We start from the raw sequence: 230,686 nt of genomic DNA on the forward strand, positions 1-230,686 counted from the left end.
GTTAGGCCTGCCGCCAGCGTTCAATCTGAGCCATGATCAAACTCTTCAATTTAAAAGTTTGATGCTCAATGTTTCTTTATTTCTAAAGAAAAGAACTTCGTAATGAATTACGTGTTCACTCGTTGAGACTTGGTATTCATTTAGTGTCCGAAGACATTAAGAATCCATGTCACTTTGAGTGCCCACACAGATTGTCTGATAAATTGTTAAAGAGCAGTTGCGACGCGCTTCAGCGCTCTGTCGCGAGGTGGCGTATATTACGCTTTCCTCTCTCAGAGTCAACCCGTTATTTCAGGATTTTTTCTCTTCAACCGACCGGGTTGTCTGTGAAGTGATTCACATCCGCCGTGTCGATGGAGGCGCATTATAGGGAGCCGCCGAGGAATGACAAGCGGAAAAATGCATTTTTATTTCAACCGCTCACCTTTTCGCCAAAACGCCTAATTTTGGTGCTTTTTAATCTCTTTTGGCAGTTCTGCCAGACTCGTTATCACCCAGTCGGCTGCATTTTCTGCTTCTGGGGTGACCGGTTTACCGGTACGCACTAATACTTTGGTACCTACACCTGCCGCCGCTGCTGCCTGCATATCTTCCAGTTTATCGCCCACCATATAAGATGCGGCCATATCAATGTGCAGGAATTCCTGTGCAGAGATAAACATGCCCGGGTGTGGCTTACGGCAATCACAGGTCTGACGATACGCCTCTACACTTCCCTGCGGGTGATGCGGACAATAATAGATGCCATCAAGATCGACGCCACGATCGGCCAGAGACCAGTCCATCCATTCCGTCAGCGTCTCGAACTGCGCTTCGGTGAATTTACCCCGGGCGATACCGGACTGGTTAGTTACCACCACCAGCGCATAGCCCATCTCTTTCAACTGGCGCATGGCATCTATTACGCCCTCGATAAATTCGAACTCATCAATCTCATGGACGTAACCGTGATCCACATTAATAGTGCCGTCACGATCGAGAAAAATTGCGGGTACAGATTTTGCCACCGGTTTGCTCCTGAAAAAGTCTTGTTCAGCTAGTATCTCATGAATCGCAGCGCAATAAAGTGCTCATCGCACAGAGGTGGATTGATTTAGACGTCTGGATGCCTTAACATCCATTTTGTTTACGGTCATTCCCCGTATCTGGCAGAAGAAAATGCCACGGCTAACTTACTTACGATAAAAATAATCTAATGATTAAACTTTCCAATATCACCAAAGTGTTCCAGCAGGGGAACCGAACCATTCAGGCGCTGAACAACGTCAGCCTGCATGTGCCTGCTGGTCAGATTTATGGCGTCATTGGCGCATCGGGTGCGGGTAAAAGTACGCTGATCCGTTGTGTTAACCTGCTTGAGCGCCCAACCCAGGGCAGCGTAGAAGTTGGCGGTCAGGAGCTTACCGCTCTCTCAGAAAAAGAACTCACCAAAGCGCGTCGCCAGATTGGCATGATTTTCCAGCACTTTAACCTGCTGGCATCCCGCACCGTGTTCGGCAATGTTGCCCTGCCGCTTGAACTGGATAACACGCCGAAAGAAGAAGTTACGCGTCGCGTCACCGAACTGCTCGACCTTGTTGGTCTGGGCGACAAGCATGATAGCTACCCGGCAAATCTGTCCGGTGGGCAAAAACAGCGTGTGGCCATTGCCCGCGCGCTGGCAAGCAATCCTAAGGTGCTGCTGTGCGATGAAGCCACCAGCGCGTTAGACCCGGCCACTACGCGCTCTATTCTGGAACTGTTAAAAGACATTAACCGTCGCCTGGGCCTGACGATTCTCCTTATTACGCATGAAATGGATGTAGTGAAACGCATCTGCGACTGCGTGGCGGTCATCAGCAACGGTGAGCTGATTGAGCAGGACACGGTGAGTGAAGTCTTCTCGCACCCGAAAACGCCGCTGGCTCAGCAGTTCATTCAGTCCACACTGCATCTGGATATTCCGGAAGATTATCTGGAACGTTTAAAAACAGACGCAACGCCTGACAGCGTCCCGATGCTGCGCATGGAGTTCACGGGCCAGTCCGTTGACGCACCGCTGCTGTCCGAAACCGCGCGTCGCTTTAACGTGAATAACAACATTATTAGCGCGCAGATGGACTACGCCGGTGGCGTGAAGTTCGGCATTATGCTGACGGAAATGCACGGCACACAGGAAGAAACCCAGGCGGCAATTGCCTGGCTGCAAGAACATCACGTAAAAGTAGAGGTACTGGGTTATGTCTGAGCCGATGATGTGGCTACTGGTTCGCGGCGTTTGGGAAACGCTGGCAATGACCTTCGTATCGGGCTTCTTTGGTTTTGTGATTGGGCTGCCGGTCGGCGTGCTGCTGTACGTTACGCGACCGGGTCAAATTATTGAAAACGCGAAGCTGTATCGCACGCTCTCTGCGCTGGTGAACATTTTCCGGTCTATTCCGTTCATTATTCTGCTGGTGTGGATGATTCCGTTTACGCGCGTGATCGTCGGGACGTCGATTGGTTTGCAGGCAGCTATTGTCCCGCTGACCGTAGGCGCGGCACCGTTTATCGCCCGTATGGTGGAAAACGCCCTGCTGGAAATCCCAACCGGCCTGATCGAAGCTTCCCGCGCTATGGGTGCGACGCCAATGCAGATCGTTCGCAAAGTTCTGCTGCCAGAGGCGCTGCCTGGGCTGGTGAACGCAGCAACCATCACGCTTATCACCCTGGTCGGTTATTCCGCAATGGGAGGTGCCGTAGGTGCTGGCGGTTTAGGCCAGATTGGATATCAGTACGGCTATATTGGCTATAACGCTACCGTAATGAATACCGTTCTGGTATTGCTGGTTGTGCTGGTTTACTTAATTCAATTCTCTGGCGATCGTATCGTCCGGGCTGTTACGCATAAATAACGTTACAAACAACACAAACTCGACGAGTTAAGGATATAACATGGCGTTTAAATTTAAGACCTTCGCAGCAGTAGGCGCACTGATTGGCTCGCTGGCACTGGTGGGTTGCGGTCAGGACGAAAAAGATCCAAACCACATCAAAGTAGGCGTTATCGTCGGTGCAGAACAGCAGGTTGCTGAGGCCGCGCAGAAAATCGCTAAAGAGAAATATGGCCTGGACGTTGAACTGGTGACCTTCAACGATTACGTTCTGCCGAACGAAGCGCTGAGCAAAGGCGACATTGACGCTAACGCCTTCCAGCATAAACCGTACCTGGATCAGCAGATCAAAGATCGCGGCTACAAACTGGTTGCTGTCGGTAACACCTTCGTTTACCCGATTGCCGGTTACTCCAAGAAAATTAAATCTCTGGATGAACTCCAGCCGGGTTCACAGGTTGCCGTCCCTAACGACCCAACCAACCTTGGCCGTTCCCTGCTTCTGCTACAGAAAGTGGGCCTGATTAAACTGAAAGAAGGCGTTGGCTTGTTACCGACCGTTCTGGACGTAACCGAAAACCCGAAAAATCTGAAAATTGTTGAGCTGGAAGCACCACAGCTGCCACGTTCTCTGGACGATGCGCAGATCGCCCTGGCCGTGATCAACACCACTTACGCCAGCCAGATCGGCCTGACCCCAGCGAAAGATGGCATCTTCGTTGAAGATAAAGATTCCCCGTACGTCAACCTGATCGTGACTCGCGAAGACAACAAAGACGCGGAGAATGTGAAGAAATTCATACAGGCATATCAGTCTGAAGAAGTGTACCAGGAAGCCAATAAGGTGTTTAACGGCGGCGCGGTTAAAGGCTGGTAATCTCCCGGCAGTGTAATATCATCAAGACGGGCATTTGCCCGTCTTGTCATTTGTGCGGTCAACTGCTTCAATATCTGACGTTTTGATTATCCACTGAGGAATTATTATGCGTGCTTTACCGATCTGTTTTTTAGCACTGATGCTGAGCGGCTGTTCTATGCTAAGCAGATCTCCTGTTGAACCTGTTCAAAGCACTGCAACCCCGCCAAAAGCGGAGCCAGCAAAACCGAAAGCGCCTCGCGCTGCGCCGGTACGTATTATTACCAAAGCCGACGAGCTGGTCGGTAAGCCATTCCGTGAACTGGGCGAAGTGAGCGGCGAATCCTGCCAGGCAACGAATCAGGACTCCCCACCCAATATTCCGACAGCCCGCAAGCGTATGCAAATCAACGCGTCGAAAATGAAAGCCAACGCGGTGCTGCTGCACAGCTGCGAAGTCACCAGCGGCACACCAGGTTGCTATCGCCAGGCGGTATGTATCGGTTCTGCGCTTAACATTACGGCGAAATGAGTTCATTTCAGTTCGAGCAGATAGGCGTTATCCGCTCCCCTTATAAAGAAAAGTTCGCCGTGCCGCGTCAGCCGGGTCTGGTCATTAACGGCGGCGGCGAGCTTCATCTTGTGGCGCCGTATAATCAGGCCGATGCAGTGCGCGGGCTTGAGGCGTTCAGCCATTTATGGGTGGTCTTTGTGTTTCACCAGACCATGGAAGGCGGCTGGCGTCCCACCGTGCGTCCGCCTCGTCTGGGCGGAAATGCCAGAATGGGTGTCTTTGCCACCCGCTCAACCTTTCGTCCCAACCCCATCGGGATGTCGCTGGTCGAGCTGAAAGGCATACGTTGTCAGAAAGATCAGGTGATCCTGGAGTTAGGTAGCCTTGACCTGGTTGATGGCACGCCGGTCATAGATATTAAGCCTTACCTGCCCTTCGCCGAAGCGCTGCCGGATGCCCGAGCAAGCTATGCTCAGGACGCACCGCAGGCAGATATGCCGGTTCACTTCACGTCTGAAATAACGACGCAAATCAGCGAGCTGGAAAAGCGTTATCCTCGCCTGCGTGACTTTATCGTTGAAGTGCTGGCCCAGGACCCCCGTCCCGCCTACCGCAAAGAAGAGGAAGCCGGGAATACGTACGCCGTCTGGCTGCTGGACTTTAACGTGCGCTGGCGCGTGACTGCGGCGGGTTTTGAAGTGTTTGCCCTGGAACCCAGGTAATTTTGTTCTCCTCTCTTTTGGCATCTTTGCCACACTGGTAAACTAAACCACTTTTTTTGTGTCAGGCTGGTGTTTCAGCCTGTTCCAATCGTCGAAATGGAACCGTAACAACATGCGTACTAGCCAATATCTGCTCTCCACTCTGAAGGAGACACCTGCCGACGCCGAGGTGATCAGCCACCAGCTGATGCTGCGCGCCGGGATGATCCGCAAGCTGGCCTCCGGGTTATACACCTGGCTGCCGACCGGCGTGCGCGTCCTGAAAAAAGTCGAAAACATCGTGCGTGAAGAGATGAACAACGCCGGTGCTATCGAGGTGTTAATGCCGGTCGTTCAGCCCTCTGAACTGTGGCAGGAGAGCGGTCGCTGGGAGCAGTACGGTCCTGAACTGCTGCGTATTGCCGATCGTGGCGATCGTCCATTCGTTCTCGGTCCAACGCATGAAGAAGTGATCACCGATCTGATCCGTAACGAGCTGAGCTCTTACAAACAGCTGCCGCTGAACTTCTTCCAGATCCAGACTAAGTTCCGTGACGAAGTGCGTCCACGCTTTGGCGTCATGCGTTCTCGCGAGTTCCTGATGAAAGATGCTTACTCTTTCCATACTTCTCAGGAATCGCTGCAAGAGACCTACGACAAAATGTACGCGGCCTACAGTAAAATCTTCTCCCGCATGGGGCTGGATTTCCGTGCTGTACAGGCTGATACCGGTTCAATCGGCGGTAGCGCCTCCCATGAATTCCAGGTTCTGGCGCAGAGCGGCGAAGACGATGTGATCTTCTCTGACTCCTCTGATTACGCCGCGAACATCGAATTTGCAGAAGCGCTGGCACCGAAAGAACCACGCGGCGCGGCAACGCAAGAGATGACGCTGGTTGATACGCCAAACGCGAAAACTATCGCCGAGCTGGTTGAGCAGTTTACTCTGCCGATCGAAAAAACCGTGAAAACCCTGCTGGTGAAATCGGCTGAAGGTAGCGCTTATCCACTGGTTGCCCTGCTGGTACGAGGCGATCACGAGCTGAACGAAGTGAAAGCCGAGAAGCTGCCGCAGGTTGCCAGCCCGCTGACCTTCGCAACGGAAGCGGAGATCCGCGCCGTGGTGAATGCAGGTCCTGGTTCTCTGGGTCCGGTGAACATGCCTGTTCCGGTGATCATTGACCGCACCGTTGCGGCGATGAGTGACTTCGCTGCGGGCGCAAACATCGACGGTAAACACTACTTCGGCATCAACTGGGATCGTGACGTGGCGACGCCGGAAGTGGCTGACATCCGTAACGTGGTCGCAGGCGATCCAAGCCCGGACGGCAAGGGTACCCTGATGATCAAACGCGGTATCGAAGTAGGCCACATCTTCCAGCTGGGCGATAAGTACTCGCGCGCAATGAACGCTGCCGTTCAGGGCGAAGATGGCCGTAACCAGGTTCTGACCATGGGCTGCTACGGCATTGGCGTAACGCGCGTTGTTGCTGCCGCTATCGAGCAGAACTATGACGAACGCGGAATCGTCTGGCCGGATAACATCGCGCCGTTCCAGGTGGCGATCCTGCCAATGAACATGCACAAGTCTTACCGCGTGCAGGAGCTGGCTGAGAAACTCTACGCTGAGCTGAGCGCGAAAGGTATCGACGTGCTGATGGATGACCGTAAAGAGCGTCCTGGCGTGATGTTTGCTGACATGGAACTGATCGGTATTCCACACACCATCGTCATTGGCGACCGTAACCTCGACAGCGACGAGATTGAATACAAATACCGTCGCAACGGCGAAAAACAGATGATCAAGACGGGAGATATTCTTGATTACCTGGTGAAAGCCATCAAAGGTTAAGAAACAAAAAACCCCGCCAGTGCGGGGTTTTTTAATGGCTATATCTTATTTGCTTTCGCAGTCTTTCCCCGCAGCAAACTTCGCATCTTTATCTGCCACCAGCGTTTTCACCAGCTCGCCGCTATCCGGGTTTGGCTCCAGCGTAAAATGCCCTTCAACCGTCAGCAACACTGGCTTACTGTCGTTGCCGCGCGCGACGGCATAGTCTCGCTCCAACTGGGCATTGTTCGCCACGCTGACTTTCTTCCCGGTTGCACAGTCAGTGAAGATCGCCGCATCCGCCATGTAGAAATACATCCCTCGCATCGCCATTGGGGTGGCTGGCAGGGTCGCTTTCACCGGGGCCAACGTGTAGTTGAACTGGGATTCAATCGGATTGCCTTCGCGATCGAGCATCTCCATCCCCTCGCCTTTGGCGCGGAAGAAGGTTTTATCGCCCGTGGTATCCGTCAATACCAGCTTCTCAGCCGTACGCGCCCATGTTCCGTAAGATGCAAAAGAAGACGGTTCTTTCGCCCCCTGGTAACGCTGGTTCATGACCCAGGTGCCATCTTTTTGCAGGAACAGAGAGGTTTCGATGCCCTCGCAATCTGCACACGGTAATACGCCGCGCCAGCTTTGCTGCATCGGCTTTAATTCTTCATTTTGCGTTGGCTGTAGTACCTGCGTTTCTGAACGGTTATTACAGCCAAAAAGCGCGAACAGGCTTGTCACGGCCAGCGCTGATAATAATGCTTTTTTCACAATACTTTCCTTATGAAAAAGGGTATCCCTTTCGTCACATTATGGGTGACGGACTTTGCCACGCAGTGATTTTACAGTGGATTTCTGCGCCTTCGATGACAACCGACGTTCTTTCGATGCCCGCGTTGGACGTGTTGCCCGGCGACTTTTTTGTACAGCCGTCAGCTCTTTAATGACCGCGACCAGCCGGGCTATTGCCGCTTCCCGGTTAAGCTCCTGGCTGCGATACTCCTGCGCTTTAATCACCATCACACCCTCGCTGGTGATCAGGTGATGGCTGGCGGCAAGCAGGCTTTCTTTATAATACTCTGGCAGGCTGGAGGCCCGAATGTCAAAGCGCAAATGGATAGCCGTTGAGGCCTTGTTAACGTGCTGCCCCCCTGCTCCCTGGGCCCGGATGGCGGTGATCTCCAGCTCGTTATCAGGGATGCTGACGTTTCGGGACAATACAATCATGATGCGGGCTGCCAGGCCGCGAGATGAATTTCCAGATTATTCTGAGAACCGGAAAGCCAGATGGCGCCGTCCTGAATCGTCGCCTGTAGCGCCATCGTCCGGCTGGCGAACGCACTCAGCTGCGCCAGCTGTTCATCATCCAGATACCAGACGGTAAGATTTTTGAACTGCGCACATTTATTTTTATTTTGTTGCCACCAGATCTCCGCCGCTCTCTGGTTGTAGGCAAACAACGCCACTTCAGCAGACTGGGTACAGGCCTTTTTGATCCGGCGTTCATCCGGCAGGCCAAGCTCAATCCATAAATCGATACCCAGATGATCGTTGCGCAGCCAGGCTTCCGGTTCATCTTCCGCGCTTAAACCACGGGTAAATTGCAGACGCTCGTCGGCATACTTAATCCACGCCAGCAGGCGCAGCATCATGCGCTCCTGGGTTTCAGAAGGGTGACGCGCCAGCGTCAATGACGCATCCAGAAACTGGTTACGGTCAAGATCCGCCACATTGACCACAGCTTTATAAATTGTCGCTTTCAGCGCCATGAGAGAACTCCTTTCGAATCAGGCATACATTGTAGCGAAAACCGCGGCAAAAGGCTGTTACGAGGTGGTGGCGCCCTCTTATCAAGGCGCTGATATTGCTTAAATGAGTATGGTATAGTCACCTTGCTAAACCGAGTTTAACTTCGTAGGCTTAATGATATCTCACAGTAAGTCAGTACGCTGGCAGGAGGTGATGTGAATAATTATTGTGAGTTGATTCGCAGACGGTATGCGGAGATCGCCAGCGGAGATCTGGGGTACATTCCGGATGCGTTGGGCTGTGTATTGAACGTGCTAAATGAAGTGGCCTCTGATGAGAGCCTTTCTGAATCGGTCAGGGAAAAAGCAGCGTATGCTGCGGCGAATTTACTGGTGAGCGATTATGTCGATGAATGATACCTATCAACCCATCAATTGTGATGACTATGACAACCTCGAACTCGCCTGCCAGCATCATTTAATACTGACGCTGGAGTTAAAAGATGGCGAAGTGCTAAAGGCAAAGGCCAGCGATCTGGTTTCCCGTAAAAATGTGGAATACCTGGTTGTGGAAGATGCAGGTGCAACGCGTGAGCTACGCCTCGACAAAATTGCCAGTTTCAGCCATCCGGAAATCGGCACCGTTGTGGTGAGCGAATCCTGATAACCAACGGGCAGCCATGCTGCCCGTTACGCTTTCCATTCAAAATTAACACCCGCTTCAGCCCACCCCTCTTCAGTGATGAACACCTCTGCCGCCGCGATGAGCGTGTCGCCGTAAAACAGAAGCGGCGTGGTATCACGTCGCCAGGGCGGAACGTTCTGTTCCTGCCAGATTTTCTTCAGCTTACGCCCGCCGTTACGCCCGACGATATGCAGCATGCCGCTGGCCCTGAAGCGTATAGTGACGTTCTCGTCCGGCTCAGGTAGACGCACATTGCCCGAATGGCTTAACGCAACGACACCGGCATTCATCGGTAGCGTTAATGCTTTTTCCGGCGACGGCCAGTCGAGCACAGCGTCAGCCAGCGACGGCATAGATTTTACCCACCAGAGTTGCCCTTTATAGCGCCTGACGTTATAACCATTCAGGTGTATACACGGGGCGGCATCTTCCCTCGCCTGTGCAACTTCCTCCCAGATACGGGTGAGCATCGCCCGGGAGGGCATAACCGCACGGTGGTAAGCCAGCCAGCGGCGAATCAGAGCAGCCCGACGCACGGGGCTCATCACCATCAACGGCGCAATGTTCAGGGCACCGTCAGCGGTAGTCAGCGTATCCAGCTCCTCGCTCAGCAACTCATCCAGCAAGCTTTCCTGTTCAGCACACAGCATGGCGCTTCTGGCCGCCGCTTCGGAAAAATGCGCCCAGCGCTCACTCAGCAGCGGTAAGACGCGCAGGCGCAGGAAGTTACGGTCGTAACTGTCGTCCTGATTGCTCTCGTCTTCAATCCAGCACAGATGATGCTGCTGCGCCCAGGCTTCCAGTGATGCGCGCGTCTCACCCAGCAGCGGGCGGATGAGCTCTGTTTCAGCAAAATCTGCGCGCTCAGGCATGGCAGATAACCCCGCAGGCCCGCTGCCCCTCTTGAGCGCCAGTAAAAACGTCTCGCACTGGTCGTCCAGATGCTGCGCGGTGACCAACGCTTCCCCTTGCTGTAATGCGCCGGAAAACGCGGCGTAGCGGGCTTTCCGCGCCTGCGCCTCAATACCCAGCCCCTCATCCTCAAGCGTGACGCGTTCAACGATCAGCGGGATCGCCCACCCTGAACACACCGCTTCGCAGTGCGCTACCCAGTCGTCGGCATGGGGGCTTAAGCCGTGATGGATATGCATCGCCCGCAGCTGGACGTCAGGCTCACGGTCGCGCCAGAGCTTAAGGCGGTGCAGCAAAACGGTGGAATCCAGGCCACCGCTGAACCCCACCAGCAGCTGGCGGTAGGGTGAAACGGCGTGCGCGATAGCGGGTAAGGTCATAGGAAATTACACATAAAAAATGCCCGAACTGAACGGGCATTATCACACATGACGGCGATTACTGCTGGTAAAGCTCCAGCGGCAGGCCGTCCGGATCGTTGAAAAAAGTGAAACGTTTATCGGTAAAGGGATCGACACGAATCGCTTCACAGGCCACGCCGTGGGCTTCCAGATGTTTTACCGCGCTGTCCAGGTCATCGACGCTGAAGGCCAGGTGGCGCAGGCCGCAGGCTTCCGGGCGTGAAGGACGCGCTGGAGGGAAAGGAAAAGAGAACAGTTCAATCACATATTGTCCGTTTAACGCCAGATCGCCTTTCCAGGAGTCGCGCTCCTCACGGTAGGCCTCGCTCAACAGCGTAAAGCCGAGAACGTCGCAGTAGAATGCCTTACTTTTCGCGTAATCGGTGGCAATGATCGCAATATGATGAACCGCTTTTAAACCCAGCATAGTTTCTCCTTTTTATGATGCCCTGAACGTTACAACCGACAACCCGCCCCTGGCAAGCAGACCCTTTTATTTTAGGACTCTCACCCAGTACACGCCGTTATCATCGCGTTTCGCGCCATGAATGTCCGTTTCAAAGCCCGGATAGTGGCGCCCTACCGAACAGAGCATCAGCAGGAAATCGAGCACCGCCCGGCTCTCCTCGGTGATCATTTCACCCGGCATCAGCAGCGGCACGCCCGGCGGATAAGGCAGGATCATGTTGGCCGATACCCGCCCGACCAGGTTTTCCAGCTCAACGGTTTCAACCTCCCCTTTCACCTGGCGCTGCCACGCCCTGTGCGGCGTCAGCTTCATTTCAGGCAGAACATCAAATGCCTGCAACATCAGGCGCGGCAGATCGTGCTGGCGGATCAGCCTGTGGATCCCCTGGGCCAGATCCTGAATACGCATATTGCGATAGAAGTCAGGATCTTCCGCGTAGAGATCCGGCAGCATATTCTTTACCCGCAGGTTCAGATCATATGCACGCTTAAACTCCATCAGTCCGCGCAACAGCCCCATCGCGCGGGTTTTATCTATCCCGATGCTGAACAGGAACAGCAAATTATAGGGGCCGGTTTTCTCCACCACCACGCCGCGCTCATCAAGGAACTTCGCCACCAGTGCAGCCGGGATCCCTTCCTCACCCATCACGCCCTGCTCATCCATGCCCGGCGTCAGGATCGTCACCTTAACCGGATCGAGGAACATGTGGTCCGCATCGGCATCCCGAAAACCGTGCCAGCTCTCCCCCGGCGCGACGGGCCAGCATTCTGCCTCATCAATCTCTTCCGGCTGCCAGATATCAAAGAACCAGCCGTCCGCTTCATCTTTAAGTCGCTGAACCTCTTTTCGGAAATGCAGCGCCCGTTCCACCGAACGATTGATCAGGCGTTTACCCGGATTACCGCGCAGCATCGCCGCCGCCGTTTCGATGGACGCCACCAGCGGGTAGCTCGGCGACGTGGTCGTGTGCATCATAAAGGCTTCGTTGAAGGTGTCCTCGTCGTACTCGCCCTTGATGTGAATAAGAGACGCCTGGGAAAACGCGGCCAGCATTTTGTGCGTCGACTGCGTTTCGAAGAACACCTTGCCCGGCACCCGCTCGCCGCTCATCCCACTTTTACCCGAGTAAATCGGGTGGAAATTGGTGTAAGGCACCCACGCGGAGTCAAAGTGGATCGACGGCACGTCCAACGTCTGCTTGATCCAGTTCGTGTTGTAAAGCAGCCCGTCATAGGTGGAGTTGGTGATCACCGCATGCACAGGCCAGCTTGCCTCGGGGATCGCCGCGATCTTATTTTCAATGGCTTCATGCGCGAATTCACGGCGAGGAATGCCGCCGAGAATACCCAGCGCATTACGCGTAGGCGACAGCCAGAGCGGCACTACGTCGCTCATCATCAGCAAATGCGCCAGTGATTTATGGCAGTTGCGGTCAATCAGCAGCGTACTGCCGGCAGGCGCGGCGTACATCCCGACGATTTTGTTCGAGGTTGAGGTACCGTTGGTCACCATGTAGCTTTGTTCGGCGCCAAAGGTCCGGGCGATGTACTCTTCGGCTTCCAGATGCGGGCCGGTATGATCCAGCAGAGAGCCTAACTCGGTGACCGAAATCGACACATCCGCCTTCAGCGTGTTACCGCCAAAGAAATCGTAGAACAGACATCCCACCGGGCTTTTTTGATAGGCTGTTCCCGCCATGTGGCCTGGCGTACAGAAGGTGTACTTCCCTTCATTCACATAGGTGAACAGCGCGCGTGTGAACGGCGGTGTGATGTTATCGAGGTATTCACCGGTGTACTGCTGAATGCGGGTCGCAATGTCCTCGGCAACGCCGAGTGAGTATTCGAAGAACCACAGCGCCATACGCATATCATGCGCGCTCACGTCCATGGTCGAGTGAGTGTTGATAAACGCATACAGCGGAAGATATTCGTTGAGCTTATTGATATCGCTGCACAACTCCATGTCGTATTCGTCCCAGTCGAATATCACGCCACAGATGCGCGGATTGTGTTCGATAAATTTCAGCAGGTCGGCGCTGTTTTGCGGCCAGATCAGCTGGTATCCACGTGCTTTAAGGGCTTGCTCCAGCTCCTTGATGGGTTCGTCTTTATAAAAGACGCCGTGTGGCCCCATGATGGCAATGATGTTCATGGTTTACCTCCTTGAAAAACATCAGATAAGCATAGTTAAGGTAAACGGCAGGTATAAAAAAAGCCGCAACAATGTGCGGCTTTTAGAATAATTGTGAGGCTTACGCGTAACCGTAGGTCATCAGACGCTGATAACGACGGTTGAGCAGATCTTCTGTGCTCAGCACGTCCAGGTCCGCCAGATCTGCCAGCAGTTGCGCTTTAAGGGAAGCAGCCATCACTTCCGGCTTACGATGCGCGCCGCCCAGCGGTTCAGGGATAACGGTGTCGATCAGCTTCAGCTCTTTCAGACGTGGGGCAATGATGCCCATCGCTTCAGCAGCCAGCGGCGCTTTATCGGCACTTTTCCACAGAATGGAGGCACAGCCTTCCGGAGAGATAACGGAATAGGTACTGTACTGTAGCATATTCACTTTATCGCCCACGCCAATTGCCAGCGCACCGCCGGACCCACCTTCACCGATAACGGTACAGATGACCGGCACTTTCAGGCGAGACATCTCACGCAGGTTGCGTGCGATGGCTTCAGACTGACCGCGCTCTTCAGCGCCAACACCCGGGTAAGCACCCGGCGTGTCGATGAAGGTGATGATAGGCATATTGAAACGCTCAGCCATCTCCATCAGACGCAGGGCCTTACGGTAGCCTTCTGGCGCTGGCATACCGAAGTTACGACGGATTTTCTCTTTGGTTTCACGGCCTTTCTGATGACCAATAATCATCACCGGACGTCCATCCAGACGCGCGATACCGCCGACGATAGCTTTATCGTCAGCGTATGCGCGGTCGCCTGCCAGTTCGTCAAATTCGTCAAACGCCAGGCGGACATAATCCAGGGTGTACGGACGCTGTGGATGACGCGCCAACTGGGCGATCTGCCATGCGCCGAGATCGGCAAAGATTTTGCGCGTCAGTTCTACGCTTTTTTCGCGCAGACGATGCACTTCTTCGTCGATGTTAATATCCAGTTTTTCATCCTGACGGCTCACGGCTGTCAGAGAATCGATTTTCGCTTCCAGCTCTGCAATCGGCTGTTCGAAATCAAGGAAATTCAGACTCATAGTATTCCTGTATTAGTCAAACTCCAGTTCCACCTGCTCCGAACCAATGAGGCCACGGAGATCGTTCAGTAAACGATCGCTCGGAGAGACACGCCACGTTGCACCAAAGCGCAACCGCGCACGTGCATCCGCCCTCTGATAGTAGAGATGTACTGGAATGGTCCCCGAGCGGTGGGGTTCCAGAGACTGACGGAGTCGGTTTAAAAGCTGGTCATCAATTTGCCTGTCCGTCAGCGAGATAGCAAGCCCGCGAGCATATTTTTCCCGGGCTTCGTCAATGTCCATCACTTCGCGGGCGGTCATTTTAAGCCCCCCGCTGAAGTCATCAAAGCTGACCTGTCCGCTGACGATAAGTATGCGGTCTTTTTCCAGCAATTGCTGGTATTTATCCAGCGCGTCGGTGAACAACATCACCTCCAGACGCCCGGAACGGTCATCCAGGGTACAGATGCCGATACGATTGCCGCGCTTGGTGACCATTACCCTTGCAGCAATCACGAGCCCCGCAGCCGTGGTGATTTTACCACGTTCTGTCGGATGCATGTCTTTAAGCCTGTGGCCGCCGACATAGCGCTCAATTTCTTTCAGATACTGGTTGATCGGGTGCCCCGTCAGGTACAGGCCTAACGTTTCCCGCTCCCCATCCAGCACCACCTGTTCTGGCCAGGGCTGGCAGTTGGAATAAGACTGCTCAATCTGCTCTGGCTCTTCCGCCAGCACGCCGAACATATCTGCCTGGCCAATGGCTTCCGCTTTCGCGTGCTGATCGGCTGCTTTCAGCGCATCGCCGAGCGAGTTCATCAGCGCGGCGCGGTGTGGCCCCAGCCGATCAAACGCGCCGGACATGATCAGTTTTTCCAGCACCCGGCGGTTCAGTTTTTTGGTATCGGTGCGGGCGCACAGATCGAACAGCTCGCGGAAATAGCCGCCGTTGTTACGCGCTTCGATGATCGCCTCGATCGGCCCCTCACCTACGCCCTTGATAGCGCCGATCCCATAGACGATTTCCCCGTCATCGTTAACGTGGAAATGGTACAGGCCAGAGTTAATATCCGGCGGCAGGATCTTCAGCCCCATGCGCCAGCACTCGTCCACCAGGCCAACCACCTTCTCGGTGTTGTCCATATCGGCGGTCATTACCGCCGCCATAAACTCAGCGGGATAGTGAGCCTTCAGCCACAGCGTTTGATACGAAACCAAAGCATAGGCGGCGGAGTGGGATTTGTTAAATCCGTACCCGGCGAATTTCTCCACCAGGTCGAAGATTTTCATCGCCAGTTCGCCATCGACGCCGTTTTTCTTCGCCCCATCCTCAAAGATGGAACGTTGCTTGGCCATCTCTTCCGGCTTTTTCTTACCCATCGCACGACGCAGCATGTCTGCGCCGCCAAGGGTATAACCAGAAAGCACCTGGGCGATCTGCATGACCTGTTCCTGATACAGGATGATGCCATAGGTTGGCTCCAGTACCGGTTTCAGGCTTTCATGCTGCCACTGCACGTCCGGGTAAGAAATCTCTTCGCGCCCGTGTTTACGGTCGATAAAGTTATCTACCATCCCCGACTGCAACGGCCCCGGACGGAACAGGGCCACCAGCGCGATCATATCTTCGAAGCAGTCTGGTTGCAGACGCTTAATCAAATCTTTCATGCCGCGGGATTCAAGCTGGAAGACGGCTGTCGTCTCCGAGCGTTGCAGCATGTCGAAACTTTTCTTGTCATCAAGCGGGATAGCCGCGATATCCAGCGGAGGCTCGCCGTTCTTCTCGCGACGGGCGTTGATCATCTCCAGCGCCCAGTTGATGATGGTCAGCGTACGCAGGCCGAGGAAGTCGAACTTCACCAGCCCGGCGTATTCTACGTCGTTCTTGTCGAACTGGGTGACCGGATGCTGACCCGCTTCGTCGCAGTACAGCGGCGCAAAGTCGGTGATTTTGGTCGGGGCGATAACCACACCCCCCGCATGCTTACCGGCGTTACGCGTGACGCCTTCCAGCTTGCGCGCCATGTCGATCAGCGCTTTGACCTCTTCGTCGGCTTCGTAGATTTCCGGCAGCTGAGGTTCAGCTTCAAAGGCTTTCGCCAGAGTCATGCCCGGATCGGGCGGCACCAGCTTAGAGATACGATCGACAAAACCGTACGGGTGGCCCAGAACGCGGCCCACGTCGCGGATAACCGCTTTCGCGGCCATCGTACCGAAGGTGATGATCTGCGAAACCGCATCACGACCGTACATATCGGCCACGTGCTCAATCACCTGGTCGCGTTTTTCCATGCAGAAGTCGACGTCAAAGTCGGGCATGGAGACACGTTCCGGGTTGAGGAAACGTTCGAACAGCAGGTCAAATTCCAGCGGATCGAGATCGGTGATTTTCAGGGCATACGCCACCAGCGAGCCGGCACCAGAACCACGGCCCGGACCTACCGGCACGCCGTTATCTTTCGACCACTGGATGAACTCCATCACGATCAGGAAGTAGCCTGGGAACCCCATCTGGTTGATCACCTGGAGTTCAATATCCAGGCGCTCGTCATATTCAGGACGCTTCTCTTTACGGACCGCTTCATCCGGGAAGAGGAATTCCAGACGCTCTTCCAGACCCTCTTTCGATTTCATGACCAGGAAATCTTCGGTGGTCATGTCGCCCGTCGGGAACTGCGGCAGGAAGTATTCGCCGAGACGCACGGTGACGTTACAGCGCTTGGCAATCTCTACGCTGTTTTCCAGCGCTTCCGGGATGTCCGAGAAGAGCTCACACATCTCCTCTTCGCTGCGCATGTACTGCTGCGATGAGTAGTTGCGCGGACGTTTCGGATCGTCGAGGGTGAAGCCGTCGTGGATGGCGACGCGAATTTCATGCGCGTCAAAATCACCCGCCTCAAGGAAGCGCACATCGTTGGTGGCCACCACAGGCAGGCCACGCGCTTCCGCCAGGGCGACGGCCGCATGCAGGTAGCTCTCTTCATCCGCACGCCCGGTACGGATCAGCTCCAGGTAATAACGATCCGGGAAATACTCTTCGTAGAACGAGACGCACTGATCCACCAGCGCGTTATTACCGCGTAGCAGACATTTGCCGACATCTCCCATACGGCCACCGGAGATCAGCAGCAAACCTTCGTTCAGCTCCGCCAGCCAGTCGCGGTCAATCCATGGACCCAGTGCGCCGTAACCGCGCTGGTAGGCTTTTGAGATCAGCAGAGTGAGGTTCTGATAACCCGTGTTGTTCATGGCTAACACGGAAATTTGCGTCATCTCATCGCCGAGCAGGTCGCTCTGCACATGAAAATCCGCGCCGACGATGGGCTTTAATCCTGCGCCATGCGCCGTTCCGTAGAACTTCACCAGGCCACACAGGTTGGTAAAATCGGTGATCGCCAGCGCAGGCATGCCAAGCGAGGCCGCCTTTTTTACCAGCGGCCCGGTCTTTGCCAGCCCATCGATCATGGAGTAGTCGCTATGCACCCGCAGGTGTACGAAACGTGGTTCAGCCATCTTCAGATCCCGCGTTACTTAATTGCTTGCGTCTTGATTCAGGACACCAGTCCCAGCGCGCGTTTCACCGGGCCAAAGCTACGCCGATGATGTTCAGTTGCGCCATGTTCAGCCAGCTTTTCCAGATGGAAAGCCGTTGGATATCCCTTGTGCTGGGCGAAACCATACGCGGGATAAGTGAGGTCCAGCGCGGCCATTTCGGCATCGCGCGTCACTTTGGCAATGATTGACGCCGCACTGATTTCTGCGACGCGGCTATCGCCTTTAACAACAGCCATGGAAGGCATCGGCAGCGCCGGGCAACGGTTACCGTCGATCAGCACATACTCAGGCACAATCTTCAGGCCAGCAACGGCACGCTGCATCGCCAGCATGGTGGCGTGCAGAATGTTCAGATCGTCGATCTCATCCGGCTCTGCGCGCCCGAGACTCCAGGCCAGTGCCTTTTCTTTAATTTCATCGAACAGCGCCAGGCGACGCTTTTCACTCAGTTTTTTCGAGTCGTTCAGGCCAACGATCGGGCGGGCTGGATCGAGGATCACCGCCGCGGTCACAACGGCACCCACTAACGGGCCACGACCGACTTCATCCACACCTGCAACGAGGTGGGTATGGGGATAAATAAATTCCATCATTGTGCTAACTCCAGCACCGCATCGGCCGCCTGCTCATCAGCATTACAGCGGATCAGTTGATGCAGTTCACGGAAGGTATCATGCATCTGGTGGCTGGTTTTACCGTTGGCCAGCAGCGGCAGTAATGCATCAGCCAGTGCCTGCGGCTGGCATTCATCCTGCAAGAGCTCTTTCACCAGTTCGCGACCCGCAAGCAGGTTTGGCAGGGATACGTAATCTGTTTTTACCAGACGTTTTGCCAGCCAGAAGGTAAACGGCTTCATGCGATAACCGACCACCATTGGGCATTTTGCCAGCATACACTCCAGCGCAGCCGTGCCGGAAGCCAGCAGTGCGGCATCGCTCGCAAACATGGCTTGCCGCCCTTTCCCGTCCAGCAGGCGGACGTGAAGATCCGGGGCGACGTCAGCTTTGATACGCTCAAACTGCTCGCGGCGTTTGGCATTCACCAGCGGCACGACCACTTCAAGATCGGGGTAAGTCTTGCGAAGAATTTGCGCCGTTTTCAGGAAATCGGCACTGAGCATTTCAACTTCCGCACCCCGGCTCCCTGGCAGCAGCGCCAGACAGTGCACATCATGCGGGATGCCCAGTTCGTCACGCGCCGCGTTTTTATCCGGATCCAGCGGCATGGCATCCGCCATGGTATGACCGATAAAACGGCACGGGACATAAAATCTGTCGTAAAACGCTTTTTCGAAAGGCAGAAAAGCCAGCACCAGATTAGTGGATCGTCCGATTTTGAAAACGCGTTTCTGTCGCCACGCCCACACGGACGGACTGACGTAATGGATAGTTTTGATCCCCTGCTTTTTCAGGTTCCCTTCAAGGGTAATATTGAAATCAGGCGCATCAATGCCGACAAATACATCGGGCTTAAGGTCGGTAAAGCGGCGGGTAAGGTCGGCGCGAATATGCAGCAGGCGACGCAAGCGCCCCAACACCTCGACGATGCCCATCACAGCCAGCTCTTCCATTTCATACCAGGCTTCACAGCCTTCGGCCTGCATCAGCGGCCCAGCCACGCCCACAAAGCGGGCATTGGGTACACGGGCTTTAAGCGCGCGGATAAGACCTGCACCAAGAATATCGCCGGAGGTTTCTCCGGCGACCAGGGCGATGGTAAGCGGACGACTGTCGACCATTAACGAATCAGACCACGGGTTGAACGTTCAAAGAATTCCATGAACGTTTTCACTTCAGGGTGCTTATTCGCCAGCTCGGCAATTTCCGGCTTAGCCTCTTCCAGCGTTTTACCGCTACGGTACAGCAGTTTGTACGCGTTGCGGATGGCAGTAATCGCTTCGCGACTAAAACCACGACGCTTGAGACCTTCGATGTTCACGCCAAACGGCGTGGCATGGTTGCCCTGCGCAATCACAAACGGTGGGACGTCCTGCGCCACACCGGAGCATCCGCCGACCATCACGTGTGCACCAATGATGCAGAACTGATGGACTGCGGTCATGCCGCCAATAATGGCGAAATCATCAACCGATACGTGTCCCGCCAGCGTTGCGTTGTTGGCGAGAATACAGCGGCTACCCACGGTACAGTCGTGCGCAATATGCGCATTAACCATAAACAGGTTGTCGCTGCCCACCTTCGTCAATCCACCGCCTTGCGTTGTACCACGATGAATGGTGACGCTTTCGCGAATGCGGTTACGATCGCCGATTTCCACGCGGGTCGGTTCGCCAGCATACTTGAGATCCTGGTTAACTTCGCCGATGGAGGCGAACTGATAGATCTCATTGTTGCAGCCAATGGTGGTATGACCATTCACGACAACGTGAGATTTCAGTACTGTACCCTCACCAATTTCGACATGGGGTCCAACAATACAAAACGGGCCAATGTGGACGTTGGCACCAATGATGGCACCCGTTTCCACAATGGCGGTAGGATGAATAAAGGCGGATTTATCAATCACGTATCAGGCCTCCCGGCTACGCGCACACATCATTGTCGCTTCGCAAACAACTTTGCCGTCAACCATAGCTACGCCTTTGAAGCGAGTCAGGCCGCGACGCGTTTTTTCAAAAGTGACTTCCATGATCATTTGATCACCAGGCACGACCGGACGCTTGAAGCGCGCTTCATCGATACCCGCGAAGTAATAGAGTTCACCCGGTTCCAGTTTACCTACGCTTTTAAACGCCAGAATACCGGTAGCCTGTGCCATCGCTTCCAGGATCAATACACCCGGGAAGATAGGCTTACCAGGGAAGTGCCCCTGGAAGAACGGCTCGTTAACGGAGACATTTTTCACTGCGCGCAGAAAACGACCTTCTTCAAAATCCAGCACACGGTCTACCAGTAAAAACGGATAGCGGTGCGGCAGAAGTTCTAAAATCTCTTCAATATGCAGAGTATGAGTGTCAGTAGTCAAAATACTCTTCCTGTCAAATGTACTAAGTAGCAATAATAACACGGCCTGCCGGTTTATAAACAAAGCCGACAGGCCGGGAAATTTAGCGTTAAACGGATGAACGCTTAGTCTTGTTGATCGATTTTGCGCTCAATCACTTTGAGTCGCTTGCTCATATCATCAATATTCATCACCAGTGCAGCTGTTTTACGCCAGACCTTGTTCGGTTGCAGCGGAATACCTGAGGAATAAACGCCAGGCTCAGTGATTGGACGCATCACCATACCCATCCCCGTCACCGTGACTTTGTCGCATATTTCCATATGGCCATTGATCACGCTGGCACCGCCAATCATGCAGTAACGGCCAATTTTCAGGCTGCCTGCCATGATAACACCACCCGCAACTGCGGTATTGTCGCCAATCACAACGTTATGTGCAATCTGGCACTGGTTGTCTATGATAACACCGTTACCAATAATGGTGTCGTCAAGCGCACCGCGGTCGATAGTTGTGCAAGCGCCGATCTCCACACGATCGCCGATAATCACGCGACCCAGCTGAGGGATCTTAACCCAGTTACCCCGATCGTTGGCGTAACCAAATCCGTCAGAACCAATCACCGTGCTGGACTGAACGAGACAATTCTCGCCAATCTCAACCTCATGGTAGACAGAGACATTGGCCCACAGACGAGTCCCTGCGCCAATTTTCGTATTTTTTCCAACAAAGCAGCCAGGGCCAATCACCACGTTATCAGCCAAAACAACGCCGGATTCGATAACGGCGTTTGCGCCGACTGATACGTTGTTACCCAGCTGAGCCGTCGGATCAATCGCAGCACTGGCTGCAATGTTCTGTGCCGGCTGCGGCGTGGTATCAAGAATTTGGGCCATGCGCGCATAGGTCAGGTAGGGATTTTTCACTACCAGTGCAGCGCTAGTGGCAAACGGAAGATCGTCCTGCGTCAGCACAACGGCAGACGCCTGGCACTGGGCCAGGTGTTCACGGTACTTAGGGCTTACCATGAAGGTAATAGTGCCTGCTTTAGCAGATTGCATGGACGCAACAGCGGTGATGACGATATCGCCATCACCGTGTAATTCTGCATCCAACTGCTGAGCTAAATCAGCCAGTCGAATTGAAGGCATTACTTATTTAACCTGTTTCAGAACATCAGCGGTGATGTCTTTAACATCGCTGCTGTTGAATGCAACGGCGTTCGCATCAACAACCAGATCGATGCTCTGATCGGCTGCTACTGCTTTAACGGCAGACTGAATACGCGTCACCAGTTTGCCACGCTCTTCGTTAGAACGACGCTGACGATCCTGCTCGAAAGCCTGTGCTTTCTGAGAGAAGGTCTGGCGCTGAGACATGACGTCTTTTTCCAGTTTGCTGCGCTCGCTCGCTTTCATGGTAGAACCATCACGCTGAAGACGCTGCATCTTGGACTGAAGATCACCTTCCATACGTTGCAGTTCGCTCGCACGGCCTTTGAATTCGTTTTCCAGCGTTGCAGAAACACCGGTTTTCTGTGCAACCTGCTGGAACAAATTACCCATGTTGACGATTGCAATTTTATCCGCTGCCTGAGCAGAAGTTGCCATCGCTAAACCGAGACCTGCAGCTAATAACCACTTTTTCACAATTAACTCCTTACCATCCCATTGGCACCCGAGGGGTACCGTTCTTTGCGTGGCAAGGCGACCGTGTTACCGATCGCCGGTTGTCAGCGCTACACTGCCAACGCATTCCATTGCAGCGGATTATTACCAGGTTTTACCAATGTTAAACTGGAACTGCTCCGCTTTGTCTCCATCGTATTTCTTAAACGGCTGGGCGTAAGAGAAGACCAACGGCCCCAGCGGTGACATCCATTGTAATGCGATACCTGCGGACATGCGAATGTTGCTCGGATCGCTGTAGTCCGGAACCCCCGCCGCACGCATCTGTGCGGTGTTCTCCCAGTTGGTGTCCCACACCGTACCTGCATCCATAAAGAAGGAGGTACGCACGGAGTTCGCATACTTATCACTGATAAACGGCGTAGGCGTGATGAACTCGAGGCTCGCCACGGCCATAGCGTTACCACCTACTGCGTCATCAGAGCTACATACTTGCTTAGGATCACGGCTTGCGCAGTTATCTTCGTCATTACCGCCGTAATAAACCGCTTTCGGACCAATGTTATTGGACTGGAAGCCACGCACGGTGCTTGAACCACCGGCGTAGAAGTTTTCATAGAACGGCAGTTCTTTGCTTCCAATACCGTCACCATAACCCCAACGGGTACGACCCAGAACGACCCACTTGTGATCTTCATCAATTGGGAAGTAGGACGCCGTATCCAGCGTGACCTTGTAGAACTCGTTATCCGAGCCCGGGATAGTCACTTTACCGTTCAGGTTGACGCGTGAACCTTCCGTCGGGAAGTAGCCACGGTCAAGACGGTTGTAGGTCCAACCGTAGTTGAAGGTGAAGTCATCCGCGGCGAAACCGTTATCATCGCTGGACGTACTCGCCGACTGACCGATGGAGTCCAGGTAACGCCACATCGCCACCTGCGGTTGCATGTTGGACAGGTCGTTATGCACGTACCCTAAACCTGCGCGCAAGGTGTTGTATTCGTTAACCGGGAAGCCAAGCGTACCATCCAGACCGTAACTCTTGTTGGTATACGAGGAGAGGTCCGCGTCGTCCGCTTTAAAGTCGTTATAGAAGATACGACCGCCCAGGCTTACACCGTCAACGGTGAAGTATGGGTTGGTAACGGAGAACTCAGAGTAGGTCTGGTAGTCGTTTTTCGTCCCGTTGATACCGACAGAGTAGCCCGTACCCAGCCAGTTATCCTGCTGAACACCGACCTGGAAGCTCACGCCACTTTCAGTACCGTAACCAATACCGAAGTTGAAGCTACCGGTATTACGTTCTTTAACTTTATAAACAACATCAACCTGATCCGGACGACCTGGTACACGCTGAGTATCGGTATCGACCGTTTCGAAGTAGCCCAGACGGTTCAGACGCTCTTTACCCTGATCTACCAGATCGCTTCCCAGCCATGCCCCTTCCATCTGGCGCATTTCACGGCGCAGAACGGAGTCTTTAGAGGTATCGTTACCTTCGAAGCGGATCTTACGCACGTAGAAGCGGTTGCCCGCATCAACGTTAACGTGCAGCTTAACGGTTTTATCCGTGTCGTTAATTTCCGGCTGCGTTTGCACACGCGGATACGCATAACCATAACGGCCGAGCAGCTTCTTAATGCTGTCTTCCATTTTGGTGACTTTAGATCCGCTGTACAGATCGCCCGGCTGAATTTTGGTCAGAGATTCAATTTCAGCTGAATGTCCTGCCAGGTTGCCGCTGACTTCAACACCCGAAAGCGTGTACTTATCGCCTTCTGTGATGTTAACGGTAATGTAGATACCTTTCTTGTCCGGAGTCAGACTCACCTGAGTTGAATCGATGTTGAAACGGGCGTAACCGCGATCCAGATAGTAGCTGCGCAGGGTTTCAAGGTCACCCGCCAGTTTCTGTTTCTGGTATTTACGATCGCCTACCACGTTCCACCACGGCACTTCGTCACGCAGCTGGAAGTTGGAGATCAGTTCGTCGGTGCTGAACGCGTGGTTACCCACGATGTTGATCTGCTGGATCTTCGCAGAAACACCTTCCTGGAAGACCAGTTTCAGGTCAACACGGTTACGTGGCAGCGGTGTAACAACCGCTTTAACGCTCGCGCTGTATTTACCGACGCTGTAGTAGAAATCTTCCAGACCTTTTTCAATGTCTGCAAGGGTTGTGCGGTCCAGAGATTCCCCCACACGAACACCCGATGCCTCAAGGTTCTGCTTGAGCATGTCGTCTTTCACCGATTTGTTACCGGAGAAAGTGATGCTGGCAATCGTTGGACGTTCTTTTACCTGAACCACCAGCGTATCACCATCGCGCAGGACGCGGACGTCCTCAAAGTTGCCAGTGGCAAACAGAGCACGGATGGTGTTACTGATATCTTCATCATTAACCGTATCGCCGGGGCGCACAGGCATACTGAGGAGGGCCGCACCAACGGCGACACGCTGAAGGCCTTCGAAATGAATATCTTTCACTACGAACCCGTCAGCACCGTATACGGTCGCGCTGCTAAACAGCAGCGACGCTATGAGCAACTTTTTCATCGCCATCGTTATTATGCGTTCTTCCTAACTAACTCTCTTACAACCGAGAGAAATCATTGAAAAGTGCAAGCCCCATTAACAGCACCAGCAAAATCGAGCCAATGCGATAACTAAAGTCTTGAACTCGCTCGGATACCGGTCCGCCTTTTAGCTTTTCAATCGCTAAAAACAGCAGATGGCCCCCATCTAATACGGGAAGCGGGAACAGGTTGATTATCCCCAGGTTCACGCTAATCAGCGCAAGGAACATGAGATAGTAAATCACCCCGAACTCCGCTGACATCCCAGCCCCCTGAGCAATCGAAATTGGCCCACTGAGGTTGTTCAGTTTCACATCACCGGTTATCAATTTCCCCAACATGTTGACCGTAAGCTTCATCAGCTGCCATGTTTTATCCGTGGCCTCAACGATGGCGCTAAACGGCCCATACTGGCGTATTGTCTTGTACTCATCTGGCAGTGGGATCACTTTCGGCACAACGCCTGCAAACCCTTCCACCTTACCGCCGCCCGATTTGGTATCCGGGGTGAGAGTCAGTGAGAGCGAACTCCCCTGCCTTTCCACTTCCAGCGCGAGCGGCTTGCCTGGATTATCGCGCACCAGAGTAACAAAGGTCATCCATTGTGTTAATGGCTGACCATCGACTTTAACGATCCTGTCACCCGCTTGTAAACCTGCTTTACTCGCTGCCGATTTGGCCTGTACTTCGGCTAATACCGGCTCGATCTGCGCGCCGCGCGGTCGAATCCCGAGTGCGGCGACAGGGTCCTCTTTGTCTGGCTCAAAGCGCCAGTGGCGTAAATCCAGCACTTTTTCCTGCCGCTGGTCGGAACCAAATGGCGATACGCTGACGGTTGTCTGCTCATCACCAATTTTGGCAACCAGTTGTAACCTCACGGCATCCCAATCAGGGGTTTCGATACCATCAATCGCTTTAAGTTCCATTCCCGGTGTAATTTGCGCCGTTGCCGCAATAGAACCCGTGGTGATTTCGCCCACGACCGGGCGCACGCCAGGCACGCCGATGATAAACACCAGCCAGTAGGCGAAGATAGCGAAGATGAAATTGGCTACCGGGCCGGCAGCGATGATGGCAGCACGTTGTCCAACAGTTTTATTGTTAAACGCGCTATGGCGAAGTTCCGGGGCGACAGGCTCAACGCGTTCGTCGAGCATTTTGACATAGCCGCCCAGGGGAATCAGAGCAATGACAAACTCGGTGCCATGCTTATCGGTGCGCTTCCAGAGCGATTTGCCAAAGCCAATCGAGAATCGCTCCACCCGCACACCACAGCGCCGGGCAACCCAGAAATGGCCAAATTCATGCACGGTAATCAGTACACCCAGTGCAACAATGAACGCCGCCAGATTCCAGAGAATGCTCAGCATAAAACCTTCCGTTATATCGTCCCAAACACCAGTAAAAGCAGGCAAGCAAATACGGGAACAGCCGCGGTAAGGCTGTCAATGCGATCCAGTATTCCGCCATGTCCTGGAATCAGGTGACCACTGTCCTTAATCCCTGCTTCACGCTTAAACATACTCTCGGTTAAATCACCCAGCACCGATGCCAGCGCCGCGAAAATCGAACATACCAGCAGCGTCGAGGGGGCAACCTCAAGATTCGCCCAGACGCCATAGCCCCAGGAGATAATCGCTGCCGTAAACAGGCCGCCGATGAAGCCTTGCCAGGTTTTGCCCGGAGAAACCTTTGGCGCCAGTTTATGTTTGCCGAACAGTTTACCAAACATATAGGCCCCGGAGTCAGCCCCCCAGACGAGAATCATCACATAAAGCAGCCATATCGCGCCGCTGTAGTGGTTTTCGTCATAGTGCCAGGCGCGCAACGCAACCATCCCCCAGAAAAACGGAACAATCGTGAGCAGACCAAAAATAAGGCGCAACACTTTAGAGTTACGCCAGATCGCCGCAGAGCCCGGATAGAAAAGCACTAAAACAAGCGCAGCAATCCACCAGGCCAGCGATATCCATAAGGATCCGGCAACCAGCGGCTGGTGAACATCATGATGATATTCAGGCAAGGTATACAGCATCAGGGCCAGTAAAAAACCACAGAGTACCGCCAGCCATACCCGCTGAGTGCGCGAGGTAAAGCCGCTAAGCTGCCCCCATTCCCACGCGGCGAGCATACACACCACCAGCGTAACAATAGCGAATCCCACCGGAGGCAGTAAAAACAGCGCTGCGATGACGACGGGTATTAATACAAAAGCGGAAATCAGGCGATACTTCAGCAAAAGCTACCCCCATCAGGCGTTATCGCCACCAGGCTCGGTGCCGCCGAAACGACGCTCTCGATTGGCAAAGGCATGCAGCGCACCTTCAAAGTCTTGTTCATCAAAATCTGGCCAAAGAACATCCGTAAAGTAAAGTTCGGCGTAGGCAATTTGCCACAGCAAAAAGTTACTTATGCGATGTTCCCCCCCTGTCCTTATAACCAAATCCACGGGTGCCAGTTCATTCATGCAGATTTGCTGACTCAGCGCCTCTTCATCAATCTGGTCGGGTCTTAACAGCCCTTCCTGAACCTGCTCAGCCAAATGCCGAACCCCCTGGATAATATCCCAGCGTCCGCCGTAATTCGCCGCGATATTGAGCGTCAGGCCGGTATTATTTTCCGTCAGCGCTTCTGCTTTGCGAATCCGTTCCTGCAAACGTGAGTTAAAACGACTGGTTTCGCCAATAATACGCAAGCGGACGTTGTGGCGGTGCAGGCTTTTTACTTCACTATCGAGCGCCCACACGAACAGTTCCATCAACGCAGTCACTTCCTGCGCAGGTCGATTCCAGTTCTCACTGCTAAAAGCATAGAGCGTTAACGCATCAATGCCGTTATTGGCGGCAAAAGAGACGGCGCGGCGAACAGATTTCGCCCCAGCTTTATGCCCAAAGGCTCGTATCTTCCCTTGTCTTTTCGCCCAGCGGCCATTGCCATCCATGATGATTGCAACATGGCGACAGCCATGTGCTGGCAAGTTTTCGCTTATTGGTTGATTCGCAGACAACATAACGCGTTTTTAGTCCCTGAAAGGATTTAACGGTACACAGGAATACTGAAGCCTATACATAAAAAAGCCGTGTCAAACCACGGCTTACCTGACCACTTAAAGCCAAATACCTGCGATCAGGTGGCGCAGACTATATCACTGAAGCCCAACGCTAACAAATAGCACGACGACTAGTGCTTGCTTTATCACCAGCCTGCGAGACGTGTCACCTGTTTACGCGCAACAATGCGTGCCTGTTCATCCACGGCCAGCACCTGTTCGACGCTCTGCGGCTCACGCAAATCCATTATCTCCAGCACGGATAAATTCAACGCGGCGATGTCAGTAAAGCGGATCTGCTGATTCAGGAATGCTTCAACGGTCACTTCATTGGCTGCATTAAGCGCCGTTGTCGCCGCCTGCCCCTGATCGAAGGCCGTCATCGCCAGTTTCAGACAGGGATAACGGTCGTAATCAGGCTCGCTAAACGTCAGTGAACTCAGCTTACAAAAATCGAGAGGCTTAACGCCCGATTTTACGCGGTTTGGCCACGCCATCGTATGAGCAATAGGCGTACGCATATCCGGTTCGCCCAGCTGAGCCAGCACGCTGCCGTCCTGATAGCGCACCATCGAGTGAATCACCGACTGCGGGTGGATCAGCACTTCCATCTGTTTCGCCGACGCATTGAACAGCCAGCGAGCTTCAATGTATTCCAGACCTTTGTTCATCATGGTGGCCGAATCGACGGAGATCTTACGCCCCATTGACCAGTTCGGATGACGACACGCCTGATCCGGCGTTATTGCGCTCAATTCAGACAGTGGCGTTTCACGGAACGGGCCACCAGACCCGGTAAGCAGAATCGACACAACGCCATTCTGCTCCAGGTCAGCGTACCCCAGGTTTTGTTGAAAAGGTTGAGGTAAACTCTGAAAAATCGCGTTGTGTTCGCTATCGACCGGCAAAAGACGCGCCCCACGCTGTTTTACCGCTTCCATAAAGAGGCGTCCGCAGGTGACCAGCGACTCTTTGTTCGCAAGCAGGACATCTTTACCCGCATCAATAGCGGCAAGCGTCGGCAGAAGACCCGCCGCCCCGACGATTGCCGCCATGACCTGATCAACGTCATCAAGCGCGGCCATATCGCACGCCGCCTGTTGCCCGCTGAGTACCTCGGTACGGCAGCCCTTCTCCTGCAACAGCGCTTTCACCTGGCGGGCGCTCTCTTCGTCATCCATCACCGCAAAACGGGGGGTAAACTCCAGGCACTGTTCGACCATTCGCTGCACGTTTTTTCCGGCCACAAGCGCGGCCACGGTGTAGCTGTCAGGATTATGACGTACAACGTCGAGAGTGCTGCAACCGATAGAGCCGGTCGAGCCGAGGAGAGTGAGATGCTTCATGAGATGCCCAAAAGTTAGACCAGATAAAAGCAAAACGCCGCCAGCAAGACTCAATGTCCTTCTGAACGGCGTTATCAGTGTACAGCGAAAATCAGAACTGCATCAGTTCCGCTTCTTTTTCTGCCAGCGCCGCATCAATTTTCTTGATGGCCGCGTCGGTCATTTTCTGAATGTCGTCCTGAGAACGACGATCGTCGTCTTCGCTGATCTCTTTTTCTTTCAGCAGGGCTTTCACTTTATCGTTCGCATCGCGACGCACGTTACGTACGGAAACACGACCCTGCTCAGCTTCACCACGAACCACTTTGATCAGGTCTTTACGACGCTCTTCCGTCAGCGGAGGCAGTGGAACGCGAATATCCGCGCCGGCTGAGCTTGGGTTCAGACCCAGGTCAGATGCCATGATTGCTTTTTCAACGGCCGGGCTCATTGAGCGGTCGAACACGTTGATTTTCAGGGTACGGGTATCTTCTACCGTCACGCTCGCCAGCTGACGCAGAGGCGTTGGCGTACCGTAATATTCTACGATGATGCCATCCAGCAGGCTTGGGGAAGCACGGCCAGTACGGATTTTGCTGATTTGGTTTTTGAACGCTTCTACGCATTTTTCCATGCGTACTTCAGCATCTTTTCTGATGTCGTTAATCACGTTACGGATCCTTGAAAACTTGTCTCAGGCAGACTATCCGCCAGCACAGCGCTACAGGTGTGCTAAGTATAGTCGCGTTTAATTCATGACAACGCCAAAGGCGCGCCCAGGTAAGATACCACGTCGAAATAAAGCGGAATCTTACCTGTATTTATCGCCGACGGAAATTATTCCGTGATCAAAGTGCCTTCTTTTTCGCCCATAACAACGCGACGCAGCGCGCCAGGCTTGTTCATGTTGAAGACACGGATCGGTAGTTTGTGGTCACGAGCCAGCGTAAAGGCGGCAAGATCCATCACTTTCAGCTCTTTTTCCAGCACTTCGCTGTAGGTCAGCTGATCGTACATGGTCGCTGAAGGATCTTTTGCCGGGTCGGCAGTAAACACGCCATCTACTTTGGTCGCTTTCAGCACCACATCGGCTTCGATTTCGATACCGCGCAGGCAGGCTGCGGAATCGGTGGTAAAGAACGGGTTACCCGTACCGGCGGAGAGGATCACCACGCGGTTGTTGCGCAGCAGGCTGATGGCCTCTGCCCAGCTGTAGTTATCGCATACGCCATTCAAAGGAATAGCGGACATCAGGCGAGCGTTCACATAGGCGCGATGAAGCGCATCACGCATCGCCAGGCCATTCATCACGGTTGCCAGCATACCCATGTGGTCGCCCACTACGCGGTTCATCCCCGCTTTCGCCAGACCAGCACCACGGAAAAGGTTGCCACCGCCAATGACCACGCCAACCTGAATACCCAGTTCGACCAGTTCTTTGATTTCCTGTGCCATGCGATCAAGGATGCTTGCGTCAATACCGAAGCCTTCCGATCCTTGCAGCGCTTCGCCACTCAGCTTAAGCAGAATGCGTTTGTACACGGGTTTTGCATTGGTAGCCATGTTTCTTTCCTGAGACTGTCAACGATTAAGATGGGGTTAATTCTGGCGACATGATATGTCGCAAATCAGCACAGCGATACTGGAGCCTGTCTGATTTCGTGAGACTGGTGACAAAAAGAAGCCGCCCTCAGGCGGCTCCTTTTCAATCATTAAGACTGCTTGGACATTGCAGCAACTTCTGCTGCGAAGTCAGTCTCAACTTTCTCGATGCCTTCGCCCACTTCGAAGCGGATGAAGCCAGTTACATCAGCGTTGTGCTCTTTCAGCAGCTGAGCAACAGACTTGCTTGGATCCATTACGAAAGGCTGGCCAGTCAGAGAAACTTCGCCGGTGAATTTCTTCATGCGGCCTTCAACCATTTTCTCTGCGATTTCTTTTGGCTTACCAGACTGCATCGCGATGTCCAGCTGAACCTGGTACTCTTTCTCTACCACTTCAGCAGACACGTCTTCTGGCTTAACGAATTCTGGTTTGCTTGCAGCGATGTGCATTGCCAGCTGTTTAACCAGCTCTTCGTCAGCGCCTTTAGCCGCAACCAGAACACCGATACGCGCGCCGTGCTGGTAAGAGCCCAGAACATCGCCTTCCAGGGAAGAAACGCGACGGATGTTGATGTTCTCACCGATTTTAGCAACCAGCGCTACACGCTCTTCTTCGAACTGTGCTTTCAGAACTTCAACGTCAGTGATTTTGCCTGCAACCGCTGCGTCCAGAACTTTGTTAGCAAATGCCTGGAAACCAGCATCTTTAGCAACGAAGTCAGTCTGGCAGTTAACTTCCAGAATGATGCCGTAGTTGCCGTCGATTTTGGTGATGATCACGCCGTCAGCAGCAACGTTGCCTGCTTTCTTAGCTGCTTTGATCGCACCGGATTTACGCATGTTTTCGATTGCCAGCTCGATGTCGCCGTTCGCTTCGGTCAGCGCTTTTTTGCAATCCATCATGCCTGCGCCAGTACGCTCACGCAGCTCTTTTACCAGGGATGCGGTAATTTCAGCCATTCTTAAATCCTCGGGAGATGTGAACTGCCCGGCCGGGAGCCAAACAGTATAAATTGAAAAAAGGGGCCGATAATGGGCCCCTATTCATACACGGTACTAATAAGGGGTAAAACCTTATTATTCAGCTTCTACGAAGCTTTCTTCCGCCTGAGAAGCCAGATCCTGGGAACGGCCTTCACGAACGGTAGCAGCTACAGCGCTCAGGTACAGGCTAACAGCACGGATTGCGTCGTCGTTACCCGGGATAACGAAGTCAACACCGTCCGGATCGGAGTTGGTATCAACGATAGCGAATACCGGGATACCCAGGTTGTTAGCTTCTTTGATTGCGATGTGCTCGTGGTCTGCATCGATTACGAACAGCGCGTCTGGCAGGCCGCCCATATCTTTGATACCGCCCAGGCTGTTTTCCAGCTTGTCCAGTTCACGAGTACGCATCAGCGCTTCTTTCTTAGTCAGCTTATCGAAAGTACCGTCCTGAGACTGGGTTTCCAGATCTTTCAGGCGCTTGATGGACTGACGAACAGTTTTCCAGTTGGTCAGCATGCCGCCCAACCAGCGATGGTTCACGAAGAACTGGTCGCAGCTGTTAGCAGCATCTTTCACAGCTTCGCTTGCAGCGCGCTTAGTACCAACGAACAGAATCTTACCTTTACGGGAAGAGATCTTGTTCAGCTCAGCCAGGGCTTCGTTGAACATTGGTACAGTCTTCTCAAGGTTGATGATGTGAACTTTGTTACGTGCGCCGAAGATGAAAGGCTTCATTTTCGGGTTCCAGTAACGGGTCTGGTGACCGAAGTGAACACCAGCCTTGAGCATGTCGCGCATGGAAACAGTTGCCATGTTTAAAACCTCTATATTGAAAGTTGGGGTTATGCCTCCACGTATCCCATATTACCGACCCCGAAGGGCACCCCGGAATATGTGCCGATACGTGTGTGTTGTTACACAAAGTGAGATTTGTCGCTCCCGTCCAGCCTGTGTATCTGAGATGGATCGGAAGTCCGGCGCGCTTTATATCACAAAACACGGCCAGAAACCAATAATTGTTGGCGGAGTGTGCTGTTAATGATTCTCAATTTGGCACGGGGTGCGCCTGACTGATACCATTGACAACACTTACACTAGTATTGTCGAAAAAATCGACACCGATGGACAGATTACATGGCTATCTCTATTAAGACACCTGAAGAAATTGAAAAGATGCGCGTCGCCGGTCGTCTGGCCGCGGACGTGCTGGAAATGATCGAGCCGTTTGTGAAACCGGGCGTCAGCACTGGCGAACTGGATCGCATCTGTAACGACTATATCGTCAACGAGCAGCACGCGGTCTCCGCCTGCCTTGGCTATCACGGTTTCCCGAAATCCGTCTGCATCTCTATTAATGAAGTGGTTTGCCACGGCATTCCGGATGACGAGAAGCTGCTGAAAGATGGCGACATCGTCAACATCGACGTGACCGTGATTAAAGACGAGTACCACGGCGACACTTCTAAGATGTTCATCGTTGGCAAGCCAACGATTCTGGGCGAGCGTCTGTGCAAAGTGACGCAAGAGAGCCTCTACCTGGCGCTGAAAATGGTGAAGCCGGGCATCCGCCTGCGCACCATCGGCGCCGCAATCCAGAAATTTGTGGAAGCGGAAGGTTTCTCCGTGGTGCGCGAATATTGCGGTCACGGTATTGGTCGTGTGTTCCATGAAGAACCGCAGGTTCTGCACTACGATGCAGACGACGGCGGCGTAGTGCTGCAAAAGGGCATGACCTTCACTATCGAACCAATGGTCAACGCGGGTGATTACCGCATCCGTACCATGAAAGATGGCTGGACGGTAAAAACCAAAGACAGAAGCTTGTCTGCCCAGTACGAGCATACTATTGTGGTTACAGACAACGGCTGCGAAATTATGACGTTGCGCAAGGATGACACCATCCCGGCGATACTGACGAACATTGAGTGATAAGAAGCCGGCGAATGCCGGCTTTTTTAATGGCGATAGCTTTTTCTTATGGGTGGCGCACGATGAGTAATCTCTTACCCGAACAGTATGCTAATACAGCACTTCCCACCCTCCCCGACCAGCCTGATAACCCGGGCGTCTGGCCACCGCATGAGCTGACCTGCGCGCATATCAAAGCCCACATGGAGGTTTTCCATCGCTGGCTGGGTAACGCATTTGACGTAGGCATTTCGGCCGAACAGCTCATTGAAGCGCGCACCGAATTTATCGACCAGCTCCTGCAACGTCTGTGGATCGACTACGGTTTCGGACAGGTGAGCGACGTCGCGCTGGTTGCGGTCGGCGGCTATGGCCGGGGTGAACTGCATCCACTCTCTGATATCGACCTGCTGATCTTAAGCCGTAAAAAACTGCCGGACGATCGGGCGCAGAAAATCGGTGAACTGTTGACCCTGCTCTGGGACGTAAAGCTGGAAGTGGGCCACAGCGTACGCACGCTGGAAGAGTGTCTGCTGGAAGGGTTATCTGACCTGACCGTCGCCACCAACCTGATTGAAACCCGCCTGCTGATTGGCGACGTTGCGCTGTTCCTCGAACTGCAAAAGCACATCTTTAGCGACGGCTTCTGGCCTTCGGAAAAATTCTTCGCCGCGAAAGTCGAAGAACAAAACCAGCGCCACCAGCGCTATCACGGTACCAGCTATAATCTCGAACCGGATATTAAAAGCAGCCCCGGTGGCCTGCGCGATATCCACACGCTGCAATGGGTCGCCCGTCGCCATTTTGGAGCAACATCGCTGGACGAAATGGTCGGGTTTGGTTTTCTGACCGAAGCCGAACGTAACGAACTCAATGAATGTCTGCATCTGCTGTGGCGCATCCGTTTTGCCCTGCACCTGGAAGTCACCCGCTACGATAACCGCCTGCTGTTTGACCGACAGCTCAGCGTGGCGCAGCGCCTGAATTACCAGGGCGAGGGCAACGAGCCGGTCGAGCAAATGATGAAGGATTTCTTCCGCGTCACCCGCCGCGTCTCTGAGCTAAACCAGATGCTGTTACAGCTGTTCGATGAGGCGATCCTCGCGCTGACGGCAGACGAAAAACCGCGTCCGATTGATGACGAATTTCAGCTGCGCGGCACGCTTATCGATCTGCGCGACGAAACGCTGTTCATCCGCGAACCGGAAGCGATCCTGCGAATGTTCTACACCATGGTGCGCAACAGCACGATCACCGGGATCTACTCCACCACCCTGCGTCATCTGCGCCATGCACGACGCCATCTGAAGCAGCCGCTGTGTTACATCCCGGAGGCGCGCTCGCTGTTCCTGAGCATGCTTCGTCATCCGGGCGCCGTCAGCCGCGGTCTGCTGCCGATGCACCGTCACAGCGTATTGTGGGCCTATATGCCCCAGTGGTCGCATATTGTCGGGCAGATGCAGTTCGACCTGTTTCACGCCTATACGGTAGATGAGCACACGATCCGCGTCATGCTGAAGCTGGAAAGCTTCGCTAAAGAAGAGACGCGCTCCCGCCATCCGCTGTGCGTTGATCTGTGGCCACGTCTGGCGCACCCGGAGCTGATCCTGATCGCCGCCCTGTTCCATGATATCGCCAAAGGTCGCGGCGGCGACCACTCCGTGCTCGGTGCCCAGGACGTGCTGAAATTTGCCGAGCTGCACGGCCTGAACTCGCGTGAAACGCAGCTTATCGCCTGGCTGGTTCGCCATCATCTGCTGATGTCAGTTACCGCTCAGCGTCGTGATATTCAGGATCCGGAAGTGATCAAGCAGTTCGCCGAGGAAGTGCAAACGGAGAACCGCCTGCGCTACCTGGTCTGCCTGACGGTAGCCGATATCTGCGCCACCAACGAAACCCTGTGGAACAGCTGGAAGCAGAGCCTGCTGCGCGAACTCTACTTCGCCACCGAAAAACAGCTGCGTCGCGGGATGCAGAACACCCCCGACATGCGTGAGCGTGTGCGCCACCATCAGTTGCAGGCGCTGGCTCTGCTGCGCATGGATAACATCAACGAAGAGGCGCTGCATCAGATTTGGGCGCGCTGTCGCGCCAACTACTTTGTGCGCCACAGCCCAAACCAGCTTGCCTGGCACGCCCGGCATCTGCTGAAGCACGACCTGACAAAACCGATGATTCTGCTCAGCCCGCAGGCCACGCGCGGCGGGACGGAAATTTTCATCTGGAGTCCGGACCGGCCTTATTTGTTTGCAGCGGTCTGTGCCGAGCTGGACAGGCGTAACCTGAGCGTGCACGACGCGCAGATTTTTACCACCCGCGACGGCATGGCGATGGACACCTTTATTGTGCTGGAGCCGGACGGCAGCCCGCTGTCGTCGGACAGGCATGAGGGGATACGCTTTGGCCTCGAGCAGGCGATTACGCAGCGCAGCTGGCAACCTCCGCAGCCGCGTCGTCAGGCGGCAAAACTGCGCCACTTTACCGTCGATACCGAGGTCAATTTCCTGCCGACCCATACCGACCGTAAATCGTTCCTTGAGCTGATTGCGCTCGACCAGCCAGGGCTGCTAGCCCGCGTCGGTCAGGTTTTTGCCGATCTGGGAATTTCGCTTCACGGCGCCCGAATTACAACCATTGGCGAACGAGTAGAAGATTTATTTATAATCGCGACGGCCGACCGGCGTGCCCTTAATAATGACCTGCAACTTGAAGTGCAACAACGGTTGACAGCAGCCCTCAATCCAAACGATAAAGGGTGACGTGTTTTTTAGTGAAATGGAAAGAGTAAACAATGCAGCAGTTACAGAACGTTATTGAGTCCGCTTTTGAGCGTCGCGCCGACATCACTCCGGCAAATGTGGATACCGTGACCCGTGAAGCGGTAAACCAGGTTATTTCCCTGCTGGATTCCGGCGCGCTGCGCGTGGCAGAAAAAATCGACGGTCAGTGGGTTACTCATCAATGGCTGAAGAAAGCTGTGCTGCTCTCTTTCCGTATCAACGATAACCAGGTTATCGACGGAGCAGAAAGCCGCTACTTCGATAAAGTGCCAATGAAATTTGCGGATTACGACGAAGCGCGCTTCCAGAAAGAGGGCTTCCGCGTAGTACCACCCGCGGCCGTTCGTCAGGGTGCCTTCATCGCACGCAACACCGTGCTGATGCCATCCTACGTGAACATCGGCGCCTACGTTGACGAAGGCACCATGGTGGACACCTGGGCTACCGTCGGCTCCTGCGCGCAGATCGGTAAAAACGTTCACCTGTCCGGCGGTGTGGGCATCGGTGGCGTTCTAGAGCCACTTCAGGCTAACCCAACCATCATCGAAGACAACTGCTTCATCGGCGCACGTTCCGAAGTGGTTGAAGGCGTGATCGTCGAAGAAGGTTCTGTGATCTCCATGGGCGTTTATATTGGCCAGAGCACCCGTATTTACGATCGCGAAACCGGTGAAATTCACTACGGCCGCGTTCCAGCTGGTTCCGTTGTGGTTTCCGGCAACCTGCCGTCTAAAGATGGCAAATACAGCCTGTATTGCGCGGTCATCGTGAAAAAAGTGGACGCGAAAACGCGCGGTAAAGTGGGCATCAATGAACTGCTGCGCACCATCGATTAATCGGGTATAACAAAAAGCGGGGGCAACCCCGCTTTTTTTATATCCGAAGGTGGCGAAAATAGATTTTTTCGTTAATTATTCATAGGTTATGTTGAGATCAAGGGTACCGCTATGTACGATAATCTGAAAAGTCTGGGCATTACCAATCCTGATGAAATTGATCGTTATAGTCTCCGCCAGGAAGCCAATAACGATATTTTGAAAATCTATTTTCACAAGGACAAAGGAGAGTTCTTCGCCAAAAGCGTGAAGTTTAAATACCCTCGCCAGCGTAAGACCGTTGTCGCTGACGGTATCGGTCAGGGATATAAAGAAGTACAGGAAATCAGCCCTAACCTGCGCTACGTGATCGACGAACTCGATCAAATCTGCCAGCGCGATCGCAGCGAAGTCGATCTGAAACGTAAGATCCTTGACGACCTGCGTCACCTGGAAAGCGTTGTCACCAATAAGATCAGCGAGATTGAAGCGGATCTTGAGAAATTGACGCGTAACAAATGAGCCGTTTTATTGCCCGGTGGCGCTTCGCTTACCGGGCCTACGAACGCATGTAGGCCGGGTAAGGCGAAGCCGCCACCCGGCAAACAGCATCATCTCTGTTCATCCAGCTGCAACGCCACATACAGCAATAGCCGGTCGTCAAAATTCCCTAAATCCAGCCCCGTCAGTTCCGAGATCCGGTTTAGCCTATACTCCAGCGTATTACGGTGAATAAACAGCGCTTTTGACGTTGCCAGCGGCTGCACGTTATGCCGGAACCACGCCTGCAACGTGCGGCGCAGCAGCCCGTTGTTGTCCATCGCTTTCAGACGCACCAGCGGACGCGCCAGCTCGTTGGCCTGCCAGCCGCCGCGCAGGCTGTCGAGCAGGACCGGCAGCATCAGATCCTGATAGAAATAACTGCGGCTCTCCGGCATGCGCTGTTTACCCACCATCATGGTGGTGCGCGCCGTTCGCCATGAACGAGCGATGCTTCCCGGCCCGGTAAAGTAATTTCCCAGCGCGACGCGAAAACGGAGCTGTCCGTTCTCCTTCATGCGCTCGATGAGCAGCTCAACGCGGCGACGATGATCTTCCGCGTCCCAGCGACCAAACTGATTAAGCGCAGGCTTGAGCACCACCATTTCCGTCAAAGAGACAATCGCCACCAGGTTGTTACGCTCCGGCGTCGCCAGCATGTTTTGCAGCTGCTGTAGCTCCACCATGGCGCTGTCCACACCAAGCTGGCCGCTATCCACCTCAATAACGGCGACCACGCGCGGCTGATTCAGGTCGATACCCAGACGCTGCGCCCATTCGCTCAGGGCAGGCGTGTGCTCCTCAGCCTGAATCAAATTCATCACCAGCTCTTCACGCAGGCGGCTGTCCTGGGCGAGCAGATGCATCAGACGCGACTGCTCCAGCATCATCTCCGCCGTCATGCAGACCAGCTCACCGTATTTACGCAGCGATTCAGGGTCGCCAGTCAGACCGATAACGCCAACAATCTCTCCTTCCAGACGCAGCGGCAGGTTGATCCCCTGACGGACCCCGTGCAGATGTTTCGCCACGGCGTCATCGATATCGACCACGCGCCCCTGAGAAAGCACCAGCAACGCCCCTTCGTGCAATTCCCCAATACGCTCACGATCGCCACTGCCGATAATGCGCCCACGGGCATCCATTACGTTGATATTGGTATCGATGATGCGCATGGTTCGCGCCACGATATCCTGCGCCATTTTGGTATCAAGATGCCAGCCAGCCATATAACCCTCCCGTGAGCAGAGCTCAAGCATAGGGAAGTTCAGCTAAGGCTGCATTGTGCAGATGCCCAAAGGCAGAGAGAGATGTATGGAGTTGTGGGAAAGGTCACAGAAAAGAGAAAGCCCCTGCGAACAGGGGCTTAAGAAGATTATTGCATCAGGAGATAAATAGAGGTATCACCACGCTGAATATTCAGTGCCAGCACAGAAGGCTTGCTGTCGAGAATTTTGCGCAGTTCAGCGATGTTTTTCACCGGCTGCTGGTTAGCGCCCATGATCACATCACCTTTTTTCAGGCCGATACGGGCAGCAGGTGAGTTCGCTTTCACGTTGTTCACCACCACGCCTTTATCTGCCCCTTTGTTGCTCATCTCGGCACCTTCAATACCGCTGAAGATGGTACTGGAATCGACCTGATTCTGACTGCTTTGTTGCAGTTCCAGGCTCACGTTAACCGGCTTACCTTCACGCAGCAGGCCGAGGGTCACTTTACTGCCGATTGGCATAGAACCCACTTCCGCACGCAGGGCGGCAAAGCTGCTGATCGGCTTACCGTTCAGAGAGGTGATGACGTCACCCGCTTTAATGCCGGCTTTCGCCGCCGAAGAGTTCGGCATGACCTGGCTTACGAATGCGCCGCGCTGAGCGTCCACTTTCATCGCTTTCGCCAGCTCGGAGTTCAGTTCGGTACCCATGATACCCAGCTCACCGCGTTTCACCTGTCCATATTGCACCATCTGCGCAGTCAGGTTTTTCACCATGTTGCTCGGGATAGCAAAGCCGATACCGATGTTGCCACCATCCGGTGCCAGGATAGCGGTGTTGATACCGATCAGCTCACCGTTCAGGTTAACCAGCGCACCGCCGGAGTTACCGCGGTTAATGGCCGCATCCGTCTGGATGAAGTTTTCATAGTTTTCCGCGTTCAGGCCGCTACGTCCCAGCGCAGAGACGATACCCGAGGTCACGGTTTCACCCAGACCAAATGGGTTACCGATGGCGACGGTGTAGTCACCCACGCGCAGCGCGTCAGAGTCGGCAAGCTTAATCGCCGTCAGGTTCTTCGGATCCTGAATCTGAATCAGCGCGATATCAGAGCGCGGATCTTTACCGACCACTTTGGCATCGAATTTACGGCCATCGCTCATCTGCACCTTAATGGTGTTAGCATTATCTACCACGTGGTTATTGGTCACCACGTAGCCTTTCGCTGCATCAATAATGACGCCCGAGCCAAGTGCCATGAATTTCTGCTGCTGGCCGCCGCCCTGACCGTCATCCCCTGCGCCGCCGCCCTGACAGAACGGAGAACTCTGGAATGGCGAGCCGTCCTGGCAGAATGGCGAATTATCGCCGAAGAACTGCTGGAAATTACGCGGCATACGCGGCGTATTGACGGTCGTGCTGCCCTCAACGTTAATACTCACCACCGATGGCATCACTTTTTCGAGCATCGGGGCCAGGCTTGGCATCTGCTGCGCAGTCGCTGCCGAGGAAGCAGTCTCGGCCGCCATCGCCAGAGGGGACAGCGCTAAACCTAAACTCAGAGCCAGTGCACTCATTGCTAATGTGGTTTTTTTCATGTTTCTCAATCTCGATTTACCAGATAACGCAAAATTGCTGTGTAACTCAGATTCGTTTTATACCGCTTAGTTCCGGGATTAAGTTTATGGAAAAAGTAAAAATTTATTGGTCGTCTTTACAAAACTCATGGCTTATTCAACGGCCATAAGCTTGCGGTATTCATCCCAGGCATACAAATCTGTCATCCCGCTGATATAGTCCTGGATAAGACGACAGCGATAATAATATTCCATGACTGGCCATTGGGAAGAATGGCGATCTATTTTACTGACGGCTTCAATGTATGCCAGCCGGTGGCGGGTTGAAAGCTTCTGATAGAGACGAGATTCAATCGGCAGGCGGCGAACACGTTCATTATTTGCCAGCTCACTGAACTCATCGACCGTCAGCTGGAGCAGCGGGCCATAAATCTCCAGCAACCCGCTGATAACCCGGTATCCTTGCAGCTCCAGCTGCTCGACATCCGGGTGGCTGAAAACATGGCGAACAGCCACGTTTTTATATAATTCAAGAAGCTGACTAAAACTGCTCTCATCTTCCAGCAGGGCGTGATTAAATTCCCCGCTAAATATCATCGGCAAATTATCAATGAAACGGGCGGCCGCATACGGCACCAGTTTATTCAGCGTGTTCACCCGCAAATACATAAAGAACTGATCTTCGGTACTGCGGCTCAGCGAATTTGAACGCGATTTATCCCAGGCATTCTCGACGACCTGCGCAAACAGAGAACCTTTTTCATGCTCTCCCCAGGCATCATGAAGATGCTGATACAGCTCCTCGACGCTGAATATTCTTTTTTCCACCGCGTCTTCCAGATCGGCCACGCAATAAGAAATGTCATCAGCCGCTTCCATAATCCATGTCAATGGAAAACGGCCATTAGGGGTCAGAGACAGTTCTTTACGCAACCGCGCGATGTATGCTTCTTCCGATAAGTAATAGCCCGGTTTTTTCATCAGGTAGCTATGCGTGGCGGGCGTTTCTCCGGTCCACCATGCGGGACGCGTGTATTTAAGAATACAGCCCACCTGGGCCCAGGTCAGATTCATCCGCATCAGGGAGTGCACCAGACGGATCCCCTGCGCGTTACCTTCGAAATGACACAGATCCTGGCGCACCTTACGGCGCAGATCGTTCAGGCTATCTTCGCCTTCACGCAGGCATAAATCGCGTACCACACAGCGGTCATCGCTGAGCGGCTGGCTTATGGCGTCAGAGGGAAAAAGCCGCTGTTTAAACCAGTCATTGATGGCGGCCTCGCCGAAATGACCAAAGGGAGGATTGCCGATATCGTGCATCAGGCAGGCCATCTCAACGATGCTTTCGAACGGCCCGGTCAGTTCATCCAGTCCGTAGGTTTCCAGCAGACGTTGCTCTTTAAGGCGACTGAGGATCTCTTTCGCAATGTAGCGCCCCACCTGCTGCACTTCCATGGAGTGCGTTAACCGCGTACGCACCGCGGCGTTACGCTCCAGCGGGAACACCTGGGTTTTTTGCTGTAACCGACGGATAGCGGGCGAGTTGATGATGCGTCCGCGATCGCTTTCGAAAATGCGCAGGATCTCATGTTCGCTCTTATCGCCCTGTGGCGAACGGAAACGTCGGTGCCAGTTAATTTTGGTGCGAAAATCGATTGGTGCCATGTGCTCCCCCGCGTGAGAATGCGTTTCCCCTTAACCGCATGATAGACTATGCATCTTAACAAGGCACATCGCGAGTAAATCTATGAAAATCGGCATTATTGGTGCAATGGAAGAAGAAGTTACGCTGCTGCGTGACAAAATTGAGAACCGTCAGACCCTCTCCCTCGGTGGCTGTGAGATCTACACCGGCCAGTTGAACGGTGTTGACGTGGCTCTGCTGAAATCAGGCATCGGTAAAGTTGCAGCGGCACTGGGCGCGACCCTGCTGCTTGAGCGCTGCAAGCCTGACGTTATCATTAATACGGGTTCTGCGGGCGGTCTGGCGCCGACGCTGAAAGTGGGCGATATCGTGGTTTCCGACGAAGCGCGTTATCACGATGCAGATGTCACCGCATTCGGCTACGAATATGGTCAGCTTCCGGGCTGCCCGGCCGGGTTTAAAGCGGATGATAAGCTGATTGCCGCCGCTGAAAGCTGCATTAACGAGCTGAACCTCAATGCGGTGCGTGGCCTGATCGTCAGCGGCGATGCCTTTATCAACGGCTCTGTCGGTCTGGCGAAAATCCGTCATAACTTCCCGCAGGCTGTGGCCGTGGAGATGGAAGCCACAGCCATCGCGCACGTATGCCATAACTTCAGCGTGCCGTTCGTGGTCGTTCGCGCGATCTCTGACGTGGCGGACCAGCAGTCCCACATCAGCTTCGACGAATTCCTGGCCGTTGCGGCCAAACAGTCCACCGTGATGGTGGAAACCCTGGTGCAGAAACTGGCGCGTGGGTAAGGTGTCATTCAGGGCGCTGGCCGCCCTGCTTCTGCTCGCTCCGGCCTGGCTCATCGCCGCGCCGCGGGTGATCACTCTCTCCCCTGCCAATACGGAACTGGCGTTTGCCGCCGGGATCACGCCCGTTGCGGTGAGCAGCTTTTCCGATTATCCACCGCAGGCCGCCCATATCGAACAGGTTGCCACCTGGCAGGGAATGAACCTGGAACGCATCGTGGCGCTGAAGCCCGATCTGGTCCTCGCCTGGCGCGGCGGTAATGCCGAACGGCAGGTGAACCAGCTCTCTTCGCTGGGAATAACGGTAAAATGGGTGGACGCGGTGAGCATCGAACAGGTGGCGCAAACCCTCCGTGACCTCGCGCCTTTCAGCCCTACCCCCCAACGCGCCGGGCAGGCTGCACAGCAGATGCTCAACGACTATGCCGCGCTAAAAGCCCGATACGGCACGCAACCGAAACAACGCGTTTTTCTGCAATTTGGCAGCCAGCCGCTGTTCACTACCGGGAAAGGCTCGATCCAGAACCAGGTGCTTGAAACCTGTGGAGGTGAAAATATCTTTGCCGAAAGCCGGGTTCCCTGGCCCCAGGTCAGTCGTGAACAGGTTCTTGCGCGACAACCGCAGGCCATTGTGGTGGTCGGAAATGCGAGCGAGATTCCTAAAATAGAACAATTCTGGCATCGGCAGCTTAAAATTCCGGTTATCGCACTCAACAGCGACTGGTTTGAACGCGCCAGCCCGCGTATTATCCTCGCCGCAAAACAACTCTGCGCCGAACTGGCAGAGAGTCACTCAAACAGATAAATATACCCCCTTCGAGGATTTAACGATGCTCGTGTATTGGCTGGATATTCTTGGCACAGCCGTTTTTGCTATCTCCGGCGTTTTGCTTGCCGGAAAACTGCGCATGGACCCTTTTGGCGTACTGGTACTCGGCGTTGTTACGGCGGTGGGAGGCGGAACGATCCGCGATATGGCGCTGGCAAATGGCCCGGTATTTTGGGTAAAAGATCCCACGGATCTGGTGGTGGCGATGGTCACCTGCCTGTTAACCATCGTGCTGGTTCGTCAGCCTCGCAGACTGCCAAAATGGATATTGCCGGTACTGGATGCCGTCGGTCTGGCGGTCTTTGTGGGAATAGGCGTGAATAAAGCCTTTATTGCCGGGACTGGCCCGCTGGTGGCGATCTGTATGGGCGTGTTAACCGGCGTGGGCGGAGGGATTATTCGCGACATACTGGCGCGAGAAGTCCCGATGATCCTGCGAACGGAAATCTACGCGACGGCCTGTATCATCGGGGGGATTGTTCACGCCACGGCGTATTACACCTTTGCTGTCCCGCTGGAGAATGCGGCGATGCTGGGGATGGTGGTCACGCTGGTGATCCGTTTAGCGGCGATACGCTGGCACCTGAAGCTGCCGACGTTTGCGCTGGATGAAAATTCAAGATAGGCGTCGTTTATAAGCCCGGTAGCGCTTCGCTTACCGGGCCTACAATCTGCATTCAGGCTTAAATACTGAACGAAGAACCACACCCGCAGGTGCTGGTCGCATTCGGGTTAGTCACCACAAAGCGCGAACCTTCCAGACCTTCAGTGTAGTCCACTGAACCGCCCACCAGATATTGCAGGCTCATCGGGTCAACCACCAGCGCGACGCCCTGTTTCTCGATAGTCATATCACCATCGTTAACCTGATCGTCAAAGGTAAAACCATACTGGAAGCCACTACAGCCGCCGCCGGTAATATAAACACGCAGTTTCAGATCCGGATTGTCCTCGTCGGCAATCAGGGTTTTCACTTTTTTCGCTGCTGCTTCGGTAAATTCCAGCGGCAACGCTACGTCATCACTCATCTTATGCTCCCATGAATACTGCGACTGCTATTGGGCAAAAATCACCCAATTCTTTTTGTCATTATCTAATACCCTGGTAATTCATTCAAGTATTCTGCTTCAGGGCCTGTTCAGCTTCCAGTTTCGCCAGGGTACGGGCAAGAATGGTGGAGTATAGCGGTTTTCCACCCAGGAATTGGGCTAATAGTGTCGCGCCGAGACAGGTAATGATCATTGGCAAAATGAGCTGGTAATTGTCGGTCATTTCCAGCACCAGTACGATCCCGGTCAGCGGCGCGCGCAGGGAGGCCGCCAGCAGCGCCCCCATTCCCGCAACCGCAAACGTCCCCGCATCCAGATGGTAGGCCGGGAAACCTGCCGCCGCCGCCATCCCGAACGCCGTACCCAGCAGCGTCCCCAGTGCCAGCATCGGAGCAAAAATGCCGCCCGGGGCGCCAGAGGAGAAGCACAATACCGTGGTGATGACGCGTGAAATAAACATAAACAGCAGCAGGCCTACGCTGAAATTCCCCGCCGCGGCAATGGGAATCAGGCCGAAACCGCCGCCCGCCGCATTCGGTTCGATGAAACCGAGGATCCCGCACACGCCGCCAAGCAGGCCTCCCACCAGCACCCATTTCGTGGTATTTCCGCCATGGATGCGCTGAAACATATCCTGCGCCCGTAAAATCAGGGTGTTAAAAAGCGGGCCGACGACGCCAAAAATCATCCCAAGAACCAGATACAGCCACAGGGTATTGACCGGCGCATTGGTCAGCTTGCCAACTTCAATCACCGCCCCTTCGCCGTTAAAGACGCGAAAGACAATGCTCGACATAATCACGCCGGTAAACACCGCTTTAATCGAGATCAGGTTGTAGCGGAACTGGGCGCGCATCTCTTCAATGATAAACAGGATACCCGCCAGCGGCGCGTTAAACGCCGCAGACAGCCCCGCTGCGGCCCCCGTCGCCAGCAGCGTATGCCGTGCTTCGGCGCTGCGCATACGGAACAGATCGCCGACCATGCGCCCGACGTTACCGCCCAACTGTACCGTTGGCCCTTCCCGACCGAGCACCATGCCCGCCCCGAGGGTTCCCATCCCGCCGATAAATTTCACAGGAAGCACCCGCCACCAGCGAACCGGGCGTAGCTCCTCCAGCGCCCCCTCAATTTCAGGGATCCCCGAGCCACCTGCTTCAGGTGCGAATTTACGCACCAGAAAATACCCCACCATGGCAAACAGCGCCGAAAGGCCAAAGGCCCACACCCAGACCAGCCATTCCCGATCGGCAAAGCTGGCGACGGTACCTATGCGCCAGTTGAGCACCGCGTTGACCGCTTTCTCGAATGCGACCCCCACCAGCCCGGCCAGCGTACCGACCACGGCGGCTGCCAGCAGAATGGCTAACGGGGTTTTGTCACGGTTGAGCAGCCGCCGGATACTGACCCGGTGCTTCGCGCGCGTAAACTGTTGTTGTTCAAAAGAAGGTGTGTTCTCGTTCATTACCTGTTCTTTTTCGTCATACAAAAGGCCGCAGGGATTCTACCAGAGACAATCCCCTCGTCCCCTGAAAAATACTTAACAATTGTTAAGCCTTCTGAGGGGCAAAAATTTTATAACCTCTTCCGAATCACTTAGAATAGTTGCCTTAACTTATTTCTACGAACCAGGAACGACGCCATGAGCAAGTCTGAAAACCTCTACAGCGCAGCCCGCGAGCTAATCCCAGGCGGCGTGAACTCACCCGTGCGCGCCTTTACCGGCGTGGGTGGCACCCCGCTGTTTATCGAACGTGCGGATGGGGCATATCTGTATGATGTGGATGGTAAAGCCTATGTCGATTACGTCGGCTCCTGGGGCCCGATGGTACTGGGGCACAACCACCCGGCGATCCGCAACGCGGTGATTGAAGCCGCTCAGCGCGGCCTGAGCTTCGGCGCGCCAACCGAGATGGAAGTCAAAATGGCGGAGCTGGTCACCGAGCTGGTGCCAACGATGGACATGGTGCGTATGGTGAACTCCGGTACCGAAGCGACCATGAGCGCTATCCGTCTGGCGCGCGGTTTTACCGGTCGTGACAAGATCATCAAGTTCGAAGGTTGTTATCACGGCCACGCCGACTGCCTGCTGGTAAAAGCCGGTTCCGGCGCGCTGACGCTCGGTCAACCGAACTCCCCGGGGGTGCCGGCTGATTTCGCGAAACACACGCTGACCTGCACCTATAACGATCTGAACACCGTTCGCGCCGCGTTCGAGCAGTATCCGCAGGAGATCGCCTGCATCATCGTTGAACCGGTGGCGGGCAACATGAACTGTATTCCACCGCAGCCGGATTTCCTGCCGGGCCTGCGCGCACTGTGCGATGAGTTCGGCGCGCTGCTGATCATCGACGAAGTGATGACCGGTTTCCGCGTCGCGCTGGCGGGAGCGCAGTCATACTACGGCGTAGAGCCAGATCTGACCTGCCTCGGCAAAATCATTGGCGGCGGCATGCCTGTCGGCGCGTTTGGCGGCCGTAAGGACGTGATGGACGCGCTGGCGCCAACCGGTCCTGTTTACCAGGCAGGTACGCTCTCCGGTAACCCGATTGCGATGGCGGCGGGCTTTGCCTGTTTGACCGAAGTGGCGCAGCCGGGTATCCACGAAACCCTGACGGACCGAACGACGCAGCTGGCAAACGGCCTGCTGGAAGCCGCAGAAGACGCGGGTATTCCGCTGGTGGTAAACCACGTCGGCGGGATGTTCGGGATTTTCTTCACCGATGCGAAAACCGTGACCTGCTATCAGGACGTGGTGAAATGCGACGTGGAACGCTTCAAACGCTTCTTCCACCTGATGCTGGAAGAAGGCGTGTATCTGGCCCCGTCAGCGTTTGAAGCGGGCTTTATGTCCGTGGCACACAGCGAAGAAGATATCAATAACACCATCGACGCAGCGCGTAAGGTGTTTGCGAAGCTGTAAAATGTGCGGCTTGATGCCCTCACCCCAACCCTCTCCCACAGGGGAGAGGGTTCCCCAGTAATTTGAAAGCAAAAGCGATAACGTTGCCTCAGAATAACTGAGGGCTTTCAGCGATGCCTCGGTCCGGCTGTAAATCGCTGAGGCGTTTACTGTAGGTCGGGGCGAGGCGCAGGGATGCGCCGAGAGGGCGGGCTTTACAGGGACGTTTCCTCCGCCCGTACCCGATAAGCCGGAAGGAATAAGCCGAAGGTACCGCGAAGCGGCGATTTTCCGCCGGAAGCCCGGGTCGCCAGGGTGGTGGCGACTGAGCCACCCTGGCACGTTCACCGCTCATGTCGTGACAGAGTAGCAAGGAACATAAAGTGAACGGAATGACCACCAGAGCCGTATGTTCCCCTTCACCCCAGCCCTCTCCCTCAAGGGAGAGGGGCCCGTCTGTGCAGGCATTATTTTGTGGGGAACCCTCAGCCCACAGGGAGAGGAAGCAAAAACGAAAACGGCAATCTAAGGATTGCCGTTTACTTTTATTACCGACTCTGCTTTCTCAACAGATATATAAAATACGGCGCGCCGATAAAGGTCGACAGCAGGCCCGCCGGGATCTGATACGGGAACAGCACCATCCTTCCGCACCAGTCAGCAAAGACCAGGATTACCCCGCCCGTCAGCGCAGAGATCACGATATGCGGCAAAGTCCTGCGGAAGCCCATCATACGGGCGATGTGCGGCGCCATTAATCCGACAAAACTGAGCGGGCCGATAGTCATGGTGGCCGTCGCCGTCAGGCACGCGGCCAGCAGCAACAGGGCGATACGCGTTGGCGTCAGCGCCACCCCGACCGCGCGGGCGGTATCCCCACCCAGCGGCAGAATGGTCATCCAGCGACGGCACAGCGGCACAATCGCCAGCAGTACGATCATCACAATCCCGGTATGCACCACCTGACTGCCGGTGGCGTTGTACGTTGAACCGGAAATCCAGGTCAGGATCTGCGCCATGCGCGGATCGCCGCTCGCCTGCAACATCATCAGCAGCATAGTAAACGCGGTGCTGAGCGCCATCCCGGCCAGCAGCATGCGGTGAGGTGAGAACCCCCCTCGCCCGGAGGCGATCAGGATAATCATCAGCGTGACTGCCGCGCCGATACTCCCGGCAGGCATCAGCCAGCCGAACGCATTTCCCGGCACGAGGAACAACATTAACACTACGCCAAACGCGGCCCCGGAGCTGATCCCTAATACTTCCGGGCTTGCCATCGGGTTGCCGGTGAGACGCTGGATAATACAGCCCGCCACCGCCAGCATGACGCCCGCAATCAGCGCGGAGAAGATCCGCGGCCAGCGCCACTGCATGAGTTCATGCAGCAAATCCCCCGTCGCCCAGTGCCAGCCTGTGGCGTCGCGTCCCAGCGAGAGTGCGGCAAACGAGGCGATAACCAGCACCGCCAGTCCGGCAAGGCTGAACCACACCACCGACTGACGTTCGGCATGTACTTTATCGCCGGCATCCATTGCCGGGGCGCTAATGCTGCGCAGGCGCGGCAACAGCCACAGCAGCAGCGGCGCGCCGATCAGGGCCGTCACCGAGCCCGTGGAAACTTCCATCCAGACGCGCGCCAGCCAGAGAATGAGTTGATCGGAAAGCCAGAGGATCAGCGCACCAATCAGCGGAGCCAGCATCAGACGCGCCAGCAGACGGCGCGCGCCGAGCATTTTTGCCAGCAATGGCGCAAACAGACCGATAAAACCGATGATGCCGACGGCGTTAACCAGTAACGCGCTCAGCACAATCGCCAGGGTCAGGGCCGCCAGACGCGCCAGCGACAGCGCCAGCCCCAGATTGCGCGCCACGCCGTCATCGAGGCCCATCAACGTCAGCGGACGCAGCAGCAGCAGCGTCAGCACCACGCCGCCGAACAGCTGCGGCCACAGGCGCTGGACGATACTCCAGTCGGTCTGGGTGAGCGTGCCGGTACTCCACATAAACATGCTTTGCAGCTGGTCGTGGTGAAACAGCACCAGCAGCTGGTTGATCGCCCCACAGTAGAGGCTGACGACCAGCCCCGCGAGGATCAGCGTGACCGGCGAGAGACGTTTTCCCCAGGCCACGCCAAAGACCAGCGCACCGACCACACATGCGCCTGCCAGCGCGGCAAACTGCGAGGTTAACGCTCCCGGCAGGGTCCAGAGAGTGGTGATGGTGATCCCCAGCTGAGCCCCCGTCGCCACGCCCAGCGTGGTCGGCTCTGCAAGCGGGTTACGCAGCACCTGCTGAAACAGTACGCCCACCAGTCCCAGCCCCGCCCCGACCAGCAGGGAGATAGCCAGACGCGGCAGCAGGCTGTAGTGGAACAGCATTTGCTGAATATTATCGATATCCGGTGCGGCAAACGCGGCTGCCCACTGATCGCGCGGTAACGCCGTGGTCAGGTTAAAGCCGGTTAACGCCAGGGCAGCCAGAAAAATGAGCGCTAACAGTAACATCGGGAAACGGGCCATACGCGTGCTCATGCCTTGCCTCCCAGTGCATTGTCCAGCACGCGGGCAAAATGCATTGCCGACAGCGTCGCGCCGTAGAACCATACCGCTGGCGCGCGCAGGAAGCGCTGCTCGCGGACGAACGGCATTGCCTGCCAGAGCGGGGTCGCCATCAGGGTTTGCATCTCGCGCTCGTTCCCGTGATCGAAGCACAGCACGTCCACATCACGAAACGCCGCCAGACGGTCAATACCCACGGCGGTACTGCCCCAGAATGTCATCTCGCCTTCCCAGGCATTGCGAATGCCAAAGCTGTCGAGCACTTCCTGGAACAGACAGTTATTTCCAAAGACCAGCATATGGCGGGCATCCAGCAGGGTTACCATCAGCAAAGGCCGATCGCCACGGTGGGCAAAGCGCGGCTTGAGGGAATCAATCAGCGCATCAAATTCATCGAGATGTTTTTTCGCCTGAGCCTCACGGTTGAGAAACTGCGCCATCTCGTGGATGGAATTTTTTGCCATGGTCAGCGGCTTTTTGCCGTCGCTAAAGGAAAAGCCCCGTCCGGGCGCAATCTTCGCCATGGTCTCTTCCGACGGGCCATACCCCGCAGACCAGAATAAATAAGACGGTTTCATCTGGGTGAGAAGCTCAAGGTTCGGCTCCGTACGCAGGCCAATGTCGATGACGGAGTCCGGCAGTTTTGGCTCATTCACCCACAGGGTGTAGTTGGGAATATCGGCCACGCCGTAAGGCGTCACGCCAAGCGCCATCATCAGTTCGACGGGCAACCACTCCAGCGCCACGATGCGGTGCGGATCGATAGCCGCAGCGCGGGCCGGGCCCATCTTTAACAGCAGCGGTGAGAGCGCCATGGCCGTCAGCAGGCGACGGCGGCTAATGAATGTTGAATCCAGCATCAGTAGACAAAGCTCACGGGTGCAGCCCCGGCTGGGTGAGGCAGGATGCCCATGGGAATACCGTAGATATGTTCCAGCGTTTCGCTGCGCATCAGTTCGGCAGGCGTACCCTGAGCGATCATTTCACCGCCGCGCAGCGCTACCAGGTAGTCGCAATAGCGTGCCGCCATGTTGATATCATGCAGAACGGCAATCACCGTCAGGCCGCGCTGCTGACTTAAGCGATGCACCAGCGCCAGGACGTCAACCTGATGAGCAATATCCAGCGCCGAAGTGGGTTCGTCGAGCAGCAGGCAGCGGCTGTCCTGCGCCACCAGCATCGCGATCCATGCGCGCTGACGCTCGCCACCGGACAGGCTATCCACCAGACGATGCGCCAGCGGTTTTAACCCAACCAGCGCGATCGCCTCTTCCACTTTCTCTCTGTCAGCGAGGCCAAAACGCCCGAGCGCACCGTGCCACGGATAACGTCCAATCGCCACCAGCTCGCGCACCGTCATCCCCTCCGCCTGCGGCAACTGCTGCGGCAGATAGGCCACCTTGCGGGCAAAGGCCTTACTGCTCCAGCTCGCCAGCGGCTGGTCATCCAGCAATATGTCGCCCTCGGACGGCGGCTGATGACGACCCAGCATCTTCAGCAGCGTCGATTTACCGGAACCATTGTGCCCGATTAAACCGGTCACTTTACCTGCGGGAAACGTCAAAGAGAGCGGATGCAGCAAGGTGCGCCCGGGTACGCGAAAGGAGAGATTGTTAAGCGTGAAGGTGGAGTCGGATTGCGTTTTATTATCCTGCATGTCAGCCAACTTAAATAAAAAGGGCACGGCGAACCGTGCCCATAAAGAGGTTAGAAGCGGAAGGTCGCGGTGGCAACAACCTGGCGTCCTGCTCCCCAGTAGCATGCATACTCGCTGTAGCAGCTGGAGACGTATTCACGGTCAAAGATGTTGTTCACGTTGACGCCGACGGAAGATCCCGGCAGACCAAAGCGCGCCAGATCGTATTTCACGGTCGCATCCGCCAGGGCATAACCCGCGACGTTAAAGGACTCATAGGCTTTAGGCGACGCTGAGGAGTAGTACGTCACCGTGTTACCGATGTAACGCGCGCCCGCACCGACGGTCAGGCCACTCAGCGCCGTCTCGTGGAAGGTGTAATCCGCCCACAGGGATGCCATGTTGCGCGGTACTTCTGCCGGACGACGACCTTCATACCAGGTATCGTGGGTATATTCCGCATCTGTGTAGCTGTAGGCCGCCGTTACGTTCACGTTAGCCGACACCGCCGCTTTCGCTTCCAGCTCAAAGCCACGGGAGCGAATTTCACCGCCCTGCACGCTAAAGCCGCTGGTCGGGTTCGCCGGATCGGCGGTCAGGTTGTTGTTCTTGGTCAGCTGATATACCGCGGCCGTCACCACAACAGGCAGATCTTTAGGAACATACTTCACGCCCGCTTCATACTGCTTGCCGCGCGCCGGGTCGAACGGTTTGCCGCCCTGGGTGGTGCCAGAGAGCGGTTCAAAGGATTCACTGTAGCTGAAGTATGGGGTAATCCCGTTGTCGAACAGGTAGTTAATCCCCCCGCGCCAGGTAAATGCCTGATCGTTAATTTCCGCGGTGGTCCCGTTATTACGGTTAAAGGCAGACGTTTTTGCAAAGTCATAGCGGCCACCCATGGTGAGTACCCACTTATCCCATTCCGCCTGATCCTGCGCATAGAGCCCGGTCTGCTCCTGGCGATTGAGCATGGCATACGGGAAGTTCACATTGACGTTCGCATTGCCGTGCTGCGGATTGTTCATGCTGATCGGATCGGCGGTACCGTAGTCAGCATCAATATCATTGCGCATACGAAGGTAATCCACCCCCGTCAGCAGCGTATGGTCAACGGCACCGGTCGCGAATTTCGACTGGAGCTGTGTATCAACCGTGAACGAGTTGAGGTCTTCATCTGAGCGCACGTACGCACGGCTGATCTGGGCCGGAGCGATATAGCCATTACCGTAAACTGAACGGTAAAGCGTATTGATTTTGGTATAACGCAGATTCTGACGCACGGTGAAGGTGTCGTTGAATTCATGCGCGAAGCTGTAACCCACCATTTTCTGACGACGGGAGATCTTATTGTCTTCATCGCCTTCGTTGAAATCGGTCGGCAGTTTGTGCGCCTTTCCGTTAGCATCATAGTAAGGCACAACGGTACCTTCACGCGGCAGCCAGCCGTAGTAACCCGCATCCGGATCGCTCTGGAAGTTGCTCAGGAAAGTGAAATCAGTTTTATCATCAGGACGCCAGCTGAAAGACGGCGCAATCGCGTAACGAGTAGACTTCACCATCTCCTGCTGCGCATTTTCACTGCGTCCCAGGCCGGTCAGACGGTAGGACCACACGCCGTTATCATCAATCGCGTCGCTGAAGTCAAACCCAGTCTGCCACAGGTTATCCGTCCCCATTTTGAACTGAATTTCTTTTAACGGTTCCGTGGTTGGACGCTTGCTGACCATACTCACTACGCCGCCAGGGTGGCTTTTTCCATACAGTACGGACGTCGGGCCTCGCAGCAGTTCTACGCGCTCCAGGAAGTATGGGTCCATCGACGCTTCAGAGTAGTTATCCCCTTGCAGCTTCATACCATCCAGATACTGGTTGGTATTCACTGTACTGGAGGTCGTAAAACCACGAATAGAAACCACGTCATAGGTTGTGGAGGCGCCGCGCGTTGCGAAAACGCTCGGCGTGTAGGCCAGCGCCTGTTTAACCGTCCCCGGCTGTTTCATGTCCATCTCTTCACGTGTGACCACGGAAATGGACTGCGGGGTTTTCTCGATCGGTGTATCGGTTTTCGTCGCCGTTGCAGTGCGCTTTGCTGCAATCGTCGGTGCAGGCCCCCAGGCACTCTCCTGCGCAGCCGGTGCGGCAGTAACAGTAATGGTTTCTTCTTTTTTCGGGGTTTCGGCGGCATGAGCATAAGCAGACATGCCGGCAACCGCTGTGGCTACGACGACCGCGATTTTACGCAGCGACGTGTTAATTGGCTGAGCAGTATTGGAAAGCGCCATGATGGATCTCTGATGGAAAAGTGAATGATAACGTAAACGAGAATTATTATTATGACCGCAGAATAATATGCGAAACGTTGGCTGCATAGCAAGCAGTATGCGGCCCTACAAGATTTAAGGGTTTAAGAATTAACCAGATGAAAATAGAGAGTTAATGAAGTTAGCGAAATGATCGCTAAAGCCCGCCGAAACGGGCCGGAGGGCTTAACGATAGAAGAGTTCGAAAGTCGCGACGGCGTCGACTTTCCCGGCTTTAACCTCTCCCGTTTTGATGTAACGGGCTTTGAGTGGGATCTCAACCGGGACGTTGTCCTGGCTACGGGTTATTGCCGTGTAGCTCTGGTCGAACTGTAACACCGCATCGTTCTTGTCGAGGATTTGAATGCCTACGCCGCTTGCTGCGTTGTCTCCGGTAGCAATGTTGAGGATATTGCCATCCGTTACGCCAGTCGACCCTGCACTGGTGAACTGATAATCAATTTTTGTTCCGGCTGCGCAGTCCTTAATATCAATCCTGAAACGACTGTCGGTCAGGATGTCGGAATACTGACCGTTAAAATCGTGCACATTGACCGTTTCTAGCGGCACGTAGATGTTTTTATCCACCAGGTTACAGGTGTTTGTTGTGATATGTACACTGGTTGGTGCAAAGCGGATTTCGCCTATCACATGGTTATCGTAAGTCTCATGTGAGGTTAACAGGGACGTATTAAGATCGCCCTCTTCGACCTCACCGATAACGATCAACTGAGCGGTAGCCCGGAAGTTGTAATTCGTTGAAAAGCTTCTTATCGTGCCAAGATAAGTTTCCGGCCTGATAATGTCTTCTTCGGTATAGCTGGGGAACTGGGTTGTAGACGCTGCAACGCGAACCCCAATTCCGGTCACGTTGGTTTTGTACACTCCGGGTAAAACATCTTCACGCGCATCAGCACCACTCAATGAGAGATAGCCTCTACGTACCCGAACGGAATCATCATCACAGCTTTGCGAGATCTCACCTGATTCCACGCTGGCGTCGTAAATAATCGTACCGACCTGGACATCTGGCTCAAGCTGTATGACAGCGGGAATGTTGAAGGTAACAATTCCCCCGCTGCTTCCGCCTCCCGTAAATGTACAAGTTGCGAAGGCCGGAGCTGAAAACAGCATGATTAGGCCAGCCATTGCGCTGATGAATAGTTCTTTGCTACGCCTCATTGGCAATCTACCGTCATTTTCAAAATAGTTGCTGAGCGCCCGGGAGGGAGATCCCCCGCCCACGCACACCGTTGATCGCGCCCGTCACCCCACTGCACATTCAGGGAAACCGCTTCATGCAGACCGGTAAGCCAGACTTCTCCTTCATCACCGACGATAGCCGTTGCACTTTCCTGCGTGACAATGGCGCCGAAAGGCACCGGCTTGCCGTGGAAAAGCAGCGTGATAAGCGCACGCTTCCCCACTCGTGCATCAAAATTCGCTGAGATGGCCGCACCTTTTGTTGGGACAACATCCTGGGTAGCGGCAGCAATTTCAATATCTTCACGATCCTGGGTGTTGACCGTAATACCGTTTTTCCGGTAGGCCGTCAGGGAAGGGACAATCGCGTTACCAAAGCGATCGATGTAGATCCCTCGCCCGTTCTGTACTTTGACGTTATCGCCATCTTTGATATGGACAATGGCAAAGGCGTCGCGGACGGATTGCCCCAGGGTTACTCCATGTTCATGCGCAACAATTGAACCCTGCGCGCTGTAGTTCCACTGTCGGTTATCACCCCCGTAGTTATACCCCAGCCCGACATCACCGGCAGATCCCCGGTAGCGCCCGGATACACTGCCGCCATAGCCAGTATCGTGACTGGCATAGGTCTGCTGGAGGTTATAGCTGAGGTTATTGTTCTCAAGTGCCGTGCCGCCGATCCCTACCTGATGCGAAACGAATCCACCGCTGGCAGTGTTGGCGCTGTAAGTTGACCAGGCGTTCGCTAGCCAGCGTGAAAGAGGTACGTTGACCATCAACGCCATTTGCCGATTGGTATTGGCGTCCGGCGTACGCGTCAGGCTGTAGCTTATCGACCAGGTTATACCGCGCCAGCCGGAGCTTAGCCCCGCACTGACGCTGCGCTCGTGTCCTGCCATGTTCCAGTAATCCTGCTGATAGCCATTAAGGTAAGCCGATCCCCAGTCCGAAACGCGTTGGGAAAGATTAACCTGCATGCGGCTGCGCCGATTATTGGTTCGCCGATAGGTATAAATCCCATCGTCAATCTCGCTGTCACGCTGGTCGACAGCTTCCTGAAAGGTATAAAACCCTGAGGTGGAATAACGGTAGCTGGCAAGCGTCACGGTGGTGTCTGTATCCGGAATATCCCTGGAATACTGCGCACGCCATGACATCCCGCGGGCATCATCTCGTCCATCATCAAAAGCCGTACGGGCGGCGGTCACATCCACGGATGCCGATCCGAAACGGCCAAGATCGGCCCCTGTTCCCGCCAGCATAGCCTGATACGACGATGCAACGAGCGCGCCGGCGTATGTTGTTACGCCATAAGGCAGGCCGTAAATGACCGTCCCTTGCAGAAAAGGGGGCTCGTCCTCACCTTCATTACCGCGATAACGCCCTGCCGCCAGCGAATATTTAAATGCCCCTTCCCGCTGTAGCACCGGTACCGATGCGCTGGCCTGGATGAAGCTGTGTTCGCTGCCGTCGGCCTCTTCCACCGTCACCTCCAGATCCGCGCCGGATGTGACCTGGCTTAAATCGCGGATCTCAAATGGCCCCGGAGAGACGTTGCTTTGATAAATGGTGTAGCCGTTTTGCCTGATGGTGACTTTTGCATCGCTATTTGCGATACCACGCACCACGGGGGCAAACCCCTGCTGGCTGGTGGGCAGCATGGAAGTATCCGTTTCCAGCTTCACGCCGGTCATTTGGACGCTGTCGAAAAGCTCGCCGTTAGTGTACGTCTGGCCTATCTCAAGCTGGCTTTGCAGGGTTTTGATATCACGTTGCAGCGTACTGGCGATTGCATCCCAACCGGCGTTGTCACTCCAGGTGCTGTTGTTACGCAACCGCCACGCCCCGAGGTTGATCCCCGACTCCAGACCAAGCCATGCAGATGACGTTTCACCAGAACGGTAGTGCTGCTGAGAGCCGCTAAACTGGTAGCTTGTCCAGGCGGCGGGAGCACCGTCATCCCAGAATTTAGGCTCGATAGCCCCGGCCGCAGCCTGATCGCGGTATTTTTGCGGGATCACCAGCTTGAAGGTCTGATTATCCTGGTCGTAATCGTAGCGGGCATTATCAATAAAATGGGAGATGTCATCGATTATCACCGCATCATCCAGATCTTTCATGTCCGGGATCGTGTCGACTTTTACCCCTAATGCACGCAGATCCTCTTTGGTCAGCTCCGGTAACAGGCGCTGCTTATCGTCAGACAAGATCCAACTCACCGTGCGTTTATCCAGAACATCCCGATCCCACATAATGGTCGTCAGAAAGTTTCCCGGCAGTAAGCCATTATCATTGATGAAATTTTTTAGCGTTGAGGTGTTTTCCAGCGGAGTGTCCATCTCGAGGATCCGCAGGTTAAATTCGTCATCTGCACTCACAGGCTGGATCATCGCGAGCAGCGCTAACGCGATTCCCTTCAGAACCTGTTTGTAGAGTGGAGATGACGACATAGGGTACCAGCATTGTGTGTTTAAAGAGCCTGCTTGCGCTGGGAGGTTTGCGCGCCGAAATCGCTAATAGCAGTCCACGTCACGGGCCCGTTTGCAGATTGAGGCACAGAAAAATATTGCTCGCTGAAAGGTGCGACCATCATTGAAATCGCCCCCGGCGTTGTTCTTGTGTCAGTCACAGGGACACTTTTCCCGCCCACGGCCAGCTCGCCAAAGGAGACGTAAAACGGCGTTGGGTTTTTCGCAATGAGCTTGTTCCCCTGGCGGCGGAAGGTGATTTTTTCATAGGCTTGTAGCGCATCGGTTTCTTTCAAATCAGCAGGACGCCAGAACAGCTTCAGACGCGTTTTCATCGCGAATTGCAGCGTATTCTTGTCTTTTAAGTCAGGTGATAACGCCGAGACGGATTTCACATTCGCCAGAAATAAAGATTCGCGATCTGCGGGCAGATTTTTTTTATCGCCGGTAAAAATGATGTGCAAAAGGGTCTGACGATTTTCCTGTAATTTATAGACAGGCGGCGTAATGATGAAAGGTGCTTTTGCATCATTGGGGTAACTCACCCAGCTTTGCACCAGATATCGAGTATGAGGGTCTTTATTTTTTAGTGCTATTTGTACTTCGGATTTATTCGATGGATAAATAATTCGCGTGCCACCGAGAACCACACTTGCCTGTACTGAACAGCAAGAGATAATCAAACATCCACCTAACAATTTTAATAAATAATTCATACTACGTTCCAGAAGGCAGCCCTTTCAGGCTGCCAAAATAGATTTAGCGATAAACAACCTCGAACGTTGCAGATGAGGAGTAGTGACCTGCTGTTGGTTTGTTATCACCAACCTGAATAACTTTCGCGGTGTAATTAAAGACAGATGCTGTGGCGCCAGTGGCATCGTTCGCAACATCGGTACCGGCTTCCGGTTCTGATCCGTTGAAAACCACGTCCCCCTTAGTCCCATTTTCATTACTGACAATGATGCCAACGTTGGTCGCATTGCCAGCGCCGGAAAGATCGTTCTTCAGGCGCTTGTATTCCGCATCCGTTGTGGTGCCGCTGAACTTGAGGTTCAGTTTGGCAACCAGCGGATCACATTTTTTCACTTCAATCTTAAAGGCCTTCGACGTCCCGACCTGACCGTCAGTACCAAAATCAGAAGGATAAGTATCTGCAAATGTGACGGTGGAAGTATTGGACCCCGAGCCATCAACATCAATTTCACAGGTATCCGCCACAATTTTTCCGGCGAAATTTACCGTACCAGAATCGTTCGCTGCAAATACCGGCAGAGAGAGTGCAGCCATAAGCGTGCTGGCCAGCACCGTTGAAACAACATATTTACTCATAACAATATCCTTATATGTGATGATGAAGATATCCATTCTTGATATATACAAAAATGTTGGGAAGTCCTCTAAGGAATATCCTGTGAGGTCAGTAAATTTCTGGAGAGGATTTAATCAGATTATTCTTCATCACGTCTAGATCGCAAAATGATAACACCCGAATAATCGGACACAACTTTCTGTTTTAGATGAAAAAAAGCAAAAATTAATAATTCTACATTTTAAATTTAATAATTTTAAATATAAATGAATGTAAACATAAAAAAAGGCCGCTTAATCCTTAAGCGGCCTTTTATTCAGGAAACTAATTAGTTTCCGCCAAACATGTCCTTGATCCAGCCGGCGACACCGTCGCTGTCTTTCTTCTCATTCTGCTGCTGCGGCTGTTGCTGCGGCTGCTGGGGTTGAGAAGACTGATCGAACGGGTTACCTGTCGGTTCTTCTGGCTGACTTTGCTGACACAGCGCATCCGGGTTAGTCGTCCAGACCGGCAGCGTACGCATCCCGCCACCGCAAATAAAGTTGCCCGATGCGTCCACGCCCATATCAACGATATCTTCCGGGGCAACCAGGTTCAGCGGCACCGGAGACTGGTTGGCCAGGTAGCGCTGGTAAATCGACATCGCACCGCTCGCGCCATACAGTTTGGTCGGCTGGTTGTTATCGCGCCCCACCCAGGTGATGACCACTTCACGACCATCAATACCGGCGAACCAGGTATCGACGTTGTTGTTGGTGGTCCCGGTTTTACCCGCCAGATGCAGGCCCGGATACTTCGCTCCCAGCTGACGGCCGGTACCGCGCTGGACAACCTGCTGCATGGTCCACAGCGTCATATAGGCCGCCTGCGCCGGAACTGCACGTTCTGCCTGCGGGAAGCTCTGATACAGCACGGAGCCATCTTCGGCAATCACCGAACGCAGAGCGGAAAGCGGAGCACGGTTACCGCCGCTGGCGATGGTCTGGAACGCCTGCGCCACTTCGATTGGCGTCAGGTTAAGCGCCCCCAGAATCATCGCTGGCACCGGGTGCAGCTGATCTTTCGGTACCCCCAGCTTCTGCCAGGTGTCGGTAATGGCCGGCAGGCCCAGCGCCATTCCGAGGTTAACCGTTGGCACGTTCATCGAGCGGGTTAACGCATCCACCAGCATGACCTGGCCGCTGAACTGTCTGTCATCGTTCTGCGGTGACCAAACCTGGCCGTTAGGCTGGCGCAGGGAAATTGGCGCATCGGCAATCCAGGTATTCAGGCGATAAAGATTCGGCTGGCTCAGCGCGGTCAGATAGGTCGCCGGTTTTGCCAGTGAACCAATTGAACGACGCGCCTGCATGGCACGGTTATAGCCCGCAAACTGCGGCTCAGCACCGCCCACCATGGCACGAACTTCGCCGGTGTTACGGTCAACCACTACCATCGCGGTTTCCAGATCGCTCAGCTTACGCTGCTTTTTCAGCGCCGGAATACCTTCTACCGCCGCTTTTTCTGCGGCGTCCTGTGCCACGGAGTCAAAGGTGGTAAAGATCTTCACGCCGGAGAGATCTTTCACTTTATCCCCGAGCTTAGACTGCAACTCCTGACGCACCATCTGCATAAAGGCAGGCTGCGGAGAGATCACCCCACCACGCGGCTGAACGCCCAGCGGACGCGCGCTCAGCATGTCGTACAGCTCCTGGTCAATCACCTGCTGTTGTTGCAGCAGACGCAGCACCAGGTTACGACGCTCCAGCGCCAGTTTCGGGTTACGCCACGGGTTGTAGATCGACGCGCCTTTCACCATGCCCACCAGCAGCGCCTGCTGGTCAAGGCTCAGCTCTTCTACCGGACGACCAAAGTAGTACAGGCTCGCCAGCGGGAAGCCGCGGATCTCGTTGTCACCGCTCTGACCGAGGTACACCTCGTTCATGTACAGCTCAAGAATACGATCCTTGCTGTAGCGCGCATCCATCAGCACGGCCATGTACGCTTCGTTGGCTTTACGCCAGTAAGAGCGTTCGCTGGAGAGGAACAGGTTTTTCACCAGCTGCTGGGTCAGGGTACTTGCCCCCTGCACCGTACGCCCGGCAGTCAGGTTCGCCAGTACCGCACGACCAATGGAGTAAAGGCTAATACCGTCGTGCTCGTAGAAGTGGCGGTCTTCGGTTGCCAGCAGGGTATCTACCAGCAGATCCGGGAAGCCGTTACGCGCCACGAACAGGCGCTGTTCGCCGTTTGCGGACGACAGCATGGTGATGAGGCGCGGATCGAGACGGAAGAAACCGAACTGGCGATCGTTATCCATGTTCTCAATGGTTTCCAGACGATCGCCGTCAAAGGTCAGACGCGCGCGCACCTGCCCTTCTTTACTGTCCGGGAAGTCGAACGGACGGCGGATCATCTCAATGCTTTTCGCCTGGACGGTAAATTCACCCGGACGGGTCATTTTCGTGACCTGACGATACTGCGTGGCTTGCAGCAGCTTCACCATCTCGTTCTTGCTGATGGACATGTCCGGCTCAAGGTTCACCATGCGGCCGTACACTGCCGCAGGCAATTGCCAGACTTTCCCGTCGATACGGCTGCGGATCTTCTGATCCAGATAAACGCCGTAAATCGCGATCAGGACAACAAAAACAATGAACAGCTTCAGCAGCAACCAGAACCAGCCGCGCTTACCACGAGGCTTACGCCCTTTGCCTTTCCCTTTACGTGGCATCGGTTCTTCATCCTCATAATCGTCTTCATAGTCATCATCATACTCCTCATCTCTGAGGCGACGACGGCTTACCTTTTCTTTCGCCGGACGCGTCGGCTTTCCCTTACGTCCTATTGGCTCGCGGTCATTCCCCGCCATGCTTTTTCTCCGCAACATTCAGGCGCAAAGGCCAGATTTTCTTATCTTGCACAGGTCAGTGAAAGAAGAAATCTCTCAAAGTTTGTTTCTCCCTCTCCCCGTGGGAGAGGGCCGGGGTGAGGGCATCAGGCCGCACTCCCCTTTTCGATCCATTACGAATATTTCTTCGTGCGCCGTGTCGGCGCGGTATTCGCCGGATCGTCCGGCCAGACGTGTTTGGGATATCGCCCTTTCATCTCTTTCTGCACTTCACGATAGCTCCCCGCCCAGAACGCCCCCAGATCGCGGGTGATCTGCAAGGGACGATGCGCAGGCGAAAGCAGCTCAAGCACTAACGGCACGCGCCCTTCAGCGATGGACGGCGTGGTGGCCTCACCAAACATCTCCTGCATCCGAACCGCCAGCGCCGGCGGATTATCCTCATGATAACGAATGGCAATCCGGCTCCCGGTTGGCACAGTGTAATGCCCAGGCAGTTCACTATCCAGACGTTGACGTAACGACCAGTCCAGTAAATTCTGTAACGCTGCCTTAACATCAAGCGCCTTCAGGGCGCGCAGCGAGTGTACGCCGTTCATCTGCGGCAACAGCCACTGTTCAAGCGTCGCGAGCAGCGTCTCATCATCCACCGCTGGCCACCCCTGTTCCGGCAGCCACTTCGCGGCGCAATGCAGGCGAATGCGATACTGTTCGGCCTCCGGCGTCCAGTTCAGTACGCTCAGCCCTTTTTCCCGAATGCCGTTCAGCATCGCCTGGTGTAACTCTTCCTCCGACGGCTTCGCCAGCGGTTTCGTCCCGAGCGTCAGTTTGCCAATCTGGCTACGACGGAACGCCTTCAGCGTGCCCTGGGCATCATCCCATTCCACGATGTCAGATTGCTGAAGCAGCTGCGGGCAGGCACGCGTCAGCGCGTCAATATCCACGGCAACCGCCTGTAAAATACGCGCGTCCGGGGAGTGGCTGCCCTGGAGCAAGAGCGGCGCGATCAGCCATTCGTGACGCGTCAGGGCGTCATCGCTGTCCAGCATCGCGCCCATCCCATTTGCCAGCTGATAGCGACCATCCAGCCCGCGACGGCGAGCGATCCTGTCCGGGAAGGCCTGGGCCAGCAGAGGGATAACTTTATCGCTGTCAGGCGAACCGCCCCGGCAATTCAGGCGTTTACACAGCTGCTGCGCGCGTTGTTGCCAGTTTCCCTGATGGCGAGAAAAGGCCTGTCCCAGATCGCTGCTGCCACCGCGCGGCGGCTCCTCAAGAATAGCCGCCAGTTTTGCCGCCGTGGCAATTTCATCGTCGCCCTGTGCTGCCACCAGCATTGCCGCCAGACGCGGATCGTTGCCCAGCGCCGCCATTTTCTGACCGCGCGCCGTCAGTCGCTCGCCTTCCAGCGCGCCAAGCTGGGTCAGCAGGCTGCGCGCGGCGGAAAGGTTCACGACAGGCGGAGGATTAAGCCAGGTGAGCTGGTCAGGGTCCGGGCAGCCCCACTGCATCAGATCCATCACCAGCCCGGAGAGATCGCTTTGTAAAATCTCAGGCGTGCTCTGCAATGCCGCACGCTCCGCCTGCTCGGCGCTGGTTAAATGCAGGCAAATACCCGGCTCAAGACGCCCTGCTCGCCCTGCGCGCTGCACCATCGAGGCCTGGCTGATGCGCTGCGTCAGTAGCCTCGTCAGCCCGGTACGCGGATCAAAACTGGCCACCCTCTCCTGCGTACTGTCCACCACCAGGCGAATGCCTTCGATGGTCAAACTGGTTTCCGCGATATTGGTTGCCAGCACTACTTTGCGCTGCCCCGCCGGTGCGGGAAGGATCGCCTTGCGCTGGTCAGCCAACGGCAGCGCGCCGTAGAGCGGGCACAGCATAACGTCACTGTTCACCCGGGATGCCAGCTGCTCCTGTACGCGCTGGATTTCGCCTACGCCGGGTAAAAACAGCAGCAGCGAGCCGGGTTCCTGACGGAGCAATTCGGCGGTGGCGATGGCAACCGCTTCGTCAAAACGCTGATGGGCAGGCAGCGGCTGATAGCGGCGCTCGACCGGGAACGCACGCCCTTCAGAGGAGATCATCGGCGCGTCAGGGAGCGTCTGCCGGAGCCGCTCGTTATCCAGCGTCGCCGACATAATCAGCAACCGAAGGTCGTCGCGCAGCCCCTGCTGAACGTCGAGCAGCAGCGCAAGGGCCAGATCGGCCTGGAGGCTGCGCTCGTGAAATTCATCAAGGATCACCAGCCCGACGCCGGTCAGCTCCGGATCGTTTTGCAGCATACGGGTGAGAATACCCTCGGTGACCACCTCCAGCCGCGTGGACGGTCCAACGCAGGTTTCGGCGCGCATCCGGTACCCTACCGTCTCGCCCGGTTTTTCATTCAGCAGTTCCGCCAGGCGCTGCGCCACATTGCGCGCGGCCAGCCTGCGTGGCTCCAGCAGGATAATTTTCCCGCTGATGCTCCCCTCGCGCAGAATTTGCAGGGGCAGCCAGGTGGATTTACCCGCTCCGGTGGGCGCGCTGAGCAAAACCTGTGGCGCATGTTCTAAGGCTGCGAGAAGCTCAGGAAGGACGACAGCGACGGGCAAAAAGGACACTTACGGCTCCAGAGGGTTAACATTAATCGGCGTACATTGTAGCATCGGCGCATATCATTACCGAGTCTTGCGCATGTCTGAGTCAAAACGGCTATTCTTCGTCATTGAATTACCCACCACGCTTCAACGGCAGATTGTTCGCTGGCGCGCCAGCCACTTCCCCGCGGAAGCGGGCCGCCCCGTCGTCGCCGCCAATATGCACCTGACGTTAGCCTTTCTTGGTGAAGTAAGCGCTGAAAAGCAGCGCGCGTTAAGCGCAATGGCCGGACGCATTTCGCAGCCGGGGTTTACGCTGCATCTTGACGATGCCGGGCAATGGCTGCGCTCTCGGGTGGTCTGGCTGGGGACGCGGCAGCCCCCTCGCGGACTGCTACAGCTCGCCAACATGCTGCGGGCGCAGGCCGCGCGCAGCGGCTGTTATCAGAGCCCGCAGCCGTTTCATCCCCACATTACCCTGCTGCGCGACGCGGGTCAGGCCGTTGCCATCCCGCCACCGGGCTTTCACTGGTCCTTTCAGGTGAATGAATTTGCGCTGTACGAATCTGCCTTTGTACAAGGACGCACCCGCTATACTCCGCTTCAGCGCTGGACGCTGGGCGACACGTTAAGGAATCCTGATGAAGTTTAGCCCTGCACTCCAGCCCGCCACGCTGATCCAGCGTTACAAACGCTTTCTCGCTGATGTGATCACCCCTGAGGGCGAAACGCTCACGCTGCACTGCCCTAACACCGGCGCCATGACCGGTTGCGCCACGCCGGGTGACACGGTCTGGTATTCCACATCAGAAAATACTAAACGCAAATATCCTCATACCTGGGAAATGACCGAGACGCAAAGCGGGGCATTTATTTGCGTGAATACCCTGCGCGCAAATCAGCTGGTTAAGGAAGCCCTGACAAATGGAATGCTTCCTGAACTGGTGGGTTACGGCACGCAAAAAAGCGAAGTGAAATATGGCGATGAAGGCAGCAGAATTGATTTTATGTTACAGGCGGAAGAGCGCCCTGAGTGCTATATTGAAGTGAAATCAGTGACGTTAGCGGAACAGGAAAACGGCTTCTTTCCGGATGCGGTAACGCTACGTGGCCAGAAGCATCTGCGAGAGCTAATGAGTGTAGCGGCGGCGGGCAAGCGCGCCGTGTTGCTGTTTGCGGTTCTGCATTCAGCCATTGAACGGTTTTCCCCGGCCCGTCATATTGATCCTAAATACGCGCAATTGTTGAATGAGGCACAAAAGCAGGGGGTAGAGATTTTCGCTTATAAAGCGGAACTTTCTGCCGATAATATGACTCTGAGATCCTCTCTTCCCATTGTCTTATAAGGGATTAGACGATTGACTAATAAGTGTTCTGGCCGCGTGCGCAAATACGCTTTTCCTCACAGGGTTGTCAAGTGTTACGTTTAGATAATTGCCATACGGAAAAGCATCTGCTATTTATAGCGACCTGATTTTTCCCCCAACACGGGGATCGATAGTGCGTGTTAAGGAGAAGCAACATGCAAGAAGGGCAAAACCGTAAAACATCGTCCCTGAGTATTCTCGCCATCGCTGGGGTGGAGCCGTATCAAGAGAAGCCGGGCGAAGAGTATATGAACGAAGCCCAGCTGTCGCACTTCAAGCGTATTCTTGAAGCATGGCGTAATCAACTCAGGGATGAAGTCGATCGCACCGTTACACATATGCAGGATGAAGCTGCTAACTTCCCGGACCCGGTCGACCGTGCCGCTCAGGAAGAAGAGTTCAGCCTCGAACTGCGTAACCGTGACCGCGAGCGCAAACTGATCAAAAAGATCGAAAAAACGCTGAAGAAGGTCGAGGACGAAGATTTTGGCTACTGCGAATCCTGCGGTGTTGAAATCGGTATTCGTCGCCTGGAAGCGCGTCCAACAGCCGATCTGTGCATCGACTGTAAAACGCTGGCAGAAATCCGCGAAAAACAGATGGCCGGCTAACGCCTGCCCTCTCACTACTCAGCTAAGGCGGGAGTCTCTCCCGCCTTGTTACCGTTGATATGTCTGAATCTCACTATATCGGGCGCTTTGCGCCATCTCCCTCCGGTGAATTACACTTCGGCTCATTAATTGCCGCGCTCGGCAGCTACCTACAGGCTCGCGCCCGTCAGGGTCAATGGCTGGTCCGCATTGAAGATATCGATCCTCCACGTGAAGTTCCCGGTGCAGCAGAAACTATTCTGCGTCAGCTGGAACATTACGGTCTTCACTGGGACGGCGACGTGCTCTGGCAGTCTCAACGCCATGATGCCTACCGTGAACGTCTGGCGTGGCTTGCTGAACAGGGCCTTTCCTATAACTGCACCTGCACGCGGGCGCGAATTCAGAGCGTGGGTGGCGTTTACGACGGCCACTGCCGTACGCGGCACAACGGTCCTGAGAATGCCGCCGTGCGGCTGATACAGCGTTCTCCGGTGACGCAGTTTACCGACGTACTCTCAGGAACAATTCAGGCGGATGAACGCCTGGCGCGTGAAGATTTTATTATTCACCGTCGTGATGGTTTGTTTGCCTATAACCTGGCGGTGGTTGTCGATGACCATTTCCAGGGTGTTACGGAAATCGTGCGCGGGGCGGATCTGGTTGAGCCTACCGTGCGGCAAATATCGCTTTACCAGCAGTTTGGCTGGGCGGTGCCGGATTACATCCATCTGCCGCTGGCAGTCAATGAACAGGGAAATAAGCTATCGAAACAGAATCATGCCCCGGCGCTGCCTGACGGCGATCCGCGCCCGGTTTTGATCGACGCGCTGCGATTTCTCAACCAGAATGTAACGCAGGAATGGCAGGATCTGAGTCTGGATGAATTGCTGAAAACGGCCATTGCTGACTGGGCGCTTATGGCCGTGCCAAAAATCCAGCATTCTCAAATGCGTTGCGCTGAGCTATGATTAGCCGCTTTTTTGATAACAAAACACACTACGAGGTGTACTATTTTTACCCGAGTCGCTAATTTTTGCCGTAAAGTGCTGAGCCGCGAAGAGAGCATGGCGAACGACGCTATTGCACAGCCACACATGTCGGTCATTCCGCGTGAGCAGCACAATATTTCCCGCAAAGATATCAGTGAAAATGCCCTCAAGGTGCTCTATCGTCTGAATAAAGCAGGCTACGAGGCCTATCTCGTCGGCGGCGGGGTGCGCGATTTACTGCTGGGCAAAAAACCAAAAGATTTCGACGTGACGACCAGCGCCACGCCTGAGCAGGTGCGTAAATTATTCCGCAACTGCCGTCTGGTTGGCCGCCGTTTCCGTCTGGCGCACGTGATGTTTGGACCGGAAATTATTGAAGTGGCGACCTTCCGCGGTCACCACGAAGCGGGCGTTAACGATCGCACGACTTCCCAGCGCGGCCAAAACGGCATGCTGCTGCGTGACAACATCTTCGGCTCTATTGAAGAAGATGCTCAGCGTCGCGATTTCACCATCAACAGCCTTTACTACAGCGTGGCGGATTTTACCGTGCGCGATTACGTCGGCGGTATGCAGGATCTGAAAGACGGTCTGATTCGCCTGATCGGCACGCCGGAAACACGCTATCGCGAAGATCCGGTCCGAATGCTGCGCGCTGTGCGTTTCGCCGCCAAGCTGAACATGCGTATCAGCCCGGAAACCGCAGAGCCGATCCCGCGCCTGGCGACGCTGATCAACGACGTGCCCCCTGCCCGTCTGTTTGAGGAGTCGTTAAAGCTGCTCCAGGCAGGCTACGGGTTTGAAACCTACAACCTGCTGCGTGAGTACAACCTGTTCCAGCCGCTGTTCCCGACCATTACCCGCTACTTCACCGAAAACGGTGACAGCGCAATGGAGCGGATAATTGCGCAGGTGCTGAAGAACACCGATACCCGTATTCATAACGATATGCGCGTGAATCCGGCGTTCCTGTTCGCGGCCATGTTCTGGTATCCGCTGCTGGAAACGGCGCAGCGCATTACCCAGGAGAGCGGTCTCGCCTATTATGATGCGTTCGCGCTGGCGGCAAACGACGTGCTGGACGAAGGCTGTCGCACGCTGGCGATCCCGAAACGTATTACCACGCTGGTGCGTGATATCTGGCAGCTTCAGCTGCGTATGTCCCGCCGTCAGGGTAAACGCGCCTGGAAGCTGATGGAGCATCCTAAGTTCCGCGCCGCGTTCGATCTGCTCTCTCTGCGTGCTGAAGTTGAAAGGAACCCGGAACTACAGCGCCTGGCGCAGTGGTGGGGCGAGTTTCAGGTTTCTGCGCCACCGGAGCAAAAAGATATGCTTACGGATCTGGATGATGAACCGGCACCGCGCCGTCGTCACCGTCGCCCGCGCAAACGCGCACCGCGTCGTGAAGGTACGGCATGACCCTTGCGTATATCGCCATCGGCAGCAATCTGGCCTCTCCGCTGGAGCAGGTTAACGCTGCCGTGCAGGCCCTGGGAGAGATCCCCCAAAGCTGCATTGTCGCGCTGTCCTCATTTTACCGTACGCCGCCGCTCGGCCCGCAGGATCAACCTGATTATCTGAACGCCGCCGTGGTGCTGGAAACGACCCTTGACGCAGAAACGCTGCTGGATAATACCCAGCGTATTGAGCTACAGCAGGGTCGTGTCCGCAAAGCCGAACGCTGGGGACCGCGCACGCTCGATCTCGATATTATGCTTTTCGGTCACGAGGTGATTAACACCGAACGCCTCACCGTTCCGCATTACGACATGAAAAACCGTGGGTTTATGCTCTGGCCGCTGTTTGAAGTCGCGCCCGATCTCACCTTCCCTGACGGCTCCTCGCTGCAAGCCGTTCTGCAAAATCTCAACGCGGATAAACCGGCCCGCTGGTAATCCCGCCTCCGCATCGATTAACCATTCCTTATTTGCGGTTAATCGATTGCCTAAAATCATTGTTCCCTCAAATGTTACTGTTAGAATGCGCAAAGATTCGCTTTTGGGCCATCAGGAAACAGTATGAAACCAACCACCATCTCCTTATTGCAGAAATGCAAACAGGAAAAAAAACGCTTCGCCACTATCACCGCGTATGACTACAGCTTCGCAAAACTGTTTGCCGAAGAAGGGATCAACGTCATGCTGGTCGGAGACTCGTTAGGGATGACGGTACAAGGACATGATTCCACTCTGCCGGTCACGGTCGAGGATATTGCTTACCATACCCGCGCCGTGCGCCGGGGTGCCCCCGCCTGCCTGCTGCTTTCCGATCTGCCGTTTATGGCGTATGCCACCCCGGAGCAGGCCTTCGAAAATGCGGCGACCGTGATGCGCGCCGGCGCCAATATGGTCAAAATCGAAGGCGGCGCCTGGCTGGTCGATACGGTGAAAATGCTCACCGACCGCGCCGTGCCGGTTTGTGGTCATTTGGGGCTGACGCCGCAGTCGGTCAACATCTTTGGCGGATATAAGGTGCAGGGCCGAGGCGATGCGGCGCAGACGCTGTTTGATGATGCCGTGGCGCTGGAAGCCGCGGGCGCGCAGCTGCTGGTGCTGGAGTGTGTGCCGGTTGAGCTGGCTAAGCGTATCACTGAGGCGCTGTCGATTCCGGTGATCGGCATCGGCGCGGGTAACGTCACCGATGGCCAGATTCTGGTCATGCACGACGCCTTTGGGATCACCGGTGGCCATATTCCAAAATTTGCTAAAAATTTCCTGTCAGAAGCAGGCGACATGCGTGCTGCTGTGCGGCAGTATATTGCCGAGGTTGAGTCCGGCGTTTATCCGGGCGAAGAACACAGTTTCCATTAAGGAGTCCAGGTGTGCTAATCATAGAAACCCTGCCGCTGCTGCGTCAGCATATTCGTCGGGCGCGTCAGGAAGGTAAACGTATCGCCCTTGTTCCAACCATGGGCAACCTGCACGACGGCCATATGAAGCTGGTCGATGAAGCGAGAGCCCGGGCAGATATCGTGGTGGTCAGTATCTTCGTTAACCCGATGCAGTTCGATCGCGAAGACGATCTGGCGCGCTACCCACGTACTTTGCAGGAAGATTGCGAGAAGCTCAAAAAACGTCATGCGGATATCGTCTTCGCACCGGCACCCGCAGATGTGTATCCCCAGGGCACCACTGAATCGACCTACGTCGACGTGCCGGGTATTTCGACCATGCTGGAGGGCGCCAGCCGCCCGGGCCATTTCCGTGGCGTCTCCACCATCGTCAGCAAGCTGTTTAACCTTGTGCAGCCGGACATCGCCTGCTTTGGCGAGAAAGATTTCCAGCAGTTGGCGCTGATCCGCAAAATGGTTGCCGACATGGGCTACGACATCGAGATCGTCGGCGTGCCGATTGTACGCGCGAAAGATGGCCTGGCGCTCAGCTCCCGTAACGGCTATCTGACCGCCGAACAGCTTAAAATTGCGCCGGGCTTAAGCAAAGTCATGAATACGATGGCAGAGCAACTGCTGGCAAAAGAGTTAACAGCAGAAGAGATTATCGCCCTGGCTGAACAGGCGCTGAACGAGAAAGGTCTTCGTGCTGACGACGTTCAAATTCGGGATGCCGATACGCTTCTGGCACTTACAGAGACCAGCAAACGTGCGGTAATTCTGGTGGCGGCATGGCTCGGCCAGGCCCGCCTTATCGATAACAAAGTGGTTGAGCTGGCGTAGTTTTTCTACCCGGAAGATGAAAGGTAAACGTAATGATTCGCAAAATGCTGCAAGGTAAACTTCACCGTGTGAAAGTCACTCAGGCCGACCTGCATTATGAAGGCTCCTGCGCGATCGACCAGGATTTTCTCGACGCGGCGGGTATTCTCGAAAACGAAGCCATTGATATCTGGAACGTTAACAACGGCAAACGTTTCTCAACCTACGCGATTGCTGCCGAGCGCGGTTCTAAAATCATCTCCGTTAACGGCGCGGCTGCACATTGCGCGGACGTAGGTGATATCGTGATTATCGCCAGCTTTGTCATGATGTCTGACGACGAAGCACGCCGCTGGCAGCCAAAAGTAGCCTACTTTGAAGGCGACAATGAGATGAAACGTACCGCGAAGGCGATTCCGGTGCAGGTTGCTTAATCCGCGCTTACAGGCTGCAGAGAAATGTGCAGCCTGTGCTTTTCACCCTGCGTTTTATTAATTTAGATAGTATCAACGATGACTCATTCATAGTGATAATATTAACGCCACGCGTTTCTCTTGATGCTTATAACACTCATTTCACACACTCTCCCTTTCAGAATTAAACTCATTTAGTTAAAAATTAAAGTAATAAAATATTTTATGAGCCTGTGAAATTTCATAAGAATAAATTAAAATGGTTTTATTAAGACACAATTTTACATGTGTTACTATTAAGCTAACCATCAAAAGAAACGACCTGACCCTGGAAGTTCAAGAGCTAACTATCTGGACTATCGGCCTCACTTGAAATTAGATTAACTAAAAATTAACTTAAGCATATTTAAATACAAAGTTAATCAAAACAATACTATATTCGCCCTGCTTTTAATCTAAAGCTGAATTGGTTTTCTACAAACTCTTTTCTAATAAATGGATGTTCAAAATGTTCAAAAAATCTCTTTTAGCCGCAACTGTGGCTGTAATGGCAATGGGCTCTGTTTCTGCAATGGCGGCTGATGTAGGCGTGATCACTTTTGATGGCGCGGTAACTGACACCACTTGCGTAATCACTTCCAATAACGGTGTTGACGCCAATAACGTCACCATTACCATGCCTGTAGTTAAAAAGGCAGACGTGGAAAAAACTACCGTTGACACTGGCGTTGGGTCTAAAGAGTTCGAACTGCATCTGAGCGAATGCCCGGATACACTGACCAAAGCGTCCGCGACCTTTACCTCTCAGCAGTTCGCAGAACTGTCTAACGGTACGCTTAAAACCGACCCAACGGTGACCGGTCATGCTGATAACGTAAGTCTTGCGCTGTTCAACAACACCACCACCAGCTCCGATCGCGTCATGATCGGCCAGCCGAACAACAACACTCAGGAAGCTACACTGGAAGCGGGTAAAGGCACTCTGGCCTACCGTGTGGCGTACGTTCCGAGCGCCGACTGGGCTGCTGGTACTAACGATATCGCGGCCGGTAAAGTGAGCAGCAACGTCACTTTCACCATGTCTTACCAGTAATAGCTGCATTTTAGTTCTGCGCTCACGGATGAGGTGGGCGCATGTTTGTTTAATGGATGACATTATGCGCCTTTCAAAAATGAATGTTACCGCACTGTTTTGCAGCGCGGCTTTTTTAGTTTCTAGCTCTGCATTTGCAGATATCGTGATTTCCGGCACGCGCGTTATTTATCCGCAGTCTGCAAAAGACGTTACTGTCAAAATGGAAAACCGCGGTAATAAGCCACTTTTGGTCCAGGTATGGCTCGATGATGGTCGTGATACCACCAACCCAGAAGAGCTAAAAGTTCCGTTTATCGTCACCCCCCCCGTTTCACGCGTTGATCCAGCTAAAGGCCAAACCGTGCGTATTACATGGCTTGGACAAGCAATGCCCCAGGACCGCGAAACCATGTACTGGTTTAACGTGCTTGAAGTGCCACCGAAAACCAAAGACACCGACAGCCAGAATATGCTGCAGCTGGCGTTTAGAACACGCATAAAAATGTTCTTCCGGCCTGATGGTTTGAAAGGCGATTCTTCTGTAGCAGCAGCACAGCTTAAATGGACGCAGCAAAATAATGCGCTGGTAGCGCGTAATGACTCCCCATATTACGTCTCCGTCGCAAAAATCGATATCAGCGCCGGCGGCAAAAAAATCGAAATCGATCCGCATGTGGTCGCTCCTTTTGCAAGCCAGTCGTACGCACTGAAAGAGGCTGGCTCCATCAAGGTTAAAAAAATGACCTACACATCTATAAATGATTACGGCGGCGCTGAACCTCACGAGACCACCGTTAATTAAGAAGAACTGTACATTAATTAGTAGCTAACGGATTAGTGATAGCAATGTTATTTCGCCACTCGTTTCTTTGTATTGCCATATGCACAGCCCTTCAGACTGCAAGTTTTGCCGCTGAGAGTGCGGCTGTGCCATCCTCTGGTAGTGAAGAGGTCGAATTCAACGATCAGTTCCTGTACAAAACAGGAACCAATATTGATGTTAGCCGCTTTTCCCGCGGGAACCCGGTAGTACCAGGCACATTCAAAACGCAGCTTGTTCTTAATGGGCAAAAGAAACTGCTTACCGATTTCACCTTCAAAGATAACGGGACTCCCCGCGCACAACCTTGCTTCACCCCGAAAATATTGATGCAAATTGGCCTTAAAGCAGAGGCTATTCAGGCTGCGACAGGCAAAGACAGTGCTGTTGAAAATGCTGAGGAAACCTGTGTCGAATTACAGCACGCTTTTACGGGTGCCTCCTGGGATTTCGATGCAGGTACACAAGAATTGAGTCTGATTGTTCCACAAATTTATGTTGAACATCGTCCTGGGGGATATGTCGATCCCTCTCTGTGGGAAGACGGCATTACCGCGGGAACATTATCCTACGATCTTAACGCCTGGCATTCCGACACGCCTGACGGTTCGAGCGATACTGCTTACGCCGGGCTTAAATATGGCCTGAATATGGGACCATGGCGCTTACGTTCACGCGGGACATTGAACTGGGATCAGGAAAGTGGCTCCGACTATTCAAGCCAGGATATTTATCTACAGCGTGATATCACTTCCCTGCGAGCTCAGTTACTGGTGGGTGATTCCTATACGCGTGGGGATACGTTTAACTCGTTAAATCTGCGTGGATTACGCATGTATAACGACGATCGCATGCTCCCTGGCGGTATTTCAACCTACGCCCCCACTATCCGTGGCGTAGCGAAAAGTAACGCTAAAGTTACCGTTAGCCAAAACGGAAACAAGATTTATGAAAGCACGGTGCCACCGGGCGCTTTCGAGCTTAATGACCTCAGCACAACCGGCTATGGCAGTGACCTGATCGTCACGATTGAAGAGTCAGACGGCAGCACACGTACCTTTTCAGTGCCCTACTCCTCCGTCAGCCAACTACTGCGCCCCGGGTATAGCCGCTGGGATATCGGCGCTGGTGAATTAAATGACAATGGCCTTCGTGATAAGCCTCGTCTGGGTTATGCCACTGGTTATTACGGCTTAAGCAATCTGTTTACCGGTTACGCTGGCGTGCAGTATATGGACACGGGCTATTTCTCAGGTCTGCTTGGCATTGCGATGAACACGTATATAGGCGCGTTCGCCTTCGACGTGACACATTCCGATGCGGATGTGGATGGTATAGGAACGTTGACAGGTCAAAGTTATCGCCTTTCATGGAGTAAGCTCGTTGAAGAGACGCAGACCTCGTTCAACGTTGCAGCGTATCGCTTCTCCACCGAAGACTATTTGACGTTAAATGATGCGGCTTCGCTGTCAGAAGACGTTAAATACCGGGATATATCGCGTAATCCAGAGCACACGGGCAACGATGTATACAATCACTTCCAACGTATGAAGAACCAAATTCAGCTAAACATCAGTCAACCGCTCAGCTCCGGAAAAGATGCTTATGGTTCATTATATCTGACGGGAAGCTGGCAGGATTACTGGAATAATACCAGTTCCACTTCACAATATTCCGTTGGTTATAACAACTCATTCTGGCTGGGTAGCTATAGCGTATCGTTACAGCGCAGCTACGACGAGTATGGCGAGAAAGATGACAGTGTTTACCTGAATCTGACGATTCCATTGGAGAATCTGCTGGGCCATAAGCGCCATCCAGCCGGTTTCTCCAGCATTAACACAAGTATGAGTTCTGATTTTAAAAAGAATACCTCCTTCAACACCAGCGCCAATGGCAATACAGATGATTACCGCTTCAGTTACAGCGTAAACACCAGTACGACCCATTCTGATAGCGGTGATATTAACCAGCTAGGCGGGTATGGCACTTACAACAGTTCCTATGGTCCGCTAAGCCTTTCTGCTTCGGCTTCCGATGACAGCAGTCGTCAGTACTCCATGAGTTACAGCGGGGGAATGATGGTACATGCAGGCGGTCTAACGCTGGCACCAGGAAGTATAGGTGATACCGATACGCTGGCACTGGTCAATGCGCCAGGTGCAAAAGGGGCTCGTTTGACCATCGGTGACGGTGTCATTGGCAGCTCTGGTTACGCCATTATGCCCTATCTGACGGCCTATCGGGAGAACACTGTAGGTATCGATATTTCCAGTCTGGAATCAGACGTGGAGGTAAAAAGCACCAGCACAGTGTCAGTGCCGCGCAGTGGTGCCATCGTACAGGTGGATTTTGAAACCGACCAGGGCCGCTCATTGCTGCTCGACCTTCATCGCTCTGATAACGGATTTATACCGTTAGGAGCCAACGTGCTGGATGAAAAGGGGCTGTCGATTGGTTCCGTTGGTCAGGCGGGTCAGGCTTATGTGCGTGGAGTAGAAGACAATGGAACGCTGCGGGTGGTATGGGGCAGTGATGCAAACAGCACATGTACCGTGACTTACCACATAACTCCCTCTGCTCAGAAAGTGGGTCTGACGACGGTACTCGCTAACCAAACTTGCCAGATATAACGATTTTTTAACAGGGAGTTATTTTTAATGAAGAAAACATTGTCACTGACAAGCCTCAGCACATTGCTTGCTCTGGCGTTAAGTTCACAGGCTATGGCAGCAACAACGAATCTGGATGTTACGTTTACCGCCTCACTGCGGGAAACCACCTGCGATGTAAAAATTGAGGGCGGCGCAGGTGATGGAAAAAATAACACTATTCCAATCGGTACTAGTGGCAAGACCTCGCTAGCAGATATCACTGCGGGCTCAGACGTGGCCAGCACAACGTTTAAGCTTAAAATCGTTGAGTGTCCATCCAGCCTACAGTCATTAAAAACCACGATCACCGGCATCAAGTCGGTATATTCCGATACCATCATTAACAATAGTGCGACCGGAACAAAAGCAGACTATACCGGTGTGTCTATCGCCCGCTCTGCTGCACCTACTGCGCCATTTACCATCAATGCCACTGATGATGCTAAACGTCTGGTCTGGACGGCGGCCGAAATCAGTAGCAAAGAAGTCTCCCTTATTGCCCGTATGGCGGAAACAAAAGCAGGTCTTGCAACCACGGGTGACTTCAGTGCAGTTGCCACTTTTAACTTTGAATACCAGTAAGCGGAAGGATACGCAAAGATGAACATAAAATCGTCCACACTGATTGCTCTGGCAATTTCTTCCGGTCTCTTCAGCGCCGCCAGTAGCGCGATTACAGGTACTACCAGCGTTCAGGCAACCTTTACCTCTACGGTTGAGGCGGGGACCTGTACTGCGCAGATCCAAAACAGCGGTGGTCAACAAATTACGACGTTGCCATTTGGAGATGTTTTTAAGTCAGACCTTGTGGCTCAAAGCCGAAGCGAACCATTCAAAATCGTTTTTAGCAGCTGTGCAGGTGTGAAAACTGCGAGCGTACAAGCAACCACCGGAGCGGGAGGGGAGTGTTCTGGCGATGCGAAAAATGGTGATTCATTTAACGCCAGTAATGGCGCGGCCTTTGAAGTCTGGAAAGGAACGTCTGGATCAGGAATGCTGATGAACTGTAGTACAAAACCGTCACAAGCCGTCACTATTAGCGGTGCATCCGCTAGTGTAGATATGAATGCACGTATCGTGATCGCAAAAGATAAAACGATCGCAGATGTCACCGCCGGTGACGTTAGCGCGCCCGTGACGTTTGTCGTCACTTACCAGTAATAATCATGGGCAGAGCAGAGATGTCAAACAAACAGAAAAATAAGGTTCTCAAAAGATCGGTGATCTTCGCAGGACTCATTGCCTGGCACTGGTCTGCCCCATGCCTGTCAGCGGAAACAGGCATGGATGTCACGCTTGATGCCAATATTGTCGAAAACACCTGCCAGATTTCGATTCCAGATGGAGGAAAAGTCCATCTGCCGACAGTCAGTAAGAATTGGTTTTATAACCCCGATGGAAGCTCGCGTTTGCAGCCTACAGATGCAGCAAGCGGCACCCCGTTTACAGTGCGGGTAGAAAGTTGCTCTGGCGATAATATCTCGGTAAATGCGGTGGATTTCAGTTTCCAGCCACAAAGCAAGCAGTGGCCGGTTGGCACTCGCCAGGTGTTTATCAACGAAACCAAGGTCCTGGAAGGCGGAGCAGAAAACACGGGTGTCGTTATCTTTTCAAAAGCGTTAAACACCAATGTACTGAACGCGGACGGTAGCTCCAGCGTGTTAATCGATGCAGGCGCAGATAGCTGGGTGAAAGATTATCCATTTTATGCACGCTTACAGAACGTCGGCCTCGTGAAAGCGGGAAAAGTGACGAGTAGTGTTGTGGTTAATGCCACCTATAACTAGAGTAAACAGGAAGAATATACTCATGAGTAACACAGGATGGTTTAATATTTTTGCATGGGCAAGACTGTTCGCGGCAAGTCTACTGCTACTGCAAGGGTATGCTTGGGGTGAATGCCATTTTGGCTATAGTGGCGAGGGCGGGACCTCAACGATTGTCAATACCCTTGCAAATTCACCTGTCTATTTTAAATCCAGTTACAACACGGGAATACCGGGCCATTTTAGTGAGATTGCGGGCCCCTTTAATGCACAACTTTCCCCAGGGCTTTGGTCTCAGTGCGATGCAGGAAACGAAGGTGAACAAATGTCAAATATCACCTACGACGTGGTTGGGACTACCGACGAAGGGTACGCGCTTTGGCCAACCAATATTGACGGGATTGCTTATGCAGTGAGGGTTTATAGCGATAGCAACCCTGGAGCATATTTTCAATATTCCTCTGGTCAATGGATAAACCTTCCCATAAACGCGTCGAAAACAGATCATAATTGGAAAATCCAAATCAAGCTTTATCAGCGAGACAGTATTCTGGGTAACCCTGAACATGTTTCGGTAATAACCCCACAAGGGTCAAAAAAAATCGGTGGGATGTCCATTGGAGGGCATACGGACAGCGACAACCAACCCTGGTGGTTTAATATTACGCCGTCATCTTTTAGCATTCCGGTTGCCGCCGCCACCTGTCAGGCAGCCATGGTCAATGGCGGCAGTAATAACGTTGATTTTGGTGAAGTTATGTTCTCCGATGTGAAAAACAGCGGCTGGTATCCACATAAACAATTTAATTTGCAGCTCAAAGGTTGTGCTAATACGGTGGGTATTTATTATAAAGTCAGCTCCAATACAACCACCTCTGTTCCCGGGACGGGGGTTGTGTTGACCAATATCTTGACTTCGAATGCCGCGAGAGGGGTTGGTGTCTTAATAAACGAAGAGTTTCCCTCCAACCCAGGGGGACATGGAGAACCGATAATTAACGATCCCACACCAATTTATGCACCTCTTCGCACGGTAGGCACCAGCGAAAACATTGATTTACCTTTTAATGCCTATTTTATGGAATATACCAGCGATATTGCTGCCGGTAATTTCAAAGCGGTGGCGACATTCTCAATAGAGTATTTGTAATCACCCCTGCGGCTGATTGCTGATCAGCCGCGACATCGTCTCCAGCGAATCCGTTCTTAGAATATACAGCCGCTTCAGTAAGAACGGATTATCCCCCGGCTTCACCTTCCCTTTGACCGTTGTCACCGCCAGATGAAAACCGGCATCATTCGCGGCTTTAATCGCTTTATTGTCATACCCGCCAAACGGGTACGAAACATACAGCACGCGCGGGTTGAACTGCGCCAGTGCACGCCGTGAGCGTTCAAAATCGAACAGGATCACGTGATAGCTGCGGCTCAATAAGATGGGGTGTTTATACCCATCAACGCGATGCAGGAAGTGGGTATGAGACTGAATGTCGAACAAATCCTGGATGCCCTTGATTTCCTGAACGCTCATAAACTGTAGCGATCGGGGATCCCACTTCTGCGGGTGACCTTTGATTCGGGATGAAATAATAAACGCCGTCGCGTTGAAGCCATACTCTTTCAGCACCGGATACGCGTAGCGGCTCACCGATTTCAGGCCATCATCAAAAGTGATCACCACCGCTTTCGCGGGGAGGTTCATCTTGTTACGCACGTACCCTTCAAGCTGGTACATTGTCAGCGTGGTATAGCCTTGATCGCGTAACCAGGCCATCTGATTATTAAACGCACGTACGCTGGTTGTCGTGGAGGTATGTCGAAAACGGGTGTTCTCTTCATCACGCAGGATATGGTGGTAGGTCAGAATCGGCAGTCCGTTATCTTCCTGTGCATCCAGGCTGCTGATCCACGCCAGACGATTGCCGATGCGGATCTGAAACCAGGTCTGGTTCAGGCGATCTTTCAGCTTATTCAGAATCGGATAGCGAAGATTGGCGCTTAAGGTGCCAAAGGGCGCGCTTCCGCTGCTGGGGGCATTATACACTGGCGTGTCTTTCCAGGTGATGAGGTTTTGATTGCTGAGCGGCTTGTTCAGATCGCCCAGACTATCCTCAACGCGTTGCTTACCCTGCACTTTTTCCAGGTGCTCTTTATCAATAAACCCCGTACCGAATCCGAAACGAAATTCATAGTAATCCGCCGCGGCCGGAAAGACGGCGAGGATCTGCCCGGCGCGGACATTGCCCACGTTCACGACGGCATTTCCCACCTGCGCCCAGATGGCCGCATCTTCGGTGGTTTGCATATATTGGGCAGGAAGGCCTTGCTGACTGGTCAGGCTGGCAGACGCACCACCGGAGACCAGTAGCAGAAGGATAAAGATAACGCGCATGAGCATGGGATATAAATCGATACGGAAAATCAGTCGCCATTGTAGCAAAAGCGACATCAATACCAATGTTTAATGCTTATACAGATCGTGAAGCAGAACGAAAGGCGGATTCTTCTGCTGCTGGTGCCACAGGCTGCTCACGCCCGGCGGGCCTTGCGCCACAATGGCGTGACGAAACTCAGCGCTGCTCAACGTTGCGCGCAGCGGATACATCGCTTCGAGTAAAGGCAGGCTGATACCGGAGATCACTTCACAGTTATCATGCTTATGGCTCATTAACGCCGCTGAACGGTAAGGCGCCGCGCCCGATCTGTCGGTGAGAAAAATCACGCCATCACCGGTGTCGGTTTCATGCAGCGCGTCGCACATCATCCGGCTTAGCATATTGGTGCTCAGCCCTCGTCAGTAATTTACCGCACGACATTGCGCCAGAGGGCCAAATCGGGCCTCCAGCTTCAGGAGCATTTCCTGTGCCTCTTCATCGTGGCAGGTGATAACCCATCCCAGCATAACGTCTCTCCTTAGCAGGCGAGTAGTTTATCCAGGTGAAGGTTAGTTTACGGTGATAACTGTCAAAGAAAGTGCCCGGCAAACAGAACGTCGCCGGGCAGAAGATTAGCTACGCAGCCCACGTCCACGCTGGATCAAATACCAGCACAGCAGATAGAACGCCACGATAAATACCGCCAGCACCACAACGGTGGTGAACAGCGGGACATCGGTAATGCCGAGGAAACCAAAGCGGAAGCCGCTGATCATATAGACAATCGGGTTCAGGTGCGACAGCGCCTGCCAGAACGGCGGCAGCAGCGTCAGGGAGTAGAACACCCCGCCCAGATAGGTTAGCGGCGTCAGCACAAAGGTCGGGATCAGGCTGATGTCATCGAACGTTTTGGCGAACACGGCGTTCAGCAAGCCAGCCAGTGAGAACAGGATCGCAGTAAGCAATAACGTGAGCGCGACGAATAGCCACGAGTGCACCTGGAACGGCACGAAGAACAGCGAAATCGCCGTCACCAGAATACCCACGCACAGCCCGCGCGCCACGCCGCCGCCCACGTAACCGGCGATAATGACGTGCGTCGGCACTGGCGCCACCAGCAGCTCTTCAATGTTGCGCTGGAACTTGGCGCTGAAGAATGAGGATGCCACGTTCGCGTAAGCGTTGGTGATCACTGCCATCATGATCAGGCCCGGCACGATAAACTGCATATAGGTAAAGCCGTGCATCTCACCAATGCGGGAGCCAATCAGGTTGCCGAAAATGATGAAGTAGAGCGTCATGGTGATCACCGGCGGCACCAGGGTTTGCACCCAGATGCGCATAAAGCGGTTAATCTCTTTCGCCCAGATGCTTTTCAGCGCGACCCAGTAAAGATGCGTCATGCCTTGTCTCCTTGTTTATCGTGCACCAGAGAGACAAACAGCTCTTCCAGTCGGTTCGCTTTGTTACGCATGCTTAATACCTGAACGCCCTGCGCGCTCAACTGGGAGAACACGCTGTTGATTCCCTGCTCGCGCAGCACTTCTACCTCCAGCGTCGAGGTATCGACCAGGCGATAGTTATACCCCTCCAGCTTCGGCAGGGCGCTTTTCGCCGCCAGATCGAGGATAAAGGTCTCTGATTTTAGCTTGGAGAGCAGGTTCTTCATCGAGGTGTTTTCCACCAGCTCGCCGTGCTGAATGATGCCGATGTTGCGGCACAGCATCTCTGCCTCTTCAAGGTAGTGCGTGGTCAGAATGATGGTGGTGCCTTTGTCGTTCAGATCCTTCAGGAAGCCCCACATGGAACGACGCAGTTCAATATCCACGCCAGCGGTCGGTTCATCAAGAATGAGCAGCTTTGGCTCGTGCATCAGCGCGCGAGCAATCATCAGGCGGCGCTTCATCCCCCCGGACAACATCCGCGCGCGCTCGTTACGCTTCTCCCACAGGTCAAGCTGTTTGAGATACTTTTCGCTGCGCTCCAGCGCTTCTTTGCGCTCAACGCCATAGTAACCCGCCTGGTTAACAACAATCTGCTGTACCGTCTCGAACGGGTTGAAGTTGAACTCCTGCGGCACCAGCCCCAGCTGGCGCTTGGCGTTGACCACGTCTTTTTGCAGGTCGTAGCCAAACACGCTAACGCGGCCAGACGTTTTATTGACCAGCGAGCTGATAATCCCGATGGTGGTCGATTTTCCCGCCCCGTTCGGCCCCAGAAGCGCGTAGAAATCTCCCGCTTCGACTTTAAGATCTATCCCGCGCAGCGCCTGGACGCCCCCCGGGTAGGTTTTTTTGAGCTGTTCAAGCTCCAGTGCAATCGCCATGAATTCAACTTACCTTAAGTTCTGACACACGTTGTGTGGTTTCATTAAAAGTCGGGTTACCCTATAGTAGCGCAACGCAATCACTTGGTTACAGGTCGCTAACCTCCATGAACGACATAGATACACTCATCAGCAACAATGCACTATGGTCAAAAATGCTGGTGGAGGAAGACCCCGGATTTTTTGGAAAACTGGCACAGGCGCAGAACCCGCGCTTTCTCTGGATTGGATGTTCCGACAGCCGCGTCCCCGCCGAACGTCTGACCGGTCTTGAACCGGGCGAACTGTTTGTTCACCGCAATGTGGCTAACCTCGTTATTCATACCGATCTCAACTGCCTTTCGGTTGTTCAGTATGCCGTTGACGTTCTGGAGGTTGAGCACATCATTATTTGTGGCCACTACGGCTGCGGCGGCGTACAGGCGGCGGTCGAAAATACAGAGCTGGGGTTAATCGATAACTGGCTGCTGCACATCCGTGATATCTGGTTCAAACATAGCTCACTGCTGGGCGAAATGCCGCAGGAGCGCCGTCTCGACACGCTGTGTGAGCTGAACGTGATGGAGCAGGTCTATAACCTGGGCCACTCGACGATTATGCAGTCTGCCTGGAAACGCGGACAGAAGGTCTCCATCCACGGCTGGGCGTACGGTATTCACGACGGCCTGCTACGCAATCTGGAAGTGACCGCCACCAACCGCGAAACGCTGGAACAGCGTTACCGCTCGGGAATTGCCAACCTCAAGCTTAAGCACGTTAACCATAAATAACAAAGCCGGGGGTTTTCACCCTCTCCCTGTGGGAGAGGGCTGGGGTGAGAGCATCAGCCCGCAATTATTCGTCCAGAATCACTACTTTCCCAACATACGGCAGATGGCGATAACGCTGCGCGTAATCAATGCCGTAACCCACCACGAATTCGTCCGGGATGGAGAAACCAACGAACTCCACCGGCACCTGCACTTCACGGCGCTCAGGCTTATCCAGCAGAGTACAAATCGCCAGTGATTTTGGTTCACGCAGGCTCAGGATCTCACGCACTTTAGAGAGCGTGTTGCCGGAGTCGATGATGTCCTCAACAATCAACACATCTTTGCCACGAATATCTTCATCCAGATCTTTCAGGATTTTCACATCACGGGTTGTGGACATGCCGCTGCCGTAGCTGGAGGCGGTCATAAAATCGACCTCGTGCGGCACCTGCACTTCACGGCACAGGTCTGCCATGAACATGAAAGAGCCACGCAACAGACCGACCAGCACCATTTCGCTGCCGCTGTCCTTGTAATGTTCGGTGATTTGACGACCCAGTTCGGCGATACGCGCTTTGATCTCGGCTTCCGGGATCATCACTTCAACAGTATGTTTCATATTACTAACCAAATGATTTTAGTGAAAATCTCTCAATGCGGATGACTCTCGCTCCGGCATCGATACGCAAGCCAGCCATTATACCAGTAAATGGATAAGCCTGGCGTATGAGTTATAAAAAGCAATATTTGTGATTCCGATCACAGTTGTTAATACCTATAATTAATTGCTAGCAAATAATTAACAAAACTGACGAGTACTTTTCTATGGCTGAAACAAAAACTAAACAGCCGCGTCTACTGGTGACATTAACAGCCGCGTTTGCCGCGTTCTGCGCGCTGTATTTGTTAATCGGTGGCGTATGGCTGGTCGCGATTGGCGGCTCCTGGTACTACCCGATTGCGGGTCTGGTTATGGTTGGCGTAACCGTCCTGCTTTTACGCAGAAAACAATCTGCTCTGTGGCTGTACGCAGCGTTACTGCTCGCAACCATGATCTGGGGCGTCTGGGAAGTCGGGTTCGACTTCTGGGCGTTGACGCCGCGCAGCGACATTCTGGTCTTCTTCGGTATCTGGCTGATCCTGCCGTTTGTCTGGCGTCGTCTGATCGTCCCTTCCAGTGGCGCCGTGGCCGGTCTGGTCGTTGCCCTGCTGATTAGTGGCGGCATCCTGACCTGGGCCGGTTTTAACGACCCGCAGGAGATCAACGGTACGCTGAACGCGGAATCCACGCCGGCTGCGGCTATTTCGCAGGTGGCGGACGGTGACTGGCCTGCTTATGGTCGTAACCAGGAAGGTCAACGCTACTCCCCGCTGAAGCAGATCAACGCGGACAACGTGAAAAACCTGAAGGAAGCCTGGGTATTCCGTACCGGCGACCTGAAGATGCCAAACGATCCGGGTGAGCTGACCAACGAAGTGACCCCGATTAAAGTGGGCAACATGCTCTACCTGTGTACGGCGCACCAGCGTCTGTTCGCGCTCGACGCGGCTACCGGTAAAGAGAAATGGCACTTTGATCCACAGCTGAACTCCAACCCGTCGTTCCAGCACATTACCTGCCGCGGCGTCTCTTACCACGAAGCGCGCGCCGATAATGCCAGCCCGGAAGTCATTGCCGACTGTCCTCGCCGCATTATGCTGCCGGTGAACGATGGCCGCCTGTTTGCCATTAACGCTGAGACCGGCAAGCTGTGCGAAACCTTCGCCAATAAAGGCATTCTGAATCTTCAGACCAACATGCCGGACACCACGCCGGGCCTGTATGAGCCGACCTCCCCGCCAATCATCACCGATAAAACCATCGTGATTGCCGGTTCGGTAACGGATAACTTCTCCACCCGTGAAACCTCCGGCGTTATCCGTGGTTTCGACGTGAACACCGGTAAACTGCTGTGGGCCTTCGACCCGGGCGCGAAAGATCCTAACGCGATCCCATCGGATGAACACACCTTTACCTTTAACTCACCGAACTCCTGGGCACCGGCAGCGTATGACGCGAAGCTGGACCTGGTCTATCTGCCGATGGGCGTGACCACGCCGGATATCTGGGGCGGTAACCGTACGCCGGAGCAGGAACGTTACGCCAGCTCCATCGTGGCGCTGAACGCAACGACCGGTAAACTGGCATGGAGCTACCAGACCGTTCACCACGATCTGTGGGATATGGATATGCCGTCCCAGCCGACGCTGGCGGACATTACCGTTAACGGTAAAACCGTACCGGTGATTTACGCCCCGGCGAAAACCGGTAACATCTTCGTGCTTGATCGTAGCAACGGTAAGCTGGTTGTTCCTGCGCCGGAAAAACCGGTTCCGCAGGGTGCGGCCAAAGGCGACTACGTCACCAAAACGCAGCCGTTCTCTGACCTGAGCTTCCGTCCGAAGAAAGATCTCAGCGGTGCAGACATGTGGGGTGCCACCATGTTTGACCAGCTGGTATGTCGCGTGATGTTCCACCAGCTGCGCTACGAAGGGATTTTCACCCCGCCGTCAGAGCAGGGTACGCTGGTCTTCCCGGGTAACCTGGGGATGTTCGAATGGGGTGGGATCTCCGTTGACCCTAACCGTCAGGTCGCCATCGCTAACCCAATGGCGCTGCCGTTCGTTTCCCGCCTGATCCCTCGTGGTCCGGGTAACCCAATGGAGCAGCCGAAAGATGCGAAAGGCAGCGGTACCGAAGCCGGTATCCAGCCGCAGTATGGCGTTCCTTATGGTGTGACCCTGAATCCGTTCCTTTCTCCGTTCGGTCTGCCGTGTAAACAGCCTGCCTGGGGTTACATCTCCGGTCTGGATCTGAAGACCAACAAGATCGTCTGGAAGAAACGTATTGGTACGCCACAGGACAGCATGCCGTTCCCGATGCCTGTTCCAGTGCCTTTCAATATGGGTATGCCAATGCTGGGTGGCCCAATCTCCACCGCCGGTAACGTGCTGTTCATCGCGGCAACCGCAGATAACTACCTGCGCGCGTACAACATGACCAACGGTGAGAAACTGTGGCAAGGCCGTCTGCCAGCCGGTGGACAGGCAACGCCGATGACCTATGAAGTGAATGGCAAGCAGTACGTTGTCATCTCTGCGGGTGGTCACGGTTCGTTTGGCACGAAGATGGGCGACTATATTGTCGCGTATGCACTGCCTGACGACGCTAAGTAACGAAAAAGCCCGGTGGCGCTAACGCTTACCGGGCCTACGGGTGCCCTATGTAGGCCGGGTAAGGCGAAGCCGCCACCCGGCTTTTTTTTATACGGTAAAACCGAGCATCATCCCCGTATCTTCATGCTCCAGCAGATGACAGTGGGCCATATAGGCAAACTCTTTCGGCGCCTCGTGGTCGAACTTCACCAGCACCTCGCTGACGCCGCCTTCCACCCTCACCGTATCTTTCCAGCCCGCACGATGCGCCTCCGGCGCTTTACCATTTTCAGACAGAATACGGAACTGCGTGCCGTGGATATGGAACGGGTGCAGCATCATGTCGCCTTCGCCTGAAATCACCCAGCGTTCAAACTGCCCTTTCGTGGCGGCGAACATGGGCGTGTTCATATCGAACGCTTTGCCGTTGATGCGGTTGGCGTTGTGGAAATCGAAACCATGGCCGCCGTGATCCATGCCGCCCATTTTACCGTGGTCCATATTCATATGGCCCATCATCTGGCCGTGATGCATTCCCGCCATGGCCTGATTGCCGTACTTCTTCATCAGCGCCTGCATGCCCATCATGTCTAGCATCGGATCCATAGAAAGCTGAAGTTTACGCTGCGTAAGCCCGTCCAGCGACGGGAGTGCTGGCAGCGTGGTGAGGGTCTCCGGCAGCGTACCGGAGGCGGTGATCTGTAGCGGCTGAATGCGCAGGACCGGATGCGGCTTATCAAACGGCGCAACGGCCATCCCCATCTGGCTGACCGGCAGGGTCACCAGGTCAAACGCTTTGCCATCGCTGATATCCACCAGCACCTCGAAGCGCTCCCCCATCAGCATCGACAGCTCGCTCACCTTCACCGGCTCCGGCAGCAGGCCGCCGTCGCTTGCCACCACGTAAAGCGGGCGTTTATCGCTGGTGGCGAAGTTCAGCGAGCGGGCGTTACAGCCGTTAAGCAGACGTAAGCGCAGCCAGCCTTTTGGCGCGGCATGCTGCGGGTAGATCGCGCCGTTGGTCAGGAGTGTATCGCCAAACCAGCCTACCGCCGCGCTCATTACGTCCAGCTGATAGTCAATTTGCCCGTCAGCGTTGAATTTTTTGTCCTGCACAATCACCGGGACATCGTCGATTCCCCACTGTTTCGGCAGGCGCAGCAGGCGGCTTTCATCGTCTTCAATCAGCACCAGGCCGGCCAGCCCCATCGCCACCTGATGGCCCGTTTTGCCATGCTGATGCGGGTGGAACCAGCAGGTCGCCGCGCGTTGTTCCGGAGTAAAGGTTACGCTGCGTTTACCACCAGGCCTGATGATGCCCTGAGGCCCCCCATCCACTTCGCCCGGGACTTCCAGCCCGTGCCAGTGCAGCGTGGTCTCTTCCGCAAGCGTGTTATGAATGTCTACCGTCACCGCCTTCCCTTTGCGTAACTGCAACGCCGGGCCGAGCAGATTGCCGTTATAGCCCCACGTCGTGGCGGCGTGCTGACCGAACGTGGTTTTACCGGCCTGCACCACAAGCTGAATGCGGCTGCGGGCATCTGCGGCGAGTAATTCAGGAATGGGTAAAGCCGGTCTGTCGGCGGCAAAAACGGCGCGGCTCCAGAGAGGTAACGCGCTGGCAACCCCCAGCGCGGCAGAAAATTTTAAAAAATCACGACGTTGCATGTGCATTTCCTTATTTCCAGCAGGCGATCTTTTGAGCATAAACCCTCCCCTTACCGGAAGGTCAAGCACGGCGGCAATAATAAAGATCGTCGGCCTGGCATCAAGTATGCTAACGTTAATTTTCCGTGATGCAGTGGTAAAGGCAATGAAGACGTTTTTCAGAACAATTTTGTTCGCCAGCCTGATGGCGATGTGTGCGAACAGTTACGCGCTAAGTGAAAACGAAGCGGAAGATATGGCCGATCTGACGGCAGTTTTTGTTTTTCTGAAAAACGATTGTGGTTACCAGAATTTACCCAATGGGCAAATTCGTCGCGCACTGGTCTTTTTTGCCCAGCAGAACCAATGGGACCTCAGCAACTACGACAGCTTCGACATGAAGGCGCTCGGTGAAGACAGCTACCGTGATTTAAGCGGTATTGGCATTCCCACTGCTAAAAAATGCAAAGCGCTGGCTCGCGATTCACTCAGCCTGCTCGCCTACGTGAAGTAACCTTCCCGACGCCCCTTGTTGACCCGTTAACCGCCTCACGGCGGTGTTGTGTTGCGCCCATCTGCCGGATGTAATGGATGTTAACGAAGGAGGTGCTCCCCATGACCGAAAAAACGGTATGGCAAGAAACGCTGCATGACCAGTTTGGTCAGTATTTTGCCGTGGATAACGTGCTCTATCATGAGAAAACCGATCATCAGGATTTGATAATCTTCGAAAACGCCGCCTTTGGCCGCGTGATGGCGCTGGACGGCGTGGTGCAAACCACCGAGCGCGACGAGTTTATCTATCACGAAATGATGACCCACGTCCCGCTGCTGGCCCACGGCCACGCGAAGGACGTGCTGATTATCGGCGGCGGCGACGGCGCGATGCTGCGTGAAGTCTCTCGCCATCAGAATGTCGAAACCATCACCATGGTGGAAATCGACGCCGGTGTGGTGTCGTTCTGCCGCCAGTATCTGCCCAACCATAATGCCGGCAGCTATGACGATCCGCGGTTTAATCTGGTTATCGATGATGGCGTCAATTTTGTTAACCAGACTACGCAAACGTTTGATGTCATTATCTCTGACTGTACCGACCCTATCGGTCCGGGCGCGTCGCTGTTTACCTCGTCGTTTTACGAAGGCTGCAAGCGCTGCCTGAAGCCTGGCGGAATTTTTGTGGCGCAAAACGGCGTTTGCTTCCTGCAACAGGATGAAGCGCTTGATAGCCACCGTAAGCTGAGCACCTATTTTGCTGACGTCAGCTTCTACCAGGCGGCGATCCCCACTTACTACGGCGGGATCATGACCTTTGCCTGGGCGACGGATAACGACGTTCTGCGCCATCTCTCTACCGAGATCGTGCAGGCCCGCTTCCACCAGGCCGGACTCCAGTGCCGCTACTACAACCCGGCGATCCACACCGCAGCCTTTGCGTTGCCTCAATATCTGCAAGACGCGCTGTCCTCAAAGGAGGTGAACTAATTGAAAAAGCTTAAACTGCATGGCTTTAACAATCTGACCAAAAGCCTGAGTTTTTGTATTTACGATATCTGCTACGCCAAAACAGCAGAAGAGCGCGATGGTTACATCGCCTATATCGATGAACTCTACAACGCCAACCGTCTGACCGAGATCCTGACAGAGACCTGCTCGATTATCGGCGCGAACATCCTGAATATCGCGCGCCAGGATTATGAGCCTCAGGGTGCGAGCGTCACCATTCTGGTGAGTGAAGAGCCGGTTGACCCGAAGCTTATCGACAAAACCGAGCACCCCGGCCCGCTGCCGGAAGTGGTAGTCGCCCACCTGGATAAAAGCCACATCTGCGTGCACACCTACCCGGAAAGCCACCCGGAAGGCGGGCTGTGTACCTTCCGCGCGGATATTGAAGTGTCGACCTGCGGCGTGATTTCACCGCTGAATGCGTTGAATTATTTAATCCACCAGCTGGAATCCGATATCGTCACTATTGATTATCGCGTGCGCGGTTTTACCCGTGATATCAACGGCATGAAGCACTTCATTGATCATGAGATCAACTCCATTCAGAACTTCATGTCCGAAGACATGAAGTCGCTGTACGACATGATGGATGTGAACGTCTATCAGGAGAATATCTTCCATACCAAGATGATGCTTAAAGAGTTCGATCTTAAGCACTACATGTTCCACACCAGGCCGGAAGATTTAAGTGACGAAGAGCGTAAGGTCATTACCGACCTGCTCTGGAAAGAGATGCGCGAAATTTACTACGGCCGTAACATTCCGACCGTGTAAACGTGATCCGGAGCAGGGACGCTTCGGGGAATTACTTCTGTTTCATAAAATCGCGGTAGGCGTTCAACACGCTCAGGAAGTCTTCCACGCCGCACAGCGACAGGCTCTCTTCGTCGTAGTAACTCATTCCCTCTTCCATCTCATCACCCGAGAACTCAAGTTGGTTGGCGCGCACCATCACCTCTTCGCCATCCATCCACAGCGTGTATTCGTGCCCGGCGCGTTGCCAGGAGCGTTCACTGCCTTTCACCGTTTCCGCCGCCTGTTCGACTTCATCCAGCAGCGCGAGGTTCTCTTTCACCTCTTCGTTAAACCAGTGTCCAACGGCTTCGTGCCCCATCGACATTCGCACTTTCACCACGCCGGTGATGTCGCGCAAAAATTCGTAATCCATAGCGTTTTCCTCTGCAAAGCCATTAGGGTAATTATCGCAGCAGAGAGGAAGAAAAAAAGCGGGAGAGGTGGGAGGAATGAAAATAAAAAACCCACCGACGTTGCGATGGGTTTTGTAGGCCCGGTAAGCGTAGCGCCACCGGGCAATGGGTCAGGTGCGGAGCGGTCTGGTGCCCTCACCCCCAGCCCCTCTCCCACGGGAGAGGGTAGCATTTATACTGCGGTCTGGAAGATCACCCCGTCAGCCTTCTCGGTGTACTGAGAGAGCTGGTCGAAGTTCAGATAACGATAAGTATCCACCGCCGTCTTATCTACCTGAGCCACAAAGGTCTGGTACTCTTCCGGCGTTGGCAGTTTGCCAATCAGCGCCGCAACCGCCGCCAGCTCCGCAGAGGCCAGGTAAACGTTCGCCCCGGTTCCTAAACGGTTAGGGAAGTTACGGGTTGAGGTGGAAACCACCGTCGCACCGTCGGCCACGCGCGCCTGGTTGCCCATACACAGGGAACAGCCAGGGATTTCGATACGCGCCCCGCTCTTACCAAACACGCTGTAGTAGCCCTCTTCGGTCAGCTGCGCCGCATCCATACGGGTTGGCGGCGCCACCCACAGACGGGTCGGCAGCTGGCCTTTGTGGGTATCCAGCAGCTTACCGGCAGCACGGAAGTGGCCGATGTTGGTCATACAGGAGCCGATGAACACTTCGTCGATCTTATCGCCCTGCACGTCAGAGAGCAGACGCGCATCGTCCGGATCGTTAGGCGCACACAGGATTGGCTCTTTGATATCCGCCAGATCGATCTCAATCACCGCCGCGTACTCTGCGTCAGCGTCGGCTTCCAGCAGCTGCGGATCCGCCAGCCATTTTTCCATGCCCTGAATACGACGCTCCAGCGTACGACGGTCGCCGTAGCCTTCCGCTATCATCCACTTCAGCAGCACGATGTTGGAGGTCAGATACTCAATAATCGGCTCTTTGTTCAGCTTGATGGTACAGCCCGCCGCAGAACGCTCGGCAGAGGCATCGGTCAGCTCGAACGCCTGCTCCACTTTCAGATCCGGCAGACCTTCAATTTCCAGAATGCGGCCAGAGAAGATGTTTTTCTTGCCTTTCTTCTCGACGGTCAGCAGACCCTGTTTAATGGCATACAGCGGGATCGCGTGCACCAGATCGCGCAGGGTAATGCCCGGCTGCATTTTACCTTTGAAGCGCACCAGCACCGATTCCGGCATATCCAGCGGCATCACGCCGGTCGCTGCGGCAAACGCCACCAGACCGGAACCCGCCGGGAAGGAGATCCCGATTGGGAAACGGGTATGGGAGTCACCGCCGGTACCGACGGTATCCGGCAGCAGCATGCGGTTCAGCCAGGAGTGGATAACGCCGTCGCCCGGACGCAGGGAGACACCGCCACGGTTCATAATGAAGTCTGGCAGCGTGTGGTGCGTGGTTACGTCAACCGGCTTCGGATACGCCGCGGTGTGGCAGAAGGATTGCATCACCAGATCGGAAGAGAAGCCCAGGCACGCCAGGTCTTTCAGTTCATCACGGGTCATTGGGCCAGTGGTGTCCTGAGACCCCACGGAGGTCATTTTCGGTTCGCAGTACGCGCCAGGACGGATACCAGTGACGCCGCAGGCGCGACCCACCATTTTCTGCGCCAGAGAGTAACCGCGGTTGCTCTCGGCCACGTCTTTCGCCTGACGGAATACGTCACTGTGCGGCAGACCCAGCGCTTCACGCGCTTTGGTGGTCAGGCCACGGCCGATGATCAGCGGAATACGGCCACCGGCACGCACTTCGTCGATCAGCACGTCGGTTTTCAGTTCGAAGCTGGCCAGCAGTTCGTTGGTTTCGTGGTTGCGCACTTCGCCTTTATACGGGTAAACGTCAATCACGTCGCCCATGTTCAGGTTGCTCACGTCCACTTCAATTGGCAGCGCGCCCGCATCTTCCATGGTGTTGAAGAAGATTGGCGCAATTTTGCCGCCGAGGCACAGGCCGCCGCCGCGCTTGTTCGGCACGTGCGGAATGTCGTCGCCCATGAACCACAGCACGGAGTTGGTGGCGGATTTACGGGAAGAACCGGTACCAACCACGTCACCGACGTAAGCCAGCGGGAAACCTTTTTGTTGCAGGGCTTCGATCTGTTTGATCGGGCCAACCACGCCTGGCTGATCCGGCTCAATGCCTTCACGGGCGTTTTTCAGCATCGCCAGGGCGTGCAGTGGGATATCCGGGCGAGACCATGCATCCGGCGCCGGAGAAAGGTCATCGGTGTTGGTTTCACCGGTCACTTTAAAGACGGTAACGGTAATTTTTTCAGCAAGCTGAGGGCGGTTAAGGAACCATTCGGCATCGGCCCAGGACTGCATCACCTGCTTCGCGTAAACGTTGCCTGCTTTGGCTTTTTCTTCCACATCGTAGAAGTTATCGAACATCAGCAGCGTTGAAGAGAGCGCTTTGGCAGCAATTGGCGCCAGCTTGTCGTTATCCAGCGCGTCAATCAGCGGATGAATGTTATAGCCGCCCTGCATGGTGCCGAGCAGTTCAATCGCTTTTTCAGGAGTAACCAGTGGGGAGGTGGCTTCGCCTTTGGCAACGGCGGCAAGGAATCCGGCTTTTACGTAGGCAGCTTCATCTACGCCAGGCGGTACACGGTTGATCAGCAGATCTAACAGGAATTCTTCTTCGCCCTCAGGCGGGTTCTTCAGCAGCTCGACGAGCGCGGCCATTTGGGTTGCATCTAACGGTTTGGGTACAATTCCCTCGGCGGCACGTTCTGCTACGTGCTTACGGTATTCTTCTAGCACGACGGTTCTCCTCGCTCTCATTGTCATATGCGGCGGGCGTTCTCTTCACGCTCCTGTGAGACAGCAGTTTGTAGGGTAAATGCCCGATACCGCGTCGGGCAGCATAGCAGGATTTCTGCACAGTGTTAATCTGTTTACAAAAAAGCAACATTAAAAAATTTGCTGAATCGTTAAGCATGGTATAGCACCCCGTCACCGGGCCCGAAAGCAGTTCCGTAAGTTTGTCGCCACCCCAGCAGCTAGCTGCTGGCCGCTCGCAAGAGCGGCCTTCTGAATGTCCGTCGCCTGCTCAGCCATCCGATATAATTGTGTAATAAATACTCACACTCTTTATCCGGATGCTTCGGAGGTTTTCCCAACAAAAGTCAAAACTGTAAAACACGGGTGAATGATACTCGCGGCAACAGCAACGCCTCACGGCACTGCACTCGTCTCGTTGGAGTCAATCTATGAAGTTGCCTTTTAAACCACATCTTCTTGTTCTGCTTTGCAGTGCGGGGCTGTTTGCCGCCTCGGGCGTCATGTTCGTTAAAAGCCGCGCAACGGAACCCGCTCCCGCACTTGCGCCGGTAGCCCCGCAGCTCCCCGCCCCGACAGCACAACCTGCCCCGGTGGCGACTCCGGCCTATACCGCCGCGCAGATCGATCAGTGGACAGCGCCCATTGCGCTCTATCCCGACGCGCTGCTGTCGCAAATTCTGATGGCCTCAACCTATCCGGCGAGCGTGATTCAGGCCGCCCAGTGGTCAAAGGACAACCCTAAAATTCAGGGCGATACCGCCATTCAGGCGGTCAGCGGGCAGCCATGGGATGCCAGCGTGAAATCGCTGGTCGCCTTTCCGCAGTTAATGTCGTTGATGGGAGAAAACCCGTCGTGGGTACAGAGCCTCGGCGACGCCTTTCTGGCCCAGCCAAAGGATGTGATGGATTCCGTGCAGCGTCTGCGCCTGCTCGCGCAGCAGACAGGCACGTTGCAATCCACCCCGCAGCAGACCGTCACCACCGTGAAAAAATCTGCGCCAGCCTCCACCAGTACAGCCGCGACGTCAACGTCGGCTAGTCCGACGGTGATTAAAATTGAGCCAGCCGATCCACAGGTGGTCTATGTCCCTACCTACAACCCTTCCACCGTTTACGGCACGTGGCCAAACGCCAGCTATCCGCCTGTGTATCTGCCCCCGTCTCCCGGCCAGCAGTTTACCAATAGTTTTGTCAGAGGCTTTGGCTATAGCCTCGGCGTAGCCACTACCTATGCGCTGTTCAGTAACATAGACTGGGACGATGACGACGAACATCATCACGATCATGATGACGATCACCACGGCGGTTATTCGCATAACGGCGATAACATTAATATTAATGTTAATAACTTCAATAAGATCACCGGCGAGCACCGTACCGATAATCATCAGGTCTGGCAGCATAATCCGACCTACCGCAACGGCGTGCCCTACGCCAATAGCCAGCTTGCCAGCCGCTATCATCAGACTTCAGTGCCGGGCGGGCTGAGCGCTACCCGGCAGCAGCCGGTCAACCGCGATAGCCAGCGGCAGGCCGCGATGGCGCAGATACAGCAGTCGACGGGCAAACCCCTCACACAGCTACAGCATGGCGACGCGCATTTCCCGCAACATTCAGCGTCCGCGCAGCAGCTGAAGCAGCTCTCTCAGCGCAGCAACTATCGCGGCTACGACAGCGCGCGGCCACACGCACAACAGATGAATAATACTCTTGCGCAAACCAGACGCCCGACGCAGGTTCAGCATCAGCCGCTGCGGGCAAACGCCCTGAGCGGCAACGACAGCCGTTCGGCCAGCTGGCAGGCCCAGCACCAGCGCGGGCTGCAAAGCCGCCAGCACGCGTCGCTGAACAGTGAGCAGCGTGCCAGCTTCCGCCAGCAGCTGTCCGAACACCATACCGAACACCGTGAATTCCACCGTCGTTAAGGGAGCCGCTATGAACATGAAACCGATCGGTGGAATGCTGTTGTTGATGGTATCCACCTTCGCCTGCGCCCAGCAATCCTTCTCCACGCCTGAGCAGGCAGCCAATGCCCTGACGAAGGCCATCAGCGAGCAGAATGAGCGCGCGATGGCCGACCTGCTGGGGGATAACTGGCGCGACTATCTGCCACCTGAAGGAGTTGATCCGGAGGCGGTAGCTCGATTCCTGCGTGACTGGAAGATTAACCATCGTACCGAAATCAGCGGCGATATTGCCCATCTGTCAGTTGGCGATAACGGCTGGCAACTCCCCATACCGGTAGTGAAGAAAAAAGAGGGCTGGCAATTTGATATGCAGAAAGCGGCGGATGAGATCCTGACCCGCGAAATCGGCCGCAACGAACTCGCGGCTATCGAAGCGCTGCACGCCTACGTCGACGCACAGCACAGCTACTACGCCATGAACCACCGCTATGCGCAGAAGATTGTCAGCACGCCAGGGCTAAAAGACGGCCTGTACTGGCCCATCTCGCCGGGCGAAGCGCCAAGCCCGCTGGGTCCCGCCTTCAGCCCGCCGGAGTCGGGTATGGGCTATCACGGCTATCGGTTCCGCATTCTGCCGGATAAAAATGGCTTTGCGATGGTTGCCTGGCCCGTGAGCTATGGTCAGACGGGGGTAATGAGCTTTGTTGTTAACCAGGATGACAAAGTTTATCAGGCAGACCTCGGCAGTGAAACCGCCAGAAAAGTCCAGGCATTGACCGTGTATAAATCTGATACATCCTGGCAGCCCGTGGCACCGTAAACGTCCGGTGGCACCTCGCCTGCCCGGTCTACGATTTTTGTAGGCCGGGTAAGCGCAGCGTCACCCGGCTATGTTTTTACAAAATATTCACCAATTGAGCTTCCAGTATAGGTTTCGCTTCTTCTAATTCAGATCAACATTGTTCGCAATGGAGACCACTCAAGAGAGAAACTTATTTCTGTTTCGCTTTCGGGGTTGGCAGCACGATCATTTAACAAAGCTATAGGTAACATTCCCCTGCAAATCTGCTGGCATCTTTGTTATATCCGTTCCGTCCTCCGCATACCATTCGAAGAGATGATTATCGTCACGCAGGGCACAAAAATGGTAATCGCAGGAATAGATGGCACGAATATTATAAAGTTCATGTGCGACAGGTGAGGTGTCGCCACCTTCATACCCCAATCCCCATGCCACTACGGTACCGTCACGGCGAAGCGCTGCAAAAGAATTGTAAGTACCCCCTGTCAGAGATACCACATCCGTAAGATCCTCAGGCATTTGTATATCGAAAATCGAGACATGTCCCCAGCAGTACACTTTCCCCTCCGAAGTTAAAAAAGCATAGCTGCCATTAACAGCGGCCTGAACATCGATAATATTTGTCAGACCGGCAATTTCCGGTGGCATTTCGGTCAAATAGTAATTCTGCCCCCAAAAAACCACACTGCCATTTTGTCTTAAAGCAATAAAAGTTGAATTGGTGCTGTGTACGGAAACAATATCCTTGAGGCAAGCAATATGATCCGGAATCATAGCGCCACAACTGGCGCTTCCCCATGCAATCACACTGCCTGAGGCCCTGAGTGCCACAAATGCACCGCTATTACTGTAAAGTGCGACAACATCATTTACTTCTTTCAGATGTGTCGGTAGCGCGCCACCGTATGCTGCACTTCCCCAAGCTAGCACATGACCATTTTGTAGAATTCCCGCAAAGGCAGTTTCCGTGGATTGGATGGCTATGAAATCACTGCGCGCAGCAATATCAGCAGGAAAGTCATTTTGAGAAGCCCCAACTTTCCACTGTACGACTTGGTTGTTAGCTCGCAACGCAAGATAGATGTCATTACCGTCGTTACCACCAGCAACTTTAATATCTAAAATATCATCCAGTGCAACAACATTATCAGGCAGAGGGTTATCATCATCCACAGACCAGGTAAATACCTGGCCATTGGTATTAACAGCCGCAGAAGCGTACTGGCCGCCATAAATAGCCCTGACATTATAGTTACGCTCGCTGGTTGGTGAGGTTCCACCATGTTTTGGCTTCCCCCACGCTTCTACGGTACCATCATCTTTTATGACAGCAAACGCGGAACTCGAACCCCCAAAGTTACTGATATTAATAACATCACCCAGCCGATAAACATCAGAATTTGCCAGCAAGCGTACATTTGGGCGGGTATCGGTGAAAACAGGTCCAGTAAAGCGCGGTGCGGATTCATCTTCATACCACCAGTCAACGCTGACGGGCTGTAGGGTCTCTTTATCAAGGGCTACAAGCTTATGCGTCGCACTCGCCCAAGCACCCCCTAATTGTGTTCTGGCCCCCATGACTTTTAAATCACGAATACCAGAGGTCGATTCATAACTATTCATAATAACTGGTTCCTTTTAATAGAGTAATCCCAGCGATAGTTATATTATCTTTCTATTTTAAGTCAAATTAACCAAGCCACTCCTAAAAAAAACATAAACACAGCGGCTTATACAAACCCATTAAAAATTAAATGAATCATTTGATTCGCGAATACATTCAATTAACCATGTACAAATATTTTATCTATTCTGCATTTAAATTGATAATTAACACTAAGATATGGACTTTAAACCAAAAAAAACGCCTCCGAAGAGGCGCTTATCAGGCACAAAGCAACTTATTTCTTCTTCGCTTTCGCGTTTGGCAGGTCCGTAATGCTACCTTCAAACACTTCTGCCGCCAGGCCCACGGACTCGTGCAGAGTCGGGTGAGCGTGGATGGTCAGCGCGATGTCTTCCGCGTCACAGCCCATTTCGATAGCCAGACCGATTTCACCCAGCAGCTCGCCGCCGTTGGTACCGACAATCGCACCACCGATCACGCGGTGAGTCTCTTTGTCGAAGATCAGTTTGGTCATACCGTCTGCGCAGTCGGATGCGATAGCACGGCCAGAAGCAGCCCACGGGAAGGTGGCGGTTTCGTAGCTGATGCCTTTCTCTTTCGCTTCTTTCTCAGTCAGACCGACCCATGCAACTTCTGGCTCGGTGTAGGCGATAGATGGGATCACTTTCGGATCGAAGTAGTGCTTCATGCCGGCGATAACTTCAGCGGCAACGTGACCTTCGTGAACACCTTTGTGCGCCAGCATTGGCTGACCGACGATATCGCCGATAGCAAAGATGTGCGGCACGTTGGTGCGCAGCTGTTTGTCAACGCGGATGAAGCCACGGTCGTCCACTTCCACGCCAGCTTTGCCCGCGTCGAGGTTTTTACCGTTCGGCACACGACCGATAGCCACTAGCACGGCGTCGTAACGCTGTGGTTCGGATGGGGCTTTTTTGCCTTCCATGGAAACGTAAATACCGTCTTCTTTCGCTTCAACGGCAGTCACTTTGGTTTCCAGCATCAGGTTGAATTTCTTGCTGATGCGTTTGGCGAAGACTTTAACGATGTCTTTGTCGGCAGCCGGGATAACCTGGTCGAACATTTCAACCACGTCAATCTCTGAACCCAGCGCATGGTACACGGTACCCATTTCCAGACCGATGATACCGCCGCCCATAACCAGCAGGCGCTTAGGAACGGTTTTCAGCTCCAGCGCATCGGTGGAATCCCACACGCGTGGATCTTCATGTGGAATGAATGGCAGTTCGATTGGGCGAGAGCCTGCCGCGATGATCGCGTTGTCGAAGTTAATCACGGTTTTGCCGTTTTCGCCTTCCACTTCCAGGGTGTTCGCACCGGTGAATTTACCCAGACCGTTTACCACTTTCACCTTACGGCCTTTGGCCATACCCGCCAGACCGCCGGTCAGCTGAGTGATAACTTTCTCTTTCCAGGTACGAATTTTGTCGATGTCGGTTTTCGGCTCGCCGAAGACGATACCGTGTTCAGCCAGCGCTTTGGCTTCTTCGATAACTTTCGCTACGTGCAGCAGCGCTTTAGAAGGGATACAGCCGACGTTCAGACAAACACCGCCGAGGGTGCTGTAACGTTCTACGATGACGGTTTCCAGACCTAAATCCGCGGCGCGAAATGCTGCGGAGTAACCTGCCGGGCCTGCCCCAAGTACTACGACCTGAGTTTTGATTTCTGTGCTCATCATGACCTCTTAATGTATACCCGTCGTCCACCGGGTCGTTCTATCCGCCCGTATTTTACAAAATTGTTAACAATTTTGAAACAACAAACGGCTCACGAATTATCGCTTTCACCAATAACCTCAAAAACCCCATGAGATTATCAGAAAAAAGCCGGCCGACTGGCCGGCTTTTCGATTACATCACCAGGCGGCGAATGTCGCTCAGCATGTTGTTGATGATGGTGATGAAACGCGCACCATCAGCCCCGTCGATCACGCGGTGGTCGAAGGACAGAGAGATTGGCATCATCAGACGCGGCACGAACTCTTTGCCATTCCACACCGGCTCCATCGCGGACTTGGACACACCGAGGATAGCCACTTCCGGCGCGTTCACAATCGGCGCGAAGTGGGTGGTACCCAGGCCGCCGATGCTGGAGATAGTGAAGCAGCCGCCCTGCATTTCGCCGGCAGTCAGCTTACCATCACGCGCTTTTTTGGAGATGGTGGTCAGTTCACGGGACAGCTCAGTGACGCTCTTCTTGTTCACGTCTTTGAAGACCGGAACAACCAGACCATTTGGCGTATCAACCGCAACACCGATGTTGATGTACTTCTTCAGCGTCAGCTTCTGACCGTCTTCGGACAGGGAGCTGTTGAAGCGAGGCATCTGCTCAAGGGCAGCGGCAACCGCTTTCATGATGAAGACCACTGGAGTGAACTTCACGTCCAGCTTACGCTTCTCAGCTTCGGCGTTCTGCTGTTTACGGAACGCTTCCAGATCGGTGATATCGGTCTTATCGAAGTGGGTAACGTGCGGGATCATTACCCAGTTACGGCTCAGGTTAGCACCCGAGATTTTCTGGATACGGCCCAGTTCCACTTCTTCGATTTCACCGAACTTGCTGAAGTCCACTTTCGGCCATGGCAGCATGCCCGGGATACCGCCACCGGCAGCAGCAGCAGGTGCAGCTTCGGCGCGTTTCACCGCATCTTTCACGTAAGCCTGAACGTCTTCGCGCAGGATACGGCCTTTACGGCCAGTGCCCTTCACTTTCGCCAGGTTCACACCGAATTCGCGCGCCAGGCGACGAATCAGCGGAGTCGCGTGGACGTAAGCGTCGTTTTCAGCGAACTCAGATTTTTCTGCTTTAGCAGCAGGGGCAGCAGCCGGTTTAGCAGCCTGAGCCGGTGCAGCAGCCGGTGCCGGAGCAGCCGCGGCAGCTGGAGCGGCGGCAGGTGCTGCGCCTTCCACTTCGAAGACCATGATCAGAGAGCCGGTAGATACTTTGTCGCCGGTGTTGATTTTGATCTCTTTAACGGTACCGGCGAACGGCGCAGGCACTTCCATAGAAGCTTTGTCGCCTTCAACGGTGATCAGTGACTGTTCAGCGGCAACTTTGTCGCCCACTTTTACCATCACTTCGGTCACTTCAACTTCGTCACCGCCGATGTCCGGTACGTTAACGTCTTTCACGCCGCCAGCAGCCGCTGGTGCAGCAGCCGGAGCCGGAGCAGCTTCCGCTTTCGCTGGAGCCACAGCGCCTTCAGCGCCCGCCACTTCGAAAATCATGATCAGGGAACCCGTAGACACTTTGTCGCCGGTGTTGATCTTGATCTCTTTAACGGTACCCGCGAACGGTGCTGGCACTTCCATAGAGGCTTTGTCGCCTTCTACGGTGATCAGTGACTGCTCGGCCGCAACGGTATCGCCCACTTTCACCAGGATTTCAGTGACTTCAACTTCGTCACCGCCGATGTCAGGCACGTTCACTTCTTTCGCTGCCGCGGCCGCTGCTGGAGCAGCAGCAGGAGCGGCTTCTTTCTTCTCTTCCTGCGCAGGTGCAGCAGCTGCTGCACCGTCGGCGGAATCGAAAATCATGATCAGTTTACCGGTCTCGGTTTTATCGCCAACAGAGACTTTGATCTCTTTAACGATGCCAGCCTGAGGAGACGGGACTTCCATAGAAGCTTTGTCGCCTTCTACGGTGATCAGCGACTGTTCAGCTTCAACTTTGTCGCCCACTTTGACCAGGATCTCGGTGATTTCAACTTCATCAGCCCCGATGTCCGGTACATTGATTTCGATAGCCATTATTCTTTTACCTCTTACGCCAGACGCGGGTTAACTTTATCTGCATCGATGTTGAATTTGGTAATTGCGTCTGCAACCACTTTCTTATCGATTTCGCCACGTTTAGCCAGTTCGCCCAGTGCTGCTACTACCACGTAGGAAGCATCAACTTCGAAGTGGTGACGCAGGTTTTCGCGGCTGTCAGAACGACCGAAGCCGTCAGTACCCAGTACGCGATAATCATCAGCTGGAACGTAAGTACGAACCTGCTCAGCGAACAGTTTCATATAGTCAGTAGACGCCACCGCTGGCGCGTCGTTCATCACCTGAGCGATGTACGGAACGCGTGGGGTTTCCATTGGGTGCAGCATGTTCCAGCGCTCACAATCCTGGCCATCACGCGCCAGTTCAGTGAAGGAGGTAACAGAGTACACATCGGAACCCACACCGTAGTCTTTCGCCAGGATCTGCGCTGCTTCACGAACGTGACGCAGGATAGAACCAGAGCCCAGCAGCTGAACTTTACCTTTGCTACCTTCGATGGTTTCGAGTTTGTAGATACCTTTACGGATACCTTCCTCGGCACCTGCTGGCATTGCCGGCATGTGGTAGTTTTCGTTCAGGGTGGTGATGTAGTAGTAAATATTCTCTTGCGCTTCACCGTACATGCGCTGCAAGCCGTCATGCATGATGACTGCCACTTCGTACGCGTAAGACGGGTCGTAAGAGATACAGTTAGGGATAGTCAGAGACTGAATGTGGCTGTGACCATCTTCGTGCTGTAGACCTTCACCGTTCAGGGTCGTACGACCAGAAGTACCACCGATCAGGAAGCCGCGAGCCTGCTGGTCGCCTGCCTGCCAGCACAGGTCACCGATACGCTGGAACCCGAACATGGAGTAGTAGATGTAGAACGGGATCATCGGCAGGTTGTTGGTGCTGTAAGAAGTCGCAGCAGCCAGCCAGGATGCGCCTGCACCCAGTTCGTTGATACCTTCCTGAAGGATCTGACCTTTCTCGTCTTCTTTGTAGTATGCAACCTGCTCACGGTCCTGCGGGGTGTACTGCTGACCGTTCGGGCTGTAGATACCGATCTGACGGAACAGACCTTCCATACCGAAAGTACGCGCTTCGTCGGCGATGATTGGAACCAGACGATCTTTGATCGACTTGTTCTTCAGCATCACGTTCAGGGCACGAACGAAAGCGATAGTGGTAGAGATCTCTTTGTTCTGCTCTTCCAGCAGCTGAGAGAAATCTTCCAGCGCTGGCAGTTCCAGCTTCTCGGTGAAGTTAGGCTGACGAGCAGGCAGGTAGCCTTTCAGCGCCTGACGACGTTCGTGCAGGTACTTGTGCTCTTCAGAACCTTCCGGGAAGGTGATGTAAGACAGTTTTTCTACCTGCTCATCGGTCACTGGAACGTTGAAACGGTCGCGGATATAACGCACGCCGTCCATGTTCATTTTCTTAACCTGGTGAGCGATGTTTTTACCTTCTGCGGTATCACCCATGCCGTAACCTTTGATGGTGTGGGCCAGGATCACAGTCGCTTTACCTTTGGTTTCACGCGCTTTTTTCAGTGCAGCGTAAACTTTCTTCGGATCGTGACCACCGCGGTTCAGCGCCCAGATCTGCTCGTCAGTCCAGTCTGCAACCAGGGCTGCGGTTTCAGGATATTTGCCGAAGAAGTGCTCACGAACGTAGGCACCGTCTTTGGATTTGAAGGTCTGGTAGTCGCCGTCAACGGTTTCGTTCATCAGCTGGATCAGTTTACCGCTGGTGTCTTTGCGCAGCAGCTCATCCCAACGACCGCCCCACATCACTTTGATCACGTTCCAGCCAGCACCTGCGAAGATGCCTTCCAGTTCGTTGATGATCTTGCCGTTACCGGTTACCGGACCATCCAGACGTTGCAGGTTACAGTTGATGATGAAGCACAGGTTGTCCAGCTTCTCACGGGTCGCGATGGTGATCGCGCCTTTAGATTCTGGCTCATCCATTTCACCGTCGCCCAGGAAGGCGTAAACGGTCTGCTCAGAGGTGTCTTTCAGACCACGGTGTTCCAGGTACTTCAGGAATTTAGCCTGATAGATCGCACCGATTGGACCCAGACCCATAGATACGGTCGGGAACTGCCAGAACTCAGGCATCAGTTTAGGGTGCGGGTAAGAAGACAGACCCTTACCGTGAACTTCCTGACGGAAGTTGTTCATCTGCTCTTCAGTCAGACGACCTTCCAGGAAGGCACGTGCATAGATGCCCGGAGAGATGTGGCCCTGGAAGTACACCAGATCGCCGCCATCTTTCTCGTTAGCTGCACGGAAGAAGTGGTTGAAGCACACTTCGTAAATGGTCGCAGAAGACTGGAAGGACGCCATGTGGCCACCCAGTTCCAGGTCCTTCTTGGATGCGCGCAGAACGGTCATGATGGCGTTCCAGCGGATAGCAGAACGGATACGGCGTTCCAGATCCAGATTGCCCGGGTATTCCGGTTCGTCTTCGACGGCAATCGTGTTTACGTAGTTGCTAGCCCCTGCACCTGAAGCCACTTTCACGCCGCCTTTGCGTGCTTCTGAAAGCAGCTGATCAATCAGATACTGAGCGCGCTCAACACCTTCTTCACGGATGACCGATTCGATCGCCTGTAGCCAGTCGCGAGTTTCGATCGGATCCACGTCATTTTGGAGACGTTCTGACATGGGGGTATTCCTTATCTATCTAATACGTTGATTTGTCTGGAACCTGTCCCATTGTATTTTCGCCAGAAAACACAATAAGACAGGTTCTGCGTTTAGTTGCCGCGCTCTAAAAGTACCTGGCGCTTAATCCTTTCGTTGCTGTATGCGGCGTAATGAACGTTCGCGACGCGATTGTTCACGGCTGCGGTCCAGCAAGATTTCCTCAATGAAAGCCAGATGGCGGTGCGACGCTTCGCGCGCCTGCTCCGGTTCCCCGGCCATTATCGCCTCGAATACTCGGGTGCGATGGTTGCTTACCAGCGGGAGCATCTCCCGACGGGCATACAACAATTCAAAATTCTGACGAACGTTCTGGGCCAGCATCGGCTCCATGCAGCGTAGCAGATGGAGGAGCACCACGTTGTGCGCCGCTTCGGTGACGGCAATTTGATACTGGACGACGGCATTGGACTCGGCGTCTAAATCGCCGGACTGCTGTGCCCGTTCAATGGCCTGATGCAGCTCGCGAATACGTACGCGGTCTTCATCAGTGCTGCGAAGGGCGGCGTAATAAGCCGCGATACCTTCCAGCGCGTGACGGGTCTCAAGCAGATCAAACTGGGATTCTGGGTGGTCAGAGAGAAGTTCTACCAGCGGGTCGCTGAAGCTCTGCCACAGGCTGTTTTGCACAAAGGTTCCGCCACCCTGGCGACGGAGCAACAGGCCCTTTGCTTCGAGACGTTGAATCGCCTCACGCAGAGAGGGGCGTGAAACGTCGAACTGTTTTGCCAGCTCGCGTTCTGGCGGGAGTTTCTCGCCCGGGCGCAGTGTCCCTTCGAGAATCAAAAACTCCAGCTGCTGCTCAATCACATCGGAAAGTTTTGGTTGGCGAATTTTGCTGTAGGCCATATTCCCTGTCTTACGCCTTTTTGCCCGGAGTCAATTGGTCTTACCAATTTCATGTTCGTATCGCTAAAGTAACAAAGTATTCACCTTCTGTCCATATTGGTTTTGATTGAAATCAGTAAACCCGGCACATTTTAACAACCTTACAGAACTAACGTTTCAGGAATGTAACTTTGCACAAATGAAATGATTACTACCAAAGAGGCAGTTTTAACCATAATGAAACGAGGGTTTTTGCAATCTGAAGCGATTCAACAAGGCAAAAAATGAAAATTCGCCCTCTTCTGACGCATTTCTATTCTATAGGTTGGGGTATGAGGGGTTAACGTACCGATTTACAATTGGTTTCTTTTTATTCAAGTCGTCTTCATCCCTTCATAAAGCAGGTGCATTCGCTGGCGCTTACCACTATTCTTGCGCTAACGGAAGCCATCTCCGCTTTTTTCGGTATCGTTAACCGTAAAGAAATAAATACAGAATATGGACTTTCATAATTACACACGCACAGCGTGAACATAACAACCACACACGAGGTTTCAAATGGAAGCTCAACAGCATGGCGATCAGCTAAAGCGCGGCCTTAAAAACCGCCATATTCAGCTCATCGCCCTGGGCGGTGCTATTGGTACTGGCCTGTTTCTTGGCAGTGCATCGGTTATCCAGTCGGCCGGTCCGGGCATTATTCTGGGGTACGCGATTGCGGGTTTTATTGCATTTCTGATTATGCGCCAGTTAGGTGAAATGGTTGTTGAGGAGCCGGTCGCAGGCTCATTCAGCCACTTCGCCTATAAATACTGGGGCAGCTTCGCAGGTTTCGCCTCGGGGTGGAACTACTGGGTTCTGTACGTTCTGGTTGCCATGGCCGAGCTGACCGCCGTTGGGAAATACATTCAGTTCTGGTACCCGGAGATCCCCACCTGGGCGTCTGCGGCGGCCTTCTTCGTCATTATCAATGCCATTAACCTGACCAACGTAAAAGTGTTTGGTGAGATGGAGTTCTGGTTTGCCATCATCAAAGTGATTGCCGTTGTAGCGATGATCATCTTCGGCGGCTGGCTGCTGTTCAGCGGCAACGGCGGTCCGCAGGCCACCGTGCGCAACCTTTGGGAGCAAGGCGGGTTCCTGCCGCACGGCATGACCGGTCTGGTGATGATGATGGCAATTATCATGTTCTCCTTCGGCGGTCTGGAGCTGGTGGGCATCACCGCCGCGGAAGCCGACAACCCGGAGCAGAGCATTCCGAAAGCCACTAACCAGGTTATCTACCGTATTCTGATCTTCTATGTGGGCTCCCTGGCGGTCCTGCTCTCCCTGCTGCCATGGACGCGCGTGACGGCGGATACCAGCCCGTTTGTGCTCATCTTCCACGAGCTGGGCGACACCTTCGTGGCGAACGCGCTCAACGTCGTGGTGCTGACCGCCGCGCTCTCCGTTTATAACAGCTGCGTTTACTGCAACAGCCGTATGCTGTTCGGCCTGGCGCAACAGGGCAACGCACCGAAAGCGCTGCTTACCGTTGATAAGCGTGGCGTACCGGTTAATACCATCATCGTGTCGGCGGTCGTGACGGCGCTGTGCGTTCTGATTAACTACCTGGCACCGGAATCTGCCTTCGGTCTGCTGATGGCGCTGGTGGTTTCCGCGCTGGTGATTAACTGGGCGATGATTAGCCTCGCGCACATCAAGTTCCGCCGCGCCAAGCACCAGCAGGGCGTAACCACGCGCTTCCCTGCCCTGCTCTATCCGCTGGGGAACTGGGTTTGCCTGCTGTTCATGGCAGCTGTGCTGGTCATTATGCTCATCACCCCAGGCATGGCGATTTCCGTCTACCTGATCCCGGTCTGGATTGCGATCCTCGGCGTGGGTTATATGGTGAAACAGAAAAATGCCAAAACGGTGAAAGCGCACTAAGTGTTTTCTCGCTGTACTCGCGGTTGCGGGTACAGCGTCTTGTTACCTTCCTCACAAATTCGCGCCCACAGCAAAATCCTCCATATCACCGCCTTTATATTGCAACGCATATATTCGTTTGCCAGCGAATAATTCTCTCCATACCGAAACCCGGAGAGCTGTCGATGAATAACAACAAACTGTCAGTAAAAGAAAAGATCGGCTATGGCATGGGTGACGCCGGATGCAACATCATCTTTGGCGCCATCATGTTATTTGTTAACTACTTTTATACGGATATTTTTGGTCTGGCTCCTGCACTGGTTGGCGTTTTACTCCTGTCCGTACGCGTCATTGATGCCGTCACGGACCCAATTATGGGCGCGATTGCCGACCGTACCCGCAGCAAATATGGCCGGTTTCGTCCATGGCTGCTGTGGATTGCCTTCCCCTACGCGCTGTTCAGCATCCTGATGTTTACCACGCCTGACTGGAGCTATAACAGCAAAGTTATCTATGCGTTTGTCACCTATTTCCTGCTGTCGCTGACCTACACGGCTATCAACATTCCCTACTGCTCGCTCGGCGGCGTGATCACCAACGACCCGAAAGAGCGCGTTGCCTGCCAGTCCTACCGTTTTGTTATGGTTGGTATCGCCACGCTGCTGCTGTCGCTGACGCTCCTGCCGATGGCCGACTGGTTCGGTGGGGATAACAAAGCCAAAGGCTACCAGATGGCGATGACCGTGCTGGCGCTGATTGGTACCTGCATGTTCCTGTTCTGCTTCGCCACGGTGCGGGAGCGCGTGCGTCCGGCGGTGCAAACTCATGACGAACTGAAAAACGACCTGAAAGACGTGTGGAAGAATGACCAGTGGGTGCGGATCCTGCTGTTAACCCTGTGCAACGTCTGCCCTGGCTTTATCCGCATGGCGGCCACCATGTATTACGTCACCTGGGTCATGGGGCAAAGCACCCATTTCGCCACGCTGTTTATCAGCCTGGGCGTGGTCGGCATGATGTTCGGCAGTATGCTGGCGAAAGTGCTGACCGACCGCTGGTGTAAGCTGAAGGTCTTCTTCTGGACCAACATCGTGCTGGCGATTTTCTCCTGCGCCTTTTACTTCTTCGACCCGAAAGCGACGACAACCATTGTCGTGCTCTACGTCCTGCTGAACATCCTGCACCAGATCCCGTCACCGCTGCACTGGTCGCTGATGGCCGACGTGGATGACTACGGCGAGTGGAAAACCGGGAAACGCATCACCGGGATCAGCTTCTCCGGCAACATCTTCTTCCTGAAGCTGGGTCTGGCGATTGCCGGGGCAATGGTCGGCTTCCTGCTCTCCTGGTACGGCTACGACGCGGGCGCAAAAGTGCAGAGCGCGGATGCCATCAACGGGATCGTGCTGCTGTTTACCATCATTCCCGGCATTGGATACTTAATTACCGCGGGCGTAGTACGTCTGCTGAAAGTGGACCGTGAGACCATGAAGCAGATCCAGTCCGATCTGGAAAAGCGTCGCACCAACTATCGCGAGCTGAACGATTATCAGGAACTCAAAGCCGCTGAGACTAAATAAGGAAAGCCGAATGCAAACCTGGCCAAACCCGTTTATTGAACAACGCGCCGACCCGTATATCCTGCGTCACGATGGGCAATATTACTTTATCGCCTCCGTGCCGGAGTACGATCGGCTGGCGATCCGCCGCGCGGACTCGCTGGAAGGTTTACGCGATGCCGAAGAGGTGATTGTCTGGCGCAAGCCCGACACCGGCCCGATGAGCCAGCTGATCTGGGCGCCCGAGCTGCATCATATCGACGGCAGGTGGTACATCTATTTTGCCGCCACGCATACCCAGGCGCTTGATCAGCTCGGGATGTTCCAGCATCGCATGTTTGCCATTGAATGCGCAGACGGCGATCCGCTCACCGGTACGTGGGTGGAAAAAGGGCAAATCAAAACCCCGTTTGACACCTTCGCGCTGGATGCCACCACCTTTGTTCATCAGGGTAAACGCTGGTATCTGTGGGCGCAAAAAGCCCCGGACATTTCCGGTAACTCCAATCTTTACCTGTGTGAAATGGAAAATCCGTGGACGCTGAAAGGCGAGCCGGTGATGCTCAGTAAACCGGAATATGACTGGGAGTGCCATGGGTTCTGGGTCAACGAAGGCCCGGCGGTGCTGTTCCATGGCGATAAGCTGTTTATCAGCTATTCCGCCAGCGCCACCGACGAGAACTACTGCATGGGATTACTGTGGGCAGACCTGAATGCCGATCCGCAAAACCCGGCTAACTGGCATAAATCCCCGCGCCCGGTGTTCGTCACCAGCTACGAAAACCGTCAGTATGGGCCAGGCCATAACAGCTTTACGCAGACGCCGGAAGGCGAAGATGTGCTGGTCTACCACGCGCGAAACTACACTGAAATTGAAGGCGATCCGCTTTACGATCCCAATCGCCATACTCGCCTGAAACTCGTCCGCTGGAACGAAAACGGGATGCCTGACTTCGGCATCCCGCCCGCGGATACGCCGTAACGGCTTCGGCGCGCTGGGTCAGACCAGCGTGCCGTAAATCGTTAGCAGCGCCACAATCACCACCACCACAAAGGATGTTTTCTTCGCCATCGAGACGGCAGCTTTTGGCGTTGCGACTTTATCCGTGTGCGGCTCACGCGCCAGCGAGAACTGTGCCAGTCGGGTTAAAACCTGATACTGCGAGGTATGGCGGTCTGCAAGGGAGACAAACCACGCGGGCAGCGCCTTTTCACCGTGACCGATGAGGGCATAGACCACGCCTACCAGACGCACCGGAAGCCAGTCGAGCACGTGCAGGATGGCATCAATGCCGGACTGTAGACGTTCATGCGGCGTAAGATAGCGGGCAAGCCAGGTCTGCCAGGCGCGCAGGAACGCATAACCCATCAGCAGAACCGGCCCCCAGGGTCCGCCCACCACGAACCAGAACAGCGGCGCCAGGTAGTAACGGAAGTTAATCCACAGCAGCGCGTTTTGCAGCTCCCGCAGAAACTCGCGTTCATCGCAATCCGGCGGTACGCCGTGGATCATCGTCAACTCGCTCGCCATCGCGCCGCGCGCGTGGGCATCATCCCGGGAAGCGGCTTTCAGATACGCGTGATAGTGCAAACGCACCTTGCCCGCGCCAATACACAGCACGCCGAGCAGGATCCACACCACCAGCAGCGGCACGTTGAAAAAGAGGCCGTAAAGCGAGCGCAGCAACAGGAACGTAATCGCCATCACGCCTGCCGCCATCAGCAGCGTGCGCAGCATGGAAAAATGCCTGATGCGGCGGAATAACACCTCCAGCCGATGATCCAGATGCCAGTGCTCGCCGAGCTTAAACAGGCGTTCAGCGATCATAACCAGCAGCATGGTAAACAACGTCATGTTATCTCCTTATCTGACGACGTGGTAAGCATGGCGTGAAACCGGGACCAGTCAAACGCCGGGCCGGGGTCGGTTTTTCTTTCCGGGACGATGTCGCTGTGCCCTGTAATATTGTCTGCAATGGCGGGATAGCGCCCGATTAACGTTTGCGTTACAGCAACCAGTTTCTCATATTGCGCATCGGTGTAAGGCGTGGTGTCCGTTCCTTCCAGTTCAATTCCAATAGAGAAATCATTGCACCGCTCGCGCCCCTGATACATCGACACGCCAGCATGCCAGGCTCGCTTATCAAAAGGAACATACTGAACCACTTCGCCATCACGACGGATCAGACAGTGCGCCGATACGCGCAGATGCGCAATCTCAGCAAAGAAGGGGTGGGCATCGGGATCTATCGTTCCAGTGAATAACGCATCGATCCACGGACCGCCAAACTCACCCGCCGGGAGACTAATATTGTGAACCACCAGCAGTGTGGGCTTTTCATCCTCCGGGCGGCAGTCGTGGTGCGGCGACGGTACATGCCGCGCGTCCACCAGCCATCCGTTTTCTAACAACATGCTGGAACTCCTTATCTATGGTGCTGTTACTCGGTTCAGAGTAGCATGTTTCAATATTATGATTCGTTACCAATTTGGAGTTTTATCATGCCGCCTCGCCGCTATAACCCCGACCACCGACGTGACGCGCTTCTGGAACGTATTAATAGTGATATCCCGGCAAGCGTTGCCCATGCCCTGAAAGAAGATCTCGGCGGCGACGTCAGCGCCGATAACGATATTACCGCCCAATTGTTGCCAAAAGAGACACGCTCGCATGCGGTGATCATCACCCGCGAAGCGGGGGTTTTCTGCGGCAAACGCTGGGTTGAGGAGGTCTTTACCCAGCTGGCAGGCGACGAGGTGCAGGTAACATGGCACGTTGAAGACGGTGATGCGGTCACCGCGAATCAGCCACTGTTCGAGCTGGACGGCCCGTCCCGCGTCTTGCTGACCGGTGAACGCACCGCGCTCAATTTTGTGCAAACGCTCTCTGGCGTTGCCAGTGAAGTACGCCGCTACGTTGACCTGCTGGCAGGCACCCGCACGCAGTTGCTGGATACCCGTAAAACCCTGCCGGGCCTGCGCACCGCGCTGAAATACGCGGTACTCTGCGGTGGCGGCGCCAACCATCGTCTGGGGCTATCCGATGCCTTCCTGATTAAAGAGAACCACATTATTGCCTCTGGCTCGGTGCGTCAGGCCGTGGAAAAAGCCTTCTGGCTACATCCGGATGTGCCGGTCGAAGTGGAAGTGGAAACGCTGGAGGAGCTGGACGAGGCCATTAAAGCGGGGGCTGACATCATCATGCTCGATAACTTCGACACGGAGCAGATGCGTGAAGCGGTCAAACGCACAAACGGCCAGGCGCAGCTTGAGGTGTCCGGCAACGTGACGTTCGACACCATCCGCGAATTTGCTGAAACCGGCGTCGATTACATCTCCGTTGGCGCCCTGACCAAGCACGTCCGCGCCCTCGACCTCTCGATGCGCTTCAAATAAATTAGCCTCCCCTCTCCGCCCGGAGAGGGGAAATACGAAACCGCTCGCAATTACGCTGTCCTTCTCTGCAACACTGAATCATTTCCCTGAAAGCCCCTTCACGTTCACGCTTTTGTCCCTCGTTTCTGCATGCTGGCACTGCCACAGTAGCGCCACTTAACGTAAGGAGCAGACATGAACAGACAACAAGGATTTACCCTGATTGAGCTAATGGTGGTCATTGGCATTATTGCCATCCTGAGCGCCATTGGCGTTCCGGCCTATCAGAACTACCTGCGAAAAGCGGCGCTCACCGATATGCTGCAAACGTTCATCCCCTACCGCACCGCCATTGAGCTTTGCGCCCTGGATCGTGGTGGTGTGGATCGCTGCGACGCAGGCACCAATGGCATCCCCTCCCCGACAACCACACGTTACGTTTCAGCGATGAGCGTGGCGAAGGGGGTCGTATCGTTAACAGGGCAGGAAAGCCTTAACGGACTTGAAGTGCTCATGACACCGATCTGGAGCGACGGTAACGGAATGACGGGCTGGACGCGTGACTGCAAAATTGCGTCCGACACGGCGCTCAGACAAGCCTGTGAAGATGTTTTCCGCTTCGATAACAACTGACAGGAGTGGACAATGAATACTGAACAGCTTATGACGCTCTGTCAGCGCCATCACGCACTGCTACTCGCAAGCGACACCGACATGATCAGCATTGCGGTAGTGGGTAATCCTGCCTCTGAGCTGATGGAAGCGTTACGCTTCGCCACGCAGAAGCGTATTGATATTGAGTGCTGGACGGCCGAACGGATGGAAAAACGGCTTCAGTCCCTCTCATCATCACACCTGCCGGGCATAGCGCCAAACTCAGCCGCTGACGTGCTCAGTACAACCTTGCAGCAGGCAGTAAACCAGCGGGCTTCTGACATCCATATTGAACCGACGGAGCACGGCTACCAAATCCGTTTGCGAATCGACGGTGTTCTCTACCCGCAACTGCCGATCTCTGCCACCCTCGGGACGACGCTTGCCGCACGCCTGAAGGTGCTGGGTCAACTGGATATTGCGGAGCGCCGGCTGCCGCAGGACGGCCAGTTTACGGTGGAGCTGGCAAGCGTCCCCGTCTCTTTTCGTATCGCAACCCTTCCCTGTAGCGGTGGAGAAAAAATCGTGCTTCGTCTGCTTCACCAGGTACAGCAGGCACTGGAGCTTGAACAGCTGGGGATGAGCGCAGACCAGCAGGCCCGTTTTGCCGGGGCGCTTAACAGCCCTCAGGGGTTGATTCTGGTCACCGGCCCGACCGGTAGCGGGAAAACAGTGACGCTGTACAGCGCGTTACAGGTGCGAAATACCCCTGACGTCAATATTTGCAGCGTGGAAGATCCCGTTGAAATCCCGCTTGCAGGCTTAAACCAGACGCAGATTAATCCGCGCGCGGGGCTGACCTTCCAGAGCGTGCTGCGTGCCCTGCTCAGGCAGGATCCTGACATCATTATGGTGGGTGAAATTCGTGACGGCGAAACGGCAGAAATTGCCATTAAGGCGGCGCAAACCGGGCATCTGGTGCTGTCCACCCTCCATACTAATTCGACGACTGAAACGCTGGTACGGCTGCAACAGATGGGCGTCGCGCGCTGGATGATCTCTTCGGCGCTCTCGATGGTGATTGCCCAGCGACTGGTGCGCCGTTTATGTCCGTACTGCCGACAGGAAGCCAGCCGCCACACCGAATTACCCCGCACGCTGTGGCCCCGGCCGCTTCCTCGCTGGCAACCCACCGGCTGCGATCGCTGCTACCACGGTTTTTATGGTCGCGTAGCCATTTTTGAAGTGCTCGTCATCGACGACACGCTGCGGCAGGCCATCGCCAGCGGAGCAAGCACGGAGGTGATTGGGTCCAGCGCTCGTCAGGCGGGAATGACCTCTTTGTTTGAGCATGGCTGCATGGCCGTAGAACAAGGGCTGACCACGCTCGAAGAGCTGTTGCGCGTCCTGGGAATGCCCGATGGCTGCTAATTCGCTCTGGCGCTGGCGTGCCCTGAACACCGAGGGGGAGGTGCAAACCGGCACCCTCTGGGCCATCGACCGTGGCGCAGCTTACACGGCTCTGGTGCTTAAACAACTGCACCCGCTGGCGCTAAAACGCTGTCAGCAGCGCCACCGATGGCAGGTGCAGCACTGCTACGATATTTTTCGCCAGCTCGCCACGCTGCTACAGGCTGGACTCACGCTATCCCAAAGCCTGCACATGCTTGCGGAACAGCATCCTTTGCAGCACTGGCAGGCGCTGCTGCACAGTCTTGCTGATGACCTGAGCGAAGGTTGCGCCCTGTCAGAGGCCATGAAGAAATGGCCAGAGGTGTTTAGCCCTCTTTATGTCTCAATGGTGAAGACGGGTGAGCTGACGGGTAAGCTCGAAGCCTGCTGCCGTCAGCTTGCGCAGCAACAAAAATCCCAGCAGCAGCTCAGTGCGAAGGTAAAGAAAGCGCTGCGCTATCCGCTGATCATCCTGACGCTGGCCGTTTTCGTGGTGCTGGCGATGGTCACGCTGGTTTTGCCTGAGTTTGCTGCAATCTACAAAACGTTCAACACCCCGCTCCCTTTGCTCACGCAGGCAGTCATGGGGCTGGCGGCCTTGGTTCAGGCGCATATCCTCACCCTTTTGACCCTGCTCGTGGCAATGGTTGTCATCGCCTGTAAGCTGCGGCGGCATCCACGCTGGCAGTATGTCTTGTTACACGTACCGGTGATGGGCACGCTGACGCGCGGGCAAAAACTGGGGCAGATTTTTACCGTGCTGTCATTAACCCAGCAGGCCGGAATTGCCTTTTTACAAGGACTGGAGAGTGTGGAGGAGACCGTTGAGAGGGGCTACTGGCAGGAGAAACTCCGTGAGATACGCAGCGATATCGAACAGGGGATGCCCGTGTGGTCCTCCTTCCAGAAGGCCTCTGTTTTTACGCCACTGTGTATTCAGCTCATTCGCACCGGAGAAGTGTCGGGTTCACTGGATGTGATGCTGATGAATCTGGCCCGCCACCATACGGAACAGACATTTCAGCAGGCAGACAATCTGGCAGCGCTTCTTGAGCCTTTGCTACTGGTCGTGACGGGTCTGATTATCGGCACGCTGGTGGTGGCAATGTATTTGCCGATTTTCCATCTGGGGGATGCAATGAGCGCGGGGTAACGCTGGCGCACGGACGCGCGCCAGCCGTAGCCGTCAGAGGCTATTAAATACGCGGTTTTCCTGCTCCTGAACGCGGATAAACGTCGTGCGTTTCGTCAGCTCTTTCAGGCGGGAAGCACCAACGTAGGTGCAGGCAGAACGCAGACCGCCGAGGATATCGCGCGCCGTGTTTTCGACCGGACCACGCAGTGGCAGCTTAACGGTTTTGCCTTCCGCCGCACGGTATTTCGCGACACCGCCCACGTGACGGGTCATCGCGGATTCAGAGCTCATTCCGTAGAACAGCATGAATTTCTCGCCGTTCTCTTCCACCACGGTACCGCCGCTCTCTTCGTGGCCTGCCAGCATGCCGCCGAGCATCACGAAATCCGCGCCGCCGCCGAAGGCTTTCGCGACATCGCCTGGCATGGTGCAGCCACCGTCGCTGATGATCTGGCCGCCCAGACCGTGCGCAGCGTCAGCGCATTCAATTACCGCAGACAGCTGCGGATAACCCACACCGGTTTTCACGCGCGTGGTGCAAACGGACCCCGGGCCAATGCCAACTTTTACAATGTCGGCCCCGGAGAGGATCAGCTCTTCACACATTTCACCGGTCACCACGTTGCCCGCGATGATGGTTTTGGTTGGCCAGGCCTCACGTGCCTTGCTGACGAACTGAACGAAATGCTCGGAATAACCATTTGCCACGTCAATGCAGACAAAATTCAGCGCCGGATTGGCGTTCAGGATCTGTTTGGTTTTCTCGAAATCTGCATCAGAGGTACCGGTCGAGACCATCACATGCTTCACCACGTCAGCCGAGGCGGAGGCGACAAACGCATCCCACTCTTCAGCGCTGTAGTGTTTGTGTACCGCAGTAAGGATGTCGAATTGCGCCAGTGCGGTAGCCATCTCGAAGGTTCCGACGGTGTCCATGTTGGCCGCGATAATCGGCACGCCAGACCACGTCTGACCGGAATGCTTAAAGGTGAATTGACGTTCGAGTTCAACGTCTGAGCGACTTTTCAGTGTAGAGCGTTTAGGGCGGATAAGAACGTCTTTGAAACCTAACTTCAGATCTTCTTCGATACGCATGTGCGGATTCCTGGGGTTAGAGGCAAATATATTAAAAGCACAACTCCAGTGACGCTATCATACGCACTAATACCTGCTCCGCAAGACTGCGAAATTCTCTTTTTTTACGCTACAATCCTATAAATTTACCTGGTAAAAAGCGGGTAAAGAGAGCTAAACATTGGCTGTTGTAAGTTTGAATTTCAAGCAACTGATTTTAAAACTGAATAATTCCCAGGATCTGATTTAATGGGGTATATCGTCGCATTAACCGGCGGCATCGGTAGTGGTAAAAGCACCGTTGCGCACGCGTTTGCTCGTCTCGGCATCACGATTATCGACGCCGATATCATTGCCCGTCAGGTGGTAGAACCCAATACACCCGCCTTAAACGCCATCGAAGCGCATTTTGGTCGCCGTGTGATACAGGCTGACGGCACCCTGAATCGTCGGCAGCTGCGTGAGTGCATATTTTCCGTTCCAGCGGAAAAAGCCTGGCTTAATGCCCTGCTCCACCCCATTATCCACCAGGAAACTCAGCGTCAGATTGCCGCAGCCAGTTCGCCCTATGTGTTGTGGGTGGTCCCGTTACTGGTGGAAAATCAGCTTCAAAATAAAGCAGACAGAACGCTGGTGATTGACGTTTCCCGCGAAACGCAAATCAAGAGAACCATGGCGCGTGACCATGTTTCTCGCGAGCATGCTGAACAAATTCTTGCCGCACAGGCCACGCGCGAAGCGCGCCTCGCCTTTGCGGATGATGTTATTGATAATAACGGCGCACCAGATGCCATTGCATCGGATGTTGCTCGTCTGCACGCGCAGTATCTGACCTTCGCCGCGCAGGCCGTTGCACAGGAAAAACCATAATGTCGACTCATATCCTTTTTGAGCACCCGCTTAACGAAAAAATGCGTACCTGGCTACGCATAGAATTTCTTATTCAACAGCTTTCACAACATCTGCCTGTCAACGATCACGCCACCGCGCTGCATTTTTTCCGCAACGTGGGCGATCTGCTGGATGTGATTGAACGCGGCGACGTCCGCACTGAGCTGTTGAAAGAGCTGGAGCGCCAGCAGCGTAAATTACAGGCCTGGGCCGAAGTACCGGGCGTGGATCAAAGTCGAATTGACGCTTTACGCCAGCAGCTAAAAAACAGCAGCACGACCCTGATGGCCGCGCCGCGCGTTGGCCAGTTTTTACGAGAGGATCGTCTGATTGCGCTGGTGCGCCAGCGCCTGAGCATACCGGGCGGATGCTGTAGCTTTGACCTGCCAACGCTGCATATGTGGCTGCACATGCCGCAGGAACAGCGCGATCGCCAGGTGAACAGCTGGCTGGGCAGCCTGGAGCCGATGAATCAGACGTTATCCCTGATCCTCGATCTTGTGCGTAACTCTGCCCCGTTCCGCAAACAAACCAGTCTCAACGGTTTCTATCAGGATAACGGCGACGACGCCGATCTTCTGCGCCTGAACCTGTCTCTTGGCGAGCAGCTTTACCCGCAAATTTCCGGGCATAAAAGCCGTTTCGCGATCCGCTTTATGCCGCTGGACAGTGAACATGGCACCGTGCCGGAACGCCTCGATTTTGAACTGGCCTGTTGTTAAGGAGTGCCAATGTCTGACGTAACCACCGTAAACTGCCCAACCTGTGGGAAAACTGTCGTCTGGGGAGAAGTGAGTCCATTTCGCCCATTCTGCTGTAAGCGCTGTCAGCTTATAGACCTGGGCGAATGGGCGGCGGAAGAGAAACGCATTCCGAGCGAAGGCGATCTCTCGGATAGCGATGACTGGAGCGAAAACCAGCAGTAACGTTCAAAGCCTGCTGGCGCGTCGCTTAGCAGGCCTACGGTTGTGCGGCCAGCCGGAGGATCACAGGCTCATTGGCAGGCGGGAATTTTTCCGCATCGCTGGCCTGAAGCTCAATCCAGTTACCCGGCTGCCCCTCTTTTCCCCACGGCTCACCTTCCCAGTTTTCAACCAGCCAGAACCACAGCGTGATGTGACGATCCGGAAACTGGTACTCCAGCTTATCGAACAGCGTTGCGCCAAGCGGGGTGATCCCCACCTCTTCCTGAAGCTCACGCACCAGCGCCTGCTCCGGCGTTTCACCTGATTCGATTTTTCCGCCGGGGAATTCCCATTTGTTGGCCATGTGCGCATCGGCGTCACGTTGGGTAATGAAGATCTGATTTTGCGGGTTGCGAATGATCCCGACAGCAATTTGCAGTGTTTTCATCATGTCACTTCCATAAAAAAGGCGCAGATATCTGCGCCTTTTCGGTTTGTTATGTTCTTAGCTCAGGCGGCCGTGGCACGCCTTGTATTTTTTGCCGGAACCGCATGGGCACGGATCGTTACGACCGACTTTACGATCGCCCGTCTGCGCTGCGATTGCCGCTGCGGCTTCGCTCTCATCGGTCTGATGGCTCAACTGCTGCATCTGTGCCAGACGCTCAGCTTCTTCACGACGCTGCTGCTCCATCGCTTCCACTTCTTCCGGCATACGCACCTGAACTTTGCTCAGGGTGCTGATGACTTCATACTTCAGCGACTCCAGCATGGCAGCAAACATGGAGAAGGATTCACGCTTGTACTCCTGCTTCGGATCTTTCTGCGCATAACCACGCAGATGGATACCCTGACGCAGGTAGTCCATTGCCGCCAGGTGCTCTTTCCACAGGGAGTCCAGGGTCTGCAACATTACGCCTTTCTCGAAGTGACGCATCATCTCTGCGCCAACCACTTCTTCCTTACGCTTGTAGACGTCCAGCGCGGTTTCGTAGATACGCTCGCGAAGGGTCTCTTCGTGCAGCTCAGGCTCTTTGTCCAGCCACTCTTTGATTGGCAGTTCGAGATCGAAGTCGTTTTTCAGACGTTCCTGCAAACCTTCGATATCCCACATCTCTTCCAGAGACTGCGGCGGAATGTGCGCGTCGATAGTGGCTTTGAACACATCTTCGCGAATGCTGTTGATGGTTTCGCTCACGTCGGACACGTCCAGCAGTTCGTTACGCTGGGTGTAGATCGCACGACGCTGGTCGTTGGCAACGTCATCATATTCCAGCAGCTGCTTACGAATATCGAAGTTGCGGCTTTCCACTTTACGCTGGGCGTTGGCAATCGCTTTGGTAACCCACGGGTGCTCGATCGCTTCGCCAGGTTTCATGCCCAGTTTACGCATCATGCCGGACACACGGTCAGAGGCGAAAATACGCATCAGCGCATCTTCCATAGACAGATAGAAGCGGGAAGAACCGGCATCACCCTGACGACCTGCACGACCGCGCAGCTGGTTATCGATACGACGAGATTCATGACGCTCGGTACCAATGATGTGCAGACCACCGGATGCCAGCACCGCGTCGTGACGCACCTGCCAGTCGGCTTTGATCTGCGCGATTTGCTCTGGGGTTGGGTTTTCCAGCTCCGCCACTTCGGCCTGCCAGCTACCGCCGAGCATAATATCGGTACCACGACCCGCCATGTTGGTGGCGATGGTTACGGCAGCCGGGTAACCCGCCTGCGCAACGATATCTGCTTCTTTAGCGTGGAACTTGGCGTTCAGAACGTTGTGTTTGATGCCTGCTTTGGTCAGCTCGTTAGATACCACTTCGGATTTCTCGATGGAGATGGTCCCCACCAGTACCGGCTGGCCCTTCGCGGTACGTTCGCGAATATCTTCAATGATCGCCTGAATTTTTTCCGCTTCAGTCATGTATACCAGGTCCGGCATATCCTTACGGATCATCGGACGGTTGGTAGGTACTACCACGGTATCCAGCTTATAGATGGAGCTGAACTCAAACGCTTCGGTATCTGCGGTACCGGTCATCCCCGCCAGCTTCTCGTACAGACGGAAGTAGTTCTGGAAGGTGATGGATGCCAGCGTCTGGTTTTCGTTTTGAATATCCACGCCTTCTTTCGCTTCCACGGCCTGGTGCAGGCCATCGGACCAGCGACGTCCCTGCATGGTACGGCCGGTGTGTTCATCGACGATGATGACTTCGCCGTCTTTAACGATGTAGTCAACGTCGCGGGTGAACAGGGCGTGCGCGCGCAGTGCGGCCGTTACGTGGTGCATCAGCATGATGTTGCTCGGGGAGTACAGAGACTCGCCCTCTTCCATAATGCCTTCAGCCACCAGCAACTCTTCGATTTTCACCAGACCGCGTTCGGTCAGGTTGACCTGACGCGCTTTTTCATCCACGGAGAAGTGACCTTCACCCTGGAAGGTATCGGAGTCTTCTTTCTCCTGACGCAGCAGGTGAGGAATGATTTTGTCGACTTTACGGTACATCTCGGAGCTGTCTTCGGCCGGGCCGGAGATGATCAGCGGGGTACGCGCTTCATCGATCAGAATGGAGTCAACCTCATCCACCAGCGCATAGTGCAGTTTACGCTGGACGCGCTCTTCCGGGCTGAACGCCATGTTGTCGCGCAGGTAGTCGAAGCCGTATTCGTTGTTGGTGCCGTAGGTGATGTCCGCGTTGTAGGCTTCACGCTTGGCAGGTGCCGGCAGGCCGGACATGTTAATGCCCACGGTCATGCCGAGGAATTCGAACAGTGGACGGTTGTTTTCTGCGTCGCGCTGCGCCAGATAGTCGTTGACGGTAACAACGTGAACGCCCTTACCCGTCAGCGCATTCAGGTAAGCCGGCAGCGTTGCCGTCAGGGTTTTACCTTCACCGGTACGCATTTCCGCGATGCAGCGCTCGTTGAGCACCATCCCGCCCAGCAGCTGCACGTCGAAGTGACGCATGCCGAACACGCGTTTACTGGCCTCACGTACAACGGCGAAGGCTTCCGGGATCAGGCTTTCTAAGGTTTCACCTTTCTCCAGACGCGCACGGAACTCCGCGGTTTTCGCTTTCAGCTCATCATCAGTGAGCTTCTCCATCGCCGGTTCCATACCGTTGATGACGTTCACAGCTTTGCGCATGCGGCGCAGGGTACGATCGTTACGACTACCAAAAACTTTGGTTAACAATTTGATTAGCATAATAAATTCTCAAACGCCCCAGTCGGGCAGATAAATTAAGGTATTGAAAAAGGTTAATTTAGCTGAGGCGTTGAGGCCCGGCACGGATGCCGTGAACCTGGCTAATCCATGTCGAAACAGAGAAGGATGCAGGGGAAACAAAATCCGTTTGCGCCGTCTGATTTACGGTCACTGGCGGCTGGTTGTCCTGCGTCAGAAGCGCATTAAGCGTATCGAGCAGGGCAAGATGCTGAGCCTGAACCGGCAGCGTTTCTTCCGCAACAGGCATCGTCTGCGGCGCCATCGCGAACGACAGATGGCGGATAACCGTGCGAATCGCGTGCTGCTGCCAGTAATCAACGGAGAAATTGGGACGGCGGCTGGCTTCAAGCCATGCGAGATTAGTGAAGTTAACCCGTGTGGTGAGATCGTGTTTGGTCGTCGTGGAACGTGCTGGCGTGGCCGCGTCTGCGCTGTTGCTGAGCACAGGCAAGCCGAAACTCGCCGCGACCATCCCCAATAAGAGATGCGGCCAGAAGTAACGTCTGCCAAATTGTCGCCAGCGCGTCAGTATTCCGCTCACTTGCTCCACCACGTTCGCCCGCCAGTGCAGGCTGAGTTCAGTTATTCTTTTTTAGCGCCCAGATATTACCACTAAAGCCAATACACGGCAGCAGGAATGACACCTTGCAGCAGGTAAAAACGGTCAATAATGCAGCGAACACACCGTTATTCGGCACCCGACACAGGCCAGGGGTGAGGGGGACAAATTAAAGAAGGGCAGAAATAAAAACGACTGGCTTCCCTGGTCGGAGAGAGTACCAGGTGAACCAGTCGCTTTTCTTACGAAACGGCTTTAACCGTTACGCCAGGACCATAGTCGGGGCTTTGAACGCCAGCGGCAGTTCAGCTTCGTCTTCGAAGGTCACATATTCCCAGGCTTCCTGTTTTGCCAGGACGGCCTGCAACAGTTTGTTGTTCAGTGCATGACCGGATTTAAACGCGGTAAATGCACCAATGATGTTGTGACCACACATGAAGAGGTCGCCGATCGCGTCCAGCATTTTGTGACGAACAAATTCATCTTCAAAACGCAGGCCGTCTTCGTTCAGTACGCGATAATCGTCAACAACGATGGCACAATCGAAGCTGCCGCCCAGGCACAGGCCGCGGGATTGCAGATATTCGATATCACGCATAAAGCCGAAGGTACGTGCTCGGCTGATCTGACGCATGAACGCATCCGCAGAGAAGTTCATCGCATAGCGCTGAGTGCTGGAGTCAATCGCCGGATGGTTAAAATCGATGGTGAAGTCCAACGAGAAACCATTGTACGGTTTGAATTCAGCCCATTTGTCGCCATCTTCGACGCGAACGGTCTCTTTAATGCGAACAAATTTCTTCGCGCAGTTCAGTTCTTCGATGCCGGCATCCAGCAACAAATAAACGAACGGAGCAGCACTCCCGTCCATAATCGGGATTTCTGGCGCATCGACTTCAACCATAATGTTGTCGATACCCAGACCCGCCAGGGCGGCGTTCAGGTGCTCTACGGTAGAAATCCGCACGTCATGCTCGTTCACCAGACAAGTACAGAGCATAGTATCACGCACAGATTTGGCATCGGCCGGAAAATCTACCGGTGGATTCAAGTCGGTGCGACGATAGATGACCCCGGTATTGGCCGGCGCAGGGCGTAACGTCAGTGTGACTTTCTTGCCGGTATGTAAACCGACACCCGTCGCCTGAACGATACGTTTAAGTGTCCTTTGTTTGATCATCGTATAATCTCGCCAAATTAACTATCCAACCGAGAGTGTATATCACTAACGGTGGGCCAGTTTAGCACAAAGAGCGCAAATCCCCAAATTCCAGCCAATTCTTAGTCAGCTTGCTTACGCAGGAACGCCGGGATATCCAGATAATCTGGCTCTTTTGCCGTTTGTGGAGTCGGGTCGTTCACCACTTTCGCAGCGGGTTTTTGCTCCTGAGTCAGAGGCGCCATACCGTGCTGCTGGTAACGATCCATAACCGGCTGCTGAGTCTGTTTGTTGGTCACCAGGGTGATCTCAGGACGCTTGTCCATACCGATACCGGTGGCCACAACGGTCACACGCAGTTCGTCGTTCATTTCCGGATCAAGGGACGTACCGATAACGACGGTCGCGTTGTCAGAGGCGAACGCACGGATGGTGTTACCCACGGTTTCGAACTCATCCAGACGCAGGTCAAAGCCAGCGGTAATGTTGACCAGCACGCCGCGCGCACCAGACAGATCGATATCTTCCAGCAGTGGAGAAGAGATCGCCATTTCAGCGGCTTCTTCCGCACGGTCTTCGCCGCTCGCCACGCCAGAGCCCATCATCGCGTAGCCCATCTCGGACATCACGGTGCGAACGTCTGCAAAGTCAACGTTCATCAGACCAGGACGGGTAATCAGTTCAGCAATACCCTGAACCGCGCCTTTCAGCACGTCGTTTGCCGCGCCAAAGGCGTCCAGCAGAGAGATACCGCGACCCAGCACTTTCAGCAGCTTGTCGTTCGGGATGGTAATCAGAGAGTCCACGTGCTTGGACAGCTCGGTGATACCCTGCTCCGCGAAAGCCATACGCTTCTTACCTTCAAAGTTGAAAGGCTTGGTCACGACAGCAACGGTCAGAATACCTAAATCTTTAGCGACTTCCGCCACAACGGGTGCTGCACCGGTACCTGTACCGCCGCCCATACCCGCTGCGATGAAGACCATGTCTGCACCGTCCAGTGCAGCGCGCAGCGCTTCACGATCTTCTTCAGCCGCGTTGCGGCCCACTTCCGGGTTAGCCCCTGCTCCCAGACCTTTGGTGATGCCACCACCGATCTGAATCGTCTGGCCAACAGCCGTTTTACGCAGCGCCTGCGCATCGGTGTTCACCGCGAAGAATTCAACACCTTCGATGCGCTCGCGCACCATGTGCTCTACGGCGTTACCGCCGCCGCCACCGACGCCGATGACTTTAATCACCGCGTCGTTGGTTAATTCCATAGGTTCAAACATAATCTCTCTCTCCGTTGTGCCTGTCGCCCGAGACCGCTAATTCTCTCCGGTCTCTTAAAAAAATTAAAACTCTTTTCGCAACCAGGTGTTAAGTCGTTTGACCCAAGACCCCACCGAGACGCGTTTTTCCACTTCTGCTTCACCACTCAAATGGGATTCTTTCCCGTAGTGCAGCAGGCCCACGGCCGTTGAGTAATACGGCTCCTGAGCGTAATCCGTTAAACCGGTAATATTCAGCGGCGCACCAATACGCACCTGCGTATGGAACACGCGCTGAGCGCAGGCCGCAAGACCTTCAATTTGCGCTGCCCCGCCGGTTAATACAATCCCCGCCGCGAGATGATGTTTCACACCCTGCTGGCGAAGCTGTTCCTGTAACTGCAAAATCTCTTCGTTGACCAGGTTGAGCAGCTCGGTATAACGCGGCTCAATCACCTCTGCCAGCGTCTGGCGTTGCAGGCTGCGCGGCGGTCGCCCGCCTACGCTCGGCACTTCAACGCTCTCGTCTTTGCCGACGATAGAGCCCAGCGCGCAACCATGGCGCACTTTAATCGCCTCTGCATCGCTCGGTGGCGTACCAAAGGCGTAAGCGATATCGCTGGTCACCACATTCCCGGCGTACGGGATCACTTTGGTGTGGCGTAACGCACCGCCGGTATAGACGGCCATGTCCATTGTACCACCACCAATATCGACCACACAGACGCCCAGTTCACGTTCGTCTTCGGTCAGCACGGAATAGCTCGCGGCAAGACCGGCGAAAATGAGTTGGTCAACTTTCAGGCCACAACGTTCAACGGCTTTTACAATGTTCTTCGCCATATCGTTGTGACATGTGATCAGGTGCACTTTTGCCTGCATACGCACGCCCGAGAGACCGACCGGATTCTTGATGCCTTCCTGGTAGTCGATCGCGTATTCCTGCGGGATCACATGCAGCACACGGTGCTCGTCGCGAACACGCACGGATTTCGCCGTGTGGACAACGTTCTCAACGTCTTCCTGCGTCACCTCTTCTTCAGAAATCGGCACCATACCGATTTCATTCTGGCAGCTGATGTGCTTACCAGACAGGGCCAGATAGACAGAGGAAATCTGGCAATCTGCCATCAATTCAGCCTGGTCGATGGCGCGCTGAACGCATTTCACCACCGACTCAAGGTCGTTTACCCCACCTTTATCCATACCACGGGAGGGGCAGCTGCCCACGCCAATGATATTGACCATACCGTCGGGCAGAACTTCCCCTACCAAAGCGGCAACCTTCGCGGTGCCAATCTCCAGTCCTACTACCAATTTTCTGTCCGTCGACTTGATCATTGTTGTTCTGCCTGTACCTGTGCCTGATTTTGTTGCTGATTAGGTTCCTCGACCGGAGCCGGCTCCCAACCGACTGCTGCGCCTGAGTCATAGCGCAAATCAACGTAGCTTATCCGTTTGCCATCCGTCTGCGCCTGCTGCTGTAAAACCGGGTAAAGTTCTACAAAACGCGCCAGACGTTTCATTGTGTCGCCGCGGCCAAGATTGAGCTTAATGCCATTCGTTAGGGTCAACTGCCAGGAACGGCGCGCCGTCATCGCAGCATCTTTTAACGTAAAGCGATCCTTAGCCAGCACCTGCCCCATCTCACGAAAACCCTGCAATACTTCGTTTTCGCTGCCTTCCGGGCCATACAACATCGGTAAATTCTGCTTGTTGACACGATCGCTCGGGACGCTGAACGAATTTCCGTCTACGTCAACCATATGCTGATCATTCCAACGCGCAATCGGCACATATTCAACCAGATGAATCTTCAATTCATCAGGCCATTGTTTTCTGACACTCGCCTGTTTTATCCACGGCAGACGTTCAATCTGACTCTGGATAATGTTGACGTCCTGCGTCATAAAGGTGCCAGGCGACCCAAGCGCCAGAATCGACTGGCGAATGTCATCGTTACGCGTGTAGTGTCGCTCCCCGGTCACCACCAGCTTCGACAGCGGCAACCGCTGCGCGTCTTCCATCCAGCCCAGCACCATCCAGCCGCTGATAAACACGGTGCACAGCACCCCGAGCAGGAAGATGATCCCTGCAAGACGCGTTCCATTACTCCGGCGCGAAGAGGAGTATTCTTCTTCGTCATCGCGGTTGCGCGTGTTCAATGCAGCCTGAGACATATCAGCCCGCCTGGTCCAGAATACGTACGACTAACTGCGAGAAGCTCATTCCCGCCTGACGCGCCGCCATCGGCACAAGGCTATGGCTGGTCATACCCGGAGACGTGTTTGCTTCCAGCAGATAAAATTGCCCGTCACCGTCAAGCATCACGTCAATGCGTCCCCAGCCACGACATCCCAGCACATTCCAGGCTTTAAGCACCAGAGACTGTAATTCGGCCTCACGCTCTGCTTCAAGACCCGCTGGGCAGAAATATTGCGTCTCATCAGAGAGATACTTCGCCTCATAATCATAGAAGACTCCGGCGGGTTGGATGCGAATTGACGGTAAAATTTCTTCGCCAAGCATCGCGACGGTAAATTCCGGCCCGCTAAGCCATTTTTCAATCAGAACTTCTTCATCATGTTGAAATGCCAGTGCTAAAGCGTCAGCCAAATCTACAGCTTTATCGACTTTGGACATTCCCACGCTCGACCCTTCACGGCTCGGCTTCACAATAACCGGTAAGCCCAGTGCCGCAATGCGTGTATTAACGCTGTCCGACAGACCCATTTCATATTCACGACGCGTCAGTGCAACCCATGGCGCAACGGGCAGGTCCGCCCCCTGCCACAGCAGTTTGCTGCGCAGTTTATCCATGGAGATGGCGGATGCCATCACGCCGCTGCCGGTGTACGGCATCCCGATCAGCTCCAGCAGCCCCTGCAACGTGCCGTCTTCACCGCCGCGACCGTGCAACGCGATAAAGGCTTTATCGAAGCCCATCGCTTTCAGCTGCGTGACGTCCACCTCTTTCGGATCAACCGGATGCGCGTCCACACCACCTTCACGCAGGCCCGCCAGCACGGCAGCGCCCGAATTCAGAGAAACCTCGCGTTCGGCGGAAGTGCCGCCAAACAGGACAGCAATCTTATCAGCCATGACGCTCGTCCTCCTGAGTTTGCGGCTTCAGTTTGATTTCAGCTAAGGTACGGGCGATTTTGCCGATATTTCCCGCGCCCTGAATCAGGATCAGATCGTTACCCGTCAGGACCGGGGCAAGCATTTCAGCCACCTGAGCCGGGTCGGGAACCAGAATAGGATCCACTTTACCGCGTCCACGGATGGTACGACATAAAGAACGACTGTCCGCACCCGGAATCGGAGTTTCACCCGCTGCATAAACATCCAGCATCAGCAGGGTATCGACCTGCGAAAGGACGTTGGCAAAATCGTCATACAGATCGCGAGTACGCGTGTAACGGTGCGGCTGGAAGATCATGACCAGATTCTTTTCCGGCCAACCCGCGCGTGCCGCTTTGATGGTTGCGTCCACTTCCGTCGGATGGTGACCGTAGTCGTCTACCAGCATCGCAGAACCTGGCTTACCGTTTACCGGCTCCAGCGGGAATTCACCGAGGAAGTCGAAGCGACGGCCCGTCCCCTGGAAGCTTTCCAGTGCGCGCAGGATCGCTTCATCGTCAATGCCTTCTTCTGTCGCAACAGCCACCGCCGCTGCCGCATTCAGGGCGTTGTGACGTCCCGGAGCGTTCAGGGTGACATGCAGCAGGTCTTTATCCTGACGCGCGAGGGTGAAATGCCCCTGCGCACCGATCTGCTTGTAATCTTCTACGCGTACATCCGCGTCTTCGCTGAAGCCGTAGGTCGTAATTTGACGCCCGACGCGCGGCAGCAGCTCGCGAATAACCGGATCGTCCACGCACATCACCGCACGGCCATAGAACGGCAGGTTGTGCAGGAAGTTAATAAAGGTCTGCTTTAAGTTCTCGAAGTCGCCCTGGTAAGTGTCCATATGGTCAGCTTCGATGTTGGTGACGATCGCCACCATCGGCTGTAGATGCAGGAACGACGCATCGCTCTCATCCGCTTCCGCAATCAGATAACGGCTGTGGCCCAGACGCGCATGCACGCCAGCGGCTTTCACCAGACCACCGTTAACGAACGTCGGGTCGAGACCCGCTTCCGCATAAATGCTGGAGACCATCGCTGTTGTGGTGGTTTTACCGTGCGTACCGGCCACCGCAATGCCGTGACGGAAACGCATCAGTTCCGCCAGCATTTCCGCGCGACGGATCACCGGGATGCGCGCCTCATGCGCCGCAACGATTTCCGGGTTATCCGCGGAGATAGCGCTGGACACCACAACCACGCTCGCATCGCTCACGTTTTCCGGGCGATGATTGAAATAGATAGTCGCCCCCAGCGACGCCAGCTGCTGCGTAACAGGGTTTGGCGCCAGGTCAGACCCGCTGATCTGATAGCCTTCGTTAGCTAACACTTCGGCAATACCGCCCATGCCAGCACCACCGATGCCGACAAAGTGAATGTGCCGGACGCGACGCATCTCGGGCACGATAGAACGCAGTTTTGCCAGTTGTTGTGTATTCATTCTCTAAACGCCATCGACTACTTCAAAAAAATCGTGCAGCGCAACACGCACTGCGAGAATTATGCCTGGGCTGCCAGGCTCACTTCTTTTGCCACCCGTTCCGTTGCATCCGGGATAGCGGTCGCGCGTGCGCGTTGCGCCATCTCCAGTAATACATCCCGGTTCCAGCCCGCCAGGGTAGTGGCGACCGCATCAGCGGTAAATTGTGGCTGCTCAAAAATCTTCGCTGCGCCCGCTTTCTCAAGCGGCAGCGCATTCCAGTACTGCTGTCGGTCTTTGTGCTGGAACGGCACAAACAGCGCCGGTAAACCGGCGGCGGCGATTTCGCTCACCGTCAGCGCGCCCGAGCGACAGACCACAACATCGGCCCAGGCATAGGCTGCGGCCATATCATCAATAAATTCAGTCACTTTATGCTGCGGCTGACCTTCCTGCACGTAGGCCTGCTCAACGGTCTGCTGAGCGCCCTTCCCGCTCTGGTGCCAGATGGTCACCGCATCACCCAGTTTTGCCGCAACCTGCGGCATCGTCTGGTTTAAAATACGTGCGCCCTGGGAACCGCCGACGACCAGCACGCGCACCGGCCCTTCGCGACCCGCCAGACGCGTATCTGGCAGCGGCAGCGCCAGCACGTCCACACGTACCGGATTCCCTACGACATCCGCTTTCGGGAATGCCCCGGGGAAGGCCTGCATAACTTTGGTGGCGATTTTTGCCAGCCATTTGTTGGTCAACCCGGCAATACCGTTCTGCTCATGCAGAACAACGGGGATGCCCAGTGACCACGCCGCCAGTCCGCCCGGACCGGAAACGTAACCGCCCATGCCCAGAACGACGTCAGGCTTAAAACGCTTCATAATGGCGCGCGCCTGACGCCAGGCATTGAAAATGCGCACCGGCGCCAGCAGCTGCGCCTTGATCCCTTTGCCACGAAGGCCAGAAATACGAATAAAGTCGATCTCGATACCGTGTTTAGGTACCAGATCGGCTTCCATGCGGTCTGCGGTTCCCAGCCAGCGTACCTGCCAGCCCTGTTCCATTAAATGGTGCGCAACCGCCAGTCCCGGGAACACGTGTCCACCGGTACCGCCTGCCATCACCATTAACCGCTTCGGTTGATTCATCGTGAACCTCGTGTAAACGCCTGAGCTTTCTCCAGACGCGTTTCATAATCTATGCGTAACAAAAACATGATGGCCGTCGACATGATCAACAGACTCGAACCACCATAACTGATCAACGGCAACGTCAGACCTTTGGTCGGCAGCATACCCGCTGCCGCCCCAACGTTTACCAGCGCCTGGAAGCTAAACCAGATACCAATTGAGCAGGCCAGGAAACCGGAGAAGCGGTGATCGATCTCCAGCGCTTTCCGGCCAATCGACATGGCGCGGAAAGCGACGAAGAATACCATTAATAGCGCCAATACCACACCGATATAACCCAGTTCTTCCCCAATAATGGAGAAGATGAAGTCGGTGTGCGCCTCCGGTAAATACTCCAGTTTTTGTACCGAGTTGCCCAGGCCTTGACCCCAGACTTCGCCGCGGCCAAACGCCATCAGCGACTGCGTCAGCTGGTAACCGCTGCCGAACGGATCTTCCCATGGGTTCCAGAACGAGGTCACACGGCGGATACGGTAGGGTTCGGCGAGGATCAGCAGCACCACCGCCGAAATCCCCATCCCGATGATGGCAATGAACTGCCACAGTTTTGCGCCCGCCAGGAACAGCATCGCCAGCGTAGTGACAAACAGTACGACTACCGTACCGAGGTCGGGCTGCGCCAGCAGCAGGATCGCGAGGACCAGAATCACGCCCATCGGTTTTAAGAAGCCACGAAGGTTGTTACGAACTTCGTCAACTTTACGCACCAGGTAGTTAGCCAGGTAGCAGAACAACGACAGTTTGGTGAACTCCGCGGGCTGGATACGCAGTGGCCCAAAGGCAATCCAGCGTGATGCCCCGTTAACGGAGCTCCCGACAACCAGAACGATCAACAGCATGATGATTGAGGCGATGAGCATGGCTGTACTGTGCCGCTGCCAGAACGACATCGGCAGGCGTAAGGTGATCATTGCCAGGCAGAACGCGAGAATGATGTACAGCCCGTCACGCTTGGCAAACAGGAACGGGTCGTTTGCCAGACGCTGTCCGACAGGCATTGACGCCGAGGTGACCATAATAAAGCCGATCGCTGCCAGCCCCAGCGTGAGCCAGAACAGCGTGCGGTCGTACATGATCAGGCTGTCGGAATCTTTATCCCGGGAAGCCATCACCCAGCCTTTCAGCGCCGTAAACAGCCATACCAGGATACCAAATCCTGGCAGGCGCGGCATTTTCAGGCGAGGGAGAGATAAACGCATCAGCCTAACTCCTTCGCCAGGCGGGTAAAGACATCACCCCGCTGTTCGAAACTCTTGAATTGATCGAGGCTGGCACAGGCTGGTGAGAGCAGTACCATATCGCCGGGCTTCACGCGTGGGGCGATGAGGCGCATCGCCTGCTCCATGGTCTCGGTTTGCTCGGCGACTTCAGGACGCAACGCTGCCAGCTCGCTGCCATCGCGGCCAAAGCAATACAGGCGCACGTTATCACCGTTGAGGTACTGCTTTAGCGAGGAGAAGTCAGCCGATTTACCGTCGCCGCCCAGCAGCAGGTATAGCGTGCCATCAACGTGCAAACCGTTCAGTGCCGCCTCGGTGCTACCCACGTTGGTCGCTTTGGAATCATTAATCCAGCGTACGCCGTTGTGCTCCAGCGCCAGCTGGAAGCGGTGCGCCAGGCCGGTAAAGGTGGTGAGCGCCTTCAGGCTTGAAGATCGCGGCAGGCCAACGGCATCCGCCAGCGCCAGCGCCGCCAGAGCATTGGTGTAGTTATGCTGGCCGGAGAGCATCATCTCTTTCACGTTCAGCACTTTCTCACCTTTCACGCGTAGCCAAGTTTCGCCCTGCTGACGATTAAGGTGATAGTCACCCATGTTAATACCGAAGCTAATGCAGCGTTCGTCTGCGCCGCGCACCGGCATGGTGAGTGCATCATCGGCATTCACTACGCAAACTTTGGCATTTTCATAAACGCGCAGTTTGGCCGCACGGTACTGCTGCAAGCCGAACGGGTATCTGTCCATATGATCTTCGGTGACGTTTAGGATCGTCGCCGCCGCCGCATGCAGGCTTGAAGTGGTTTCCAGCTGGAAGCTGGAAAGCTCAAGGACGAACAGCTCACACCCTTTATCAAGCAGCATCAGAGCGGGCAGACCAATGTTACCGCCCACGCCGACATTTTTGCCCGCCGCCTTCGCCATTTCCCCCACCAGCGTGGTGACGGTGCTTTTACCGTTTGAACCGGTAATGGCGACGATCGGGGCCTGCGCCTCCCGGCAGAACAGTTCGATATCGCCGACAATCTCAACGCCCGCATCCGCGGCGGCGCTCAGGGAAGGATGCGCCAGCGCCATACCGGGGCTGGCAACAATCAGATCGGCGGCCAGCAGCCACTCATCATTCAGACCACCCAGGTGGCGTTCAACCTGCTCCGGCAGCTTGTCCAGACCCGACGGAGAGACGCGCGTATCCATCACGCGCGGCGTCACGCCACGCGCAAGGAAAAAGTCCACGCAGGAGAGGCCGGTGAGGCCTAACCCGATGATAACGACTTTTTTGCCCTGGTAATCTGCCATGATTAACGTACCTTCAGCGTTGCCAGGCCAATCAGCACCAGCATCAGCGAAATAATCCAGAAGCGCACAATGACGCGCGGCTCCGGCCAGCCTTTCAGTTCATAGTGGTGGTGAATCGGTGCCATACGGAAGATGCGCTGACCGCGCAGCTTGAAGGAACCGACCTGCAAAATCACCGACAGCGTCTCAACCACAAACACACCGCCCATGATCACCAGCAGGAACTCCTGACGCAGCAGCACGGCGATAATGCCCAGCGCACCGCCCAGCGCCAGTGAACCGACGTCGCCCATAAAGACCTGCGCCGGATAGGTGTTAAACCACAGGAAGCCCAGCCCCGCCCCGACAATCGCCGTACAGACGATCACCAGCTCACCCGCATGTCGCAGGTACGGGATGTGCAGGTAGTTTGCAAAGTTCATGTTACCGGTCGCCCACGCCACCAGCGCGAAACCGCCCGCGACAAATACGGTTGGCATAATCGCCAGGCCATCCAGACCATCGGTCAGGTTGACGGCGTTGCCGGTGCCGACGATCACAAAGTAAGCCAGCAAAATGTAGAACAGCCCCAGCTGCGGCATCACGTCTTTGAAGAACGGCACCACCAGCTCGGTGGCCGGGGTATCTTTTCCTGCCAGGTAAAGCGCGAAGGCCACGCCCAGCGCAATCACCGACATCCAGAAATACTTCCAGCGGGCGATCAAACCTTTAGTGTCTTTGCGCACGACTTTACGATAGTCGTCAACAAAACCGATGATCCCGTAGCCAACCAGCACGGTCAGCACGCACCAGACGTAGGGGTTAGACGGATAGGCCCACAGCAGAACGGACACCACAATCGCGGTCAGGATCATGATCCCGCCCATGGTCGGCGTACCGCGCTTGCTGAAGTGCGATTCCGGACCATCGTTGCGTACAACCTGGCCGAAAGAGAGTTTTTGCAGACGGGCAATCATGCGCGGGCCCATCCACAGCGAGATGAACAGCGCAGTCAGCAGGCTGACGATGGCGCGAAACGTCAGATAGGAAAAGACGTTAAAGCCTGAGTAATATTTGACCAAATGTTCGGCCAGCCAAACTAACATGTCCCGTTCTCCTGTAATGCGTGCACAACCTCTTCCATGGCGGCACTACGTGAACCTTTAACTAAAACAGTCACAATCTGTTTTTCTGTAATCAATGCCTTCAGGCGTTCGATCAGTGCAGATTTATCGGCAAAATGTTCGCCAACTTCACTGGCATCGGAAATGGCCTTGCTCAGCGTGCCTGCGCTCAATACGCGGTCAAGCCCGGCGGCTTTCGCCGCTTCACCCACCTGAACATGGCAGGCTTCGCTTTCATCACCCAGCTCGGCCATATCGCCCACAACCATCACGCGATAGCCCGGCATCTCAGACAAGACCTGCACGGCCGCCGTCATGGAGCCGACGTTAGCGTTGTAGGAGTCATCCAGCAGAAGTTTGTTTTCAGCCAGCTGGATCGGGAAAAGACGCCCCGGCACGGCTTTTAAATTTGCCAGACCTGCTTTGATCGCCGCGTGTGAGGCACCTACCGCCATTGAGAGCGCTGCCGCAGCAAGCGCATTGGCGATGTTATGACGACCGGGCAGGGGCAGCAGCACCTCGATGTCGCCCGTTGGGGTCGTGAGGGTGAACTCGGTGCCGTGTGACGTCACATGAATGTTGGTCGCCGAAAAATCACTGTTTGCCGCATTCGGTGAGAAGCGCCAGGTTTTGCGTGAACCAATGATGCTCTGCCAGTTCAGCCAGTCGTTGTTATCGGCGTTCATAATGGCGATGCCGTCATCCGGCAGGCCGGTATAAATTTCACCTTTCGCTTTCGCCACACCGGCCAGCGAACCAAAACCTTCAAGATGTGCCGCCGCCAGGTTATTCACCAGCGCCGCTTCCGGACGCGTCAGGCTCACGGTCCAGGCGATTTCGCCCTGATGGTTAGCCCCTAACTCAATCACCGCATATTCATGCTCGTGGGTCAGGCGCAGCAGCGTCATCGGTACACCGATGTCATTATTAAGGTTGCCCGCCGTATAAAGCGTGTTACCGCACTGGCTAAGGATCGCCGCCGTCATCTCTTTAACGGAGGTTTTGCCCGACGAGCCCGTCAGCGCCACGACGCGTGTTGGCACCTGCTGGCGAACCCATGCCGCCAGCTCGCCAAACGCCAGGCGCGTATCTTTCACCACAATCTGCGGCAAATCGATATCGAGCTTACGGCTGACCAGCAGCGCGCCCGCGCCGTTATCTTTAGCCTGTTGCGCAAAATCGTGGGCGTCAAAACGCTCGCCCTTCAGCGCCACAAACAGGCAGCCCGCCGTCACCTTACGGGTGTCGGTGGTCACAGCCTCAATGGTTAGATCCTGACCATGCAGCATCCCCTGCAATACCGCAGCGGCCTGGCTTAACGTAATGCTAATCATGCCACCACTCCCAGCAGACGCGCTGCCGTCACGCGGTCGGAGTAATCCAGACGACGATTGCCGACGATCTGATAATCTTCATGACCTTTACCGGCCAGCAGAACCACATCGTTCTCCTGCGCCTGCATAATAGCGTTAGTCACGGCCTCCGCACGGCCCTCGACCACGCGCGCACGACCCGCGTCCAGCATGCCCGCCAGAATGTCATTGATAATGGCCCGCGGCTCTTCGGTACGCGGGTTGTCATCGGTTACCACGGGAATATCTGCGAACTGCTCAGCTATGGCGCCCATCAGCGGACGTTTGCCCTTGTCGCGATCGCCACCGCAGCCAAACACGCACCAGAGCTTGCCTGCGCAGTGCAGACGCGCCGCTTCCAGCGCTTTTTCCAGCGCATCCGGCGTGTGTGCGTAATCCACGACCACCGTCGGCTTGCCCGGCGCGCTGAACACTTCCATGCGGCCACAGACCGGTTGCAAACGCTCAGACGTTTTCAGCAGATCCGCCATCGGGTAGCCCAGCGCCAGCAGCGTCGCCAGCGCCAGCAGCAGGTTACTGACGTTAAAGGCCCCCATCAGGCGGCTTTCAATTTCACCTTCGCCCCAGGTGGAAGCGAAGCGGATCGTCGCCCCACTATCGTGGTAGTTCACCTCGACCGCCTTCAGCCAGCGGCCGCGGCAGTTCGGATTAATGCGATCTTCCATCGACACCGCCACCGCATCCGGCAGTTTTTCCAGCCAGCGGCGACCGACTTCGTCGTCGGCGTTAATGATCGCCTGCCCGTGGTGGTGAGTGGAATAAAGCAGCCATTTCGCCGCTTCGTAGTGCTCCATATCACCATGATAATCAAGGTGATCGCGGCTCAGGTTAGTAAAGACAGAGGCAGCAAATTTCAGGGCCGCCACGCGATGTTGTACCAGACCATGGGAAGAGACTTCCATCGCAGCGAAGGTCGCCCCCTGCTCAGCGAGGCCCGCCAGCACACGCTGCACGTCAACCGCCGAGCCTGTAGTGTTTTCCGTCGGGCTTACTTTGCCCAGAAGACCGTTCCCCACCGTGCCCATGACGGCACCGGTTTCGCCCAGCAGCTGCGCCCACTGCGCCATCAGCTGAGTGGTGGTGGTTTTTCCGTTGGTTCCTGTCACGCCAACCAGCTTTAACTGGTCGGAAGGTTCGTTGTAAAAACGTCCTGCCAGCGCGGAGAGACGCTCATTCAGCTGGCTGAGATAGATGACCGGCACGCCGTGCATTTCACGGATCTCACCGTCTGTTGCCTCATCTTTGGCCTCAGCAATAATGGCAGCAACACCTTGCGCAATCGCCTGCGGGATATAACGACGCCCGTCCGCCTGATGACCCACTACTGCCACAAAAAGATCGCCAGAAGCCGCTACGCGGCTGTCCAGTACCATCTCTCGCAGTGCTCGCGCAGGTAGCATAGGCACCCACGGAGCAAGAAGGTCGCGCAAATTACGATCTGCCACCTGTTCCCTCGCCTTGATTAATTACAAATTCACTTTTTTCGCCCGTCGCCAGCGCATCCGGTTCAATGTTCATGGTGCGCAACACGCCGCCCATAATAGCCCCGAACACAGGCGCGGAGACGGCGCCGCCGTAGTATTTACCCGCCTGCGGATCGTTGATGACGACCACCAGCGCAAAACGCGGATTGCTTGCAGGCGCTACGCCTGCGGTATAGGCAATGTATTTGTTGATATAGCGGCCGTCCGGCCCCACTTTTTTCGCTGTACCGGTTTTAATGGCGATACGATAGCCCTTAATTGCGGCCTTCACGCCGCCACCGCCAGGTAACGCGACGCTTTCCATCATATGCACGACGGTACGAACGATAGATTCCGGGAAAACACGTTCCCCCGGAACCGGTGGATCAACTTTGGTGATCGACAGCGGACGATAAATGCCATAGCTGCCAATCGTTGCGTAGACTCGCGCTAACTGTAAGGGAGTTACCATTAGCCCGTAGCCGAAAGAGAAGGTGGCCCTCTCTATGTCAGACCACCGTTGTTTTTGAGGATATAAGCCACTGCGTTCTCCGACCAACCCCAAATTGGTCGCCTTTCCCAGCCCAAAACGTGAGTAAGTATCTACTAACGCTGAGGACGGCATCGCTAACGCCAGTTTTGACACACCGACGTTACTCGACTTCTGTAAGACCCCGGTCAGGGTCAGTTCGCTGTAACGTGCCACGTCTTTGATTTCGTGACCGTTAATTCGATAAGGAATCGTATTCAGAACGGTATTTTCGTTGACGATGCCTCGCTGTAGAGCCGTCATCACCACCATAGGTTTTACGGTTGAGCCGGGTTCAAACACATCGGTGATGGAGCGGTTACGCATTGCATCTTTTGCTGTACCGGCAAAATTATTCGGGTTGTATGAGGGGCTACTGGCCATCGCCAGCACTTCACCTGTCGCCACATCCACCAGCACGGCGCTGCCCGATTCCGCCTTGTTAAACGCGACGGCGTTATTCAGCTCACGATAGACCAGCGCCTGCAAGCGTTCATCAATACTCAGGGCCAGGTTGTGCGCGGCCTGGCTGTCTGTCGAGGAAATGTCTTCAATGACGCGACCATAGCGGTCTTTACGCACGATTCGCTCGCCAGGCTGGCCGGTAAGCCACTTGTCGAAGCTTTTTTCAACGCCCTCAATCCCCTGGCTATCCACGTTGGTAAAGCCAATCAGGTGCGCGGTGACTTCGCCCGAAGGATAGTAACGGCGGGATTCTTCCCGCAGATGAATGCCCGGCAGCTTCAGTTTCTTAATGTAGTCAGCCATGTCAGGGTTCACCTGACGGGCAAGATAGATAAAGCGCCCTTTCGGGTTGGCGTTAACGCGCGACGCCAGCTGATCCAGCGGCATTTTCAACGCGTCTGACAGCGCCTTCCAGCGGTTATCAAGGGTGATCCCGCCTGCATCGTGTAACTCTTTCGGATCGGCCCAGATCGCCTTCACCGGCACGCTCACCGCCAGCGGACGGCCGGAACGATCGGTGATCATCCCACGAGAGGTAGAAACTTCCTGCACGCGCAGAGAACGCATATCACCCTGACGTACCAGCATGTCAGGCGCGATGATTTGTAGCCACGCCACGCGTCCCAGCAGGAAACCCAGCGCCAGTAAAATGCAGCCGCAAAGCAACGCAAAACGCCAACTGACAAAGTTGGCCTGTTCTTCCTGGCGTTTTGGTTTTAGCGTTTTTGCCGCTGCTTTCATGCGTCGCGTTTTCCCTTATTTTTGTACTACGATATTTTCCTGCGAAGGATCAACATGCTGTAATTGCAGTTTTTCCGTTGCGATCCGTTCAACCCGGCTGTGATCGCCGAGCGCGTTTTCTTCAAGGATCAGATTTCGCCATTCAATATCCAGCGCATCGCGTTCCAGTACCATCTGTTCGCGCTGCGCAGTTAATAAACGGGTATGGTGAGCGGTGGTGACCACCATGACTGCCGTCACAATGATGCAAATGAACAAGCAGAGTGGCAGCTTCCCAAACCGCAAAAGATCGTCGCCGATCACGCCAGGCAAGGCATGGCGCTCGTTGCTTCCTAACGATCCCTTAACTTTGCTTAGGGTCTCTGTCACTCTGCTGATCATGCGTTCGTCCTCTCTGCAATACGCAGCACTGAACTACGGGCACGTGGATTCTCTGCCACCTCTTCTTCGCCCGGCATCAACTTGCCTAATGCTCGCAACTGACGGCCTCCCAGCTTTCTGAGTTGTTCTTCCGTCATCGGCAACCCAGCTGGAACCTGCGGACCGCGGCTCTGTTCACGCATAAAGCGTTTTACGATGCGATCTTCCAGCGAATGGAAGCTGATGATGGATAACCGCCCACCCGGGGCCAGCACGTCGAGCGAGCTTTTTAGCGCCAGCTCTATTTCCTCCAGTTCACTGTTTACCCAGATACGAACCGCCTGGAAGGTACGGGTCGCAGGATGTTTGTGCTTGTCCTTCACCGGCGTTGCCGCCGCGATGACTTCTGCCAGCTCTTTGGTACGGGTCATTGGCTCAACGCGGTTGCGCTCCACGATGGCGCGCGCAATACGTTTGCCAAAGCGTTCTTCACCGAAGGTTTTGATTACCCAGGCAATATCCGCTTCGTCAGCAGTTTGTAACCATTCAGCGGCAGACTGGCCGCGAGTGGGGTCCATACGCATATCCAGCGGCCCATCACGCATAAAGGAGAAGCCGCGTTCTGCATCATCAAGCTGTGGTGAAGAGACGCCAAGATCGAGGAGAATCCCGTCGATCTTGCCGGTCAGGCCGCGCTCAGCGACATAATCCGCAAGCGCAGAGAAAGGTCCATGCACGATGGAAAAGCGAGGATCATCGATGGTTTGCGCAACGGCAATCGCCTGCGGATCGCGGTCAATTGCCAGCAGGCGTCCTTCCGCTCCAAGCTGGGAGAGGATCAAACGCGAGTGACCACCGCGACCAAAAGTGCCATCAATATAGATGCCGTCTGGACGAATATTCAGGCCGTTAACGGCCTCATCCAGCAGCACCGTTGTATGTTTATAATTTTCCATCATATTTATAGAGACAAGTCCCGCAGCCGTTCCGATAATGTTGCGGAATCAGACTGCTCAGCGTCGATATCTTCCTTGACCTGTTGATACCAGGTCGTTTCGTCCCACAGTTCAAACTTGTTGAACTGCCCGACCAGCATCACTTCTTTAGTCAGACCGGCATGTTGCCGCAACACAGGCGCAATCAATAATCGCCCGGCGCTATCCATCTGACATTCACTGGCATGTCCCAATAACAACCGCTGCACGCGGCGTTCTTGCGGGTTCATGCTCGACAGTCGCGACAGCTTTTGCTCAATGATTTCCCATTCAGGCAAAGGGTAAAGCAGCAGGCAGGGGGAGTTGATGTCAATGGTGCAAACCAGTTGACCCGAAGCGTTCTCAATCAGCTGGTCGCGGTATCGGGTTGGTACCGATAAACGCCCTTTGCTGTCGAGATTGACTAACGTTGCTCCACGGAACATGCCAGCCTCACCCCTCCTCACCACTTTAACCCACAAATTCCCACCTGAAGGAGTTTACGGAGCGAGGGAAAAGCTTGTCAAGCCAGGACTCTCTCTATACTGGCGCGAAAGCACCGTATTTACAGAGCAAGAGTGACCTGGCTAATAACTACACAACTGGCGAGGCAAAATTAACGTTATGAATATTTGTAAGAAAAAAACCGAATATGCACACGAGCGTTAAGACTCACTCAATATCATCGCAGGGAAATATAAAGTGTCAGTTTGCGACGCGGGCAGCATTTTAAGGCATATCGCCGGGGGATAACAGCACCAGATTAAGCGCAAGGCAATATGGATTCGTTCGTGTACATTGAGGGCTGAAGGGGACAGTAAAAAATGGCTGAATATTCATCGGCTGGCGGCTGTTTGTAACAAAACAATACAAAAGAATGCCCGTTAAAAATTATAATTGCGCTTTTTAACGCCAAAACGGATTCAGAAAAATAGCTGGCTACGAATCTTAGAGATAAATCCTAATTTTTATCCGGGAATTATTTCCCGCAATAAATGCGCCGCAAAAGGGGCAGTTTTACCGCCCCTGTGGAAATATTAATGGCGGCTCAAAATCCCGCGCCGATAGAGATTACGTTTGATACGCGTAAGCCCGGGTTTCGGTTTGCGAGGTTCATCCAGGCTTGCCAGAACAATCTCAAGCACGCGCTCGGCGACGTCGCGGTGACGCTGAGCCACGGCCAGCACCGGACATTGCAGGAAGTCGAGCAGTTCGTTATCGCCGAAGGTCGCAATCGCCAGATCGGATGGCAGCTTGCCATCGCGACGTAACGTCACGTCCATCACCCCCTGCAACAGGGCAAACGAGGTGGTAAACAACGCCTGCGGCATCGGGTGCGTTTCCAGCCATTTCTCGAACAGCTGAGCAGCCGCTTCGCGCTCATAGCTGTTGGCATACAGATAATGAACGTCACGCGGATCGTCTTTCCACGCCGTACGGAACCCTTGTTCACGCAGGAAGCTCACGGATAGTTCAGGCAAAGCGCCAAGATAGAGCACCGTTTCCGCCGGGAAGGTACGCAGCTCGGCAGCCAGCATTTCTGCATCGTCCTGATCGGCACCTACGACGCTGGTGAAATGTTCACGATCCAAAGCACGATCCAGCGCCACAATCGGGAATGGATCGTTCGCCCAGCGCTGATAGAAAGGATGCTCGGGTGGTAAAGAGGTCGACACGATGATGGCGTCAACCTGACGTTGCAGCAGATGCTCAATGCAGCGCATCTCGTTGTCGGGCTGATCCTCGGAGCAGGCAATCAACAGCTGATAGCCCCGCTGACGAGCCTGACGTTCAAGATAGTTGGCGATGCGGGTATAGCTGGTGTTTTCCAGATCCGGGATCACCAGGCCAATCGAGCGGGTGCGTCCGGCACGTAAACCTGCGGCGACAGCATTCGGATGGTAATTATGCTCACGAACGACTGCCATCACTTTCTCAACGGTCTTATCGCTGACACGATACTGCTTTGCTTTACCGTTAATCACATAGCTGGCCGTGGTTCTCGACACGCCGGCGAGCCGGGCGATTTCATCCAGTTTCACAATTGCCCCTCAAAAAAAGAAAAAAGTCCATGGCCCTGTCAAGGTTATGGTTAAATATTTTAACATCTAAACGCAGAATAGCTTTCACGGCAACCGCTTTTGTCCGCGTTGTCGGCGGATTACGCAAAAAAAAGCCCGGCTTTGGCTACCGGGCTGAAAGAGGCGAACCTTTTGCGCAACTAACGCATGATTTTATCGCCGCGCGAGAGGCCAACAACGCCAGAGCGCGCAACTTCAACAATTTTTGCCACATCCCTGACGGAGGCCAGGAACGCATCCAGCTTATCGCTCGTTCCGGCAAGCTGCACAGTATATATAGAAGGCGTGACGTCAATGATCTGCCCACGGAAAATATCCGTGTTACGCTTGACCTCTTCACGGCCATAACCGCTGGCCTGAATTTTCACCAGCATCACTTCACGTTCGACGTAAGCCCCCTGCCCCAGCTCGCTGACGCGCAACACGTCCACCAGCTTGTGCAATTGCTTTTCGATCTGCTCAAGCACTTTCGCATCGCCGACAGTCTGGATCGTCATGCGGGAGAGCGTTGGATCATCGGTCGGCGCAACGGTCAGGCTTTCAATGTTGTATCCGCGCTGCGCAAAAAGCCCAATGACGCGTGACAGTGCGCCCGACTCATTTTCCAGTAATACAGATAATATCCGGCGCATATCAGGTTCTCTCCGTTTTGCTTAACCACATTTCATCCATACCACCGCCACGGATATGCATCGGATAAACGTGCTCTGTGCCGTCTACGATGACGTCCATGAAGACGAGGCGATTGTTTTTAACGTGCTCAAGCGCTTCGCCGAGCTTCGCTTCCAGCTCTGACGGATCGGTTACCCGCATGCCAATATGACCATAGGCTTCAGCCAGACGGACAAAGTCCGGAAGTGACTTCATATAAGACTGAGAGTGACGGCCGGAATAAATCATATCCTGCCACTGCTTCACCATACCGAGGTAACCGTTATTCAGGTTAAGCACCAGCACTGGCAACTCATATTGCAGCGCAGTAGAAAGCTCCTGAATATTCATCTGTATACTGCCATCACCCGTTACGCAGATAACCGTTTCGTTCGGCAACGCCAGCTTCACCCCCAGCGCGGCGGGCAGACCAAAGCCCATCGTGCCAAGCCCGCCTGAGTTGATCCAGCGACGCGGTTTATCAAACGGGTAATACAACGCAGCGAACATCTGATGCTGGCCTACGTCAGAAGTGACATACGCCTCGCCTTTGGTCAGATGCCAGATCGTCTCGATCACCGCCTGCGGCTTGATGTTTTCACTCTGCGTGTCGTATTTAAGGCACTGACGGCCGCGCCATTGTTCGATTTGTTGCCACCAGTCACGGATCTCATCCAGCGGTTGAGAGGCGGTCTCCTGCGCCAGCAGTTCCAACATTTGATCCAGCACCTGTCGTGCGTCCCCCACGATGGGCACATCCGCCGGCACCGTTTTAGAGATAGAAGTAGGATCGATATCAATGTGTAGCACCGTCGCATTCGGACAGTATTTCGCCAGGTTATTGGTGGTGCGATCGTCAAAACGTACGCCGACGGCAAAAATCACATCAGAATGGTGCATCGTCATATTGGCTTCATAGGTGCCATGCATACCCAGCATGCCCAGCGCCTGACGGTGGGTAGCCGGGAATGCCCCCAGCCCCATCAGCGATGACGCGACAGGAAGGTTCAGCTTCTCAATCAGTTCGCGTAGTTGCGTTTCACAGGCTGCATTGACGGCGCCGCCCCCCACATAGACTACGGGCTTTTTCGCAGCCAGCAGCGTTTGCAGCGCACGCTTAATCTGGCCTTTGTGCCCTTGCGTCGTCGGATTATACGAACGCATGCTCACCGACTCAGGCCACAGGTAAGGCAGTTTATTCGCGGGATTGAGAATATCTTTTGGCAGATCGACAACCACTGGCCCAGGACGACCGCTGGCGGCCAGCCAGAAGGCTTTTTTCAGCACGCCCGGGATATCTTCCGTTTGCTTAACCAGAAAGCTGTGCTTCACCACGGGGCGTGAGATCCCCACCATGTCGCATTCCTGAAACGCATCATAGCCAATCAGTGACGTCGCCACCTGTCCGGAGAGAATGACCAGTGGAATAGAGTCCATATACGCAGTCGCAATGCCGGTGATGGCATTGGTCGCTCCCGGCCCCGAAGTGACCAGCACTACACCCACTTCGCCCGTGGCGCGGGCCAGGCCGTCAGCCATATGCACAGCAGCCTGTTCATGACGAACCAGAACATGATCAATACCGCCTACCGTGTGCAGCGCGTCATAAATATCGAGAACCGCGCCTCCGGGATAGCCGAACACTTGTTTCACGCCCTGATCGATAAGCGATCGGACGACCATTTCCGCGCCAGACAACATCTCCATGCTTTGCCTCCAGGCTTTTGTTATAGACGGTCAACAGAATTCATTTCCGCGCCGTCTTCTGACAGGATAAACCCATCTTATAATGTGCAGAGTGAGGGATACCTTAACCGCTCGTTATGAGGCAGGCAATTAGCAAACGGAATGCGGGAATGGGCAATAAAAGCAGAAAAAATAGCTGTCAGACACGAATATGGTGGATTCGTCTGGTATGAGGGGAGACGCTAATAATTCATCTCTTAAAAAGAGGATGGATCAGGAAATCATCTATTTTTAAGCCGCCCTGAGCGTCTGAAAAAATTCGCACAGAACAAAATATTGCCTGCATAAAAAATCACAGAATAAACCACATGGCACCATGCGGTTTATTCACCCTGACTTATCGACGACAAATATTGATCAGCAACTCTTCCATCCACTGGTGCCCTTTATCCCGCCCCGCCGCTTCATGCCAGGAAAGATAACAGGTACGGCTATTCAGCTTGAGCGGCAGAGGTAAAATTTGCAGGCTCAGCGAATCGGAGAACTCTTCAGCAAGCCAGCGCGGTGCAATAGCGACTAGCTGCGTCTGAGAAACGACATTTAAAACGCTGACCATCGCCATCCCCTGATAGGCCACGCTGGCTTGTTTATCGGCAGTGTCATACCACGGCTGACTGAACGAAGCATATCTGTCCAGAGCAACAACGGCATGCTGCTCGCTGTAAACATCGCTTTCACGCAGCGGCGAATTCATGCGTGGATGTTTTTTGCTGGCGACTAACACCATTTCATCTTTAAACAACGGAACACAGGCAAACTCTGGACGGCGAAACTCTTCGTAGCCCAGAACGAACTCCGTTTCCTGATAACGAAGCTGGTGCTCAGTGTTTTGATTTAAAGATGATTTAAAAACGAGATGAATATTAGGAGCAATCTGTTCAACTTTATTATATATAACAGACGTCAAATAATTGTCTAACGGACTGCAAACACAGAGATGGAAAACCCGCTCACTGCTTAAAGGTTCAAACCCTGAGCCGGGAAGCTCATTTTGAACCAGCTGTAGCGCCTGACGAATCGAACCGAATAGCTGGAATGCACGCGCCGTGGGCTGGATACCTCTTCCATACCGGACGAATAACTCGTCGTTAAACATCACCTTAAGTCTGGCTACGGCATTACTCACGGCAGGTTGAGACATTCCCAGAGATTGCGCTGCTCGCGTAATATTCTGCTCCTGCATAACTGCATCAAATACAGTTAACAGGTTGAGATCCACTGTGCGTAACTGAGGCTTAACCCCATCATAAGGCTGTGGTTGGTTAATATTATTTTCTGGCATTTCTGACTCCACTGTCACGCTAAATTGCCTTTGCCAAAGTACAGTAATAACTTCGAAAAATATGATTTACCATGCATATACAACAAGCGAAAGGAAATTATTTAAAATTCAGAATATATAAAGAACCCTCATTCAAGAGATGGCATTAAGCATTCCCTGAATGAAGAGCTAAAAATCGTTCAAATGATATCTAAAACTTTAATGCAGGCATGAAACCATAAAGCTGGCAAATACACAATCACCGCCTTAGTTAATAATAACTTAAGTATTATTAAACTATGAAGAGCATACACCACGATTTCATTAACAAAATGATATCAATATTGATAACTTTCCCGCCCATGATTCATTCATAGAACTTATAACTCAATGAAATAAAACACATTCCATTTCACAGCACATCGGTAAAAATACTGTGTTCAATTGCTACCAATTATATTCAAATTATTCCAGAGATGAATCTCAAGTCCAATAATAGACAATTAAATCGGTTAACAGCGTAAAAACCAGCACAATTAGCTAATGTGTTTATCCTGCGCTGAGTGGCCGTTTTGCCTGAGAGGGGTTGACATGAGTCGGCGTATCCAGTACCACTAAAAGCATATCGCATTTATCTGGAGCACGATTCATGATTCGCACCCTTCGTTTCACCGGTCTACTACTACTAAACGCATCCACTGTGCGCGGTAGACTGGCGGGCGAAATTCAGCGTTGAATCGTCTTCAGTAAAACAAAAAACCCGCGCCACTGCGCGGGTTTTTTTATGCTCGTAGCAAGGCGCCCTAAGACTGACAAGGACCTAACCCATGAGCCAGCAAGTCGTTATTTTCGATACTACTTTACGTGACGGTGAACAGGCATTACAGGCGAGCCTGAGTGTTAAAGAAAAACTGCAAATTGCGCTGGCCCTCGAACGCATGGGTGTAGACGTAATGGAAGTCGGCTTTCCCGTCTCCTCGCCGGGTGATTTCGAGTCAGTACAGACCATCGCCCGCACCATCAAAAACAGCCGCGTGTGCGGTCTGGCTCGCTGCGTTGAGAAAGATATTGATGTGGCCGCGGAATCCCTGAAAGTTGCAGAAGCCTTCCGTATCCATACATTCATTGCCACCTCCCCCATGCACATTGCAACCAAGCTGCGCAGCACGCTGGATGAAGTGATCGAACGTGCGGTGTATATGGTTAAACGCGCGCGTAACTATACTGATGACGTCGAATTCTCCTGTGAAGATGCAGGCCGCACGCCGATTGACGATTTGGCCCGTGTAGTGGAAGCCGCGATTAATGCCGGAGCCAGAACCATCAACATCCCGGATACCGTCGGCTACACCATGCCGTTTGAGTTCTCTAACATCATCACCGGCCTGTACGACCGCGTACCTAATATTGATAAAGCCATCATCTCTGTTCACACCCACGATGATTTGGGCCTGGCTGTAGGCAATGCCATCGCCGCCGTCCACGCCGGCGCGCGTCAGGTAGAAGGGGCAATGAACGGCATTGGTGAACGCGCCGGCAACTGCTCGCTGGAAGAAGTGATCATGGCGATCAAGGTGCGCAAAGACATTATGAACGTACACACTCGCATTAATCACAACGAAATCTGGCGCACCAGCCAGACCGTGAGCCAGATTTGCAATATGCCGATCCCGGCGAACAAGGCGATTGTTGGGACTGGCGCGTTCGCTCACTCCTCCGGTATTCACCAGGATGGCGTGCTGAAGAACCGTGAAAACTACGAAATCATGACTCCGGAATCCATCGGTCTGAACCAGGTTCAGCTGAACCTGACCTCGCGCTCTGGCCGCGCGGCGGTGAAACACCGTATGGAAGAGATGGGATATCAGGACAGCGATTACAACATGGATCAGCTGTACGACGCATTCCTGAAACTGGCTGACAAGAAAGGCCAGGTCTTCGATTACGACCTGGAAGCGCTGGCATTCATCAACAAACAGCAGGAAGAGCCAGAACACTTCCGTCTGGACTACTTCACCGTTCAGTCAGGCTCAAGTGATATCGCTACCGCCTCCGTCAAGCTGGCCTGCGGCGATGAAATTAAAGCGGAAGCCGCCAACGGTAACGGCCCTGTGGATGCCATTTACCAGGCGATTAACCGCGTCACTGAGTACGACGTAGAGCTGGTGAAATACGACCTGACGGCAAAAGGGCACGGTAAAGATGCCCTGGGCCAGGTTGATATCGTCGTCAACTATAACGGTCGCCGCTTCCACGGTGTGGGTCTGGCGACAGATATCGTCGAATCCTCCGCGAAAGCGATGGTGCATGTCCTGAACAACATCTGGCGCGCCGCCGAAGTCGAAAAAGAGTTGCAACGCAAAGCTCAGAATAAAGAGAACAACAAGGAAACCGTGTGATGTCGAAGAATTACCATATTGCTGTGTTGCCGGGTGACGGTATTGGCCCGGAAGTGATGACACAGGCGCTGAAAGTACTGGAAGCCGTACGTTCGCGTTTTGCGATGAAAATTACCACCAGCCACTACGACGTGGGCGGTATTGCCATTGATAACCACGGTACTCCCCTGCCGAAAGGGACTGTAGAAGGCTGCGAGAATGCCGATGCCGTTCTGTTTGGCTCCGTGGGTGGCCCTAAGTGGGAACATTTGCCTCCAGCAGAGCAGCCAGAGCGCGGCGCGCTGCTGCCGCTGCGTAAACACTTCAAACTGTTCAGCAACCTGCGTCCGGCGAAGCTGTACCCGGGGCTGGAAGAGTTTTGCCCGCTGCGCGCCGATATCGCCGCCAACGGTTTCGACATCCTGTGCGTGCGTGAGCTGACCGGCGGGATCTACTTCGGTCAGCCAAAAGGCCGCGAAGGCAGCGGTCAGCATGAGAAAGCGTTTGATACCGAGGTCTATCACCGTTTTGAAATTGAACGTATCGCTCATATCGCGTTTGAGTCAGCGCGCAAACGCCGCCGTAAAGTGACCTCTATTGATAAAGCGAACGTGCTCCAGTCGTCTATTTTGTGGCGCGAAATCGTCAGTGAAGTTGCCAGGCAGTACCCGGACGTTGAGCTGTCACATATGTATATCGACAACGCAACGATGCAGCTGATCAAAGATCCGTCCCAGTTTGACGTGCTGCTGTGCTCCAACCTGTTCGGCGATATTCTCTCGGATGAGTGCGCCATGATCACCGGCTCCATGGGTATGCTGCCCTCGGCCAGCCTGAACGAAGAAGGCTTTGGCCTGTACGAACCGGCGGGCGGCTCCGCGCCGGATATCGCAGGTAAAAACATCGCCAACCCGATTGCGCAGATCCTCTCCCTGGCTCTGCTGCTGCGCTACAGCCTGGATGCAGGCGATGCAGCAACCGCAATTGAAAACGCCATTAACCGGGCGTTAGAAGAAGGCGTCCGTACCGGTGATTTAGCACGCGGCACGGCGGCAGTCAGTACCGATGAAATGGGCGACATCATTGCCCGCTATGTCGCTGAAGGGGTGTAATCATGGCTAAGACGTTATATGAGAAGTTGTTTGATGCGCACGTTGTTTACGAAGCACCAAACGAAACCCCACTGTTGTACATCGACCGTCATCTGGTACACGAAGTGACCTCTCCTCAGGCATTTGACGGCCTGCGCGCGCATAAGCGCCCGGTGCGTCAGCCGGGTAAAACCTTTGCCACGATGGATCACAACGTTTCCACCCAGACCAAAGACATCAATGCATCTGGCGAGATGGCGCGTATCCAGATGCAGGAGCTGATTAAGAACTGTAACGAGTTTGGCGTGGAGCTGTACGATCTGAACCACCCCTATCAGGGCATCGTCCACGTAATGGGGCCTGAGCAGGGGATTACTCTGCCGGGCATGACCATCGTCTGCGGTGACTCCCACACCGCGACGCACGGCGCATTTGGCGCCCTGGCGTTCGGGATTGGGACCTCTGAAGTTGAACACGTTCTGGCGACGCAGACCCTGAAGCAGGGCCGCGCCAAAACCATGAAGATTGAAGTGAAGGGTAAAGCTGCGCCGGGTATCACCGCGAAAGATATCGTGCTGGCGATTATCGGCAAAACCGGCAGCGCAGGCGGCACCGGTCACGTCGTGGAATTCTGCGGCGACGCTATCCAGGCGCTGAGCATGGAAGGTCGTATGACCCTGTGCAACATGGCCATTGAGATGGGCGCCAAAGCAGGCCTGGTGGCCCCAGACGAAACCACCTTCAATTATGTGAAGGGGCGTCTGCATGCCCCGAAAGGACAGGATTTTGACGACGCGGTAGCGTACTGGAAAACCCTGAAAACGGACGAGGGGGCAATTTTTGATACCGTTGTGACGTTACAGGCGGAAGAGATCGCCCCGCAGGTCACCTGGGGCACCAACCCGGGCCAGGTGATTTCCGTCAACGACAGCATTCCTGACCCGGCCTCCTTTGCCGATCCGGTCGAACGTGCCAGTGCGGAAAAAGCGCTGGCTTACATGGGGCTGAAACCCGGCGTACCGCTGACCGACGTGAGCATTGATAAAGTATTCATCGGCTCCTGTACCAACTCCCGTATTGAAGATTTACGCGCAGCGGCAGAAATTGCTAAAGGCCGCAAAGTGGCGCCGGGCGTGCAGGCGCTGGTTGTGCCGGGCTCCGGGCCGGTGAAAGCCCAGGCGGAAGCGGAGGGTCTGGATAAGATCTTTATTGAAGCAGGCTTCGAGTGGCGCCTGCCGGGTTGCTCCATGTGTCTGGCCATGAACAACGACCGCCTGAATCCGGGCGAGCGCTGTGCCTCCACCAGCAACCGTAACTTTGAAGGCCGTCAGGGCCGCGGTGGGCGCACCCACCTGGTCAGCCCGGCAATGGCCGCCGCTGCGGCAGTCACCGGTCATTTCGCCGATATTCGCAGCCTGAAATAAGGAGACAATCATGGCAGAGAAATTTACCCAACATACGGGCCGGGTTGTCCCTCTGGACGCCGCTAACGTCGATACCGACGCGATCATTCCTAAGCAGTTTTTACAGAAAGTGACGCGCACGGGTTTTGGTGCGCATCTGTTCAACGACTGGCGTTTCCTCGACGATAAAGGCGAAGTGCCGAACCCGGAATTCGTCCTGAACTTTCCGGAATACAAAGGCGCCTCCATTTTGCTGGCGCGGGAAAACTTTGGCTGCGGATCGTCGCGTGAACATGCGCCCTGGGCATTAACCGACTACGGCTTTAAGGTGGTTATCGCCCCGAGCTTCGCGGATATCTTCTACGGCAACAGCTTCAACAACCAGCTGCTGCCGGTGACGCTGAGTGACGAAAAGGTCGATGAACTGTTTGCGCTGGTGCAGGCGAATCCGGGGATTTCGTTTGAGGTGGATCTGGAAGCGGAAGTGGTGAAAGCCGGGGATAAGATCTACAGCTTCAGCATTGATGCGTTCCGCCGCCACTGCATGCTGAACGGTCTGGATAGCATTGGCCTGACGCTGCAACACGAAGAGGCTATCTCCGCTTACGAGAAAAAACAGCCTGCGTTTATGGGTTAAAGGCAATGGCCCGCAGGGCGCGGGCCATTGATAAGGGTGCGTTGAGGCTCAACCACTCTGGAGTGGCGGGGAAAACTCCCCGCCAATACTGCTAACGTTTTGCTTCGTAAGCCAACACTGCCGCCAGCTCTGTTTTCTCCTGTCTGAAGTGCAGCTCACACAGCGAGTCGCGCACCATCCAGGTGAAGAGCAACAGCGTCGTACAGATCAGAAACAAACCTAATAGCAGAGTACGTTTTGGCATTCCAGCCTCCTTATTGCTTTTCGGCAATGAAGAGACTAACCTCGCAATGTTGGTTGTGAAGTTGGTCTCCCCATCAGTTTTTTGATGTGGGACTCTCCACTGTTTGCCTCTTGCGAAAGCCTGAGGCAAACAGCCTCAAGCACCCGTCACGCACTCTATGCGCCTTCTCTGCGCCTGTCAGAAAATCGTTTCATTTCGTGAAGCCGCCTTCCAGAATCAAACGTCTTTTACCCGGCACGTCAGCATCAGCGTGACGAGCGAAATCGCTGCGATCACCCAGTACACGGATGCATGCCCATAGCTTTGCGACAGCGCCCCCTGAATCACCCCTGCCAGAATCACGCCGGTAGAGATACTGTTGGTAAACAGCGTGGTCGCGGAGCCTGCGCGCCCCGGCATTAAATCCTGGAACCAGAGCATGCCTATCCCGGCAACGATTCCGATAAACACCGCGTTAAACAGCTGTAAAGCCAGCAAGGCTTCACGCGAATGGAACAGGATCAGCCCCGCGTAGAACAGTACCCCGGCCGCCACGGCGACGACCATCATCCGACGCTTTCCGAAACGTTTGACGTAGTAACCCGCCAGAATCATCGCCGGGATCTCCAGCCCGGCAGCGGTGCCCATCAGAATACCCGCCAGCTTGTCGGGCAGTCCCAGATCGCTGCTGATCCACAGCGGCATATCAATAATGTACATGGTGTTGCATGTCCACATCAGCGTGGAGGCGATAAACAACATGCGGACGTTTTTATCCTGCCAGCCGCTCGCCTGCGTGATGGGCTTGTCCGTCACCTGCTCTACGCGCGCCACCGATGGCAGCGCAAAGGCTATCAGCGCCAGGCTGATGACAAAAATCCCCGCCGCGATGGAAAACATGGTGGTGAAGCCGTAGTTCAGCGCCAGCATAAACGCCAGCGGCGGACCGATGACCCACGCGAGAGAGAGCTGCGCACGCATCACCGAGCTGAACATCACCACTTCCCTCGCCGAGCTGTCGGCGTACTCCCGGGCCAGGGCGAACAGTTGCGGCATCGCGGTGTTCGCCAGAGAGGCCAGCAGCACGCCGCAGGTAATGAGCGTCAGGTAATGGCGGTTGAAGGCAAACAGCAGCGCGTTGCCCACGGCCATGGCGCAACAAAAGAGGATCAGCTTACGGCGATCGCCCTGGCTGTCGGATCGTTTCGCCAGCCACAGGCTGACGAGGATCCCGGCAATGGCGTTGACGGTGTAGAACAGACCCACCCAAAACGGCTGCGCCCCCACCTCGCGGCTGAGAAACAGGCTCAACGTCGGCGCCTGTAGCGCGCCGGCCACGCCCATCATGAAGGCCACCAGCATAAAAGCGGCGTACACGCCATTCAGGCGTCGCCCCATCGTCATCAACCAGAGCATGCGCAAGTCCTTATGAAAGCGAATCGAAATTGGGTGAAATAGTAAACGAAAAAAGCCAGCAAAAAACATTTTGCTGGCAGGTGATTAGCACCAATACTCAGTCACACATGATCGAGGCGAGTTAGCGAGAAGAGGTCGGTTTCGTAACGTCCCACTGCATCAGATCTTCCAGTATTCTCAGCCGCTGCTCTGCGCACTGGCGGGCCAGCCAGGACACTCCCTTTGTCGCTGAAAAATAGTGCTGATAAAACTGACGTGCGGTAGACCTCTTCATAATTTACCTCCTCGCTTCATCGAAAAGGATTATTGGCTTAATATAGGGATTAATAAATTGCTGATTTTTTGTCAGGAGTTCCCCTTTTATGCCTTCCGGTCGTCTGCAACAACAATTTATCCGCCTCTGGCAGTGCTGCGAGGGGCAATCGCAGGAGACCACGCTGAACGAGCTGGCCGAGCTCCTCAACTGCTCCCGGCGTCATATGCGCACGCTCCTTAATACCATGCAGCAGCAGGGCTGGCTAAACTGGGAGGCCGAAGCCGGACGCGGCAAGCGTTCGCGCCTGACTTTCCTTTATACCGGCCTGGCGTTACAGCAACAGCGAGCGGAGGATCTGCTGGAGCAGGACCGCATCGATCAGCTGGTCCAGCTGGTGGGCGACAAAGCCGCCGTGCGCCAGATGCTGGTCTCGCATCTGGGACGCAGCTTTCGTCAGGGACGCCACATTCTGCGGGTACTTTACTACCGCCCAATGAAAAATCTGTTGCCCGGTACGGCGTTACGTCGCTCTGAAACCCACATGGCCCGGCAGATTTTCAGCGGCCTGACGCGGATAAATGAGGAAAACGGGGAACTGGAAGCGGATATTGCCCATCACTGGCAACAGGTGTCTCCGCTGCACTGGCGCTTCTTTCTACGCCCCGGCATTCATTTCCACCATGGACGCGAGCTGGAGATGCGCGACGTTATCGCCTCTTTAGAGCGCGCCCGCACGCTGCCGCTCTATTCGCATATCACGCGGATCCACTCCCCAACGGCCTGGACGCTGGATATTGAGCTTTCGCAGCCGGACAAATGGCTTCCGTGGCTTCTGGGCTACGTGCCATCAATGATCCTGCCTGCCGAGTGGCGATCCCTGAACAATTTTTCCAGCCAGCCGATTGGTACGGGCCCCTACTCCGTTTCACGGAACAACAGTAATCAACTGAAGATCCGCGCCTTTGATGATTACTTTGGCTATAGGGCGTTGATCGACGAAGTGAACGTCTGGGTGTTACCGGATCTCAACGAAGAGCTGAGCGCAGGCCTGACCCTGGAAGGGCCAACAGCCGGTGAAAAGGCGTTCGAAAGCCGCCTGGAGGAGGGCTGCTACTACCTGCTCTTTGATGGCCGCAGCCATCGCGGGGCAAACCACGACGTCCGCAGGTGGATAAGCCATATTCTGGCGCCCGCTAACCTGATTTATCACGCAGAGGAGCAATACCAGACCTGGTGGTTCCCGGCCTATGGCCTGCTCCCACGCTGGCACCATGCGCAGCCCGTCCGCAGTGAAAAGCCTGCCGGACTGGAGATCATCACCCTCAGCTACTATCGCGATCACATTGAGCACCGTTTTCTGGCGAGGATCATGAGCACGCTGCTGGCAGCCGAAGGCGTGACGCTGGCGATTCAGGAAGTCGATTATGATGAATGGCATCGCGGAGACGTCATCAGCGATATCTGGCTCAACAGCGCAAACTTTACGCTGCCGCTTGATTTCTCGCTCTTTTCTCACCTGTACGAGGTGCCCCTGATTCAGCACTGTATCAACCGGGACTGGCAGCAGGACGCCGCGCGGTGGCGGGCGGGAGAAATGGATCTGGCCGCCTGGTGTCAGGAATTACTGACCGGGCAGACGATCGTACCGCTGATTCACCACTGGCTGCTGATCCAGGGGCAGCGCAGCATGCGCGGCCTGCGGATGAATACCCTCGGCTGGTTTGATTTTAAATCCGCCTGGTTTGCGCCGCCGGAGCCATAACGCTTTCGTAATATTCACCAAATCATTACAATAGCGCCGTTCTCAACGGGGTGCTGCATCACTGATGTGCGCTGAGATAATACCCGTCGAACCTGATCCGGATAACGCCGGCGAAGGGATTTGAGGCTGTCTCTCAAAATCCTTTGCCACTCAACCCTGAGGTGCAAAGTGTTAAAAAACGTTCTTCCTCTGCTGGCGCTGTTTGCGCTGCCTGTTTTTGCTAAGCCCGTTCTGACGGTCTACACCTACGACTCCTTCTCCGCCGACTGGGGCCCCGGCCCGGTGGTAAAAAAAGCCTTTGAAGCCGACTGCAACTGCGAGCTGAAATTCGTGGCGCTGGAAGATGGCGTCTCGCTGCTCAACCGTCTGCGCATGGAAGGCAAAAACAGCAAAGCCGACGTGGTGCTCGGGCTGGATAACAACCTGCTGGAAGCCGCCACCCAAACCAGACTGTTCGCCAAAAGCGGTGTGGCGTCAGATGCCGTCAACGTACCGGGCGGCTGGAAAAACGACACCTTCGTTCCCTTTGATTACGGCTACTTTGCGTTTGTCTACGATAAAAACAAGCTGAAGAATCCGCCCAAAAGCCTGAAAGAGCTGGTCGAAAGTGACCAGAAATGGCGCGTAATTTATGAAGATCCGCGTACCAGCACGCCGGGTCTGGGGCTGCTATTGTGGATGCAGAAAGTCTACGGGGATAAAACGCCGGAAGCGTGGCAGAAGCTGGCCGCGAAAACCGTTACCGTCACCAAAGGCTGGAGCGAAGCCTACGGCCTGTTCCTGAAAGGCGAAAGCGATCTGGTGCTGAGCTACACTACCTCTCCGGCCTACCACATTATCGCCGAGAAGAAGGATAACTACGCCGCCGCGAACTTTGCTGAAGGGCATTATTTGCAGGTGGAAGTGGCCGCCCGCACCGCCGCGAGCAAACAGCCGGAGCTTGCCGAAAAATTCCTGAAATTTATGGTCTCCCCGGCATTCCAGAATGCTATTCCGACAGGAAACTGGATGTACCCGGTCACTGACGTTGCGCTGCCGGCAGGCTTTGAGCAGCTAAACAAGCCGCAAACCTCACTGGAATTTACGCCGCAGCAGGTTGCCGCCCAGCGCGCCGCATGGATTAGTGAATGGCAACGCGCCGTCAGCCGCTGATCCCCGGCTGGTTAGTTCCCGGGCTGCTCGCCGCCATACTGATGGTGGTCGTCAGTCTGGGTGCATTCCTTGCGCTGTGGTTTAACGCGCCAGAGAGCGATCTGCTCGCCCTCTGGCACGACAGCTATCTCTGGCACGTCATCCGTTTCTCCTTCTGGCAGGCGTTTCTCTCCGCGCTGCTGTCGACGATCCCGGCCATTTTCCTTGCACGCGCCCTCTATCGCAGACGTTTCCCCGGCAGGCTTGCCCTGCTGCGGCTGTGCGCGATGACGCTGATCCTGCCCGTGCTGGTGGCGGTGTTCGGTATTCTGAGCGTCTACGGTCGGCAGGGCTGGCTGGCATCCCTCTTCAACCTGCTTGGTCTGGAATGGACCTTCTCCCCTTACGGCCTGAAAGGCATTCTGCTGGCGCATATTTTTTTCAATATGCCGATGGCGACGCGTCTCTTTTTACAGGCGCTGGAAAACATTCCCGGAGAGCAGCGTCAGATTGCCGCCCAGCTTGGCATGCGCGGCTGGTCGTTCTTCCGCTTTGTCGAATGGCCGTGGCTGCGACGCCAGATTGCCCCGGTGGCCGCGCTAATCTTTATGCTCTGCTTCGCCAGCTTCGCGACCGTGCTTTCTCTCGGCGGCGGGCCGCAGGCCACCACCATTGAGCTGGCGATCTATCAGGCCTTAAGTTACGACTACGATCCGGGCCGCGCCGCGCTGCTGGCGATGGTGCAGATGGTCTGCTGCCTGGCGCTGGTGTTACTCAGCCAGCGGCTGAGTAAAGCGATCCCCACAGGCAGCAATCACTTGACAGGCTGGCGCGATCCGCAGGACAGCCTGCACAGCCGCGTCGCGGATTTTATGCTGATCGCGCTGGCCCTCCTGCTTCTGCTGCCCCCGCTGCTGGCCGTTATCGTTGATGGCCTGAATCGCAATGTGTTGTCGGTACTGCAACAGCCTGTCCTGTGGCAGGCGACGTGGATCTCATTGCGCATCGCGCTGGCAGCCGGGCTGCTGTGCGTGATCCTGACCATGATGCTGCTCTGGAGCAGCCGCGAGCTGTACGCGCGTCATGCCCGTAAAGCCGGACACGCGCTGGAACTGACGGGTATGCTGATCCTGGCGATGCCGGGTATTGTGCTGGCGACCGGATTCTTTTTACTGTTCAACAGCACCATCGGCCTGCCGGAAAGCGCCGACGGCATCGTCATTTTTACCAACGCGCTGATGGCTATCCCTTACGCGCTCAAGGTGCTGGAAAACCCGATGCGCGACGTCAACAGCCGCTACAGTTTGCTGTGTCAGTCGCTGGGCATGCAGGGCTGGCAGCGTCTGAAGGTGGTCGAACTGCGCGCGCTAAAGCGTCCGCTGGCTCAGGCGCTGGCGTTTGCCTGCGTGCTGTCGATTGGCGATTTTGGCGTTGTGGCCCTCTTTGGCAACGAGGATTTCCGCACGCTGCCGTTCTGGCTTTATCAGCAAATTGGCTCCTATCGTAGCCAGGACGGCGCCGTCACGGCGCTGCTCCTGTTGCTGCTGTGCTTTGCGTTATTTACCGTTATCGAAAAACTTCCGGGGCGTGATGTTAAAACTGACTGATGTAACCTGGCTTTATGAGCACCTGCCAATGCGTTTTACCCTCTCCGTTCGTCAGGGAGAGCGAATCGCAGTGCTTGGCCCTAGCGGGGCCGGAAAAAGTACTCTGCTCAATCTGATTGCCGGTTTTTTGCAGCCTGCCAGCGGGTCGATCGTCATTGATAATGGCGAATATACCTACGCTCCGCCGGCTACGCGCCCGGTGTCGATGCTGTTCCAGGAAAATAATCTGTTCAATCATCTTACGGTGTGGCAGAACATCGCGCTGGGTATGGATCCGGGGTTAAAACTCAGTGTTGCGCAGCGTCAGACGCTGGAGGCGATCGCCGAACAAATGGGCCTGGCTGCGTTTATCAACAGACTACCGGGTGAGCTTTCCGGCGGCCAGCGCCAGCGCGTGGCGCTGGCACGCTGTCTGGTGCGCAAGCAGCCGCTGCTGCTGCTCGACGAACCCTTTTCGGCGCTCGACCCGGCCCTGCGTCAGGAGATGCTCTCGCTGGTTGAGGAGGTTTGCGAGCGCGAGCAACTGACGATGCTGATGGTTTCGCATAGCATCGAAGATGCCGCACGCATCGCGCCGCGATCGGTGGTGATCGCGGAGGGACGTATTTTGTGGGATGGGGAAACAGAAGAACTTCTGAGTGGTAAGGCGGGGGCATCTTCACTTTTAGGTATTCGTGAGGTCTGATGCCCTCACCCTGGTCCTCTCCCACAGGGAGAGGGATCCCCAGTAATTTGAAAGCAAAAGCGATAACGTTGCCTTCAGAATAACTGAGGGCTTTCAGCGATGCCCTGGTACGGCTGTAAATCGCTGAGGCGTTTCCTGTAGGCCGGGGCGAGGCGCAGGGATGCGCCGAGAGGGCGGGCTTTACAGGGATGTTACCTCCGCCCGTCCCCGATAAGCCGGAAGGAATAAGCCGAAGGTACCGCGAAGCGGCGATTTTCCGCCGGAAGCCCGGGTCGCCAGGGTGGTGGCGACTGAGCCACCCTGGCACGTTCACCGCTCATGTCGTGACAGAGTAGCAAGGAACATAAAGTGAACGGAATGACCACCAGAGCCGTATGTTCCCCCTCACCCCAGCCCTCTCCCTCAAGGGAGAGGTGGCCGTCTGTGCAGGCATTATTTTGTGGGGAACCCTTAGCCCACAGGGAGAGGGAAAACACCTTAACGGCTCACCACCTTCAACAGGATCTCACCGTACACCGGCATCAGCGGGTGGCGAATCAGCGCCACCAGCGCCACGACAGCCACTCCCAGCGTCAGCGGGGCCAGCCAGAGCAGGCGCGTGCGCGGAAGATAGCGCGTCAGGCGATCAACACTGGCTTTCGCGCTGCGCCACAGGCGCCAGCAGAGCCAGACCGCCAGCCACAGCAGGACCGCCGTTCCCAGCAGCAGCCACTTGAACTCGCCGCTTTGCATACCGTCAGGAATATCGATGGCCGCGCCCGCCAGGATCCCCGGCAGGAAGTAGAACGGCGGCCAGAAGACGCAGCCGATGATGTTCGGCACCACAAACTTCGCGACGGGCAGATCCAGCATCCCGGCCACCATCGGCACCAGCGGGCGCGTTGGGCCAACGAAGCGCCCCACGAGGATGGTGAACATGCTGTGCTGGTGCAGCGCGTGCTCGGTTTTATCCAGCAGCGCTTTGTTTTTTTTCATGAACGACCAGCGGTGCAGCGGCTTCTTAAAGCGCCAGCCCAGCCAGAAGGAGATCCAGTCCCCCAGCAAACAACCGATGATACCGGCCATCCACGCCTGCCAGAAATTGACCTCGCCGCTGCCGATAAGCGCCCCAAGCCCCGCCATCATCACGGTGCCGGGCAGGATCAGCCCGACCAGCGCCAGCGACTCCAGAAACGCCACCAGCGCCACGGCGATGAGCGAATACATAACGGACTGGGTAATAAGATGTTCCAGCAATGCCTGCATAACTATTCCGGTCAGAAAACGAATCAGCGATTCTGCTTAGCGCCCTGCACCGCGTCAAGGCATCAATTGTCTGAATAGTTTACAAGATGCGCCTGAAGTTCACCTGAATGTTTACCGATTATTCACATCCCGCACGGAATTCGCTCGGGCTGGCACCGGTGCACTTCTTAAACACGCGAGAGAAATAGAGCTGATCTTCAAAGCCGACGTTACGCCCGACGGTGGCGATAGGCATTCGGGTGGTGCTGAGCAGCAGTTTCGCCTGGCTGATGCGCTGATCCTCACGCCAGCTGAGTACACTCACGCCAAGCTGCTGGCGGAACAGATGAGAGAGCCGTGACGGCGACAGACACACATGCTGGGCGACGCTGGCAATATCAAACTGGCTGTCGGCAAGGTGGTCGCTGATGTACTGGCAGGCGTCGCGGACGCGGTTGTCCAGCGGCGGATTAAGCGACTCGTTGATGGCCTCCATGCGGCGCAGCAGCACCTGTTCAAGCAGGTTGATGGCCAGCAGTTCGGCGTAGCGCCCGCCCGCCTGCCCTGCCTCAATAATCTGTGCGAACAGCTCACGGAACTGCGCCAGATGCGCCTCATCCGGGCGATATAAACCGGTATGGGCGAAAATGGCCGGCCACGAGAGCCACTCCTGCCAGTAGGCGCGCGGACGGAAATAGACCCACTGGTGATACCACTCTTTGGCATCCGGATGGCGCCCGTAGTGGTGGATCTCCCCCGGCGGGAACAGCAGCATATCACCGGGGCGGCAGATAAACTGCTGATCCCCGTTTTTGACGACCCCTTCTCCGCGTACGGTCAGGTTGAGGATATATCCCTTCATGCCAAGAGGGCGATCGACGTAAAAATCGAGATATCCCTCGGCCTCAATTGGCGTCAGCCCCGCCACCAGATGGGCGTTAAATGAGTAGCCCGGCAGTAAGGGATCGTTTTGCGGTTCGGCCATAGATTCAGTTCTCCCAAGGGTCCTGAAGGAAACCAATTGTCCATATCGATAAAAGCAGTATAAAAATGGCCCGCGGAAAGATCCAAAAAGCATCACGCCTCTTTTACGTCCGCCATGTTTCAGCCTTTCCCCCTGATTTGTCCGCCAGTACGGGCAGATAAGCAGTAACAAAAGTGTCTATAAGTGCGGCAGAAATGTCCACATAGAATATTTGCACGGCGTCACACTTTGCGTGGCTACAGCAATTTAGTCCATAAGATTAGCGGATCCTGCCTGACGATTTTTGTCCCCAGTCTCTAATGTTCTTCCATACCTGTTTTTTGGATGGAGCAACACCATGGCAATTGCAATTGGCCTCGATTTTGGCAGCGACTCAGTTCGCGCGCTGGCAGTGGACTGTACGACTGGCCTGGAGATAGCAACCAGCGTTGAGTGGTATCCGCGCTGGCAAGAGGGGCGCTACTGCGATGCGCCGAACAACCAGTTCCGCCACCACCCGCGTGATTACATTGAATCAATGGAAGCGGCGATCAAAACCGTGCTGGCGGAGTTGACGGACGCCCAGCGGGCCGATGTCGTGGGGATTGGCGTTGACAGCACCGGCTCAACGCCAGCTCCTGTCGATGCCGAAGGCCGCGTACTGGCGCTGCGACCGGAGTTTGCCGACAACCCGAACGCCATGTTTGTGCTGTGGAAAGACCATACCGCCGTGGAAGAGGCGGAAGCCATCACCCGCTTATGCCATCAGCCGGGCAAAACTGACTACTCCCGCTACATCGGCGGGATTTACTCCAGCGAGTGGTTCTGGGCCAAGATCCTGCACGTTACCCGCGCGGACGCGTCGGTCGCACAGGCAGCGGCATCATGGATTGAGCTATGCGACTGGGTTCCCGCCCTGCTCTCCGGCACCACTCGCCCGCAGGATATCCGCCGCGGCCGTTGCAGCGCCGGGCATAAATCGCTGTGGCATGAAAGCTGGGGGGGGCTGCCTCCGGCAGCGTTCTTCGATGAACTCGATCCGATCATCAACAAAAACCTGACATACCCGCTGTTTACCGACACCTTCACCGCCGATATTCCGGTCGGCACGCTCTGCGAAGAGTGGGCGAAACGCCTCGGTCTGCCGCAAAACGTGACCATTTCCGGCGGCGCGTTCGACTGCCATATGGGTGCCGTGGGCGCGGGTGCGCAGCCCAACACGCTGGTGAAAGTTATCGGCACCTCCACCTGTGACATTCTGACGGCAGATAAAGCCAGCGTCGGCGACCGCGCGGTGAAAGGCATTTGCGGTCAGGTTGACGGCAGCGTGGTACCCGATTTTATCGGCCTCGAAGCGGGTCAGTCCGCCTTCGGCGATATCTACGCCTGGTTTGGCCGTGTGCTCGGCTGGCCGCTGGATCAGCTGGCTGCCGCGCGTCCTGAACTGAAAACGCAGATTGCCGACAGCAAAAAACAGCTCCTGCCGCAGCTCACCGAAGCCTGGGCAAAAAATCCGTCTCTCGACCACCTGCCGGTGGTGCTGGACTGGTTCAACGGGCGTCGTACGCCGTTTGCCAACCAGCGTCTGAAAGGGGTGATTACCGATCTCAACCTCGCGACCGACGCGCCCGCGCTGTTTGGCGGCCTGATCGCCGCCACCGCATTCGGCGCGCGCGCCATTATGGAGTGCTTCACCGGGCAGGGCATTGACGTGAACAACGTGATGGCGCTGGGCGGCATCGCCCGTAAAAACCCGGTGATCATGCAGGCCTGCTGCGACGTGCTGAACCGGCCGCTGCAAATTGTGGCCTCCGATCAGTGCTGTGCGCTGGGCGCGGCGATTTTCGCTGCCGTGGCCGCAGGCGTACATGCGGATATCCCGACCGCGCAACAGCATATGGCGAGCGCCGTCGAAAGTACGCTCCAGCCGCAGACTCAGCAGGCACAACGCTTTGAACAGCTTTATCAGCGCTACCAGCAATGGGCAAAAAGCGCCGAACTTCACTATCTCCCTGTCGCCGCCCCGGCCAAAAGCACCGCGGATACTACGGCAACCCTGACACATTAAGGACACGATAATGACCATTTTTAATAATTATGAAGTGTGGTTTGTGATTGGCAGCCAGCATTTGTACGGACCGGAAGCGTTGCAGCAGGTGACGAAACACGCGGAGCACGTTGTGAACGCGCTGAACGCGGAAGCCAAACTGCCGTGCAAACTGGTGCTGAAGCCGCTGGGTACCACCCCGGACGAAATCACCAACATTTGCCGCGATGCCAATTACGATGACAAATGCGCTGGCCTGGTGGTGTGGCTGCACACCTTCTCGCCAGCCAAAATGTGGATCAACGGCCTGGCTATCCTCAACAAACCGCTGCTGCAATTCCACACGCAGTTCAACGCCTCCCTGCCGTGGGACAGCATCGACATGGACTTCATGAACCTGAACCAGACCGCGCACGGCGGCCGCGAGTTCGGCTTCATCGGCGCGCGCATGCGTCAACAGCATGCCGTGGTGACCGGGCACTGGCAGGACGGTCAGGCACAAAAACGTATTGGCTCCTGGATGCGTCAGGCGGTATCTAAGCAGGATACCCGCCACCTGAAAGTGGTGCGTTTCGGCGACAACATGCGCGAAGTGGCGGTCACCGACGGTGATAAAGTGGCCGCGCAGATTAAATTTGGCTTCTCCGTCAACACCTGGGCGGTGGGCGACCTGGTGCAGGTGGTGAATGACATCAGCGATGGCGACGTTAACGCGCTGGTGGACGAGTACGAAAGCAGCTATCGCCTGACGCCTGCGGCACAGGTCAACGGTGACAAGCGCCAGAACGTGCTGGATGCCGCACGTATTGAGCTGGGCATGAAGCGTTTTCTGGAACAGGGCGGCTTCCATGCCTTCACCACCACCTTTGAAGATCTCCACGGCCTGAAACAGCTCCCGGGTCTGGCGGTACAACGTCTGATGCAGCAGGGCTACGGCTTTGCGGGCGAAGGCGACTGGAAAACTGCCGCTCTGCTTCGCATCATGAAGGTGATGTCGACCGGTCTACAGGGCGGCACCTCTTTTATGGAGGACTACACCTACCACTTCGAGAACGGCAACGATCTGGTGCTCGGCTCGCACATGCTGGAAGTGTGTCCATCCATCGCGGTTGAAGAGAAACCGATCCTCGACGTGCAGTACCTCGGCATTGGCGGCAAAGCGGATCCGGCCCGTCTGATCTTCGACACCCGTACCGGCCCGGCCATTAACGCCAGCCTGATTGACCTCGGCGATCGTTTCCGCCTGCTGGTGAACTGCGTCGATGCGGTTGAAACCCCGCATTCTCTGCCGAAGCTGCCGGTCGCCAACGCTTTGTGGAAAGCGCAGCCTGACCTGCCAACCGCCTCGGAAGCCTGGATCCTGGCCGGCGGCGCGCACCACACCGTATTCAGCCACGCGCTGGACCTGAACGATATGCGTCAGTTTGCCGAGCTGCACGACATCGAACTGACCGTAATTGATAACGACACCCGTCTGCCAGCCTTTAAAGACGCGCTGCGCTGGAACGAAGTCTATTACGGTTCAAAACGCTAAGTACGGAGTGCCCGGTGGCACTTCGTTTACCGGGCCTACGGTTCTGTAGGCCGGATAAGCGTAGCGCCATCCGGCAGGAGACGACAATGTTAGAAGATCTCAAACGTCAGGTACTCGAAGCCAACCTGGCGCTGCCAAAACATAACCTCGTAACCCTGACATGGGGCAACGTCAGCGCCGTTGACCGGGAAAAAGGGGTGTTCGTGATCAAGCCTTCCGGCGTGGATTACACGGTAATGACCGCAGAAGACATGGTGGTGGTCAGCATCGAAACGGGTGAAGTGGTTGAAGGCAATAAAAAGCCCTCCTCCGATACGCCCACTCATCGCCTGCTGTATCAGGCCTTCCCGACCATCGGCGGGATTGTGCATACCCATTCGCGTCACGCGACCATCTGGGCGCAGGCGGGCCAGCCTATTCCGGCCACCGGCACCACCCACGCGGACTACTTTTACGGCACCATTCCCTGCACGCGTCTGATGACCGATGCGGAGATCGGCGGTGAGTACGAATGGGAAACGGGGAACGTGATTGTCGAAACCTTCGAAAAACAGGGAATCGACGCGGCGCAAATGCCCGGCGTGCTGGTGCACTCCCACGGCCCGTTTGCCTGGGGTAAAAACGCGGAGGACGCGGTGCACAACGCGATCGTGCTGGAGGAAGTCGCCTATATGGGGATCTTCTGCCGCCAGCTGGCACCGCAGCTGCCGGATATGCAGCAAACCCTGCTGGATAAGCATTACCTGCGTAAGCACGGTGCGAAAGCCTACTACGGGCAGTAAACCCCTGCCCGGTGACGCTGCGCTTACCGGGCCTGCGGAACCTGTAGGCCGGATAAGCGCAGCGCCATCCGGCGGAACGGGCACTGTATAAAACCCCAGCAAACACCCCTCAACCAGGCTATAATCAGGCCTGGTTTTGTTTTATGGGATAACGCCGTGACGCAGGCGCAAGAAGGCTTTTTACTGACCAGACACTGGCGGGATACCCCTCAGGGTACTGAGGTTGAATTCTGGCTGGCAACGGACAACGGCCCGCTAAACGTTACGCTCCCGCCGCAGGAGTCCGTGGCCTTTATTCCTGAAGCTCACGTCGAGAAAGTGAAACAACTGCTACGCGGCGAAAACAACTGGCGCCTTACGCCGCTTCAGCTGAAAGATTTCCACCGCCAGCCAGTTTACGGCCTCTACTGCCGCGCCCATCGCCAGTTGATGCGCTATGAAAAGCTGCTTCGTGAAGTAGGCGTGACGCTTTACGAGGCCGACATTCGCCCGCCTGAACGCTTTCTGATGGAGCGGTTTATCACCGCCCCCGTCTGGGTAGATGGCACCGCGCAAAACGGCAGGATCGTTAACGCGCGCCTGAAGCCTAATCCGCACTATCGCCCGCCGCTAAAGTGGGTGTCGCTGGATATTGAAACCACCCGCCATGGCGAACTGTACTGCATTGGCCTGGAAGGCTGTGGGCAGCGGGTTGTCTATATGCTCGGGCCGCCGAACGGCGATGCGTCCGCGCTGGATTTTAATCTGGAGTACGTCAACAGCCGCCCGCAACTGCTGGAGAAGCTTAACCAGTGGTTTGCCGAGCACGACCCGGACGTGCTGATCGGCTGGAACGTGGTGCAGTTTGACCTGCGCGTGCTGCAAAAACATGCCGAGCGTTACCGTATCCCGCTGATTCTGGGGCGCGGCAATAGTGAGCTGGAGTGGCGTGAGCACGGTTTTAAGAACGGTGTTTTCTTCGCGCAGGCCAATGGTCGCCTGATTATCGACGGCATCGAGGCGCTGAAATCCGCCTTCTGGAACTTCTCTTCCTTCTCGCTGGAAGCGGTCGCCCAGGAACTGCTCGGCGAAGGTAAATCCATCGACAATCCCTGGGACCGAATGGACGAGATCGACCGGCGCTTTAACGAGGATAAACCGGCGCTCGCTACCTATAACCTGAAAGATTGCGAGCTGGTGACGCAGATCTTCCACAAAACCGAGATCATGCCGTTCCTGCTGGAACGCGCAACGGTGAACGGTCTCGCGGTCGACAGGCACGGCGGCTCGGTAGCGGCCTTCAGCCACCTCTATTTCCCGCGGATGCACCGGGCGGGCTATGTCGCCCCTAATCTCGGCGACGTGCCGCCGCAGGCCAGCCCCGGCGGTTACGTGATGGATTCACGGCCCGGACTGTATGACTCGGTGCTGGTGCTGGATTATAAAAGCCTGTACCCGTCAATTATCCGCACGTTTCTGATTGATCCGGTGGGGCTGGTGGAGGGGATGGCCCAGCCAGACGATGCGCACAGCACCGAAGGGTTTCTTGGAGCTCGCTTCTCGCGGAAAAAACACTGCCTGCCCGAAATTGTGGGAAACATCTGGCACGGCCGCGACGAGGCGAAACGCCACGGCAACAAGCCGCTCTCACAGGCGCTGAAAATCATTATGAACGCCTTTTACGGCGTGCTGGGTACCAGCGCCTGCCGCTTCTTTGATCCCCGGCTGGCGTCTTCCATCACCATGCGCGGGCACGACATTATGCGCCAGACCAAAGCGCTGATTGAATCCCGGGGCTATGACGTTATTTATGGCGATACCGACTCCACCTTTGTCTGGCTGAAAGCGGCCCATTCAGAAGACGACGCCGCGCGAATCGGCAAAGAACTGGTCGCCTACGTGAACGACTGGTGGCGCGAAAATTTGCAAAAAGAGCGGTTAACCAGCGCGTTAGAGCTGGAGTTTGAAACCCATTTTGCCCGCTTTTTAATGCCGACCATTCGCGGAACCGACCAGGGCAGCAAGAAGCGCTACGCCGGGCTGATTCAGGAAGGTGACACGCAGCGGATGGTCTTTAAAGGGCTGGAGACGGTGCGCACCGACTGGACGCCACTGGCGCAGCAGTTCCAGCAGACGCTCTACCTGCGGGTGTTTCGCAACGAGCCCTATCAGGACTACGTGCGCGACACCATCGCCAGCCTGATGGCGGGTGAGCTGGATGACCAGCTGGTGTATCGCAAGCGCCTGCGCCGCCCGCTGGCCGAATATCAACGTAACGTTCCTCCCCACGTACGCGCCGCGCGGCTGGCGGATGAAGAGAATGTTCGGCGGGGCCGTGCGCCGCAGTATCAGAACCGGGGTACGATCAAATACGTCTGGACAACTAACGGCCCGGAACCCGTTGATTACCAGCAGTCTCCGCTCGATTACGATCACTACCTGACCCGCCAGCTTCAGCCGGTTGCGGAGGGAATTTTACCGTTCATCAATGACGACTTTGCTACACTAGTGACAGGACAACTTGGGCTATTTTGACGCGTGACGAAACCGTTGCCATCCAGTACCATAGCGCCCTTTCCATTCCCGGACCCATTTTTCGATGACCGTCTTTTTTGACGGGGTCGAACTATTGCCTGCAATTAAAGATTAGAGCCGAACAACTATGCCTTTTACACTTGGTCAACGCTGGATCAGCGATACAGAAAGCGAACTTGGATTAGGAACCGTCGTTGCCGTCGATGCGCGCATGGTTACCCTCCTTTTCCCTGCTACCGGTGAAAACCGCCTGTACGCTCGCAATGACTCCCCTGTTACCCGCGTAATGTTCAATCCGGGCGACACCGTGACCAGCCACGAAGGCTGGCAGCTGAAGGTTGAAGACGTAAAAGAAGAGAATGGACTGCTCGCCTACATTGGAACGCGTCTTGATACCGACGAGACGAATGTTATCCTGCGTGAAGTGCTGCTCGACAGCAAACTGGTTTTCAGCAAGCCGCAGGACCGTCTGTTTGCCGGGCAAATCGACCGAATGGATCGCTTCTCCCTGCGCTACCGCGCGCGTAAGTTCCAGAGTGAACAGTACCGCATGCCGTGGAGCGGCCTGCGCGGCCAGCGTACCAGCCTTATTCCCCATCAGCTGAATATCGCCCATGACGTGGGCCGCCGCCATGCGCCTCGCGTGCTGCTGGCTGACGAAGTGGGCCTGGGTAAAACCATCGAAGCAGGCATGATCCTGCACCAGCAGCTGCTCTCTGGCGCTGCCGAGCGCGTGCTGATTGTGGTGCCGGAAACGCTGCAACACCAGTGGCTGGTCGAGATGCTGCGCCGCTTTAACCTGCGCTTCTCCCTGTTCGACGACGAGCGCTATGCCGAAGCCCAGCACGACGCGGACAACCCGTTTGAAACCGAACAGCTGGTCATTTGTTCCCTGGACTTCGTGCGCCGCAGCAAGCAGCGCCTGGAGCACCTGTGCGACGCAGAATGGGATCTGATGGTCGTCGACGAAGCGCACCACCTCGTCTGGAGCGAAGATGCGCCAAGCCGTGAATACATGGCGATTGAGCAGCTTGCCGAGCGCGTACCGGGCGTTCTGCTTCTGACCGCCACCCCGGAGCAGCTGGGTCTTGAGAGCCACTTCGCCCGTCTGCGCCTGCTCGATCCGAACCGATTCCACGATTTTGAGCAGTTTGTTGAAGAGCAGAAAAACTACCGTCCGGTGGCGGACGCCGTCGCGCTGCTGCTGGCCGGTAATCGTCTCTCTAATGATGAACTTAACACCCTCAGCGATCTGATCGGCGAGCAGGATATTGAGCCGCTGCTTCAGGCCGCGAACAGCGACAGCGATAATGCGGGATCTGCGCGTAAAGAGCTGATCGACATGCTGATGGACCGTCACGGCACCAGCCGCGTGCTGTTCCGCAACACCCGTAACGGCGTGAAAGGCTTCCCGAAACGCGAGCTGCACACCATCAAACTGCCGCTGCCGACCCAGTACCAGACGGCGATTAAAGTCTCCGGCATTATGGGCACCCGTAAATCAGCGGAAGATCGCGCGCGCGATATGCTCTACCCGGAGCAAATTTATCAGGAATTTGAAGGCGACACCGGCACCTGGTGGAACTTCGATCCGCGCGTGGAGTGGTTAATGGGTTATCTGACCGCGCACCGTTCCCGGAAGGTGCTGGTGATCTGCGCCAAGGCAGCCACCGCCCTGCAACTTGAACAAGTGCTGCGCGAGCGCGAAGGTATTCGCGCCGCCGTGTTCCATGAAGGCATGTCTATTATCGAGCGCGACCGCGCTGCGGCGTGGTTTAGTGAAGAGGACAGCGGCGCGCAGGTTCTGCTGTGCTCCGAAATCGGTTCTGAAGGCCGTAACTTCCAGTTCGCCAGCAATCTGGTGATGTTCGATCTGCCGTTTAACCCGGATCTGCTGGAGCAGCGTATCGGCCGTCTGGATCGTATCGGTCAGGCGCACGATATTCAGATCCACGTTCCGTATCTGGAGAAAACCGCCCAGTCCGTTCTGGTTCGCTGGTACCACGAAGGCCTGGATGCGTTTGAACATACCTGCCCGACCGGCCGCACCATTTACGATCAGGTGCATGCAGACCTGATCGGTTACCTCGCGGCTCCGGAAAACACCGAGGGCTTTGATGAGCTGATCAAATCCTGTCGAGAGAAGCACGACGCGCTGAAAGCTCAGCTGGAGCAGGGTCGCGATCGCCTGCTGGAGATCCACTCCAACGGCGGTGAAAAAGCGCAGCAGCTGGCCGAAAGTATCGAAGAACAGGACGATGACACCAGCCTGATCAGCTTCTCCATGAACCTGTTCGACATCGTCGGCATTAACCAGGACGATCGCGGCGAGAACATGATCGTGCTGACCCCGTCCGATCATATGCTGGTGCCGGATTTCCCGGGCCTGCCGGAAGACGGCTGCACCATCACCTTTGAGCGTGATGTGGCGCTGTCCCGCGAAGATGCACAGTTCATCACCTGGGAGCACCCGCTGATCCGCAACGGTCTGGATCTGATCCTCTCCGGCGATACCGGCAGCAGCACCATCTCCCTGTTGAAGAACAAAGCCTTGCCTGTGGGCACGCTGCTGGTGGAGCTGATCTACGTTGTGGAAGCGCAGGCGCCGAAACAGCTTCAGCTTAACCGCTTCCTGCCGCCAACCCCGGTGCGTCTGTTGCTGGATAAAAACGGTACGAACCTGGCCGGCCAGGTGGAGTTTGAAAGCTTCAACCGTCAGCTGAGCGCGGTGAACCGCCATACCGGCAGTAAGCTGGTGAATGCGGTGCAGCAGGACGTGCATGCCATTCTGCAACTGGGTGAAGCCCAGGCCGAAAAAGCGGCCAGAGTGCTGATCGATGCGGCGCGTAGCGAAGCCGATGAGAAGCTTTCTGCCGAGCTGTCGCGTCTGGAAGCGTTGAAAGCAGTGAACCCTAACATTCGTGACGATGAGCTGGCCGCCATTGAGAGCAACCGCCAGCAGGTGCTGGAAAGCCTGAATCAGGCGGGATGGCGTCTCGACGCCCTGCGTCTTATCGTTGTGACGCATCAGTAAGCGGAGCGCAAGATGGTAATGGAGCCCTACAATCCCCCGGTGGATCCGTGGCTGGTCATTCTGTATCAGGACGAGCACATTATGGTGGTCAATAAGCCGAGCGGCCTGTTGTCCGTGCCGGGGCGTCTGGAAGAGCATAAAGACAGCGTGATGACGCGTATCCAGCGTGATTATCCCCAGGCCGAGTCTGTCCATCGTCTGGATATGGCGACCAGCGGCGTGATTGTGGTGGCTCTGAATAAAGCGGCAGAACGCGAGCTGAAGCGTCAGTTCCGCGAGCGCGAGCCGAAGAAACAGTATGTCGCGCGCGTCTGGGGCCATCCGGCGCAGGCGGAAGGGCTGGTGGATTTACCGCTGATTTGCGACTGGCCGAACCGGCCAAAGCAGAAGGTGTGTTACGAAACCGGCAAGGCCGCGCAAACCGAGTATGAAGTGCTGGAGTACGCGCCGGATAACACCGCGCGCGTCCTGCTGAAGCCGATTACCGGGCGCTCCCACCAGCTGCGTGTGCATATGCTTGCGATGGGTCACCCCATTCTGGGGGACAGATTCTATGCGCCGCCGGAAGCGCTGGCGTTAGCGCCGCGCCTGCAACTGCATGCGCAGACGCTCACTATCACCCACCCTGCTTTCGGCAACGCCATGACGTTCAAAGCCCCGGTGGACTTCTGAAAAAATGGCCCGACACTGTCGGGCCATTTTTTTATTTAAAACCTTTCTGCTCTTTAATTAGCTCGTAGGCTTTCTGGATTTCCTGCGCTTTCTGTTTCGCCATCTCCATCATCTCTGGCGGCAGGCCTTTCGCCACCAGCTTATCCGGATGGTGCTCGCTCATCAGCTTACGATAGGCGCGTTTGATGGTCGTAACATCGTCAGACGGCTTCACGCCGAGGACGTTACAGGCATCTTCAAGCGTAGGGCCACGCTGCGCCTGCTGCCAGCCGCCGCCGGACGATTGCTGCTGATAACCGCCGCCAAAGTGCGCGCCGCCCTGCATCATGCGCAGGAACTGATCGAACTGCATGCGGGAAATGCCCAACTCTTCAGCAATCACATACAGGACGTCCCGTTCATTCGGATGCAGAGAGCCATCCGCGAAGGCGGCCTGGATTTGAATTTCCAGAAACATCCGAATTAAATCAAAACGCCCGAAACAGATGCTACGGAACTGCCGCATTTTTTCACGCAGCGGGTAGTGATCTGATTTACCAATCCGGAACGCATTCTGCGCCGCGATGCGGGATTCGCCGTGCAGATTCATGCGATCCATAAAGACGCTGGCCACCTGAATATCGGCTTCCGTTACGCGTCCTTTTGATTTGGTTAAGTGCCCCATCACCTCGAAGGTGGTGGAGAAAAAGAGTGACTGGCGCTCACGCTGGTTGGCAAACCAGGCCATTTTGCGGCTGCGTGCTTTATCAAACATATGGCCGATAATGAGGCCAAGAACGACACCCCAGAATCCGGCACCCATAATAATTGCGAACGCAACGCCGATTATTTTACCCCAATACTGCATATACTCCCCGAATGGTCATGTTCCTGGCCGACGCAACGCCATCATTACAGTGGTCGCGCCACGGTCAATTGAGGGACATCGCCTATAATTTGCATTATCATACTCGTCATTCGATAGCGAGCCTAACACTCTGGCGCGCAAACGGGCAGGATTAACGCTGGTACTGCGCTGATGAGTAAGATAGTCTCTGAGCGTTTGTAAGCCGTAGCCACTGATGACGGAACAATAAAATACAACGTATGAAAAAACGTATCCCCACCCTTCTGGCCACAATGATTGGCACCGCCCTGTATAGCCAACAGGGGCTCGCAGCCGATCTCGCCTCGCAGTGTATGCTTGGCGTCCCAAGTTACAATCGCCCACTGGTGAAAGGCGATACGAATGACTTACCCGTCACCATTAATGCCGACAGCGCAAAAGGTAATTATCCTGACAATGCGACCTTTACGGGCAATGTCGATATTAACCAGGGAAACAGTCGCCTGCTTGCTGACGAAGTGCAATTGCACCAGAAGCAACCGGAAGGTGCTCAGGCGCCTGTCCGTACGGTGGATGCGCTGGGTAATGTGCACTATGACGACAATCAGGTCATCCTGAAAGGTCCGAAAGCCTGGTCGAATCTGAATACCAAAGACACCAACGTCTGGGAAGGTGATTACCAGATGGTCGGTCGTCAGGGGCGCGGTACCGCGGACCTGATGAAGCAGCGCGGCGAAAACCGCTACACCATTCTCGAAAACGGCACGTTTACCTCCTGTTTGCCAGGGTCAAATACCTGGAGCGTTGTGGGCAGTGAAGTGATCCACGACCGTGAAGAACAGGTTGCAGAGATCTGGAACGCCCGTTTTAAACTCGGCCCGGTGCCCATTTTCTATAGCCCTTACCTGCAACTGCCTGTGGGTGACAAACGTCGTTCAGGTTTCCTGATCCCGAACGCCAAGTACAGCACGTCGAACTACTTTGAGTTCTACCTGCCGTACTACTGGAACATTGCGCCCAACATGGACGCCACGATCACGCCGCACTATATCCATAAGCGCGGTAACATCATGTGGGAGAACGAATTCCGCTATCTGACCAAGGCGGGCGCGGGCCTGATGGAATTTGATTATCTGCCATCAGATAAGGTGTTCCAGGACGAGCATCCGAGCGAAGGTGATAAGCACCGCTGGATGTACTACTGGAAGCACGCCGGGGTATTGGATCAGGTGTGGCGCTTCAACATCGACTACACCAAAGTCAGCGATCCGTATTACTTCAACGACTTTGATTCTAAATACGGCTCCAGTACCGACGGTTACGCCACGCAGAAATTCAGCGTAGGCTACGCCATTGAGAACTTTGACGCGACGGTGTCGACCAAACAGTTCCAGGTATTTGATACACAATCGCGTAGTACCTATGGTGCCGAGCCGCAGCTGGACGTGAACTGGTACCAGAACGATGTGGGTCCTTTCGACACGCGCGTTTATGCTCAGGCGGTCCATTTCGTCAACACCAACTCGGATATGCCGGAATCAACGCGTCTGCATATCGAGCCGACGATCAATCTGCCGTGGTCAAACGACTGGGCGAGCCTGAATACCGAAGCTAAGCTGATGGCCACCCACTACCAGCAGAAAAATCTGGACTGGTATAACAAACGCTATGGCACCGATCTTGAAGAGTCGGTAAACCGTACGCTTCCGCAATTCAAAATGGACGGGAAGCTGATCTTCGAACGTGATATGGGCCTTCTCGCCGATGGATACACCCAGACGCTTGAGCCGCGTATGCAGTATCTGTATGTGCCTTATCGCGATCAGAGCAAAATTCAAAACTACGACTCTTCCTTCCTGCAATCAGACTACAGCGGCCTGTTCCGTGACCGTACCTACGGCGGGCTTGACCGTATTGCGTCTGCTAACCAGTTAACGACTGGCGTCACAACGCGCGTATATGATGATGCTGCCGTTGAACGTTTTAACGTTTCTGTTGGTCAAATCTACTATTTCACCGAGTCTCGTACCGGTGATGACGACATTAACTGGGAGAAAGACAACAAAACGGGCTCACTGGTATGGGCGGGCGACACCTACTGGCGCATGACGGATCGTTGGGGTCTGCGCGGTGGTGTTCAGTACGATACACGACTGGACAATATCGCGACGGGCAGCGCAGCCATCGAATACCGTCGTGATGAAGACCGCATGTTGCAGTTGACGTACCGTTACGCCAGCCCGGAGTATATCCAGGCGACGCTGCCAAACTATGCGAATACAGACCAATACAAAGACGGTATTTCACAGGTGGGTACCGCCGCGAGCTGGCCGATCGCCGATCGTTGGTCAGTCGTCGGGGCCTACTACTATGACACGAATGCCCAAAAACCTGCTGACCAGATGCTGGGTCTGCAATACAACTCCTGCTGTTACGCAATACGTGTCGGTTACGAACGCAAACTTAACGGCTGGGATACGCAAAACAGTCAGGGCAAATATGATAACGTGATCGGCTTTAATATCGAGTTGCGCGGCCTGAGTTCTAACTACGGTCTGGGCACGCAGCAGATGCTGCGCTCGAACATTCTGCCGTATCGTAGTTCATTGTAATGTGCTTGATTTACAACGTAATCCGCTTTGCGGTTAATTGAAATGGAAAAAGTATGAAGAACTGGAAAACGCTGCTACTCGGTGTCGCTATGGTTGCGAATACCAGCTTCGCGGCCCCACAGGTTGTCGATAAAGTCGCGGCTGTGGTTAACAACGGCGTCGTGCTTGAAAGTGACGTTGACGGTTTGATGAAATCTGTAAAGCTCAACTCGGGCGAAGCAGGTCAACAGCTTCCGGATGACGCTACGCTGCGCCACCAGATCCTGGAGCGTCTGATCATGGATCAGATTGTTCTTCAGATGGGCCAGAAAATGGGCGTGACGATCTCTGACGAGCAGCTCGATCAGGCGATCGCCAACATTGCAAAGCAGAACAACATTACCCCGGATCAGATGCGTAGCCGCCTGGCCTATGACGGCATCAGCTATGCCACCTACCGTAATCAGATCCGTAAAGAGATGCTGATTTCAGAAGTGCGTAACAATGAAGTCCGTCGCCGCGTCACCATCCTGCCTCAGGAAGTGGATGCCCTGGCAAAACAGGTAGGGAATCAGAATGATGCCAGCACCGAGCTTAACCTGAGCCACATCCTGATCCCACTGCCGGAAAACCCAACCTCCGATCAGGCGGCTGAGGCGGAAAGCCAGGCGCGCGCTATCGTTGAGCAGGCGCGTAATGGCGATGACTTCGGCAAGCTGGCGATCACCTATTCCGCTGACCAGCAGGCGCTGAAAGGCGGCCAGATGGGCTGGGGGCGTATTCAGGAGCTGCCATCCCTGTTTGCCCAGGCGCTGAGCACGGCGAAGAAAGGCGACATCGTCGGTCCAATCCGTTCCGGTGTGGGCTTCCACATTCTGAAAGTGAACGACCTGCGCGGCCAGAGCCAGAACATTTCGGTTACCGAAGTGCATGCGCGTCATATCCTGCTTAAGCCGTCTCCGATCATGACTGACGATCAGGCTCGTGCGAAGCTGGAACAGATCGCGGCAGACATCAAGAGCGGTAAAACCACCTTCGATAAAGCGGCAAAAGAGTTCTCTCAGGATCCTGGCTCTGCAAACCAGGGCGGTGACCTGGGTTGGGCGGCAGCGGATATTTACGATCCGGCTTTCCGCGATGCGTTAATGAAGCTGAATAAAGGCCAGATGAGCGCGCCGGTGCACTCCTCCTTCGGCTGGCATCTGATCCAGCTGATGGACACGCGCAACGTGGATAAAACCGACGCGGCGCAGAAAGACCGTGCGTATCGCATGCTGTTTAACCGTAAGTTCTCTGAAGAAGCCGCAACCTGGATGCAGGAACAACGCGCCAGCGCTTACGTGAAAGTGTTGAGCAACTGATGATACCGCATCGTGTTGTGATCACCCCCGGCGAACCCGCCGGGATTGGGCCTGACCTTGTGGTTCAGCTCGCCCAGCGCAGCTGGCCGGTAGAGTTGGTTGTCTGCGCAGATGCAACACTGTTACAAGACCGGGCAGCTTTGCTCGGTCTGCCTTTAACGCTCCTCCCTTACGTTGAAGGCCAACAGCCCGCACCGCAGCAGGCGGGGACTCTCACCCTGCTTTCTGTTCCGCTCCGTGCGCCTGTTGTCCCCGGTGAGTTACACACCGAAAACGGCCACTACGTTGTCGAGACGCTGGCGCGCGCCTGTGACGGTTGCCTTCAGGGCGAATTTGCCGCCCTGATCACCGGTCCGGTGCATAAAGGCGTGATCAATGACGCGGGCATTCCGTTTACCGGGCATACCGAATTTTTCGAAGAGCGTTCGCACAGCCCGAAAGTGGTGATGATGCTGGCAACCGAAGCAATGCGCGTTGCGCTGGTAACAACGCACCTGCCGATCAAAGCCATTCCGGATGCCATTACGCCTGAACTCTTGCGTGAGATCATTGGCATTTTGCATCACGATCTGCAAACCAAATTCGGCATTCCGCAGCCGCATGTGCTGGTTTGCGGCCTGAATCCGCACGCGGGTGAGGGCGGACATATGGGCACCGAAGAGATCGACACCATCATTCCGGTGCTTGAGGAGATGCGGGCGAAGGGGATGAACCTCAGCGGGCCTCTGCCTGCCGACACCCTTTTCCAGCCCAAATACCTGGATAATGCCGACGCCGTACTCGCGATGTACCACGATCAGGGTCTGCCCGTGCTAAAATACCAGGGCTTTGGCCGCGGGGTGAATATCACCCTCGGTTTACCCTTTATTCGAACGTCCGTTGACCACGGTACTGCGCTGGATCTGGCAGGCCAGGGAAAAGCGGATGTCGGCAGTTTTATTACGGCGCTTAATCTCGCCATCAAAATGATTGTTAATACTCAATGACTAATCGAGTCCATCAGGGCCACTTAGCCCGTAAACGCTTCGGGCAAAACTTCCTCAACGATCAGTTTGTGATCGACAGTATCGTTTCTGCCATTAATCCGCAGAAAGGTCAGGCCATGGTCGAAATCGGCCCGGGTCTTGCCGCGCTGACCGAGCCGGTAGGCGAACGCCTCGACGAACTGACCGTTATCGAACTCGACCGCGATCTGGCCGCGCGTCTGCAAACGCACCCGTTCCTCGGGCCGAAGCTGACGATTTATCAGCAGGATGCGATGACCATGAACTTTGGCGAACTGTCAGAAAAAATGGGACAGCCGCTGCGCGTGTTCGGTAACCTGCCGTACAACATCTCCACCCCGCTGATGTTCCATCTGTTTAGCTATACTGATGCCATTGCCGACATGCACTTCATGTTGCAAAAAGAGGTCGTTAACCGTCTGGTTGCAGGGCCGAACAGTAAAGCGTATGGTCGTTTAAGCGTGATGGCGCAATATTACTGCAACGTGATCCCGGTATTAGAAGTACCGCCTTCCGCATTCACGCCACCGCCAAAGGTAGATTCTGCGGTTGTGCGCCTGGTGCCACATAAAACGATGCCGTACCCGGTCAAAGACCTGCGCGTGCTGAGCCGTATCACGACAGAAGCCTTTAACCAGCGCCGTAAAACGATTCGTAACAGCCTTGGCAATCTGTTTACCGTTGACGTATTAGCTGAGTTGGGCATCGACCCGGCAATGCGTGCGGAAAATATTTCCGTAGAGCAGTACTGCAAGCTGGCTAATTACATCAGCGACAATGCGCCGCCGAAGGAGAGCTAAGCCATGATTGATTCGCCCCGCGTCTGTGTTCAGGTTCAAAGCGTCTACATTGAGTCCCAATCCACACCGGATGAAGAACGTTTTGTCTTTGCTTATACCGTAACCATTCGCAATCTGGGGCGGATGCCTGTGCAACTGCTCGGGCGCTACTGGCTTATCACCAACGGCAATGGCCGTGAAATTGAAGTCCAGGGCGAAGGCGTGGTCGGTGAACAACCCCATATCGCCCCTGGCGAAGAGTATCAGTACACCAGCGGCGCGGTCATTGAAACGCCGCTGGGTACCATGCAAGGCCATTATGAAATGGTCGATGCCGACGGCAATGCTTTCCGCATTGCTATTCCCGTATTCCGTCTCGCCGTACCTACACTTATTCATTAATCTAATGTCTACATATCTGATTGGCGACGTTCACGGTTGCTACGATGAACTGATCGCATTATTAAAACAGGTCGACTTCACCCCCGGGCAGGACACGCTCTGGCTGACGGGCGACTTAGTGGCGCGCGGTCCCGGTTCCCTGGACGTCCTCCGCTATGTCAAATCGCTGGGTGACAGCGTGCGCATGGTGCTGGGCAACCACGATCTGCATCTGCTGGCCGTATACGCCGGGATCAGCCGTAATAAGCCGAAAGATCGCATTACCCCCCTGCTGGAAGCACCGGATGCCGATGAGTTGCTCAACTGGCTGCGTCGCCAGCCGCTGCTACAGATTGACGAAGAGAAAAAACTGGTGATGGCGCATGCCGGCATCACGCCTCAGTGGGATCTTGAGACGGCAAAAACCTGCGCGCGCGACGCCGAAGCGGTGCTGGCGAGCGACTCCTACCCGTTCTTCCTTGATGCGATGTACGGCGACATGCCAAATAACTGGAGTGATGACCTCAGCGGCCTGGCACGACTGCGTTTTATCACCAATGCTTTTACGCGGATGCGCTACTGCTTCCCGAACGGGCAACTGGATATGTATTGCAAAGATACGCCTGAAAATGCCCCTGCGCCGCTTAAGCCATGGTTTGCGATTCCGGGCCCCGTGACAAACGAATACAGTGTGGTATTTGGACACTGGGCATCGCTGGAAGGAAAAGGCACCCCGGAAAATATCTATGCGCTGGATACCGGATGCTGCTGGGGCGGGGATTTAACCTGCTTACGCTGGGAAGATAAAACTTACTTTGTGCAGCCATCCAACCGACAGCTGGACTTAGGCGAGGGTGAGGCAGTCGCCTCCTGAAGATGTTTATCCTCTCCCTTCGGGGAGAGGATAAAACCGTTAACGACGTTCCAGAATTTCGAAGCAGTAGCTGTGTGAGTTCTGCGCATCCGCATCGTGAAACTCACTGAATACGGACTCCCACTCGTCCGGATCGTAATCCGGGAAATGGGTATCCCCTTCCACTTCCGCATCAATGTGCGTCAGATACAGTTTCTGCGCTTTAGGCAGGAACTGCTCATACACACGCCCCCCGCCGATCACCATGATCTCTTCGGCATCGCCGCAGGCGGCAATTGCTTCATCAACGGACTTAACCCACTGAACGCGATCGTCAGTGCCCGGCTGGCTACTGATCACAATATTCTTACGACCCGGCAGTGGACGACCAATCGACTCCCAGGTCAGGCGGCCCATCACTACCGGCTTGTTTAACGTAGTACGTTTAAACCATGCGAGATCGGCAGGCAGGTTCCACGGCATGGCGTTTTCCATGCCGATAACGCGGTCTACCGCCAGCGCTGCAATCAGACTGATCATTGAAAATTTCCCGGATGCAAAAAATTGCCGCCACTATACGGAAAGCTTAATCTTTCGTCGACTGGCGGCAGGGTAAAGAATTAGAAATTTTTTAATATTGCTGGCAACTCCACTTCACGCAGAGGGTTTACTCTCCGGTTCATCCGCAGGATCACCAGTATGCTTGCCCTCTTCCGTTCCTTGCCAGCCGTGGCGCTGAACCAGCGACAGATGATTACGATCCTCGTTGATGATCTCCGTCAGCATGGTGCTGGTGCGTTTAAACACCGCAGCGCGTTCGGTTGCCGTACTGCTCGCCATCGCCACCATCTCTTCCACCATCTCATGATTAAAACGGCGGAACAGATCGGCACGCTCACGTGCCTCATACGCGCCAAGCCCCAGGCTTTCCAGCGCCATGCGGCCAGATTTGAGCGCCCCTTCGAAGGTTTCACGTTCAGGGGCTGCCACACCCGCCTGACGCAGCTGGATGTAGTGATCCACATCGCGCGCACGGGAGATAATGGTCAGATGCGGAAAATGCTCTTTAACCAGCTCAACCATCTGCATACTGGTCTCTGGATCGTCAATGGCATTAATCAACACCTCGGCTTTCGCCGCCCCGGCGGATTCCAGCAGATCAACTCGGGTCGCATCACCGTAAAACACTTTCATATCGAATTTACGCAGCGTATCGACATGGTCAGGATCGTGATCGAGGATAACCATTTTGACTCCGCTGGAGAGCAGTAAACGGCCAGTAATCTGCCCGAATCGGCCAAATCCGGCGATGATCACCCGCGGCTGCTCCTCGTCGATCTCATCGGCTTCTCGCTCCTGTTCGCTTCCCGTTTTCTCCAGACGCGTCAGCAGCACCAGCAGGATCGGCGTTGCGGCCATCGACAGCGCAACCGCCAGCGTCAGCGCTTTTGCCCATTCCGGATCAAGTACATTTGCCATCTGCGCTGCGCCAAAGACAACGAAAGCAAACTCACTCCCCTGCCCCAGCAGCACGGCAAACCAGCGGCGTTGCGGTTTTGGCACATTTAACGGGCGGGCAATCAGCCACAGCATCGCCATTTTAATGACCAGGAAACCCACCAGCAGAATGATGATGCGCAGCGGATGGGTTACCAGCGTCCCGAAGTCGATAGACATCCCGACGCCGATGAAAAACAGCCCCAGCAGCAATCCTTTAAACGGCTCGATATCGCTTTCCAGCGCGTGACGGTATTCGGAGCTTGCCAGTAAGACTCCCGCGAGGAAGGCGCCCATTGCCATCGACAGCCCGGCCTCTTCCAGCAGCAATCCAAAACCAAACACCAGGAATAACGCAACGGCGCTGAATACTTCGCGCAGGCCAGAGCGAGCAACAAAGCGCAGCAGCGGACGCGTTACGTAGCGACCAAGCAGAACAACCAGCGCCAGCGCACCGGCAACCTTCAGCGCTGATAAGGCAAATGCTCCCAGCGTCGTTGATGCGCCGCTGGTTGCCAGCAGCGGGATCATCGCCACCAGCGGGATGGCGGCAATATCCTGGAACAACAGTACGGAGAAGGTGCTGCGCCCCATTTGCGACACCGTCAGGTTACGCTCGTTCATTGCCTGCATGGCAATCGCCGTCGAGGAGAGCGCCAGCGTCATGCCGATCAGCTCTGCGACTTTCCACTCCATCCCCAGCAGAATGCAGAACCCGCCCAACAGCAGACCGCAGGCCAGCATTTGCAGGGCGCCTCCGCCAAACACCGAGGCGCGCAGTTTCCACAGCCGCTGCGGATCCAGCTCCAGACCAATCACAAACAGCATCAGCACCACGCCGATCTCCGCAAAATGCAGGATCGACTCGGCATCCGTCACCAGCCGAAAGCCCCAGGGGCCAATCACACACCCGGCAATCAGATAGCCGAGCACCGAGCCCAGCCCCAGACGAACCGCCACGGGCACAATTAATGCCGCCGCGCCGAGGTAAATCAGCGCCTGTATCAGCGTATGGCTATCCATTGTGCGTCTCCTGCCACTCAAGTAAACGTTGTTTGTAGTGACGAGCCTGCGCCTGCAAGGTTTCATCGTCGCAGACAAAGGTACAGTGCATCGCAAAAGGCGGAAGCCAGTTCAGACCGCAGTAAAGGGCAGTAGCCTGGAGCGGCTGCGCCAGCACGTCAAATCCGGGGAAGGCGCCAATCTCAAAGTGGCTTTCCCCCCCGCCGGTGGTAACAGCCCACATCAGGCTTTTGCCCTGAAGCGCGTTGCCGTTGTGTCCATATGCCCAACCGTGGGAGAAAACTTTGTCGATCCACAATTTCAGCAGCGGAGGCGTGCTGTACCACTGCATCGGATGCTGCCAGACGATCAGATCGGCACGGGAGAGCGCCTCCTGTTCGGCGGCGACATCGATATTGAAATCAGGATAGAGTTGATAGAGGGAACGTATCTCTACGTTTTCAAGCGTCCTTGCCTGCTCAAGCATCCGCTTATTCGCATGCGAGTGCTGCGGATAGGGGTGCGCATAAATTATCAGAATCATGTATATGCCCGTCTTTTACTTTTCTTGTAGCAATGAGTGTAGACAGTTACCACCCCGACTTAAAGGGGTCATCTTACGCTTCAAAGTAAATCGCAAGTATTGGCAATCATCACCACCTTAACAGCGATTACGGCGCTAAAGAAAGAAAACGACGCGTACGACAAATTCATGCCGCAAAATAATAGTAACAACTCATATTGCCAACAGATATTTTTAGAGGACCTTAAGTCATTCTTTAATAAAACAGTCTGTACATAACCCATTGAAAAAATAATAATTTTACGCTCTTTGTTTTGAGCTCATTATTTAGGCGGTCGATATACGTTTCACACACGTGTCGAATATTCCTTCTCACTCAAATGGATGTGTACATGAGCAACAAACCCTCCCAATTAAATAATACAACCAAAACTCTGGGAAAGATATTTCCTGCCTTGTTGATATGCACCCCTGCGGTTGCGTTTTCTGCAACGATTGACCAATCAACTTCTGTTCCTCAAGATTTCTCAGCCGATGCTGAATATGTTATTAATAAAGACGTGACGATATCTTCCGCAGATAGTGAAGCGGCGGTATCTGTCACTGGGTTTACTACCACTAACGCCACTAATAATGGGAATATTTCTGGCACGGGAAATGGCCTGAATATAAATACTGGTGTACAGCGCATTGTAATTAATAACGACATAGGCGCAACCATTTCCTCCACCACCGCGAATGCGGTGAATATTCAGTCAGCACTCGGTGATTTTAATAATAGTGGAAACATTACTGGCTCGGAAAATGGCATTTTTGTCAGTGAAAACTCCTCCGCAGTAAATATTACCAATACCAGCACCGGAACGATAAAAGGAAAAACAGGTCTTAGTACTCAGGTTGGTATTGGCATTAATAACAGTGGCGAAATTATTGGTACAAACGGTGATGCCATTACGGCAAATGATGGCAACACTAAGATTTTTAACAGTGCCACTGTGCAGGGAACCCAGTACGGAATCAATGTAAAAGATACAGCAAAATTAGATATCAAAAATAGCGGAACGATTAGTGGTGAAACAAACGCTATTATGTTTGCCAGCGATAAAAATAACACGCTACTGCTCGACACTGGCTCCAACCTCATCGGTGACGTAATATCCACAAATTCCAGAGGAAATACCCTGACGTTGATCGGCACGGGTTCGGAAGACAGTAACTTTGTTGGTCTGAATGAAGACGACGGCTTTGCCAGCGTCACAATGAACGGCGAAAATTGGGCGCTGTCGGGCGATCTCGATATTATTGGCTCTGGCGATTCCTTGCTGATAGACACGGGCGCGTTAACCCTGTCAGGCGCGGTATCGAATACCGGTAATACACGGGTGGCCAAAGATGCTTCGTTGCAACTGGGCGATGGCGAAAAAACCGCGACCCTCAGCGGTGGGCTCACCAACAACGGTACCGTCATTTTTAACCAGGGAAGCGATTTCACTTTCGCCACCGACATGACCGGTAGCGGTAACGTCGAAAAAGTCGATTCCAACACCCTGACCCTGACGGGCAAAAATAGCTATACAGGGGATACGGTTCTGCACGGCGGTACCACGCTGGTCTCCACCGGCGCAACGCTCGGCGTCAAGGGCAGTAACGCCACCGTTACCGTTGAAAATGGCGCGACCTTTGCCACCGCAGGCGAAGTGAACAACAACATCGAGGTTCTTAGCGGCGGTACGCTGGCGGCATGGAATGCAGTCCAGGGTAACTCCACGCTCAGCGCTTCCGGCGTCGATACCATCAACGGCAACGTGACTAATGGCGGCACGCTGTTACTCAGTGCGGCTAATAATAGCGTTGGCAATAATTTTACGATTAATGGCGACTACACCGGCTCTGACGGTAGCCAGATCGTGATGAACAGCACCCTGGGTGAAGATAATTCACCAACTGATCACCTCACTATTACGGGCAGCAGCTTCGGTCAGTCCGGCATCAGCATCACCAACATTGGCGGCGCAGGCGCGCAAACCATTAACGGTATGGAAATTGTCAGCATCGGCGGCAGTTCCGAAGCCCAACTGACGCTGGCAAAACCGGTCGTTGCAGGCGCCTGGGAATATAGCCTCTACCAGCACAGTGACGGCAACTGGTATCTGGAATCAAAGGCGACGCCTTCTGATGAGCCTTCCGATGACACCGATGACGGTGGCAATACCGATGACGGTGGCAATACCGATGACGGTGGCAATACTGATGATGGCGGTAATACCGATGATGGTGGCAACACCGACAACGGCGGCAGCACCGACAACGGCGGCAACACCGATGATGGTGGCAACACCGACAACGGCGGCAAAACCGACAACGGCGGCAACACCGATAACGGCGGCAGCACCGATAACGGCGGCAGCACCGATAATGGCAGCAACACTGACAACGGCGGTAATAATACGCCGGAAGTCATGGCACCTGAAGTGGGTGCTTACTTAGGTAACTACCTTGCCGCACAGAGCATGTTCCTGCATAAGCGTGACGATCGCGACCAGATCACCTTCCGCAATGAAGACGACCTGAACACCTGGATGTACGTTAAGGGTCGCTATCACGAGAACGATGCGGGTGGCGATAAAGTCAGCTACGACACCACCACCACCGTACTGCAAGTCGGCAGCGATTTCATGAGCAAGCCAATGGATAACGGTATCCTGCGTGCTGGCGGGATGTTCGGTGCAGGCCAGGCTAAGACCCACTCTGATGCGAAGCACAACGTACGTGACGCACAGGGTAAGGTTGATGGCTTCAATGTTGGGCTGTACGCCACCTGGCAGGAAGATCAGAAATTACGTCTGGGCAGCTACGTTGATACCTGGGCCGCTTACAGCTGGTACAACAACAACGTCACCAGCAATCGCAACGATGAAGACTACGATAGTGAAGGTTTCGCCGCGTCTGTTGAAGTCGGCCACGCGTGGATAATCCAGTCTGAAAATGAACGCACCTGGAAGATCGAGCCGCAGGCGCAGGTGATTTACAGCTATCTCGATCAGGAAAATCATACCGATCGCGACGGCGTACGCGTCACTACCCTGGACAATGACAGCGTCTTTGGTCGTCTCGGCGTTAAAGCAAGCTACTTCCAGCAGAAGGACGTCAAGGCCTGGCAGCCGTACGTTGCGGTTAACTGGTTGAAAGGTGCTGGTCAAAACGATCTGGCATTCAACGACGAGACCGTCAGCAACGATACGCCGGAAGATCGTGGTCAGTTAGAGTTGGGCTTAACCGGCAACCTGAACGAAACCACGACGATCTCCCTGCGTGCCAGCGGCGAGTGGGGTGAAAACAGCTATGCCGCCTACGGCGGTCATATTTTGTTAAACCATCGCTGGTAATCGATCATCCTGAAGCAAAAAAGCAGTGGCATGTGCCACTGCTTTTTTTTAGTTATCCAGCTCGCCCATTGATTTAACCTGGTCACGGTTAATCTGTTCAGTTTGACCGGTTTCGGCGTTTTTGTACGATACCAGACCGGTATCGTCATCCACCTGCGGTTTCCCGTCAGTAACAATCGTTTTGCCATCGGTGGTTTTTACGGCCTGATTGGACGAACAGCCCGCCACGGTGAACATTGCGGTGGCAGCCAGAACGGAAGCGATCAGTAGTTTATTTTGCATGGTGTTTTCCCTTGCTCTCAGTTGAATTTTCGTTATCGACCTAACTATTTTAGGCTAACTGACTGAAAGCGGATGAAAAACCAGAAGGTTCTTAAGATGGGAAAATTGCCCGGTAACCGGATGGCACCGGGCAATGTGTGTTACTTGCTAATCTGAGCGTGCATTTCCTGCACCGAAATCACCTTCTCGGTGGCATCCGCATTCAGCGCCATGGCCGTCGCGAAACCGCCGTTCAGGGTGGTGTCGTAATGCACTTTGTACTGGAGCGCGCTGCGGCGAATCAGCTTGGAGTCTTCAATCGCCTGGCGACCTGCGGTGGTATTAATGATGTAGGTGTACTCGCCATTCTTAATGCGGTCCTGAATGTGCGGACGACCTTCATGCACTTTGTTCACCAGACGCGGGTTGATACCCGCTTCACCCAACACAATCGCCGTACCGTGAGTGGCGTCCAGCTCGAAGCCCTGTTTCATCAGCTTGGCGGCCAGGTCAACCACGCGCTCTTTATCGCCTTCGCGAACGGAGAGCAGCGCACGGCCAGATTTTCTCATGGTGGAGCTACTGCCCAGCTGCGCTTTCGCAAACGCTTCTGCGAAGGTACGGCCAACGCCCATCACTTCCCCGGTAGAGCGCATCTCTGGCCCTAACAGCGGGTCAACGCCCGGGAATTTGTTGAACGGCAGTACCACCTCTTTCACCGAGTAGTAAGGCGGGATAATTTCTTTCGTGACGCCCTGCTGAGCCAGCGTCTGGCCGGCCATCACGCGCGCCGCCACTTTCGCCAGCGGAATACCGGTCGCTTTGGAGACGAACGGTACGGTACGCGCCGCACGCGGGTTGACTTCAATCAGATAGACTTCGTTGTCTTTTACCGCGAACTGAACGTTCATCAGGCCGCGAACCTGAAGCTCGAAGGCCAGTTTCTGCACCTGCTGGCGCATCACGTCCTGAATCTCCTGGCTCAGGGTGTACGCTGGCAGAGAACAGGCGGAGTCACCGGAGTGCACGCCCGCCTGCTCGATGTGCTCCATGATGCCGCCAATCAGCACCCTTTCGCCGTCGCAGATGGCATCCACGTCGACTTCAACCGCGTCGTCGAGGAAGCGGTCGAGCAGCACTGGCGCATCGTTGGAAACGCTCACCGCCGTCTGGAAGTAGCGACGCAGGTCCGCTTCGTCGTAGACGATTTCCATCGCGCGGCCGCCCAGTACGTAGGATGGACGCACCACCAGCGGGTAACCGATCTCTTTCGCTTTCTCAACGGCCATTTCAATTGCGGTCACGGTGGCGTTCGCCGGCTGTTTCAGTTTGAGACGGTCAACCGCCTGCTGGAAACGCTCGCGGTCTTCCGCACGGTCAATCGCATCCGGGCTGGTGCCGATAACCGGCACACCTGCTGCTTCCAGCGCGCGCGCCAGCTTCAGCGGAGTCTGGCCGCCATACTGCACGATCACGCCTTTTGGCTTCTCGATGCGCACGATTTCCAGCACGTCTTCCAGGGTGACCGGCTCGAAGTAGAGGCGGTCGGAAGTGTCGTAGTCGGTCGAGACGGTTTCCGGGTTACAGTTGACCATAATGGTCTCGTAACCGTCTTCGCGCAGCGCCAGTGAGGCGTGTACGCAGCAGTAGTCAAACTCGATGCCCTGGCCGATACGGTTTGGACCGCCGCCCAGCACCATAATCTTGTCGCGGTCGACGGACGGGTTTGCTTCGCACTCCTCTTCATAGGTGGAGTACATATATGCGGTATCGGTCGAGAATTCAGCCGCACAGGTGTCCACGCGCTTGTAGACCGGGTGCAGGTCGTACTGGTCGCGCAGCTTGCGGATTTCCGCTTCACGCACGCCCGCCAGCTTAGCCAGACGCGCATCGGCGAAGCCTTTACGCTTCAGCATGCGCAGGAAGTCTGCGTCCAGGCCGTTGATGCCCAGCTCCGCCACCTTCTCTTCCAGACGCACCAGCTCTTCAATTTGCACCAGGAACCAGCGGTCGATGTTAGTCAGGTTAAATACGCCGTCGACGGACAGGCCCGCGCGGAAGGCATCGGCGATGTACCAGATACGCTCTGCGCCCGCGTCTTTCAGCTCGCGGCGGATTTTGGTCAGCGCTTCCGGGTCGTCCAGGCTGACTTTCGGGTCAAAGCCGGTCGCGCCCACTTCCAGGCCGCGCAGTGCTTTTTGCAGGGATTCCTGCTGCGTGCGGCCAATCGCCATGACTTCACCAACGGATTTCATCTGGGTAGTCAGACGGTCGTTGGCACCGACGAATTTCTCGAAGTTAAAGCGTGGAATTTTGGTCACAACGTAGTCGATGGACGGTTCGAAGGACGCTGGCGTGCGGCCACCGGTGATATCGTTCATCAGCTCGTCAAGGGTGTAACCCACCGCCAGTTTCGCCGCCACTTTCGCAATCGGGAAGCCGGTGGCTTTGGAGGCCAGTGCGGAGGAACGGGACACGCGCGGGTTCATTTCGATAACAATCAGACGGCCGGTTTTCGGGTTCACCGAGAACTGCACGTTAGAGCCGCCGGTTTCCACGCCGATTTCACGCAGTACCGCCATCGAGGCGTTACGCATGATTTGGTACTCTTTGTCGGTCAGCGTCTGAGCTGGCGCAACGGTGATGGAGTCACCGGTGTGGATCCCCATCGCGTCGAAGTTTTCGATGGAGCAGACGATGATGCAGTTGTCGTTTTTATCACGCACCACTTCCATCTCGTACTCTTTCCAGCCAATCAGCGATTCATCAATCAGCAACTCTTTGGTTGGGGAGAGATCCAGGCCGCGCTCGCAAATTTCTTCAAACTCTTCGCGGTTGTAGGCAATGCCGCCGCCGGTGCCACCCATGGTGAAGGAAGGGCGGATGATGCACGGATAACCCACTTCAGCCGCAACGGCCAGCGCTTCTTCCATATTGTGCGCGATACCGGAACGTGCGGTATCAAGGCCAATTTTTTTCATTGCCACGTCGAAGCGGCGACGGTCTTCTGCTTTATCAATCGCGTCGGCGGTCGCACCGATCATGGTCACGCCGAACTCTTCCAGCACGCCCTGACGCTCCAGCTCCAGCGCACAGTTCAGCGCCGTCTGGCCGCCCATGGTCGGCAGCACCGCGTCCGGACGCTCTTTCTCGATAATTTTGCGTACCACTTCCCAGTGAATCGGCTCGATGTAGGTCGCATCCGCCATTTCCGGGTCGGTCATGATGGTGGCCGGGTTAGAGTTTACTAGGATGACACGGTAACCCTCTTCACGCAGGGCTTTACACGCCTGCGCACCGGAGTAGTCGAATTCGCAGGCCTGGCCGATGACAATCGGGCCAGCGCCAAGGATCAGGATGCTTTTTATGTCTGTACGTTTTGGCATGGTCTTCTCAGCTCCTGATTATTTAGCGGTCTTACGGTATTGCTCGATAAGTTCGATGAAGTGATCGAACAGCGGCGCGGCATCGTGTGGGCCCGGGCTGGCTTCAGGGTGGCCCTGGAAGCTGAACGCAGGCTTATCGGTGCGATGGATACCCTGCAAGGTACCATCGAACAGTGACTTATGCGTCACGCGCAGGTTAGCTGGCATCGTTGCTTCATCCACAGCGAAGCCGTGGTTCTGCGCGGTGATCATCACCGTGTTGTTGTCGATATCTTTCACCGGGTGGTTACCACCGTGGTGGCCAAACTTCATCTTGACGGTGTTCGCTCCGCTCGCCAGCGCCAGCAGCTGATGGCCGAGACAGATGCCGAATACCGGGATGTCGGTTTCAAGGAAGGACTTGATGGCGTCGATAGCGTAGTCGCACGGCGCCGGGTCGCCAGGACCGTTTGAGAGGAAGATGCCGTCCGGGTTCATCTTCAGAACATCTTCAGCAGAGGTTTTCGCCGGAACCACCGTCAGGCGGCAGCCACGGTCAACCAGCATACGCAGGATGTTGCGCTTGGCGCCAAAATCGTAGGCCACCACGTGGAACGGCAGCTCGCTTTCCGGTTTCGCTTCCGGCAGGTCGCCTTCCAGCGTCCAGCTTCCCTGCGTCCAGCTGTAGGCTTCAGCGGTGGTCACTTCTTTCGCCAGGTCCATACCGTTCAGTCCCGGGAAGGCTTTCGCTTTTTCCAGCGCCAGCGTCGCATCGAGGTTATCCCCTGCGATGATACAACCGTTTTGTGCACCCTTCTCGCGCAGCAGACGCGTCAGCTTACGGGTATCGATATCGGCAATCGCCACAATGTTGTGGCGCTTCAGGTAAGAAGAGAGGTCTTCGGTGTTGCGGAAGTTGCTGGCAATCAGCGGCAGGTCGCGAATGACCAGGCCTTGCGCATGTACCTGAGAGGATTCTTCGTCAGCCGCATTGGTGCCGACATTGCCGATATGAGGATAAGTAAGAGTAACGATTTGGCGAGAATAGGAAGGATCAGTGAGGATTTCTTGATAACCGGTCATTGAAGTATTGAAAACGACTTCCCCAACCGCCGAACCCGTTGCCCCTATGGCCCGACCGATAAACTGGGTTCCGTCTTCCAGAACCAATAGCGCTGACTTAATCAAAACACCCTCCAGAGAATATTCACTCACTTTATTTGCATATTAATTCATAACCATGTCATGGATCAATGCAAATGTGTTGCCAGCGGATTTTTGGCAAACGGCGGCATTCTGGGGATTTGCCATGTAAAAGTCAACTTAAAACGGGAGTTTTGTATATTCTTTTGCAAGCCTGGCGGTCTGAAATCAGATTAAGCGGCAAAAAGATCAACTAAATCACTGTGGAAACCGCTTGCGCATGCAGTTTAATAGAAAGGAACGTCTTGCAGTAATAAAAAGTGGACCAAATGGTCAAAATTTACAGTTCTGCAACAGAAATTATCGAGAAAACACTTACTTTAAATCAGTTAGACACAATAAATACCCCAAATAGACAAAATAAAAGGGCAATAAAATATTGCCCTATGCAATCAAGTAATTACGACTGCAATAACCACATCACGAAGGGTAATAATGCTTACAAATTGTTGAGTTCGAGGACATCTCGCATATCAAAAAGACCATTACGCTTACCTTTCAGCCACAATCCCGAACGTACCGCCCCGTTTGCAAATGTCATGCGGCTGGATGCTTTATGAGTGATTTCGATCCTTTCGCCAATATCGGCGAACATAGCGGTATGTTCACCGACGATATCACCCGCGCGAACAGTGGCAAACCCAATGGTGCCAGGCACGCGCTCGCCAGTGTGGCCTTCGCGAGAATAGACCGCGATGTCTTTCAAATCTTTATCAATTGCACACGCAATCGCTTCGCCCATCGCCAGCGCCGTGCCTGACGGAGCATCGACTTTGTGGCGATGGTGCGCTTCGACGATTTCAATGTCGGTATAGTCGCCCATCACCTTCGCCGCCTTCTCCAGCAGTTTCAGCATGACGTTTACCCCCACGCTAAAGTTTGCCGCAAAGACAATCGCAATCTCGGTGGACGCATCCTGAATGGCTTGCTTACCGGCCTCGTCAAAACCGGTGGTGCCAATCACCATCCCTTTACCGTGCTGACGGCAAAACGCCAGGTGAGCCAACGTGCCTTCAGGGCGGGTAAAATCGATAAACACGTCAAAGTCTTCTTTCACCGCCTCAAGGCTGCTCTGCACGGTAACGCCCGTCTGACCTGCGCCCGCCAGCTCGCCTGCATCGGCTCCCAAAAGCGATGAACCTTCACGCTCCAGCGCCGCGCCAAGCGCCACGCCATCCATCTGTAGTGCCGCCTGAATCAGCTGACGGCCCATACGACCACCCGCGCCCGCAATGGCGACGCGGATCTGTGCATCATGCATAGTTATTCTCTTACGTTAAAATGATGTAAATCGTTTTCAGATTACCCAGCCTTTGCACAGGCTGCCACAGAAAACGCCGATAATTAGAATTTAATGATAAACAGGGTGAGATATCAGTGAAAGACATGATCGTCAGCGAAAACCACATGATTCCCGCACCACCAGCGCAGGCGGCAGAATGATTCGTTTGGCGGGTTCGTCGTTGCCCTGTATGCGGCTGTAAAGTAACTCCCCTGCCTTACGACCAATCTCTTTCGCCGCCACCGATACGGTGGTCAATGCGGGCTGCACCAGAGCCGCTTCGGTAATATCATCGAAACCGACCAGCGCAAAATCACGTCCCGGCTCACGGCCCATCTTGCGTAAGCTTTGCATCACCCCCAGCGCCACAACATCCTGATAGCAAATCGCCGCACTGATGTGTGGATGCTCGAGAAGTAACGCCTCTGCCACGCGCGCGCCGTCGCTTTGGCTGGCGTGAGAGGTTCTGATCCAGGCAGGATTCGGCGTCACGCCGTACTCCAGCAGCTTGCTGGTAAAGCCCCCGATACGCTGCGCCCGAGAGCCCGAATTCTGGCTCCCTCCAATGAACGCAATGTGCCGATGGCCCATTCTGAGCAGATGCTCCGTCGCCATCTGCGTGCCTAAGAAGTTATCCGTTCCGACAAAATCAAAATCCGGATCGTTCAGCGGTCGCACAACCATGATAGCCGGAATATTGCGCCGCTTCAGACCCTCAAAAAAGGCCTGGGGCGTTTCCCGAGCCGCACACAGCACCATACCGCCGACGTTATTACGCATCAGTGAATCAACAAATTTTTGCTGTCGCTCTGCCGATTCCTCGCTATTCGCCAGAAAAAGCATCAGCTCGTGGCGCTCCATTTCATGACTTAGCCCTGCCGTCATCTCGCTGTAAAAAGGGTTGGTGATATCGTGCAAGAGCAGCCCGACCTGGTTACTGCTGCGGTTACGTAAATTGGCTGCCGTCTGGTTATAGACATAGCCGGATTCATCCAGCGCCTTGAGCACACGTTCGCGCGTGCTTTGCGAAATGCGGCCTTTGTTGCAGAGCACCATCGAGACCGTCGCCGTTGACACGCCGGCGCGTTTCGCGACATCGGCCAGTGTAATTCCCGTCATGTTGTCTCCTTCATCATCACTACAGGTTAATCGAATAACCTGTTTTCTGCATTTTTCCCTGTGAGACTCTTCACATTACCGCTGTTGTTCTGGATTCGATTCGCATTTATGGCGGGTTAATCGCGTTAACCACTCTTCTCAAATACGGTTAATCGAATAACCTTAAATAACGATTACGGAGGATACAATGACAACCTACGACAAATTCCCCACGGTGGCGATACAGGGTTTTGATGACAGCGCCTGGCAAGGCTGGGAAGCAATAACCCGCGTTCTTGAGTCAAAAACCCAACAGCGCAGCCGCACGGTGCTGGTGATTGACTGCTATCCGGGCGTGCGCATGACCGAGCTTGAAGAGAACGTGCTGCCGCGTCTACGCCCGACGCTGGCGATCAATGCTGAACAGGCGCGACGGGATGAGTGTGCCATTCATGAGATGCTGGCGCGCAACCTCACAGACGATCGCGTCTTTGGCGTTCTCTCCTGCCACCAGCTTGGAGAGTTTTTCGATCCCGCGCGTCTGGAGGCGTTGCAGGTTCGGGTGAGCCAGTGTTCTGGGGGGCTGATTGTGATCTACGGTCCCGGTGCGACGCTTGTCCATCCGGGTGATGTGCTGGTGTATGCCGATCTGCCGCGCTGGGAGATCCAGCAGCGTATGCGCCGGGGTGAGACTGGGAACTGGGGCGCAGATAATCAGCAGGAAGATATGCTTCGTCGCTACAAGCGCGCCTTTTTTGTCGAATGGCGCGTCTTCGATCGCCACAAAACGCCGCTGCTCAGGCGCACCGATTTTTTACTGGATACAACCCAGACGAACCAGCCCGCGATGGTCAGCGGCGAGGCCCTGCGAGCCGGGCTGAAGCAAACTACCACCCAGCCTTTCCGCGTGGCGCCCTTTTTCGATCCTGGCGTCTGGGGCGGCCAGTGGATGAAACAGCAATTCGATCTCGATCCCTCTGCACCCAATTACGCGTGGTGTTTTGACTGCGTGCCCGAGGAGAACAGCCTGTTACTGCGTTTTGGCGCAGTGCGGATCGAGATCCCCTCTCAGGATCTGGTTTTGCTTGAGCCCCGTGCTCTGCTGGGCGAGAAAGTTCACGCACGTTTCGGCGCGGAATTCCCGATCCGTTTTGACTTCCTCGACACCATGGGTGGCCAGAATCTGAGCTTCCAGGTCCACCCCATTACCGAGTACATCCAGCAGCAGTTTGGGATGCACTATACCCAGGATGAGAGTTATTACATTCTGGAAGCGGAGCCGGGTGCCGTCGTCTATCTGGGGACCAAAACCGGCACAGACCCTGAGGCCATGATGGACGATCTCAGGCGCGCGGGTCGCGGTGAAAAACCGTTTGATGACGACCGCTTCGTTAATCAGATCCCGGCAAAAAAGCACGATCATTTCCTGATCCCGGCTGGGACGGTGCACTGCTCCGGCGCGGGTACCATGGTGCTGGAGATCAGCGCTACGCCGTATATTTTCACCTTCAAACTGTGGGACTGGGGCCGCCTGGGCCTGGACGGGCTGCCGCGCCCGGTACACCTGGAGCACGGTGAAAAGGTGATCGACTGGCAGCGCGACGCGCAGTGGGTTCATCAGCATCTGGTGAATCAGTTCGAACCTGTCGCGGAAGGAAACGGCTGGCGTGAAGAGCGTACTGGCCTGCACGAGCGTGAATTTATCGAAACCCGCCGCCACTGGTTTAGCGAACCCGTTTTGCACCACACCGGCGGCGGTGTGAACGTGCTGAATCTGGTAGAGGGCGACGAAGCAATTGTCGACAGCCCAACCGGTGCATTTGAGCCGTTTACCGTCCATTACGCCGAAACCTTCATCATTCCGGCAAGCGTAGGTGACTATCGCATTTCACCTTCAGCCCGTGCTTCCGGACACCCCCTCGCGACTATCAAAGCCTGGGTAAGGAGCTAACGATGATTCATTTTATTGTCGCCACTCATGGGCCGTTAGCCGCCGCGCTGCTGGAGAGCGGCCGGATGGTATACGGCGAGCTCCCCGGCGTACACGCCATTTGTCTGACCGAACAGGCGGGAATAGAGGGCTTCCGGCAGGATTTCATCTCCACACTGGAAGCGGCAAGCGTCAACGCTGACGGCGTGCTGGTGCTGTGCGACATGCAAAGCGGCACGCCGTGGAACGTGGCCTGTGAGGCCGCGCTTAACCCATATACGCAGCCGCCGGTCGCCGTGGTGGCTGGAGTCAACTTCCCGATGCTGCTGCAAACCGAAGAGGTGATGATGGCTCGCGATGTTCATCAGGCTGCCGGGCAGCTTATCGAACTTACTCTGCCGACGCTGGTACAGGCGAAACCGGCAGATACTGCACAGACAGACGATTTTTAAGGAGCCGCATATGAGTATTTCTTTTGTACGCATTGACGATCGCGTGATCCACGGGCAGCTCATTACACGCTGGGCCAGGGAGCTGCCCTGCGACGGCATCGTTGCCATTGACGATGCCGTTGCGGCCGATCCGCTGTTATCGTCGGTCATGAAAGGGGCCGTATCAGATACCAAAGTGTGGCTGTTCGATACGGCAACCGCGATCGAAAAACTGCCAAAAGTGATTGCCAGCGAAAAGCGCTATTTCGTGATTGGCAAATCTCCACTCACGCTACAGCGCATTGAGCAGGCGGGCATTAGCCTGAAAAACAGCAATGGAAAAATTAACGTGGGCCCGATGAGCGCCCGGGCTAACACGATCACCATCGGCCCGAATCAATCGGTAACCCAGGATGAAGCGGCGGCGTTCGAGTGGCTGACCGGGCAGGGACACGCGATTGAATTCCGCCTGGTTCCTGATGCCAGTTTTTATACCTGGCAGGATGCCAGACAAAAGCTGAAATAAGGAGCAGATCATGATTATCGAAGCGGCTTTAATTGGCCTGCTGTGTTATCTGGGCGCACTCAGTAGTCCGTGGCTTTTAGGGCTGACGGGCGGCTGGTATCTCATCTCCCGACCGCTCATTTCCGGGATGCTGGTTGGCCTGATCCTGGGCGATATCAAAACCGGGATTATGATTGGCGTAGCGGTGCAGGCGGTTTATATCGCAATGGTGACACCCGGCGGCTCGATGCCAGCAGATTTAAACTTTGTGGCTTATCCGGCCATTGCACTGGGAATACTTTCCGGCAAAGGACCTGAGGTTGCCGTCGCGCTGGCGGCGACTATTGGGATCGCCGGAACCATTCTCTTCAATGCGATGATGGTGCTGAACTCCTTCTGGAACCATCGTGCGGATGTGGCGCTGGAGAACGGCGACGAGCGCGGGATCTACCTCAACAGCGCCATCTGGCCGCAGGCGATGAATTTTGTGCTGCGCTTTGTGCCTACCTTTATCGCCGTCTTTTTTGGCGCACAGTACATTAGCGGGTTTATGGACAGCCTGCCGCACATCGTCCTCTCCACCATGAATGTGCTGGGCGGCATCTTGCCCGCCGTCGGTATTGCCATCCTGCTTAAGCAGATCATCAAAAGCTATACCATGCTTATCTACTTTCTGGTGGGCTTCGTCTGCATCGTTTTCCTGAAACTCAATATGGTCGCGCTGGTGATCGTGGGCGCCCTGCAGGCACTGATTCATTACAACTATAAACCCGAGGCACCGCAGGCCGTGGCTTCAGCACCTGTCCCTGACGACGAGGATGAATTCTGATGGAAGAACGTAAACTCACCCGCAAGGATCTGCGCCGCTGCTGGCGAGCGTGGATGATGCACAACCTCTCCTCAATGAGCTTTGAACGCCTTGAATCCTTCGGCTTTTGCCTGAGCATGCTGCCGGTCGCAAAAAAGCTCTATCCCGACCCGGTACAACGTACCGAGATGCTGCGCCGTCACGCGTCGTTCTACAACACAGAGCCACAGATTGGCGCGATCGTTAACGGTATGGCGCTGGGGCTGGAGGAGAAAAAAGCCAACGGCGAGCCGATCGACGGTGAAACCATAAATACCCTGAAGGTAGGCCTGATGGGGCCAATTGCCGGGATCGGCGATTCGATGATCCCCGGCATGCTGATCCCGATCCTGCTTAGCATTGGGATGGCGCTGGCGGCAGGCGGAAATATCCTCGGTCCACTGTTTTATACCGTTGCCTGGCTGGCCATCATTATCCCTGGCTCCTGGTTCCTGTTTCTCAAAGGCTACCAGATGGGATCAGGCTCCGTGGAGATGCTGGTCAGCAGCAAATCTACCCGGCTACGGGAAGCGCTCTCGCTACTGGGCGTATTTGTCATGGGCGGCGTGGCGGCCAGCTACGTGAAGCTCGGCACCGGGCTGGAGTTCATCACCCGGGACGGGGTTAACATTCACGTTCAGCAGATGCTGGACGGTATTTTCCCGCAGCTGCTTCCGCTGGCGGTGGTGCTGGGGACCTGGTATCTGATGGCAAAACGCGGCGTGTCGCCGGTAAAAGCCATGATATTGTTGCTTATACTGGCAGCGCTTGGCGTGGCGTCCGGTTTGTTTGCAGGATAAGAAAACCGGGGCAATGCCCCGGCTTCTTTATGGATGGAAGTTATTCCACAGTTCTGCGACTTTATCCGGACGCGAAATAAACTCGAACCGTGCGGGGTCATCAATAAACTGCTGATAAACAGGCGCATCAGTAATGCCAAATTCCGGATAACTTCTCGGCGTAATCATCTGCAAGCGCCCTGGTCTGTAGTGACTGTTATGCTGCCAGACAATATGATTACCCTGAACTAAGGGATACCAGGCCAGACCTTTTCGCGCACGAACGGCCTCATACTCAAAGCCATATTCCCGATCGCACCACGCACCAAACGTCAGCGGCTCATTGGGCGAGGCCGAAATCGTCGCATGGCCCCATCCGGGAGGGACCAGTACCTTTTCACCCGGCCCCGCGAGTACCGCAAAACAACGTCCCGGATCGTCGTCCACATACTCCTGCATGTAGATAATCGCTTTACCCTGCCAGATTTCGTACAGCTCAGGGGGCGACCATCCGCTGTGCTGGCTAATACGGTGAACATGTCCCTGGCTGCGGACCGGCTCATCGCCAAGCGTGCCTGCCGCGTAGGTGACCACACCAAAAAGCAGCATGCGTTTTTCGAGCTCCGGCCTGTCCGCCAGACGCGCCACGTCCATCGCGATGGCATATACCTGTTCAGGCCCTTCGCAGTCCCGATTGCGCAGCGACGGGCGGATCTGATCCAGCGTTCTGATCTCCGGCATCGGCCCGGTAACATCCTCTCCGTAGCAAAAACCGAGCGGCTGACGGTTGATGGTCATATCAAGGCCATAGTTAGCCATGGCGCACCTCGTAACCTTCCCCGGAGGCAAAGATCCGCAGGGTGAAGCCCTCTGCCAGCGCCGCATAGTCGTGTCCCGCAATGCTCGGCCAGACGGCAAGGGAGGATAGCGTCTCGTTGCCAGTGTTAATCAAACGATGCGCTGTAAAAGGAGGAATAATATGCACGGAGCCAGCCGTCACCTGCTCAAGCCGCGCGTCGCCCGCCTCCGTTTGCAGCAGCAACAAGCCACATCCGCGCAGGCCAAAATAGACCTCCCCTGTTCGCGGCGCTGATGAAAATGACCGCGAGTCATAAAGAACTCATCGCCCACGTTACCCGCACGCAGGTGAGTTACCCCAACGAAGAGTGCCCCTTCCCCTACGGGCGAGCCCAGTACGTCTACGTCATACACACTTTTTTGAGGATTGCCGCACTTCCACGCCTCGCCGTCTGCGAAGATCCCAGGAAGATCCGCAAGACGAGTCGTTTTGCGGATAAGCGGCCCGCTGGCTAGCGCGCCGGTAGCCCACGTCAACTGAGGTGGCAAAAAGATGTCTGAATTCATATCGCTCTCCGGCCCGAGGAGAACAGCAATATCATGATGGCAGATTAAACGATTAACCTAGCGATAAAAGCGTCAATATTGATGGTGAATCACAGTTAACCAGAAACAAAAATGCCGGAGGCTTTCGCCACCGGCATTTTGAAGATTGAGAGGACATTATTCCACTTCGCGGGCGTCGATTCGCAGCTCTTTCGGCACTTCGAAGACAATGTTCTCTTCACGGCCTTCCAGCGGCACCGCTTCGCCACCGCCCAGCTCTTGCAGGCGGGCAATGACGTTTTGCACCAGGATATCCGGCGCTGAAGCGCCTGCGGTAACACCGACGCAGGCCGCGTTTTTCACCCACGCTTCCTGAATGTCCGTTGCGTCGTCGATCAGAAAAGCTGCTTTCCCCATACGCTGCGCCAGTTCGGCCAGTCGGTTGGAGTTAGAGGAGTTTTTCGAGCCGACCACCAGCACCACATCCGCCTGTTCAGCCAGGGCGCGTACGGCTTCCTGACGGTTGGTGGTTGCATAGCAGATATCATCTTTGCGCGGCCCGACAATTTTCGGGAAGCGCTGGCGCAGGGCGTCAATCACGTCTGAGGTGTCGTCTACGGAAAGCGTCGTCTGGGTCATAAACGACAGACGGGCTTCGTTTTTCACGTCCAGCGTAAAGACATCTTCCGGTGACTCAACCAGATACATGCCCCCTTCCGGGTTGCTGTACTGGCCCATGGTGCCTTCAACTTCCGGGTGACCGGCGTGACCAATCAGAATTGACTCTTCACCACGACGGCTGGCGCGCGCCACTTCCATATGCACTTTTGTCACTAACGGACAGGTGGCATCGAATACGGTCAGATCGCGGCTTTTCGCCTCGTTGCGTACCGCCTGAGAGACGCCGTGCGCGGAGAAGATGAGGATTGCGCCGTCCGGCACTTCGCTGATCTGCTCGATAAAAATCGCACCGCGCTCGCGCAGGCTGTCGACCACGTAACGGTTGTGCACCACTTCGTGACGCACGTAAATCGGCGCGCCGTAAATCTCCAGCGCGTTTTCAACAATGCTGATAGCGCGGTCTACACCGGCGCAGAAGCCGCGCGGGTTAGCCAACAGGATCTGCATTTTACTCCTCCAGTGCCGGATCGATCTCCAGCACTTCGACATCAAAATGAACGGTACGCCCGGCAAGCGGATGGTTGAAATCGACGGTGATAGAATCGCCGTTGATTTCTCGGATCACGCCAGGCATTTCGCTGCCGTCCATAGCGGTAAAGAGCATAATCGCCCCGATTTCTGGTTCACCCGCATCCATAAACTCACGGCGCGAGAAATACTGGATCAGGTCCGGGCTTGGCACGCCAAATGCCGCATCCGGCTCCAGCGAAAACGCTTTTTTCTCGCCCTCTTTCAGACCCAGAAGCTGCTGCTCAAGGCCTTCAGACAGGGAGGTGTCACCCAGACGAAACAGCGCCGGTTTGCCATTGTTGCGGGTGGATTCGGCCGTGGAGCCGTCATCCAGCTTCAGCGTGAAATGAACGAGAACCGCGCTGTTGCTCTGTACGGATTTAGACATGCAAATTGCTCGCTTGTTTTGGGTCACCTGTTGCCCGGTGGCGCTACGCTTACCGGGCCTACGGGGGCCACAAATTCTGTAGGCCGGGATCGCTACGCGTCACCCGGCTGGTTTTGTTACGCCTGCTCTTTCGCGGCCGGTTTAGGCAAGAAGCCTTCCAGCACGATTAACGCCGCACCAACGCATATTGCGCTATCGGCGAGGTTAAAGGTCGCGAAGTGCCAGTCGCCAACGTAGAAGTCGATCATATCGACCACAAAGCCGTGCCACAGGCGGTCAAACAGGTTACCCAGCGCGCCGCCAATGATCAGCGCGTAGGCGATATTATTCAGCTTTTGCGTGGCCTTTGAGCGGTACATCAGCACCGCCAGCACGACGCAGATACCGATAGCGATACCCGCGAAGAACCAGCGCTGCCAGCCACCGCTGTCGGCAAGGAAACTAAACGCCGCACCATAGTTGCGGGCATAGTGCAGGTTAAGCGACGGAAACAGCGGGACCGTATCCCCCAGAGCGAACTTCTGGAGGATCAGGAACTTGCTGCCCAAATCAATAATCAGCACCACCACCACCAGCCACAGCCAGCGCAGTCCTGTTGAACAGAGAGTTTTACTCATCAGGCAAACTTACGTTTTTCGCCGTCACCGGCGACGTTGCTTACACAGCGACCGCAGATGTCTGCGTGTTCCGCCACCTGACCGACATCAGTGGTGTAATGCCAGCAGCGCGGGCATTTTTCACCGTCGGCTTTGCTCAGCGCGACCTTCAGTCCTTTGAGCAGTTCACTCTGCTGAGCATCAGCAGTAGCTTCGGCATAATCCGCAACTTTCGCACCGGAGGTCAACAGGACAAATCGTAATTCATCGCCCAGCGCGGTCAGTTTGGCCGCCAGCTCCGGTTCGGCGTACAGGGTCACCGTCGCTTCCAGAGAGCCACCGACTTTCTTGTCCGCACGCGCCTGCTCGATAACCTTGTTCACTTCGCCGCGCACTTTCAGCAGCTCGTCCCAGAAGGCATCGTTCATTGCTTCAGTGCTGGAGAGGTCGAACAGACCTTCGTACCACTCGCCGGTGAAGACATACTTCTCGCGGTCGCCCGGCAGGTAACCCCAGATTTCATCCGCGGTGAAGGACATGATCGGCGCCATCCAGCGTACCAGCGCCTCTGCGATGTGGAACAGCGCAGTCTGGCAGCTACGACGCGCCACGCTGTCCGCTTTCGCGGTGTACTGGCGGTCTTTGATGATGTCGAGGTAGAACGAGCCCATCTCGATGGAGCAGAAGCGCATCAGGCGCTGCACCACTTCGTGGAAGTCGTAAGACTCATAGGCTTTAAGAATATCTTCCTGCGCCGCTTTCGCGCAGCCTACCGCCCAGCGATCGAGCACAACCATCTCTTCCGGCTTCACCATGTCTTTCACCGGATCGAACCCGTTCAGGTTCGCCAGCAGGAAGCGCGCGGTGTTACGAATACGACGATAGCTGTCAGCAGCACGTTTCAGGATCTCATCAGAGACCGCCATTTCGCCGGTGTAGTCGGTAGAGGCCACCCACAGACGCAGAATGTCCGCGCCCAGTTTGTTCATCACGTCCTGCGGAGAAACGGTGTTACCGATAGATTTGGACATCTTACGGCCCTGACCATCCACGGTGAAGCCGTGGGTCAATACCTGGCGGTAAGGTGCTTTACCCTTCATGGCGGTGGAGATCATCAGCGATGACATGAACCAGCCGCGGTGTTGGTCAGACCCTTCCAGATACATATCGGCAGCGTGACCAGCAAACTCCGGACGCACGTCAACCACGGAGGAGTGGGTAGACCCGGAGTCGAACCACACGTCCAGGGTATCCGGCACTTTCTCGTAGCTGTCTGCGTCAGCGCCCAGGATGTCGCGGGCGTCGAGATCCCACCACGCCTGAATACCGTCAACTTCGACGCGCTTCGCCACTTCTTCCATCAGTTCCAGAGTGTTCGGGTGCAGCTCCTGCGTCTCTTTATGCACGAACAGAGACATTGGCACGCCCCAGGTACGCTGACGGGAAATACACCAGTCAGGACGGTTAGCCACCATGGATTCGATACGCGCCTGGCCCCAGTCCGGGATCCACTGCACGCCTTTGATCTCTTTCAGCGACTGCGCGCGCAGGCCTTTCTGATCCATGCTGATGAACCACTGCGGGGTCGCACGGAAGATGATAGGCGTCTTGTGACGCCAGCAGCACGGATAGCTGTGCTGCATTTTCTCTACGTGCAGCAGCGCGCCGCTGGTACGCAGGATGTCAACGATGATGTCGTTGGCTTTAAAGACGTTGATACCGTCCAGCGCCGGGTAGGTGCCAGGCAGGTATGAGCCGTCCGGACCCACCGGGTTAGCGATTTCCAGACCATATTTCAGGCTGATGTTGTAGTCGTCAGGACCGTGGCCACCGGCGGTATGCACCGCACCGGTACCCGCGTCCAGCGTGACGTGGTCGCCCAGAATCGCCGGAACGTCGAAGTCCAGGAACGGGTGTTTGAAGCGCATCAGTTCCAGCGCGTCGCCTTTTACGGTGCCCAGCACGGTGTAATCGGTGATGTTCGCGCGTTTCAGCACGCTTTCGACCAGGTCTTTCGCCAGGATAACCGCACGGCCATCAATCTGCACCAGCGCATACTCAAACTCGCCAGAGAGGGAGATCGCGCGGTTAGCAGGCAGCGTCCACGGGGTGGTGGTCCAGATCACCAGAGAGATCGGGCCGCTTACGCCAGGCAGACCAAATTTAGCTTTGATCGCATCCTGATCGACCGCTTCGAAGGCCACGTCGATAGAAGGCGAGGTTTTGTCGTAATACTCCACTTCCGCTTCTGCCAGCGCAGAGCGGCAGTCGACGCACCAGTGCACCGGCTTCGCGCCTTTGTGCAGGTGACCGTTGCCGATGATTTTACCCAGCGCTCGGATGATGTTGGCTTCGGTTTTGAAGTCCATGGTCAGGTACGGATGCGACCAGTCACCCAGCACGCCCAGACGGATGAAGTCAGCGCGCTGACCGTCAACCTGGGTGGCAGCGTATTCGCGGCATTTCGCGCGGAATTCTGCGGCGGTGAACTTCTCACCCGGCTTACCGTACTCTTGCTCAACTTTCAGCTCGATTGGCAGACCATGGCAGTCCCAGCCCGGAACGTAAGGCGAGTCATATCCCGCGAGTCCTTTGGACTTCACGATAATGTCTTTCAGAATCTTGTTTACAGAGTGACCAATATGAATGCTGCCATTCGCATATGGAGGGCCATCATGCAGAATGAAGGTTTTTTTGCCTTTTTTGGCTGCACGAATGATGCCGTACAGGTCATCATCGGTCCAACGCGCCAGCATTCCCGGTTCACGCTTGGCGAGATCGCCGCGCATCGGGAACCCTGTTTCCGGCAAATTCAGGGTTGATTTATAGTCACTCATCAGATTCTCGGTTCCGTATTTATCACGTAGGCAGTTAAGCCGGTTCTAAAGCCCAAAAAACTCGCGGGCCGTTAATTCATCTCGCGCGATTTGCGCTTTAAGTTCATCCAGCGAAGCGAATCGCTGTTCATTGCGTATTTTTTTACGCAGTATCACATCTATATGGCGACCATACAGGTCCATTACAACGTCCAGCAGGTGTACTTCTAACTGTTGACGCACACCGGCAACCGTTGGACGTGTGCCAATGTTGGCGACGCCGTAGAAAGGCTTCTCGCCCAGTCCTGCCACTTCCACCGCATAGACCCCTTTAACCGGGGAGACCTGACGACGCAGCGGTATATTCGCCGTCGGGAAACCTATCGTGCGGCCCAGCGCATCGCCATGGACCACGCGACCTGAAATTGTGAACGGGTGACCCAGCAGCGTTTCTGCCGTGTCCAGTTCATCGTTCGCCAGCGCCTGACGTACCGCCGTGCTGCTGACGCGCACGCCGCCCTCACAGAAGGTCATCGTGCTGGTGACGTCAAACCCGTACTCCAGGCCAGCCTTCTGTAATAACAAGAAATCGCCCTGACGACCAGCGCCAAAGCGGAAATCATCGCCCACGGCGAGAAACTGCACGCCAAGCTGCCTGACCAACAGGTCGCTGACAAAATTTTGTGCGGTCAGCGCGGCAAAACGACGGTCGAACCGTACGCACAGGACGTAGTCCACCCCTGACTCCGCCAGGTAGCGTAACTTCTCACGCAGACGCGTCAGCCGCGCGGGGGATTTCTCGCCTGCAAACAGCTCCAGCGGCTGAGGCTCGAAAATCATCACCACGACGGGCAGGCCTCGCGCCTCGCCTTCTTTACGCAATCCCTGCAACAGCGCCTGATGCCCACGATGCACGCCGTCGAAATTACCAATGGTCAGCACGCACCCGTGCGGGGCTTGACTGAGATTATGTATGCCGCGTATCAGCTTCATGACTGGCTCAAAACAGTGAAAATCGCCAAAGTATACCTTGTACAGCGGTTAAGGTTAACCGGCGATTGTTCACGCTAAACAGAAAGCCGTATGATTTCATCACGCTGACCTTTCGCAGCAAAAAAATCTGTCCGCGAACTGCGATTTTTACGCCGAAAAGCTGTATTCACGAACGACAAGCTGGTAGAATCCTGCGCCATCACTACGTAACGTAGCGTCGCCACATTAACGGCGCTTATTTGCACAAATCCATTGACAAAAGAAGGTATAGAGGGCATATTCCTCGGCCTTTGAATTGTCCACATAGATCATATTTGGGAGTTGGACCTTGGCTAATATCAAATCAGCTAAGAAACGTGCCGTTCAGTCTGAAAAGGCTCGTAAGCACAATGCAAGCCGTCGCTCTATGATGCGTACTTTCATCAAGAAAGTATACGCAGCTATCGAAGCTGGCGACAAAGCTGCAGCGCAGAACGCATTTAACGAAATGCAACCAATCGTGGATCGTCAGGCTGCTAAAGGTCTGATCCACAAAAACAAAGCAGCGCGTCATAAAGCAAACCTGACCGCGCAGATCAACAAACTGGCTTAATCGCCACTTGTTGTTGCTTGTTTGAAAGAACCCGCTTAACGCGGGTTTTTTTATGTCTTCAGATTGCCGGCGGCGTAAAAAGCGCCGAATAGTCGCGATTGCAGATTCGCTGTACCGCCGGGTGCTGAATCATCCTTTCGGCGAATATGGCGTGATACTCTTCCATCACGTTATCCACCCTGCCGATCTCGGTTATTTTGTCGTCTGAATAGAGATCGTGCGCGTACAGCGTCGGAGCAACGAAGATAGCGTTATGCGCTTCGCCAAAGGCTTTCATCAGCGCCGCATCGTCGAACTCACCGAGAATTTCTACGTTCAGCCCCTGCGAGTTAAACCAGTTCAGCAGCTTCCGTCCGAGCATGGACCTCCGACCCGGCACCAGCAAGCGGCGCTCTTCCAGGCAGGCAGGAAACGGTTTTTCCGGTGGCGGATTGATGCACCAGAAACTGACGCCGCATTCGCCAATTTTCACCGAGAACAAGCCTTCCTGCTGCGTGGAATCGATAGGGCAATCCGAAATAATCATATCCAGCTTATGCTGGCTCAGCTGTTCCAGCAGCATCTCGTGAGTGGACTCAAAGCAGCGTAAATGGATCTGTTCATCTTCCACCACCGCCGCATCCAGCACGCCACTCACCAGCCGTTTGGACAGCGCATCCGCCACCCCCACGTCAAAAAGCAGGTTCGACTCTTTGCGGTAGTTGACGATGTCCAGCATCTCCTGACTCAGGGTGAACATTTTATCCGCATAGCGGAACACCAGCTCGCCCAGCTCACTGGGCTCAATCCCACGGCCCTTGCGCTTGAACAACTTGCCCTGTAACCGCTCTTCCAGGGCTTTGATTTGCCCGGTAATGGTTTGTGGCGTCAGGTAAAGCGCTTCTGCCGCCCCCACGACCGAGCCCTGTTTATAAACGTGCCAGAAGTAATAAAGATGGTTGTAATTCAAATGAGACATCGCGTGTTCTCTCCCTGAGTGTGTATCGGGAGAAGGAGCCCCCTCCTCCCGGTTTTCCGTTATGCCTGGACAGCCTGTCCGGACAATTTCACCTTCAACAAGGTATAACCAATGACTGCGGCCAGTAATGACCCGATGAGAATGCCGAGTTTTGCCCAGACGATAAGCTCAGGCGCGTTTGCGCCAAACGCCAGCGTCGAGATAAAGATCGACATGGTGAATCCAATACCGCACAGCACGCCGACGGCCATAATCTGGCTAAAGGTGGTCCCGTTTGGCAATGACGCCAGCTTCAGCTTCAGCGCCAGCCAGCAGAACAGGCTGATACCCAGCGGCTTACCGATAAACAGACCGGCGATGATACCCAGCGGCAGCACGGAGGTGAGTCCGTCCAGGGTAACCCCGGCCAGGGAAACTCCCGCGTTGGCAAACGCAAACAGCGGCAGGATCATAAAGCCCACCCACGGATGAAGCACATGCTCCAGCTGTCTGGCTGGCGATTTGCCGTCCTGCTCCTTCAGCGGAATAAAGAAGCCAACGATGACGCCCGCCAGCGTGGCATGCACGCCAGACTTCAGCACCGCCGTCCACAGCACCATGCCCACCAGAATATAAATACCCGTACGTCGGACGTTGAAGACGTTCAGCAAGGCCAGCACCACAATAGCCACGGCCGCCACGCTCAGCGACAGAACCGACAGATCGCTGGTGTAGAACAGCGCGATAATCACGATAGCGCCCAGGTCATCGATAATCGCCAGCGCCATCAGGAAAATTTTCAGTGCTACCGGGACGCGGCTACCGAGCAAGGCTAAGACCCCGAGCGCAAACGCGATATCCGTTGCAGCCGGGATCGCCCAGCCGTCACGCGCAACCGGATCCTGCCACGCAAACGCGAGAAAGAGCAACGCCGGAACGATCATCCCGCCAATCGCCGCGATCACCGGAAACGCCGCGCGCTGACGGCTGGCAAGCGAACCGATCACCAGCTCACGTTTAACCTCCAGACCCACCAGCAGGAAGAACACCGCCATCAGCGCATCGTTGATCCACAGCAGCATGTTCTTGTTAATTTCCAGCGCCCCGACTTTCAGCTCGACGGGCGTTTCCAGAAATGCGTGATAGAGATCGCGCGTCATGCCCATATTGGCGAGCAGCATGGCGGCCGCAGCAGCAATAATCAGGATGACGCCGCCGGATGCCTCACTGCTAAAGAAACGGTGTAGTAATTTCACGTTTAAACTCTCTTTTACAACAATACCTCGGTAAAACCATAATATCAGCGCAAACATATCGGTAAAAACAGATTAATATTGTGTATATATTCAGTTTAACCGAGGAATAACGCTATAAACAAAAAGCCCGGAATCGCTTCCGGGCTTTAAAGGATAGTAACCAGCTGGCGGGTTAGCGGGTTAAATCGTCGAAGAATTTTTTGACGCCATCGAAGAAGCTTTTGGAGCGCGGACTGTTTTTCTCACCCGTCGGACCACCAAAACTCTCCTGAAGCTCTTTCAGCAGCTGTTTCTGCTTATCGTTCAGGCCGACCGGCGTTTCCACGACCACGCGGCATAACAGGTCACCCTGCGCGCCACCGCGAACGGATTTAACGCCTTTGCCGCGCATGCGGAACAGCTTCCCGGTCTGGGTTTCGCCGGGGATTTTCAGGTTAACGCGACCGTCCAGCGTCGGCACTTCGATTTCGCCACCCAGCGCCGCCATCGCAAAGTTGATCGGCACTTCACAGTACAGGTTGTTACCTTCACGCTCGAAGATGGCGTGCTGCTTCACCTGAACCTGAACGTACAGATCGCCTGCCGGTGCGCCGTGCTCGCCGGCTTCACCCTCACCTGCCAGACGGATGCGGTCGCCCGTATCCACGCCTGCCGGGATCTTAACGGACAGCGTTTTGGTTTTCTCCACGCGACCGTGACCGTGGCATTTGGTGCACGGATCTTTAATCAGCGTACCGCGACCATGACAGTGCGGACAGGCCTGCTGCACCGCGAAGAAGCCCTGGCGCATCTGCACCTGACCGGAACCGTGACAGGTTGGGCAGGTCTGTGGCTGAGTCCCCGCTTTCGCGCCGCTGCCGTGGCAAACGTCACACTCTTCCAGCGTCGGAATACGGATCTCTTTGGTGACGCCGCGAACCGCTTCTTCAAGCGTCAGCTCCATGTTGTAGCGCAGGTCTGCGCCGCGCGCCGCGCGCTGACGACCACGTCCGCCGCCGAAGATATCGCCAAATACATCACCAAAGATATCGCTGAAATCAGCGCCGCCGCCGAAGCCGCCGCCACCAAATCCACCGCCGCCCATGCCGCCTTGTTCAAAGGCCGCGTGACCGTACTGATCATAGGCCGCACGTTTTTGTGCATCGGTCAGGACTTCGTAGGCTTCTTTAATCTCTTTAAATTTGGCTTCAGCCTCTTTGTCACCCTGATTACGGTCAGGGTGGAATTTCATGGCCAGGCGCTTATACGCCTTTTTGATTTCACGCTCTTCCGCAGTTTTCGGAACGCCTAAAATCTCGTAATAGTCTTGCTTTGCCATTGGTTTTTTTAAGCCCCTTAACATGCGAGCACGGGCGTGGAGAATTCTCCTACGCCCGTGCCGATTACTTACCCTGCATCAGGGCGATTATTTTTTGTCTTTCACTTCTTCGAACTCAGCGTCGACAACATCGTCGTCTTTCGCGTTGTTCTGGGAAGCATCAGCGCCCGCCTGCTGCTGTGCGTGCTGCTGCTGAGCGATTTCCATCAGCTTCTGAGAAACCTGTGCCAGCTCCTGCATCTTCGCTTCGATGTCCGCTTTGTCTTCGCCTTTCAGAGACGTTTCCAGCGCGCTCAGTGCAGTTTCGATCGCAGTTTTGTCTTCCGCTGGCAGTTTATCGCCCGCTTCTTCAACCTGCTTACGGGTGCTGTGCAGCAGATGGTCACCCTGGTTACGGGTCTGAACCAGCTCTTCGAACTTACGGTCGGATTCCGCGTTAGCTTCGGCATCACGAACCATTTTTTCGATTTCCGCTTCGTTCAGGCCAGAAGATGCCTTGATGGTAATCTTCTGCTCTTTACCGCTATTTTTGTCTTTCGCAGACACATGCAGGATACCGTCAGCATCGATGTCGAAGGTGACTTCGATCTGTGGCATGCCGCGTGGTGCCGGGTTAATACCGTCCAGGTTGAACTGACCCAGAGATTTGTTATCCGCCGCGCGCTTACGCTCACCCTGAATCACATGGATGGTTACCGCAGACTGGTTGTCTTCAGCGGTAGAGAACACCTGGCTGTGTTTCGTCGGGATAGTGGTGTTTTTGTTGATGAGCGGAGTCATCACGCCACCCATGGTTTCGATACCCAGAGACAGCGGGGTAACGTCCAGCAGCAGTACGTCTTTTACTTCACCCGTCAGAACACCACCCTGAACCGCAGCACCGATAGCAACCGCTTCGTCCGGGTTCACGTCTTTACGTGGCTCTTTACCAAAGAATTCAGCAACTTTCTTCTGAACCATTGGCATACGAGTCTGACCACCTACCAGGATAACGTCCTGAATGTCAGACACGGACAGGCCAGCGTCCTGCAATGCAACTTTCAGTGGCTCGATAGAACGGTTCACCAGGTCTTCTACCAGGCTTTCCAGTTTCGCACGGGTCACTTTGATGTTCATGTGTTTTGGACCGGTCGCGTCTGCGGTGATGTACGGCAGGTTCACGTCGGTCTGCTGAGCGGAAGACAGCTCGATCTTCGCTTTCTCAGCGGCTTCTTTCAGTCGCTGCATGGCCAGCGGGTCGTTACGCAGGTCAATGCCCTGATCTTTCTTGAACTCGTCAACGAGGTAGTTGATCAGACGGGTATCGAAGTCTTCACCACCCAGGTGGGTATCACCATTGGTTGCCAGAACTTCGAAGGTTTTTTCGCCGTCAACGTCGTCGATTTCGATAATAGAGATATCGAAGGTACCACCACCCAGGTCGTAAACCGCGATAGTACGGTTGCCAACTTCTTTATCCAGACCGTAAGCCAGTGCTGCTGCGGTTGGTTCGTTGATGATACGTTTTACTTCCAGACCTGCGATACGGCCAGCATCTTTGGTTGCCTGACGCTGAGCATCGTTGAAGTAAGCAGGTACGGTGATAACAGCTTCAGTTACCGGTTCACCCAGGTAATCTTCCGCGGTTTTCTTCATTTTCTTCAGCACTTCAGCAGAGATCTGCGGAGGTGCCGTTTTGGTGCCTTTCACATCAAGCCATGCATCGCCGTTATCGGCTGCGATGATTTTGTAAGGCATGATGGAAACGTCACGCTGAACTTCTTCGTCCTGGAAGCGGCGGCCAATCAGGCGTTTGATCGCAAACAGGGTGTTTTGCGGGTTTGTCACGGCCTGACGTTTAGCCGGCTGACCAACCAGAGTTTCACCATCCTGGGTATAAGCAATGATAGAAGGCGTGGTGCGATCGCCCTCGGCGTTCTCCAGCACACGTGCAGTAGTGCCATCCATAATCGCTACACAAGAGTTGGTAGTACCCAGGTCGATACCAATAATTTTACCCATCTAAACGTCTCCACTAAAAATTCAGTCAACATGTGGTTGTGTACCTGTAATAAGGGCAGAACGTGCTTTTTCAACTGCCCAGATTTGATTTTTTTCAGGTCCACACACTGCGGTTGCTTACAAGATGGGGTCACAACAGCATCCATCAAGGGGGAAGGATAAAAAATTTTTTAATTTCACCCCGGTGAGATCATAGACGGCGTCGATGCCGCCCATTATGATGCCGCGCCCCGTCAGGTAGAACAGGCGCGGGTTTAACCATTTCACCATATTAATGATGATTTTTTTGAGGACTTATGGGCAACACTAAGTTGGCTAATCCGGCTCCGCTGGGCCTGATGGGTTTTGGCATGACCACCATTCTGCTGAACCTGCACAATATCGGGATGTTCCCGATGGACGGCATTATCCTGGCGATGGGCATTTTTTACGGCGGTATCGCACAGATCTTTGCGGGCCTGCTGGAATATAAGAAAGGCAACACCTTCGGCTTAACCGCCTTTACCTCTTACGGTTCCTTCTGGCTGACTCTGGTCGCAATTCTGCTGATGCCTAAAATGGGCCTGGCAGAGGCGGCAAACGCCCATTTCCTGGGCGTGTACCTGGGACTGTGGGGCGTGTTCACCCTGTTCATGTTCTTCGGTACCCTTAAGGCGAACCGCGCACTGCAATTCGTCTTCCTGAGCCTGACCGTACTGTTCGCTCTGCTGGCCATCGGTCACCTGGCGGATAACGAAGGCATCGTTCACGTTGCCGGCTGGGTAGGTCTGGTTTGCGGCGCAAGCGCAATCTACCTGGCCATGGGTGAAGTGCTGAACGAGCAGTTCGACCGCACCATTCTACCGATTGGTGAAAAACACTGATCCCTCTGTCGTGCCCGCGTCGCGGGCACGACGTCCCTCTGACTGGCGAAGCCACACCCCCAAAACCAGTCCCATCAGCGATAACGCCAGCACGTACCACGCAGGTGCAAGGGGTGACCCCCCCATCAACACCGTCACCACAATCGGGGTCAGCCCACCGAAAATGGCATACGAGACATTATAAGAGAAAGAGATCCCAGTGAAGCGTACCTCCGGCGGGAAGGCGCGGACCATTACGTACGGTACGGCGCCAACGACGCCCACGCACAGCCCGACGACACCGTACAGCAGGAACAGTTGTTCAGGATGGGTGCCCGCAAGATGATAAAATGCCCAGCTCGACGCGGCCAGAAGCAAACTGCCGACAATAAAGGTCGCGCTTGCGCCGTAACGATCCGCCGCCAGCCCGGCGGCCAGACAACCAAAGCAGAGCATAATTGTCGCGATACTGTTCGCCTGTAACGTCACGGCAGGCGCAAAACCGTACTGTTTTTGCAGCCAGACCGGTGACATCAAAATGACCACCACGATCCCCGCAGACAGCAGCCAGGTCAGAAGCATCGACACCACTACCGCTTTTTTATGCCGCACTACTACGGTTTTCACCGGCAGTTCTTGCGCCAGCGCCTTCCGCTGCTGCATTTCCAGAAATATTGGCGTCTCCTGCAACCAGCGTCGCAGGTACATTGCCACCAGCCCAAACGCCCCGCCCAGCAGGAACGGTATACGCCAGCCCCAGTCGTGAACGGCCTGTTGCGTCATGCTGGTATTGATGATGGTTGCAACCACGGAGCCAAGCAGGATCCCGATCGTCAGCCCTGCGGTCAGCGTTCCGCACGCAATGCCGATGCGGCGCACCGGGACGTGCTCAGCGACAAACACCCAGGCGCCCGGCACTTCCCCGCCGATGGCCGCGCCCTGGAGAATACGCATCAGCAGCAGCAATAACGGGGCGATAATGCCCATCGACTCATAGGTAGGCAAAAGCCCAATCGCCAGCGTCGGCACGGCCATAAGCAGGATGCTGAGGGTAAACATCTTCTTGCGCCCGACCAGATCGCCAAAGTGCGCCATGACAATGCCGCCCAGCGGGCGCGCCAGATAGCCGGCAGCGAAAATGCCGAAGGTTTGTACCTGACGCAGCCATTCCGGAATATCCGCCGGGAAAAACAGCGCCCCCACAACGGCGGCGAAGAAGACAAAGATGATGAAGTCGTAAAACTCCAGCGCGCCGCCCAGAGCAGCGAGCGTGAGGGTTTTGTAGTCCTGTCGATTCAGAGGTCGGGTGTTATGTGACATAGCGAACCATTGTGCATGTGTTGTGGATTATTTTTTACAGTAATCGTAAAGAAAAAATTACTATATCGTAAATCCATTTACACGCTACAGCGGCTGGCGCTAATGTCACATTTTAAAGAATTTCAGGAGATTGTTTCGCGGCGAGCGCTTTTAGGGCGAAATGCTGCTACCACATTGCCGTCAGTTTCCACGTACGGACCGTCAAGCAGTTGTATACAATACGGTACACTTGCAAAGATACCGTGGACGATAACGCTGCCGTCCTCGGCTTTCACCCCTTCCAGCGTTTCTTTTATCGACTTCGGCTGCCCCGGCAGGTTCAGGATCAGCGCCTGTTTGCGGATCACCCCGACCTGACGGGAAAGAATGGCCGTCGGGACAAAGTGTAGACTGATCTGGCGCATCTGCTCACCGAAGCCCGGCATTTCACGATCGGCGATAGCCAGCGTCGCGTCCGGCGTTACATCGCGGCGCGCGGGGCCGGTTCCGCCCGTCGTCAGCACCAGGTGGCAGCTCATCTCATCCACCAGTTCACACAGGGTTTGCTCGATGATCGGCTGCTCGTCCGGGATCAGGCGAGTCTGGATCTCAAACGGGGTAGTGAGCGCGCTGCCCAGCCACGCTTCCAGAGCAGGGATGCCTTTATCCTGATAAACACCGCTGGAGGCGCGGTCAGAAATCGACACTAAGCCGATGCGTAAGGTATTCATATCCATTCCATTCAAAAAGTACTGATTAAAGGGAATGATACACGCAGAGAGAAAATTCAGACAGAGGCGGGGGAAAGACGCGTGACCGGGAACCCGGTCACGCAGAATGATTACAGCAGGTCGCCGATCATTTTTTCCAGTTTTTCCTGGTCGATAGCAAACTTACGGATACCGTCCGCCAGTTTATCTACGGCCATTGGATCCTGGTTGTGCTGCCACAGGAACTCGGACTCGGTGATGCGCTCAGGGCGTGCTTTCACTTCGCCGGTGTAGGACAGTTTACGCTCAATAGCACCTTCGCTTTCTGCCAGCTCTTTCAGCAGCGCAGGAGCGATGGTCAGGCGGTCACAGCCAGCCAGCTCGATGATTTCGCCGACGTTACGGAAGCTTGCGCCCATAACAACGGTCTCATAGCCGTGCTGTTTGTAGTATTCGTAGATTTCAGTCACTGAAATCACGCCTGGATCTTCAGACGCCGCGTACTCTTTCTTGTCGGTGTTGGCTTTGTACCAGTCCAGAATACGGCCCACGAACGGAGAAATCAGGTATACGCCAGCTTCGGCACATGCACGCGCCTGCGCGAAGGAGAACAGCAGAGTCAGGTTACAGTTGATGCCTTCTTTTTCCAGCTGCTCAGCAGCGCGGATGCCCTGCCAGGTAGACGCCAGTTTGATCAGGATACGGTCATTGCTGATGCCCGCATCGTTGTACAGTTTGATCAGGCGTTTTGCTTTTGCGATAGACGCTTCGGTGTCGTAGGACAGGCGAGCATCAACTTCGGTAGAGATACGGCCAGGAACGAGCTTCAGGATTTCCAGACCGATGTTCACTGCCAGTTTGTCAGTAGCATCCACAACCTGCTGCGCGCGGTCATTGCTCTGTGCTTTTGCCCAGGTCACCGCCTCGTCGATCAGTTTGCGATACTCAGGGATCTGCGCGGCGTTAAGGATCAGAGAAGGGTTGGTTGTGGCATCCTGCGGCTGGTACAGCTTCATTGCCGCGATATCTCCGGTGTCAGCGACGACAGTGGTGAACTGACGAAGGGAGGTCAATTTATCCGTCATGATAGTGTTTCTCTTTTAACGTGCCCTGGATAATTCACACTACCGACAGCTTGCCAGCAGCGGAAAAATGACAGGTTTACTTGTTAGGGGGATGTAACCGGTCTGCCCTGATGATAACACGAGTGAGAGGCAGCGCAACCGCAGACAGTGCGCTTAGGCAGAGTATGATAAACTCAGAATATTAACAGGCTGCTAAGTAACAGCATGCACAATCAGTGGTAGCGCTTACATATTCACTTTGGCATCAACAAGAGGGACGTTAGTGCCTGATTTCTTTTTCTTTATCAACGAAGTCCTCTGGGGTTCGATCATGATATACCTGCTTTCAGGAGCAGGTATCTGGTTTACGTGGCGCAGCGGTCTGATTCAGTTTCGCTATATCCGCAAATTTGGCAGAAGTCTGAAAAACAGCGTCACCCCACAGCCGGGCGGCCTGACCTCGTTTCAGGCGCTCTGTACCAGCCTGGCCGCGCGCGTCGGCAGCGGTAACCTGGCCGGTGTCGCGCTGGCGATCGGCGCGGGCGGTCCGGGCGCGGTATTCTGGATGTGGGTGACGGCGATTATCGGTATGGCCACCTCCTTTGCTGAATGCTCGCTTGCGCAACTCTACAAAGAAAAAGACGGCAAAGGTCAGTTTCGCGGCGGTCCCGCCTGGTATATGGCTCGCGGGCTGGGAATGCGCTGGATGGGCGTTCTGTTCTCGATCTTTTTGCTGATTGCCTATGGCCTTATTTTCAATACCGTTCAGGCAAATTCCGTCGCCCACGCGCTGCGCTTTGCCTTCAATTGTCCGGAGTGGCTGACGGGCGGCGCGCTTGCCCTTCTCACCCTGCTGACCATTGTGACCGGGCTCAAAGGGGTTGCCCGCCTGATGCAGTGGCTGGTTCCGCTGATGGCGCTGCTGTGGGTGTCCACCAGCCTGATGGTATGCGCGATACATATCGACGAGGTGCCGAACGTCATCGTCACCATTTTCCAAAGCGCGTTCGGCTGGCGCGAAGCGGCTTCCGGCGCGCTGGGTTACACCCTTAGCCAGGCACTCACTGCGGGTTTTCAGCGGGGTATGTTCTCCAACGAAGCGGGAATGGGCTCCACGCCGAATGCCGCCGCAGCGGCCGCATCCTGGCCCCCACATCCCGCCGCGCAGGGCATTGTACAGATGATTGGCGTCTTCACAGACACCATTGTTATCTGCTCCGCCAGCGCGATGATAATGCTGCTGGCCGGTGCCGCTGAACAACCGTCCGGTAGTACGGCAGGCATTCATTGGGTACAACAGGCGCTGGTCTCCCTCGTCGGCAGCTGGGGCGCGGGCCTTGTCGCACTTGTCGTGGGACTTTTTGCCTTTAGTTCCATTGCGGTGAACTATATCTATGCCGAAAACAACCTTATCTTCCTGAAAGTTGACTCGCGTCTGGCCCGCAACATCCTTCGCGCGGGCGTGCTGGCGATGGTGTTTGTAGGTTGCCTGCTCAGCATGCCGATGATCTGGCAAATAGCGGACGTCATTATGGCGCTGATGGCCATCACGAACCTGACGGCCATTTTGCTGCTTTCACCGGTTGTGGCGCTGATCGCGCGCGATTATCTGCGTCAGCGCAAGCTCGGCGTACCGCCCGTCTTTGACGCCTCACGCTATCCCGAAATCGAGTCACAAATTGCCCCTGGCACCTGGGATGATTTGCCGCGGCAATAACAGCTATCGATCAATTCAGGGCGATTTTTTGTTAAAGTCGCTCTAAATTTCCTGCAAGGACTGGATATGCTGATTCTGATTTCACCTGCCAAAACGCTCGACTACCAGAGCCCGCTCGCCACTGAGCGTTATACCCAGCCGGAATTGCTGGACTACTCACAACAGCTGATCCACGAGGCGCGTAAGCTTTCGGCTCCGCAAATCGCTTCGCTGATGAGCATCAGCGATAAACTCGCCGACCTGAATGCCACCCGTTTTCATGAGTGGCAGCCTGACTTCACGCCCGCCAACGCCCGCCAGGCGCTGTTGGCCTTCAAAGGTGACGTCTACACTGGCCTGCAAGCAGAAACGTTTAGCGAAGCCGATTTCGATTTTGCCCAGCTGCATCTGCGCATGTTATCCGGCCTGTACGGGGTGCTGCGACCGCTGGATCTGATGCAACCGTATCGTCTGGAGATGGGTATCCGCCTGGAAAACGCTAAAGGTAAAGATCTGTACCAGTTCTGGGGCGATGTCATTACCGACAAGCTTAACGCGGCGCTGCAAGCCCAGGGGGACAACGTGGTGATCAACCTGGCCTCCGATGAGTACTTCAAATCGGTGAAGCCGAAGAAGCTGGATGCGGACATTATCAAGCCGGTATTCCTCGACGAGAAAAACGGCAAATTTAAAGTGATCAGCTTCTACGCCAAAAAAGCGCGCGGTCTGATGAGCCGCTTCATCATTCAAAACCGTCTGACGAAGCCAGAGCAGCTCACTGGCTTTAACAGTGAAGGGTATTTTTTCGACGAGGCATCGTCAGGAAAAAACGAGCTGGTGTTTAAGCGTCACGAGCAATAAAAAGACAACCCCGCCAGCTGGCGGGGTTTGTGTTAATGGTGCTTCCGGTCCGGGCCCGGGCGACGATCGTCATGACGGTGGTGATCGTCACGATCGCGATGTTCATCGTGCGGACGCCAGTGGTTATCGCGCCAGTCATAGTGCGCTTTCCACCAGTCATGGTCGCGCCAGCGGCCGCCATCCCAGTAGTGCCCGTTATTATCCCGATCGCCAATTTGCAGTTTTACCGCTGGCACGAGGGTGATCTCAGCTGCCTGCACCGCCATGGGAGCGACCAGCATCAGTGAAAGCGCGATAAGTGCAGGTTTCAGTGTAGACATAGGTGACTCCTTATTCTTCTTGCCCAACGTGGGCCGATATAAGGAGAGTACGTGATGGGGACGGGGGATGTTATTCTCTGCAATCCTAAACGCTAAGTGACCGCATTTATTGGGAATTTCTGCTTTTTTCCTGCTGTTTTTCTCCTTAATTTCTTCACAAAAAAGCCGGGTGGCGCTGCGCTTACCCGGCCTACGATGAGTTCGCCGTTGTAGGCCCGGTAAGGCGAAGCCGCCACCGGGCAGCACAATCACGCTCGGGCCATCATCAGCTTACGCAGCGCGGCAAAGTCTGCGGGCAGCTCATGAGACAGCAGCGGCAGGTCGGCGCGATCGGCCAGCTCTTTTGGCAGCGGCAGCGTTTCCCCCAGGATCGCTTCCACACTCTCTTTGAACTTGGCCGGATGGGCGGTGCCGAGGAACAGGCCATACTCACCCGGTTGAAGCTGATCGCGCAGGGCACGATAGGCAATCGCCGCGTGCGGCTCAGAGGTATAGCCCACCGCTTTCAGCTCGCGCATGGTGGCTTTAGTGGTTTCGTCCGTCACCGCTGCGTAACCCAGATCGCCCAGACGCCAGACCTTACGGCGGAACAGCTCTTCCACACGCGGCCAGTTGTTAGGCTGTGACACATCCATCGCATTGGAGAGCGTGGCCTGAGTCGCGTTCGGTGCCCATTTTCCGTCCTTCAGGAAACGCGGCACGGTGTCGTTGGCGTTGGTGGCGGCGATAAAGCGCTTTACCGGCAGGCCGAGTGATTTCGCCAGCAGGCCTGCCGTCAGGTCGCCGAAGTTCCCACTTGGCACGGAAACCACCAGCTGATTGCGCGCGTCCTGCGGCAGCTGCGCCACCGCTTCGAAGTAGTAGCAGATCTGCGCCAGCAGACGGCTGATGTTGATGGAGTTGGCAGAGTTCAGCCCCAGCGCCGCCTTCAGCTCTTCGTCATCGAAGGCCTGCTTCACTAGCGCCTGACAGGCATCGAAATCGCCGTCGATCGCCACGGTTTCAATGTTGCCCCCAAGGGTGCAGAACAGTTTTTCCTGAAGCGGGCTGATTTTGCCTTTCGGATAAAGGATCACCACGCGGACGTTTTTCAGGCCGTAGAACGCATGGGCCACCGCCGCTCCGGTATCGCCTGAAGTCGCGGTAAGAATGGTCACCGGTTTGTCGCCGCTGATGTGGGTCAGCATCTGCGCCATAAAGCGACCGCCGAAATCTTTGAACGCCAGCGTCGGGCCGTGGAACAGCTCCAGACAACCAACGTCAGGCTCCACCTGCTTCACCGGCGCCGGGAAAGCAAACGCCGCACGCACGCGTTCTTCGAGCAGCTCCTGCGGGATTTCGTCGCCGATAAAGGCAGACAGAATTTTGGTGCTGCGGGTGACAAAGTCCTGCTTCAGCAGCTCATCGATTTCGGTCAGCTGAAATTCCGGCAGGTCGTGGGGGAAGAACAGCCCCTGATTTTTGCCAAGCCCCTGCGTTACCGCCTGCGCGAAGCTGACCTGCTCGTTATGATCTTTAAGGTTGTAGAGTTTCATTCGTTATCCCAGTACTCGTGCGCCAGCCGTGTCCAGACGGCAAATATGAACAAAGCCTTCCTGATTTTGCAGGTAGTGTTTAGAGAGCCAGTCCGCCACGCGCTGCGCGGTGTCTGGCTTGTCGCATAAGGCGAACAGCGTCGGGCCGGAGCCGGAGATGCCGCACGCCTGTGCGCCGATATCCATGGATGCCTGTCGCGCTTCGTTAAAGCCCGGCAGCAGCTTCGTGCGATACGGCTCGGCAATGACGTCTTTCATCAGTTTCGCCGCCAGCTGCGGCTGACGGGTGTAGCAGGCGTGAATAAAGCCCGCCAGATGACGCCCGTGGGCGATACAGTCCTGACGACGATACTGCGCCGGCAGGATCGCACGCGCTTCGGCGGTAGACACTTTAATGCCCGGATAGGCCAGCACCCACAGCCACTCATCAAACCCTGGCACCTGCTGGCTGATGATGCCATTTTCTTCAATCATCAGCTGCATGCCGCCAAGGAAGCACGGCGCCACGTTATCATAATGAATGCTGCCGGAGATGCGCCCTTCCAGCTCGCCCATCAGCGCCAGCAGACGGCTGTTGTTCAGCGGCTTGCCGCAATGCTCATTCATCGCCACCAGCGCGGCGACCACCGAGCAGGCGCTCGAGCCCAGCCCCGAACCAATCGGCATGCTCTTTTCCAGCGTCATGGCGACCGGCACGTTTTTGCCGATCTCCTGACAGAAGCGTTCCCAGCACTGATAAACGATATTCTCGCGCGGTTCAGACGGCAGCTTACTGGCGAAGCGGCCGATGTTATTCAGACTGAAGCGCTCTGCCGCCTCAACCGTAACCGTATCGCCCAGCAGCGAACCGTCCACCGGCGTGACCGCCGCGCCCAGCACGTCAAATCCGACGCTCATATTGGCGCTGGAAGCCGGGGCATATACTTTAACCATCTTAAACTCCTAACTTCCATGACAGGGTACGCAGCAGATCGGCAAACACGCCTGCCGCCGTCACATCATTCCCTGCGCCATAGCCGCGAAGCACCAGCGGCAGTGGCTGATAATAATGGCTGTAGAACGCCAGGGCGTTCTCGCCGTTTTTCACCTTGTACAGCGGATCGTTGCCATCCACTTCGGCAATCTTCACCCGGCAGACGCCGTCTTCTTCAATGTTGCCAACATAGCGCAATACCTTACCTTCATCACGGGCTTTCGCAACGCGTGCGGCAAAGGCGTCGTCAAGCTGCGGCAACCTGGCCATAAAGGCGCTGACGTCACCGCTGTCATCAAATTCTGCTGGCAGCACCGGCTCAATCACGATATCCGAAAGCTCCAGCTCGCGGCCAGTTTCGCGCGCCAGGATCAGCAGCTTACGCGCCACGTCCATGCCGGAGAGGTCGTCGCGCGGATCCGGCTCGGTGTAGCCCAGCTCGCGCGCGGCGCGGGTGGCTTCCGACAAGCTCATCCCTTCGTCCAGCTTGCCGAAGATAAACGACAGGGAGCCGGAGAGGATGCCGGAGAAACGCTGTAGTTCGTCGCCCGCGTTCAGCAGGTTTTGCAGGTTCTCGATGACCGGCAGGCCCGCGCCCACGTTGGTGTCATACAGAAACTTACGGCGCGACTTACTCGCCGCCAGCCGCAGCTGATGATAGTAATCCATCGACGAGGTGTTGGCCTTTTTGTTTGGCGTCACCACGTGGAACCCTTCGCGCAGGAAGTCGGCGTACTGATCGGCCACCGCCTGGCTGGAGGTACAGTCAACAATCACCGGGTTAAGCAGGTGATATTCTTTCACCAGGCGGATCAGGCGGCCCAGGTTAAATGGCTCTTTCGCCTCTTCCAGCTCCGCCTGCCAGTTTTCCAGATTCAGACCGTGGACGTTAGTCAGCAACGCTTTCGAGTTCGCAATGCCGCAAACGCGCAAATCGATATGTTTCTTCTTAAGCCACTCCTGCTGGCGCTTCACCTGCTCCAGCAGCGCGCCACCGACACCACCGACGCCCACCAGGAACAGCTCAATCACCTGGTCGGTGTTGAACAGCATCTGATGCACCACGCGCACGCCGGTAGTGGCATCATCGTTATCCACGACAACGGAAATGGAACGCTCTGATGAGCCCTGGGCAATCGCCACGATATTGATATTAGCCCGCGCCAGCGCGGCAAAGAATTTGGCGGAGATACCGCGCAGGGTGCGCATGCCGTCGCCGACCACCGAGATAATCGCCAGACGCTCCTGAATCGAGAGCGGCTCCAGCAGCTCTTCTTTCAGCTCCAGATAGAACTCTTCTTCCAGCGCGCGACGGGCACGCAGGCAATCACCCTGCGGAACGCAGAAGCTGATGCTGTATTCGGAAGAAGACTGCGTGATCAGCACCACGGAGATCCCGTTGCGGGACATAGCGGCAAATACGCGTGCCGCCATGCCGACCATGCCCTTCATCCCCGGGCCGGAGACGCTGAACATCGCCATGTTATTGAGGTTAGAAATGCCTTTCACCGGCAGTTCATCTTCATCCGCGCTGGCGCCAATCAGCGTGCCCGGCGCCTGAGGGTTACCGGTATTCTTAATCAGGCAAGGGATTTGGAACTGGGCAATCGGGGAGATGGTACGCGGGTGAAGAACTTTAGCGCCGAAGTAGGAAAGCTCCATCGCTTCCTGGTACGACATCGACTTCAGCAGCCTGGCGTCCGGTACCTGGCGCGGATCGCAGGTATAAACGCCGTCGACGTCAGTCCAGATCTCACAGCAGTCCGCGCGTAAGCAGGCCGCCAGCACGGCGGCGGAGTAGTCAGAGCCGTTACGCCCCAGCACCACCAGTTCGCCCTTCTCGTTACCGGCGGTAAAGCCTGCCATCAGGATCATATGGTCAGACGGGATTTTGCTCGCCGCAATACGGCGTGTCGACTCGGCAATGTCGACGGTGGATTCAAGGTAGTGGCCCACAGCCAGCAGTTTTTCAACCGGATCGATGACCGTCACGTGGTGACCGCGCGCTTCCAGCACGCCTGCCATGATGGCGATAGAGAGTTTTTCACCCCGGCAAATCAGCGCCGCGTTGATGCTGTCCGGGCACTGACCAAGCAGGCTGATACCGTGAAGAACGTGTTTAATCTGGGCAAATTCAAGTTCAACGGTGCTTTTCAGCTGCGCCAGCGGGAAACCAGGCTGGGCGTCGGCCAGCCCCTGAAGCAGATCGGCAAAGATACGCTCGGCGTCGCTGATGTTCGGTAGTGCATCCTGACCACCGATGGTTTTTTCAATCATCGCCACCAGTTGGTTCGTGATTTTGGCCGGGGCAGAGAGCACGGTGGCAACCTGCCCCTGCCTGGCGTTGCTTTCCAGGATATCGGCAACACGCAGAAAACGTTCTGCATTTGCCACTGACGTACCGCCGAACTTCAACACTCGCATGGTTCTACCTCATTTCCTTTAGCCGAAAAAAAAGCCCGCACTGTTCAGGTGCGGGCTTTTTTCTGTTTTTCCTGTACGCGTCAGCCCGCATCGTTACCTGTGGTAATGATGATGGTTGTAGTAATGGTGGTGATGCTGATGCGTTTCATGGATGTTGTGTACTCTGTCATTATTATCTGTCTGTGCTCTATTCTTTTAGGGTTAAAGGATCGAGCCCCTTAAGTCAATGAATTTTTAATTCGATCACAATTCGGGACATTCTCACGTCCCACTGCGGGCAGATTTATTTTCATCGGAATAACCCAGATGCAACCCCAGACATCAGCAGGATCGGCCATAATAAAAACCTATGACACTATTTTACTCGGCTAATTTTTTTTCAATATCATGAAGCAATCGGTGCAGCATTGCCGTGTCGCGCTGCTCAAGACGCCCCAGGCGCTGCTGTAACCAGTCCACCATTTTTTGATCGTCAGCGACGCCCAACTGCTCAAGAAGGTTATCTGCACGAACACGCAGTGCCGCCAGCTGGTTTTCATCCGAAACTGTCACCGGTGGCTGAGAAATTTGTATTAAGGATGCTAATTGATAGCAATAGACCATCACCGCCTGCCCCAGATTGAGTGACGGATAATCCGCCACCATCGGCGCGCCCGTCAGCACGTCAGCCAGCTCCAGCTCTTCGTTAGTCAGCCCGGAATCTTCTCGCCCAAACACCAGCGCGGCTTTCTCCAGCCACTGGCTTTTCTCTTCCAGCATCGGCACCAGTTCAGCAGGCGTGGCGTAATAGTGAAACTTAGCCCGGCTGCGCGCGGTCGTCGCGACGGTAAACGAAATATCGTGGAGTGCGTCGGCGAGCGTAGCGTAAGTGGTTATATTATCGAGAATATCACCCGAACCGTGCGCCACCCAGCGCGCAGCAGGCTCCAGATGCGCCGTGCTGTCCACAATACGCAAATCGGTAAACCCCATAGTCTTCATGGCACGCGCCGCAGCGCCAATATTTTCAGCTCTTGCTGGTGCCACCAGCACAATCGACAGATGCATTTACGCTCTCTTTTTAATCAGTTAGCAGGTAAAAATGTGATTCAGTTCAACATATTACGCAGCACGAATTTACAATTTTGCAACACAAATCACCGAAATAGCGTTTCATAACAATTAAAAAAAGCTAAACTATTTTGTGGCTGAACAATCAGTTAGAATGTTAACAGAAGTCCATTATCCTTATGTTTTGTAATGATAATGACCATATGAATACTCTTTTCTGATTGGATTCGTACCGTTTATCAATCAATGTCCGCAACTAGTTGGTTTATTGAAAAATTGTGACAAAGGCTAGCATTCAGCTACGATGATTTCATCAAACTGTTAACGTGCTACAATTGAACTTGATATATGTCAACGAAGCGTAGTTTTATTGGGTGTCCGGTGTCACTTAGCCTGTTATGTTGCTGTTAAAATGGTTAGGATGACAGCCGTTTTTGACACTGTCGGGTCCAAAGGGAAAGTACCCACGACCAAGCTAATGATGTTGTTGACGTTGATGGAAAGTGCATCAAGAACGCAATTACGTACTTTAGTCACGTTAAGCCGATCATGTTAATTTGCGACATGCATCAGGCAGGTCAGGGACTTTTGTACTTCCTGTTTCGATTTAGTTGGCAATTTAGGTAGCAAACATGCAGACCCCGCACATTCTTATCGTTGAAGACGAGTTGGTAACACGCAACACGTTAAAGAGCATTTTCGAAGCAGAAGGCTACGATGTCTTTGAAGCGACCGATGGCGCAGAGATGCATCAGATCCTTTCTGAAAATGATATCAACCTGGTGATTATGGATATCAACCTGCCGGGCAAAAACGGGCTTCTTCTGGCGCGCGAACTGCGTGAACAGGCGAACGTCGCGTTGATGTTCCTGACGGGCCGTGACAACGAGGTTGATAAAATTCTTGGTCTGGAAATCGGCGCGGATGACTACATCACCAAGCCGTTCAACCCTCGCGAGTTAACCATTCGTGCACGCAACCTGCTGTCCCGCACCATGAATCTGGGTACGGTAAGTGAAGAGCGTCGTAGCGTCGACAGCTACAAATTCAACGGCTGGGAACTTGATATCAATAGCCGTTCGCTGATTAGCCCGAACGGTGAGCAGTACAAACTGCCGCGCAGTGAATTCCGCGCGATGCTGCACTTCTGCGAGAACCCGGGCAAGATTCAGTCCCGTGCAGAACTGCTGAAGAAAATGACCGGTCGTGAGTTGAAGCCACACGATCGTACCGTTGACGTAACCATCCGCCGTATTCGTAAGCACTTCGAATCTACGCCGGATACGCCGGAAATCATCGCCACGATCCATGGTGAAGGCTATCGTTTCTGCGGTGACCTCCAGGAGTAATTCTCCCGTCACGCAGTAAAAAACGGCGCATTTGCGCCGTTTTTTTTATCAATGCCACGGCATAATCGGTACCGCGCTTATTGCGTTTTTCGGTGAGCCGTCCACGACTTTGTCGGAATAAGCCAGATAAGCCAGGGTGTTACGCTTCGCGTCATAAAAACGGACTACCTGTAGCTTTTTGAACACCAGCGAGGTCCGTTTCTGGAATACGACGTCGCCCTGCGCTTTGCCGTTTTTGATTTTATCACTCAATTCCACCGGGCCAACCTGCTGGCAGGAGATGGCCGCGTCAGACGTGTCTTCAGCCAGCCCCAGGCCGCCTTTAATCCCGCCGGTCTTTGCCCGGCTGACATAGCAGGTGACGTTTTTAACGTCCGGATCGTCAAAGGCTTCCACCACAATTTTGTGGTCCGGCCCAAACATTTTAAACACAGTATCCACGGAGCCAATTTGCTCCGCCTGTGCCACGCGCCCTGCCATCAGCGCCAGTGCTGTAAAGACTAAAACCTTGTATTTCATATTGTTACCATTCATAAAAATTACGCTGAGCGATTATTCAACAGGTTAGATAAAAATGTAGCAAGATCACAGGATTAGAATATATCCGCACATAAATCACTACAAAAAGCATTTATGCGCAAAAAAAACACTGAATGCTAAAACGTCAAAAAATGCTATTATCCGCTAACCTGTAAACAGGCACCTGCGGCAGTTTTAAGGATGAGGATAGTATATGGATCAGGCTGGAATTATTCGCGACCTGCTCACCTGGCTGGAAGGTCATCTCGACCAGCCTTTGTCACTGGATAATGTGGCGGCAAAAGCAGGCTATTCCAAGTGGCATCTGCAAAGGATGTTCAAGGATGTCACCGGTCATGCTATCGGTGCCTATATTCGCGCACGTCGTTTATCAAAGTCTGCTGTCGCGTTGCGCCTGACCGCGCGACCAATCCTGGATATTGCCCTGCAATATCGCTTCGATTCACAGCAAACCTTCACCCGCGCCTTTAAAAAACAGTTCTCGTTAACGCCAGCGCTTTATCGCCGCTCGCCGGACTGGAGCTCCTTTGGTATGCGTCCGCCGCTGCGTCTGGGCGAGTTTGCGATGCCAAAATATGAAATCATCACCCTGCCGGAAACGCACCTGGTCGGCACCACGCAGAGCTACTCCTGTTCCCTGGAGCAGATCTCCGAGTTCCGCCATCAGATGCGCGTTCAGTTCTGGCGCGAATTTTTAAGCCATGCTCCGGCGATCCCGCCGATTCTGTATGGCCTGAACGAAACGCATCCCAGCCAGGAAAAAGACGACGAGCAGGAGGTGTTCTATACCACGGCGCTGACGCCTGACATGGCGAACGGTTACATTCATGGCTCGAAGCCTGTCGTGCTGGAAGGCGGCGAGTATGTGATGTTCTCATACGAAGGTTTAGGAACGGGCGTTCAGGAGTTCATCCTGACCGTTTACGGGACCTGCATGCCGATGCTGAATCTGAATCGCCGTAAAGGTCAGGACATTGAGCGCTACTATCCGGCGCAAGATGCTAAACCGGAAGAAGGCCCTATCAATCTGCGTATGGAATTCCTGATTCCGGTACGTCGTTAACGCTGCAACTCATCCAGTGCAGGGGCATCAAGATGCGAAATGTCCCCTGCCATCTCAACTACCCACCCCGATGCCAGCCAGGCACTTTCCTGATAGTCGATACGGGAAATGGAACAGTTGCGCAGACGCAAACGGCGTTCGGCGTAAGCCGGCAGTCCCAGAATGGTGCTCACCAGGCAACCCAGCGCGATACCGTGGCTTACCAGCAGCGGTCGGCTACCTGCCGGGAGTTTCAGGCACTCGGCCAGCGCGGCATGCATGCGCACGCTCAGCTCCTGCATGGATTCCCCTTCAGGGATGCGACCATCTTCAGTGCCGTTCACCAGCGTGCGGCGCCAGCCTTCTTCGGTTTCCGTCAGCGTATCGATAGGACGTTTTTCCAGCACGCCCATATCCAGCTCGCGCAGACGCGGTTCGAGGGTCACGTCGCAGCCACAGGCATCGGCGATGATGCGTGCCGTCTGCTGCGTGCGGCCTAAATCACTGGAGATGACGTGAGTGATACCCAGCGTTCTGGCGCGCTCCGCCACCTGCCACGCTTGCTGCACACCTTTGTCGGTGAGAGGACTGTCTGACTGGCCTTGAATACGTCGCTCGGCGTTCCACTGCGTTTCACCGTGGCGAACAAGGTATACCTGTAACATGCTTTTTTTCCGTTATACTGCGATGAATTTTTTAAATCGAGCTTAATTATGCACCATGTTGTCTCTGCTACCACCAATCCTGCCAAAATTCAGGCAATTCTAAGGGCATTTGAAGAGATCTTCGGCGAAGGATCCTGCCATATTGACGCCGTCGGCGTCGAGAGCGGTGTGCCGGAACAGCCGTTTGGCAGCGAGGAAACACGCGCTGGCGCACGAAATCGCGTGGCGAATGCAAAAGCCGCCGCGCCAGACGCTGACTTCTGGGTCGCGATTGAAGCAGGCATCGACGAAGGGGCGACCTTCAGCTGGGTTGTCATCGAAAGCCGTGAGCAGCGCGGCGAAGCGCGTTCTGCCACGCTGCCGCTGCCGGAAGTCATACTGGAGAAAGTCCGCGCGGGTGAGGCGCTGGGGCCGGTAATGTCGCACTACACCGGCATTGATGAAATTGGTCGTAAAGAGGGGGCGATTGGCGTCTTTACGGGTGGCAAGCTTACGCGTTCAGGCGTTTACCACCAGGCCGTTATTCTGGCGTTAAGTCCGTTCCATAACGCGATTTATCGTTAAGTTTGCAGGCCGGATAAGGCGAAGCCGTCATCCGGCGTTTTTCAGCAATACCGCTTCCAGCCACTGACGCAGTTCAACCGGCGCCGACTTCAGGCTGTTTGAACCACGGGTGATGGTCGCGATGCCCGCGCCCAGCTCGTTTTTCAGCTCGCGCTGGCTCATTTCGCCGCGCAGCAGTTCCTCAATAATGCGTACCCGCGTGCCCAGCGCTTCGCGTTCATCGGGCGTCAGCATCAGCTGTAGCAACGGTAAATGCAGATCTTTGTCGTAAGACTGGCGGAGCAACTCCACAAAACGAAGCCACTCCTGATGACGCTGTTCGGCCATGGCCGAGGAATACGGGGAATGCTGGGTCATGTTATGCTGCCTCTTGTACTCATTAGCGAGTACAGCATAACACAACCCGCGCCGATCAGTAACGTCTCTGCCACTCGGCATCGCTCATCAGGGTATCTTTCTGCCCCATGAAGTAGCGATAGTAGGCGTCATAAGCCAGCACATTCTTCACATAGCCGCGCGTTTCCGAGAACGGAATGCTCTCGACAAACGCCACGGCGTCGATGCGCCCTGCGCTGTTGCCAAGCCATGTCCGCACGCGGCCAGGTCCGGCGTTGTACGCCGCTGACGCGAAAATACGGTTATTACCGAACTGCTGATAGACGTACTGCAAGTAGCTGGTACCGATGTTGATGTTAGTCTCCGGATCCAGCAGCTGGGACGGGCTGCTGTAGCCTGGAATATTAAACATCTTCACCGTGTGCGTCGCGGTACCCGGCATAATCTGCATCAGGCCGCTGGCACCCACCGGAGAACGCACTTTCGGGTTCCAGGCGCTCTCCTGACGGGCAATGGCCATCGCATAGCTTTGCGGAATATCTTTGTCGCTGGTGTAGCGATCGAACAGATCCTTATAAGCCAGCGGGAAACGCTCTTCGAGATGATCCCACAGTTTGCCGGCGATCGTCGCCTGCACGCTCAGATCCCACCAGCGATTATCAAATGCATAGCGGGCAAGCTGCGCTTTCTCATCGGTGGTACGGCTGGTGACCAGATTCGCCCATTCGCTGCGCGCGGTATTATCCAGATTCCAGTACATCAGCTCGCGCACGCGCGCCATCTCCGGCCCCTGCGTCAGCGCCGGGTTCGCGTTGGCTGGCGCTTTGTCGATCTTCAGGGTGTACTCCTCGCCCAGACGCTGCGCCGCCGCCATCGGGTAGAATCCGCGCTGCTGCATCAGGGAGTGGAGGATCTCTTTGGCTTCATCTTCACGACCACGTTCCAGCAGCATGTCCGCCTGCCAGTAACGCCATTCATCTTTCTCTTTGGCATCCATCGGCAGACGCGCCAGCCAGGTATTGAGGCCACGACGATCGCCCGTTCCCAGCGCCATGCGCACGCGACGCTCCACCAGCGAGACAGAGTTTGAACGCATCACCGCATCATCACGCCAGCGCGCCTGTTCGTCGGTGACATCTGTCCCCATCAGTCGCCATGCCACGATATCGCGCAGCTCCTGAGTTTGATCGTCATTAAGCTGCTGGGCCTGCACCAGCTGCGGGATCATCAGCCGGGCGTTTTCCACATCATCACGCGCCACGCTGGCAAAGGCCACCGCCGCCATCTGGCGGGTAAAATCGGTCGCGCCGGTAGTACGCGCAAACGTCAGCACGGTATTGGGATCGTTTGCAAGACTGATAACGGCAGACGCAATGGTCTGATAATCTGCGGGCATCTGGCCCGCCAGCACGGTGACCAGCCGGGTGTTTCCGGCCTTCATCGCCAGGCGAATACGTTCCAGGTAAGAGAGCGGATCCTGCTTGCCCGAGGCGCGCCAGGCGCTGAACAGCGGGTCACAGGCGTTTGGCTGGCTTTTGCCCGTCAGCCACAGCTCTTTCGCGCCGGTCCAGGCTTCCTCCTGCTGACCGGTCGCCCATTTCGCATAATAGTAATTACACTGCGCTTCCGTCGCGCCCGGTTTATCCGGGCTGAAAGCCAGCAGGCCGCGCCAGTCTTCGCGACGGGCCAGCTCGTTCACAAACCGGGACTTCAGGGTGCGCGCAGGCGGCAGGGTCGGGTTCGCCTGAATGAAGTTATTCACGGTGACGGTCGGTTGATTCATGAGATCGTCCGTGATCTGACGATACTCAAGATACGGATACAGCGGATAATCCTTCAGCGTCGGCATCAGCGCCTGCACGGTATCCATCTGCTTGTTGTCCCATGCCTGTTTAATCTGGGCATAGCGGTTACGTTGTTCATCCAGTGAATCGGCATGCACCGCCTGGCTTACCGCCATTACGCATACGCTGGCAGCCAGCAGACGCCAGACCACCCGTTTGGCTTTTTCCACAAGCTCTTCCTCATTGTTTTTCGTCAGTTGCAGCGTCTTGCCACGTCAAAGTTACATCAACTTATGCTAACCAGGCATCCCACAACGCGCCACGTCATGGACACTTTTTTACCTTTCTTGCGCGTTTTAACACTCCCGACGTTCCTGGCTGGGATTAGGGCGTGAAAAAGGCTACACTTCGAGGCTGAAATTCATTCTCATCACGATAAAAGAGGCGAAGTCCAACGTGGCTCAATTCGTTTATACCATGCATCGTGTCGGCAAAGTTGTCCCGCCGAAACGTCATATTCTTAAAAATATCTCGCTGAGCTTCTTCCCGGGCGCAAAAATCGGTGTTCTGGGTCTCAACGGTGCCGGTAAGTCCACCCTGCTGCGCATCATGGCCGGCATCGATACAGACATCGAAGGTGAAGCCCGTCCGCAGCCTGGCATTAAGATCGGCTACCTGCCGCAGGAACCTCAGTTGAACCCAGAACACACCGTGCGTGAATCCGTTGAAGAAGCGGTATCCGAGGTGGTTAACGCCCTGAAAGGTCTGGATGAAGTGTATGCCAAATACGCCGAGCCGGATGCGGACTTCGACAAACTGGCCGCTCAGCAGGGCAAATATGAAGAGATTATCCAGGCGCACGACGGTCACAACCTGAACGTGCAGCTGGAGCGCGCGGCTGATGCCCTGCGTCTGCCAGACTGGGATGCGAAAATCGCTAACCTGTCCGGTGGTGAACGCCGCCGCGTGGCGCTGTGCCGCCTGCTGCTGGAAAAACCAGACATGCTGCTGCTCGACGAACCTACCAACCACCTGGATGCGGAATCCGTGGCGTGGCTGGAGCGCTTCCTGCACGACTTCGAAGGCACCGTGGTGGCGATTACCCACGACCGTTACTTCCTCGACAACGTTGCAGGCTGGATCCTGGAGCTGGACCGCGGCGAAGGTATTCCGTGGGAAGGCAACTACTCCTCCTGGCTGGAGCAGAAAGATCAGCGCCTGGCGCAGGAAGCCTCTCAGGAAGCGGCCCGCCGCAAG

At 55.0% G+C, this 230,686-nt stretch carries 199 protein-coding genes, 3 pseudogenes, 1 riboswitch and 1 other annotated feature (1 of these 204 cut by a window edge); of the genes and pseudogenes, 84 read left to right on the plus strand and 118 right to left on the minus strand.

Annotation, left to right across the window (positions count from 1 at the left end):
- Positions 1-440: 440 nt before the first annotated feature.
- Positions 441-1,007, minus strand: a complete 567-nt coding sequence (gene gmhB / locus ACOTYH_RS12205; RefSeq protein ID WP_047740772.1) for a D-glycero-beta-D-manno-heptose 1,7-bisphosphate 7-phosphatase — start codon at positions 1,005-1,007, stop codon at positions 441-443.
- A gap of 188 nt (positions 1,008-1,195) precedes the next feature.
- Here gmhB and metN point away from each other — a divergent pair, with 188 nt between their 5' ends.
- From metN to proS, 6 genes are all read left to right on the plus strand, one after another.
- Positions 1,196-2,227: a methionine ABC transporter ATP-binding protein MetN gene (gene metN / locus ACOTYH_RS12210; protein ID WP_006810022.1), complete on the plus strand. Its 1,032-nt coding sequence runs from the start codon at positions 1,196-1,198 to the stop codon at positions 2,225-2,227.
- A complete protein-coding gene (locus tag ACOTYH_RS12215) occupies positions 2,220-2,873 on the plus strand; it encodes a methionine ABC transporter permease MetI (protein WP_003856130.1) in 654 nt (217 codons plus the stop codon). The genes metN and ACOTYH_RS12215 overlap by 8 nt, the downstream gene beginning before the upstream one ends.
- Before the next feature lie 40 nt (positions 2,874-2,913).
- Positions 2,914-3,729: a methionine ABC transporter substrate-binding lipoprotein MetQ gene (gene metQ, locus ACOTYH_RS12220; protein WP_003856132.1), complete on the plus strand. Its 816-nt coding sequence runs from the start codon at positions 2,914-2,916 to the stop codon at positions 3,727-3,729.
- Between the two features lie 106 nt (positions 3,730-3,835).
- The gene (gene rcsF / locus ACOTYH_RS12225; protein WP_015572735.1) at positions 3,836-4,240 is read left to right on the plus strand and encodes an Rcs stress response system protein RcsF; all 405 of its coding nucleotides are present in this window, start codon (positions 3,836-3,838) and stop codon (positions 4,238-4,240) included.
- A complete protein-coding gene (gene tsaA, locus ACOTYH_RS12230; protein ID WP_015572734.1) occupies positions 4,237-4,944 on the plus strand; it encodes a tRNA (N6-threonylcarbamoyladenosine(37)-N6)-methyltransferase TrmO in 708 nt (235 codons plus the stop codon). Before rcsF ends, tsaA begins: the two co-directional genes overlap by 4 nt.
- 112 nt (positions 4,945-5,056) lie before the next feature.
- Positions 5,057-6,775 carry a proline--tRNA ligase gene (gene proS, locus ACOTYH_RS12235; RefSeq protein WP_032647317.1) on the plus strand — a complete coding sequence of 573 codons (1,719 nt, stop codon included), beginning with the start codon at positions 5,057-5,059 and terminating at the stop codon, positions 6,773-6,775.
- A 45-nt stretch (positions 6,776-6,820) separates the two neighbouring features.
- Here the strand turns inward: proS and nlpE are convergent, their stop codons facing one another.
- Genes nlpE through ACOTYH_RS12250 form a run of 3 tightly spaced genes read right to left on the minus strand, consistent with a single transcriptional unit; the run spans position 6,821 to position 8,517 of the window.
- On the minus strand, positions 6,821-7,519 hold the full coding sequence (gene nlpE, locus ACOTYH_RS12240) for an envelope stress response activation lipoprotein NlpE (RefSeq protein WP_017383734.1): 699 nt from the start codon (positions 7,517-7,519) through the stop codon (positions 6,821-6,823).
- 39 nt (positions 7,520-7,558) lie between these two features.
- The gene (arfB, locus tag ACOTYH_RS12245) at positions 7,559-7,975 is read right to left on the minus strand and encodes an alternative ribosome rescue aminoacyl-tRNA hydrolase ArfB (RefSeq protein ID WP_006810027.1); all 417 of its coding nucleotides are present in this window, start codon (positions 7,973-7,975) and stop codon (positions 7,559-7,561) included.
- Positions 7,972-8,517: a YaeQ family protein gene (locus tag ACOTYH_RS12250; protein WP_033486501.1), complete on the minus strand. Its 546-nt coding sequence runs from the start codon at positions 8,515-8,517 to the stop codon at positions 7,972-7,974. Before ACOTYH_RS12250 ends, arfB begins: the two co-directional genes overlap by 4 nt.
- Before the next feature lie 195 nt (positions 8,518-8,712).
- Here ACOTYH_RS12250 and ACOTYH_RS12255 point away from each other — a divergent pair, with 195 nt between their 5' ends.
- Both ACOTYH_RS12255 and rof read left to right on the plus strand, forming a co-directional pair.
- Positions 8,713-8,913 carry a YaeP family protein gene (locus ACOTYH_RS12255; RefSeq protein ID WP_003856146.1) on the plus strand — a complete coding sequence of 67 codons (201 nt, stop codon included), beginning with the start codon at positions 8,713-8,715 and terminating at the stop codon, positions 8,911-8,913.
- Complete coding sequence (rof, locus tag ACOTYH_RS12260) at positions 8,900-9,160, plus strand: Rho-binding antiterminator (RefSeq protein ID WP_003856148.1); 261 nt, start codon at positions 8,900-8,902, stop codon at positions 9,158-9,160. The genes ACOTYH_RS12255 and rof overlap by 14 nt, the downstream gene beginning before the upstream one ends.
- Before the next feature lie 26 nt (positions 9,161-9,186).
- Here the strand turns inward: rof and tilS are convergent, their stop codons facing one another.
- The 20 genes from tilS to rpsB form a co-directional block, all read right to left on the minus strand.
- A complete protein-coding gene (gene tilS / locus ACOTYH_RS12265) occupies positions 9,187-10,473 on the minus strand; it encodes a tRNA lysidine(34) synthetase TilS (RefSeq protein WP_086626542.1) in 1,287 nt (428 codons plus the stop codon).
- Positions 10,474-10,531: 58 nt separating this feature from the next.
- Positions 10,532-10,921, minus strand: a complete 390-nt coding sequence (locus tag ACOTYH_RS12270) for a VOC family protein (protein WP_003856151.1) — start codon at positions 10,919-10,921, stop codon at positions 10,532-10,534.
- Between the two features lie 66 nt (positions 10,922-10,987).
- Positions 10,988-13,120: a lysine decarboxylase LdcC gene (locus ACOTYH_RS12275; RefSeq protein ID WP_015572729.1), complete on the minus strand. Its 2,133-nt coding sequence runs from the start codon at positions 13,118-13,120 to the stop codon at positions 10,988-10,990.
- A 100-nt stretch (positions 13,121-13,220) separates the two neighbouring features.
- A complete protein-coding gene (accA, locus tag ACOTYH_RS12280; RefSeq protein ID WP_003856154.1) occupies positions 13,221-14,180 on the minus strand; it encodes an acetyl-CoA carboxylase carboxyl transferase subunit alpha in 960 nt (319 codons plus the stop codon).
- A 12-nt stretch (positions 14,181-14,192) separates the two neighbouring features.
- Positions 14,193-17,675: a DNA polymerase III subunit alpha gene (gene dnaE, locus ACOTYH_RS12285; protein WP_017694479.1), complete on the minus strand. Its 3,483-nt coding sequence runs from the start codon at positions 17,673-17,675 to the stop codon at positions 14,193-14,195.
- 38 nt (positions 17,676-17,713) lie between these two features.
- Positions 17,714-18,310, minus strand: a complete 597-nt coding sequence (rnhB, locus tag ACOTYH_RS12290) for a ribonuclease HII (RefSeq protein WP_015572727.1) — start codon at positions 18,308-18,310, stop codon at positions 17,714-17,716.
- The gene (lpxB, locus tag ACOTYH_RS12295) at positions 18,307-19,455 is read right to left on the minus strand and encodes a lipid-A-disaccharide synthase (protein ID WP_421637768.1); all 1,149 of its coding nucleotides are present in this window, start codon (positions 19,453-19,455) and stop codon (positions 18,307-18,309) included. The genes rnhB and lpxB overlap by 4 nt, the downstream gene beginning before the upstream one ends.
- Positions 19,455-20,243 (minus strand): acyl-ACP--UDP-N-acetylglucosamine O-acyltransferase, encoded by a 789-nt coding sequence (gene lpxA, locus ACOTYH_RS12300; RefSeq protein WP_003856164.1) that lies wholly within the window; start codon positions 20,241-20,243, stop codon positions 19,455-19,457. Before lpxA ends, lpxB begins: the two co-directional genes overlap by 1 nt.
- Positions 20,244-20,246: 3 nt before the next feature.
- Positions 20,247-20,702, minus strand: a complete 456-nt coding sequence (fabZ, locus tag ACOTYH_RS12305) for a 3-hydroxyacyl-ACP dehydratase FabZ (protein ID WP_003856165.1) — start codon at positions 20,700-20,702, stop codon at positions 20,247-20,249.
- A gap of 104 nt (positions 20,703-20,806) precedes the next feature.
- Positions 20,807-21,832, minus strand: coding sequence for a UDP-3-O-(3-hydroxymyristoyl)glucosamine N-acyltransferase (lpxD, locus tag ACOTYH_RS12310; protein WP_109937696.1), 1,026 nt, complete (start codon positions 21,830-21,832; stop codon positions 20,807-20,809).
- A 3-nt stretch (positions 21,833-21,835) separates the two neighbouring features.
- Positions 21,836-22,330 carry a molecular chaperone Skp gene (gene skp / locus ACOTYH_RS12315; protein WP_006810039.1) on the minus strand — a complete coding sequence of 165 codons (495 nt, stop codon included), beginning with the start codon at positions 22,328-22,330 and terminating at the stop codon, positions 21,836-21,838.
- A gap of 123 nt (positions 22,331-22,453) precedes the next feature.
- Positions 22,454-24,871, minus strand: a complete 2,418-nt coding sequence (gene bamA, locus ACOTYH_RS12320; RefSeq protein WP_003856172.1) for an outer membrane protein assembly factor BamA — start codon at positions 24,869-24,871, stop codon at positions 22,454-22,456.
- 31 nt (positions 24,872-24,902) lie between these two features.
- Entirely contained in the window at positions 24,903-26,255 is a 1,353-nt protein-coding gene (rseP, locus tag ACOTYH_RS12325) for a sigma E protease regulator RseP (protein ID WP_058700299.1), read from the minus strand.
- An 11-nt stretch (positions 26,256-26,266) separates the two neighbouring features.
- Positions 26,267-27,124, minus strand: a complete 858-nt coding sequence (gene cdsA, locus ACOTYH_RS12330; RefSeq protein WP_003856175.1) for a phosphatidate cytidylyltransferase — start codon at positions 27,122-27,124, stop codon at positions 26,267-26,269.
- A 12-nt stretch (positions 27,125-27,136) separates the two neighbouring features.
- Positions 27,137-27,895, minus strand: coding sequence for a (2E,6E)-farnesyl-diphosphate-specific ditrans,polycis-undecaprenyl-diphosphate synthase (gene ispU, locus ACOTYH_RS12335; protein WP_003856176.1), 759 nt, complete (start codon positions 27,893-27,895; stop codon positions 27,137-27,139).
- Between the two features lie 185 nt (positions 27,896-28,080).
- Positions 28,081-29,280, minus strand: a complete 1,200-nt coding sequence (gene ispC, locus ACOTYH_RS12340) for a 1-deoxy-D-xylulose-5-phosphate reductoisomerase (RefSeq protein WP_421637769.1) — start codon at positions 29,278-29,280, stop codon at positions 28,081-28,083.
- 91 nt (positions 29,281-29,371) lie between these two features.
- Entirely contained in the window at positions 29,372-29,929 is a 558-nt protein-coding gene (gene frr, locus ACOTYH_RS12345; protein ID WP_017383739.1) for a ribosome recycling factor, read from the minus strand.
- Positions 29,930-30,096: 167 nt separating this feature from the next.
- Entirely contained in the window at positions 30,097-30,822 is a 726-nt protein-coding gene (pyrH, locus tag ACOTYH_RS12350; RefSeq protein WP_002889306.1) for a UMP kinase, read from the minus strand.
- Positions 30,823-30,971: 149 nt separating this feature from the next.
- Entirely contained in the window at positions 30,972-31,823 is an 852-nt protein-coding gene (gene tsf, locus ACOTYH_RS12355; protein WP_015572722.1) for a translation elongation factor Ts, read from the minus strand.
- 117 nt (positions 31,824-31,940) lie between these two features.
- On the minus strand, positions 31,941-32,666 hold the full coding sequence (gene rpsB, locus ACOTYH_RS12360) for a 30S ribosomal protein S2 (RefSeq protein ID WP_003856207.1): 726 nt from the start codon (positions 32,664-32,666) through the stop codon (positions 31,941-31,943).
- Positions 32,667-32,987: 321 nt separating this feature from the next.
- Here rpsB and map point away from each other — a divergent pair, with 321 nt between their 5' ends.
- The 4 genes from map to ACOTYH_RS12380 all read left to right on the plus strand — a co-directional run bounded on the left by map (position 32,988) and on the right by ACOTYH_RS12380 (position 37,878).
- Complete coding sequence (gene map, locus ACOTYH_RS12365) at positions 32,988-33,782, plus strand: type I methionyl aminopeptidase (RefSeq protein ID WP_015572721.1); 795 nt, start codon at positions 32,988-32,990, stop codon at positions 33,780-33,782.
- Positions 33,783-33,844: 62 nt separating this feature from the next.
- Positions 33,845-36,520, plus strand: coding sequence for a bifunctional uridylyltransferase/uridylyl-removing protein GlnD (glnD, locus tag ACOTYH_RS12370; RefSeq protein ID WP_045344487.1), 2,676 nt, complete (start codon positions 33,845-33,847; stop codon positions 36,518-36,520).
- A gap of 32 nt (positions 36,521-36,552) precedes the next feature.
- Entirely contained in the window at positions 36,553-37,377 is an 825-nt protein-coding gene (dapD, locus tag ACOTYH_RS12375; protein ID WP_003856214.1) for a 2,3,4,5-tetrahydropyridine-2,6-dicarboxylate N-succinyltransferase, read from the plus strand.
- A gap of 111 nt (positions 37,378-37,488) precedes the next feature.
- Complete coding sequence (locus ACOTYH_RS12380; RefSeq protein ID WP_015572719.1) at positions 37,489-37,878, plus strand: DUF3461 family protein; 390 nt, start codon at positions 37,489-37,491, stop codon at positions 37,876-37,878.
- A gap of 89 nt (positions 37,879-37,967) precedes the next feature.
- Here the strand turns inward: ACOTYH_RS12380 and ACOTYH_RS12385 are convergent, their stop codons facing one another.
- The 3 genes from ACOTYH_RS12385 to dgt form a co-directional block, all read right to left on the minus strand.
- Entirely contained in the window at positions 37,968-39,125 is a 1,158-nt protein-coding gene (locus tag ACOTYH_RS12385; protein ID WP_003856217.1) for a CdaR family transcriptional regulator, read from the minus strand.
- A 146-nt stretch (positions 39,126-39,271) separates the two neighbouring features.
- Positions 39,272-40,705: a serine endoprotease DegP gene (degP, locus tag ACOTYH_RS12390; protein WP_015572718.1), complete on the minus strand. Its 1,434-nt coding sequence runs from the start codon at positions 40,703-40,705 to the stop codon at positions 39,272-39,274.
- A 132-nt stretch (positions 40,706-40,837) separates the two neighbouring features.
- Positions 40,838-42,352 (minus strand): dGTPase, encoded by a 1,515-nt coding sequence (gene dgt / locus ACOTYH_RS12395; RefSeq protein WP_015572717.1) that lies wholly within the window; start codon positions 42,350-42,352, stop codon positions 40,838-40,840.
- Between the two features lie 82 nt (positions 42,353-42,434).
- On the opposite strand from dgt, the gene mtnN reads away from it, so the two are divergent.
- From mtnN to ACOTYH_RS12410, 3 genes are read left to right on the plus strand one after another with little or no spacing between them, the layout of a single operon-like run.
- Positions 42,435-43,133: a 5'-methylthioadenosine/S-adenosylhomocysteine nucleosidase gene (gene mtnN, locus ACOTYH_RS12400; RefSeq protein ID WP_003856223.1), complete on the plus strand. Its 699-nt coding sequence runs from the start codon at positions 42,435-42,437 to the stop codon at positions 43,131-43,133.
- A complete protein-coding gene (gene btuF, locus ACOTYH_RS12405; RefSeq protein ID WP_033486483.1) occupies positions 43,126-43,935 on the plus strand; it encodes a vitamin B12 ABC transporter substrate-binding protein BtuF in 810 nt (269 codons plus the stop codon). Before mtnN ends, btuF begins: the two co-directional genes overlap by 8 nt.
- Before the next feature lie 25 nt (positions 43,936-43,960).
- The gene (locus ACOTYH_RS12410; protein ID WP_003856227.1) at positions 43,961-44,584 is read left to right on the plus strand and encodes a TRIC cation channel family protein; all 624 of its coding nucleotides are present in this window, start codon (positions 43,961-43,963) and stop codon (positions 44,582-44,584) included.
- A gap of 58 nt (positions 44,585-44,642) precedes the next feature.
- Here ACOTYH_RS12410 and erpA read toward each other — a convergent pair whose 3' ends face one another.
- Complete coding sequence (gene erpA / locus ACOTYH_RS12415; protein ID WP_003856230.1) at positions 44,643-44,987, minus strand: iron-sulfur cluster insertion protein ErpA; 345 nt, start codon at positions 44,985-44,987, stop codon at positions 44,643-44,645.
- An 85-nt stretch (positions 44,988-45,072) separates the two neighbouring features.
- Positions 45,073-46,473: a H(+)/Cl(-) exchange transporter ClcA gene (gene clcA, locus ACOTYH_RS12420; protein WP_063135048.1), complete on the minus strand. Its 1,401-nt coding sequence runs from the start codon at positions 46,471-46,473 to the stop codon at positions 45,073-45,075.
- Positions 46,474-46,650: 177 nt separating this feature from the next.
- Between clcA and hemL the strand changes: the two genes are divergently transcribed.
- Positions 46,651-47,931: a glutamate-1-semialdehyde 2,1-aminomutase gene (hemL, locus tag ACOTYH_RS12425; RefSeq protein ID WP_015572714.1), complete on the plus strand. Its 1,281-nt coding sequence runs from the start codon at positions 46,651-46,653 to the stop codon at positions 47,929-47,931.
- Between the two features lie 527 nt (positions 47,932-48,458).
- Here hemL and fhuB read toward each other — a convergent pair.
- The 10 genes from fhuB to hrpB all read right to left on the minus strand — a co-directional run bounded on the left by fhuB (position 48,459) and on the right by hrpB (position 64,823).
- Positions 48,459-50,441, minus strand: a complete 1,983-nt coding sequence (gene fhuB, locus ACOTYH_RS12430; protein WP_421637770.1) for a Fe(3+)-hydroxamate ABC transporter permease FhuB — start codon at positions 50,439-50,441, stop codon at positions 48,459-48,461.
- The gene (gene fhuD / locus ACOTYH_RS12435; RefSeq protein WP_003856240.1) at positions 50,438-51,328 is read right to left on the minus strand and encodes a Fe(3+)-hydroxamate ABC transporter substrate-binding protein FhuD; all 891 of its coding nucleotides are present in this window, start codon (positions 51,326-51,328) and stop codon (positions 50,438-50,440) included. Before fhuD ends, fhuB begins: the two co-directional genes overlap by 4 nt.
- Positions 51,328-52,125 (minus strand): Fe3+-hydroxamate ABC transporter ATP-binding protein FhuC, encoded by a 798-nt coding sequence (fhuC, locus tag ACOTYH_RS12440; RefSeq protein ID WP_047733132.1) that lies wholly within the window; start codon positions 52,123-52,125, stop codon positions 51,328-51,330. The genes fhuD and fhuC overlap by 1 nt, the downstream gene beginning before the upstream one ends.
- Before the next feature lie 50 nt (positions 52,126-52,175).
- The gene (gene fhuA, locus ACOTYH_RS12445; RefSeq protein ID WP_015572711.1) at positions 52,176-54,386 is read right to left on the minus strand and encodes a ferrichrome porin FhuA; all 2,211 of its coding nucleotides are present in this window, start codon (positions 54,384-54,386) and stop codon (positions 52,176-52,178) included.
- 204 nt (positions 54,387-54,590) lie between these two features.
- On the minus strand, positions 54,591-55,538 hold the full coding sequence (locus ACOTYH_RS12450) for a fimbrial protein (protein ID WP_223230156.1): 948 nt from the start codon (positions 55,536-55,538) through the stop codon (positions 54,591-54,593).
- Positions 55,539-55,582: 44 nt separating this feature from the next.
- A complete protein-coding gene (locus tag ACOTYH_RS12455) occupies positions 55,583-58,060 on the minus strand; it encodes a fimbria/pilus outer membrane usher protein (RefSeq protein WP_421637771.1) in 2,478 nt (825 codons plus the stop codon).
- A 20-nt stretch (positions 58,061-58,080) separates the two neighbouring features.
- Positions 58,081-58,794: a fimbrial biogenesis chaperone gene (locus ACOTYH_RS12460; RefSeq protein ID WP_017383749.1), complete on the minus strand. Its 714-nt coding sequence runs from the start codon at positions 58,792-58,794 to the stop codon at positions 58,081-58,083.
- Between the two features lie 43 nt (positions 58,795-58,837).
- Positions 58,838-59,446 carry a fimbrial protein gene (locus tag ACOTYH_RS12465; RefSeq protein WP_015572710.1) on the minus strand — a complete coding sequence of 203 codons (609 nt, stop codon included), beginning with the start codon at positions 59,444-59,446 and terminating at the stop codon, positions 58,838-58,840.
- 272 nt (positions 59,447-59,718) lie between these two features.
- Positions 59,719-62,241 carry a bifunctional glycosyl transferase/transpeptidase gene (mrcB, locus tag ACOTYH_RS12470; protein ID WP_017383751.1) on the minus strand — a complete coding sequence of 841 codons (2,523 nt, stop codon included), beginning with the start codon at positions 62,239-62,241 and terminating at the stop codon, positions 59,719-59,721.
- A gap of 152 nt (positions 62,242-62,393) precedes the next feature.
- On the minus strand, positions 62,394-64,823 hold the full coding sequence (gene hrpB / locus ACOTYH_RS12475) for an ATP-dependent helicase HrpB (RefSeq protein WP_048973390.1): 2,430 nt from the start codon (positions 64,821-64,823) through the stop codon (positions 62,394-62,396).
- A 73-nt stretch (positions 64,824-64,896) separates the two neighbouring features.
- Between hrpB and thpR the strand changes: the two genes are divergently transcribed.
- From thpR to ACOTYH_RS12555, 16 genes are all read left to right on the plus strand, one after another.
- A complete protein-coding gene (gene thpR / locus ACOTYH_RS12480; protein ID WP_015572708.1) occupies positions 64,897-65,451 on the plus strand; it encodes an RNA 2',3'-cyclic phosphodiesterase in 555 nt (184 codons plus the stop codon).
- Complete coding sequence (gene sfsA / locus ACOTYH_RS12485) at positions 65,441-66,145, plus strand: DNA/RNA nuclease SfsA (RefSeq protein WP_015572707.1); 705 nt, start codon at positions 65,441-65,443, stop codon at positions 66,143-66,145. The genes thpR and sfsA overlap by 11 nt, the downstream gene beginning before the upstream one ends.
- A gap of 176 nt (positions 66,146-66,321) precedes the next feature.
- The gene (gene dksA / locus ACOTYH_RS12490; RefSeq protein ID WP_001155232.1) at positions 66,322-66,777 is read left to right on the plus strand and encodes an RNA polymerase-binding protein DksA; all 456 of its coding nucleotides are present in this window, start codon (positions 66,322-66,324) and stop codon (positions 66,775-66,777) included.
- 59 nt (positions 66,778-66,836) lie between these two features.
- The gene (gene gluQRS / locus ACOTYH_RS12495) at positions 66,837-67,727 is read left to right on the plus strand and encodes a tRNA glutamyl-Q(34) synthetase GluQRS (RefSeq protein WP_039271683.1); all 891 of its coding nucleotides are present in this window, start codon (positions 66,837-66,839) and stop codon (positions 67,725-67,727) included.
- 42 nt (positions 67,728-67,769) lie between these two features.
- Entirely contained in the window at positions 67,770-69,167 is a 1,398-nt protein-coding gene (pcnB, locus tag ACOTYH_RS12500) for a polynucleotide adenylyltransferase PcnB (RefSeq protein ID WP_026080645.1), read from the plus strand.
- A complete protein-coding gene (gene folK, locus ACOTYH_RS12505) occupies positions 69,164-69,643 on the plus strand; it encodes a 2-amino-4-hydroxy-6-hydroxymethyldihydropteridine diphosphokinase (protein ID WP_047637668.1) in 480 nt (159 codons plus the stop codon). Before pcnB ends, folK begins: the two co-directional genes overlap by 4 nt.
- Positions 69,644-69,766: 123 nt before the next feature.
- Positions 69,767-70,558: a 3-methyl-2-oxobutanoate hydroxymethyltransferase gene (gene panB, locus ACOTYH_RS12510; RefSeq protein WP_015572705.1), complete on the plus strand. Its 792-nt coding sequence runs from the start codon at positions 69,767-69,769 to the stop codon at positions 70,556-70,558.
- 11 nt (positions 70,559-70,569) lie between these two features.
- Positions 70,570-71,421 carry a pantoate--beta-alanine ligase gene (panC, locus tag ACOTYH_RS12515; RefSeq protein ID WP_077580179.1) on the plus strand — a complete coding sequence of 284 codons (852 nt, stop codon included), beginning with the start codon at positions 70,570-70,572 and terminating at the stop codon, positions 71,419-71,421.
- 32 nt (positions 71,422-71,453) lie between these two features.
- A complete protein-coding gene (panD, locus tag ACOTYH_RS12520) occupies positions 71,454-71,834 on the plus strand; it encodes an aspartate 1-decarboxylase (RefSeq protein ID WP_032671421.1) in 381 nt (126 codons plus the stop codon).
- A 487-nt stretch (positions 71,835-72,321) separates the two neighbouring features.
- Entirely contained in the window at positions 72,322-72,906 is a 585-nt protein-coding gene (locus tag ACOTYH_RS12525) for a fimbrial protein (RefSeq protein ID WP_033486457.1), read from the plus strand.
- Positions 72,907-72,985: 79 nt separating this feature from the next.
- Positions 72,986-73,690 (plus strand): fimbrial chaperone, encoded by a 705-nt coding sequence (locus ACOTYH_RS12530; protein WP_370532108.1) that lies wholly within the window; start codon positions 72,986-72,988, stop codon positions 73,688-73,690.
- Between the two features lie 44 nt (positions 73,691-73,734).
- Positions 73,735-76,341: an outer membrane usher protein gene (locus tag ACOTYH_RS12535; protein WP_077580178.1), complete on the plus strand. Its 2,607-nt coding sequence runs from the start codon at positions 73,735-73,737 to the stop codon at positions 76,339-76,341.
- Between the two features lie 27 nt (positions 76,342-76,368).
- Entirely contained in the window at positions 76,369-76,944 is a 576-nt protein-coding gene (locus ACOTYH_RS12540; RefSeq protein ID WP_050515866.1) for a fimbrial protein, read from the plus strand.
- Positions 76,945-76,962: 18 nt separating this feature from the next.
- A complete protein-coding gene (locus ACOTYH_RS12545; protein ID WP_072203305.1) occupies positions 76,963-77,523 on the plus strand; it encodes a fimbrial protein in 561 nt (186 codons plus the stop codon).
- Positions 77,524-77,543: 20 nt separating this feature from the next.
- Positions 77,544-78,149: a fimbrial-like protein gene (locus ACOTYH_RS12550; RefSeq protein WP_033486455.1), complete on the plus strand. Its 606-nt coding sequence runs from the start codon at positions 77,544-77,546 to the stop codon at positions 78,147-78,149.
- Positions 78,150-78,171: 22 nt separating this feature from the next.
- A complete protein-coding gene (locus ACOTYH_RS12555; RefSeq protein WP_058686583.1) occupies positions 78,172-79,278 on the plus strand; it encodes a fimbrial protein in 1,107 nt (368 codons plus the stop codon).
- On the opposite strand, the gene ACOTYH_RS12560 is transcribed toward ACOTYH_RS12555, so the two are convergent.
- The 4 genes and pseudogenes from ACOTYH_RS12560 to ACOTYH_RS12575 all read right to left on the minus strand — a co-directional run bounded on the left by ACOTYH_RS12560 (position 79,279) and on the right by ACOTYH_RS12575 (position 82,829).
- On the minus strand, positions 79,279-80,526 hold the full coding sequence (locus ACOTYH_RS12560; RefSeq protein WP_421637797.1) for a polysaccharide deacetylase family protein: 1,248 nt from the start codon (positions 80,524-80,526) through the stop codon (positions 79,279-79,281).
- A 63-nt stretch (positions 80,527-80,589) separates the two neighbouring features.
- A pseudogene (locus tag ACOTYH_RS12565) lies at positions 80,590-81,030 on the minus strand (PTS sugar transporter subunit IIA).
- 105 nt (positions 81,031-81,135) lie between these two features.
- Positions 81,136-81,906: an ABC transporter permease gene (locus tag ACOTYH_RS12570; protein ID WP_006810078.1), complete on the minus strand. Its 771-nt coding sequence runs from the start codon at positions 81,904-81,906 to the stop codon at positions 81,136-81,138.
- Positions 81,903-82,829, minus strand: coding sequence for an ABC transporter ATP-binding protein (locus tag ACOTYH_RS12575; RefSeq protein WP_017383763.1), 927 nt, complete (start codon positions 82,827-82,829; stop codon positions 81,903-81,905). The genes ACOTYH_RS12570 and ACOTYH_RS12575 overlap by 4 nt, the downstream gene beginning before the upstream one ends.
- 107 nt (positions 82,830-82,936) lie before the next feature.
- On the opposite strand from ACOTYH_RS12575, the gene can reads away from it, so the two are divergent.
- Positions 82,937-83,599, plus strand: a complete 663-nt coding sequence (gene can, locus ACOTYH_RS12580) for a carbonate dehydratase (RefSeq protein ID WP_003856301.1) — start codon at positions 82,937-82,939, stop codon at positions 83,597-83,599.
- A 64-nt stretch (positions 83,600-83,663) separates the two neighbouring features.
- On the opposite strand, the gene hpt is transcribed toward can, so the two are convergent.
- Positions 83,664-84,200 carry a hypoxanthine phosphoribosyltransferase gene (hpt, locus tag ACOTYH_RS12585; protein WP_003856303.1) on the minus strand — a complete coding sequence of 179 codons (537 nt, stop codon included), beginning with the start codon at positions 84,198-84,200 and terminating at the stop codon, positions 83,664-83,666.
- Between the two features lie 206 nt (positions 84,201-84,406).
- Between hpt and ACOTYH_RS12590 the strand changes: the two genes are divergently transcribed.
- Positions 84,407-86,797: a glucose/quinate/shikimate family membrane-bound PQQ-dependent dehydrogenase gene (locus ACOTYH_RS12590; protein WP_003856304.1), complete on the plus strand. Its 2,391-nt coding sequence runs from the start codon at positions 84,407-84,409 to the stop codon at positions 86,795-86,797.
- An 87-nt stretch (positions 86,798-86,884) separates the two neighbouring features.
- On the opposite strand, the gene cueO is transcribed toward ACOTYH_RS12590, so the two are convergent.
- On the minus strand, positions 86,885-88,444 hold the full coding sequence (gene cueO, locus ACOTYH_RS12595; RefSeq protein WP_047740495.1) for a multicopper oxidase CueO: 1,560 nt from the start codon (positions 88,442-88,444) through the stop codon (positions 86,885-86,887).
- A gap of 145 nt (positions 88,445-88,589) precedes the next feature.
- On the opposite strand from cueO, the gene ACOTYH_RS12600 reads away from it, so the two are divergent.
- The 3 genes from ACOTYH_RS12600 (at position 88,590) to speD (ending at position 90,703) form a co-directional block, all read left to right on the plus strand.
- The gene (locus ACOTYH_RS12600; RefSeq protein WP_003856306.1) at positions 88,590-88,937 is read left to right on the plus strand and encodes a YacC family pilotin-like protein; all 348 of its coding nucleotides are present in this window, start codon (positions 88,590-88,592) and stop codon (positions 88,935-88,937) included.
- A gap of 101 nt (positions 88,938-89,038) precedes the next feature.
- The gene (gene speE / locus ACOTYH_RS12605; RefSeq protein WP_015572694.1) at positions 89,039-89,908 is read left to right on the plus strand and encodes a polyamine aminopropyltransferase; all 870 of its coding nucleotides are present in this window, start codon (positions 89,039-89,041) and stop codon (positions 89,906-89,908) included.
- Positions 89,909-90,703 carry an adenosylmethionine decarboxylase gene (gene speD, locus ACOTYH_RS12610; protein ID WP_017694500.1) on the plus strand — a complete coding sequence of 265 codons (795 nt, stop codon included), beginning with the start codon at positions 89,909-89,911 and terminating at the stop codon, positions 90,701-90,703.
- Between the two features lie 31 nt (positions 90,704-90,734).
- Here the strand turns inward: speD and yacL are convergent, their stop codons facing one another.
- Both yacL and acnB read right to left on the minus strand, forming a co-directional pair.
- Positions 90,735-91,097, minus strand: coding sequence for a protein YacL (gene yacL, locus ACOTYH_RS12615; RefSeq protein WP_017694501.1), 363 nt, complete (start codon positions 91,095-91,097; stop codon positions 90,735-90,737).
- Positions 91,098-91,309: 212 nt separating this feature from the next.
- Entirely contained in the window at positions 91,310-93,907 is a 2,598-nt protein-coding gene (gene acnB / locus ACOTYH_RS12620) for a bifunctional aconitate hydratase 2/2-methylisocitrate dehydratase (protein WP_017383766.1), read from the minus strand.
- A 449-nt stretch (positions 93,908-94,356) separates the two neighbouring features.
- On the opposite strand from acnB, the gene ACOTYH_RS12625 reads away from it, so the two are divergent.
- Both ACOTYH_RS12625 and ACOTYH_RS12630 read left to right on the plus strand, forming a co-directional pair.
- Positions 94,357-95,853 (plus strand): DUF3300 domain-containing protein, encoded by a 1,497-nt coding sequence (locus tag ACOTYH_RS12625; protein ID WP_077580176.1) that lies wholly within the window; start codon positions 94,357-94,359, stop codon positions 95,851-95,853.
- Between the two features lie 10 nt (positions 95,854-95,863).
- Positions 95,864-96,655 (plus strand): DUF2950 family protein, encoded by a 792-nt coding sequence (locus ACOTYH_RS12630; RefSeq protein ID WP_077580175.1) that lies wholly within the window; start codon positions 95,864-95,866, stop codon positions 96,653-96,655.
- A 207-nt stretch (positions 96,656-96,862) separates the two neighbouring features.
- On the opposite strand, the gene ACOTYH_RS12635 is transcribed toward ACOTYH_RS12630, so the two are convergent.
- The 5 genes from ACOTYH_RS12635 to pdhR form a co-directional block, all read right to left on the minus strand.
- Entirely contained in the window at positions 96,863-98,260 is a 1,398-nt protein-coding gene (locus ACOTYH_RS12635; RefSeq protein WP_232949619.1) for an RCC1 domain-containing protein, read from the minus strand.
- A 278-nt stretch (positions 98,261-98,538) separates the two neighbouring features.
- Positions 98,539-99,963, minus strand: a complete 1,425-nt coding sequence (gene lpdA / locus ACOTYH_RS12640; RefSeq protein WP_077580174.1) for a dihydrolipoyl dehydrogenase — start codon at positions 99,961-99,963, stop codon at positions 98,539-98,541.
- A gap of 175 nt (positions 99,964-100,138) precedes the next feature.
- Positions 100,139-102,037, minus strand: a complete 1,899-nt coding sequence (gene aceF / locus ACOTYH_RS12645) for a pyruvate dehydrogenase complex dihydrolipoyllysine-residue acetyltransferase (protein WP_063933499.1) — start codon at positions 102,035-102,037, stop codon at positions 100,139-100,141.
- A gap of 14 nt (positions 102,038-102,051) precedes the next feature.
- Positions 102,052-104,715 carry a pyruvate dehydrogenase (acetyl-transferring), homodimeric type gene (gene aceE / locus ACOTYH_RS12650; protein ID WP_003856315.1) on the minus strand — a complete coding sequence of 888 codons (2,664 nt, stop codon included), beginning with the start codon at positions 104,713-104,715 and terminating at the stop codon, positions 102,052-102,054.
- 123 nt (positions 104,716-104,838) lie between these two features.
- Positions 104,839-105,603, minus strand: a complete 765-nt coding sequence (pdhR, locus tag ACOTYH_RS12655; protein WP_015572686.1) for a pyruvate dehydrogenase complex transcriptional repressor PdhR — start codon at positions 105,601-105,603, stop codon at positions 104,839-104,841.
- 537 nt (positions 105,604-106,140) lie between these two features.
- On the opposite strand from pdhR, the gene aroP reads away from it, so the two are divergent.
- The 3 genes from aroP to ACOTYH_RS12670 all read left to right on the plus strand — a co-directional run bounded on the left by aroP (position 106,141) and on the right by ACOTYH_RS12670 (position 110,034).
- Positions 106,141-107,511: an aromatic amino acid transporter AroP gene (gene aroP, locus ACOTYH_RS12660; RefSeq protein ID WP_015572685.1), complete on the plus strand. Its 1,371-nt coding sequence runs from the start codon at positions 106,141-106,143 to the stop codon at positions 107,509-107,511.
- A gap of 164 nt (positions 107,512-107,675) precedes the next feature.
- On the plus strand, positions 107,676-109,073 hold the full coding sequence (locus ACOTYH_RS12665; protein ID WP_058688981.1) for a glycoside-pentoside-hexuronide (GPH):cation symporter: 1,398 nt from the start codon (positions 107,676-107,678) through the stop codon (positions 109,071-109,073).
- Between the two features lie 10 nt (positions 109,074-109,083).
- Positions 109,084-110,034 (plus strand): family 43 glycosylhydrolase, encoded by a 951-nt coding sequence (locus ACOTYH_RS12670; RefSeq protein WP_058688980.1) that lies wholly within the window; start codon positions 109,084-109,086, stop codon positions 110,032-110,034.
- Positions 110,035-110,052: 18 nt separating this feature from the next.
- Here the strand turns inward: ACOTYH_RS12670 and ampE are convergent, their stop codons facing one another.
- Together ampE and ampD are read right to left on the minus strand one after the other, a co-directional pair.
- The gene (ampE, locus tag ACOTYH_RS12675; protein WP_003856320.1) at positions 110,053-110,907 is read right to left on the minus strand and encodes a beta-lactamase regulator AmpE; all 855 of its coding nucleotides are present in this window, start codon (positions 110,905-110,907) and stop codon (positions 110,053-110,055) included.
- A complete protein-coding gene (ampD, locus tag ACOTYH_RS12680) occupies positions 110,904-111,467 on the minus strand; it encodes a 1,6-anhydro-N-acetylmuramyl-L-alanine amidase AmpD (protein ID WP_421637772.1) in 564 nt (187 codons plus the stop codon). The genes ampE and ampD overlap by 4 nt, the downstream gene beginning before the upstream one ends.
- Positions 111,468-111,554: 87 nt before the next feature.
- On the opposite strand from ampD, the gene nadC reads away from it, so the two are divergent.
- From nadC to hofC, 4 genes are all read left to right on the plus strand, one after another.
- Positions 111,555-112,448, plus strand: a complete 894-nt coding sequence (gene nadC, locus ACOTYH_RS12685; RefSeq protein WP_015572681.1) for a carboxylating nicotinate-nucleotide diphosphorylase — start codon at positions 111,555-111,557, stop codon at positions 112,446-112,448.
- 174 nt (positions 112,449-112,622) lie between these two features.
- Positions 112,623-113,060, plus strand: coding sequence for a prepilin peptidase-dependent pilin (gene ppdD, locus ACOTYH_RS12690; protein ID WP_017383774.1), 438 nt, complete (start codon positions 112,623-112,625; stop codon positions 113,058-113,060).
- A 12-nt stretch (positions 113,061-113,072) separates the two neighbouring features.
- Entirely contained in the window at positions 113,073-114,452 is a 1,380-nt protein-coding gene (gene gspE / locus ACOTYH_RS12695) for a type II secretion system protein GspE (protein ID WP_032671436.1), read from the plus strand.
- A complete protein-coding gene (hofC, locus tag ACOTYH_RS12700; protein WP_033486448.1) occupies positions 114,442-115,626 on the plus strand; it encodes a protein transport protein HofC in 1,185 nt (394 codons plus the stop codon). Before gspE ends, hofC begins: the two co-directional genes overlap by 11 nt.
- A gap of 33 nt (positions 115,627-115,659) precedes the next feature.
- On the opposite strand, the gene ACOTYH_RS12705 is transcribed toward hofC, so the two are convergent.
- Positions 115,660-116,703, minus strand: a complete 1,044-nt coding sequence (locus ACOTYH_RS12705; protein ID WP_017383777.1) for a GMP reductase — start codon at positions 116,701-116,703, stop codon at positions 115,660-115,662.
- A gap of 228 nt (positions 116,704-116,931) precedes the next feature.
- On the opposite strand from ACOTYH_RS12705, the gene coaE reads away from it, so the two are divergent.
- The 3 genes from coaE to yacG are packed head-to-tail and all read left to right on the plus strand — an operon-like array spanning position 116,932 to position 118,499.
- Positions 116,932-117,552 (plus strand): dephospho-CoA kinase, encoded by a 621-nt coding sequence (gene coaE / locus ACOTYH_RS12710; protein WP_421637773.1) that lies wholly within the window; start codon positions 116,932-116,934, stop codon positions 117,550-117,552.
- The gene (gene zapD / locus ACOTYH_RS12715; RefSeq protein WP_015572676.1) at positions 117,552-118,295 is read left to right on the plus strand and encodes a cell division protein ZapD; all 744 of its coding nucleotides are present in this window, start codon (positions 117,552-117,554) and stop codon (positions 118,293-118,295) included. Before coaE ends, zapD begins: the two co-directional genes overlap by 1 nt.
- Positions 118,296-118,304: 9 nt before the next feature.
- Positions 118,305-118,499, plus strand: a complete 195-nt coding sequence (yacG, locus tag ACOTYH_RS12720) for a DNA gyrase inhibitor YacG (RefSeq protein WP_003856332.1) — start codon at positions 118,305-118,307, stop codon at positions 118,497-118,499.
- A 34-nt stretch (positions 118,500-118,533) separates the two neighbouring features.
- Here yacG and mutT read toward each other — a convergent pair whose 3' ends face one another.
- The 23 genes from mutT to leuO form a co-directional block, all read right to left on the minus strand.
- Positions 118,534-118,926, minus strand: a complete 393-nt coding sequence (mutT, locus tag ACOTYH_RS12725) for an 8-oxo-dGTP diphosphatase MutT (RefSeq protein ID WP_063933562.1) — start codon at positions 118,924-118,926, stop codon at positions 118,534-118,536.
- A 57-nt stretch (positions 118,927-118,983) separates the two neighbouring features.
- Positions 118,984-121,689, minus strand: coding sequence for a preprotein translocase subunit SecA (secA, locus tag ACOTYH_RS12730; protein WP_015572673.1), 2,706 nt, complete (start codon positions 121,687-121,689; stop codon positions 118,984-118,986).
- 58 nt (positions 121,690-121,747) lie between these two features.
- Entirely contained in the window at positions 121,748-122,251 is a 504-nt protein-coding gene (gene secM, locus ACOTYH_RS12735) for a secA translation cis-regulator SecM (RefSeq protein ID WP_032103219.1), read from the minus strand.
- A gap of 280 nt (positions 122,252-122,531) precedes the next feature.
- Positions 122,532-123,449 carry a UDP-3-O-acyl-N-acetylglucosamine deacetylase gene (gene lpxC, locus ACOTYH_RS12740; RefSeq protein WP_003856337.1) on the minus strand — a complete coding sequence of 306 codons (918 nt, stop codon included), beginning with the start codon at positions 123,447-123,449 and terminating at the stop codon, positions 122,532-122,534.
- Positions 123,450-123,550: 101 nt separating this feature from the next.
- Positions 123,551-124,702, minus strand: a complete 1,152-nt coding sequence (ftsZ, locus tag ACOTYH_RS12745; RefSeq protein WP_003856338.1) for a cell division protein FtsZ — start codon at positions 124,700-124,702, stop codon at positions 123,551-123,553.
- A 63-nt stretch (positions 124,703-124,765) separates the two neighbouring features.
- Positions 124,766-126,022 carry a cell division protein FtsA gene (gene ftsA / locus ACOTYH_RS12750; protein WP_003856340.1) on the minus strand — a complete coding sequence of 419 codons (1,257 nt, stop codon included), beginning with the start codon at positions 126,020-126,022 and terminating at the stop codon, positions 124,766-124,768.
- Positions 126,019-126,861, minus strand: coding sequence for a cell division protein FtsQ (ftsQ, locus tag ACOTYH_RS12755; protein WP_003856342.1), 843 nt, complete (start codon positions 126,859-126,861; stop codon positions 126,019-126,021). Before ftsQ ends, ftsA begins: the two co-directional genes overlap by 4 nt.
- 1 nt (position 126,862) lies before the next feature.
- A complete protein-coding gene (locus ACOTYH_RS12760) occupies positions 126,863-127,783 on the minus strand; it encodes a D-alanine--D-alanine ligase (protein WP_015572671.1) in 921 nt (306 codons plus the stop codon).
- Positions 127,776-129,251 (minus strand): UDP-N-acetylmuramate--L-alanine ligase, encoded by a 1,476-nt coding sequence (gene murC, locus ACOTYH_RS12765; protein ID WP_003856345.1) that lies wholly within the window; start codon positions 129,249-129,251, stop codon positions 127,776-127,778. Before murC ends, ACOTYH_RS12760 begins: the two co-directional genes overlap by 8 nt.
- 59 nt (positions 129,252-129,310) lie before the next feature.
- Positions 129,311-130,375: an undecaprenyldiphospho-muramoylpentapeptide beta-N-acetylglucosaminyltransferase gene (gene murG / locus ACOTYH_RS12770; RefSeq protein WP_017383783.1), complete on the minus strand. Its 1,065-nt coding sequence runs from the start codon at positions 130,373-130,375 to the stop codon at positions 129,311-129,313.
- Positions 130,372-131,616, minus strand: coding sequence for a cell division protein FtsW (ftsW, locus tag ACOTYH_RS12775; RefSeq protein ID WP_006810115.1), 1,245 nt, complete (start codon positions 131,614-131,616; stop codon positions 130,372-130,374). The genes murG and ftsW overlap by 4 nt, the downstream gene beginning before the upstream one ends.
- Positions 131,616-132,932, minus strand: coding sequence for a UDP-N-acetylmuramoyl-L-alanine--D-glutamate ligase (gene murD / locus ACOTYH_RS12780; protein ID WP_017694517.1), 1,317 nt, complete (start codon positions 132,930-132,932; stop codon positions 131,616-131,618). The genes ftsW and murD overlap by 1 nt, the downstream gene beginning before the upstream one ends.
- A gap of 2 nt (positions 132,933-132,934) precedes the next feature.
- On the minus strand, positions 132,935-134,017 hold the full coding sequence (gene mraY / locus ACOTYH_RS12785; protein WP_003856353.1) for a phospho-N-acetylmuramoyl-pentapeptide-transferase: 1,083 nt from the start codon (positions 134,015-134,017) through the stop codon (positions 132,935-132,937).
- Positions 134,011-135,369, minus strand: coding sequence for a UDP-N-acetylmuramoyl-tripeptide--D-alanyl-D-alanine ligase (murF, locus tag ACOTYH_RS12790; RefSeq protein ID WP_023303078.1), 1,359 nt, complete (start codon positions 135,367-135,369; stop codon positions 134,011-134,013). The genes mraY and murF overlap by 7 nt, the downstream gene beginning before the upstream one ends.
- Positions 135,366-136,853, minus strand: a complete 1,488-nt coding sequence (murE, locus tag ACOTYH_RS12795) for a UDP-N-acetylmuramoyl-L-alanyl-D-glutamate--2,6-diaminopimelate ligase (protein WP_017383786.1) — start codon at positions 136,851-136,853, stop codon at positions 135,366-135,368. Before murE ends, murF begins: the two co-directional genes overlap by 4 nt.
- Positions 136,840-138,606, minus strand: a complete 1,767-nt coding sequence (gene ftsI / locus ACOTYH_RS12800; protein WP_003856361.1) for a peptidoglycan glycosyltransferase FtsI — start codon at positions 138,604-138,606, stop codon at positions 136,840-136,842. Before ftsI ends, murE begins: the two co-directional genes overlap by 14 nt.
- Before the next feature lie 15 nt (positions 138,607-138,621).
- Positions 138,622-138,987, minus strand: a complete 366-nt coding sequence (ftsL, locus tag ACOTYH_RS12805; RefSeq protein ID WP_003856363.1) for a cell division protein FtsL — start codon at positions 138,985-138,987, stop codon at positions 138,622-138,624.
- A complete protein-coding gene (gene rsmH, locus ACOTYH_RS12810) occupies positions 138,984-139,925 on the minus strand; it encodes a 16S rRNA (cytosine(1402)-N(4))-methyltransferase RsmH (RefSeq protein ID WP_003856366.1) in 942 nt (313 codons plus the stop codon). The genes ftsL and rsmH overlap by 4 nt, the downstream gene beginning before the upstream one ends.
- A gap of 2 nt (positions 139,926-139,927) precedes the next feature.
- Positions 139,928-140,386: a division/cell wall cluster transcriptional repressor MraZ gene (gene mraZ, locus ACOTYH_RS12815; protein WP_006810119.1), complete on the minus strand. Its 459-nt coding sequence runs from the start codon at positions 140,384-140,386 to the stop codon at positions 139,928-139,930.
- A 591-nt stretch (positions 140,387-140,977) separates the two neighbouring features.
- Positions 140,978-141,982, minus strand: coding sequence for a catabolite repressor/activator (cra, locus tag ACOTYH_RS12820; RefSeq protein WP_003856369.1), 1,005 nt, complete (start codon positions 141,980-141,982; stop codon positions 140,978-140,980).
- Positions 141,983-142,161: 179 nt separating this feature from the next.
- The gene (gene ilvN, locus ACOTYH_RS12825; RefSeq protein WP_003856371.1) at positions 142,162-142,653 is read right to left on the minus strand and encodes an acetolactate synthase small subunit; all 492 of its coding nucleotides are present in this window, start codon (positions 142,651-142,653) and stop codon (positions 142,162-142,164) included.
- 1 nt (position 142,654) lies between these two features.
- On the minus strand, positions 142,655-144,379 hold the full coding sequence (gene ilvI / locus ACOTYH_RS12830) for an acetolactate synthase 3 large subunit (protein WP_015572665.1): 1,725 nt from the start codon (positions 144,377-144,379) through the stop codon (positions 142,655-142,657).
- 376 nt (positions 144,380-144,755) lie between these two features.
- Positions 144,756-145,700 carry a transcriptional regulator LeuO gene (leuO, locus tag ACOTYH_RS12835; protein ID WP_017383788.1) on the minus strand — a complete coding sequence of 315 codons (945 nt, stop codon included), beginning with the start codon at positions 145,698-145,700 and terminating at the stop codon, positions 144,756-144,758.
- Positions 145,701-146,328: 628 nt separating this feature from the next.
- Between leuO and leuL the strand changes: the two genes are divergently transcribed.
- From leuL to leuD, 5 genes are all read left to right on the plus strand, one after another.
- Positions 146,329-146,415: a leu operon leader peptide gene (gene leuL / locus ACOTYH_RS12840; protein WP_057979999.1), complete on the plus strand. Its 87-nt coding sequence runs from the start codon at positions 146,329-146,331 to the stop codon at positions 146,413-146,415.
- A gap of 91 nt (positions 146,416-146,506) precedes the next feature.
- Positions 146,507-148,078 carry a 2-isopropylmalate synthase gene (leuA, locus tag ACOTYH_RS12845; protein WP_017383789.1) on the plus strand — a complete coding sequence of 524 codons (1,572 nt, stop codon included), beginning with the start codon at positions 146,507-146,509 and terminating at the stop codon, positions 148,076-148,078.
- Positions 148,078-149,169 (plus strand): 3-isopropylmalate dehydrogenase, encoded by a 1,092-nt coding sequence (gene leuB, locus ACOTYH_RS12850; protein ID WP_017694521.1) that lies wholly within the window; start codon positions 148,078-148,080, stop codon positions 149,167-149,169. The genes leuA and leuB overlap by 1 nt, the downstream gene beginning before the upstream one ends.
- A 2-nt stretch (positions 149,170-149,171) precedes the next feature.
- Positions 149,172-150,572 (plus strand): 3-isopropylmalate dehydratase large subunit, encoded by a 1,401-nt coding sequence (gene leuC, locus ACOTYH_RS12855; RefSeq protein WP_017383791.1) that lies wholly within the window; start codon positions 149,172-149,174, stop codon positions 150,570-150,572.
- Between the two features lie 10 nt (positions 150,573-150,582).
- Positions 150,583-151,188: a 3-isopropylmalate dehydratase small subunit gene (leuD, locus tag ACOTYH_RS12860; protein ID WP_058688978.1), complete on the plus strand. Its 606-nt coding sequence runs from the start codon at positions 150,583-150,585 to the stop codon at positions 151,186-151,188.
- A gap of 91 nt (positions 151,189-151,279) precedes the next feature.
- Here the strand turns inward: leuD and ACOTYH_RS12865 are convergent, their stop codons facing one another.
- The 3 genes from ACOTYH_RS12865 to sgrT form a co-directional block, all read right to left on the minus strand.
- Entirely contained in the window at positions 151,280-151,432 is a 153-nt protein-coding gene (locus ACOTYH_RS12865) for a Hok/Gef family protein (RefSeq protein WP_032647235.1), read from the minus strand.
- 216 nt (positions 151,433-151,648) lie between these two features.
- Positions 151,649-152,827: a sugar efflux transporter gene (locus ACOTYH_RS12870; RefSeq protein ID WP_058688977.1), complete on the minus strand. Its 1,179-nt coding sequence runs from the start codon at positions 152,825-152,827 to the stop codon at positions 151,649-151,651.
- A gap of 121 nt (positions 152,828-152,948) precedes the next feature.
- Positions 152,949-153,101 carry a glucose uptake inhibitor SgrT gene (gene sgrT, locus ACOTYH_RS12875; protein WP_003856388.1) on the minus strand — a complete coding sequence of 51 codons (153 nt, stop codon included), beginning with the start codon at positions 153,099-153,101 and terminating at the stop codon, positions 152,949-152,951.
- 88 nt (positions 153,102-153,189) lie between these two features.
- On the opposite strand from sgrT, the gene sgrR reads away from it, so the two are divergent.
- The 4 genes from sgrR (at position 153,190) to thiQ (ending at position 158,268) form a co-directional block, all read left to right on the plus strand.
- Positions 153,190-154,845, plus strand: coding sequence for an HTH-type transcriptional regulator SgrR (gene sgrR / locus ACOTYH_RS12880; protein WP_033488171.1), 1,656 nt, complete (start codon positions 153,190-153,192; stop codon positions 154,843-154,845).
- Between the two features lie 36 nt (positions 154,846-154,881).
- Positions 154,882-154,982: riboswitch (TPP riboswitch) on the plus strand.
- Between the two features lie 31 nt (positions 154,983-155,013).
- Positions 155,014-155,997, plus strand: a complete 984-nt coding sequence (gene thiB, locus ACOTYH_RS12885; protein WP_032647227.1) for a thiamine ABC transporter substrate binding subunit — start codon at positions 155,014-155,016, stop codon at positions 155,995-155,997.
- Positions 155,973-157,583 carry a thiamine/thiamine pyrophosphate ABC transporter permease ThiP gene (gene thiP / locus ACOTYH_RS12890; RefSeq protein WP_033488172.1) on the plus strand — a complete coding sequence of 537 codons (1,611 nt, stop codon included), beginning with the start codon at positions 155,973-155,975 and terminating at the stop codon, positions 157,581-157,583. Before thiB ends, thiP begins: the two co-directional genes overlap by 25 nt.
- Positions 157,567-158,268, plus strand: coding sequence for a thiamine ABC transporter ATP-binding protein ThiQ (gene thiQ, locus ACOTYH_RS12895; protein ID WP_033488173.1), 702 nt, complete (start codon positions 157,567-157,569; stop codon positions 158,266-158,268). Before thiP ends, thiQ begins: the two co-directional genes overlap by 17 nt.
- A 477-nt stretch (positions 158,269-158,745) precedes the next feature.
- Here thiQ and ACOTYH_RS12900 read toward each other — a convergent pair whose 3' ends face one another.
- The gene (locus ACOTYH_RS12900) at positions 158,746-159,513 is read right to left on the minus strand and encodes a DedA family protein (protein ID WP_058688976.1); all 768 of its coding nucleotides are present in this window, start codon (positions 159,511-159,513) and stop codon (positions 158,746-158,748) included.
- A 118-nt stretch (positions 159,514-159,631) separates the two neighbouring features.
- Positions 159,632-160,477, minus strand: coding sequence for an arabinose operon transcriptional regulator AraC (araC, locus tag ACOTYH_RS12905; RefSeq protein WP_003856402.1), 846 nt, complete (start codon positions 160,475-160,477; stop codon positions 159,632-159,634).
- A 337-nt stretch (positions 160,478-160,814) separates the two neighbouring features.
- On the opposite strand from araC, the gene araB reads away from it, so the two are divergent.
- The 6 genes from araB (at position 160,815) to rluA (ending at position 171,039) form a co-directional block, all read left to right on the plus strand.
- The gene (gene araB, locus ACOTYH_RS12910; protein ID WP_032670576.1) at positions 160,815-162,524 is read left to right on the plus strand and encodes a ribulokinase; all 1,710 of its coding nucleotides are present in this window, start codon (positions 160,815-160,817) and stop codon (positions 162,522-162,524) included.
- Between the two features lie 10 nt (positions 162,525-162,534).
- The gene (gene araA, locus ACOTYH_RS12915; protein WP_032671439.1) at positions 162,535-164,037 is read left to right on the plus strand and encodes an L-arabinose isomerase; all 1,503 of its coding nucleotides are present in this window, start codon (positions 162,535-162,537) and stop codon (positions 164,035-164,037) included.
- An 86-nt stretch (positions 164,038-164,123) separates the two neighbouring features.
- A complete protein-coding gene (araD, locus tag ACOTYH_RS12920) occupies positions 164,124-164,819 on the plus strand; it encodes an L-ribulose-5-phosphate 4-epimerase (protein ID WP_023295910.1) in 696 nt (231 codons plus the stop codon).
- Positions 164,820-164,975: 156 nt separating this feature from the next.
- Positions 164,976-167,333, plus strand: coding sequence for a DNA polymerase II (gene polB / locus ACOTYH_RS12925; protein ID WP_421637774.1), 2,358 nt, complete (start codon positions 164,976-164,978; stop codon positions 167,331-167,333).
- Positions 167,334-167,460: 127 nt separating this feature from the next.
- Entirely contained in the window at positions 167,461-170,367 is a 2,907-nt protein-coding gene (gene rapA / locus ACOTYH_RS12930) for an RNA polymerase-associated protein RapA (RefSeq protein ID WP_032670579.1), read from the plus strand.
- Positions 170,368-170,379: 12 nt separating this feature from the next.
- Complete coding sequence (gene rluA / locus ACOTYH_RS12935) at positions 170,380-171,039, plus strand: bifunctional tRNA pseudouridine(32) synthase/23S rRNA pseudouridine(746) synthase RluA (RefSeq protein ID WP_045330172.1); 660 nt, start codon at positions 170,380-170,382, stop codon at positions 171,037-171,039.
- Positions 171,040-171,070: 31 nt separating this feature from the next.
- Here the strand turns inward: rluA and djlA are convergent, their stop codons facing one another.
- Positions 171,071-171,886, minus strand: coding sequence for a co-chaperone DjlA (gene djlA, locus ACOTYH_RS12940; RefSeq protein WP_015572652.1), 816 nt, complete (start codon positions 171,884-171,886; stop codon positions 171,071-171,073).
- 239 nt (positions 171,887-172,125) lie between these two features.
- On the opposite strand from djlA, the gene lptD reads away from it, so the two are divergent.
- Genes lptD through apaH form a run of 6 tightly spaced genes read left to right on the plus strand, consistent with a single transcriptional unit; the run spans position 172,126 to position 178,855 of the window.
- On the plus strand, positions 172,126-174,477 hold the full coding sequence (lptD, locus tag ACOTYH_RS12945) for an LPS assembly protein LptD (RefSeq protein ID WP_017383802.1): 2,352 nt from the start codon (positions 172,126-172,128) through the stop codon (positions 174,475-174,477).
- Between the two features lie 53 nt (positions 174,478-174,530).
- Complete coding sequence (surA, locus tag ACOTYH_RS12950; RefSeq protein ID WP_017383803.1) at positions 174,531-175,817, plus strand: peptidylprolyl isomerase SurA; 1,287 nt, start codon at positions 174,531-174,533, stop codon at positions 175,815-175,817.
- Positions 175,817-176,803: a 4-hydroxythreonine-4-phosphate dehydrogenase PdxA gene (gene pdxA / locus ACOTYH_RS12955; protein WP_017694531.1), complete on the plus strand. Its 987-nt coding sequence runs from the start codon at positions 175,817-175,819 to the stop codon at positions 176,801-176,803. Before surA ends, pdxA begins: the two co-directional genes overlap by 1 nt.
- A complete protein-coding gene (gene rsmA / locus ACOTYH_RS12960; protein ID WP_003856423.1) occupies positions 176,800-177,621 on the plus strand; it encodes a 16S rRNA (adenine(1518)-N(6)/adenine(1519)-N(6))-dimethyltransferase RsmA in 822 nt (273 codons plus the stop codon). The genes pdxA and rsmA overlap by 4 nt, the downstream gene beginning before the upstream one ends.
- A 3-nt stretch (positions 177,622-177,624) precedes the next feature.
- Positions 177,625-178,002, plus strand: a complete 378-nt coding sequence (gene apaG / locus ACOTYH_RS12965) for a Co2+/Mg2+ efflux protein ApaG (RefSeq protein ID WP_003856425.1) — start codon at positions 177,625-177,627, stop codon at positions 178,000-178,002.
- Positions 178,003-178,006: 4 nt separating this feature from the next.
- Positions 178,007-178,855, plus strand: a complete 849-nt coding sequence (gene apaH / locus ACOTYH_RS12970; RefSeq protein ID WP_015572649.1) for a bis(5'-nucleosyl)-tetraphosphatase (symmetrical) ApaH — start codon at positions 178,007-178,009, stop codon at positions 178,853-178,855.
- A gap of 39 nt (positions 178,856-178,894) precedes the next feature.
- Here apaH and folA read toward each other — a convergent pair whose 3' ends face one another.
- From folA to kefF, 3 genes are all read right to left on the minus strand, one after another.
- Positions 178,895-179,374: a type 3 dihydrofolate reductase gene (folA, locus tag ACOTYH_RS12975; RefSeq protein WP_003856431.1), complete on the minus strand. Its 480-nt coding sequence runs from the start codon at positions 179,372-179,374 to the stop codon at positions 178,895-178,897.
- A 114-nt stretch (positions 179,375-179,488) separates the two neighbouring features.
- Positions 179,489-181,354: a glutathione-regulated potassium-efflux system protein KefC gene (kefC, locus tag ACOTYH_RS12980; protein WP_015572648.1), complete on the minus strand. Its 1,866-nt coding sequence runs from the start codon at positions 181,352-181,354 to the stop codon at positions 179,489-179,491.
- A complete protein-coding gene (kefF, locus tag ACOTYH_RS12985) occupies positions 181,347-181,877 on the minus strand; it encodes a glutathione-regulated potassium-efflux system oxidoreductase KefF (protein WP_017383806.1) in 531 nt (176 codons plus the stop codon). The genes kefC and kefF overlap by 8 nt, the downstream gene beginning before the upstream one ends.
- A 371-nt stretch (positions 181,878-182,248) precedes the next feature.
- Between kefF and ACOTYH_RS12990 the strand changes: the two genes are divergently transcribed.
- Positions 182,249-185,242: an autotransporter outer membrane beta-barrel domain-containing protein gene (locus ACOTYH_RS12990; RefSeq protein WP_058688972.1), complete on the plus strand. Its 2,994-nt coding sequence runs from the start codon at positions 182,249-182,251 to the stop codon at positions 185,240-185,242.
- A 48-nt stretch (positions 185,243-185,290) separates the two neighbouring features.
- Here ACOTYH_RS12990 and ACOTYH_RS12995 read toward each other — a convergent pair whose 3' ends face one another.
- From ACOTYH_RS12995 to ACOTYH_RS13015, 5 genes are all read right to left on the minus strand, one after another.
- Positions 185,291-185,524, minus strand: coding sequence for a YgdI/YgdR family lipoprotein (locus ACOTYH_RS12995; RefSeq protein WP_003856439.1), 234 nt, complete (start codon positions 185,522-185,524; stop codon positions 185,291-185,293).
- A 140-nt stretch (positions 185,525-185,664) separates the two neighbouring features.
- Positions 185,665-188,889 carry a carbamoyl-phosphate synthase large subunit gene (gene carB, locus ACOTYH_RS13000; RefSeq protein WP_033486735.1) on the minus strand — a complete coding sequence of 1,075 codons (3,225 nt, stop codon included), beginning with the start codon at positions 188,887-188,889 and terminating at the stop codon, positions 185,665-185,667.
- 18 nt (positions 188,890-188,907) lie between these two features.
- Entirely contained in the window at positions 188,908-190,056 is a 1,149-nt protein-coding gene (gene carA / locus ACOTYH_RS13005; protein WP_023295905.1) for a glutamine-hydrolyzing carbamoyl-phosphate synthase small subunit, read from the minus strand.
- A 454-nt stretch (positions 190,057-190,510) separates the two neighbouring features.
- Complete coding sequence (gene dapB / locus ACOTYH_RS13010; protein ID WP_058688971.1) at positions 190,511-191,332, minus strand: 4-hydroxy-tetrahydrodipicolinate reductase; 822 nt, start codon at positions 191,330-191,332, stop codon at positions 190,511-190,513.
- A gap of 132 nt (positions 191,333-191,464) precedes the next feature.
- Positions 191,465-192,472: a LacI family DNA-binding transcriptional regulator gene (locus tag ACOTYH_RS13015; RefSeq protein ID WP_015572642.1), complete on the minus strand. Its 1,008-nt coding sequence runs from the start codon at positions 192,470-192,472 to the stop codon at positions 191,465-191,467.
- Between the two features lie 187 nt (positions 192,473-192,659).
- Between ACOTYH_RS13015 and ACOTYH_RS13020 the strand changes: the two genes are divergently transcribed.
- The 5 genes from ACOTYH_RS13020 to ACOTYH_RS13040 are packed head-to-tail and all read left to right on the plus strand — an operon-like array spanning position 192,660 to position 196,964.
- On the plus strand, positions 192,660-194,402 hold the full coding sequence (locus ACOTYH_RS13020) for a class I mannose-6-phosphate isomerase (protein WP_017694537.1): 1,743 nt from the start codon (positions 192,660-192,662) through the stop codon (positions 194,400-194,402).
- Between the two features lie 2 nt (positions 194,403-194,404).
- Positions 194,405-194,833, plus strand: a complete 429-nt coding sequence (locus ACOTYH_RS13025) for a PTS sugar transporter subunit IIA (protein ID WP_033486734.1) — start codon at positions 194,405-194,407, stop codon at positions 194,831-194,833.
- A gap of 10 nt (positions 194,834-194,843) precedes the next feature.
- On the plus strand, positions 194,844-195,338 hold the full coding sequence (locus tag ACOTYH_RS13030; protein WP_015572639.1) for a PTS system mannose/fructose/N-acetylgalactosamine-transporter subunit IIB: 495 nt from the start codon (positions 194,844-194,846) through the stop codon (positions 195,336-195,338).
- 10 nt (positions 195,339-195,348) lie between these two features.
- A complete protein-coding gene (locus ACOTYH_RS13035; protein ID WP_058688970.1) occupies positions 195,349-196,146 on the plus strand; it encodes a PTS mannose/fructose/sorbose/N-acetylgalactosamine transporter subunit IIC in 798 nt (265 codons plus the stop codon).
- Positions 196,146-196,964 carry a PTS system mannose/fructose/sorbose family transporter subunit IID gene (locus ACOTYH_RS13040; protein WP_015572637.1) on the plus strand — a complete coding sequence of 273 codons (819 nt, stop codon included), beginning with the start codon at positions 196,146-196,148 and terminating at the stop codon, positions 196,962-196,964. Before ACOTYH_RS13035 ends, ACOTYH_RS13040 begins: the two co-directional genes overlap by 1 nt.
- Before the next feature lie 27 nt (positions 196,965-196,991).
- Here the strand turns inward: ACOTYH_RS13040 and ACOTYH_RS13045 are convergent, their stop codons facing one another.
- The 8 genes and pseudogenes from ACOTYH_RS13045 to ACOTYH_RS13080 all read right to left on the minus strand — a co-directional run.
- On the minus strand, positions 196,992-197,762 hold the full coding sequence (locus ACOTYH_RS13045) for a glucose-6-phosphate isomerase family protein (protein ID WP_058688969.1): 771 nt from the start codon (positions 197,760-197,762) through the stop codon (positions 196,992-196,994).
- A pseudogene (locus ACOTYH_RS13050) lies at positions 197,755-198,308 on the minus strand (glucose-6-phosphate isomerase family protein). Before ACOTYH_RS13050 ends, ACOTYH_RS13045 begins: the two are co-directional and overlap by 8 nt.
- A gap of 156 nt (positions 198,309-198,464) precedes the next feature.
- Positions 198,465-199,415 (minus strand): 4-hydroxy-3-methylbut-2-enyl diphosphate reductase, encoded by a 951-nt coding sequence (gene ispH, locus ACOTYH_RS13055; protein WP_017383814.1) that lies wholly within the window; start codon positions 199,413-199,415, stop codon positions 198,465-198,467.
- A 1-nt stretch (position 199,416) separates the two neighbouring features.
- On the minus strand, positions 199,417-199,866 hold the full coding sequence (gene fkpB, locus ACOTYH_RS13060) for an FKBP-type peptidyl-prolyl cis-trans isomerase (RefSeq protein ID WP_015572634.1): 450 nt from the start codon (positions 199,864-199,866) through the stop codon (positions 199,417-199,419).
- A 116-nt stretch (positions 199,867-199,982) separates the two neighbouring features.
- Positions 199,983-200,483, minus strand: a complete 501-nt coding sequence (gene lspA, locus ACOTYH_RS13065; RefSeq protein WP_058688968.1) for a signal peptidase II — start codon at positions 200,481-200,483, stop codon at positions 199,983-199,985.
- Positions 200,483-203,299 (minus strand): isoleucine--tRNA ligase, encoded by a 2,817-nt coding sequence (ileS, locus tag ACOTYH_RS13070; protein ID WP_058688967.1) that lies wholly within the window; start codon positions 203,297-203,299, stop codon positions 200,483-200,485. Before ileS ends, lspA begins: the two co-directional genes overlap by 1 nt.
- A 45-nt stretch (positions 203,300-203,344) precedes the next feature.
- The gene (ribF, locus tag ACOTYH_RS13075; RefSeq protein WP_003856456.1) at positions 203,345-204,271 is read right to left on the minus strand and encodes a bifunctional riboflavin kinase/FAD synthetase; all 927 of its coding nucleotides are present in this window, start codon (positions 204,269-204,271) and stop codon (positions 203,345-203,347) included.
- A gap of 7 nt (positions 204,272-204,278) precedes the next feature.
- Positions 204,279-204,484 (minus strand): annotated as a pseudogene (locus tag ACOTYH_RS13080) (DUF2575 domain-containing protein); the annotation flags it as partial.
- A gap of 115 nt (positions 204,485-204,599) precedes the next feature.
- On the opposite strand from ACOTYH_RS13080, the gene rpsT reads away from it, so the two are divergent.
- The gene (rpsT, locus tag ACOTYH_RS13085) at positions 204,600-204,863 is read left to right on the plus strand and encodes a 30S ribosomal protein S20 (RefSeq protein ID WP_003856458.1); all 264 of its coding nucleotides are present in this window, start codon (positions 204,600-204,602) and stop codon (positions 204,861-204,863) included.
- Between the two features lie 58 nt (positions 204,864-204,921).
- Here rpsT and nhaR read toward each other — a convergent pair whose 3' ends face one another.
- From nhaR to dnaK, 4 genes are all read right to left on the minus strand, one after another.
- On the minus strand, positions 204,922-205,821 hold the full coding sequence (gene nhaR, locus ACOTYH_RS13090; protein ID WP_003856462.1) for a transcriptional activator NhaR: 900 nt from the start codon (positions 205,819-205,821) through the stop codon (positions 204,922-204,924).
- 59 nt (positions 205,822-205,880) lie between these two features.
- Entirely contained in the window at positions 205,881-207,056 is a 1,176-nt protein-coding gene (gene nhaA / locus ACOTYH_RS13095) for a Na+/H+ antiporter NhaA (protein WP_017383817.1), read from the minus strand.
- 172 nt (positions 207,057-207,228) lie between these two features.
- Complete coding sequence (dnaJ, locus tag ACOTYH_RS13100; RefSeq protein WP_014830600.1) at positions 207,229-208,374, minus strand: molecular chaperone DnaJ; 1,146 nt, start codon at positions 208,372-208,374, stop codon at positions 207,229-207,231.
- A gap of 87 nt (positions 208,375-208,461) precedes the next feature.
- The gene (gene dnaK, locus ACOTYH_RS13105; protein ID WP_006810169.1) at positions 208,462-210,375 is read right to left on the minus strand and encodes a molecular chaperone DnaK; all 1,914 of its coding nucleotides are present in this window, start codon (positions 210,373-210,375) and stop codon (positions 208,462-208,464) included.
- A gap of 296 nt (positions 210,376-210,671) precedes the next feature.
- Here dnaK and satP point away from each other — a divergent pair, with 296 nt between their 5' ends.
- Positions 210,672-211,238 (plus strand): acetate uptake transporter, encoded by a 567-nt coding sequence (gene satP, locus ACOTYH_RS13110; protein ID WP_003856474.1) that lies wholly within the window; start codon positions 210,672-210,674, stop codon positions 211,236-211,238.
- Here satP and ACOTYH_RS13115 read toward each other — a convergent pair.
- The 3 genes from ACOTYH_RS13115 to tal form a co-directional block, all read right to left on the minus strand.
- Positions 211,215-212,537, minus strand: a complete 1,323-nt coding sequence (locus tag ACOTYH_RS13115) for an MFS transporter (RefSeq protein WP_058688966.1) — start codon at positions 212,535-212,537, stop codon at positions 211,215-211,217. The genes satP and ACOTYH_RS13115 overlap by 24 nt on opposite strands.
- 122 nt (positions 212,538-212,659) lie before the next feature.
- Positions 212,660-213,247: a molybdopterin adenylyltransferase gene (gene mog / locus ACOTYH_RS13120; protein WP_003856479.1), complete on the minus strand. Its 588-nt coding sequence runs from the start codon at positions 213,245-213,247 to the stop codon at positions 212,660-212,662.
- 110 nt (positions 213,248-213,357) lie between these two features.
- Positions 213,358-214,311 (minus strand): transaldolase, encoded by a 954-nt coding sequence (gene tal / locus ACOTYH_RS13125; RefSeq protein ID WP_003856481.1) that lies wholly within the window; start codon positions 214,309-214,311, stop codon positions 213,358-213,360.
- A gap of 262 nt (positions 214,312-214,573) precedes the next feature.
- On the opposite strand from tal, the gene ACOTYH_RS13130 reads away from it, so the two are divergent.
- Together ACOTYH_RS13130 and yaaA are read left to right on the plus strand one after the other, a co-directional pair.
- Positions 214,574-216,007 carry an alanine/glycine:cation symporter family protein gene (locus ACOTYH_RS13130; protein WP_032671446.1) on the plus strand — a complete coding sequence of 478 codons (1,434 nt, stop codon included), beginning with the start codon at positions 214,574-214,576 and terminating at the stop codon, positions 216,005-216,007.
- Positions 216,008-216,073: 66 nt separating this feature from the next.
- Positions 216,074-216,847: a peroxide stress protein YaaA gene (yaaA, locus tag ACOTYH_RS13135; RefSeq protein ID WP_015572628.1), complete on the plus strand. Its 774-nt coding sequence runs from the start codon at positions 216,074-216,076 to the stop codon at positions 216,845-216,847.
- 32 nt (positions 216,848-216,879) lie between these two features.
- On the opposite strand, the gene ACOTYH_RS13140 is transcribed toward yaaA, so the two are convergent.
- From ACOTYH_RS13140 to yjjY, 7 genes are all read right to left on the minus strand, one after another.
- Positions 216,880-217,167, minus strand: a complete 288-nt coding sequence (locus ACOTYH_RS13140; RefSeq protein ID WP_015572627.1) for a DUF2502 domain-containing protein — start codon at positions 217,165-217,167, stop codon at positions 216,880-216,882.
- A gap of 248 nt (positions 217,168-217,415) precedes the next feature.
- A complete protein-coding gene (gene thrC, locus ACOTYH_RS13145; protein WP_017694545.1) occupies positions 217,416-218,702 on the minus strand; it encodes a threonine synthase in 1,287 nt (428 codons plus the stop codon).
- 3 nt (positions 218,703-218,705) lie between these two features.
- Positions 218,706-219,635 carry a homoserine kinase gene (gene thrB / locus ACOTYH_RS13150; RefSeq protein ID WP_022650380.1) on the minus strand — a complete coding sequence of 310 codons (930 nt, stop codon included), beginning with the start codon at positions 219,633-219,635 and terminating at the stop codon, positions 218,706-218,708.
- Position 219,636: 1 nt separating this feature from the next.
- On the minus strand, positions 219,637-222,099 hold the full coding sequence (gene thrA, locus ACOTYH_RS13155) for a bifunctional aspartate kinase/homoserine dehydrogenase I (RefSeq protein WP_033486727.1): 2,463 nt from the start codon (positions 222,097-222,099) through the stop codon (positions 219,637-219,639).
- Positions 222,100-222,123: 24 nt separating this feature from the next.
- Positions 222,124-222,241 (minus strand) — a sequence feature (Thr leader region).
- The gene (thrL, locus tag ACOTYH_RS13160; RefSeq protein ID WP_015572623.1) at positions 222,180-222,248 is read right to left on the minus strand and encodes a thr operon leader peptide; all 69 of its coding nucleotides are present in this window, start codon (positions 222,246-222,248) and stop codon (positions 222,180-222,182) included. It overlaps the preceding feature by 62 nt.
- 211 nt (positions 222,249-222,459) lie before the next feature.
- Entirely contained in the window at positions 222,460-223,146 is a 687-nt protein-coding gene (locus ACOTYH_RS13165; protein WP_017383824.1) for a tRNA/rRNA methyltransferase, read from the minus strand.
- A gap of 399 nt (positions 223,147-223,545) precedes the next feature.
- Complete coding sequence (gene yjjY / locus ACOTYH_RS13170) at positions 223,546-223,686, minus strand: protein YjjY (RefSeq protein WP_001541509.1); 141 nt, start codon at positions 223,684-223,686, stop codon at positions 223,546-223,548.
- A 95-nt stretch (positions 223,687-223,781) separates the two neighbouring features.
- On the opposite strand from yjjY, the gene arcA reads away from it, so the two are divergent.
- The gene (arcA, locus tag ACOTYH_RS13175) at positions 223,782-224,498 is read left to right on the plus strand and encodes a two-component system response regulator ArcA (protein WP_003856501.1); all 717 of its coding nucleotides are present in this window, start codon (positions 223,782-223,784) and stop codon (positions 224,496-224,498) included.
- A 48-nt stretch (positions 224,499-224,546) separates the two neighbouring features.
- On the opposite strand, the gene creA is transcribed toward arcA, so the two are convergent.
- Positions 224,547-225,017, minus strand: a complete 471-nt coding sequence (gene creA, locus ACOTYH_RS13180) for a protein CreA (RefSeq protein WP_032103047.1) — start codon at positions 225,015-225,017, stop codon at positions 224,547-224,549.
- Positions 225,018-225,231: 214 nt separating this feature from the next.
- Between creA and robA the strand changes: the two genes are divergently transcribed.
- Positions 225,232-226,101: an MDR efflux pump AcrAB transcriptional activator RobA gene (gene robA / locus ACOTYH_RS13185; RefSeq protein WP_003856504.1), complete on the plus strand. Its 870-nt coding sequence runs from the start codon at positions 225,232-225,234 to the stop codon at positions 226,099-226,101.
- On the opposite strand, the gene gpmB is transcribed toward robA, so the two are convergent.
- Positions 226,098-226,745 carry a 2,3-diphosphoglycerate-dependent phosphoglycerate mutase GpmB gene (gene gpmB, locus ACOTYH_RS13190; RefSeq protein WP_006810187.1) on the minus strand — a complete coding sequence of 216 codons (648 nt, stop codon included), beginning with the start codon at positions 226,743-226,745 and terminating at the stop codon, positions 226,098-226,100. The two genes, robA and gpmB, sit on opposite strands and share 4 nt — an antisense overlap.
- 48 nt (positions 226,746-226,793) lie before the next feature.
- Here gpmB and yjjX point away from each other — a divergent pair, with 48 nt between their 5' ends.
- Positions 226,794-227,309: an inosine/xanthosine triphosphatase gene (gene yjjX / locus ACOTYH_RS13195; RefSeq protein ID WP_015572619.1), complete on the plus strand. Its 516-nt coding sequence runs from the start codon at positions 226,794-226,796 to the stop codon at positions 227,307-227,309.
- 27 nt (positions 227,310-227,336) lie between these two features.
- Here the strand turns inward: yjjX and trpR are convergent, their stop codons facing one another.
- On the minus strand, positions 227,337-227,666 hold the full coding sequence (gene trpR, locus ACOTYH_RS13200; RefSeq protein ID WP_003856511.1) for a trp operon repressor: 330 nt from the start codon (positions 227,664-227,666) through the stop codon (positions 227,337-227,339).
- Between the two features lie 55 nt (positions 227,667-227,721).
- Positions 227,722-229,659 (minus strand): murein transglycosylase, encoded by a 1,938-nt coding sequence (sltY, locus tag ACOTYH_RS13205; protein WP_058688965.1) that lies wholly within the window; start codon positions 229,657-229,659, stop codon positions 227,722-227,724.
- Positions 229,660-229,885: 226 nt separating this feature from the next.
- Between sltY and ettA the strand changes: the two genes are divergently transcribed.
- On the plus strand, positions 229,886-230,686 hold the start of the coding sequence (gene ettA, locus ACOTYH_RS13210; RefSeq protein ID WP_032660788.1) for an energy-dependent translational throttle protein EttA. It continues 867 nt past the right edge of the window; 801 of the gene's 1,668 nt are visible here — the first part of the coding sequence; the start codon lies at positions 229,886-229,888; its stop codon lies beyond the right edge, outside the window.

This window comes from Enterobacter cloacae complex sp. SHL001 (assembly GCF_049236825.1).
Classification (GTDB): Bacteria; Pseudomonadota; Gammaproteobacteria; order Enterobacterales; family Enterobacteriaceae; genus Enterobacter; species Enterobacter hormaechei_C.

Coding starts and splice junctions, on each gene's coding strand:
- metN (WP_006810022.1), top strand. CDS start 1,196: ATGATTAAACTTTCCAATATCACCAAAGTGTTCCAGCAGGGGAACCGA.
- ACOTYH_RS12215 (WP_003856130.1), top strand. CDS start 2,220: ATGTCTGAGCCGATGATGTGGCTACTGGTTCGCGGCGTTTGGGAAACG.
- metQ (WP_003856132.1), top strand. CDS start 2,914: ATGGCGTTTAAATTTAAGACCTTCGCAGCAGTAGGCGCACTGATTGGC.
- rcsF (WP_015572735.1), top strand. CDS start 3,836: ATGCGTGCTTTACCGATCTGTTTTTTAGCACTGATGCTGAGCGGCTGT.
- tsaA (WP_015572734.1), top strand. CDS start 4,237: ATGAGTTCATTTCAGTTCGAGCAGATAGGCGTTATCCGCTCCCCTTAT.
- proS (WP_032647317.1), top strand. CDS start 5,057: ATGCGTACTAGCCAATATCTGCTCTCCACTCTGAAGGAGACACCTGCC.
- arfB (WP_006810027.1), bottom strand. CDS start 7,975: ATGATTGTATTGTCCCGAAACGTCAGCATCCCTGATAACGAGCTGGAG.
- ACOTYH_RS12250 (WP_033486501.1), bottom strand. CDS start 8,517: ATGGCGCTGAAAGCGACAATTTATAAAGCTGTGGTCAATGTGGCGGAT.
- rof (WP_003856148.1), top strand. CDS start 8,900: ATGTCGATGAATGATACCTATCAACCCATCAATTGTGATGACTATGAC.
- tilS (WP_086626542.1), bottom strand. CDS start 10,473: ATGACCTTACCCGCTATCGCGCACGCCGTTTCACCCTACCGCCAGCTG.
- ACOTYH_RS12270 (WP_003856151.1), bottom strand. CDS start 10,921: ATGCTGGGTTTAAAAGCGGTTCATCATATTGCGATCATTGCCACCGAT.
- ACOTYH_RS12275 (WP_015572729.1), bottom strand. CDS start 13,120: ATGAACATCATTGCCATCATGGGGCCACACGGCGTCTTTTATAAAGAC.
- accA (WP_003856154.1), bottom strand. CDS start 14,180: ATGAGTCTGAATTTCCTTGATTTCGAACAGCCGATTGCAGAGCTGGAA.
- dnaE (WP_017694479.1), bottom strand. CDS start 17,675: ATGGCTGAACCACGTTTCGTACACCTGCGGGTGCATAGCGACTACTCC.
- rnhB (WP_015572727.1), bottom strand. CDS start 18,310: ATGATGGAATTTATTTATCCCCATACCCACCTCGTTGCAGGTGTGGAT.
- lpxB (WP_421637768.1), bottom strand. CDS start 19,455: ATGGTCGACAGTCGTCCGCTTACCATCGCCCTGGTCGCCGGAGAAACC.
- lpxD (WP_109937696.1), bottom strand. CDS start 21,832: ATGCCTTCAATTCGACTGGCTGATTTAGCTCAGCAGTTGGATGCAGAA.
- bamA (WP_003856172.1), bottom strand. CDS start 24,871: ATGGCGATGAAAAAGTTGCTCATAGCGTCGCTGCTGTTTAGCAGCGCG.
- rseP (WP_058700299.1), bottom strand. CDS start 26,255: ATGCTGAGCATTCTCTGGAATCTGGCGGCGTTCATTGTTGCACTGGGT.
- ispU (WP_003856176.1), bottom strand. CDS start 27,895: ATGTTGTCTGCGAATCAACCAATAAGCGAAAACTTGCCAGCACATGGC.
- ispC (WP_421637769.1), bottom strand. CDS start 29,280: ATGAAGCATCTCACTCTCCTCGGCTCGACCGGCTCTATCGGTTGCAGC.
- pyrH (WP_002889306.1), bottom strand. CDS start 30,822: ATGGCTACCAATGCAAAACCCGTGTACAAACGCATTCTGCTTAAGCTG.
- tsf (WP_015572722.1), bottom strand. CDS start 31,823: ATGGCTGAAATTACCGCATCCCTGGTAAAAGAGCTGCGTGAGCGTACT.
- rpsB (WP_003856207.1), bottom strand. CDS start 32,666: ATGGCAACTGTTTCCATGCGCGACATGCTCAAGGCTGGTGTTCACTTC.
- map (WP_015572721.1), top strand. CDS start 32,988: ATGGCTATCTCTATTAAGACACCTGAAGAAATTGAAAAGATGCGCGTC.
- glnD (WP_045344487.1), top strand. CDS start 33,845: ATGAGTAATCTCTTACCCGAACAGTATGCTAATACAGCACTTCCCACC.
- dapD (WP_003856214.1), top strand. CDS start 36,553: ATGCAGCAGTTACAGAACGTTATTGAGTCCGCTTTTGAGCGTCGCGCC.
- ACOTYH_RS12380 (WP_015572719.1), top strand. CDS start 37,489: ATGTACGATAATCTGAAAAGTCTGGGCATTACCAATCCTGATGAAATT.
- ACOTYH_RS12385 (WP_003856217.1), bottom strand. CDS start 39,125: ATGGCTGGCTGGCATCTTGATACCAAAATGGCGCAGGATATCGTGGCG.
- degP (WP_015572718.1), bottom strand. CDS start 40,705: ATGAAAAAAACCACATTAGCAATGAGTGCACTGGCTCTGAGTTTAGGT.
- dgt (WP_015572717.1), bottom strand. CDS start 42,352: ATGGCACCAATCGATTTTCGCACCAAAATTAACTGGCACCGACGTTTC.
- mtnN (WP_003856223.1), top strand. CDS start 42,435: ATGAAAATCGGCATTATTGGTGCAATGGAAGAAGAAGTTACGCTGCTG.
- ACOTYH_RS12410 (WP_003856227.1), top strand. CDS start 43,961: ATGCTCGTGTATTGGCTGGATATTCTTGGCACAGCCGTTTTTGCTATC.
- erpA (WP_003856230.1), bottom strand. CDS start 44,987: ATGAGTGATGACGTAGCGTTGCCGCTGGAATTTACCGAAGCAGCAGCG.
- clcA (WP_063135048.1), bottom strand. CDS start 46,473: ATGAACGAGAACACACCTTCTTTTGAACAACAACAGTTTACGCGCGCG.
- hemL (WP_015572714.1), top strand. CDS start 46,651: ATGAGCAAGTCTGAAAACCTCTACAGCGCAGCCCGCGAGCTAATCCCA.
- fhuB (WP_421637770.1), bottom strand. CDS start 50,441: ATGAGCACGCGTATGGCCCGTTTCCCGATGTTACTGTTAGCGCTCATT.
- fhuD (WP_003856240.1), bottom strand. CDS start 51,328: ATGCTGGATTCAACATTCATTAGCCGCCGTCGCCTGCTGACGGCCATG.
- fhuC (WP_047733132.1), bottom strand. CDS start 52,125: ATGCAGGATAATAAAACGCAATCCGACTCCACCTTCACGCTTAACAAT.
- fhuA (WP_015572711.1), bottom strand. CDS start 54,386: ATGGCGCTTTCCAATACTGCTCAGCCAATTAACACGTCGCTGCGTAAA.
- ACOTYH_RS12450 (WP_223230156.1), bottom strand. CDS start 55,538: ATGCTGTTTTCAGCTCCGGCCTTCGCAACTTGTACATTTACGGGAGGC.
- ACOTYH_RS12455 (WP_421637771.1), bottom strand. CDS start 58,060: ATGTCGTCATCTCCACTCTACAAACAGGTTCTGAAGGGAATCGCGTTA.
- ACOTYH_RS12460 (WP_017383749.1), bottom strand. CDS start 58,794: ATGAATTATTTATTAAAATTGTTAGGTGGATGTTTGATTATCTCTTGC.
- ACOTYH_RS12465 (WP_015572710.1), bottom strand. CDS start 59,446: ATGGATATCTTCATCATCACATATAAGGATATTGTTATGAGTAAATAT.
- mrcB (WP_017383751.1), bottom strand. CDS start 62,241: ATGGCGGGGAATGACCGCGAGCCAATAGGACGTAAGGGAAAGCCGACG.
- thpR (WP_015572708.1), top strand. CDS start 64,897: ATGTCTGAGTCAAAACGGCTATTCTTCGTCATTGAATTACCCACCACG.
- sfsA (WP_015572707.1), top strand. CDS start 65,441: ATGAAGTTTAGCCCTGCACTCCAGCCCGCCACGCTGATCCAGCGTTAC.
- dksA (WP_001155232.1), top strand. CDS start 66,322: ATGCAAGAAGGGCAAAACCGTAAAACATCGTCCCTGAGTATTCTCGCC.
- gluQRS (WP_039271683.1), top strand. CDS start 66,837: ATGTCTGAATCTCACTATATCGGGCGCTTTGCGCCATCTCCCTCCGGT.
- folK (WP_047637668.1), top strand. CDS start 69,164: ATGACCCTTGCGTATATCGCCATCGGCAGCAATCTGGCCTCTCCGCTG.
- panB (WP_015572705.1), top strand. CDS start 69,767: ATGAAACCAACCACCATCTCCTTATTGCAGAAATGCAAACAGGAAAAA.
- panD (WP_032671421.1), top strand. CDS start 71,454: ATGATTCGCAAAATGCTGCAAGGTAAACTTCACCGTGTGAAAGTCACT.
- ACOTYH_RS12525 (WP_033486457.1), top strand. CDS start 72,322: ATGTTCAAAAAATCTCTTTTAGCCGCAACTGTGGCTGTAATGGCAATG.
- ACOTYH_RS12530 (WP_370532108.1), top strand. CDS start 72,986: ATGAATGTTACCGCACTGTTTTGCAGCGCGGCTTTTTTAGTTTCTAGC.
- ACOTYH_RS12535 (WP_077580178.1), top strand. CDS start 73,735: ATGTTATTTCGCCACTCGTTTCTTTGTATTGCCATATGCACAGCCCTT.
- ACOTYH_RS12540 (WP_050515866.1), top strand. CDS start 76,369: ATGAAGAAAACATTGTCACTGACAAGCCTCAGCACATTGCTTGCTCTG.
- ACOTYH_RS12545 (WP_072203305.1), top strand. CDS start 76,963: ATGAACATAAAATCGTCCACACTGATTGCTCTGGCAATTTCTTCCGGT.
- ACOTYH_RS12550 (WP_033486455.1), top strand. CDS start 77,544: ATGTCAAACAAACAGAAAAATAAGGTTCTCAAAAGATCGGTGATCTTC.
- ACOTYH_RS12555 (WP_058686583.1), top strand. CDS start 78,172: ATGAGTAACACAGGATGGTTTAATATTTTTGCATGGGCAAGACTGTTC.
- ACOTYH_RS12560 (WP_421637797.1), bottom strand. CDS start 80,526: ATGCTCATGCGCGTTATCTTTATCCTTCTGCTACTGGTCTCCGGTGGT.
- ACOTYH_RS12570 (WP_006810078.1), bottom strand. CDS start 81,906: ATGACGCATCTTTACTGGGTCGCGCTGAAAAGCATCTGGGCGAAAGAG.
- ACOTYH_RS12575 (WP_017383763.1), bottom strand. CDS start 82,829: ATGGCGATTGCACTGGAGCTTGAACAGCTCAAAAAAACCTACCCGGGG.
- can (WP_003856301.1), top strand. CDS start 82,937: ATGAACGACATAGATACACTCATCAGCAACAATGCACTATGGTCAAAA.
- hpt (WP_003856303.1), bottom strand. CDS start 84,200: ATGAAACATACTGTTGAAGTGATGATCCCGGAAGCCGAGATCAAAGCG.
- ACOTYH_RS12590 (WP_003856304.1), top strand. CDS start 84,407: ATGGCTGAAACAAAAACTAAACAGCCGCGTCTACTGGTGACATTAACA.
- cueO (WP_047740495.1), bottom strand. CDS start 88,444: ATGCAACGTCGTGATTTTTTAAAATTTTCTGCCGCGCTGGGGGTTGCC.
- ACOTYH_RS12600 (WP_003856306.1), top strand. CDS start 88,590: ATGAAGACGTTTTTCAGAACAATTTTGTTCGCCAGCCTGATGGCGATG.
- speE (WP_015572694.1), top strand. CDS start 89,039: ATGACCGAAAAAACGGTATGGCAAGAAACGCTGCATGACCAGTTTGGT.
- yacL (WP_017694501.1), bottom strand. CDS start 91,097: ATGGATTACGAATTTTTGCGCGACATCACCGGCGTGGTGAAAGTGCGA.
- ACOTYH_RS12625 (WP_077580176.1), top strand. CDS start 94,357: ATGAAGTTGCCTTTTAAACCACATCTTCTTGTTCTGCTTTGCAGTGCG.
- ACOTYH_RS12630 (WP_077580175.1), top strand. CDS start 95,864: ATGAACATGAAACCGATCGGTGGAATGCTGTTGTTGATGGTATCCACC.
- ACOTYH_RS12635 (WP_232949619.1), bottom strand. CDS start 98,260: ATGAATAGTTATGAATCGACCTCTGGTATTCGTGATTTAAAAGTCATG.
- lpdA (WP_077580174.1), bottom strand. CDS start 99,963: ATGAGCACAGAAATCAAAACTCAGGTCGTAGTACTTGGGGCAGGCCCG.
- aceF (WP_063933499.1), bottom strand. CDS start 102,037: ATGGCTATCGAAATCAATGTACCGGACATCGGGGCTGATGAAGTTGAA.
- aceE (WP_003856315.1), bottom strand. CDS start 104,715: ATGTCAGAACGTCTCCAAAATGACGTGGATCCGATCGAAACTCGCGAC.
- pdhR (WP_015572686.1), bottom strand. CDS start 105,603: ATGGCCTACAGCAAAATTCGCCAACCAAAACTTTCCGATGTGATTGAG.
- aroP (WP_015572685.1), top strand. CDS start 106,141: ATGGAAGCTCAACAGCATGGCGATCAGCTAAAGCGCGGCCTTAAAAAC.
- ACOTYH_RS12665 (WP_058688981.1), top strand. CDS start 107,676: ATGAATAACAACAAACTGTCAGTAAAAGAAAAGATCGGCTATGGCATG.
- ACOTYH_RS12670 (WP_058688980.1), top strand. CDS start 109,084: ATGCAAACCTGGCCAAACCCGTTTATTGAACAACGCGCCGACCCGTAT.
- ampE (WP_003856320.1), bottom strand. CDS start 110,907: ATGACGTTGTTTACCATGCTGCTGGTTATGATCGCTGAACGCCTGTTT.
- ampD (WP_421637772.1), bottom strand. CDS start 111,467: ATGTTGTTAGAAAACGGATGGCTGGTGGACGCGCGGCATGTACCGTCG.
- nadC (WP_015572681.1), top strand. CDS start 111,555: ATGCCGCCTCGCCGCTATAACCCCGACCACCGACGTGACGCGCTTCTG.
- ppdD (WP_017383774.1), top strand. CDS start 112,623: ATGAACAGACAACAAGGATTTACCCTGATTGAGCTAATGGTGGTCATT.
- gspE (WP_032671436.1), top strand. CDS start 113,073: ATGAATACTGAACAGCTTATGACGCTCTGTCAGCGCCATCACGCACTG.
- hofC (WP_033486448.1), top strand. CDS start 114,442: ATGGCTGCTAATTCGCTCTGGCGCTGGCGTGCCCTGAACACCGAGGGG.
- ACOTYH_RS12705 (WP_017383777.1), bottom strand. CDS start 116,703: ATGCGTATCGAAGAAGATCTGAAGTTAGGTTTCAAAGACGTTCTTATC.
- coaE (WP_421637773.1), top strand. CDS start 116,932: ATGGGGTATATCGTCGCATTAACCGGCGGCATCGGTAGTGGTAAAAGC.
- zapD (WP_015572676.1), top strand. CDS start 117,552: ATGTCGACTCATATCCTTTTTGAGCACCCGCTTAACGAAAAAATGCGT.
- yacG (WP_003856332.1), top strand. CDS start 118,305: ATGTCTGACGTAACCACCGTAAACTGCCCAACCTGTGGGAAAACTGTC.
- mutT (WP_063933562.1), bottom strand. CDS start 118,926: ATGAAAACACTGCAAATTGCTGTCGGGATCATTCGCAACCCGCAAAAT.
- secA (WP_015572673.1), bottom strand. CDS start 121,689: ATGCTAATCAAATTGTTAACCAAAGTTTTTGGTAGTCGTAACGATCGT.
- lpxC (WP_003856337.1), bottom strand. CDS start 123,449: ATGATCAAACAAAGGACACTTAAACGTATCGTTCAGGCGACGGGTGTC.
- ftsZ (WP_003856338.1), bottom strand. CDS start 124,702: ATGTTTGAACCTATGGAATTAACCAACGACGCGGTGATTAAAGTCATC.
- ftsA (WP_003856340.1), bottom strand. CDS start 126,022: ATGATCAAGTCGACGGACAGAAAATTGGTAGTAGGACTGGAGATTGGC.
- ftsQ (WP_003856342.1), bottom strand. CDS start 126,861: ATGTCTCAGGCTGCATTGAACACGCGCAACCGCGATGACGAAGAAGAA.
- ACOTYH_RS12760 (WP_015572671.1), bottom strand. CDS start 127,783: ATGGCTGATAAGATTGCTGTCCTGTTTGGCGGCACTTCCGCCGAACGC.
- murC (WP_003856345.1), bottom strand. CDS start 129,251: ATGAATACACAACAACTGGCAAAACTGCGTTCTATCGTGCCCGAGATG.
- murG (WP_017383783.1), bottom strand. CDS start 130,375: ATGAATCAACCGAAGCGGTTAATGGTGATGGCAGGCGGTACCGGTGGA.
- ftsW (WP_006810115.1), bottom strand. CDS start 131,616: ATGCGTTTATCTCTCCCTCGCCTGAAAATGCCGCGCCTGCCAGGATTT.
- murD (WP_017694517.1), bottom strand. CDS start 132,932: ATGGCAGATTACCAGGGCAAAAAAGTCGTTATCATCGGGTTAGGCCTC.
- mraY (WP_003856353.1), bottom strand. CDS start 134,017: ATGTTAGTTTGGCTGGCCGAACATTTGGTCAAATATTACTCAGGCTTT.
- murF (WP_023303078.1), bottom strand. CDS start 135,369: ATGATTAGCATTACGTTAAGCCAGGCCGCTGCGGTATTGCAGGGGATG.
- ftsI (WP_003856361.1), bottom strand. CDS start 138,606: ATGAAAGCAGCGGCAAAAACGCTAAAACCAAAACGCCAGGAAGAACAG.
- ftsL (WP_003856363.1), bottom strand. CDS start 138,987: ATGATCAGCAGAGTGACAGAGACCCTAAGCAAAGTTAAGGGATCGTTA.
- rsmH (WP_003856366.1), bottom strand. CDS start 139,925: ATGATGGAAAATTATAAACATACAACGGTGCTGCTGGATGAGGCCGTT.
- mraZ (WP_006810119.1), bottom strand. CDS start 140,386: ATGTTCCGTGGAGCAACGTTAGTCAATCTCGACAGCAAAGGGCGTTTA.
- ilvN (WP_003856371.1), bottom strand. CDS start 142,653: ATGCGCCGGATATTATCTGTATTACTGGAAAATGAGTCGGGCGCACTG.
- ilvI (WP_015572665.1), bottom strand. CDS start 144,379: ATGGAGATGTTGTCTGGCGCGGAAATGGTCGTCCGATCGCTTATCGAT.
- leuO (WP_017383788.1), bottom strand. CDS start 145,700: ATGCCAGAAAATAATATTAACCAACCACAGCCTTATGATGGGGTTAAG.
- leuL (WP_057979999.1), top strand. CDS start 146,329: ATGATTCGCACCCTTCGTTTCACCGGTCTACTACTACTAAACGCATCC.
- leuA (WP_017383789.1), top strand. CDS start 146,507: ATGAGCCAGCAAGTCGTTATTTTCGATACTACTTTACGTGACGGTGAA.
- leuB (WP_017694521.1), top strand. CDS start 148,078: ATGTCGAAGAATTACCATATTGCTGTGTTGCCGGGTGACGGTATTGGC.
- leuC (WP_017383791.1), top strand. CDS start 149,172: ATGGCTAAGACGTTATATGAGAAGTTGTTTGATGCGCACGTTGTTTAC.
- leuD (WP_058688978.1), top strand. CDS start 150,583: ATGGCAGAGAAATTTACCCAACATACGGGCCGGGTTGTCCCTCTGGAC.
- ACOTYH_RS12865 (WP_032647235.1), bottom strand. CDS start 151,432: ATGCCAAAACGTACTCTGCTATTAGGTTTGTTTCTGATCTGTACGACG.
- ACOTYH_RS12870 (WP_058688977.1), bottom strand. CDS start 152,827: ATGCTCTGGTTGATGACGATGGGGCGACGCCTGAATGGCGTGTACGCC.
- sgrT (WP_003856388.1), bottom strand. CDS start 153,101: ATGAAGAGGTCTACCGCACGTCAGTTTTATCAGCACTATTTTTCAGCG.
- sgrR (WP_033488171.1), top strand. CDS start 153,190: ATGCCTTCCGGTCGTCTGCAACAACAATTTATCCGCCTCTGGCAGTGC.
- thiP (WP_033488172.1), top strand. CDS start 155,973: ATGGCAACGCGCCGTCAGCCGCTGATCCCCGGCTGGTTAGTTCCCGGG.
- thiQ (WP_033488173.1), top strand. CDS start 157,567: ATGTTAAAACTGACTGATGTAACCTGGCTTTATGAGCACCTGCCAATG.
- ACOTYH_RS12900 (WP_058688976.1), bottom strand. CDS start 159,513: ATGCAGGCATTGCTGGAACATCTTATTACCCAGTCCGTTATGTATTCG.
- araC (WP_003856402.1), bottom strand. CDS start 160,477: ATGGCCGAACCGCAAAACGATCCCTTACTGCCGGGCTACTCATTTAAC.
- araB (WP_032670576.1), top strand. CDS start 160,815: ATGGCAATTGCAATTGGCCTCGATTTTGGCAGCGACTCAGTTCGCGCG.
- araA (WP_032671439.1), top strand. CDS start 162,535: ATGACCATTTTTAATAATTATGAAGTGTGGTTTGTGATTGGCAGCCAG.
- araD (WP_023295910.1), top strand. CDS start 164,124: ATGTTAGAAGATCTCAAACGTCAGGTACTCGAAGCCAACCTGGCGCTG.
- rapA (WP_032670579.1), top strand. CDS start 167,461: ATGCCTTTTACACTTGGTCAACGCTGGATCAGCGATACAGAAAGCGAA.
- rluA (WP_045330172.1), top strand. CDS start 170,380: ATGGTAATGGAGCCCTACAATCCCCCGGTGGATCCGTGGCTGGTCATT.
- djlA (WP_015572652.1), bottom strand. CDS start 171,886: ATGCAGTATTGGGGTAAAATAATCGGCGTTGCGTTCGCAATTATTATG.
- lptD (WP_017383802.1), top strand. CDS start 172,126: ATGAAAAAACGTATCCCCACCCTTCTGGCCACAATGATTGGCACCGCC.
- surA (WP_017383803.1), top strand. CDS start 174,531: ATGAAGAACTGGAAAACGCTGCTACTCGGTGTCGCTATGGTTGCGAAT.
- pdxA (WP_017694531.1), top strand. CDS start 175,817: ATGATACCGCATCGTGTTGTGATCACCCCCGGCGAACCCGCCGGGATT.
- rsmA (WP_003856423.1), top strand. CDS start 176,800: ATGACTAATCGAGTCCATCAGGGCCACTTAGCCCGTAAACGCTTCGGG.
- apaG (WP_003856425.1), top strand. CDS start 177,625: ATGATTGATTCGCCCCGCGTCTGTGTTCAGGTTCAAAGCGTCTACATT.
- apaH (WP_015572649.1), top strand. CDS start 178,007: ATGTCTACATATCTGATTGGCGACGTTCACGGTTGCTACGATGAACTG.
- folA (WP_003856431.1), bottom strand. CDS start 179,374: ATGATCAGTCTGATTGCAGCGCTGGCGGTAGACCGCGTTATCGGCATG.
- kefC (WP_015572648.1), bottom strand. CDS start 181,354: ATGGATAGCCATACGCTGATACAGGCGCTGATTTACCTCGGCGCGGCG.
- kefF (WP_017383806.1), bottom strand. CDS start 181,877: ATGATTCTGATAATTTATGCGCACCCCTATCCGCAGCACTCGCATGCG.
- ACOTYH_RS12990 (WP_058688972.1), top strand. CDS start 182,249: ATGAGCAACAAACCCTCCCAATTAAATAATACAACCAAAACTCTGGGA.
- ACOTYH_RS12995 (WP_003856439.1), bottom strand. CDS start 185,524: ATGCAAAATAAACTACTGATCGCTTCCGTTCTGGCTGCCACCGCAATG.
- carB (WP_033486735.1), bottom strand. CDS start 188,889: ATGCCAAAACGTACAGACATAAAAAGCATCCTGATCCTTGGCGCTGGC.
- dapB (WP_058688971.1), bottom strand. CDS start 191,332: ATGCATGATGCACAGATCCGCGTCGCCATTGCGGGCGCGGGTGGTCGT.
- ACOTYH_RS13015 (WP_015572642.1), bottom strand. CDS start 192,472: ATGACGGGAATTACACTGGCCGATGTCGCGAAACGCGCCGGCGTGTCA.
- ACOTYH_RS13020 (WP_017694537.1), top strand. CDS start 192,660: ATGACAACCTACGACAAATTCCCCACGGTGGCGATACAGGGTTTTGAT.
- ACOTYH_RS13025 (WP_033486734.1), top strand. CDS start 194,405: ATGATTCATTTTATTGTCGCCACTCATGGGCCGTTAGCCGCCGCGCTG.
- ACOTYH_RS13030 (WP_015572639.1), top strand. CDS start 194,844: ATGAGTATTTCTTTTGTACGCATTGACGATCGCGTGATCCACGGGCAG.
- ACOTYH_RS13035 (WP_058688970.1), top strand. CDS start 195,349: ATGATTATCGAAGCGGCTTTAATTGGCCTGCTGTGTTATCTGGGCGCA.
- ACOTYH_RS13040 (WP_015572637.1), top strand. CDS start 196,146: ATGGAAGAACGTAAACTCACCCGCAAGGATCTGCGCCGCTGCTGGCGA.
- ACOTYH_RS13045 (WP_058688969.1), bottom strand. CDS start 197,762: ATGGCTAACTATGGCCTTGATATGACCATCAACCGTCAGCCGCTCGGT.
- ispH (WP_017383814.1), bottom strand. CDS start 199,415: ATGCAGATCCTGTTGGCTAACCCGCGCGGCTTCTGCGCCGGTGTAGAC.
- fkpB (WP_015572634.1), bottom strand. CDS start 199,866: ATGTCTAAATCCGTACAGAGCAACAGCGCGGTTCTCGTTCATTTCACG.
- lspA (WP_058688968.1), bottom strand. CDS start 200,483: ATGAGTAAAACTCTCTGTTCAACAGGACTGCGCTGGCTGTGGCTGGTG.
- ileS (WP_058688967.1), bottom strand. CDS start 203,299: ATGAGTGACTATAAATCAACCCTGAATTTGCCGGAAACAGGGTTCCCG.
- ribF (WP_003856456.1), bottom strand. CDS start 204,271: ATGAAGCTGATACGCGGCATACATAATCTCAGTCAAGCCCCGCACGGG.
- nhaR (WP_003856462.1), bottom strand. CDS start 205,821: ATGTCTCATTTGAATTACAACCATCTTTATTACTTCTGGCACGTTTAT.
- dnaJ (WP_014830600.1), bottom strand. CDS start 208,374: ATGGCAAAGCAAGACTATTACGAGATTTTAGGCGTTCCGAAAACTGCG.
- dnaK (WP_006810169.1), bottom strand. CDS start 210,375: ATGGGTAAAATTATTGGTATCGACCTGGGTACTACCAACTCTTGTGTA.
- satP (WP_003856474.1), top strand. CDS start 210,672: ATGGGCAACACTAAGTTGGCTAATCCGGCTCCGCTGGGCCTGATGGGT.
- ACOTYH_RS13115 (WP_058688966.1), bottom strand. CDS start 212,537: ATGTCACATAACACCCGACCTCTGAATCGACAGGACTACAAAACCCTC.
- mog (WP_003856479.1), bottom strand. CDS start 213,247: ATGAATACCTTACGCATCGGCTTAGTGTCGATTTCTGACCGCGCCTCC.
- tal (WP_003856481.1), bottom strand. CDS start 214,311: ATGACGGATAAATTGACCTCCCTTCGTCAGTTCACCACTGTCGTCGCT.
- yaaA (WP_015572628.1), top strand. CDS start 216,074: ATGCTGATTCTGATTTCACCTGCCAAAACGCTCGACTACCAGAGCCCG.
- ACOTYH_RS13140 (WP_015572627.1), bottom strand. CDS start 217,167: ATGTCTACACTGAAACCTGCACTTATCGCGCTTTCACTGATGCTGGTC.
- thrC (WP_017694545.1), bottom strand. CDS start 218,702: ATGAAACTCTACAACCTTAAAGATCATAACGAGCAGGTCAGCTTCGCG.
- thrB (WP_022650380.1), bottom strand. CDS start 219,635: ATGGTTAAAGTATATGCCCCGGCTTCCAGCGCCAATATGAGCGTCGGA.
- thrA (WP_033486727.1), bottom strand. CDS start 222,099: ATGCGAGTGTTGAAGTTCGGCGGTACGTCAGTGGCAAATGCAGAACGT.
- ACOTYH_RS13165 (WP_017383824.1), bottom strand. CDS start 223,146: ATGCATCTGTCGATTGTGCTGGTGGCACCAGCAAGAGCTGAAAATATT.
- arcA (WP_003856501.1), top strand. CDS start 223,782: ATGCAGACCCCGCACATTCTTATCGTTGAAGACGAGTTGGTAACACGC.
- creA (WP_032103047.1), bottom strand. CDS start 225,017: ATGAAATACAAGGTTTTAGTCTTTACAGCACTGGCGCTGATGGCAGGG.
- robA (WP_003856504.1), top strand. CDS start 225,232: ATGGATCAGGCTGGAATTATTCGCGACCTGCTCACCTGGCTGGAAGGT.
- gpmB (WP_006810187.1), bottom strand. CDS start 226,745: ATGTTACAGGTATACCTTGTTCGCCACGGTGAAACGCAGTGGAACGCC.
- yjjX (WP_015572619.1), top strand. CDS start 226,794: ATGCACCATGTTGTCTCTGCTACCACCAATCCTGCCAAAATTCAGGCA.
- trpR (WP_003856511.1), bottom strand. CDS start 227,666: ATGACCCAGCATTCCCCGTATTCCTCGGCCATGGCCGAACAGCGTCAT.